This is a genomic window from Photobacterium lipolyticum, from assembly GCF_003026475.1.
Classification (GTDB): Bacteria; Pseudomonadota; Gammaproteobacteria; order Enterobacterales; family Vibrionaceae; genus Photobacterium; species Photobacterium lipolyticum.
This window is the reverse complement of record NZ_PYMC01000004.1, coordinates 1-230,686: the sequence shown is the minus strand read 5'-3', so window position 1 is coordinate 230,686 and position 230,686 is coordinate 1. Positions and strand designations below refer to the sequence as shown.

The following is a 230,686-nucleotide window of genomic DNA, read 5'->3' as shown; positions in this document are numbered from 1 at the left end:
CGACTGCGTGGAAGCCACCGTCAACTAGCTCAATTTCAACGTCAAGAACAGGGAAGCCAGCTAGAACACCGGTATCCATCATGCCCTTGAAGCCTTTCTCGATTGCAGGCCAGAATTCTTTAGGTACGTTACCACCAACAACAGATGATTTGAACGTAAAGCCAGAACCCACTTCGCCAGGGCGCATGAAGTAATCAATCTTACCGAATTGGCCAGAACCACCAGACTGTTTCTTGTGCGTGTAGCTATCTTCAACTGCTTGAGTGATAGTTTCACGGTAAGCAACCTGAGGTGCACCAACGATAAGGTCAACGCCGTAAGTACGCTTAAGGATATCAACTTTGATATCTAGGTGAAGCTCACCCATGCCTTTAAGGATGGTTTCGCCAGTTTCTTCGTCAGTTTCAACCTGGAAAGATGGATCTTCTGCAACCATTTTACCGATCGCGATACCCATTTTCTCAGAACCGCCTTTATCTTTAGGCGTAACAGCAATTGAGATTACTGGAGTAGGGAAGATCATTGCTTCAAGCGTACACTCGTGCTTAACATCACAAAGAGTGTGACCAGTCTGAACGTTCTTCATACCAACGATCGCGATGATATCACCAGCTTGAGCGCTAGAAAGTTCGTTACGCTGATCCGCCTGCATTTCAACCATACGGCCGATACGCTCAGTCTTACCAGTAGCACTGTTAAGGATGGTGTCGCCTTTGTTCAACTTACCTGAGTAGATACGAACGAAGGTTAGTGCACCGAAACGGTCGTCCATAATTTTGAACGCTAGCGCTTTTAGTGGCTCATCAACAGATACTGTTGCAACTTCACCAGTTGGCTCACCAGTTTCTGGATCTGTTAGCGGCTGTGGATCAACTTCTGTTGGAGACGGCAGGTAGTCAACAACTGCGTCAAGTACTAGCTGCATACCTTTGTTTTTGAATGCAGAACCACAGAAAGTAGGGAAGAACGTACAATCACGAGTACCTTTACGGATACAACGCTTGATGTCTTCGATAGAAGGCTCTTCGCCTTCCATGTAAGCTTCCAGTAGGTCGTCGTCCTGCTCAACAGCAGTTTCGATCATCTCTTCACGGTAAGCTTCTACGTCATCAACCATGTCCGCAGGGACTTCTTTGATCTCGTAGTTTTCTGGCAGACCAGTCTCATCCCAAACGTATGCTTGACGGTTTAGTACGTCAACAACACCGACGAAGTCATCTTCACGGCCGATTGGTAGCGTCATAACTAGAGGTACTGCACCCAGTACTTTCTTAATCTGGTCAACAACGCTGAAGAAATCTGCACCCATACGGTCCAGTTTGTTTACGAAAATGACACGTGCTACTTCTGAGTCGTTCGCGTAACGCCAGTTAGTTTCTGACTGAGGCTCAACACCACCAGAACCACAGAATACACCGATACCGCCATCAAGTACTTTCAGTGAACGGTATACTTCAACTGTAAAGTCAACGTGTCCAGGAGTATCGATAACGTTAAAGCGGTGATCTTTCCAGAAACAGCTTACAGCTGCTGACTGGATAGTTATTCCGCGCTCAGCTTCCTGTTCCATGAAGTCAGTTGTTGATTCACCATCATGAACTTCACCGGTCTTGTGGATTTGACCAGTAAGTTTCAGGATACGCTCAGTAGTAGTGGTTTTACCCGCATCAACGTGCGCGAAAATACCAATGTTTCTGTATTTAGATAAATCTGTCATTGTCTTACTCTATAGAAAATGAGGTTCACAGTTCGGTGCCGGAGTATATCACTTATTACTGCGAACAGAACATAGGTTTAGGCTCATTAAATGACCATTCGTGCCGCTTTTTTCAGAAAGACTGCCAAATGTTGCTGTCTAGCGGGTATTTGTTAGGGCAAATGGGCTAGCGAACGGCAGGATCTTGTCGTTTAGTTTAGTCTCTCTGGGGCAATTATTTTTCGCGACTAAAGCTTTTTTATCACCAACAGAAAATCCAGATAATTACTCAACCCGAGAAAACAGAGCTGGATTACCCCAGCTCTTCTGCTTCGCGCAGTCGTTCGCGACGATCTTGTTCTTCGGCAAAAACCGCTTTAATCTCTTCTAGCACGGAATCGACATCAGCCACTTCTGTGCTTTCTTCAAACTGACCCGTTAGTTCAACGTCAGGGTGCAATTCACCGGCTTCAAACAGGGCCCAGATTTCTTTGGCGTACTGGCTGTCTAGTAGTTCGGGGGCGTACTGAGCGTAGTAGCTCGTCATATTATTGACATCTCGCGCCAGCATCCATTGAGCATTGTTATTGGCTGCGGCATCGACAGCTTGAGGAAGGTCGATAATGACGGGGCCGTATTCATCCACCAAGACATTAAATTCTGACAGATCACCATGTATCAGCCCGGCGCAAAGCATGCGCTTAACATATTCCATTACAACGGCATGGTCTTCACGAGCTTGTTCGGCAGACATTGACACATCGTTCAGGCGTGGGGCAACCAAGCCTTCATCATCAGTGACCAGCTCCATTAGCAAAACGCCATCAAAGCAGCCATAAGGCTGGGGAACTCGCACACCAGCAGCGGCTAACGTATAGAGCGCATCGACTTCGGCACTTTGCCAAACTTGTTCCTGCTGCTCACGGCCAAACTTGGAGCCTTTCTCCATCGCACGGGCGCGGCGGCTATTTCGTACCTTGCGGCCTTCGCGGTATTGTACGGCTTGTTTAAAGCTGCGCTTATCTGCTTCCTTGTAGACTTTCGCGCAGCGAATATCATTGCCGCAGCGTACTACATAGACGCTGGCTTCTTTGCCGCTCATCAGCTGGCGGATGACTTCATCCACTAAGCCGTCATCAACCAGTGGCTGGATTCTTTTCGGTATCTTCATCGCGTCTTTATACCTTAAACTGGCCATTAGCACGAACTTTTTTATGCGTAATGTTATTCCGGCCCAGGTTGACTTTGAACAAACCCTTTACTACGCCCGTTGCAACCGCGTACCTTAACATTGCTAACCCTAAGCTGGCTTTGTGCGGTAGAATTCACATTATTATTGGTAACGATTAGAGCCAGGCAAATGTCACAGGAAGAAATTGAAGTTGAAGCGATTGGGATTGAGGTCTCGTCTCAGCCTATCGAACTATATAAAGTGTTGAAAATTGCCAATGCGGTGAGTGGTGGTGGTGAAGCCAAATTTGCTATCGCGGAAGGTTATGTGGCGGTGAACGGCGAACTTGAGCAACGCAAACGCCGTAAAATGTATGACGGTGATTTGGTCGAATTTAATGAAGAATACTATGTGGTGCTTTGTGACCAGCCCGTTCAGGAGCCGTCAGAAGAAGCCGTAAAGCCTAAATTAAAGAAACCATCGGAGAACAAACCACAACAAAAAAAGGCTAAAAATAGCAATAAAAGTACGGCCAATAAGAAAGGTAATAAAAGCAGTAATGGTAATAAAGGCGGTCAGAAGAAATCATCTTCCCCCAAAGAGACCAGTAAAGCTGACCAATCGACAGGGCGTAAGCTAATCAGCTTTTAAGGTGATAGCATCAAATGATTGCCCTGATGATCTCTTCACCAATCAATGTCTTCAGGCGTTCGGCAAATGTCATAGTTCGTACTCCAGTTCGAGGTTTTCCGTTTGTAGCATTGCGGCTTCTGAGAAACAAGCCTAGGATGGAAACAGATTTTTCGGGAGGAAAAAGATCATGGTTGCAAAAGTTGAATTAACCCCGCAAGGCCCACAATTTTCTGAGCTTGTTCAAGGCTATTGGCGTTTGGCTGATTGGGGCATGACAGCGCAGGAGCGTTTGTCATTTTTGAAGCTGCACATTGAGCTGGGAATAACCACGGTCGATCATGCTGATATCTATGGTGGTTATTCGTGTGAGCAGCTATTTGGTGAAGCCATCGTGCTGGATCCGAGTATTCGCGACCAAATAGAGATAGTGACAAAGTGTGATATCAATTTATGCACAGAGCAATTTCCTAATCGCAAAATCAACCATTACGATACCAGCAAGCAGCACATTATTGAGTCTGTGAACAATTCATTATCTCGTCTGCATGTTGAGAATATCGATGTCTTGCTGATCCACCGACCTGACGCATTAATGGATGCTGACGAAGTTGCAGAAGCTTTTGCTGAACTCAAACTACAGGGCAAGGTGAACCATTTCGGCGTGTCGAATTTCTCGCATACTCAGTTCGATTTGCTGCAATCTCGTCTGGATGCACCTCTGGTGACTAATCAGGTTGAAATTAATCCCCTGAACTTTGATGTCGTTCATGATGGCACGTTAGATCAACTGCAAATGAAACGTACTAAACCGATGGCCTGGTCTTGCCTGGCTGGTGGCGATATCTTTTCTGGCCAGTCAGAGCAACAAGTTCGTGTACGCAACGAGTTAGAAGCCATCCGCGAGGAAGTCGGTGCGGCGAGTATCGATCAGGTGATTTACGCATGGGTGAAGCGTCTGCCATCGAATCCGTTGCCAATCATCGGTTCCGGTAAGATAGAGCGCGTGCAAGCGGCCGTTGAAGCACTCAGTATCGAGCTGACGCGCGAACAGTGGTTCCGTGTATGGGCTGCATCGAAAGGGCATGGCGTGCCATAACCAACTATCCGGTATAACACCGCAAAGAAAAGAACAGAATGGCAGTCAGAAGAAGGTTATAGACCTAATTCTGGCTGTCTTTTTTTGTTAAGTTTGGGTATATATAAAATAGCATTGCAGTGTTTATTTGTAATACTAATTGGAGTAGTCTTTGTTACGATTTTTAATTTTTCTTCCGAAGATAAAGCATCAGATGATTTATTGTTAAAGTCGCTTTCTGCATTTTATAAATAATTATCGGGGAGTTTACGTGTTTCAATTTATAGTATTGAACGTATTATTCGGTATTAAAACGAGGATGAAGTAATAATGAGCAATCCCCACTTTACTGGCATGATGCGTAGTCTTTCATTGCTTCCTGAGGTTGAGGCTATTTTATTAGCAGGCTCAAGAGCTATAAACACCAATGATCATTTGTCTGATTATGATGTCTATGTTTATGTGACAGCAGAGATCCCGTTAGCAGTACGAAAAGCGATCGCTGACAAGTATTGCTCATACATGGAGGTGAATAATCAATACTGGGAGACAGAAGATGATGGTGTTTTAAATGATGGCACTGAGATTGAACTAATATACAGAGATCTGGATTGGCTGGATGGAGAGTTAGAGCGAACGCTTTTTCAGCATCAGGCAAGTACTGGCTATACAACGTGTTTTTGGTCAAATCTGATAAATTCAGAAATCCTCTATGATCCGAAGGGGAAAGCGAAGACGCTGCAGGAAAAGTTTGCGATTCACTATCCGGCGGAATTGAAAAACAACATCATTACTAAAAACTATCCGTTACTCAGTCAAAAAATGCCGGCTTATAGAAAGCAAATACAAAAGGCACTTAAAAGAGGTGATGTGATCAGCATCAATCACCGTATCGCCGAATTTCTTGCAAGCTATTTTGATATCCTTTTTGCTGTTAATGAATACCCTCATCCCGGGGAAAAGCGATTAATCGATATTGCAAAATCTAAATGCCAAAAGCTGCCGGTATCATTTGAGCAAAACATGAGTAATTTGATCAAGCATGTTGGAACTTGCAATGATGATATCTTGGTAGTTATTGATCAAACCATTAATAATCTAAACGCAGTGTTAAAAGAAGAAGGCTTTTTGGTTACAAGCAAGATTGAGAGTGCATTTTAGATAGATGAGATTACATATAAAATAGCGGCAGTAGCAAAAGTTCAAGCCAATATAAATAAGCCACCATCATTTATTGTTGGTGGCTTATTTAGTTAGGTATCATTGTTGCGGACTATTTTTTATCTGAAATGTCACCCGTCGAAGTCGGATTGGCTTTGTCGCCACTCCACTCGAACCAGCCGCCATCAAAGACGCTGATATTTTTCCATCCCATGACATAGGCGTAGAAGAACGTTTCAGAGGCACGCCAGCCAGTACCGCAATAGAAAGACACTTGCTGTGATTGATTGATATTCCACTGCTGCCAGAGATTTTCGATGTCTTTAGCACTTTTCATGGTGTCATCAGGGTTGCGGAAATCTTCAAGATGATTGGCATCACTACCTGCGTGACCCCATTTAGAGCCAGTAATACGTCCTTTGGGTTCGATGTACTTATAACCACTGGTATTGCCGATATATTCATCCCAGGTTCGGATACTGACTAATGATTGCGTATCAGGTGCCTTGTCCAGCATGGCTTTAGCTTCAGGTATATCAATGATCAGATCTGGATTTGCAGGAATTTTTCGGCCAAAATCGACGGGTGTTGTGTTGCTTTTTAGCATCGGTTCGGTGACGTATCCGGCATTAACCCAGGCTTTCCAACCACCGTTAAGCAAACGCACATCTTCAACACCGGCATACATCATGATGTTGGCAGCGCGGGCGGCAGCCATGTTATTACGGCCATACAGGATCACCGTGGTATCGTAACGAATGCCCAGTTCTCGAATAACCTTGGCTAACTTCTCGTCGCTGACCCGGTTCCACCATGGTTCTGATTCAATCTCATTGGTATTGAGATACAGCGCAGTTGGAATGTGAGAGGCAAGATATTTGGTTGGTGGCCCCCACGCTACTTCAACTAATTTATACCCTTTTTTGGGGGCATAATGAGGCTGTTGACCTTCCACGACTTGCTTTACCCACTCAGGCGTAACCAGTTGCTGGAAGCGCGGCAGAGCATCGAGTTGACCAGAATACAGGTTAATTGGTTGGTCGATGATATTAGCCGTGGTTAAACCTTGCTCTTTCAGGGCTGAGCTCACAAGTGCGCTTGCCGCGTTGTCACAATATATATAGGTCGGTTTATCAACCATGACCTTTTTCTCGCTCAGCAGTTGCCTGAATTGTGCTGGTTCGATACTTTTCAGCCAGTCTGCATCGATATTGATTGCACCTGGGAAATGCCCGCCACGTTTAGCTTCAGCTTCTGGCCAGCCGTTATAGTTGTTGCTGGAGCGGCAGTCTATTACCTGAATATCCGAAGAGGGGGTGACTGATAGGTCGTCAAAGGTGATCGCTTGTAAATCAAAGCTGATAAGCATGATGACAGGTAATGCTGTTTTGCTGATAGCGTGCATCATAAAACCTAATTGATTGAAGATTTCTGATTATAATGAAGAAAAGCTCAGGAAAAAAAGCGTTTGATCATCTTTAATCCAAAATACGATATGTATTAACCCAATTGAGTATAGGTCGTGAAAGATCCTTCGCTTGGCCTGCTCCTTGCTTGTAGCTTCAATATGCTACTCACGGGAGGAAAGAAAATGGCATCGAGCAAAGAGATATGGCTACTGGTAGATAGCCAACGTAATGGCGGGATAGAGTCCCATATATTGCAGCTGGCTTCGGGGCTGCACCAGCATCACTTTCCCGTTTCTGTGGTGTTTTTGGCTGATTATGGCAGCCATCCACTCAAAGATGCCTTGGTTGATCTCGGCATCAGGGTACGAACCTTGTCGCATCCGGTGTGGAGGCTATGGCCGATGGTTAAGAGAGAAAAACCCCGGCTACTTCACAGCCATGGTTATAAAGCGGGTATTGTTTCGCGTGTCATTGGCTTTTTGTGCGGGATACCTGTGGTCAGTACTTATCATGCAGGGGAAATCACCAAAGGTAAGTTGGCTGTCTATGACTTTATCGATAGATACAGCGCCATGTTGGCAGCGCAATGTTTGACAGTAAGCCTGCCTATTTCACAGCGATTACCTGTCGCCTCTTTGATGTTAAACAACTTTGTACAGACCGATAACGTGGCAATCGGCAGAGGGCAGCAATTGGCATTTGTGGGGCGCTTGAGCGAAGAGAAAGGCCCTCAATTTATGCTGGAGATTGCAAAGCAGTTACCTGAATACTGTTTTCATATCTATGGCGATGGTCCTTTGGATCGCCAATTGCGGCAACAGGCACCTGTGAATGTAAAGTTTCATGGTGCCCAGTCAGATATGAGTAATATCTGGCCTGAGATCGGCTTATTAATTATGCCTTCACTGTTTGAAGGCATGCCAATGGCTGCGTTGGAGTCGATGAGCCGGGGGATTCCTGTGGTGGCCACTCAAGTTGGCGCATTGTCCGAGTTGATCAAACATGAAGGCAACGGCTGGCTACTGCCAGTGGCAGATGTTGATGCTTTTGTTGATAAAATCCGGCAATGGCTGTCAATGCCGCCGGAGCAACAAATGAGTCTGCGCTTTCAAGCCCGATATCAGGTAGCAACGAAATTTTCTGCTGATACCGTGATCCCTCAGTTGATTGCCATTTATCAAAAAGTGAGCTGTTAATTGCAATATGGTTATGCAAATTGCACTTTTGCTTAATACCAATCGGGATAACCAGCTGATTTTATTTTCAGTATTGCTCTGTACTGCAGTATTTTCAGTTCGATTAATAATTTATTAAAACTTGGTTTGTTCCTTGCTTTTACAAAAGAGATAACAATAAAGAAGCAAGGGGGAAAACGGTTGTGACGGAGAATAAATTAAACCGATCAGGAAAAGATAATATTGCTAATAACAGGAAAAATATCCTATTTGTGCATTATGGCGAAGGGTGGATAAGAGGCAGTGAGCGTTGCTTATTGGATCTGCTGACTTTTCTTGATAGCCGAAACTATCGCCCTGTGCTTTGGTGCAACAGTGAAGTTTTAAAAAAGGAGGCGGAAGAATTAAATATTCCAACTATCTGCCAGCCTTTTCCCCTTCTTTTCGCGGAGCAACCACCTCGGTTTAACTGTATTGGCTTTTATCAGTTAGTCAGGCAAGGCATGGGGTTAGTAAAGCAATATAACATTGACCTAATCCACGCCAATAGCGGTGCGCCTTGCCAGTGGCTCAATTGGGTGGCGCGGGCTTGTCAATTGCCTCTGGTTGCGCATATTCATAGCCGATACCCCTTATGGCAGCGCTGGGTACTGGGTCTTCATCAGGTTGATCATGTTATCGGCGTCAGTCATCCGGTGATTGAACAGCTGCGGGGGGATGGCATGGCAGAAAGCAAGCTATCGGTCATTGCCAATGGGGTTGCTATTCAAAACCTTAGCCAGCAACCCGTGGTGGATTTGCGGCAGAAGTTACATTTATCCCCCGGTACTTTTTTAATAGCTGCAGTGGGCTCGCTTATCTTCCGTAAAGGATTCGATATCGCGATAGAGGCGTGTGCAGCCTTAGAAAAACAGGGTGTTGACCTGCACCTGGTGATCATTGGTGAGGGGGAGCAACGGGCAAATTTAGAGCAGCAGTTATCTGAGCTGAAACTGGAACACAGGGTGACTCTATTGGGTGAACAACCTGATGTTGTTGGCCACCTGAAAGGGGGATGCGATCTTTTGTTAAGCACCGCCAGGGAAGAGGTGTTTGGCTTGGTTTTATTGGAAGCCGCGTTGGCGGGAGTTGCGGTTGCCGCCCCCAGAGTGGGCGGTATTCCAGAAGTCATAGTGGACAGGCAGACAGGCTTGTTGCATCAGCCCGGAGATGTTGACGAACTGGTTAGTCACTTAAAAGCGTTAATGCTAGCGCCAGAGCTGCGCGTGCAACTTGCGGCGGCAAGTTACGAAAGACTTCAGGTGCAATTTTCAATTCAAGCTAATGTCTTTAAGGTCACTGCGCAATATGAGCAATTAATAACGGCATATAGCAACCATGCGTTAATAAACACCGACATAAAAAGCCGTGGCACATCATGGTTTAACCTGCTGCGCTCAATTGCTCACAGCGACATTTGGCAAAAATACTGGCCTAAAAGATCACCGGTGGTTTAAGCGGGAATTTCGGATGAAAATAAAAAAACATATTCTGGTTTGGGATGGTATCGCTTTTGCTGGCGGCTCCAAAAATGCCACTTTAAGCTTGCTGAAGACCTTAGATAGTAATCAGGTGTCGATCACTGTGATCACCAAAGATCCAACGTCTTGGCAGGGAGGGGCAATAAAGAAGCTTCAGTTACTGGAGATGAGGTGGTTAGCCAATAAAACGCAAGGTGTACTCTTCTTTATTAAGCATCTGTTGTTGGTTTTTAATTTGATCATTGCCAGGCTCAGGTTTGGTAAAATTGACATGGTAATTGGAGCCTCCGGTCCGGGGGGCGATTTCACTCTCTATTTTGCCCGGTTGCTGTTTCGATTTGTACTGGTGCAACTGGTGCATGGGCCTGTTGCATGCTCTCGGAGCATTGGGCGCTGTTTAATAAAAGCAGATGCGGTGTTCTATTTGGCATCGACAGAAGAGTCGCTCCAAAATGCACTTCACAGGTTCAGAGGTTTTTCAGAAGAGCTTGTTAATATTAACCGCTTTCAGGTGTTTAATAATGGGCTATCACTGAAGCACTGGCCGCAAGCTTGCCAACAGCAACACCCCCAACTGTTTTGGGCCGCATCTTTATTAAAGTGGAAGGGTTTAGATCTCTTTGTTCAAGCGTTGCAGCAGCTCGATATTAACGAACGCCCGCAAACCCATATTTGTTATATCCGACCCAAACAGATCAATCTGTTGATATCAAAAGCGCCGGTGGCATTGGAGCGGGTGCATTGGCATGAGATGCCAGACCATCTTGATACAATTCGTGCACAGAGTAATATTTTTGTTTCTACCAGCCAGAGTGAGCCGTTTGGTTTATCGATTTTAGAAGCGATGGCGGCGGGTCATTGTATCTTGATCCCTGATGATGGCGCTTATTGGGATCAGGTGTTGGTTGACGGTGAGAGTTGTGTCAAGTATCAAGCGGGAAATGCCGCCGATCTGGCCGTGAAAATTCGTCAGCTTCGGGACAATGAAAAATTACGAAGGCGGTTAGGAAAAGCCTCGTTTAAGATCGCGCAAAATTATGTTGCCGATGATCTCTATCGGCCGTTAACCAAGAGGATCTACCACGCTTTAGGTATAACGTTATCTAAGCACAGACGCATGCCGCCATTTGCAACTGAGAGGGCTTAATATGAAAACCCTCAAACTAACCGCATTTCACCAAACACTGCTTTACGGCATCGGCATTGTCATTATGAAAGGGCTTTCGATGGTGATGCTACCATGGCTTGCCTATCAGTTAACGCCGGCAGAAATGGGGCGATTAGAGGTATTAACCAGCGTTGCAGTACTGGGCAGCATTGTGTTAGCCATGGGGTTAGAAGATGCCTTGTATCGCTTTGTGGGGTTGGAGAAAAGTAACAGTCAAAAAAAGGAAATTGCTGCTCAAATCTTTGGGATTTCGCTGATTCTATCGGTTATGGCGATTTTTATTGCCCCATTTTTAGCGCAAATTATAAGCCAGTTGTTTCTGCAGCTCTGGTCCATTCAGCTTAATCGTTTAGATCTGATCTTCATTTTTTCTTTTTTGGCCTTAGAGGCCTTGGTAGCGGTTTGCCTGGGGTGGCTGAGAATTCAGGATAAGGCGGTTGTTTTTTTTCTGGTAACCGTCGGTCGGGCCTTGTTGCAGGCGATACTGGTTTTTACCTGTGTTGATATGGGGTTTGGTGTGACCGGTATTTTGGCCGCGGGACTGGTGGCGACCCTGATACAAGCGGTCTGTTTGATCTGGTTGCAGATTAGAGATACCGGTATGCAGCTGTGTTTCCGGAAGATAAAACCGGTATTGATCTATAGCCTGCCAATTGTCGGCAGCGGCTTAGTCAGTTTTCCATTGGCGGGGCTAGACCGCTGGCTGCTGCTAAGTGTTGTCGATCTGGAAACCATTGCCCAATATGGCGTTGCCAGTAAGTTTGCACTAGCCACCGTGTTGCTGTTACAGCCATTTGGAATGTGGTGGTCGCCAAAACGCTTTGAATATTTAAATCGTAAAAATGGCCATCAGCAGGTTGTGAAATATATCTGTGTCGGACTCTGCCTGACTTTCGTGATCGCCTTAGTGGTTTCTTTAGCATCGCCATGGTTAATTCACCAGTTGTTCCCGGCTCACTATCAGCTTGCGGCACAATATACTCTGGGTTTGGTCATGGTAATGGCTGTCAAAGAGGTGGCCGAGCTGGTCAATATTGGCTGTTTTATTGGTAGAACGACCAAAACACAGTTTGTGGTTAACTTGACCGGCACTCTGGTCGGTCTTTCAACGATGGTGGCTTTGCTGTTCTGGGGCAACTACGGTGTCTGGGGGATCATCGGCGGTTTATTGTTGGCGCAGTTGTGCCGTCTGGGTTTGTTTGTGGTACTTAGTCAGGTTTACCTGCCTTTGAGCTATCCGGTTAAGAAACTGGCTTGCATCGCTTGCGTTAGTTTTTCCATTCTGGCCTTCGCTCAGCTGACCCACAACCACGAGATACGTCTGTTCTTCGCCTTTTCGGGCGGTCTGGCCCTGCTTGTTCTTGCTGTAATTTTGCAGCTGTTTCCGATCGCGGTATTTCGCCGTTCTGTCAGGGGGAACGGGTGATGAGCAACGGGCCGAAACGGACGGTGAATGCGGTGGTATCGGCAGTGAAGGTCGCGCGACCCCGAGCGACGCCCGGAGGCCTGTTGCTGGCGTTTGGTTCCTCCCTCTGCATCGGCGCCGTCTGGTATCTGGTGCCGCATCCTGCGGTTGCTGCGGTATTGGCACTATTGCCCGGCATGACTTTAGTGGTACTTGGCTATCCGTTCGTGATGGTGGTCTTTTTTGTCGTGTTTTCATTTTTTAGGATTCATGAAGTCTTTCCTCAGCTTTATTCTTTAAAGATCCCTCTGCTGCTCTCATTAGCTTCTATTTTTGCCCTCTGCTGGCACTTGATGATCAGTCAAAAAATAAAGGTTTATTGGCGTTTTGAATTGAATCTTATCGCCCTGTTTTTCTTTTGGGTGATCCTTGGGGTGATTTTGGCCAGTAATCAGTCGGTTGCTATCAGCTATTTTAAGGGCATCTATTGGAAAATTGCGCTGATGACCTTTGCCATTGCATGGTTGACCCGAACAATCAAAGATTTTGCGTTTGCCTCCCGCTTATTCACAGCGGCAGGGTTAATGGTCGCACTGGTGGCCTTAAACAATAAAATGACAGGTATTGGTTTAGTTGAAGGGGGACGTGTCACCATTGGCCGAGATATAGGTTCGGTGCTGGGAGATCCGAATGATCTGGCTTTGGTACTGATGTTTCCTGCCGCATTTGCGCTTAGTTTAATGCTAAATAAAGGTATTGGTTTTTTCAGCCGAAGTTTGGGCTTGATGAGTTTTATCTCTCTTTTTTCGGCGGTGATTGCCACCCAGAGTCGTGGCGGTTTACTGGGGATCATGGCCGTTATAGGGGTGTTTGCATATCGGCGAACTAAATCAAAGAGCTTGTTCCTAATTGGTGGTGCGCTTGTTGCCGCTCTGTTATATACGGTTGCCGGAATTTCTGATCGGGCGTCTGGAGGGGCTGGTGAAGCCGGGATAGATGAATCGGCAATGGGGCGTTTATATGCATGGGAAGCGGCCTTTCATATGGCGTTAGAAAATCCGCTGTTTGGGGTTGGTATTGATAATTTTTATTATAATTATTATTTTTATTCAAAACATTGGGACGGGCTGAACCATGCTGTGCATAGCACCTGGTTTGGTGTGTTGGCTGAAACCGGTTTTGTGGGTCTGTTGGTTTTTATCGCCATGATTACCGTTTTAATTCGTAGCTCTCTGCGCAGCCTCGAAATAATTGAAGCGCAAACAGCTCCCGTCAGCCCTGAGATCGTCGCGACGGCACAAGCGGTCTTAACTGGTCTTATCGGTACTGTGGTTTCCGGTACGTTCTTAACCCAGGGATTCACCTGGCCTCTCTATATATTATCTGCGCTAGTTTGTGCTACTGCCCAGTGGGTTGCTACCCATTTAACCGACGGGTAACTTGGGTATAGTAGCGCGGTTTGCATTTTGCTACTTCTCTCGGTACTGCACGAGTTGATTTTCAAACAGCAAACCCATCAAGCGCCAATAGCTATTAAGTTGCTGATATAAAGTCACTTTCATGGCTTTCTGAAATCTGGCCTAATTTGTGCTTTCTCTTGAATATTATCGAATTCGAGAGGAATGTTATGAAAAGTCTCTCTGTTGCAAAGGCAAAGCGTTGGCTGAAAACCAGTGACCATCCACTGGCTCAAGTTGGTATTCAGCTTTACTTTAAGATCCGTTTTTTTGAATTACCAGCACCTCAGCTGCTTGTTAAACCCCTTTATTATTTGTATCGAATCGGCCAAGGCGTTTTGACCAATGCGACTCGAATCGTGTTGTGGACACCTCTGTTTAAAAGTCAGCTTAGCAGCGACAAAGGTCAGCTCTATCTCTATGGCGGCTTGCCATATTGTGCAGGAACGTTAGAGATCCATTTAGGTAATCAAGTACGAATTTGTGGGAAAACAACCTTTACCGGGCGGGTCTCTTCGCCCAAAACTCCTCAGTTAATTATTGGAAACAATGTCGATATTGGCTGGATGACAACAGTGGCAGTAGGACGCCGTATTGAAATTGGCGATAACGTCCGTATTGCCGGTCGCACCTTGCTCGCCGGCTATCCCGGTCATCCGCTTAATTGTGCAGACAGAGCCGCCGGTTGTCCTGAAACGGAGCAGCAAGTGGGCGACATCATACTTGAGCGGGATGTCTGGCTGGCCACCGGGGTGATCGTCACGGCCGGGGTGTGTATTGGGGAAGGTACGGTTGTTGCTGCCGGGAGTGTGGTGACCAAGGATCTGCCAGCCTATGTGATTGCTGCGGGTGTTCCGGCCCGGGTCGTGAGATCTATCGAGAGGTGAGAAACGGACTATGGCAAAAGATTTGATTGTTTTTGGCGAAGATTGGGGCGGGTTACCGAGCAGTACTCAGCACCTGATACGTCAGGTGATGCTAAAAGCCGATCGTAAGGTGATTTGGATAAATTCCATTGGGCTGCGAAAACCTCGCTTTAGCAGGAAAGATCTCGGTCGGTTATGGCAGAAAATAACAGCAAGCTCCACTGCTGTAGATCATGCTCAGTCGGATGATCTTTTATTGCCGGATCGGCAAAAGTTTCAGGTTATAAACCCCAAGACTATTCCAGTGCCAGAGGGCCGTTTTCAACGACAACTTGCTGCCCAGTTATTAGTGTGGCAAATCAAACCCGTGATGAGAAGGATGGGCATTAAGCACCCCATTCTATGGACATCGCTGCCTACCGCCGTGGATGTCGCCGGCCGCTTGGGGGAGTCGGCATTAGTTTATTACTGTTGTGATGATTTCTCGGCACTGACTGGTGTTGATCATCAGGTCGTTCGTCAAAGGGAGTGCCAGCTGGCTCAGCAAGCAGAACTTATCCTGGCGGCCAGTGCATCTCTGTATCAGAAATTTCCACCGCTCAAAACACAACTTATAAGCCACGGTGTTGATTACACGTTGTTTGCAACGCCATGTAATCGTGCCAGTGATCTGCCTGATGATAACAGACCAATCGCCGGTTATTATGGCTCTATCTCCGACTGGCTTGATTTCGCACTGTTAGAGCAGGTGATTCAATCTTTGCCAGATTGGCATTTTGTCTTTATTGGCGAGCAGCATGTTGATTGCTCATCGTTAACTAAATACCCCAATGTGCACTTTCTGGGCCGCAGAGCCCATCATCAGTTACCTTCCTATGTGCAGCATTGGACGGCGTCACTACTACCCTTTGTTGATAATGCGCAGATCCGGGCCTGTAACCCGTTAAAGCTCAGGGAATATCTTGCGGCCGGAAAGCCGATTGTCTCAACCTGCTTTCCGGCATTAAAAGAGTATCAGGATCATATCAGCCAGGTTGAAACACCACCGCAGATGGTTACTGCTCTGAACGATGCCAGGCACCATACAATTCCATCACATGCCCGATCAGCCGTTGCAGCAGAGAGCTGGCAATCAAGGGCGGAGCTGCTTTCAACCTATCTGGAGGCACTATGAGTCTGCATTATCGGTTTTACTGCATCTTGGATGCAGCATGGCGAAGGCGATACCTGATTGTTTTGCCTATGCTCATCTTGCCCGTGGTCGGGTTTGTTATTGGCAGCATGGCCCCGGAACGCTACCAGGCTCATACCAGTATGTTAATCCAAGAAACGTCTAAAATGAATCCGTTTTTGGAAGACTTAGCGGTCTCAGCCATGTTGAAAGAGCGTATGGCAGCGCTGAAAACCTTGTTACATAGCCGTCATATTCTAGGGGCTGTTGCTCAAGACCGCGGTTTATTAGATGCGGATACGCCGGATGTGGAGCGTGATGCTGTTATTCAGGAGCTGTCTTCAGCCCTGTCAGTAAATATGGTCGGCAAAGATCTGATCCGGATCGATTATCGGTCGAGTAATCCTGAGGGAATGGCACAGACCCTCGAAACGGTCAGTTCGTATTTTGTCGAACAGCTCTTAGCTCCGGAACTGTCATCGATGCGAGATTCGAGCTATTTCCTGGCGTTGATACTAGAGAAAATGCGTCGGGACCTGGACTTGGCAGAGAAAAATCTGGCAGTTTTTCGAGATCAGAATACGAGCCAATTACCTGAATACCATGCGGCGAATATCAATCGATTAGCTTCACTTAAGCAACGCCTGGCAGAAAGAGAGGCTGAAATAGCAGGCGCTAAAAAAAGTCTGGGTGGTTTGGATCAGCAGTTATCAAAGACAAACCCTGTCGTAGGCAGACTCGAAGAGCAGATTGTTGCTATCCGTAGCCAACTAGCCATGTTGAGAGCCCGCTATCACGACAGTCACAGTCAGGTTCAGGCCGCGATTCGCAATATGGCCCGTCTGGAGTCAGAACGACTTCGAGCTTTGCAACAGGATGATGAATTTGTCGATACAGAGAAGCTGTGGGATATCGCCAGTTCAGCGATGCTGGTTACAGCTGAGAATAAGCATCAGCCATTGCTTATTTCTCAACTTGACAGATTACAGCAGGCCCGTAGTCGTGTAGATGGTTTGGAGGAAGAGATCAGCAGCCTGAAAAAGATGGTTAAGACGTTGGAGATATCGACGTCTGATCTTGGTGAACAAGAGCGCCGCCTTGAGCAGTTAAACCGTGAGATCGCGGTGAAGAGGGAACTCTATCTGGCGCTTTCTAAACGTTATGAGATGGCAAAAGTGACAGGCTCTCTCGGGGATTTTGAACAAGGGAAAAGGATAAAAGTAATCGACAGGCCGTTTACCCCAACTCGGCCGACCAATTTACCCGGCTGGTTATTTGCCATTGTCGGCATGGTTGCGGGTGGCGCTTTAGGCGTCGGTTTGGCGCTAATGGTCGAAATTCTCGATATCACGGCAAGGCGAAAGAGAGATGTCGAGTTATGGACTGGCGTTAAGGTTATCAGCCGTATACCTAAACTGGATCTTGAGGCAGGAGCAACGTTATGAAGACAGTCGTTCAAGTGGTGCAGCACCTTCAACCGGGGGGGATCGAAACCTTAGCGCTTGATCTGCAGCGGTTTAGTCAGCCTGAACAGCACAATTATATTTTGAGTCTTGAAGGGAGTATGGAAGAGGTTTTACAGAGCTGGCCACGGTTGCAGCCTTATGCCAGCAGATTGCTCTTTTTAAACAAGCGGCAGGGGGTGGATTACCGTGCTTGCTGGCAGTTAAGGTCCATATTCAAAAAGCTAAAGGTTGACGTTGTTCATACTCACCATATCGGCCCATTGCTCTATGCCGGGTTGGCAGCGAGGATGGCCGGAATCGAGACTCTGATCCATACAGAGCATGATGCCTGGCACTTGGCAAATGATCAGCACTGCAAATTGCAAACCCGGGCGATTCGCCTGTTTAAACCGATTCTTGTAGCCGATGCTGAAAATGTGGCCAGAGGAATGAAGACGCATCTGAATATTGAGCCCGATGTTATTATTACGAATGGGATTGATACCTGTAAGTTTTCTCCGGGTTGCCAGCAAACGGCCAGAGAGAAATTTGGGATACCGCAACACGCGACCATTATTGGTTGCAGTGGCCGTTTGGAATGGGAAAAGGGTCATACCTATTTGATAGAGGCGCTAACACGGCTTCCAAGGGATGTGCATATTGCGGTTGCCGGCCAAGGCAGCCTAAAAGACAGGTTAATAAAACAGAGCCGGGATTTGAGGTTGAATCACCGGGTCCATTTTCTGGGACGTATCGATGATATGCCTGCCTTTTATCGCAGCCTGGATCTCTTTTGCCAGCCTTCGGTAAAAGAGGGAATGCCGCTGGCACCATTGGAGGCGCAGGCGTGTGGTATTCCGGCAATTGTGACCACGGCCGGAGCGTCAAGAGAGTCGCTGTGCCATGACACCGGAAAAATCGTGAGACAGAGAAATCACAGAGCATTAGCGGCCGCAATTTCAGAGTTAGCTAAACAGTTGGTTGTCGCGATCCCTTTTGATCAGGATCGTAAAAGTCCGAGGGCTTTTGTTACCCAGAAAGCTGATATTCGAGATACCGCAATGGCTTATGCCCGGTTGTATCAGGGAGAGCAGGAACGGCTGCATTCCGTCGGCTGAACTGATCAAAAGGAGGCGTTATGTTAATGCAAGTTTGTGCCACCCTGGCTCTGGTGCTGATTGTGTACCATCATCTGATTTACCCGTTACTGATAAAGCTGTGGTCTAAGAAAGCGGTAAACCGTCACCCCTCGAATCAGAGCATCTCTCGCCAGCAGGTCAATATACCGGGAATAACGTTAGTGATCCCCGCTTATAACGAAGCTGCTTATATTTCAGAAAAGATCGCAAACTTGGGTTTTATTGATTATCCGGCAGACAAGCTGCGGATCATCATTGCTTGTGATGGTTGTACGGATCAGACGGCGCAATTAGCAAGAGTTGCAGCGAAACGGCCTGAAAATAGCCATCTGAATCTAGAGGTACGCGAGTTTAAGAATAACCGGGGTAAAGTGGCCATTGTGAATCAATTGGTGGCATCGCTTGATACGCCTTGGGTCGCTTTAAGTGATGTGTCGGCGCTTATTTCTATCGATGCGTTTAACGTTGCCCACCAGTATATGATCACCCCGGATGTCGGGGTGATCTGCAGTCACTATCAGTTACTGGACCCGGGCTCAGAGGGAGAGGCGGCATACTGGAAGTATCAAAGCCAGATTAAAGTCTGTGAGGCCCGGGCTGGATCGACGATAGGGGTACATGGCGCCTGTTACCTGTTCCGGCGGGATCGGTTTACCCCGATGCCGGAAGATACCATTAATGATGATTTTATTTTACCGATGACAATTGTTGCTCAGGGTTATCGATCCGTCTATGAACCCGATTTGCATGCATTAGAGTTAGAAAAAGCCAGCCACAGCATGGATTATCGGCGCAGAATACGGATCTCTGCCGGTAATTTTCAGCAAGTTTTGCGCCTTAAAAGATTGCTGATGCCTCAATATGGATCGATCGCCTTTAGTTTCTTTTCAGGTAAATTTCTTCGTGTATTGATGCCCTATCTCATGCTGCTTTTATTGTTACTCAGCTTGCTCCTGAGCCGTGATAGCTGGGTGTGGGGTACATTGTTGACGGCACAACTGCTTGGTTACGCTTCAGCCGCCTGGGTTTATGTTATCCAGCGAGAAGCTGCATCGTCTCAACATAAGGTCGCGGGAATAGGGCCCGTTAGTCGTTTGGTTCGCTGGGGAGAGAAAAGGGTACTGCAACAGCCCGGGATCGGCAAGGCGATGAAGTTGATTAATTATCTGGTAGCGGGACACCTGGCAAATCTGCTTGGTTCTCTGCGTTATATCCGGGGATTGGAAAAGGGACGTTGGTAACGGAGTGTGGGAAATCAATACCCGTTAACATTGTTGATAGATGCAGTCTGATACAAGGAAATATTATGAATATTCAATATGTTGATCGCACTACACTTATCGGAAAAAGAGCTTGCGATATTGTTGCTGCAGTTGTTGGGCTGCTGCTATTTCTCCCTATTTTTCCGATCATTGCCATGGCCATTAAGTTGGATTCGAAAGGGGCAGTATTTATATCTCAAATGCGCATCGGCCGTGCCCGGCCGGATAGAACCGAGCTTTTATTTATGCTTAAGTTCCGCAGCATGCGACTGGATGCGGAAGCGGCTTCTGGTGCCGTGTGGGCCAGCGAGAGCGATCCCCGCATTACCCGTGTGGGGCGTTTCTTGCGTAAGACACGATTAGATGAATTACCACAGCTGATCAATGTGTTGCGGGGAGAGATGTCCTTAATTGGCCCTCGCCCTGAGCGCCCTTGCTTTTATCAGAAACTTGAATCACAAATTCCATATTATGCCGAACGGACCTACGGCCTGGCTCCGGGAATTACGGGGTTGGCTCAGGTGAATCAGGGTTACGATACGTGCGTTGATGATGTACGAACCAAGGTCGCCTATGACCATGGTTATGCCATCGCACTTTCAAGCTTTAACAGCTGGATTAAAACAGATCTTGCGATTGCGTTTAAAACCATCGAAGTGATGGTTAAGGGAAGGGGCCAATAAAATCTCTCTGTAATGAGCATCTTGATGTCACTTGAGTAGGTGCATTTGCAATTTGCAACTTGCAAATACACCTACTCCTCACACTACTCCCGCAGATCTTATTGAATAATAACGATTTTTTATTGGCATGCTTTTGGCATTAACCTTATTAATTAATTGGGTTAGTCACAGGAGCAGGCAATTATTATGGATATCAAACGTACTATTACCGAATGTGGTGATTTGATTGTCAAACTTAACGGGGATTTTGATGCGTTGAGTGTGGCGGAGATCCGCCCTGACTTCGAGGCGATAACCGCCGAAGTTCAGCAGCAGATCATATTAGATCTCAGGCAGGTTGGATTTATCGATTCGTCGGGTATTGGCGCCATTGTCTTTTTATATAAACGTTTAAAAGCCGAAGGTCGCGGGCTGGAGCTGACGGGGGCCCGTGGTCAGCCAAAGCAATTATTGGAGTTATTAAGAATTCATCAAGTGATTTCAATCCGCTGAGTAAGTCATAGGGAGCAATAAGTATGCGAGGCATAAAGGTTATCTGCTTGACTGGACTATTGCTTTGGTTGACTGGCTGTAGCAGCAGTTTTCCCATTGGTGGATATGGTGGCTTTGCGGAGCATCACTATCAGAGTATTTCCCCGGTTGAGCCTGGCGAGCCATTAACCCCGGAACATGGCCTGCGGTTTGATTTTGAGCTAACCCGCCAGCTGTTAAAACTGTTGGTCGTTGATGGCGCTGAGTTATGTTTTCCTGCCACTGTGGCCCAGGCAAGAGAAAGAGAGCAGCGAATTGGGCGTGAATTAGCTGGAGGCTTAGAATTTGATGCCGCTAACGATATTCTGATACAACGCAATCAGTTAAACAGGTTAGAGCGTCAACTTTCTGCGGCTTTATCTTCTCAGACTTGCCGGCTAGAGCAGGATCACGTGGATCTGAACCCGGTGCCGGTGGCGACGGAGATTGAACGGCTTCTCAATGCCGACAATCAGTTTGCATCTGGTTCCAGTGAACTAAACCCTAAATATATTGGCCGGTTGGCTCAGGCTGTCGTCTTGCTGAACCAATTTCCTCACTACAGTTTACAAGTCATTGGTCATACAGATCAGGTCGGCGATGAGAGCGACAACCATCAGTTATCGATGTTGCGAGCGCAGCAAGTGAGTCGCTATTTGCAAATCTTTGGGATGGATAAAAGCAAAATTGAGGTTTCTGCTCTCGGAGAAACCGCTCCTTTAGCGGGTGGAATGTCTGCTCAGAACCGATTGGTGAATCGCCGGGTTTCAATTGCTTTGGTTGAAAGTATTGGTACTCACCCGGCCGCAACGGTTACTCATAAATAACTGTCACTCATAAATAAGGCGCTTGATATGTTCAGATTTATAGCACGAGTTTTATGCATGAGCTTGCTGTTTATCTCTTGTTTTACGTCGGCTTCAGTGTCGAAGCCGGCCAAGGTTCAAGTCGGTGATCTGATCGCGGTCTTTTTGCCCGGTGAAGAGAATTTGCAACAGGACCTGAATGTGGATAAACAGGGCCGTATTACCCTTCCTGAAGTGGGTACTGTGACCGTTGCGGGTTTAACAGAAGCAGAGCTTAAAGCGCTAGTGAAGGAAAAGCTTGGTGGTGTCTTTCGCGATCTGATGCATCTCTCTGTCTATGTTAAAGAGACACGATTATTGGTGCAGGTGCTAGGTTATGTCGATAAGCCCGGGCAGGTGCTGCTGCCAGCCAGTGCAGGCATTCAAATGGCTTTAGCAAAAGCGGGCGGGGTAAGATCCGGGGCTCAACTCGATAAGTTGCAACTGCGTCGTAACGATTCAATGCAAGAGTTTAACTATAAGGCTTATTTGGACTCGGGGAATGAATCCTATCTTCCCCAGTTGCGTTCACTGGATACTCTGTTTGTGCCAGCGTCACCGATGATCGGCAATATTGAAGTGGAATTTGATGCCGCTAAAATGTCGGATGCCGGGGACGCGGCAGCTGATCGAAATGCGGTGAAGGTTTTTGGTGAAGTGAATCGTCCGGGCAGTTTTTCCTATAAAGCTAATATTTCACTGGTTGATCTGTTAATGCGTGCCGGAGGAGTCACGCGTTATGCCGGTGTGGAGCAAATCCGGGTGATTAACCATAACGAACCCAATCTGTTTAATTTAAAACAGTATTTAGATACAGGAGATAGTCAACTGCTACCGGCACTGTCTTCCGGTGCGACCATCTTTGTACCGCGCCAGGAGGAGGAGATCAAATCAGGTGCCAATATGGTGTATGTCATGGGGGAAGTCTTTAAGCCAGGTGCCTATGAAGGTAAAGAGGGCGCGACCTTTATGGATATTCTTGCCAATGCGGGCGGGCCGACCCGTTTTGCCGAATCGCGACAAATTCGCATTATTCATGCAAATGGCGAAGTGCGCCCCTTTGATATGGCGGCTTATACCGAAGGTCTGGTGACGCAGATACCTGATATTGGTGCCGGTGACGCGATTTTTGTACCTGAAAAAACCGATATGAATGAAAAGTCCTGGCTCAAAGTCGCGCCTAATCGCGCGGTACGGGTGATAGGGGAAGTTGTACGTCCCGGTCGGTTCGAGTGGTCAGATGAAATGAATTTGATGGATTTGCTGGCCCATGCCGGAGGTCCTAAGTCGCGTGCAGACACGGCGAATATTGAACTGCTTATTCCGGATGGGCGTGGGAATAACCGTACGCTCACTTTTGACTTAGATAAATATATAAAACAAGGTCATGGAGAATCTCGCTTACCGAAAATCAAGGCGGGTACTGTGGTTCGGATCCATGATTTGCCGCAAGACCCTTCAGATAATAAATCGCAATGGGTGCGCCAATCCTCCGATAAGTCGATATATATCATGGGGCAGGTCGGTGCGCCTGGCCGTTATCGATTTAATAGTGAGATGACTTTTTTAGATATTTTGGCGGCGGCGGACGGACCTACCGACAAAGCCGATATTCATAACATCCGGATCAGCCATAGCGACAAAGGTCGTCCCAAAGTCACCAAGCTGGATCTCGGCCTCTATTTTGAAACCGGAGATCAGCAGCTACTGCCGCAAATTACCACCGGCGATACCATATATATTCCAGAAAAAAATAGAATTTGGCTGAATCAGACCAAGGAAACCACCGTTCGAGTGCTCGGTGCGGTGAATCGCCCCGGCCGCTACCGCTTCAATGATTCCATGACCTTGTTAGATCTGTTAGCAGAGGCCGGCGGCACCAGCTCTGATGCCTATATCAATAAAATCACGGTGGTCAATCTCTCTTGCTGCAAAGATCAGGCGCGTAGTTTTGATCTGTCGGAATTTAGTAAAACGGCCGATTTCGCCATCCTGCCGGTGATCAGAAATGGCGACACGGTTTATGTGCCAGATAGAAAAGACTCTCTTGGCTATAAAACCAGAGAAACCATTGGTGATATTTTCCGTCTGGTTTCTATGGCTTCCTTGTTGGGGTTGCTTTAATGAATGTCGCACATTATCAGCAAGAAATTGAACAGCTTTATTCTCGAACCTTAGCGCAAGGTATTCGTTCAATGGCTATCTGCTCTGCGCTGCCTCAGCAGGGGGCTACAACCATATTAAGGGTGTTAGCACAGCGTAATGTGCTGGCAGGACATTCAACGCTGCTGGTGGATCTCAATACAGTCAGTCCGGGTATTTTAAAAGTGATCGATCTGCCTTGTGAGTCGACATTATCTCTGGGCAAAAAAACACCTTTAAATGCTGTTATACCTTGTTTGTCAACGCCGCAACTGGTTTCCTTTACCGATTGCGATTCAGTATTCAATGGCATCGGTATTCCTAAGGACAAGAGCAGTCTGCTGAGGTTGCGAGAGCCGGAGGTATTGCGACAGCTGATCCAGAGCTGGCTGCAAGAATATGATACTGTTTTAATAGATACAACGGCATTGCTGGCAACGGATGGCCATGCGGTTCCGGCTCAACAGGTGGCCAGTGCCTGCGATGCTTGTTTGTTGGTGGTACTTTCCGGGCATTGTACCCAGGCACAGATCGTAGATGCCATTGAGCGTCTCAACCATCAGCAGGCTAACCTGGTTGGCACCGTGATGAATGATCAATATCAGCCAAAACTGATTGATGAGTTAAAAAGAGAATTAAATCGTATTAACGGGCAGCTTCCAAGATTTGTACGTTGGGCGAACCGAAAATTGAATGGTTTGTCTCTGCTTTCGATGGACATTTAACGAAAGGGCGGGAAGATGGTAAAGCAAGCTTTGATCAAATGGTGGCCGGTCTTACTGATATTAGTTGCCCAGGCCTCTATGGCAAAGACATATACATTTGGGGTTGTGCCCCAACAGTCTGCCAGTAAGCTGGCCCAGCTTTGGACGCCGATTGTATTGCATTTAAGCGAGCAGACCGGAATGGAAATTCAATTTGCAACTGCGCCCAATATTCCAACCTTTGAAGAAAGGCTGGCAGCCGGCGACTATGACTTTGTTTATATGAACCCATACCATTTTACCGTTTTTAATCAAGAGCCCGGCTATCAGGCTTTAGCCAAAGCGAAGAATAAGCGGATTAAAGGCATTATAGTGGTGCGCAAAGATAGCGGCATTACCGAACTGCAGCAGTTAAACCGGCAAACCCTCGCTTTCCCTGCACCGGCAGCTTTTGCTGCCAGTATTTTAACCCGTTCTCACTTGAGTGATATCGGTATAAATTTCACTCCTAAATATGTCTCTTCCCATGATTCAGTCTACAGTGCAGTGGCTAAGGGCTTGTATCCGGCCGGAGGGGGAGTGATGCGAACCTTTAACAATATGCCGGATACGCTACGCAAGCAGCTACACGTACTTTGGACTACTCAGGGTTACACCCCCCATGCGTTTGCGTCTCACCCTAAGGTCAATGCGGTAGATCAGCTGAAGTTACAACAAGCACTCATCCAGATGGATCGCTCGCTTAACGGCATGGCTTTGTTAGAGTCAATCAAGCTTCAAGGTATCGAGGCGGCACAAAGTAGTGATTGGGATGATGTCAGGCGTTTGAGAATCGAGTTCCTAGGTGATCAGGGTCATCCTTTGGCCGAATGATCCTTAGTCGTCATTCGATGTAAGAGAATGTGAGCAATTACGATGTTATTTCTGCCCGGTAGAACTATGGTTTATAAACGGTAACAGAATCATTTTATTGCCAGCTTTATCAGTTGAGTGAGTTGAAAACAACAGGGATGGGGTCATATTGAGTTTTCGATTAAAAACCATTCTCGGCATTGCTGTGATTGAAACGGTACTTCTGATCATTCTGGTGCTGAGCGGCATTCGTTTTCTGTCTGATTCAAACGGCAAACAACTGCAGCAGCGGGCCCAGACAACCATTCAACTGTTTGCCAGCGCGGCAAAGGATGCAGTATTGGCAACAGATTTAGCCAGTTTGGACAGCATTACTCAAGAGGTAGCTGCCAACCCCGATGTGGTATATGCCAGAGTCAGCAACAGAGGCATAGTATTAGCGGAATCGGGCCAGCCAGAAGCGTTAAGTCATGAAATTCTGATTGATACAGACTTTTCGTTAATTGACGATGGTATTTTTGATGTGCGCTATGAGATACAGGAAGGTGGCTATGTTTATGGCGTCATTGAGTTAGGCCTCTCAACCCACTCAATTCAATTATTATTAGCTCAGGCCAGGCGCTGGGCTATCGGTATCGCAACGCTAGAAGTGGTGTTAGTTGCTGTATTCTCTTTTATTCTTGGTACTTATCTTACCCGGCAGCTGCAACAGCTAAAAACCTCATCGGTAAATATTCGTCGCTTTGGTCCCGGCTTTCAACTGCCGGTGAGCGGTCAAGACGAGTTGGCGGATCTGGCTAATGAGTTTAACCGGATGTCTGTCAGCCTCGCCCGGTCTTATCGAGAGCTGGAACAATCCTCTGACGAACATCGTGTTTTGGCTGAACGGGCAAGCCGAAACGAGGCGATGAACCAAGCCGTACTGTCCGCCTCTTTAGATGGCATTATTACCATCGATCACCACGGGGTTATCGTTGAGTTTAATAAGGGGGCGGCGAGTATACTGGGCTGGTCGCAGGAAGAGGCGATCGGAGAAAATATGGCGCAACTGATCGTACCGGAACCGTTTCGAGCGGCACATAATAACGGCATGGCCCATTATCTGGCAACGGGAGAAGGGCCAGTGCTTGGCAAGCGACTGGAGCTGCAGGCACTGTTGAAGTCTGGAAAGATCATTCCGATCGAGATTGCTATCTCACCGATAGATCTGGGTGAGCATACCTTTTTCACCGCCTTTATCCGTGATCTGTCAGCGCGGAAAAAAGCAGAAGAGGAACAGCGCCTCGCCGCTCAGGCCTTTGAGTCAATTGAGCCGATATTTATCACCGATTCTAAGGGCTGCATTCTCCGGGTAAATAGCGCCTTTTCCAATGTCACGGGCTACAGCCGTCAGGAAGTGACGGGAAAGAATCCCAGTATATTGTCATCTGGCCGTCACGATAAAGCCTTTTATCTATCGCTTTGGGAGGCGTTGCTGGCAAAAGGGCAATGGAGTGGCGAGATCTATAATCGGCGTAAAAACGGTGAAATTTACCTGCAGCGTTTAACCATTACCGCGGTACGTGATGAGCGCGCGGTCACAAGCCACTACATTGCGCATTTCATTGATATTTCAGAGCAAAAAGCGAATGAAATAAGTTTAAAGCAAGCGAGAAAGCTTGCAGAGCAAGCCAGTGAAGCCAAGAGCCGTTTTTTAGCAACGATGAGCCATGAGATCCGCTCGCCGTTAAATGCGGTGATCACGATGAGTAGCCTGTTGCTGGAATCTAAATTAGACGCTGAGCAGCAGCGATTTGCCGATATTGTAAATCAAGGCGGTCAAACTTTAATGGCTTTGATTAATAACATCTTGGATTTTAGCAAGATTGAGTCGGATCACCTGAAGCTTACCGCCGCATGGTTTGATTTGAAATTCACCGTCGAATCTATTGTCGAACTGTTAGCGTGTCAGGCTGATTTAAAACAGCTTGAAGTTAATCTGGTGATCTCACCACGGATTGCGCACCAGTACTGGGGAGATGAACTCAGAATTCGCCAAATTCTGACGAACCTGATCAGCAATGCCATTAAATTCACCGATCAGGGCGGGGTGAGCGTGCGCGTATATCCGGAGCTTGATGCCAGAATGGTCATTGAGGTTGAAGATACAGGCATAGGTATTGATAGCACACATCAGCAAGATATCTTTGCTGAGTTTGTACAGCTGGAAAATGACGATAGCCGTCGCTTTGGTGGTACCGGGCTGGGGCTGGCCATCACGCAACGCTTGGTTGATATGATGGACGGTCAGATCACGATGACAAGCGAAATGGATAAAGGAACCTGCTTTAAGGTGACGTTGCCTCTGCGTAATCAGGAGGTCGAGAAAGTAAGGTCACAACTTGACGTGAAACGACGGATAGCGGCTTGTACCCTCAATCAGCCCTCCTCCGTTGATCAAAACAATGACCTGTCAACAAAACAGGCACAGGTATTGCTCGTTGAAGATAATCCAACCAATCAAGCGGTGGCACTGGCGCTGCTGACCAAGGAAGGGATAGAGAACGATATTGCCGAAAATGGGGAAGTAGCCCTGGCGCTGGCGCAAGCGAAGAAGTTTGATCTGATATTGATGGATCTGGCTATGCCGATAATGAATGGTATTGATGCAACAAAAAAAATCAGAGAGCAGCCAGGAATAAACCAAACCACTACCATTATCGCCATGACGGCCAACGCCTTTGCTGAGGATAAGCAGCGCTGTTTAGATGCCGGGATGGATGATTATATTGCCAAGCCATTAGATGTGAAGCTGTTTAGACAAAAGTTAACCCATTGGCTTGAAAAGAAGGGGCAGCACAAAGAGCTGAGAGGGAAAAGAGAAGAGACGGAGCAAAAAGAATACCGGCAGGCTTCTAGCGTACAAGCTGAGCCCGGAGCATATCAAGACATGCTTGATAGCAAAGTGATGACACAGCTTGTAAATGATTTGAGTCAGGATGTATTGCTTAAAATTATCAAGCTTTATATTGACGAAACTGAGAAGCGCATGCGGGTAATGGCTGAAGCGGTGAAACAGAGACATTGGACTTTGCTTGAATCTGAGGCCCACCAGCTTAAAAGCAGCTCAGGGAGTATTGGCACAACACGATTACAGCAAAAGGCCCTAGCGATTGAACTGGCAGCCAGAGCAGAAGACCGCGCCGAGGCTGAACGTCATAGCTCTGATCTTTTACCGCTTTGCCAACAATCAATTTTGGGATTAAAGCAGTTTGTTGAAGAGAGGGAAGATGACGCAACGACTGCTTTATGACACGAAAAAAGAGGCCAAACTTGAGTCGGTACGAGAAATTCGAGTGATCTTGCTGCGTCTACTGAGTCTAAAAAGAGTGGATGAGGCGTTAGCAAACCGTATCAGCCTGGCTTTTACCGAAGCGGCAACAAATATTATCAAACATGGCAATCCGAAAGCCGCAACGCTCCAAGTTACACTGAGTCAAGATGGTGCCCATTTTTACTTGGCGCTAATGGATGACGGTGAACCCTGGGATATAACCAGGCAGTCATATCAGGGGCTAGATAGTGTATTAAAAGAGCATGAGTCTGGTCGAGGCCTTGAGCTGATTAATGCGTTCGCTGACACGGTTGATTACCAGTCACATCATGCCGGTAATTTCCATTGTTTGAGTTTGTCCTGGTCTTTACCGGAAAAGTGCCATCAGCCCCGAATATTAATTGTTGAAGATGAGCTGGTGGCTCAAAACTTATATCACAGCTATTTGTCTGAGCGCTATCAGATCGATATCGTTGCTGATGGCATGCAGGCTTTAACTCAATTCAAAAAACATGATTATGATCTCTTGCTCTCAGATATCAACATGCCCCGTATGGATGGGATGAGCTTGCGGGAGCAATTACTGGAACAGAAAAATGGTCAGCTGACCCCGTTTATCTTTTTAACTGCGGCAGATAATTCCCAGCTCATTGAGCGTGCCAATTTTTTGGGAGTCGATGATTATCTGCAAAAGCCTGTAAATAAAAACCAACTTTTGCAATCAGTTGACCGAGCAATTTACCGTTCAGTTCAACTAAAAAAAGCCATGGGCGAAATGATTAACGAACGAATCTGTGGTTCTTTATTACCTCAAACTCCATTGGATATACCTTATTGGCAATGTCAACTTCAGCAAAGTCACAGCGAACGAGGTGGCGGTGATATTTTCCACTTTTATCCATTTAAGGATGAAGCCGGGACTGAGGCCAGTTTAATTATGCTGGCAGATATCGAAGGCCATGACGAAACCGCTAAATTTTTTTCCCATGCCTTTGCCGGCTATTTAAGAGGAATAATCCAGGGGTACTTGGATGGCGCATCGGCGGCATTAACTGTGGGGGCCGTGTCGATCGAACATTTAATGCAACAGATCTCAAATGGCATCTACATGGATCGGTTACTCAGCCAATCTACGATTACCCTCTTATTGCTCAGCGTTCATAGTGGTGGCAGAGTGCGTATTGTCAGTGCCGGTCATCCGTCGCCGTTTATATTAGGTGCAGGATCTATGTGTCAATTGGACGTGGGTGGCTTATTACCCGGATTAATCGAAAATGCCCGTTATCAAATGACGCAAGTTGAAATTAAGCAGTCTGAACGGCTTGTTTTATATACAGATGGCTTGTTAGAGTCAAAAACGCCAACACAACGCTTTGTTGAATCAGATATTTTACAGCAATTAAACAAGAGCATTGCCCATCCGCCGGATCGCGCAGTACGGCAACTCATTGAACACTTTGAGCAACTGGTTGACCCACATGCGCAAGATGACGCCACCCTTATTTTACTGCAGGCGAAAGAGTCGGTTTCTCTGCAAAAAATGGATAATCAGCTAAAAGGATAGGGATATGCAGCAATTACCAAAGGTACTCTTGGTCGAAGATACACCTATGTTGGCCATGACCTATCAGCACTATTTGAAAGATGAGCCTATTGAGTTGCTGACGGTTACTACAGGTAAAGAAGCGATGGCGACGATTGATGAATTTTTTCCTCAACTGTTATTGCTTGATTTGAAACTGCCTGATATGGATGGTCAGGAGGTGCTGCAATGGCTTTCAAGTGAGCACCCGTCTGTGACTGTGGTGGTTATGACGGCGCACAGTTCGGTTAACGTGGCGGTGGATGTGATGCGTTTGGGGGCAAAAGACTTTCTGGAGAAGCCTTTTGATGCCGCTCGTTTACAAACAACGGTTCGCAATATGCTGGAACAGCACCGGTTGCAGCATATTGTGCAGCAATTAAAGACATTTGAACGTCAGAAATATCATGGTTTTGTTGGTTCAAGTTTAGTAATGCAAGCCGTCTACCGGATCATTGATGCTGCTGCTTCGAGCAAAGCCACTGTGTTTATTACCGGTGAAAGTGGCACAGGCAAAGAAGTGTGTGCAGAAGCTATTCATAAACAGAGCCCGAGGAAAAAGAAGCCGTTTATTGCTTTAAATTGCGGTGCTATCCCCAAGGATCTGATGGAGAGTGAGATCTTCGGTCATATTAAAGGCGCATTTACAGGCGCTATTTCTGAGCGGAGCGGTGCTGCCAGCCTGGCTGATGGCGGCACACTATTTCTAGATGAAATTTGTGAAATGGACATGGAGTTGCAAACTAAACTGTTACGCTTTGTTCAAACCAGTTGTTTTCAAAAGGTGGGCAGCGGCAAACAGGAGCAGGTTGATATTCGCTTTGTCTGTGCAACCAACCGAGATCCGCTGGCTGAAGTGGCTGCAGGACGGTTTCGCGAAGATCTCTATTATCGTTTGCACGTTGTACCTATTCATTTGCCGCCATTGCGTGACAGAGACGAAGATATCATTGAAATTGCAGAGCATTTTCTAAAAAACTATGCAGCGGAAGAGGGGAAGCAGTTTAACTGCTTTTCAGCAAAGGTATTGGCTCGCTTTTTAAGCTACGAGTGGCCGGGCAATATTCGTCAACTGCAAAATGTAATTAGAAATATTTTGGTATTGCACGAAGGAGTGGCGGTTGAACCATTCCAGCTGCCCCCTCCCTTAGATCAAGTTAGCGATACGTCTGAGACATTAGGCCGAATGCAACAACGAGTCGACCATAGTGCCCAGAACACTATTGAGCCGAAGGCTGAGCGAATTTCTGCAGATAATCTATCAGTGGTATTAGCTGCCCGTGTAATGGGTGAAATCCGGCCTTTAGCTCAGCTTGAGCGGGAGATCATTGAGCAGGCAATAACCTTATGTGACGATAATATTCCCCAGGCGGCGCGCTATCTGGACGTTAGCCCTTCGACGATCTATCGGAAAAAACAAACATGGGAAAACAATGCGTGATGGCAATTTTTTTTGTGGGGGACAAACAGGAGCAACGCAATCGTCTCTCCTGTTGTTTTCTCTTATGGTCCATTATTGTTCGATGACCTTAATCCCGCCGTCTTGCTGTGCCTGTTTTAGCAGTGCTTGTCGTTGCACTTCTTTTTCTGATAACGCTGTTGGCTGTTCTGCCTTTTGTTCCTCATTTTGCAGGGTGAAGTTGTGAATCTGAGTGAAAGTTAGCATTGGTAACGGCTCTATGTTGTGTGTGCCCATGCATAAAATAATGTCGTGAGGCGGTTAATAAATCATCATCCCTCACTGTTTTATTTAGGGATGAGTAGCAAGGCGTAGATCGCAATTGTTCGGCGATCTGGCATTTCTGACTGCTTACCGGCGGAGAAAAGAGCTTACATATCTTGCCGCCATTGCACGATAAATTCAGCAATGTGTTGTGGCTGGTTTAAATCCAGTACCGGTAACGGAATGTTCTGCGGCGGTTCGCTGTCTGTGGCAAAAGCAATAATATGAGGATCATTAAGGTAGAGTAGCGGTTTCCCATACGCCGGGCGGTGAATTTCAATCTTAGGAAAAGCGTTGTCGCGAAAGCCTTCTACCAGCACTAAATCCAGCTGGTTATGATCGAGTTGGTTCAGGCATTGCGTTAGGTCCGGCTCATCACGTTCTGGCTCTGGATACTCAAAGTAGAGCATATGACGGGCTTTTGTCGCGAGTAACGTTTGAGCGCACCCCGCATGGCGCAGGCGATAGCTGTCTTTCCCTGGTATATCAGGGTCGATGTCGTGGTGGCTGTGTTTAACCAGACCGATACGCAGACCATGTTGTTTTAATTCGGGGATTAATTTTTCCAGTAAGGTGGTTTTTCCTGAACCACTGTAACCGGCAAAACCGATTATAGGCGTCATATTTGCCTCGGAAATAAAATGCATGCGGCGATCTTAAAGCAAAACGGCCGTAACGTCATGGTGTCATTCTTGTGGTTAATTGCCGCCCGCCAGAGTTGGCCTCATTTTTTTACTCTTTAGTGGTATATACCGTCTAAAGTTATTGTGTGATTTGTTTACTTTTGTTGTGCCTGTTTGACTCAGTGGTTGTAATAGAGGGGGGAATGAAAGTTTGAAGCTGAATAACGGTGATTGCAAATAGCAAAGAGGTTACCCATATTTATCTGTGATAGATGGAAGATGAACAGGATAGCGTCGTTCATTATCACTAAATATATCCAAGCTACGGGTTTGGGTATGAATCATCAACGGCATCAGGGAGAGTGCTATGTGGGCAACGCTGGATTTTGAAGCATCTGGATTATCGGATCAATCGTATCCGATTGAAGTGGGGTATTCCTTACCCGATGGCAGTGGTGACAGTCTGTTAATAAACCCCTTAACAGCAAGCGATGTTTGGCAGCATTGGGATGAGTATGCTGAACAAGAAATTCACCGAATTTCTCGTAAAGAACTTGAACTGAATGGCAATCAGGTCGTTGACGTTTGTCAGCACCTAAATATTGTTCTCGGCAAATTCGAATATGTCTTTTGCGACAGCCAGTGGGATTTATTCTGGCTTGGTCGACTCTATCATTCCGCACATATGCGACCTTCCTTTACACTTACCGAAGTCGGGCATTGGTTACTGCATGAAAATGGCATCGAGCGGGCCCGTTTCCAGCTGGCGCTGGAAGAGCAAGGTCCGGTTAAACACCGTGCAATGCATGATGCAGAGCAGATACGGCTGGCAATAACGCGTCTGGTCGGTTAGCCAGTTGAAAACCCGAACGTTACAGCTGACGGGTAAATCGCTACAATTCAGCTCACTATCTCTTTATTCATACAAGAGCGATCCTTGCTAATTCAAACTGTACGTATAGCGCTGTTTAATATCTCGATGTCTGATCCGGTTGAAGGTCAGATCCTCAAACAAACTTCTACCGCAGACAATGGCCGTTTTTCAAAACTTGCGGCCATTATTCAGCACGTTCGTCCCGATGTCTTACTGTTATGCGAATTCGATCATCCCGGAAAAGGGGGCGATGACGGTGCATTAGCAAATTTTTGTCGCCACTATCTGGCTGAACCCCAGCATCAACAGCCTGTTATTGACTATCCCTACCACTATGCTCCGGCAAGTAATACCGGTTTACTGAGCCCATTTGACTTGAACGGTGATGGCGAGCTGACGTTACCGGATGACGGCATAGGTTTTGGTGAACATCATGGCCATTTCGGCTTCGTTATCCTGTCACGTTTCCCTATTCAACAGCATCAGATCCGAAGCTGGCAACAATTGCTTTGGCAAGATATGCCCGGTCATTGCATGCCTGATGGTTATTACAGTGATCAAGCCGCCGGAGTCTTGCGGCTATCGTCGAAAAATCATGTATTGATACCTATAGAGGTTGAACAACAGGTTATTAATCTGCTTTGTTGTCACCCCACACCACCAGTGTTTGATGGTGAAGAAAAACGTAATGCCCGTCGAAATCATGATGAGTTGCGCCTGTTAACCGACATCATCAACCGTGCTGATTATCTGGTGGATGATCAGGGGCAGCAAGGTGGTTTATCTGATGATGATAAGTTTGTGGTAATGGGCGATCTTAATGCTGACATGACCGATGGCGATGGGATCAAAAAGCCTCTTCGTGACTTGCTGCTTCACCGCCGGATCAATCGTTCCGCCAGCGCGGGTAAACAAACCCCTAAAAGTTTAGGTGGTTATTTTCTTCAACCTCGGCAGGCTCGCGCCGGTCGAAAAAACGAATGGACGCACCTCGATGGGTTGCGGCTTGATTATGTCCTGCCTTCAGACAACCTACCGGTAAAGCAATCCGGTATTTTCTGGCCGGATAAAAAAGATCCGTTACGTCATCTGATCACCGATGATCGGGGCCGGGAAAGGGCTCAAGCGGGCTCTGATCATCGGTTGGTATGGGTAGATATTGATCTGGCAGCGATGTAATTTAGCGTGGGCAAGTTGTAATTGCATATTCTGGCCTATCTTTAGAGGGGATCCTCTTTTCTTTAAAGGTAAGGAGTTGGTTATGCCTGGTAAACACAAAGAGTTGAGTGGTGAAGGGTTACGCGGTCAAAGTGCGGGTTCGACAGCACTTTGTACTGTCGGTAAAACGGGGACAGGGCTCACGTACCGTGGTTATGATATTACGGATTTAGCCGAACACGCCGAGTTTGAAGAAGTGGCTTATCTGTTGTTAAAAGGTAAGTTGCCAACCCGGACAGAGCTGGCTGCTTATAAGACCAGACTGATCTCATTCCGCGGTTTACCTCTGGCGTTAAAAAACACCCTGGAGCAGATCCCGGCAGACGCCCATCCGATGGATGTTATGCGAACCGGTTGTTCGATGCTGGGTAATCTGGAGCAGGAACATGACTTCAGTGAGCAGCAGGATAAGGCCGATCGCTTGTTGGCGTTATTGCCCGCGATTCTCTGTTACTGGTACCGTTATAGCTACCATGGTGTGCGGATTGAAACCTATTGTGATCAGGATAGCCTCGGCGGCTATTTCTTAAAGATGCTGACCGGGAAGACGCCTTCAGATCTTCATATACAGGTGATGCAATGTTCACTGGTCCTGTATGCCGAACATGAGTTTAATGCCTCGACATTTTCGGCTCGTGTTTGTGCATCTACCTTGTCTGATCTTCATTCTTGTATTGCAACTGCAATTGGTACGTTGCGCGGGCCATTGCATGGGGGCGCTAACGAAGCTGCGATGGGGATGATCGAGCGCTGGCAAAGCCCGGATGAAGCTGAAGCGGGTATTTTACAGATGCTGGCAAATAATGAAAAAGTGATGGGTTTTGGTCATGCGGTGTATACCGAATTCGATCCCCGCAATGTACTGATCAAACGGTGGGCGAAGAAGCTGGCTGAAGAGGCCGATGATTCGGTGCTGTATGATATGTCCGAACGCATAGAACAGGTGATGAAGCGGGAAAAAGACCTGTTTTGCAATGTCGATTTCTTCCATGCCCCGGCGTATCATTTTATGGCGATCCCTACCAAGTTGTTTACCCCGATCTTCGTGATGAGCAGGGTGACAGGCTGGGCGGCACATGTGTTCGAACAGCGAGCCCATAACCGTATTATCAGGCCAAGTGCCGATTACATTGGGCCTGATCACCAAGAGTGGTTGCCGATTGATGAACGGCACTGACAATGTCGGTCTTTTCGAGTCAGCAGGCAAAACCGGGGAATGGATAACCATTCCTCAGGGACGGCTGTACTGGGCGCCACACTACTTTTCAGCGCAACAGGCTGATGATTATTTTAAGCATCTATTGAACGAACTGAACTGGCGACAACAATCGATTCGGATGTTTGGCCGTCAGGTCTTGCAGCCTCGTTTGCAGGCATGGTGCGGCGATGTTCAGTACACCTATTCGGGCCTAACTATGAAGCCGGAGCCGTGGACGCCTACCTTACTGGCAATCAAAGCGGCCTGTGAGCAGGCGGCTGGGGTGTCGTTTAATTCGGTACTGGCGAATCTCTATCGCCACGGACAAGATTACATGGGCTTCCATCAGGATAATGAAAAGGAGCTCGGTTATCAGCCCGTTATTGCGTCGGTCAGTTTCGGTGAACAGCGTCGTTTTGTTTTAAAACATATCGAGACCAAGCAGAAGATTGAGTTTGCCCTGCATTCCGGTTCGCTATTGATCATGGCGGGTGAGACTCAAACCTGCTGGTCCCATTCCGTACCCAAGACTCAGAAACCCATGCAACCGAGAATCAATCTGACCTTCCGCCAGATTATGCCGACTGATAATATTGGTTAAGTTTTAACGCTTGTTAGGTGCAAACTCCATACACGGTCATACCAAAGTCCGGCTCGCCAGTGACTGACGAACCTTACAATTAAAGTTTACGCTGAAGTTCTGATTGGAGTTCTTTTAGGACGGAGTATTCATCTTCTGTGCAACAACGAACTATGGGTACCCAATGATCCCCAGTTTCATCCGTTGCACGGAACTCCGCTCGAAGCTCATACTTTCTTAATGACACAAAAGACAAGAGTAAACTGGCAGCAAATACAAAAATACCAGCCGGAGGTACAAATGCCCAAGTAGCAGCAGAGAGCACAAGAGCCAACGTAACAATGTTTACCAGATTATCCTTTAGACTTAATTGCCTGAGTTCTATCTGATTGATTTTACGTAAACTATAACAGTCTTTTCTAACTATTAACTCAGTTGAAGTTATTTGAAAATCATCGGACACGAACGGCTTACGAAATAACATTACGTTCACCAGTGTTTGTATATTTAGGTTACTTTTTTCCATTCTTTGCCTCTATGTTGTTGAAAGGTTAATAAAAGCTAATTTAATCATGAGGTTATACAAAGAATAGTTAAGTTATAAGTCAGGCGAATCCAAAAATCAATAACAATATGCAATATGTATGACAAGTGCGGGGGCATCATTGACACCTAACGCCCACGAGACGACTTCATGCGTTAGTATCTTGGACTGGCATAAGAGGTTCTGGATTGATGCTTTCTTATTTCTGTCTTACCAAAAATCCCACATCACCCACTCATTGCTAAATCCAAACAAAGCCTTTGGTGGGCTAGGTTATGTCCCTAGCGAGGGCTTGGAAAGACATAATTCTCAATAAAGTGACAGATATTCTAAATTTTATACATATTATTAAAGCTTATACAAACAATATCTAAAGTACGGATTTGGAGTTGGCTATGAATGTAAGAAATGGTTATGTTACGTTGTTTTTATTCTTAGTAGCATGTTCTAGTGCGAAGAATTCCAGCGAACAGAAATTAGCATTTAAGCTGAGTGACTTTAAGAAAATCAATGAGCCTAAGTCAGCGTCAAGTGTGACACCAAAGTTTGAGTTTAGACCTAAGAGTCATAAACATTACTGGCATTGTTTATCCACTAGTGATTGTTATACCGAGTATTCAGGTTCTTTTTACCTCCATGATTTGAACACAGGTGTTGTGCCTCAATGGGCTTCAATAGAAACTGATTTACGCCATGGTACTTGTAACGTTAACTTTGAGGTGGATAGCAGTTCAGAGTTTTATAATTTTCAAACGAATTCTCAATATACTGAATATGGTTGGGCAGGGAAGAGAGATAGCAAAACAGAACGTATTGTTGGTAGAGTTATTTTCAGAAGTCCTATATATGGAGTTTGGCATGCTGCATGGAAAAGTGAAAACTGTGAATAAATCAGCTTGAGCCTAAAACGATAATTAATTTTCAAGCTAGATAAAGTTTATAACCTGTAGCCTTGACCTCTATTATTCAGTAACTGATTAATAATGCTAATTTTTACATGCAATGTGACGTGTTTACCATAATGAACATAATGACTTACCGATTTTTGAGAGTGAGATCATCAATAATCGTCCATGGGTCTGTTAGTCTTCATGGGCATCATAGTGCGCATGGATGCGAGTTTTTTATTAAAGGATAAACCCATGTCTAAATCTACTGGCAGAAAACGTTTTTGGTTTCAGCATTCACGAGATAATGATCAGTTAAGAGTTTAAAAAATAATACTGAATCAAAATACTACAAGAAGAGGTCGCCCAATTGGTGGGCGACCTCTTCGTACATTATGGGAGTTTCTGAGTGTAATGATGTCAGAGCAATAGTGGGTCAGTACGGTATAATATTGTCTGGTAGCGTATTTTTGCATGCAGTATTGGCATTGGCGCTGGCTTAATAGAATCTGTGCTACAGACAGGGAGTTGTATGAAATTTTTAACGATAGGCCTGCCGCTTTTTATTTCTTTGCTGGTGGCTCCAGCTATTTCCAGTACAGAATCTGTTCTTTCCACTCAAGGTTCAGCTCTTGCCAGTAAAGAGCAAGCAATAGTCAATCAGGCGGAGATCACATCCAGCTTCAAGCAAGATGCTCAGCTGATCCGCGATACTTATGAAGCGAAGTTATTTACGTTACCGGCGTTTAAATCCGGCCATTACGGGCTGAGAATGTATCGTCAGACGCTGGATAACAAATACGAAGCGGCAATATGGTCAGATATGGCACGGGTTGCCAGTCGGCTGAATGAGTTTGCAACCGAAGTTTATACCCCGGAGCAGATCCAGGCTTATTCCAATAAGCGTATTGAAGGCTATCTGGATGCAACGAGTGAGCGCAGTAAATTACGCTATGAAGCAACGAAGCAAATGCCGGAATACCTTTATCTTGGTGTTGATTTGCTTGGTTCAATGGCGCGTGCGAATGAATATGGCCTGAAACACCGAGAAGATGCCAAATTACACCAGGTGATCCGTCGTTATGATTTTGCCAAGTACGCAACTGATGAAGCCATGATTAAAGCCTGGGCGGCTCAGTTGGCTAATCAGGTGTACTGGTTGCGTCAGTTAGGTGAACAGGATGTGGTCGACGACTTTATTGCCGCATTCAGGAAAGCCTACCCGGACAGCAACGACAGTCAGCTGTCAGAACAGCAGTTCGGCAATAAAATTTATGGGCTAACCCATATTATCTTTGCCGCATCTGCGTATTACCAGCATCAGATTAACGAGCAGGATTTCCAGTGGGTGTATGACTATTATCGCAACAACATTGATACGATTATCACTCGGGCAAAAGAAGATGTGATTGCCGAGGTGGGGATTAACTTCCTGCTGGCCGGGTTAGGTGATGATCCTGTTGTTCTGAAAACGCAAAAGGCGATTCAACACGCCTTGAATCGTCAACACGGTTTGGTGCCATCGGTGACGGGTGGTACTGAGTTAAGGGATGGTGAACACCGCAATGTACTGGCAATTATGCTGTTGGACTGGAAAGGGCCGCATGTGGCCCCGACGATCACCAAGCAACCTGATATGTTTGACTCTGTACCGTATGGTTTAGTGGCAAAATAAAGTTATATGCGCCGACTGCATTACATCAGCCAGTAAACGCGAACAAAAAGGCGAAGTACGGCTTCGCCTTTTGTGTTTGTCTCTTCCGATAACCATAAAATCATTCATTCTCGCGGCACTTAGAAATATTTGCCTTTGATACTGCTGACCGTGAAGGTGCTGACCACCATATCGGCTGACCAGTAGGCCGCATTCCAGCCGGCTTTTACTTTCAGCTGGCGGATGAAATCTATCGGCTTGGGCAGCTTTTCCCACACCTGGGGTAAGAACAGTGCTTGTTTGTGGTTTTTTGTCAGGATCACACCGACCTTATTGTCAGCCAAATAATCGAGTAATTCCTGCTCTGAGTTAACCTCCAGCCTTTCCGGCTCAGAAAGGACTGACACTTCAATAGTTAGTTTATCGAGTTGATCTTTAGTCAGCGGCATAAACCGATGGTCCTGGTAGGCGCTGGCTCTTGCTTTGTTGTGTACCTCCAGTACCAGAGGAGAATGCGCCGCTATCGTACCGAGACAACCTTGCAGTTCACCATTAACTTCCAGAGTGACAAAACAGGCGGCAGGTTCTAATAATTTTTTACTGTATAAATCAAGCTGCGGGGCTTTTATTTCACCATTCGATAAATGTCCTCGTATGGCTTCACGAGCGATATCCAACAGTTGGGTTAGTTCCCCTTTACTCAATTTCTGATATGAGATAACTGACATATCCTACGACTCTCTCCTTATCTCCGGCGGTGTCACCGGAATTTTTTAAATCCATACGTGTGAGTTGGTAGCCCCGTTTTTTTGCCAGTAATAGCAGTGCGTTTATCCCGGTCGAGCCACATGCCTGCTCGGGTGTTAATGACGGTTCAAAATGTTCGATTAAAGAGCATGTATTTTTATCGATACTTTGTGCCTCAGAATAAGGATGGAAATGGCTCAGATCGCTGCTGACAACCAGGAGGGTATTGTCTTGCTGCCACAAGTCGTCGATGAGATTGGCGACCGTGACCGGGGAGACATTGCCGGTTAACATCGGCAACAAAGTAAACTGATGCAGGCAGGTTTGCAGAAAAGGCAGTTGAACTTCAAGACAGTGTTCTAAGGCATGTGCCTGATCTGACACTTCCACATCTTCGATTTTCTGCAGTTTTTCGATGGCTTGTGTGTCAATGGGAATATTGCCGAACGGGGTGGCGAAATAGTGCGCGGAAGGTAGCGCGCAGCCCTGAAAATAAAAGCGATGGCTCGGCCCGACGAGTATGACCCTTTCGATCTTGTCTGCCAGGCTCTTCAGGTGGCGGTATGCCTGGGCGGCTGTTTCACCGGAATATATATAACCGGCATGAGGCACGATAAGAGCACGTATCGAATGGCGCAAGGCAGGTGGCGGTTTGAGCCAGTTATCTAACTGACTTTGAAGATGTTGCGCGGATTTATCGTAGAAGCTACCTGCCACTGCCGGGTATCGAATATTCATAGAAATCACACGGTTATTTTCAACGGGACTATATTTAGTATAGGTAGTAAATTTCTATTGTGAGTCGTGAGATGCAATTAGCCCCCAGCTTTTTTAAAACCCGGTACTGGCATCGTCTGGATGATGGCAGGGTCGTGTGTGATCTTTGTCCTCGCCGCTGTCGATTGCGGGATGGCAAACGCGGAGCCTGTTTTATCAGGCAGGCTCACGACGGTGAGATCGTGCTGACCAGCTATGGTCGATCCAGCGGTTTTTGTATCGATCCCATTGAGAAGAAACCGTTAAATCACTTTTATCCGGGTAGCTCGGTGTTATCGTTTGGTACTGCCGGTTGCAATCTCAGCTGCAAGTTCTGCCAGAACTGGGGGATCAGTAAATCGCGCGAGATTGATACCCTAGGCGAGCAGGCGATGCCTGAGCAGATTGCGCAATCTGCCAAACGTTATGGTTGTGACAGTATTGCGTTTACGTATAACGATCCGGTGATCTTTATGGAATATGCCGTGGATACCGCACAGGCATGCCATGAGCTCGGTATTCACAGTGTCGCCGTCAGTGCCGGGTATATTTGCGATGACCCAAGAATGGAATTTTTCCGGTATATGGATGCCGCGAATATTGACCTGAAGGCCTTTACCGAACGTTTCTACCATAAAATTTGTAGCGGGCACCTGGCTCCAGTACTCGATACTTTACTGTATCTACGTCATGAAACCGAGGTGTGGTTTGAAATTACCACGCTGCTGATCCCTGGTGAAAATGACAGCTCGGCAGAGTTAGAAGAATTGACGCGTTGGGTGTATGACAATTTAGGGCCGGATATTCCGATCCACTTCAGTGCCTTCCATCCGGATTTTAAAATGCTCGATAAACCGAGAACACCGCCAGCAACCGTTCAGCGGGCGAGAGAAATCGCGATGAAAAACGGGCTCAATTACGCCTATGTGGGTAATATTTATGATGAAGCGGGTGACAGTACCTATTGCCCGCAGTGTCATCATAAAGTCATCTCCCGTGATTGGTATCAGATTGGCGAGTATGGCCTGACCGATGATGGTCACTGCCAGCATTGCGGTTATCAGTTAGCCGGACGCTTTTCTGCCAGAGGTAATGCCTTTGGCCGCCAGCGTATTCCGGTTAAGATCGGCTAGCATAGTATGAAAATCAACGGAACTGTCTTACAGGGTTTTACTCGTCTGTCAATTTCCTTTATCTTACTGCGATCAAGTCAATCAGTCTTATTGGAAAACCATGTCTAAAATCACCATTGAGCAGTTAGCGCGATACCAGAACCTGGTAATCACTCAGCCTCATTGTCCATTCTGCGTAAAAGCGAAAGCTATTCTGGATGATCGCGGTACCGAGTACACGACTTTGGTACTGGGTATGGATCTGGAAAAAACAGAGATGATTGAATTCATCGAACAAACCGCAAATGTCACGGTACGCACCGTTCCTCAAATCATTCTGGATGGTAAGTACATCGGTGGTCATGATGACTTGGTTGCTTTCCTTGAGCGTCAGGTTGATACCGCTGAACTGGGTGATTTCGAACTGTAACTATGATGTGATATATCCGGATTTCCTCATATATACACAGTATTCAACGTTTGCTCGCTGGAGGCTGTATTCCTAGGGGGATCTGTCTGAAGTAAAACGGTAAAGCGAAAATTATGAAGCTTAATTTTTCCGAATTAAACAAACAGACTAAGAAATCTTTTGGCGATCAGCGTGCGGTCATTAAGCGTGTAATGCAGGGTAAGACCGTGCTATGCCCTGAATGTGGCCAGCCATTACGTCTGGTGCCGCCGGAGACCAGCGACAAGCCGGGGATTGCCTGCGTTAAAGGGTGTACGGCCATTGAATTAGACTTTTCATAATTCACTTGAAACAAAAAAAGCCAGCGGAATGCTGGCTTTTGTATTTAAGGGCTGTCGCTCAAGTATTAGTAAGTCGCCTCACGCACTGTTGCTTAATTTTTCTCATTCTCAGGTGCTGCTTATCCAACATCTTGGTTGCCTTCTATACTGGAAATTGTCCTCGGCACCAGGCTGTGGACTAAAACCATAAGTCAACACCTATAAGAGAAAGGTGACAAAATGAGAAATAAAGGAATATTGGCGGTTGTATTACCCTGCGTGCTGCTTGGCGGCGTTGCCAATGCTGCGGGTGGTGGCGGTGTATTGTCCGATCCGGGAGCCGCCGAAGGTAAGCATTTTCACCCTAAAGGCAAACTCCCCTCAACGTATACGATTGATGTCCAGCAAAAACAACGCGATAGTTTACCGTTTGATGATAGACGTGACTTTGAGGAAGCAAAGCGCGGTTTTGTTGCCGCTCCTGGCTATAAGCAAATAAAGGCAGAAGCCGGTCATGTTGCCTGGGATATGGCAAGCTACGAGTGGTTGCTGCAAGATAAAGCGTTCGACAGTATTCATCCGTCACTTCAGCGTCAGGCTGTACTGAATATGGCTTATGGTCTTTATGAAGTTGTACCGGATAAAATTTATCAGGTTCGCGGTTTTGATCTGGCCAATATTAGTTTTATTAAAAGTGATAATGGCTGGATCATCTTTGATCCTTTGACGGCAAAAGAAACCGCCGCCGCCGCACTTCAGTTTATTAATGATCAACTTGGTGAACGTCCGGTTGTTGCAGTCGTCTATTCACATTCACATGCCGACCACTTCGGTGGCGCACGTGGTGTGGTTAACGAAGCAGATCTTAAAGCCGGTAAGATTAAAATTATTGCGCCTGCCGGCTTTATGGATCACGCCGTCTCTGAAAACGTCTACGCTGGCAATGCAATGAATCGTCGGTTGTTCTTCCAATATGGTGTGTTACTACCACGCAGCCCGTTTGGCCATGTTGATCAATCGATTGGTAAAAATACCGCCGCAGGGAATACGGGTCTGATCCCGCCAACAGTGACTATAGAGAAAGATATCGAAGAGCTGACCGTTGACGGTGTGAAAATGATATTTCAGAACACACCGGGAACGGAAGCACCTGCTGAAATGAATACCTATTTCCCTGATTTGAAAACATTCTGGGCGGCAGAAAATATTACCGGTACGGTACATAATATTTATACTCTCCGTGGTGCTCTGATCCGCGATGCTCTGGAGTGGTCAAAGCAGATAAACAAGGCCCTCTATATGTTTGGTCAGGAAGCCGAGGTGATGTTTGCTTCGCATAGCTGGCCGCGCTGGGGTAATGATCGTATTCAGGAGGTGATGCGGGCACAACGCGATATCTATGCCAATTTAAATAATGAAGTACTGCATCTGGCGAACCAGGGGGTGACGATTAATGAGGTACATAATCAATATAAGCCGCCGAAGAGTTTACAACAGCAGTGGACTGCCCATAGTTATCATGGCTCAGAGCAGCATAACAGCCGGGCAGTAATCAATCGTTATCTGGGGTATTGGGATGGCAATCCTGCCACTTTGATCCCGCTTTCTCCTCGTGATTCAGCGCCGCTTTATGTCGAGATGATGGGCGGTGGCGATAACATCATCAAGAAAGGCCAGGAGCTTTTTGATAAAGGCGAATACCTGCAGGCATCAGAGATCCTGAACAAACTGGTCTATGGTGAACCTGATAACCAGCAGGGCAAGGATTTGTTAGCAGATGTCTTTGAACAGATAGGTTATCAGCAGGAAAGCCCGAGTGTGCGGAACAGTTTTCTTGCCGCGGCTTATGAACTACGAAGCGGAATTCCTACCGGTGCTTCTCCGAAGACATCTGGGCCGGATGTAATACGAGCCATGTCTACCAGCTTGTGGCTGGATTTCCTTGCGGTTCGCCTCGACAGTAAAAAAGCTGAAGGCATTAACTTTGTTATCAACCTGGTCACACCAGATAATGACGAGAAATATGCCCTAGAGCTGAGTAACGCAACGCTGACGAATATCAAAGGTTACCTGGCTAAAGAGCCGGATCTCACTATTACGATTAATCGTACCGACCTTGAACAGGTGATGATGGGGGCGGTTACCCTCGACGAACAGATTAAATCCGGCAAAGCGAAGTTAAAAGGGAACAGTCAGCCTTTTGAACAGTTGAAAACCATGTTAGTACACTTCACGCCAGACTTTGAGCTGATGTCTGGAACCAAAGGCGAGCCTGTAAAATCGGAGCTCAACACGTTTGAGCAAGAACCAGCCGGTAGTTCAGTTGGTGGCTAACAGTATTTGTTTAATATCCTCAGATGAATAAAAAACTGAGATAAAAGTAAAAGAGGGAGGCTGGTTGCCTCCCTCATATTTAATATCAACTAACAGACCTGCTGTTGCGGGATAATTCGCTAAAACTCGTAAAAATGCAGGCCTTTCTTATGCAGTAAGCTCGCCAGCTTCAATTACTCTTTTAAGAGCAGCAAAAAAATGAAGGGTGGTAGTGTGAAAATTGCATTTTTCGGAGAGTGTATGGTCGAGTTGAGCGGCCAGCCTCTGCAGCGTACCTTCGGTGGTGATACTTTAAACACGGCATTGTACCTGTCGAGATTAGGTGTTTCTCGCAACCACACGGTCAGCTATGCAACGGCTTTAGGCATCGATCATATTAGTCAGGATATGCTTTTATCATGGCAAGCAGAGCATATTGACACTGCCATGGTGCGAAAAATTGCGGACAAATTACCAGGGTTGTATCTGGTCGAAACTGAACCAAACGGTGAACGTCATTTCCATTACTGGCGTAATGACAGCGCAGCAAAGTTCTATTTTTCTGATTCATCGTCGCCTTCACCTTTAGAGCAAGCCATAGATGCACAACAGTTTGATGCTCTGTATATCAGTGGGATCAGCTTTGCAATTCTGGCCGAAGATGCGAAAACGGTATTGATCACTTTGCTGGAAAAACACAAAGCCAATGGTGGCAAGGTGTTGTTTGATAATAACTTCCGCCCTCAGTTATGGACCGCAAAGCAAGCACAGTATTGGTATGCCCAAATATACCCTTTTGTTGATATTGCACTGATCACTGAAGGTGATGACCGACGGATTTGGGGCGAGACGGATATTGTTAAGCGTTGCCAGCAATTCGGTTGTCATGAAGTGGTGATTAAGCGGGGTAGTGAACCTTGTAAGGTTGTCACTGGTTTGCAAAGTGACCCCCCTGAAATTTATTATGTAGCAGCAAATAAAGTCGACGCTGTGGTTGATGCCTCTGCGGCTGGCGATTCTTTTGCCGCGGGTTATCTAGCCGGTCGTTTAAGTGGTGAATCTGCAACCTCATCAGCAGAATTAGGCCACCATCTGGCTTCGATTGTCATTCAATATACCGGTGCGATTATCCCGGCGGAGGCAATGAAAGGCATTATGTAAGGGGGCATGAGTTAACCGTTTAATCACTGTTTAAATTACAGTCGCATCATCCATCTCTTTGTCATTTTGTGTATAAAATCAGCAAACAAACACAATTACTCTATTTTGCTGTTGACTCATGCAGAGCAATCCGTAGAATGCACCCCATACCGCAACGGGGAGACTTGTTAAGCGGTTGCAATTGAAAGATTGCTTACTTCTACGAAGTAATGGCGCGTTGGCAGAGTGGCTATGCAGCGGATTGCAAATCCGTGTACCTCGGTTCGACTCCGGGACGCGCCTCCATTCTCTTTGAGAATAAAATGCGACACTAGCTCAGCTGGTAGAGCGCAACCTTGCCAAGGTTGAGGTCACGAGTTCGAACCTCGTGTGTCGCTCCAAATATTGCAATATCGAGATTGTTTATTATAACAGTTTTCGGTATTGAAAGATGGTGTCTAACCGTCGCAATCAAGAATTGCGTGCCCTGGTGGTGGAATTGGTAGACACAAGGGATTTAAAATCCCTCGGCGTTCGCGCTGTGCCGGTTCAAGTCCGGCCCGGGGCACCATCAAAAAAAAGAGGCTTACCGAAAGGTAAGCCTTTTTTACATGTGATGATTATAAAAATTCTGCATTAAATGTTAGCCCATTCTTTTTCCCTTTCTGTTCATATCCTCACAATATCGTCGAACCTTGCTACAAAAGGCCAGCAAAGATGTCACTGGTTGAAAAAGCCGCGCATTACACCATTGCATACTATCCTTAATTCTTGAATCCCCTTAAGGAGACCATCATGGCTGATATTGAGAAAGACACCACAAACTGGCCAGATCTCGCCGGTGCCCTCTACGACAAACTCACCGAACGTCATGCGGAATTAACGTATGATTTCGATAATGTTGAAATTAGTGTCCCCAGTGGTGCTGGTGAAAAAGCGCCGCATTCTACTTGGAAGTTCAATGGCACCATTAGTATTCGAGGCCGGAACCTGGACTAACTGATGCGGTTTGACGTTCAGGGTGAAATGGATATAGAGGTGAATGGTGAACCCATTCACCTTTCTGCATGCGACAGCAGGTTTGAACTTGTTCTGCCTCAATTGAGTACAATAGCGACGCTTACCCGGGCTTTTCCTCACCTTCCCATGGGTTCAGGCAGACTGGCGTCAATCCGCCAGGCGATGTCATTTTGCGATCACGTCACCATCAAGGTGGAGGATAGAACGGTCATGACCATTAATCGGCGACAAGGCCGTCGCTTTCTTTCTTTAACCCGTAATCAGGTCGCGTTTGAAAATAAAAAGCTGTGGCTCAAAGACAGTTTCAAACTGATCAGGCACTACTTCAGGCAACCGGGCTTGCCGAAGGCCGAGTAATTGGCTTATAGCAAATACCGTCATTTTTGTTCGCTTTACTTTCGGGCGTACGCAGCTTCTGATCATCAGGTCGATTGAATTATGAAATCGGTATAACCCTAATCGATGGTTAATTCACTGTAGAAGAGTGAAAAGATGAAATTCAATGAATTAGATGAAAAAATGCGGGTCTATGAAACGGCGCACGATTATTGTGTCTTACCTCAAATGCACATCATTGCTCGGCTGGATGGACGCTGTTTTACATCTTTGACAAAGGATAAGCATAAGTTCGATGCCCCCTATGATCTTAAATTCAGGGACTTGATGCTGGAAACGGTAAAGCACTTGATGCAATGCGGTTTCAAAGTACTTTATGGATATACCTACAGTGATGAGATATCACTGCTTCTTGATGTGAATGATAATACTTTTGAGAGGAAAGAGCGGAAGCTGAACTCCGTTCTGGCAGGAGAGGCAAGTGCAAAATTTAGTCTGTTATTAGGCGATGTAGGGGTATTTGATTGCCGTATTAGTCAGCTCCCGAATAGACAACTTGTTATCGATTATTTCCGTTGGAGAAATGCAGATGCCTATAGAAACGCCTTAAATGCGCACTGTTATTGGACTCTCAGGAAGGAAGGTGTTCCCCCTAAAGAATCAGCGGCAGCTTTTATTAACATGCCAGCGGCTAAGAAGACTGAGTTCCTTCTTGACAGAGGAATTAATTTCGATGAGATACCAAGCTGGCAAAAAAGAGGCATGGGTATCTATTGGGAGCCTTATGAAAAAGAGGCAATCAATCCGATAACCGGTGAGGCCGTCAAGGCCAGAAGGAAGCGACTGAAGGTTGACCTAGAATTACCGCTACAAGAGCACTATAGTGATTTTATTAACAATATAGTGCAGGATGTCAACGAGTAATCATCTCTGCTTTAACCAAAGCTGTCGTTGATTACCGATAAAACAGGCCAGATGCGATGACGCCCTGGCCTTAAGTAACTCGCGAGTATGTTACTTATACTCAGCTTCTTTTACTCGAATTTTGCTTTTCGCGATGCTAGTACCGTTAAGAGCGGCAATTGCAGTATTCGCTTCATCGTCTTCAGGCATTTCAACGAAAGCAAACCCCTTAGATTTCCCCGTTTCCTGGTCTAATACCAAGTTACAAGAACCAACTGTACCGTGAGCTTCAAAGATAGCCTTTAGTTCAGCTTCAGTTGTTGTGCGTGCAAGGTTTCGAACTAATAGTTTCATGGGTAGCCGTCTTGTTAGAAAGTGAATGTGGTGTACTTTGCGACGGATTATCACAGAACAAGTGAGGTAAACCAAGCAGTGACGACCTTAGTTTGGTTTACAGCATGAAATCTGTACAGCGGGCTTGTAACACATATGAACTATCGTACTAGAAAAGAAAGACGGCGGCAGAGTGAGAGGGGGGCGATACCCCCTCAGTATGAACTTGATTGAGATCCGGTCAGTTTTTGTTTGGCGTCGCTGCACTAGGGCTATTGACGCTAACGGGTGATGATGAACGGATCATTACAGCCATCGCCAGAATAACGGCGACCACACCATAACTGACTTGTGACCACGATTCGGTATGACCGTTAGCATGATTGACCACTAGTACCATGACCGGGATCAGGTAGGTATAAGCAGAAACCTGTACGGGAGTTAGGGCAACACATGCTTGCTGGAATAAAAAGAAGCTCAGTGCAGTCGCGAAAACGGCCAGATAAGCAATGCCCAACCAGACTTCAGAGGAAATGGCATTCCAATCCGTTGCCAGCAATGTTGTGCCAGTACCGAGTGTCAAAAGTGCGGTGGCACAAATGAGGGTCCAGCATGTCATCGAAATAAAAGATTCGCCTCGATATAACGCTTTTGCGGCGATGGGGTTCAGTGCCATCGCAAAACAACCAAACAGGTAAATTTTATTTGATGAAGTCAGCGATATCGACGCCACAGCAGATAAATCACCGCGAAAGATAATTAATCCAGCCCCCAGCATTCCGCCCATTAACGCAAATGAAATACTAAGCGATGTACTGCGTTTAAATACAATGGCTGCCAAAATTGCACTCATCAGCGGTACCGTGGTGTATAGAGCACTGGTATCCAATGCGCTGGTATCCCTCAGGGCAATAAACATTGTGACAAAGTAGGTTAGCGAAGGTAGGCAGATCAGGGTATAGCGTCCCAAACCCTTTAAGGTAGGCAATCGAAATTGCCCTTTACATACTAGCAAAGCAATAAACAATAAACTGGCCAGTAAATAACGCATCCAGGTTACGACCAGCGGGTTAAGTTCCGCAGTAATGTAGCTGCCTATGGGGAAAGATAGGCTGATGAGCGCAGTGAAAGCCAGTAGCTTCAAGTGCGCCAGATAATTTGGTTTCATGTCAATATACTTAGTGGTTCAAGCAGGGGAAGTCGATGGTTTACTCAGAGGTAACTAGTAGCCAACAAGAAAAAGAAGCCATTATACCCAAGTAACCTCAAGATGCTCGTTTCAGCGAGAATTTCCAGGCGCTAAGGTCAGGCGATGATTTGCAGATATAGTTGCTCTACATCAAAAATCAGCAACGCAATATTAGTGCCTGGAAAACTCGCCCTTCGGGAGTGATCCAGCCAGCCCACTTCTGTGTCAAATGCACTCGAAAGGACCAGCCATTCCTTCGCACATTTTTCTTGAATTGAACTGGCTGGCATCACTCTGAATCCTGCATCTTGAGGTAACTTGGGTATATAAAGAAATTAAGCACTAATACAATAGCTCGCTTCATTAATAGACTCCTCCCGCTGTTGCTATTTCCTCGCCAATCCCAACCAATGCAGTTTGGCAGTTTTTGAACATGGACTGAGCGAATTTATTGTGCGTATATTTTTCATTAACGTATCATTGGCCGGCCGGGGGAGCTTTTGTTTTTAGAACATATACCCTGAAATTTTTGGTATAACACCTGTGTGTGGAGTCGCCGGCTTTGCTTGGTTTTTCCGTATTATGTCAGCAACTTTAGGTTTTCAATGCAGTTATATAAACAAGATGCCGTTCAATGGTTGTCAACACTCCCGGATGGGAGTGTCGATTTACTCATCACAGATCCCCCCTACGAATCACTGGAAAAACATAGATCGATTGGTACAACGACACGCTTGAAAGAGAGTAAGAGCTCGAGTAATCAGTGGTTTACAATCTTTCCAAACGAAAGATTTGAAGAGTTTCTGGCACAGGTCTACAGGGTTCTGAAGAAGAATAGCCATTTCTATTTATTCTGTGATCAGGAAACCATGTTTTATATAAAGCCGATAGCAGAGCAAGCAGGCTTTAAGTTCTGGAAACCCATTGTCTGGGATAAAGTCGCCATCGGCATGGGCTACCACTATAGGGCAAGGTATGAGTTCATTCTCTTCTTCGAAAAAGGGAAAAGAAAACTTAACAATCTTGGCATTCCCGATGTGTTAGAGCATAAAAGAGTCTATCGGGGTTATCCAACGGAGAAACCGGTCGCTTTGATCGAAACGCTGATAGAACAAAGTAGCTCTGTGGGTGATGTCGTCGTTGACCCGTTTTTTGGTTCGGGAGCGACATTGATTGCTTCTAGTAATTTGAAACGGACAGCCTGGGGCAGTGATGTTTCAGACGATGCCCACGAGTACCTTAGACAGCGTCTTATAAAAATCGCATAAACAATCAAACGGACACCGTAGCCTCGACATTTTAGTCAAAACCGGAGAGTGTTTATGGTGTTGCTGTTTCTATTGAATTGCCTGCTAATATAAAATGAATACCCCCCCCATAGGAGGCATATGTCAGGGATAACAGATTTAGATATTCTGTTGAAAAACATGGAGCCCAATCTTCGTGAGGGTGATTATGTCTTTTGTACGCTAAATACGCACGAATACGATTTAATCCCTGAAATTAAACCATTAGCCATATTCCTCGAAGATGAAGGAATGACTTTGGTGATCTCCAAAGAGCTGGCAGAACAAAGAGGCTACGACTATTCCAGCGTATTTAAAGCAATTACGCTGACAGTGCATTCAAGTTTAGACGCGGTAGGTTTAACGGCAGCCGTTTCGACAAAACTGGCCAGCAAAAATATAAGTGCCAATGTAATCGCGGCTTATTATCATGATCACATTTTCGTTCAAAGCGCAAACGCGGAGTCAGCATTAAGCGCATTGAAAGAGTTTAAACTAATGGGCTCTGAAATCTAGCGGCTAAAAGCATCGAGCAGCCGTTAATACTTTTCCTAACAAATGTTAATACCTCGAAATGGGCCAACCATTCCTACCGTCATTTTCCTTGAGAACGATATGATTATCGGTGTATGCCATATTAATGCCCGGCTTTGCCATATCTTCTAACGCATTTCCCAAGCCACTAAGGTCATCGGCAATCGCTGAGTTACGTTGTAGATAGCGACCTTCACCATCGTCAACAAAACGACTCATTTGGACGAAATCACCTTTTACCAAGATGGTTTCTACAAAATTAGCGACTAACGCTTTATTCTGTTCTGTTTAAAACGGCTGAAATACCTTTTCCCATGATTCTTACCTCTTGTTGGAATGAAGAAATAGTAATGAAATAAGGCCACACGCGCAGGGTCAGTACTGGCGGGAAAATGGTTAATTACGAACCTTTAAACTGTTTTTGAAAGCGTGATGGCGTGAGTAGGGTATGTTTTTTGAAATACTTTACAAAATTACTGGCATCCTCAAAACTGAATTCATAAGCAAGCTGTTGAATTGGCAAACCATCCAGAATAAGTCGTCTTTTGGCCTCCAAAATAGTGTAGGCATCGATAAGCTGTTTGGCGGTTTGGTTTGTCGCCAATTTACAGAGCTGATTTAAGGTCTTATACGTGGTATGTAGCTGTTCGGCGTAATAGGTGGCATCTCGGGTACGGTGGAAGTGTGTTTCAAGCAATTTAACAAACAGGGTGAACTTGGCGAGCTGATCTTTGCTTAATCGGTCATGGTGATTCTCTGGCATTACTCGGCGCAGCATCAAAGACAATGAAGAGAACAGAAGCATAACAATCAAAGGGTTGGATTCCTGATGCAGAAGCTCTTTGCTAATTTCTGCCAGTAGCTTTTCGCTGCTGCTCATGACATCCGGATCAGGAATAAAGACGGGCTGATAAGAATACTCTAAGTGCGTCGGTGTAAACTCCGGCAGTCTCATGTTCGCAAGCGCTTGGTCGATAAACGCTTGAGTAAATAGTAGTACTTTCCCTTTGGGCTTATGGCTAAAATCAAACGCATGTACTTGGTTCTGATGAACCGATATAAATGCGCCTGATTCATAAGGATAATTCACGAAGTCAATCATATGGGTACCTTCTCCTTTCTCTATATGAATGAGGAGATAGAAACTGACTCGGTGGGGTAAGGTGGGATTATGTGAGAGACTATCTTTGCGTAGATAAAGTTTTTCTAAATCAACAACCTCAATTTCGCGATTTGCCGTTTTAGTGTGGTTAAAGCCAACTTCAGGGATATTCATACGGCAAAACAATTCCAGTCATAATTTAAGCGATAAAGCCTAGCACAAAATAAAACGCAAGAGACAATAAAGCGACTGCCAGAGTGTAAGGCAATTGAGTAGCAAAGTGTTTTTCTGGCGGGCAATCAGCTGCTGATGACGCCACAATAACCGAGTCAGATATTGGCGAGCTTTGATCGCCAAATACTGCCCCAGAAATTATAGCGGCTATTACAAGCGGTACGGGTACGCCGACACCCACTGCGAGAGGAATAATAACTGGCGTCATAATGCTGACTGTTGCTCCAGAGCTGCCTGTTGAAAATGAAATGAGTACACAAATAACAAAAACAGATGCCGGTACAAGCCATATCGGAAGCTCCTTGGAGACAAAACTCGCTAAGTACTTCCCAGTTCCGAGATCTCCCGTAATACGGCTTAATGAAAAGGCCAAGGTCAGAATAATGACGGCAGGCAGCATATCTTTCATTCCCTGTACGCACCATTCAACATATTGCTCAACTTTAATCTGATTAATACAGAAGTAGAGACCTGAACCGATCAGCGAGACAAAGCCACTCCAGTAGATTGCGGAACTGATGTCCCCTGCGAGAATATTTCCATCACCCGATGCGTAAGCGATGGTTGAAATACCAGCGAGCAAAATGACAATTGGTAATAAAATAGCCAATACGCTGGATTGCGGTTGATGATCAGAAACGTGACCAGCATTAGGAAGCGTCGTCTCTGAACTATCTGGACTTGAAAAGTCATGTTTTTTTAAGGCGAGTAATGGCACTAAAGTTAGTATGGCAATCGTATAAATTTGATAGGGCAAAGCGGCAAACACATAATGCATTGGCTGCTCCGATAACGTGCCGTTTTCCACTTGATCTGTAATTAAACTGGTAAGAAAAATTCCGGCTCCACTAAAGGGCACCAGCCATGCTAAGGGCGCGCCAGTGCAATTGGCCACAAATGCCAGTTTTTCTCGTGAAATATTGAACTGATTAAACAGCGGGCGGCCAACAAGACCGACTAACATCATTGAGCCAGTACCTTCCAGGCACATCAAAAAACCAAAGGAAAAAGTAATAAGCTGAGCGCTCGCTTTCGATTTCACCATCTTTCTTTTTTGCGACAGGTGATAGATAAGGGCTTCAACACCACCAGATTGCTTCATCACATTGATAATTGCCCCAATCATGAAGATAAATATCAGGCTTCTTACTGAGCTTGAAGAATGAAACGTATCCGCTATAGCATTGAAGCTGCCAGTTATTCCCGTAAAGAGATCTTGGGACCGCAGAATAGAGCCTGCCATGATACCGGCAAAAATCGCGACATAGACTTGCCTTGTGGTAATCGCGAGCAGTATCGATAAGCATGGAGGAAATAGGGCTAACCAAGAATCCAAAATAAGGCCTGTATCTGTATTATTCAATATAAAGAGATAACCTGATGGTTATCTCTTTTCGGCGGGGTATTACTAGGGGCGTTTACTTCTCGAAGACAAATGCAGCATTGCTCAATGCATCTTCTGGACGCTTACACACATAGTCAGGGTATAAATCAGTGGTACGTAGGGTTTGGTCGGTAAAAGCCACCAGTTTGTTAATCACATAGATTGCATAGTTGATCCCCCAGCGTTCTTTGTCCGTTTCCGCCCCTTTCTTCGCCGTAATATCATCACCCGAGCTTTCTTTCATTTTCGTAATATACTCAGATGAAAAATGTTCGTACTCAAACGGATAGTCTGGCCATTTTTGTTTGAGCAGTGCCAGCATTTCGTTTTGAGGCAGCGCGTTGTAATCAACCTGAACACACTTATTAATAGTGCGTTCGTCAGTCACTGCCATTGCGGCGAGGTAACCAATGTCTTCAATGTCATGGGTATAAATGGGCAGTTCAAGGTTGCCAAATGTTGTGATCTTGCGGAAAAAACGTAGGTTAGGTAGGAAGTAGTCAAAAATTCCGCCATTGTAAAAAAGCGTCCAGCCAATGTCTGAATTCAACAGCAAGTCATGGAAGCGTTTTTTGTGGTCAAAAACTTCGCCATCTCCCATTTCAATCGCTTGTGTATGCACTCCAAATTCCGTTGGAACAAAACGCTTCACACCTGCTTGCAGTGCAGCTTCAAGCCAGATGGGTTCTGATTGCTGAATAATTGATTTTGAGCCAGGAACACTTGCTACCAGGGTATCAACACCTTGGAGAAGATTTGCCATCGCATCCGCATCATGCATATCGGCACATTCCTCAATCTTCGCGCCCAGTATTGCAAATGCCATCAATTTAGCGTCTTTCTGTACGTTATGCGCACGAGTAATGATGGTGACATCATGCCCTAATGAAAGTAAGCCTTTCGTTAAGGGGGTACCGATTTGGCCTGTTGCGCCAATCACTGCAATATGTTTTTTGGCCATAGAAGATCCTCTGACTTCGCAAAGTATAATGAAAACGGCGCGGGACTTTTGCGCGAACCAATTCGTTGGAGCGATACCCACCTTGTTGCTGGGGATTGAATATTAATCGGCTAAGATGTTCATGTCATGGTCAGAGCGAGACTAAAAATGGTCAATATCGAACCTGGCGAGAGACGAAGAGGCTTTTTTGTACATATTAAATTACCTAAGGGAGGTAAAGCTTTATTGATGAAGTGATTGGCTGGTAATCCCTGATGGGGTCAACGTTGTCGTAGTGGCGGTAAGTGGTGTGGTTGGCGGGCATTGTGTTTTTTTTCGCACCAGCGTCGCTTTCAGATCGAGGACTTTTCGTTTATAAGTCGCTCTGACTAACTGAAAGTCAACACTGGGTGCAAACCAGAGTACCACTTTACGATCGCTTTTCTTGATTTGCTCGACACGAATGGTGTTAACGCGGCCGAAATTGGTGTTAATGGTTTCTTGTCCTTTTACCGCAAAGTAATAGTGATTCACTTCATCAGCCTCTTGTAGCATGAAATCAAAGGCTTGATCTCCATTGATTAAGTGGAACCGCATCTGACTAGCGACGGCATCGCCATCGAGTATTGGCATATCATTATCAAAAAAGGTCAGTGTTTTACCGTCATTCGAGACGGAAGAACGACGACCATTGTCACTGAACTTAGCGGAAATGTTTCCTGCCATTACCCCTGAGATCATCCGGTCAAACGACTGAGTCAGAAACGTATTTTCTTCTGGCGACCATTCTACTTTTGATTGTTGTTTCAATATGGATTTGGTGACCAGCATATCGACTTTGCTGTAGGTATAGATGTCGACGTTGCCTTCATTCCAGTTCAGGTTTCGCTCGAACATGCCAATTTTATGGTTATGAAAATAGACATCATAAGTCAGTGTCTTATTGCACTGGTGGTATTGGGCAGGCAAAGCGGCATACAGCAATGATGAAAAGCTGCTGAGCAATACTAATATAGATAAAATTATACTTTTCACCGTACCTCCGGGTAATTACGGTTTATGGGGGATAAGTAAACGGTAGCAGTGAGTGTGGGTTAGTGCAAAAGGCGATGAAATGAGCCGTTAATAACGCCATCACTAACACAAATATTATGGCTGTTAGTCTTTTTTGTATGTTATTGCCCATTAAAAAGTAAAAAATACGCAATAAAATCTATAATAATGAGACAAAATATTATCTCTGCAGCGAACAATGGCATGGGAGCATGTACATGAATATTTACCGTCCTGTATATTGAACCCTCACTATGAATAAAGACAATTGTTATATAATCGACAATAGATAAAAAAAATCAATTAATATGTATTTATCATTATAAGTGTTATAAATCAGTGTGATATGTATCCTCATTCCTCGTGGGTAATTTGGCTTTTCCGTTATTTTCGAAGTAAGAGTTTGTTTCTCTTAGACTTCGTTAAAATCTGGTGTACCTCATTGAGATGACATTTTAGTGTCGGTGATTTGACGATTTAAACACTGACTCCTATTTTTATTGAGGATTAACTGAGAGAGGAACTAGCAATGAAGAAAATGAACTCGGCATATCGATTAAGAATCATCAAAGAAGTAGCAACAAGAAGGCGTTTGACAGCACAAGATGATCCGATGGCTAATCATATCTCTCAGTTACTCGACTCTCATTCCGGAGGAGGCTCCCATACTGAACCTCTGAATTTTAGTGGCAGCCATTATGACGAACGCATAGGTGGTTGGGTCAGTAATTTCTGGGACATGAAATAACCAGAGGCGAGTGGCGAGACACTAGAGAAGAACCTAGGATCTCGCCACTCGTTCTTTGTTTTGTCACCGATCACTGGAACAAAACCGACGACTAAGGTACATTGCTCCGTCAATGTTTTGTTAGGTCGACGAATGAACTACGTAGAGTTAGAACAGTATTCTCGCAAGTGGATTTTCACCCACGCTTCAATGCCTGTTGCTGCAGATGATTTAGAACAAATTAAACCTTTCACTCAAGCGCGTTCGTCCCAAATCTGGTGTGAACATATCAGCAGTCAAAGCCCTGATGCCGATCACTTTGATAAAGGAGATTGGGCCCACGTTGACAAAATCTGGTCTGATCCCATTGATTGGCAGCATGCCTGGGATAGTGACGATATTGATTTACCCCCGGAGCTACTCGAATTTATCGAATGGGAAGATAATACCACGGTTTTTTTCTGCTACGAAAAGTACAATGTGATTGAGACTAAGTGGGGAGTCTTTAAGCGTAATTGGAAAAACTTCCTTTTCTTTGATGATGGCCCAATTCTGATTGGCCGCAAAAAGAAACAGGCGTTATGGTTTAATTCCAACGGCACATTTAAGTGCGGTAACCGTTCATAATTGCCCGTGCTTAACGTAGCGATAATGCATTGGTAATAAACAGCTCATAAACTCATCGTAAAGGTGCCCTGAGAACTCTGAAAATGAGTATAGGGCAAAAAGAGCTTAGGGCTGTTTTTCCTACCTGATTTCATCGACAGGTTTTAACTGTGCTCATTAGTTCTGCTATTCTGTTTTTGCCAATAGCAAGATTTTCCTTCGATGAATGTACAGAGGCACCTGAACTAATTAAAGGTTGGTTCAGAGGTTCACCTAACACAACAAATAATCGTGTACCTGTATTCCCTGTTTTTATTTGTATAGGCTGTGATGATGTTTCCAATATCCCCATTTGACAAGGGTGGAGCTGATTGCCACTGATATAGGCAATACCAGAACGAAGATAAATAAACCCGGAGGTTTGGTTTTTATCTGGTTGGTAATTCCAGACACCATAAGGTGCAATAATAATATCGAGATAAGTCATTTCGATACTGTAGTGAACGGGGCTTTGTGTGCCGCGATAGGAGCCGATCAAGACCTTGGTGGTTGAGTCTGTCTCTTCGACTAAGGGGAGCCTGCTGGTCGTGTAGTTTGCACTTGAGGCATCACCCATCTCCCCTTTATCTGCAGGTAGAGCGGTCCAGAGCTGGAAAGTTTCAGCATTACCGTTTTGTGGTGTGATGGTGTCTTTATGAATGATGCCGCCACCAGCGGTCATCACATGAATATCTCCTCCTTGCAGTGTGGTCTGGCAGCCAGATGAGTCGATATGTTTGAGGTTGCCGGCAACGGGGTAGCTCACGGTATCGACGCCGGAATGGCCATGATAATCCAACCCTACAGGTCGTGCGGCTTGTTTGGTTTCAAAATGGTCCCACAAAACAAACGGATCTATCTCTGCGATATTGTCTCTGTTGATGAAGGCGGTCATTGCCCCGGCTTTAAGTCCGTAGCGGATTTTTAATATCTTTCTTGTGTTATTCATAATCTAACCTAAGAAGGTTCAACAGTTAAATCATAGACCTTGAGCTGGAAATAGACCAAGCTTTGTCTGTTATTGTAATAGTACTCGGACGTATGAATATGACCTGGTATAAGTGCGTAACAGGTTGATAATTCGATGATTGGTTAGCTTGGTTGTAAATTTGTTACATCATGCTGATTTAAAACGCCTAAAAAAACCAGTGGCGTCAAAGGTCACTTGGGTATATCAATAAATTAAGATGGCTGTTGTTCGTATTAAGCTTGAGTCTTTTCAGAATGACGCTTGGTATTAGGAGCTGTTAGAATTGAAACAGGATCACTGTTTTTCAAGGTTAATTTGTGTCATTAGATGCTAAGTGTTTATTTCGGGTATGGCTTTCTCTATTCCCTCTCTGTTTTGTGTTCCCTGTCTTGAGTAATACAAGTTTATCAGAAGCCATTTCATCAGAAGCCAAGTCATCAGAAGCCAAGTCATCAAACAAAACCGTCATTCCCGATGATATTGTGGGTGCTGTGTGTGTTATCCGCCATGCTGATAAAATAGTCATGTTGTCTGAAGTTATCACTCAGAAGTTCTCTCTGCCCGGAGGGTACATCGATTCTGGTGATACACCGAAACAAGCAGCAGCTCGCGAAGCATTGGAAGAAACCGGTTTAGTCGTCTCTGTCGATAAGTTACTGCAGTATCGTGGCCGCGCTGCAATTTATAGCTGCCGGTCAGACACGCCGATACTGGTGTCTTCCCAGACGGATCAAACTGGTTTTCCGATTGTCGCATCTTGGTTTTCGGAACATTTTGGGAAAGAGGTTAAACGTGTTTATCTGATCAATCCCAATGAGGTGGCAGAAAAAGACTATCGTTACCCGAATGACACCGAATTATTGACCAAGTGGGCAGAACAAACGCCAGAAAGTGATATTGAGATCTATGCTGATTTAAGTGACCGTGTCAGTTCACTGCACCGCACAGAGTTGGTCCTTATTCGAGATTTTCAGCAATGGATAAAATCTTGGCCTGAATCGGCTCAGTGGCTCTTTGATGGCGCGATGTCAGTTCTGAATCTACCAGGAGAAGCTGTTTTTCTTTTGGTGCTGATATCTTTTGTGGTTGGGTTCTATGGTCCGAATGCTATGCTTCAACTGGCTGTGATGCTGATAAGTGTCACTTTGGTTGCTTCGCTGATAAAGCATGGGATCAGCTCTCCTCGGCCTTCCTACATTATTCCAGAATTACAGCAGATTAATGTCTATGGTTTCGGTTTCCCGAGCGGGCATACATTAATTGCAACGGTGTTATGGGGGATGTTGTGGCTTTTTTGCAGAAGCCGAATGTCAGAAGGCGAGCAAATACACCGCCTCAGGGGGGGCATGATCCCGTTATTCGTCGGGCTTGTTCTAGGACAAGCCATGGCACGCGTCTGGTACGGGGCACATTTTATCAGCGATACCATCGCCAGCTTAGTGTTAGGCATCATCATGCTGACACTTTTTGTGAAGTGGAAAAAAGCCACCACATTTTCACTCGCGCAAAGTATTAATAATAAATGGTTCTGGTTGCTGGTGACTATTGTCGTCGGTTTGATTACCAGCTTCACTCACAACCCGGTTCATGTCTATCTGTTTGCTGTATTGTTGGGTATTTTCATCAGTGCAGAATGGTTACCGAAACAACCATTAACGGTTTCGCTCATCAGTCGGAGCATGATCAGTGTGGTTGCATGTCTGGGGGCTATTGCCATTGTTTTTATTATTGATATAGCGGCTGATCGCTCAACGGTCAGTCTGATAGTACTTACGTTGCGTTCAGTTGGATCGCTGTTAGCTACCATTTGGCTGGTGGCTGGAATGTCTTTGCTTACAAAAAAATTGGCTGAAAAAACAGTATAGTGAGACGGCGATTCCAGGTTGGTAACACGACCTGGAATTAACGTGCTTAACCAACAACAACTTGATTCCTGCCATTGTTCTTTGCGGTATATAACGCTTTGTCGGCTCTTTGTAATATCGACTCGAAAGAATCGCCTTTGCTAAAATTGGCCACACCGATGCTGGCAGTAATAGTGCGAACACTGCTGACGCTTATCTGGCTGATATTCTCCCTTAATCTTTGGCAAACCGCAGAGGAGAATTCGATATCGGTGCCGGGTAGAACAATTAAGAATTCCTCTCCACCCCACCGATAAACCCTATCATTGGGTCTGAGTGTTTCTTTTAGCGTCTTACTGACGGCACAGAGCACTTCATCGCCGGTCTGATGACCAAAGTTATCGTTAATCTGCTTGAATAAATCAATGTCTAAAATGGCCACAGCCAAAGGATGATAATCGACGTTGTAGCGTTGAATATAGGCATCGACCTCGCTAGATGCAGCCCGACGATTGGCCAGGCCGGTCAGAACGTCGGTGTAGGCAAGTGATTGCAATACTTGAGATGCTGCTTTCAGTTCCTTATTGCGCTCGTCCAGAGCTTTTGTCCGCAGCTGCACGGTGGATTCCAGTTTTTGGTTGAACAGGCGAAGTTTTTCTTGAGCTGTAATACGCCGGTTTATGTTAACCACGAGTACCGAAATAATAACGATCAGGAAGAAAACTAAAGCGATGGTGCTGTTTATTAAGGCAGTATGTTGCTCATACAGAGATGCGGGTCTGCCAATCACGATACTGTTTGGTGGTAAACGGTTCAGATCGATATCAAAACGTATTAATTGGTTATAATCAAAGACCGGCGAGTAATTGGCTTTGCTCTGGATTTCGAGGTTACTTAAAGGGACGCCATCTAAAATCTTCAGGGCTATTTTGGCCGCACTCTGTCCATGGGTATAAGGATCATTCATTATGCCGCCTATAATCCCATTGCCGATCATGAGTGCTCCCCACATACCATACACTGGTACCTTGCTACGACGTGTTAAAATGGGCAGGTAATGTTCATATGCGAAATAGTTCCCTAACCTGTCTTTGTGGATGGCAAGCATGAGAAGTACGGTGTCAGAGCCAACGCCTTCTACTTGTTGGTAGAGTTCATCAATCGAGAATTTATCCCAGATCTCCAGGGTGATTTGTTTTTTTAACGGATCATCTTGCCATTGTAATTTGATTTGTTGGGCTCGATCCACCATGCGTAGCCCCAAACCCGTAGTATCGCCCAACATGACGATCCGTCGGGTAGTAGGCTGAAGTTGTAGTATAAGATCAAGATTACCTTCGATCTCCATTCCTTCTTGAATACCTATAATATTGTTTCTGCCCTTTAATGTTTCTGGCGCAAAAACATTAACACCGCAAAACATGATGGGTTTACCCGGAAACAGTTTTTCTCCGTGTTCAATCATAAAGTTGTAAGCATGATCGTCGCTTGTCATGATAATATCGGGTTCGTATTGACGGTATTTGTATAGCAGGAGATTAATCAATTTGGTGGTGTACACAACGTCATCGACAAAACGCCTTTCATCCATATATTCGATATAAAGGTTTTCAACTGGGATGGAAGTAGCCAGTACATCCTGAACGCCTCGCGTAAGTTCAGCTGTCCACGGGTATTGGGGATGATAAGAATTTATAAGAAGCACTGTTGGTTCATCTTTCGCAATAGTCAGAAATGGTGCAAGCCACAATAGAAAGAGCAATAAATTTTTTGCCATATTGTCTTTCCTCTTATCTGAACAACGATATATAAACTAATAATAGGGGGCGTAGAAAAAACTGATCTGTATTCTATCATCCGATAGAACGCAAATCCCCATCTTACTTATTATTTTGGTAAAACATTCCTATCTATAAATTAAGCAAATGGTATAACCTTCAACAAAATGTGCTGCAACTTTGTAAGAATCGTGACTTCTGTCGTACTTAATGAATTTCTTGAACGATCTAACCATCGTTGATAATGCATAACTACAGCCTGTAAAGTCAGACACCAACGCGTGGAAATATTTACTTTTTACAGTGCTGTTCGAATAAATAAGTGTTGATGTGCACACGTAGTCTTATCGAAGTTTGCAAAATTGAGAAGGTGGTTGATTATTTCTTGGGCGGATTTTAAAGGAATCGGGGATAAGTGCTTCTGTGCGAGTAACAGTTACTGATAACACTATTACTTTCAGTTATGATTGGTGTCGTTTTGAATTAAGAAGTAATTAATCACTTCCTGATTTAGAGAGTAAATACACTAGAATGAGTAAAGGAATGCAACAAGCTTTTATTAGACAAGCTGTATATAACAGTAGAAAAGTAGTAGTGGCTTATCAGGTTAGTTTTATTAATGAAACAGCACCTTCTAACCACTGCATTCCTGTAAGCATATTTAATAACAAATGCGATCCGACAAAGTTGCAGCAACTATTAAGTAAGATTGGAATAGATAATCTATCTGATAGTCGACCCGTTATTGTCATGTTTGACCGAAGAGCATTGGCTTATTTAGTAGGTTTTTATCTACCAGCAAAGTCTTTGGTGATTGAAATTTCACCGAATGAACAATTGGATGAAGAGTTACTTCGCCTTATAGTTAAGTGTAAAAATAAAGGTTTCACGATAATAATGGGCGCGGCTGTTTTACTTAGCGACCACAGTGATTTCTTGAAGTTGGTAAATTCAGTTAGAGTTGATATTGATAATAATACCAACAATGAATTGGAGCATGTTCTTACTAAGCCATTACCGAAAAACAAGCGGTATATTTTTGATAATGTACCTTCTTGTGAGGCATATACCGAGTTAAATAAGCTATATAACGCCCCCTTTTTCAAAGGAAATATCTTTTCAGTACCAGAGATGCCGCGGGAAGAGAAAGATAAATTTAGTGACAGTATATTAGTGAAGGCGGCCAGTCATGTGATGAAGGACGGCTTTTGTTATAAGAAACTAACTCATGTTCTTGAAAAAGACACGAAATTAACCCATCAGTTGATATTGAACCTAAACTCTATCTTATATGGAAGAGAAAGTAAGATTAACTCCATAAAGCAAGCAATTTGTTTTATGGGGGAAAATAACATGCGCAAGTTTGTTGCATTGATGGCAACGAAAAGTTTTGTTATGAAAGCGGATATACAAGAATTGTATCTTCAGGCAACAATAAGAGGCCGATTCTGTGAGTTACTTGCTATTAATAAGGAAAAAAACAACGCATTTGTTGATAAGGTTTTTATCGTCGGGTTATTTTCTAAGCTTCCTGATATTCTAGGCATTGATATGGCAGAGGCCGTTGAACTACTTCGAATTAATAATATTGTAAAGGAAACCCTGTTGGGTAAACAGACAATATTAAAGCTATACTATGATATTGCCTTAAGTTATGAAAAGATGGAGCTGGAACAATTGGTTTCTTTAGCAAAAAAAATTGGCATCAGTGTTACACACGTTTCTGGTTTATATCAACGGGCACTGATAGATGTAAAAAATGACAAGTATTTTTAATTAGTTATCGTCATCTCTGTTGGTCGGAATTTTCTGCGCTTTGTTAGAAAATGAAGTTGTTTGGGTATAGACACGGATGCAACTAGACAAATTTTCGCCTCAGATGTTTGAGCCCAGCAGCGCTCTGATTTCTTGATCAATCAGGCGAAGAACTCTATCGCCTAAATTGCTGGAGGGAGTATGTTGTCTGGGGGCTGTTATATAGTTTCACAGGTGGTAATCAACTGTAATTGCTTATTTTTAAGATTTTTAAGCAGTTCGCTGAGTAAATTTAATTCTATTTCACCATGAATATCTGACTTTGATGTTCTGTCGGTTAGGGTTGTAACCATATCAATAACGTTACTGATCAGCGCGATATTTTTCGTGTCCCAATACCATCTCGGGGATCCTTGTACAAAACAAATCAAAGCGTCTCGGCTTGAGAGAATATTTAAAAATTCAACGAAGCACTGCGTAGAGTATGGCTGAGTGTCAGGAAAATAAATCATTAGATCTAATAGCCATTGATCAGGTTTTGCTTTTGCCATGGCAAAAAAGTCAGGCCATTGTGAGGCTTGCTCAATTCTTTCCAATAAATCCGCTGGGGACTCGAAGTTGCCCGTTGATATGGTTTCAACTTGTATGTGGCCATTACCATCAGCGTGATATATCTCATACGGTAAATCTTGCTGCGCTAATGCTTGTACAGGATCCATTGTCTCAACTCCAGAAAAGGCTAATTCACGTTGTATTATACGTTAATCGGTAAAACGTTTGTTGAAGTTGCCAAACTATTTGCAGATTTTTCTGTTTAATCCGTATGATTGCCTGATTTCAGCTTACGGATTGTTGGCATCACTTGAGTGTATCTCTTCATGTGTTCTAATTGTGCTTAGACTCTTTTCTCTATTTGTTTTATTGATATTCAAGTAATGTTGGTCGTTTTAGTATTACCGGTTATTTGTTCACCCAGGAACAGTGTTAATTTCTGAATATTGTCTACAGTAAAAAAGGCTGCAAGTTGCAGCCTTTTATTGGTAGGGATAAATCAGATTAACAATTTAGGCTATAGCCGCTTCTGCTTCTTTTCTCTTATGTATCACTTTTTCGCCAATAAATGCGTAACCAAGGCAAAGAATAGAAGCGACACAAGAACCGACCAGAACCATAAAACCGCCATCCCAACCGAAATGGTCAACGGTGTAGCCAAGGACTGCGTTTGCAGCAACCGCACCACCCAAGTAACCAAACAGACCCGTTAGGCCTGCCGCTGTGCCTGCTGCCTTTTTAGGTGCAAGTTCAAGCGCATACAAACCAATGAGCATGACAGGACCGTAAATCAGGAAGCCGATAGCAATCAATGCTGCCATGTCTACACCAGGGTTGCCCGCTGGGTTGAACCAGTAAACAAGCACGGCAATCGTTACCAGAACCATGAACAAGATGCCTGCCGGTGCACGGCGGCCTTTGAACAATTTATCTGAAATCCAACCGCAAAGCAGGGTGCCTGGAATACCTGCCCACTCATAAAGGAAATAAGCCCAAGAAGAGCTGTCTACTGTAAAGCCTTTGGCTTCTTTTAGATAAACAGGAGCCCAATCCAAGACGCCGTAACGGATCATGTAAACAAAGGCGTTAGCAACAGCGATAGACCAAAGTAGCTTATTGTTAAGCACGTACTTGAAGAAAATTTCCTTCGCGGTCATTTCTTTCTCATGCGCTTCATTGTAGTCATCTGGATAATCGTTTTTATATTCTTCGATTGAAGGTAAGCCGCAAGACTGAGGCGTATCACGCAGAGTGATCCAAACGAAGATTGCAACTAAGACAGCAAAAAACGCTGGCACATAAAATGCTGTATGCCAATCATCATTAAACGCCCATAAGCCAAGCAAGAACATAGGGCCGATCAAACCGCCACCGACATTATGAGCAACGTTCCAAACCGAAACTAATTCACCACGTTCTTTTTTAGACCACCAGTGGACCATGGTTCTGCCACAAGCCGGCCATCCCATACCCTGAAACCAACCATTGAGGAACAACAGAATGAACATTGCAGTAATGCTGCCTGTTGCCCAAGGCATAAAGCCAAAGCTGAACATAACCAATGCCGACATCAACAAGCCGGCAGTTAAGAAATAACGCGGGTTGGAACGGTCGGACACATTGCCCATCAGGAATTTGGATAGACCGTAAGAAATTGATACGGCTGACAAAGCAACACCAAGGTCACCACGACTAAAACCTTGTTCAATTAAAAAGGGCATTGCCAAACTGAAGTTCTTACGAACAAGGTAGTAACCAGCATAACCAAAGAAAATACTAAAGAACAACTGCCATCTTAATTGCTTATAAGTGGAATCAATTCGATCCGCGGGTAAAGGAGCAATGTGCTCTTTCGGCTTGAAAATACCAAACATTTATAACCTCTATACGTCAAAGTAAAAATAATTCAAAAGAACCATTTAACAACATTTGATTTTCGTTCGAGCAATAATCGGATGGCATTTTGCTCGTTTGTGAATATTTATTCTGTGATGTGGTTCTAAAAACAATTTATTAATAATAAAACAAGGAAATTCACGTGGCAGAAAACAAGTTTGCTATCGGATTGTTATGTGTGTAAGTAATTCTAGTGTGGTGTGTAATTGCTATGTTGTTCAGTTGAGGCTGGATGATGCGTAAAAGTGTGGTTTGTACAGAACGCCGCCAAATGAAACGGCCTAATGGGAAAATAGCAAGTTAAGTTCATTTACAGTGGTAACGATTGGGTAACATTGATGAGTTGCCTATAAAAAACAGATGTAAGAAAATGAGGATTTACCTTTAGATGAAGGCATTGTTAAGCTTAAATTACTATCAAAAAAAAGTGAAAAACCACTTGTTGAAGTTGTTGTTATGTCAAGAAATAGCCCATCTGAAATGCGAGTTATAAAAACATTACGAAGCTGGGGAGTTTATGTAGATGAAGCATTTTTCTTAGGTGGTGTAGAAATAGTAATATATTAAAAACATTCAGAGCGCATATATTTTTTGATGATCAGGACGTTCATTTAGAACACTCTTCTTTGATTGTGCCGTGTGGGAAAGTTTTATATAACACTGATTCACCTTTAAATAAATTAAAAGATAGACAAAGTGCTAATGGAAAAGTCGAAACTAGTAAAAAATAACAAGTTAATCAACAAGGACAGAATACGTCTGGCTATCTCTATTTTAGCCAATTAAATTTTGCCTGTTATTAAGGCGTTATATTTTAAGGGGAATAATGAAATTTTCAGTTTTTATGAGTTTGATACTTTTAACCGGGTATGCTTCTAGCCAAGTTGCACCAATAGAGGTACTCAGTTATGAAGTAGATGATAACGGATACACCTTGATAGTTATTAGTGAAAAGGAGCTTATGATCTCAAATAATGAAATCGATAGTGTTTTCGAGAAAGAAGCTAGCGAATTTTGCCCAAATGGTTATTTTATTTCAGAGCCTACAGGGGTTAATGGTTCGAATGGCGCATAGTTACTCTAAATGTGTAAATTTCACTATTTGATAGTAAACATAACAAAAAGATCAAGTTGACGCGTTTACACGGCATTTTTGGTATGAAGTCCGGCACGATTGGTTGCTTCAACGTGGCGCACCTTATGTTCGGCTTTATAACTTCCATCAGTCTCATCAATCATTCTGCGATCTGAGATTACAATATGAGATAGATTTTATTGAACTCGTAGGCACTCATGTGTAGAGTAAACGCTCTTTTTTAGTATTTAATCAGTGGCTTAATAATGAACCTATTTAGAATGTCAACAATAATTCTTGCCGGATCACTTATGTTTGGTTGTGCATCACCGGCTAAAGTTGAAAATATGAAAATTGACGAATCTGTCAATATGTCTTTTGATAAGAGCTTAACTAGTTCTATTGAAGTTAATAAAGTTGGGGGCGGAGAAGAAACGAACCCAATGTGGACATCAGAAATAGGTAACAATGAATTTGAAGCTGCTTTAAAAAGTTCGCTAAAATCACTCGACTTACTGTCGAAAAGCAACCAGCCAACTTATGAACTATCAGCATCGTTAATGGAAGTTGAACAACCAACATTCGGCTTAGATATGGAAGTTACTTCATCAATTAGATACATTTTGGTTGAGAAGATCAGCAATAAAATCATTTTAGATGAAATAATTAAAGCGCCTTACACCGCAACATTTGGTGATGCATTTAGTGGTGTAGAGCGTTTGAGAATGGCAAATGAAGGATCAGCTAAAACAAATATAACTAAGTTTCTTGATGAACTTTCAAAGCTAAAAATAGACAAGTCAAATATTGAGCTCGTTACTAAGTTATAACAAAGCAATCAAGGTGATGCTTTACACTCCGCATTTTGGTGTGGAGTGTAATTAGTTTGTAAGTTAAACCTTTGCACTGCTTATTGCAGACGTTATATGAATTTTGGAGTGTTCAATAAATGATGGAATCAAATGTATTTGAGCGTAAAGATCCTTTTGCTACTGAAATTAGCTCAAGGCTTTATAACCTAACGATAGGTGTTGTTCTATGTTGGGGGTTTGGGATTAATTGGCTAATGGTGTCGAGCATTCCACTTGACTCGATATTATCAGTATCCCCTTTGGTATTTTTATTAGGTTACTTCGCAAGTTGTTTGTTTGGTGTTTATCTGTTTAGCAAATCAGAAAATCCTTTGGTGAGCTTCATTGGCTACAACTTCGTTGTTGTGCCATTTGGATTAATAATCAATATTGTTGTTTCTAGTTATGATCCAAACCTAGTACTAGAAGCAATAAAAGTAACGGGTTTAGTGACAGCTTGCATGATGCTTCTCGGAACATTATTTCCAAGCTTCTTTGCTCGTATATCAGGGGCGTTGACCATTGCGTTATTTGTGGTCATATTGGTCGAGCTGTTCCAAATGTTCGTACTGGGTATTCACCAAGAGTGGATAGATTGGGCGGTCGTATTGATCTTTTGTGGTTATATTGGTTATGACTGGGGACGTGCAAATCAGATCCCTAAAACGTTAGATAATGCAGTGGATAGTGCAGCGGCATTGTATATGGACGTTATTAACTTGTTCTTAAGAATTCTGCGAATAATGGGGCGCAAGTAAATTTCACATACAAAACAATCATTGTGATGCATTACACTCGGTGGTTTTGGTATGGAGTTCTGGGGCGACCTTATTGCTGTTATGTTCATTAAGGCATCCTCATGTCAAATGAGAATGCCGATTAAAAATTAATTTCGGGCACCTACTGGGATCATAATATGAACATACGGTGTATCTTTCCACATGACGTAGGGTCCACCGTTATTTGGATCTGTCGGCAAAGAATTCAATAGGTCTTTGTCAGGAGTAATAATCATCAAATGAGGTCCTTCTTTTACCCATTGATTATCAGCCGTTTCTACTTTCGCATAAGGATCTATATTACTTGCCCCGTCGTCACCGGCAAGCATATACGATATACCGATGGCTTTAGCTTGAAATGATTTCTTATTCATCCAGGCATCGGCCCATTCCATCCAAGGAGCATCTAAGCACATTGGGGCTTTGCCTTGTAATTGTGACGGTGTAGGGAAGCAGGTATAACTGCTGGTTCCCTTTTGAAGAACGTTTTTCTCCCAGTCAACGACAGTGACTTTGTCTCGAAGAGAGGGAGGTGCGGCACTTAATGCGTCCTCCAAGAGAGCTTGAGAGTTATCAGCGGCATGTACGTTAAATATGTAACCAGTAAATATCAGTATCGCGGTAAAAAAATAAGTGTTAGGTCTCATAAAAATATCCTCTGGTTTCCCGACCTCGGAAAATAGTGGATTTAAGTATAGTCCACCATTGAAAGGTAGTACTTGCACGGCTTTTATGCCTAAATGTCTTGTATTCAGTCTTTGCGCCCTTTATTCGGACGACTGCCTGATAATGACCTGATTTCAGCGTGCGGATTGTCGGCATGACTATCTCCCATGTGCTCAAATTGTGCTGAGCACACTGAATGTCAGAGCATGAGGCATAAACGCTATGGTCGTATCACCCAGTTATGCATTCCACTTATCCCGCAGCTGTAACGTGTATTCCTGTGCAAATCCCACCTAAGCAACTGCTTTGTTTCATGCAAATAGTGATGTAAAGTGGCTGCAACCTACTTATTTCATAGCATGAGGCCAGTCGTCGTAGGATACGGCAGTGATACTGGAGAAGGAGAGCAATGTTACCCGCACTGACATATCAGAGCAGTATTGACGATGTCGTACTGTCTTACCTGAACGAGCTAGAATCGGCCGGATTTACTGGTGATATCGAGAAAAGTTATGCCAGTCGCCTGGCTGTTGCCACTGACAATAGTGTGTACCAACTATTACCACAAGCCGTTATTCTTCCTCGTATTACTGATGATTTATCCCTTATCGGTCAGCTTGGCCAGAAAGATGCCTATAAGAAAGTGACCTTCTCGCCACGAGGTGGAGGTACGGGTACGAATGGTCAGTCATTGACCTCAGGGGTGGTGGTTGATCTTTCCCGTTACATGAACCAGATCCTGGAAGTGAATGCCGAGGAAGGTTGGGTCAGAGTACAAACAGGTGTGATTAAAGATCAGCTCAATGATGCACTTCGGCCTTATGGATTCTTTTTTTCGCCAGATCTCTCGACCAGTAACCGTGCAACCATCGGTGGCATGATCAATACCGATGCCTCGGGGCAGGGATCACTGAAGTACGGTAAAACCTCTGATCATGTTCTTGCCCTGAAAGCAGTATTGATTGACGGTTCGGTTCTCGATACTGAGCCTTTAGATAACGCCGGGCTGGAAAGCTTTGAACATGAACAAAGTCAGGCTGGCGCAGCCATTCGAACTGCCGTTAAAGTGTGCAGAGAGAAACGGCAGCAAATTGTCGACAAATTTCCGCCATTGAACCGTTTTCTGACCGGGTATGATCTGAAAAATGTCTTTGATGATGAGTTGAAGACGTTTGATATTGCCCGTTTACTGTGCGGCTCCGAAGGCTCTCTGGCATTCATCGCCGAAGCCAAGTTGAATATCACGCCAATACCTAAATCGCGGGCATTGGTTAACATCAAATACGACAGTTTTGATTCAGCACTGCGTAGTGCGCCGATGATGGTTGAGGCACAGGCATTGTCGGTAGAGACGGTCGACTCGCGGGTACTTAACTTTGCCAGGCAAGACATCGTCTGGAATACGGTGAGTGATCTGCTGACTGATGTGCCGGGCAAAGATATGCTGGGCATTAACATGGTGGAATTTGCCAGTAATGATCCTGATGAAAATCAGCGACATGTCGCGGCGTTGTGTGAAAGGCTGGATGCGCTGATTGCCCGACAGGCTGACGGTATTATTGGTTATCAGATCTGTGAGGATCTGGCCGGTATCCAGAAAATTTACGCTATGCGGAAAAAGGCCGTAGGTTTGCTTGGTGCCGTAGAGGGCAGTAAAAAACCTATCGCTTTTGCGGAAGATACTTGTGTCCCCCCTGAACATCTGGCCGATTATATTGCCGAGTTTCGTCAGTTATTAGATGAAAAACAGCTTGATTACGGTATGTTCGGCCATGTTGATGCCGGGGTGCTGCACGTTCGTCCGGCTCTGGATATGTGCGATGCGCAACAAGAACGCATAATGAAAGAAATCTCTGATCAGGTGGTTGCTCTGGTCGCAAAATATGGTGGCCTGATGTGGGGAGAGCACGGGAAAGGCTTCCGCTCAGAATATGGTCCGGCTTTCTTTGGCGATGAGTTGTTTACGGAACTTCGTCGCATTAAGGGGGCTTTCGACCCCGACAACCGGATGAATCCTGGAAAAATCTGTACACCGCTAGACTGTGACGAGGAGCTGGTTAAAGTAGATGGGGTTAAGCGCGGTTTTTACGATCGTCAGATCCCCGTAACCACTCGCGACAGCTTTAAGCTGGCGATGGAATGTAACGGTAATGGCTTGTGTTTTAACTATGACACCAGCTCGCCAATGTGTCCGTCGATGAAAATTACTGCAGATCGTCGCCATTCACCGAAAGGACGTGCCGGATTGGTACGTGAATGGCTCCGCCAGCTGGCAGAGCAGGGCATTAATGCCGATGAGCTTGAGCACAAACTGCTGACGTCGACGCCCACGGTTAAACAGATCATTGATCGTCTTAAAAATACCTACGGTGCGGGTAAAAATGATTACGACTACTCGCACGAAGTAATGGAAGCGATGAACGGGTGTCTCGCCTGTAAAGCGTGCGCCAGCCAGTGCCCGATTAAGGTGGATGTCCCCAGCTTCCGTTCACGCTTTATGAATATCTACTACAGCCGTTATCAGCGCCCGGCAAAGGACTATCTGGTCGCTTATGTCGAAAGCTATTTACCTTTAATGGGCAAAGCCCCTGCAACCTTTAATGCCGTAATACGTTCGCCATGGGTGAAGACGCTGACCGAAAAAACGGTCGGTTATGTTGATACGCCCACGCTGTCGGTGCCGACCTTGATGGAAAGCCTGAATGGACACCATGCAACGCGATTTGATCTGCAGTGGTTACAGGCGCTGTCGGACCGGGAACGCCAGAATTACGTTCTTATTGTTCAGGATCCTTTCACCAGTTTCTATGATGCTGAAGTGGTACGTGATTTTGTGTCTCTGGTTGAGAAACTGGGTAAAAAGCCAATGCTGGTGCCGTTTAAACCAAATGGTAAAGCGCAGCATATTAAAGGTTTCTTACGCCAGTTTGCCAAAACAGCCCGTACTACCGCAGATTTTCTGAATCAGTTAGCGGCACTGAACATACCGCTGGTGGGGGTCGATCCGGCACTGGTACTGTGCTATCGCGATGAATACGCAGAAGTGCTTGAAGAGAGTCGCGGTGACTTCCATGTAATGACAGCCCATGAGTGGTTAACGCCATTACTGGCGGAGCTTCCATCTTACCCTCAGCGAGAAGATGACGAATGGTATCTGTTTGCCCATTGCACGGAAAAAACCAAAATGCCAAATGCTGAACAAGAGTGGATGGCTATCTTCAACCGATTTGGCTCTGCTTTAAAACCGGTGTCGGTCGGCTGTTGTGGTATGGCCGGTACTTTTGGTCATGAGAAAGATAAGGTTGAAATGTCGAAAGCGGTTTATGACTTAAGCTGGAAACCCAATATCGATCAGCTTAACCCTGATCGCTGTATGGCGACGGGGTATTCATGCCGAAGTCAGGTAAAACGCCTAGAGCACATTAAAATGAAGCACCCTGTTCAGGTGCTGCTGCGAATCATCAGCAGCTCTGCATTGTGATAATAAAAAGCCCCGGTTGGAACCTCCGGGGCTTTTTTAATACAAAGTAAGTTACAGAATCTCCCGCAGCTTAACCGGCGATAAACAAGACCTGCAGACCACGAAACAACAAACCACAAGATGATATGCTCCCCTGCGCCGGAACGTCGTTATAATGGGCTAGTCGGTCACTTCCAGTAAATAGTTTTCTAATTGATCTGAGAGCCACTGGATCACTGCGCCACGGCGCGATTCACTTTCTACTATTTCACCGTAGGGTTGCCAGGTCATTGCTTTATTATGTTTTATGACCTTAATTGTTCCCTCTCGTAAATGATCATTGATTAGCAGTGCCGGTACATCTGACCATCCGGTACCGTCGAGTACGGCATTTCTCAAATGCTCATAGAACGTCAGGGCAATGTAATTGGTGGATTTCGGGGCAACAGGCTTAAGGCCTTCGTCATCAATATATGCCAGAGCGATTTCGGTATAACGCTCTAAATCTGAACTGCTCACTTTGCGTAACTGGCTGAGAGGATGATTTTTGTGCGCAACTGACATCATTCGAATTTGCCCTAAGTCGAGTTGCAGAACCCGAGGGATCTTGTGATGGCTGGGCAGTAAACCATAGGCAATATCCACTATGTTCTGTGCCACCATATCTTCAAGTTCTGGTGACGGTGCGACGTAGACGGAAAAACTGGTGTTGGGAAAACGGATGTTAAGTTGTTGCAGCAATGCCCGCCATAGCGATTCGGGCAGAGCATCGTCACGGGCAATTCTCAGGGCGGATTCAACACCATTAAGGTGTTGAGAGCATTTAGTCTGGATGTCGTTGGCTATCATGATTAGCCGTTCACAATCGTTGGCGACCGCTTCTCCTATTTCCGTCAGTTTGACCCGGTTGCCTGTACGGGTTAAGAGCTTGACGCCCAAATCATCTTCCAGCGTACTTAATGCTGCACTGACGGTGGTACGGCTTTTGTTTAGCTTGCGTGCCGCTTCGGCAATAGAGCCGGTGTGACTGGTATGGAGAAACATTTCAACCTGACTGATTTTCACAAGCATAATCCTGATGATAAATGTACGGCACCTTAATCAAAAATTGATGGGGTGCTTTAGCGACGAGAAATTGAGCGCTGAGAGATTGTAGCATTGATATTTATCGCGGTACGATTGAATTGCTCTCAAATGAAATAAAAATCCGACGGAAAAATAGACGAGAAAGTCGTCGGTTATTAGAGGTAATTATGGCTTGTAATGTGCAGCTTGAACGAAGGCTGCTTCACTGTTCGACAGTATCATCGTTGTTGTTTTCCCTGATGGGGATAGGCCTTGGGCAATGGATGGGCTCATTGGTTATTGTGTTTGATGGTGCATATTCCCTAGTCAGTCTGGTTTTGACTCTGGTCTCTCTGGTCGCTGCGGCCTATATCCGTAAGCCCGTTGCGAATCGTGATCCGGAAAAACTCGCCAGGGTTGAGCCGATGGTAATCGCCTTTAAAGGTCTGGTTATCACTATGATGTGTTGCGTGTCGTTCATTTCGGCTGTGAAGGCCATTCATCATGGCGGGCGAGATGTTGATACCGGCTTGGCTCTCGCTTTTGGTGTTATCAACGTGGTAGGTTGTTTTGCTAATTATTGGTTCATATCGACGATAGGAAAAAAAGCACAATCGGGATTGGTTGATGCAGAAGTCAAACAGTGGTTGATGGATACGGTGATCAGCGGGGCGGTGCTGGTAGGTTTTGTCGTGGCGAAGCTGTTGGCCCTCTCGGAACTCAGCGCCTATGCGTCCTATGCCGATCCGGTAATGGTTGTGATTGCCTCAATTTATTTTGTCATTGTACCACTGAAAATGATGTTTGAAGCCCTTAGTGAGTTACAGGTGGTTCAGCCACGTGAACCTGGAAAGCTTGCCCTTCGGGAGTGAACCAGCATCTTGAGGTAACTTGGGTATATAGCAAAATGCCGGGCCTCCCTGATATTCAATCTAACGTCCTAGCAACAGCGTGCCTTCTATTTCACGGAAATACTGAGCGGTGTTAATCAGCGAGGTTGCCGTTAGCCCGGGTACGCCATAGATTTCAACACTGACGCCATACTTTGACTGTACCTTTTCAACCAGCAGATCGAAGTCGCCATCACCGGAAAGCAGGATAATACGGTCAACGTCAGGCGCATGCTCAATGACATCTAATGTGATGCCCACATCCCAGTCCCCCTTGGCAGAGCCGTCACTGCGCTGAATGAAGGGCTTGAGCTTTACGTCAAATCCGATACCGCGCAGAATATTCTGGAATTGTCGCTGCTTTTCATCACCACGATGAATGGCATAGGCATAGGCTGCAACAACTTCCCGGCCTTGTGTTGCTTCAGCCCAAAAGGCATTGTAATCAAAGTTACAATGGTAAGTATCTTTCACAGTGTAATAGATGTTTTGAACATCGACGAAAATAGCAACTTTTTCCACAAGAATCCTGATATTAGATCAATAAACATAGGCTGATAAGCAGGTTGCCTTGAAACGTGAAATAATTCAAGTGATGCTTGCTGCACTCTTAATTAGATTTTTTATATAAAGTGAGTCATAGTCTGCATTTGGCTGGTTATACGAGATATGTTGATGAAAAAAATCCTGATTGGCGGATTACTGTTAAGTTCTGCATCCGTCTTTGCACAAAGTTGCCCGGTTGATGTCCAAAACGATATCCATATTAATGAAGGTCAGGTATCTGTTTACCAGAGTGGTCAGCCTAAAATGATGATTGATGAAAATAACAATATTTTCATCAATGGTAAGCAGCTAGATCTTAACGCTATGCAGCGTCAGGCAGTTGAAGCTTATAGTAATGGTGTACAGGAATACCTGCCGAAAATGGCAGATATTGCTAATGACGGTGTCGGTATTGCGACGGATGTTCTGGAAGAAGTGTCATCGAGTTTTGATTCAAAAGAGTCGTTTGCCAACGTTGAATCTTTGATTGACGAATATGGTAAGAAAGCCCAGGAAAAGTTTTATCAGGATGGCGAATTCGTGATGCCGGCGGATATGTTTGCAGATGTGGATTTAAGCTGGAAAGCCGAGTTTGAAGAAGCGATGAAGCATGTCAGTGTCGAATCAATGTCGGGTTTATTTGCTGCGCTCTCTGATGAAATGAAAAACGGTGAAATTAGTTTCACCGAGCTGCAGAATAAATTTTCTGAATTAAAACTGCGAATTGAAGAGCGTATTCAAGCTCGTTCTGGCGAAATCGCAACCAAGGCAAATGACTTGTGTGATTCCATTAAAGGGTTGGCTGAAGAAGAACAACAGCTGCACAAAGTTATCCCTGAACTAAAAGATTATCAGATGTTTGAAATTTGATAGTTGAAAACCATTAGGCTAATCGTCTGGAAAAAATGGTTTTATGTTTCATTATGGCGCCTTATTTAAAGCGCCTTTTTTGTGCCCAGAAAAACTGGCGCGGCCCAACAAATGGTACGATGGATTAAGGCAATATTAGCCCCCGATTAAAACGGTTGGCATCCCCATAATAATTGTTCCACCATGTGCCGTGGTGTCTCCCATGCGTGCTGCCGGTTTATTATTGACTAGTACTGTAGCACTACCTTTAACTACGCTGTCAGGCGGTCCCACACAAATACAGATTTGACCTAATGTTGCAGCCGGCATATTGCCAATTAATACCGTCGTGGGTAAAGGTAGTAATGGACCGCCAACATGAGGGATAGGCACGATAGCAGGAGTCTGCATCGGACAGATATGCATATCTGTTGCTCTGGCTGCTGGTAACATGGTTAACCCCCTATCTGTCCATTGCCGCCTTGGGCTATATTGAACCCCATTGAAAAATAGTGTGAGTAACGTTCTTTCGCGGCTAATCCATCTGGCATGACCGCAGAGAGATTTATCGCTCCTGCAACGGCATGTGAATATAAATATTCAGGGGGGGGGACAATTGGCTCTCCTGCTGCAATCATACTGCCACCACTCCAAAATGCGGCCTGGGCAACCCAGCCGGCCCCCGTTTGTAACTCTGCCTTTTCTGCCATTTGTTCAGCAAATCGACGTGATGTTTCATCTGGCGTGTGAACCCATGCTTTTGCAGCTCGAATTGCATTGGTTTCATCAACATTCCAATCATCTCTCTGGTCCGCACAACAACATGCCCACCAAATAGCTTCTCTAACGGGTAGCGCATGGGCAATGAATATAACAGCATCACTGAACAACTCAGCGGTAATTGCGGCATGAATGAGAGCTGCAGGCTCATTATGCCGCCCTGCGAGTTCGACAAGCTCATCACTTGCCTCATATAAACGTAAAATATCATTGGCAGTTTGATGTGGGATTTTTAAATAAGTCATTAATTAACCTTGGCGATAGCCCCTTGAATTTGTACCATGGCACCAGCTTTAACTTGCGTCATTGCGCTTCCGTTCACCTCGACTAATGCGCCTTTAACATCTGTTTTTGCTTGGCTTTCTATCGCAATCATAGCGGCCTTAATTTCTGCTTTTGCTTGCCCCTTTATTGAAATTTGAGCGCCAGATATCTTAATCCCGCTTTGACTCAACTCTATAGAAGTACTGCCTACCGATAGCTTTATTTTAGTTTTACCTTTGAGCTCGATGGTTTGGCCATCAATAACTACTTTTGATGAAGCACTGATTTGAGTATCTTTACCGGCAGTGCTACTGATAGTTGCATCTGATTGTAGTGTAAGATCTTTTGTTGCACAGGTACTGAATTTATCTTCAGTTTCAAGGCTCATTGTTTCTTTGCTTTTCCAGTTCACCGTTTTGTCTATATTAAAACTAGCCAGCCCTTTGACGGTCTGTTTTAAGTCATTTTTAACATTAACGGTAAAATCTTTTTCAGCTTGAAGAAAGATTTCTTCCTTGTCTTTTTTGTCTTCAAATCGAAGTTCGTTCGCGGTACTAGCATTACCATTTGGGGTGGTGCGAGTTTTTATGCCACTTTGGGTCGAAACGCTATAGGGTGGTTTGTTCTTTCCGTTGTAAATTGAACCTGATACCACCGGACGATCGGGATCGCCATCAATGAAACTGACCAGTACCTCATCACCGATACGTGGAATAAATTGGGTTCCAAAGCCATTACTTGCGGCTGGTTGGGCTACGGGGATCCAGCAAGAGCTATTTTCATCCTTCTTGCCGTCTTTATCCCAATGAAAGTGGACCTTTATTCGACCAAATTTATCTTGGTTGATCTCTTCGCCACTAGGACCGGTAACCTCTGCACTCTGAATATTGTGTATGCTTGGCTTATTAATGAAAGCGGGGCGCCAAGGAACATTTGCAGGAATACACTGGAAGTTATTCGTATACTCAACATTGGCACCATTTTCACTTGCTTCGAAATAATGCTCTGCCTGAGAAATCAGGTATTCCTGATTGTAGTCTGACTCAGTATGATCGGTTAGGGTAAAGCGCAAGCCAGCCCCTAATGAAGGGATCGCTGATTGAGCATGAATAACTACTTTCTGGCAATCAATGCTTTCCATCTGGCGTTTAGCGGCATCTCGAATTGTGCTTTTCGTGGTGTTTCCCTGACCAAAAAAATATTCACTCAAAGCATTGTCTTTCACTGAGGCTGTTGTGTTTCGTTCGCCACTGGTTAAGCAATCAGCGAGTTCTTCGCTGTGATCGGCTAACAGTAATTTACTGGTTCCTAACCGATGTTGATAATGCCATTGAGTTATGGAAAAAGTCTTATCGTTAGCCTGAACAACGAAGGGGATTTTGTCGCTTTCTGCTTTGGCAAAATCTTGGTTACTGTCTGCGATGATGATTGATGGCTGGTTACCACTATGTTTACAGTGATAATGCCACCCTTCTGAAGCCATTAGGCGTTTTATGAAATCTAAGTCATTTTCGTTAAATTGAATACAGTAGCCATGCTTAACGCCAGCGTTGCGAGTAGACAATTTGAAATAGCGTTTTAGACCAGAGTCAGCTAACACTTTTTCAATTATTTGTTTTGTTGTCATATCTTGAAAGCTACGACTGGTTGTACGGTAAGCAAAAATAGAAAGGGGATCGATAGCTTCAACTTGATATGCGTAGAGTTGTTTATTGAAGTTATACTCAATGTTTTCTAATGATGAAATCAAAGCAAGAAAACGGCGTCCTTTTTTTCTGCGACACTCGACTCCAGGAGAATATTGGACATCTAATACTTTCCCCAGCACTTTTTCGGATATTTTTTCCTTCGAAAAAAAAGTGGCTGTAAATGTTGAGTTATTGGAAATTTGTTCTTCTACGGTTAGTTTTGTAACGATGTATGGCCCTTTACCATCCAATTTTGCAAGAATAGGGCGCTGTTCTTCATTGTAATTGGTGGCAGACATGTAGTGATTCTCTTATCGTTATAATAAAGCCATCAATAGCTTGTTCACGTTAAAACAAATCATATTGAAGAGCAAAGCTTAGGTGTGCTGGGTTTGTTGATTAAATGTGAGTGTTTGTTGGTGGCTAAATTTACTGTTTATAATAAATGATTAAAGTCTTATTGGTAAGTATATTTTAATATACCCAACTCACAGATCTGATGAGTTGATTATATTCGCACATGTTATATGCCGTTAACACCATATGAAATGATACATATAACCATTAAGAGGTATGTTATTTCCACCTTTAAATTGATAATTAATAATTTAAGAAGTTACAAACGTTACAATCGTTACAATATGATGTGTTTTCATGTGGGAATATCCAACCTTACAATTCTATATTTCAGCGATTAAGTTTTTTTTCGGCATTTAATATGTGCCTAGAATAATCGACAAGAGATTTGCTGTGGTCTGATGAGGTAAAAAATATTGTTCAATTTATTAATCTCCTGATAGTATTAAAAAATAAATATTAGAAGACAGGCAATGAAAGGTGGTTTATATGCAGGCTGTTTCTTTGCTGTCTAGAATTTCATATACGCATCAGTGAATAGGTAGTGGTGGTTTATTTTCATTAAAATGTCCCTTAGATAAAAGTGAAAATATAAAAACAATAATTAATGCAATAGGGTTTATATTTGTTTGGTGTTTTTATGTTAACAACTAAACGTATTTTTATTTAGCAATTACTGATGAATATAAGTGGCAGATAAAATGAAATTTTCTGAGAGCCAACGTCAGAGTTTATTGTCACCATTAGAAGATGATAATTTTTGTGGTTTGTATTTAAAGTCAGATCGCCAAGCATTTCGACCGTTGCGTAATGAATTTAATTTAGCGCAGACGTCATTACGAAAGCTGACTCAAAATCCCGATCCTAGTGAGTTCGATGCATTATTTGAAGAAAACAAAAAAAATTGGAATGTATTGTCAAATAGCTTGGGTATTGTGTTCGCTAATTCGTCCCGCGATATTGAATTGACAGGGTGGATGATGGCCGCACAAGTGGTTATTGACCCTAGTTTATCAGGAGCTAAAGAAACGGCTTTATGGTTGCAGGAGTTAGTTTCGGTTCATTGGGATTCACTTCAGCCCGTCTTGCCTGATAGTAAAATAAAGGCTGATAACGAAGACGATAAATCTAATGAAATCAATGCATTTAAAGTAAAAGCGTTTATTCAGTTGGTCGGTGAAAGCGAAGACAGCAGCTTACTTTACTCACCGTTTCTCATGACGCCTCTGATTGGTGATTTGGATTATTCTCGTTATCAAAGTGAAGAATATAAAGGTAACTTGCCTGAGATCCGCAGCCAATATCACAATCTCGCGTTAACTGATAAGAATCAAGTTATTGATTTAATTGATAACTTGAACGATTTGAAAAATAGCTTCGTTGCGATTGAGCAAAAAGTCACTGAAATTGGTAAGCAATGCCTACAGTCACCCGTGGGCTTTAAGTTTGTCATTGGCTTAATTAACAAGATGCTGGGTGCGATTGAATTTATATCAGGGCTGAAGCCATCGACAACGGTAGCGACGGTGAATGGAGCGACTCAAGAAGCCCCGGCACAAATAGAACCGCAAGCTGAGCCTTCACATCACACTCATTACGCGGAGCATATCGAGATGGCAAAACAACAGGCCGCGGTAAGTACAGTCTCTTTTGCTTCGCTTGGCGAGCAACAGGCGTTTAATCGTGATCAGGTGTTTCATCAACTTCGTGATATTGCTGATTATTTCAGACAAACCGAGCCTCACAGTCCGGTGGCGTACCTGCTTGAAAAGGCTATACGTTGGGGCTATATGCCGTTGCCGGAATTAATGGGTGAGCTGTTGTTAAATCAGCAAGATACGATTGAGCGCGTATTTAATCTAACCGGCTTAGATGAAGAAGGGCAAGTCGCACTGCCGGAAGTTAATCGAACAATGAGATCCACACCTGTTTTCTCTACGCCGATCCCAGCGAAAGAGCCGGACCCGGTAGTAGATACGAAGCCTGTTTCCCCTGTTCCTGAAACAGAGAAAACAAATAATCAAGAACCACAAAAAACAGAACAGAAATCAAAATCAAGCAGCGCGCTGCAGTGGTAATTGATGCTGTTACTGCACATTTATTAAAAAGAGGATAGTTATTATGGCGAGCATCTATATGCGTATCGATGGCGTTCAAGTTGACGGCGGTGCAACGGCAGAAGGCCTACCTGGTGACGGTTGGTTTGCACTAAATTCATACAGCTGGGGCGCGGTGCGTTCTGTTGCTATGGATATCGGCAACGGTACAAATGCCGATTCAGGCATGGTTGCAATGAGCGAAGTTAATGTAACGAAAGAAGTGGATGGCGCTTCTGAAGATCTACTGTCTTTCTTGTATAGCCCGGGTGCTGAAGGCAAGGATGTAGAGATCGTTTTCACAAAACCTGCTCGTGATGGCTCAGGTGCTGAAATCTACTTCCAAGTTAAATTAGAAAAAGCACGCCTTGTGTCATACAACGTAAGTGGTTCAGACGGCTCGCAGCCTTTTGAAAGCATTGCTCTGTCTTACATTCAGTTAGATCAACTGCACTGGCATGAAGACAACGGCGGCAAATTGGAAAAAGGTGGTCTTGTTTCTTACCACGTTCCACAAGGCAAGATGCTTTCAGGTTCGAAGTAATCTGCTGTTATGCGCCGCTGATTCGGTGGCGCATAACTACTATTTTGTTTGGTTCTCATAAAGCTCGAAAGGTAGGGAAGCATGGCTCTCAACTCGCAACATAAGCGTGTCAGCAAAAACCGCGTCAGCATAACGTATGACGTAGAAACCAATGGTGCAACAGAAACAAAAGAACTGCCTTTTGTTGTGGGTGTGATTGGTGATTTTTCAGGGCACAAACCAGAAAGTGACAAGGTAGATCTTGAAGAACGCGAATTTACCGGGGTCGACAAAGATAACTTCGACACGGTTATGGGACAAATTAGCCCAAGCTTGTCTTATAAAGTCGATAACAAATTGGCTGATGATAACAGCCAGTTCGAAGTGAATTTGAACTTCAAATCAATGAAGGACTTCCATCCTGAAAACGTGGTTGAAAAAATTGAACCGCTGAAGCAGTTGGTTGAAACGCGTAACCAATTGAAAGTGCTGTTGAGCAAAGCTGATCGTTCACGCGATTTAGAACGACTGCTAAAAGAATTGTTGCAAAGTGCAGATGCTATCCAACACCTTGCAAGCGAACTTGGCGTTCAAAAAGGGGAAGCTGAATAATGTCGACTGAACAACAAAATGTAGCTCAGCAAGCCGTATCGGTTGACGGTGAAGTGAGCTTCCTTGAACGCGCTATTACTGCAACAACTCAGACGCCGGTTGATACCACGAAAGAGTTGCTATCTGTACTGATGTCTCAAGCACTCGAAGGCACAGTAACGTGGGATAAGAATCTGACATTGACCATTGAGAAGGCGATTGCTGCGCTTGATGTGAAAATTTCAGAACAGCTATCAACGGTAATGAAGAATAATGCTTTTCAAAAGTTGGAAGGTACGTGGTTAGGTTTACAGAAGCTGGTTAAAAACAGCGAGCTGGGTGCTGACCTAAAAATCAAACTTGCCGATTACACCAAAGATGAACTGCTTGAGCAGTTTGAAGATGCACCAGCCATTGATCGAAGCCGTCTGTTTACTATGATTTACCAAGAAGAATTTGGTACTGCGGGTGGTCAACCTTACGGTGCGCTGCTAGGTGATTACGAATTCGGCTACGGCGATGAAGACGTGGCATTGCTGCGCTATATGGGTGAAGTTGCTGCTGCATCTCATGCCCCTTTCGTTGCCGCGGCTAATGCGAGCATGTTCGATTTTGAATCGTTCGAAACGTTCAATGAAGGTAAGCCTGTTGCTGCCGGCTTTGATTCTCCAGCTTATGCTAGCTGGAATGCATTCCGCGCGAGTGACGATTCTCGTTATGTTGCACTAACGCTGCCAAAAACGATTGCACGCCTGCCATATGGCAAGGGTACAGTACCTGTGAGCTCGTTTGACTTCGAAGAATTTGCAACCGATGCTAACGGCAAGGCTATTCCTCAGTCACAAAACGATTTTGTCTGGAGTAATGCAGCCTACGAATTCGGTTTACTATTGACTCAAGCGTACACCAAGTATGGTTGGTGTACGGCGATCCGCGGTACGGATAACGGTGGTAAAGTTGAAAATCTTGCTAACTTTACCTATCACTCTTCTGCTGGTGACTTGGTACAGCAATGTCCGTCAGAAGTGAATCTGACCGATGAACGCGAAAAAGAACTGAGTGATCTTGGGTTCCTTCCTTTAGTTCACTACAAAAATACCAATTACGCTGTGTTTATGGGCGGACAAACAGCTCATAAACCAAAAACATATACCGATCCCGACGCAACAGCAAATGCTGCCATTTCAGCTCGTCTGCCATACACCATGGCAAGTAGCCGTATCGCACTATATCTGAAAGTGATGGGACGCGATCGTATTGGCTCGAATATCGATTCAGGCAATATCGAGAAAGAATTGACTGACTGGATTCAGCAGTATGTGAACCCAAATGCGATCGGCAATGAAGCAAAGGCAAAATACCCGCTTGTTGAAGCACGTGTAACGGTAGCTGAGCAAGCTGGCCGACCGGGTTGCTATTCTGCAATTGCCCACCTTCGTCCATGGTTACAAATGGAAGAACTAACGACCTCATTACGTATGGTCGCGAATATTCCGGGCTAATCATTAATCTCGGGAGCTAAGGCTCCCGAGAGGAGCATCTATGACTGTTATCAATCCAACATTATCCGCCAATGTCTTAACCGACCTAGGGCCATGGCGAATGTTGTTAGAGCATGCTCAGCAGCAAGATGTTTCTTGTTTCAAAGCAGCGATCAGCCGTGTTATCACTCAGCTGGATCAATTGATGAGTGACCAACTTTCTGCCGTTATTCAAGCCGATGAATTTCAAAAACTAGAAGCAAGTTGGTCTGGGCTACAAAGCTTAGTTCAGTTGCCTGTGTCGGGCCGTAGAATAAAAGTGAAGTTACTTGATTTCAGCTGGAACATGTTATCGACCGACCTTAATCAGGCGTTTGAAATCAGGCGGAGTGCGCTATTTAAAAAAGTCTACTCCAATGAGCTAGATACGGCGGGCGGTCAACCTTTTGGCTTGCTGGTTGTTGATCATCATGTTCATTCAGACTTAGACGAAGATAGTGATTTTGATGATCTATACACACTGCAACTGGTGGCGGAATTAGGCGAGCGTTCACTGTGTCCGGTTGTACTTGGGGTTGATAATGATTTCTTTGGTGATGAGCCTGCGAGATTAGTGCACGACCATGCACGTATTAGTCGTATTTTGACCAGCTTGGACCTACAAAGCTGGCAGTTATTGCGAGAGCACGGTTCAAGCCGATTCTTACATCTCGTATTACCTGAGTACTGTATCCGCCAGCCAAGAAGAAACTGCCCTGTGGGATTTGTGTTTAATGAAGCAAATACCAACAAAAGTGTGCTGTGGGGGAATGCGGCGTACTTATTGGCAGCAAATGTTATTCGCGAATTCGACCGTATCAGCTGGTTTGGTTTTTTAAGGGCGCACGATAACACGGGAAGCCATGGCGTATTGGTTGATTTAAATGGCAGTATTTGTTCTCCGCTTAAAGCGCGTATTGATATTTTCAGTGAAAGTGACGGTTTTTGGGCCGATCAGGGTTTTGTGCCGGTATCAAGTCTTTATCTAAGTGGTCAGCTAGGACTCTTTAGCAACCAATCGGTATGGAAGCCTGCTAATGAAGCCAGCAAAACCAGCGGTATGCTGCAAACCAACCTGATGGCCTGCCGCTTTGGTCATTATATCAAGGCAAAAATGCGTGATCGTGTCGGTAGCTTTGACAGTGCGGCGACTTGTCAGCGCGATTTGGAAAAGTGGCTACAAAACTATATCAGCAATGTGGATTATGGCGATGAATCCATTATGGCGCGTTACCCGCTTAAGCATGCTGAAGTGCGTTTTATTGAAGATTGCAATGACGCAACGCGATATCGCTGTCAGATCAAACTACAGCCGCAATACCAGTATGAAATGCTAGACACCCACATCACGTTGATGACCGAAGTGTCGTCTAACAAGCTGGGAGAAGCGTAATGAGCCTGATAGCCAAACTTAAAGGGCAGTGGAATGATGATATCGATGATGTGCGTGATGCCATTATTGAGAATTTGTCTGCCTTGCTATCGGCGCGGGCACCGGTGTGGCACCGCGGTGACCTGAGCCCGTTAGTCCATGACTCTATTGCCGCATTCGGCATGGTGAATTCATTACGCAGTCAAGGGAAAAGCAGCGGTGATTTGATTCTACACGATGTTAAGACGTTGATTGTTCAGTTTGAACCGCGCTTAAAAGAAGTCGATGTGGAGTTGGATGAAAGCTCTGTGGCAACCAATAAATTGACGTTCCGAATCGAGGGCGTTATCAGCAGTAAATTTGGTGAAGAAGTGGTGGTGTTTGATTCGAGCCTTGATTTTACCACCAGCAGTTTAGATGTAAGGAAGACCAATCTTGTCTGAGTCATTATTAAGCTATTTTGAACAAGAACTGGCTTTTATTCGCCAAGAAGCGGGTGAATTTTCACGTCGTCATCCCGGATCGGCTAAATCACTGGGGATCAGTGACGACAGTATTGATGACCCGCAAATTTCACGTTTAATTGAAAGTGTTGCATTGCTAAATGCGCGCTTACAGCAACGACTAGATGACTCGTTTCCACAGTTGACGGATAGCTTGCTACGTCTGTTATTTCCCCATTATCTTCGTCCAATTCCATCTTATAGCATCCTGAAAATGCAGCCTTCTGACGAAGTGAGTGCCAGGCATTTCATACCGAAAGGAACCCATTTAGGTATTTCAGATACCGAGGTTGAGACAACGGTTTTTCGCACCTGCCAGGATGTGACGTTATTTCCGATCAACCTAACATCAGCCTATGTTGCAATGGCACCGTTTGATGTTGAAAAGCCGAAGGGGGCAGAACAAGCAAAAGCGATGCTTGAGCTCCAGTTGCAGACAACGGATCCCAGCGTTCTGTTTTCGGATCTCGACTTAGCGTCTCTTGAGTTGTTTCTGCGTGGTGAAACGCAATCCGTACTGCGACTTTATGATCACCTGCTATCTGGGGTGAAACAAGTTTGTGTCCAATACGGTGAGAATCGGGTGTCGTTAGGCCGCGACGCGCTGGCATCTGTTGGGTTTGATGGCCAACATCAGGTGCTGCCTTATAGCTCTCGCAGTTTTGGCGGATTCAAGCTACTGACTGAATTTTTCACCTTCCCAGAACGATTTCATGCGATTGAGTTGGATCTTGCGCAGTCATTGCGTTACGCACATAGCAGCAAGATCCAGATCCAGATATTTTTGGATGATATGGATATTGATTTATCTCGTAGCCTGGGTATCGATAATTTTCATCTGTTCTGTACCCCGATCGTCAATCTGCAAACATTAACGGCTGAGCCATTAACGATTAATTTTGGTCACAGCCAATACCCAATCGTGCTTGATGCGGGTGGCCAGCAGCAACTTCAGCTGTTTGCTATTGAGAAAGTAACGGATGTCACCGAGCAGCAGAGCTGTGCTGTACCGCCGTTATATGGCGAGAAATACCGGGGTGCAGAAATTGGCCTGAGGTGGCAATTGGTACAAGATTGGCAAACAGATACCTATTTACAGAGCAGTTTACGCGTTGCTGATCTTGAGCATACAAGTGCCAGCAGTGAGGCGAGGACCTGGCTTGTCTCTGCGACATGTTCTGATGGAGTGCTAGCCGGTCAATTATCGATTTCGAGCCAAGTCAGCTGCCGTGATTCGATTTCGTTACCGGCACATTTACAGCTGCTTCGCCGCCCGACCAATCAGGTCCGAATTAAGGCGTCTGAGCAAAATGCCTGGCCATTATTGGCGCATCTGCATTTTAATTACCATGCGTTGCTTGGTTCGGATGATCCTGTTTCAGCATTAAAAGCAATGCTGAGTCTTTACAACCATACCGAAAGCTCGCAAAACAACGCGTATATCGCGGCTATTCAACGATTGGATCAAGAGCAAGTTGTCGCGCCAGTCCGAATTTCGGGCAAAAGCTGCTTTGCTTATGGCACCCGCCTCAGCGTTACCATCAGTACCAAAGAGCTGGGTGGCGGCGGTGTTGAGCTATTGTCTCAGTTGCTTGATCGTTTCTTTGCTTATTTTGCCGGCTTCAATAGTTTTACTCAGGTTGTCATTCTGATCGAAGGCATTGAAGGCGAACATAACGTCTTTCCAAGGAGGTCTGGATGCAAAAATATGCTCTGACTCAACTTCTTAGAGAGCCTTATACCTTTGACCTTCATCGAGCGATGCAACTTGTTAAGCATGAAGCCGCAACCGAGGGAAAAAGGCCAGTTGTTTCGTTTTCAGCAAGCTTACTCCCTGCTTATCAGCAGGCTGACATTGTTGAAGTGCGTAATCCGATTGCCGGTAAATGGGAATTTACCTGTGATTTGCCAGCGTTGTCTGGCAGCCAGGGCGTTATGCCGCGTCACAGTTACAACGAATCATTAAAAGAGCTGTTTGAGCAGGGCAACAATGCGCTGGTCGATTTCTTCAATGGCTTTAACAACCGTTATTACCGTTTGTACTGTCAAACCGAATTAAAAAACGATCTATCCGCTCAGGCAGAGGAAGAGTATTTCAGTTGGAACCGCCATGGCTTATCGTTAACCACCATGTTGGCCAATTTATACGGCGATTTAGGCAATAACCGTACGTTGCCCTCTGCGCACCTGATCCAATATTCGGGTTTGTTGGGATTAAAGCTTTCATGCCCGCATGCCTTGAAAGATCTGCTCGCTGACTATTTTGAATACGAATTTGAAGTTGATTATGGCGATGTGGACTATGTCCCCTTGCTGCCATGCAGCGTGACTAAATTAGGGGCAAGTGGACAAAATAATCAATTGGGTTTCGGTGCGTTAGTCGGGAAAAGTGCTGTCACGGCTTTTCAGCGCCTCGAAATAATGATCAAGCCCAATAATAACCAGCAGTTTAATCAGATCAGAAATGATAGCCAGCTGGTCAGCGCGGTAGATTCTTTTGTTCGCCATTACATGGGGGTCGATATCAAACTGAAATTAATGATCAAAGTTGATGGCAAATACCTTCCCGGATTACGCCTGACAACAGAGAGTCAAACTGATATTCGCTTGGCGCAATCGACGTGGCTTGCTCCAAAACAGATAACCAAAGAACACGTGGTAATGCCACTAAAAATAAAAACAAGGATACAGCATGATCAACGTTGAATTGCAGAGCTTGGTTAGACGACTTGCAACACCATTAAAAAGTGCGCTTGAAGCTGCCGCGGGTGATTGCATGGCTCGGACACACTTTAGTATTGAGCAAGAGCATTGGTTTAATCAGTTACTGAACGAACCTAAGAGTGGTTGGGTTGAGTCATTACAGCAAGGAAATGTCGGACGAGATCAGCTCGTTGATCTGCTATCTCGCCATTTGAATGGTTTATCTCGAGGTAATGATAGTTCGCCAGCCTTGTCTCCGACCTTGGTCGAATTGTTGAAAGATGCGTGGTTATTGGCATCTGTTAACCACAGTAATACCGAAGTTAATGGTTTCCATATTTTGCTGGTATTGAAGCAGCGATTGGCGCAAGGCGGATACAATGGAGATTTGACCTCATGGTTAAATACATTGTCTGTCGAATCGCTGAAAGCGAGTGCAGCCAGGCAAGAGTCAACACCGCGTTCAAATCTCGCAGGGGACTCTGCCAAAATGCTGGCGGGGAGAGAAACCAGTACCGTCGCGCTGGACAAATACACCCAGAACCTGACGGCGGCGGCAAGAAATGGCGAGCTTGACCCGATCTCTGGTCGTAATCCTGAAATTCGTAAATCCATTGATATTTTATGCCGCCGTCGCCAAAACAGCCCGATCTTAGTGGGTGATCCGGGCGTCGGTAAAACAGCGATTGTCGAAGGTTTAGCACAGCAAATTGTTGATGGCAATGTACCGCCGTCATTGGCCAATGTTGAGCTGCGCACTCTGGATCTGGCATTACTACAAGCTGGCGCAAGTATTAAAGGCGAATTTGAAAATCGTCTGCAAGACGTGCTGACCGAAGTTAAGCAGTCTCCTCACCCTATTATTGTCTTCATTGACGAAGCGCACAGCTTGATTGGGGCGGGAGGCGCCGCTGGCCAAAATGATGCAGCAAACCTATTGAAGCCCGCTTTGGCCCGTGGCGAGTTCCGCACGATTGCGGCAACCACATGGGCTGAATACAAACAGTATTTCGAAGCCGATGCTGCGCTGACTCGCCGCTTCCAGCTGGTCGCTGTCGGTGAGCCGAATGAAGACGATGCGATTCAAATGCTGCGTGGCGTGTCCCGCGGTCTGGAAAAGCACCACCGCGTAAAAGTACTGGAAGAGGCCATTGAATCTGCGGTTCAACTGTCAGTTCGTTTCTTGCCCGAACGTCAATTACCGGATAAGGCCATCAGTTTGCTTGATACCGCTTGTTCACGAATTGGGTTAAGTCAAAGTGCGTTGCCACAAAAACTTGATGGACTGGGGGAACAAATTCGTTATGCCAAAAATGAAATCACAGCCGTCGAGCGCGAGCATGCCATGTTGGCCAACGGGGCTGACAAGTTAGTCGTTGTACAGCAAAAACTAATACAGTTGGAGGCTGAATATTGTCAATTGGCCCAGCGTTGGGAGGCCGAGAAGGCGCTAGTAACCGATATAACAGAGCTACAAGACATCATTGATGATAAATATCTGGCGGGTGACGATGTTGCCGATAGTGCCGAGCAACAACGGTTAGCTGAAAAGCTCAATACGTTACATGAGCTACAAGGTGAATCACCTCTGGTGATGCCACAAGTTGATACCCAGACTATTGCCGAAGTGATCTCGCTCTGGACCGGTATTCCTGTTGGTAACATGGTCAAAGACGAAGTCGAACGTTTACTGCATTTAGAGCAGCGCATTGGCGAGCGCGTTATCGGGCAAACAGCACCGATTGAAGAGATTTCGCAAGCCATTCGTATGTCGCGTGCAGGCCTGACCGATCCACGTAAACCGATTGGCGTTTTCCTGATGTGCGGCCCGAGTGGGGTAGGCAAAACCGAAACCGCATTGGCGCTTACCGACTTGCTTTATGGCGGCGAGAAGAACATTACAACCATCAACATGACCGAGTTTAAAGAAGAGCACAAGATCTCGATGCTGTTGGGTTCTCCTGCAGGTTATGTCGGTTACGGCAAAGGCGGCGTATTGACCGAAGCCGTGCGCAAGAATCCGTATTCTGTTTTATTGCTCGACGAGATGGAAAAAGCGCACCCAGGTGTGCATGACCTTTTCTATCAAATCTTTGATAAAGGCTCTATTTCCGATAGTGAAGGTCGTGAAATCGATTTTAGAAATACCATTATTATCATGACGTCGAATGCGGCAGACAGTGCGGTGGTAGATGCTTGCGCAGAAGAAAGACCGAGCATTCCTGAGCTGACCCAAACGATTTTCCCGGCACTGCAGCAGTACTTTAAGCCGGCCTTTATTGGTCGTTCGACAGTCGTCCCTTATTTTCCATTGAATAATGATGAGATGGCGAAAATTGCCCGCTTATCTCTGCGTCGCATAGAGAAGCGAGTAAGCAATCACTATGGTGCTACGTTCACATATAGCGATGATTTGATTGAGTACTTGATTGCACAAAATCATTCGCCAGAAACCGGGGCTCGAGCAATTGAACAGATTATTAATCGTAGCTTGATGCCAGAGCTTGCGACCCAGTGCATCGTCCGATTGAGTAAGGGGCAGCCAATCAATGCTATTAGCACCCATTATCAAGCCGGTGAGGTTAGCTTCGATATCGAATAGTTCAATGGTGAATAAATAGCCTTAATAAGAAAAAAACAGATCGCTGTATTTAGCGGCGAATCTGTCTGGTTCATCCCGGTAATTGCTTCGCTGCTAAATAAGTAAGGAAGATAAGAATGTCAATATTTGGAAAACAAGATGCTAATGTCTGTTATGAAAAAACAGGTAATGGACCTGACCCAAGATTAGGTATCGCCGTGCGAGGTTCAATTCCGCTTCGTAAAATGCGCTTAACCAATTATGACGTGTCAGTGAAAGACATATATATGTCGGGCGTTCTGGAATCCGTCATTGAAGAGCTGGATATTTTAGAGCGTTTAAAGTGTAAGAATATTTTTGTTACTAACCGATATAGCAGCGTCAAGATTTGGATTAATCGCAGCAGTAAAGAATTAAATGCAGCGGTGGCTTGTCCATTCGCGAACGCGGTTGTGAACAATTTTGCATCATTGGCATTAAAGGGCGCAACCGCAGGATTCACCGCAACAACCTTACCTGTGATTCAAGGTGCACTGACACCTTCATTGGGGGCTGATAACGCAAAATTAGTGACTGACGTTGCGGGCAAACTTATTGAAAAAGGCAATACCACCTCACCTGTTGGTAAGAACAAGTCAAGTGCAGGCAGTGATTGGAAAGGTATCGCAAAAGATGCGATGGCGTTAGCGTCAAATACGAAGGCCGCGGTAAGTAAAAAAGATTGTGATATTACGTTTGTTGGTATGTCGGTACAAACGCCTAAATTTCGCGATCAAAAAAAGAGGCTTAATGTTGTTCGTCGGTTAATTCATAACGCCAAGTCTCGTTTGTTCCCCGATAAGCTAATTGTTCGTGTGGGGTCTGAATTTAATAAACATCATGCCGGGTGCGTGATTGATTTAGGCGTACGAGCGATTTCTATTCATGACTTAATTATGTTTCTTTCGATATATGCCGAGCAAGGAAAACTGCTCAACTGTTTTCACGATGTTTCAAGTTCAGATGAAGTTGCTGGCAAAGTTAATATTATTTAGGAGTTACAGTTATGCCTAGTAAAGCCTCGGTTATTTTAGGACCGTTGAAACAAGTGCCAGCCTATATGAAACGGCTGCCTACACCGATACAAAAAGCTTCGGAATCAAAATATTGTGGTTATGCGAAGGATCACGTAGGGGATGCGATTGGTCTTGTTACGGGGTCTGTGGAACAGGCGGCAGAGGCGGCAAAAACCGCAGCAGAAGCGGCGGCAGATACCGGGATAGATTTTGTTGGCCCGGGGCCGATTGGCGATACGGTCTCGACTGCGATTGAATCGGTTCAGGCTATTCTGGAGTGGGCGGGACAACGTAAGGGAAAAGAGCTACCGGCAAACCCTTTGTTGCAATTTTCGGATGTAAACCGTCGTGACATGTTGCCGTCGACAGTCGCTAATACCAAGTGCCATAGCTATTTCAAAAAGCGGATGATCAAGAAAATTGCGGGTTCGGCCTATTCGACGACAGGGTCGTGGCTTGCGGGGGCGACGCAGGTGAACGTCAACGGGGCGATTCGTCATGGCCGTTCCAGTGCAAAAACAATTGCGCATATTGCTCGTTTTAAACAGCTGCTTGATGGCTTTAAAAGACAGGGGTATGAAGCCGAAATTGAGATGTGTAAAAGCTTGCTGCGCTGGAAGGCCACTAAGCTTACCTCGCAGGGATGTCAGCTTGCTGCCGATCTGATCCCAGGTTCTGCCGGAGCGCCAATTGCCGGAGCAGTGATCAGCGGCGCGGCTTCGCTGGGTACTGCGGCTTACATGCGCAGAGAGGAAGATCTTATTGCGAGTACCGCACAGATGCTGCACAAACGTGCTTTTATGGAGCTGTCCAACAATATGGATACCGAGCACCGCAGTGCCTACACCGTGGCGCTTGATTCTCCGGCGGTGGAGTTGGTGCGGGAAATGTTTAATCAAATAGCTCACATCGAGAAGGAAAAAGTGCTGATTGATTTCCATGGACACAAATTAAAAGTCGGCGGGGAGTACCTCCGGGCTGACAAATTTATGCGTGAGCCTGCTGGTTGGTTAGTACTCGTAGACAAATTAAGTTTACTTTAAGATATCGGCCTGAAAGGGCCGATATTTTCAGCTGAAAAACAATAACGATAATAAATATTTGCTTGGACATTATTAGGATACGGCAGTGAAGAACAACAATACATTTACAACAGAGCAACTTCAATGGATTCGACGTTCACTTAAAATTGCGGTGGTGCACGGGGGGGAAAAAGCACAATCGGATAGTTATATCTATGAGAACTTGAGCCCGCGGTCAACGAAGACATACCAGCCTGTTGCGTGTGATATTGCTACTGCTCTTAATGAGTCGGGTTTCGAGCATGTAGAGGTTCTACCAGAAAATCTTGATTTACCATTGAAATTGAAAGTGCTTGGTATCGATCTTGTCATTACCAATAGTGGTGGGCTACAAGGGTTTGACTCCATGTGCCACTTACCGTCAATACTGGAAATGCTGGGCGTGCCTTATGTTGGTCATTCGCCAATGACGGCCGGTGTGTTAGACAACAAGCACCTGTTTAAGCATGAAATTCATGCCGCCGGGATCCCAACGGCGCCTTTTGTTACCGTTGGGCATGGGGAGAGCGTGAACGATGACGCTAAACGAATGATGCTTGATCTGATTGAACAAGAGTTCGGAGAAGCCTTTATCGTTAAGCCGGTTTCAGGCCGTGCCTCTATTCATGTTCACCCGGTTTTTCATCGCGCTGATTTAGCGGAGATGGTTGAATTGGTACAAAAAGCGACCAGCAATACCGTTATGATCGAACCCTTTTTATCTGGTCGGGAATTCGTCGTTGCTGTTGCCGGGCCAACCGTGTTCAAGAATGGCGTTCTGACTGAGCGCGATCAGCCGTTTTCGTTCTCTATTACTGAACGCGTATTAGCAGAAGATGAAGCGATTTTCACTTCAATGGACGTTAAGCCAATTACAGGCGATCGTTTATTGAAAGTAGAAGATCCTGAATTACGATCTGCTCTGGCTGAAATCGGTTCAAAAATCTTCACTCAAATGGGGTTGCAGACTTTAGTTCGTGTCGATTTGAGAATGGATGCGCGAGGTAAGTTATTTGTTCTTGAGGCGAATCCTAAGCCCGACTTGAAGCGTCCTGAAGGTAGTAAATTGAGTATTGTTTGTCATGACCTTGCTGGCGAAGGGATGAACTATCACGATTTAATTCAATCACTGGTCTTTAATCGACTGGCTTATCTTCATAAGCATCGTTCAACCACCCTGGCTCACTGCTTGACTGATGAGTTCTTTAGTTTAGCGACTGCTTAGGAGTTGCTGTGAGACCTGTAAAAGATAGGGTTAGGCTCATGTTAGGACTAACAGTCGTGACATTGTCGCTGCTGCTGGTTTTTGTTGTGGGCTATGGTCAGGCACTTAAAAGTTATCGTCAGTTAACCACTGAAACGGTAATGGCGCAAACGGAAGCGGCTCGTTTAGGGATTGAACAAGTTCTTAACTCAGGGGTTCCGTTAGAAGACATTGCCGGCTTAAGTCAGGTCTTACAGCCAATAGTTGAGTCAGACGTGTCGGTTACGGGGTTACGCCTACTCTCTGGTCAGAAACAACTCTACCTTTTTGGTGAAGCGCTTGAAGATGATAATCGCATTTCTATTCCATTAAGAAACAAGTTTACTCGAGTCGGTACATTGCAAGTTGTATTGAGTGACCAGGTTGTTGAAGCGACGGTAACCAAAAGTTTTCAGCCGTTTATATGGCTGATTGTTATCTTGCTCGCCGTGTTCATTGGTAGCGTGCTGAAAAGTACGCAGCGAACGGTATACCTGACCAGTTTCACCATGGTATTTTTGGCGATGTCAGTCAGTGTGATGATATTGGTTGGCAGCCTTTATCGTGATGGTCTGCAAAGTAAGGCCGTGTCATTGGCTGATGTGGTAAGCCAGCGTTTATCGCCAATCCTGATCCATAATGTCGATCAAGGGCTGGTGGTAGGCATTGAATCTATGCTAGATAACTTTCGCCAGACTAACCCTGAATTATCAAAAATTGCGGTGTTTAAAAATACCAGCCTTGTTGCAAGTAGCCAGCAAGGCGAGGGAATGGTACAAGCCCTATCTGATACCGGTATGCTTGATTACGTCATCGGCACTTCTTCGTTCGGTGAAGTGCGTCTTTCTTACAAGGTACAAATTGTTTTAGCACAATTATCGCGCACCTTAAAAAACTTTGCGGTTCTCTTTTTTGCGTGCGGATTAGTGTGTTTTGTGTTTATTCGCTTATTAAGCGGTGAAGTAAATCAAAGTCGAAATGATCTGGTTTTAGAACGGATAAAGCCGTTATTTCTTGGTGCGGTTTTGATGGAGTCGTTAATGGCACCTATCATGCCGCAATATATGGCCTCTGTGGCTGATTCGGTTGGCTTGGGCGCAAGTGCGTCGTCGCTCTTTTTTACACTTTATTTCCTTGGTTTTGCCTTAACGTTATTACCCGCGGCAAAATTGATAGAGATGTACGATATTCGACGCGTACTGGTGTTCGGGATTTTATTGTCGAGTATCGGCTGTGGGTTGCTGAGTATCGACCTGGGGTTAGGTGCCATATTAATTGCTCGCTTAGTTTCAGGTATGGGTCAGGCCCTGATCTTTATTTCTGTCCAAGGTTATATCTTGAGGTTCAGTAATAAAGATAACAAGACCCAAGCGGCAGGCATTATTGTTTTTTGTTTCAATGCTGGGTTTATTGCTGGTGCTGCGATTGGTGCTCTATTAGCCGATTATCTTGGTGATCAGGGTACGTTCACACTAGCCGCTTGTATCGGGGTGATCATGAGCTTATTCAGTTTGGTATTGCCATCAATGAAAGCTCAACAAAAACGGCAAGGCTCAATAATGGGTAATGTTTCAGCGATGATGGCCGACTCATGGCGTTTAATTAAAATTCCAGCGTTTGTTCGCACTATGTTGCTGGTGGGTATTCCAACGAAAGCCGCGTTAACGGGTATTGTTTCATTTGCCGTGCCGTTGCTGTTGGCAGAACGTGGTGTCAGTAAAGAAAGCATCGGTCAGGTTTTGATGTCATATGCCGCGATAGTATTGCTGGTTAGTCATAAAGTTGGCCCTTGGGTTGATAAGTTGGGCAGCAGCAAAAAAGCACTGAGCTTAGGTAATTTAATTGCTGGCTTTGCTTTGATACTGCTGGCTATTGCGGTGATTATGCCGCAAGACTGGCAAATTATTGTGGTTATGACCCTAGCCATGATGATGATGGGTTTTTCGCATGGTTTGATCAATGCGCCAGTGGTTACCCATGTTGTAGTGAATATGGCCGAGAGCAAAGAACCTGATTCGGTTATTGCGGCGACGTACCGTTTTCTTGAACGATTTGGTCATGTTTCCGGATCTATTATCGTAGGTCAAATGTTGATGTGGTTTGGTGCCGAGCAGGCAATGTTAGCGCTCGCAGCGTTTTTTATTGTAGCGTGTATTTTGTTTGTTGTTTTTGACCGGCATACGACTAAGGCGGTTTTATCATGAGCCGTGTTTTCTTTTTAATCGCTTTGGCATGGAGTTCAAGTTCATTTGCGGTATCCCAGTGGCCAACTTGGCTCGGAGAGGATCTGCAACCATTAAAGAGCAGTCATTGGCAAGCAAAGACGAGCCGTGATGGGGTTGAATTTATGCCGATGGAATCGATCCCGAAGATATTGGTGATCGTGTCACGTCAGGCAATATCGTATGATATCGCATTGAAAACATTACTCGGGATATATAGCCGGGAATTACCTCAAGCTCATATCATGGTGAGAAAACTGCCAGCAGCGGAAGACAGTGATGATACACAACAACTGTTGATTCAGATGCTTTTAGATGCTGAAGATAAAACGAGCTTAATTTATACCGTTGGTTCGAAAGCGACTGTTGCTGTTCGTCATATTTACAAGGGCGGGAAAGTACCGGTTGTATCGGTTAATGCAAAAGATCCGGTGCAACTTGGGCTTATCGAGAGCGATCAAGGGTCCGGAGACAATTTCGCCTTTACATCCCTGAACTTGTCTGCGGATGTGACGCTGACATTCATGAAGCGATTCAAGCCATCACTTAAACAAATCGGTATCTTATACGCGAAAAATAATCAAAGCGCCTACACAACTCAGTACCTGCCGCTTAAGAAAGTCGCGGAGAAAAATGGCGTAAAAATCGTACCGATTATTGTTGATGAAGAGGATCCATTCCTTGGGCTTGATGTGTCAATGCGAAGAGCGATACATGAACTTCAGCAAGACGACCCCACGCTTGGTAACAGCTTATTATGGCTGACAGGGAGTTCTAGTCTGTTATCGAGAATGGCTGAGATCAACGCCTATTCTGATGGATTAGCGGTTATTTCTGCCGTACCTGATGTTGTGAAAAGCGGCCCTGACAGTGCGTTGATGTCGTTTGGCGTGAGCTTTGTTAATAACGCGCATCAGGCCGGATTATATGGCTTACAGATATTAAGAGGAAAAGTGAAGCCCGGAGAACTACCTGTTGGTCATATATCACCGCCAGATATTGCGGTTAGTTTTGAACAAGCTCAGCGAATAGGGCAACAAATACCATTCGTGTTAATGGAGATGGCGAGTGATGTATACGGCACTAATGGAAGTGTTATTCGTTCGAAAGGGAAATCGATGCAGGAGCAGCAATGAGTTTAGCTATGTTATTTAAAACTCACTGGTTTCAGTCTTTATTGGCTTTTTTCCTCGTTTTGGGTGCGAGTTTTGACGCCTGGAGCGAAGCTCGTCCCGAGCGGTTATTACTTGCTACCCAGGAATGGCGGCCATACCAGTATCAGGAAAATGGACAGATGAAAGGCCCCGGTATCGAAAAGCTCAAATGCATAATGAGAGTAATGCAGCAACCGTATCAGCTCACGATGACAGACTGGGACCGCGCGCAGATCCTTGTCGAAGTGGGTGAGCAGCATGGTTTCTTCTTAGCATCACCCAACTCTTTTCGTAGTAAATACGCGGATTATTCTGCGTCAGTGATGAGCCAGGTATGGAGTTGGTTTAGCTTATCAGATTCGATAGATCCCCAGAGTGAAATGTTCAAGGACGAGGTTGTTGTTACCGCGATTTTTGGTTCCAATAAATGGTTCTGGCTACATAAAGCAGGCTATCGAGTCGAGAAAAAACCACGGCAGTCAGTAACATTAGTTGAGTTGCTACTATCTGGCGAGGTTGGGGCAGTACTCGCGAATGATTTTGTCATGGAAGAAGCCATAAAAAGCTTAGGTGTTAGTCACCGGGCTATCACGCGAAAGGTCATGAAAGAGAAACCTTTAGGTGTCTATTTTTCAAAGAAATTCACCAAGCAGTACCCACTATTTATAAGTGAGTTTAATCAAGCAATTGCTCAATGTGAGGAGAGGTAATATGCCGTTATCGTTAAGAATTATAAGCTCTCCTGATGGAGAACCAATTTCTGAGTGGACTAAAAATTTTCCAGAAGATGGGGGAAGTATTGGTCGATCTTACGGTACAACGATGCAATTGTCTGATGTGTCGAGGTCAATATCGGGTACACACGCCATTATCAATCGAGGTAGCCGCGGTTATCAGGTAATGGATGTCAGTACCAATGGGCTATTTATTAATGGTAATCACCAACCGCTCGGTAAAAATAACACCTCGGGCTTGAATGACGGTGATGTGCTTGATTTGGGCCGTTACCGTTTAATGGTGTCATGCTTTGTTCCTGAGCGAGCGACGGCTAAACCGTCCATTACGGCAGAATCTTCATCATTAGGTGAATGGGGGGATGACCCTTTTGGGAGCGATCAACCCGCGTTGAATCGGCATGTAAAGCCTGAAGCTGTTGATCATGCTATTGATGCCAAATTGTCGTTTTCAGCCACCTCAGACTCAACCAGATCCTGCCAGGTTGAACTTGACCCTTTTGGCGCTCTTGAACCTGAAGTGCTACCACAATTGGAACCGTTTCAGATCGATCGTTTTAACGACGATAGCTTTGATGATGATCCATTCACTGCGGATAAGTCAGAGCGTCTTACCACGATGGCGATCCCAAATCGGATGTCACCCGTAAGGCTTCAACGCGACATAACAACATCTACAGGCATAGATCCGCAGCAGATGATTAAACAGCAAGAGAGTATGATGCAGGCTGCTGAAATGGCGCTTGGTCGATTAATGGATGAAATGGCTCCAAATCATCTCGAAGAAATGTTCAACGACTTAACCCAGCCCGGCTTTTTTAGTCGCAAACCAGATTATTGGGAGATGTATAAACGTTACTTCCAGCGTCAGCAAGATAACCAGGACTGGCAATTGAAGTTCAAAGCTTATTTTAGTGAAAGTTTACGTATCAAACAGTCACTCGGAGAAAAGTGATGGTAAGAAAAATGTTCATGGTTCTCGTCATGCTATCGCTTAATGGGTGCAGCTATTTAGCGTTTTGGCAAGATGCATCTCCATTGCAAGTTGTTGTTAATATTGAAGCTGCTAATAACATTAATCCTAATATTGATGGCCTAGCTTCTCCATTGGAAATTCGGTTCTATCAATTGCAGGATAGTGAGGCATTCAACCAGGCGAGTTTTATTGACTTATATAACGACGATCAAGGGGTATTAAAAGCGGGCCTATTATCAAAGCGCAGCCTAGACAGCGTGTTACCCAATGAAAAACGTCAAGTCGTACTGCCTCTGATCACTGAAACAAAATACGTTGGTGTTGTTGCGGCATTTGCCGACTATCGAGAGGCGAAAAATAAAGCGATTTTACCCGTTCAGGCGGGGCAGCCAATTGTTATTGATGCCAGAATTGATGGCATTAATGTTAGCATTATCGGTCAAGAGGACTAACAAATAATGGATAAGAAAAAAGTAGTTTGGTCTGAAGGCATGTTTCTTAGTCCGCAACATTTCCAGCAGCAAGAGCGCTACCTTGAAGGGTTTGTTAAAGATTATCGTGAGCTGATGAACCCGAATCGGTACGGGTTGGCGGAATTGGAGTTTGATAAATCATTAAGCAATATCGGTAAAGTAGGGATCAAAAGCGCGAAGGGTTTGTTTCCTGATGGCACTCCATTTGATATTCAAAATGGTTTGGCGCTTGAAATTCCATCAGGTGCCAATGATAAGCTAGTCTACCTTGCACTACCTATTTACCGTTCCGGTGTAGTTGATATTGGTAACGAGCAGGATAGGCATCGCCGCTATCACCGCCTTGATCACAATATCTTCGATACTAGCCGCGATCACAGCGAAGCGCTTCAGCTCGAACTGGCGGGGTTAAATATTGAGTTGAAATTAGAAGGTGATGACCTGCAAGACTACACCTTGATTCCTATTGCCCATGTGACAGAGCATAAGTCAGATGGTGAAGTGGTATTGAATAAAGCGTTCATTCCGGTTTGCTTATATTTTACCGTTTCTGATTACCTGCAAAATAATGTGAATGATATTTACGCGCAGATGCAGTATCGGGCTCGAAGTATCTCACAACGCTTACAGGTTGAATCTGCGAGCAAAAGTCATCAAGCATTGATCCGTGATTATCTATGGCTGCAAGCTTTGGGCCGGTGGCTGCCAAGTGTGAAGTCCTGGTTAGATACGGGTACGGTAGCCCCGCAAAGTATTTATCATGAATGCTTAAAAATTGTTGGTGAAATGCAGGGATTAGAAGGGAAAATGCCGCAGGAATATGATCGCTGGGATAATAGCCGACTTTATTCGCTTTTTTCTGGTTTATTTTCTGATATCCGTATTTTGTTACGAGAAGTGCGACTAGATAGTTTAACGACCCTTGTTTGGGATTCCAGCCTATTTGAAAAACGTCGATTATTACGCACCCTTGTACAAGATCGTGGGCTGTTTAATTCAGGGCGTTTTGTTCTAGTGGTTTCGTCATCGCTAGGCTCTGTAAAGCTCAGCGAGCAGTTCCCGTTAGTCAGTAAAGTCGCGGGCAATAGCATGATAGCTGACCTTGTTCGAAATGCACTTTCTGGCGTACCTTTACGTGCTTTACCTGTTCCTCCATCAGAATTAAAAGCCCGTAGTGATGCCGCTTATTTTGAGATCGATACCCAGTCGGCCTTATGGCGAGAGTTAATTCAAAAAGATGAACCAATCGCACTGCATGTCGATAATCGTATTGGTGATGTTGATATTGAATTTTTTGTGATTCGCTAGGAACTCCATGCATGACATCATTATTTAATGAACAAGAAACGATTTCGATTCGTCGTTCTGAATCAGCGATCCAAGCTCAGCGTGAAGGTTCAGAAGTATCACTTGATTTGAGTGGAACCCAGAAATTAATCGAAAATTTAGCCATTTATGGCAATCCATTGTTAAACGCCAGTAGTGAGTTATTAGCGTTATTGGTGAGTTTGCCGCGACAGGGCTCACCGCTTGATATCGACGGTTTTCGCCAGCAACTATTAGATGGTATTGCTGATTTTAAGCGTCGTGGGCTATTTTTGGATTATCATCCTAGCGTGATAGAAAAAAGTTGTTTCGTGCTCTGTGCCGCTTTTGATGAAACTATTTTATACACTGGTTGGGGAGAAAAATCCCGATGGGAAAATCACTCGCTATTAAGTAAGGTTTTTAATCAGCGAGATGGAGGTGAGGTATTTTTCCACTTGCTTGAACAAGCTCGTCGACAGCCTTCGAAATTGGTCGATTTTTTAGAATTGCAGTATGTCCTCATTATGCTGGGATTTATGGGGAAGTATCGCCATTCCGATCGGCGTAAGATCAATGAATTACAGTCTGAGCTTTACAGTGTGATTCGTTATTATCGCGAAGATTCAGTGCTATCTGTACCTAAAACACCAGATTTACCTGAAATTCAAAAACCGTGGTGTTTTCTTAGCGTATCAAAACTATTGCTAATTAGTTTCTTGGTGGTTTTGGGGTCATATCTGTTTTCAGAGTTTTGGTATAAAAATCGCAGTGAATCGACATTGTTTGCCTTTACATCATTGAATATGAATGGGTTTATTCATACAACCCAGAAGGATGATTTGGTCTATATCAGTACCGCAGATGATCTAGGTTTAGTTGATAAAAAAGCACAAGATGAACACACCGCCAATAATATAGAGGCACCATCAGTAATTGAGTGGGAGGTGCTATTGGCTGATTTTTCTAATCGAGTCGATGCTGAGCGACTAGCTAAAGACCTTAAAGCTTCGGGATATACCGTGAAGCTGCGTGATATTGCCGGTGGTGCAGAATTAATTGTGCCCAATCAAACGGATCTGATTAAAGCCAAAATACTTAAAAATGAACTGAATGTTCGTTTTGGGCTTAATGCATCAGTACGTCGACATAGACAACAACAAGAATAAATCATATGAAAATAAATAAACCATTACTTATGCTGTCGATAGCTTTGCTAGCTTGCTTTGGTGCGACATGGTTATGGATACCAACCGATCCTGACTCTTTCTTAAAGCCGGTTATTGTCATCTGTTTTTTTGTTGCAGCTGTTCTCGCCTTATTTTTAGCCTATTGGTATCCATACTCAAAGAATAAAGAACAACAGCACGATCAAACCATTTTATTTAAACAAGATGTCAGAATTATCCATCAGCTTTTTAAAGCAGCAGTAAAACAACTGCGTGGGGTTAGAGGTAACAAGCTAAAAAGCTTATATGAACTGCCTTGGTATGTGGTAATTGGTGGCGAAAAAGATGCGAAAAGCGCCTTATTACAGCAAAACAACTTAGAACCGGTATTACATCGGGCTAATGATGAGAGTGATACCGACCAATATATTCGTTTTTGGAACAATGATAATGTTGTGGTGATTGAAGTCGGCCATCGTTTATTTGACAATGAAGGCATTGACGAAGGTCTATGGCGAGTACTTGCCAAGCAGTTATTAAAATATCGACCTCGCCAGGCTATTAATGGTGTGATCATGGCTATTGGTTGTGATCATTTTTTACAATGTGATAAAAAAGCTCGCCAGATCCTTAGCACAAATCTTCAAGAAGCCATTCTTGAGTTGGGAGCACATACGGGGCTATTACTTCCGGTATACAGTGTGTTTACCAAAGCCGATACGATTTCAGACTTTGTGAACTTTTTTTCGAGTTATTATGGGGGGGATGTTGAAAACCCATTCGGGGTAACGTTTTCAATTGATGAGAAACTGCATTTTGAACCTCATCAATTAGACCGCTCATGCCAAGATATATTGAAGAATTTGTCTCAACAGCAATTCCAACTATTGCGTGATGCACGTAAAGAGGAGGCTGATTCCATTATTGCTCTGCCATATCAATTGCGTGTTATCTTTGAAAGAGCCAATGAATTACTGACAAATATCGGGCGAGAAAATCGGGTTCGTCAGGCCGTTTGGTTACGCGGAATGTATTTAGTTACAACGGGACAAAAAGGCGAAAGTTATGATCTGTTAACCCAATTGGTCGCGGAAAAAGCCGCGTTCAATGCCGATGCCGTTCGAGCTCAACCACAAGGGCGAAAAAACTTATTTTCTAGCCGAATTTTCAGTCACGTCATCATACCTGAAGCGGAGATTGTCGGCGTAAATAAACACCGTCATTATGGCTATATTGCTGCTCGAAGTGTTTTTGTTTTGGGCGTGTCGGCTGGCGTTGCTTTATTTGGTTTGCAACTTCGTGATAACTGGAATCTGGATGAAGCCTTTAGAAGCAAGGCTACAACGGAACTTAGTCTATATCGTAATGATGTTAATCGCTTGCGAGAAGGGCATACGGGGCTGGCCGAACTTATTCCGGTGTTGAATGAATTTCGCGAGGTCGATCAAGACGGTTATAAACCTTTACCTTGGTACCAGAGAGTTAGTATTAAACAAAAAGATACGGCAGAGCAGATCCGATATGTGTATCAGCAGCAGTTGCAATTATTTTTACTGCCTCAGATTGCTGATCTATTGAGTAGTGAGCTGTATGTATATGTTAACTTAGGTAATCCAAGTAAAGTCTTTGAGTTGCTGCGTTATTATCAGATGTTATTTGATCCGCGAAGATTAGATCAGAACGAAATGATTAACTATTTGGTAGATACCTTAGATGATCAAGGTGATATCTCTGCTGATAGTCTGAGTAAGTTGAGCCTTCTGATGGCAGATCTATTCGACAGTGATTACGGCAGCGTATTAAAGCCTAATGATGAGTTGATCTCGGTTGCGGTCCAGAACTTAGAGGGGTTATCGCCTGAACGTTTAATTTACGCTCGTGTTAAGGCATTGCCTGAATACCGAAATAGAGTAGACGTTCGTCGTCAACTGGGTGATAAATTTACCTCAGTTTTTCAGTTTAAACCTGGCTTTCATGGTTACCTGTTACCTGAACTTTATACTCGGCAAGGGCATTCAAACATTGATTTATCGGTTAAATCATCACTGTTGAAGAAGCAACTTGAAGAGTTTAAATCTATTCAGGGTGATATGTCGGTTGCATCGGTTGCAGAGCTGACAGAATTAAGCAAGAAAGTTCAGAGGCTTTATTATTCCGATTATGTATATCAGTGGAAAGAGCTGGTAAATAATATTGAAATAAAAGATTACGCTAGCATGGCAGATCTTGCTTATGCCATAAAAATTTCTCGTGAGCCTGCAAGTAGTCCATTTGTGGATGTGCTTAATGCTGTTGTGATAAATACAACGTTAGCCTCTGAAAATGATTCTGATACTAAAGGGAATGCGAAAGCGGCAAAGCAACTTGGCCTGAAAAAAGTATCAAAAGTACTTAAAAAGGTTGATAAGATTAACCAGATAGCAGGCGATAAGCTGATTCGGCTTCAACCATCTTATGTGGTGAACGAAGCATTCAGTAGTTATGCGTCTTTTATGGCGATTCAGGGAAAAAGCGCGCCAATTGATGAGTTGATAGCTGAGCTTGATAGTTTAAACACATACTTTGATAGCGCGGTGACAAGTAGCGAACCGGAGAAAACGTTGTATGCGAAAGCCAAGGCTCACGCTGCGGGAAGCCAGGATGCTTTAGTTACCTTCCGCCGCTTATCTAGCCGGGCACCAGGTCAGGTTGCTAATTGGGTCAAAACGCTGGATGAACAGGCGTGGAAACGCGTGATAAATGGCGGTCTTGGGTATTTGAATAAGCAATGGCAAGAACAGGTGTATTCATTTTATCGTCAAGCCATTGAAGGGCGCTTTCCTTTTGCATTACAAGGTCGGGGGGAAGTTGCTATCGATGATTTTGCGACTATGTTTAAACCTCAAGGGCGAATCGATAAGTTTATCACTGAAGAGTTACAACCTTTTGCTTATTGGGATAACGGTACGCTTAAGTTAGCTGAAGTAGATGGTGAAAAGTTACCCCTGCGTATTGTAACGCTGAATAAAATTAAGCAAGCGAAAGATATCAGACAGCTGTTCTTTGGTCCAACAGGGCAAGAACTTGCCTTAAATTTGCGAGTTAAAGCGAGTTCAATGAGTACGACAAGTACTCAATTTGATATTCGTGAAGCAGAGAGTTTGTTTTCGTATCGTCATGGCCCAAGATTATGGCAAAACATTGCTTGGCCATCGACTGGTGAAGATGGTTATATCTCTGCAAACTTCTATAAGGGGGAAAACCGTATAGCCAGTAAATCATATTCTGGTCAATGGGCGTTATTCCGAGCATTGTTTGATGGAAGGTCAAGTGCCACCGGCGATAGAAGAATTCGCAATCTTGTTTACAAGCTTGATAACGAAGATGTGGTATTACAGTATGCGCTAAAAGACAGTAACTCATCTTTAACAAAGCACGTATTAACTAGCTTCCATTTGCCATCTACGCTGTAACGGTCTGATGAAAATGGAAAATGTTCAGCCATATGTTGTCGGTAATGTGTTGCTAAACCGTTTTATGTTGATCGAGGAATTAAAGTTACGAGTCTTTGTGGCTATAGATAGTTTTTCGGGGGATAAGGTGGTGGTTAAGCAGGCCGAAGATGGATGGCTGGAAAGAGAGTGGCGCTGTATGAAGCAGTGCCACTCACCTTATATAGTTCAACCGATTGAGTATTTATATTCATCTTCATTGTTGGTATTACCGTATTTAGCTGGTCAAAGCGTGCTAGCATTTTCATTCGAGCAGCGAAGTTTATTTGTTTCTCTTATTCCGCAGATTGTTAGAGCAATTAACTGCGTTCATCAGGCTGGTTGGGTTCATGGTGATATTAAACCATCAAATATAATTTATTTGCCCGAACTTGAATTAATTCAATTGATTGATTTTGGTGCATCATGGCCTGTTGATACGCCGCTTTCTTCGTTGAATGAGTGGCAATTAACTTCAGGGTTTTCAAGGCGATCTAAGCATCAAGGAATAGGAAAAATAGAAAAGGAAGACGATTGGTATGCACTTGAAAATTGGTTAAAACAGATTGATGACAATTCATTGTCAGTAAAAGACAAGCGTCAATTGATTTACTGGAAAGCATGGTTGAAGGGTAAATTAAGTAGAGGTTAAGAATCAAAGCGAGTTGATCTTGTTCGCGAGTCAGACCTATTTAGCTACCTCCCTTTCGTTTGGTGAACAATGGCTTGTGAATTAAATCGTTTCAGTTGGACACGGCTAATAGCAGTCCGGCCATATTAAATGCTCACTTCACAACCTTACTCATATATCATGGTAATATCTATTTTTTGAATGCCTGAGACTAAACTATCATGCTCAAGATCGCGGTTATTTTTCTGCTATTAGCATTAGGCTTTTTAGCGACGAAGTATTTAGACGAGAAAGCACAAAAAAAAGTGTTCATAGGTTTTGCTATTGCATTTGGCGCAGCCGTGCTGATGTTAATGGCCTTTGAGTTGTTTCGTTGAGGTCGCTTGGGTATACGGATATAAAAATGCCTCCAGCGAGGAGGCATTGTTGAGAGTTATAGCGACTAAAACGGCTAGCGTGCTTTCACGCGGCTGCGGTTAGGTTTTCCGCCTTGACCTTGACGTGTTGATGTTGGCTTACCTGGGCGGCTAGGGCGGTTGCCATTATGACTGCCACTACGGTTTGCATTTTCACCGGCACCATTACGGTTGCTATCAGCACGGTTCTCAGACTTGGCTCCTGGCTTTCCGCCTGATTTAGGCTTGTTACCATTCGGGGTATTGCTACCCGGTCTGCCAGCTACAGGACGGTTACCCGACTGGTGTTTGCCGTCTTTACGAATATCTGGCTGGTTAGGGTGCTTGGTCGCAAAGCGTTTAGCGCCATGTCGACCAGAGCCACGGCGTTGGGCCGGTGTCATTTCGGCTTCGCTGCCTTCCTCTGGCACCAGACAGTTTGGTCTGTCGCCAATAAGGTGCTTTTTCCCCATATCGATCAACGCATCACGAATAATTGGCCAGTTAGCCGGATCATGATAGCGCAGAAGGGCCTTATGGACGCGGCGTTGACGTTCACCTTTTGCGACAAACAAATCTTCACGTTTTTTGTATTTAACACGCTTTAGCGGGTTCGTTTCAGAGTGATACATCGACGTAGCATTACACATCGGTGATGGATAGAAGTTCTGAACCTGATCACATTCAAATTCGTTTTTCTTCAGCCATAGCGCCAGATTCAACATGTCTTCATTGGTCGAGCCCGGGTGTGCCGAAATGAAGTAAGGGATCAGGTATTGTTTCTTACCGGCATCCTTACTGTATTTCTCAAACATGTTTTTAAAGCGATCATAGGTTCCCATGCCTGGCTTCATCATCAGATCAAGGGTGCCTTTCTCTGTATGCTCAGGGGCAATCTTCAGGTAGCCACCAACGTGATGCGTTACCAGCTCACGAACGTATTCTGGCGATTCAACCGCTAAGTCATAACGTACACCAGAGGCAATCATTACCTTCTTGATCCCATCAACCTTACGGGCGTTACGGTAAAGATCGATAGTGTGCCTATGATCGGTATCCAGCTTTTTACAGATCTCAGGGAAAATACATGACGGGCGACGGCAGTTTGCTTCCGCGCGCGGATCTGAACAACCCAAGCGATACATATTTGCCGTTGGACCACCAAGATCTGAAATCGTACCAGTGAAGCCCGGCACTTTATCGCGGATATCTTTTAGTTCATCAATGATCGATTCTTGAGAGCGGTTTTGAATAATACGGCCTTCATGTTCGGTAATTGAACAGAATGAACAACCACCAAAACAGCCACGCATGATGTTGACAGAAGTTTTGATCATGTCGTAAGCCGGAATCTTTGCCTTGCCGTATGAAGGGTGTGGAACACGTGCATAAGGAAGGCCAAATACGTAGTCCATCTCTTCGGTCGTCAGCGGGATCGGCGGGGTGTTGACCCATAATTCACGATCGCCATGTTTTTGTATCAGTGCGCGCGCGGAATACGGGTTGGCTTCCAGATGCATCACGCGGCTGGCATGCGCGTACAAAATACGGTCGTTACGCAGTTTTTCATATGACGGCAAACGAACAAAACTATTTTTAGCATCGTGACGAGAAGGCGAGATGGTGATTGGTTGAGCCACCGGTTGTTCTTCTGTTTTATTCGTTTCGCAGACTGATTCTGTCGCATACGGATTGAGCATCGGCATTGCTTTGCCAGGTTTTTCGATACGAGAAGAGTCTATTTCACGTAAACCTTCAGGCGCTTCTTTCAACATGACGGCTGTGCCAGGGATACGCTTCATTTCTTCAAGCGTTTCACCATTTGCAAGGCGATGCGCGACTTCTACCAAAGCACGCTCTGCATTGCCGAACAGCAGAATGTCCGCTTTGGCATCAAAAATTACTGAGCGACGCACTTTATCTGACCAGTAGTCGTAATGGGTTAAACGGCGAAGGCTGGCCTCAATACCCCCCAATACGATAGGTGTTTCTTTATAAGCTTCACGACAACGCTGAGAATAGACAAGCACCGCGCGATCAGGGCGTTTGCCGCCTTCGTTGTTCGGTGTATATGCATCGTCGTGACGAAGTTTGCGGTCTGCGGTGTAGCGGTTGATCATCGAATCCATGTTACCGGCGGTGATACCAAAGAACAGGTTAGGCTGCCCCAGCGCCATGAAAGCGTCTTTGTTATCCCATTTGGGCTGGGCAATCATACCCACACGGAATCCTTGTGATTCCAGTAAGCGCCCGATAACCGCCATCCCAAAACTCGGGTGGTCAACATAAGCATCACCAGTAACAATAATAATGTCACAGCTATCCCAGCCGAGAGCATCCATTTCTGCACGGGTCGTCGGCAAAAAGGGTGCAGTTCCATAGCACTCCGCCCAGTATTTCGGATAGCTATTGATTGGTGTTACTTTCGTGTGCATGTGTTGACCTCTGTCTTTGGAGGCGGGGATTATATACTCAAATTACTTCAAAATGCAGAGTTCAGCGAGAATTCAGTGATTTTAGTAAAGACAGCCACCGTTCAAGCTGTTCAAGAACACACTCACGCTGCACCTTGCTCTTCGCAGACGACTGACGACTTATAGGACAGGCATACTTTAAGTAAAGGTAAAACAGGGTATATTGAATCCAAAAGACATGAAATTGCATTATGTTCAGGTTATTACAAGCTAGAAAAGCAACAATGCTGTTCTAAATGTATGTGACTGACTTAATAATGCTCGTCCCATTTTGTACCCATTTTACACCTGGCCTTTATTTTGCCTTTTGCCTAAGCAATTTTGCAATTTTGCAAAGCTAGTCAAAACTTAATAAGCGCGTCAATCAGGACGCTTGCAAGCTCGCGCTTATGCGCGGACATTTGGAGTAAAGACGAAATGATGAAAGATATAGCAAAGGCTGTTGGTATAGAGAACAGAAATGGCTGCATGCTGGTTACAAGACAATCAGTAAGCTTGGTCAGCTTTTTTATGGTTCTATGTTTGACTTTTGGAACGATACAGGCCCAAGCAGAATGGCCCCAAGTTACCACTTCAAATGATGGAACACCAATCTCTTATGAGGTATACGGTGCTGGAGAACCGACTCTTGTGTTTGTGCATGGATGGAGCTGCGATTCCCGTTATTGGCGTGCCCAGTTGCCACATTTCGCTAAAAATCATCGCGTGGTTACGATTGACCTTGCTGGCCATGGTCACTCAGGAATGACACGTTCGCAGTATACCATGAGTGCTTTCGGAGAAGATGTACGAGCCGTGATAGAGGAAACCGACAGCCGTAGCGTTCTTCTGATAGGGCACTCCATGGGCGGCACCGTGATTGCAGAGGCAGGCCGACTCATGCCGAACCGTATTATTGGGTTAATCGGCATTGATACTCTTGAAAACATTGAGTACCCGTTGAGTCGCGAAGAGCTTGAAAAGATGCTCACACCTTTGGAAAATGACTTTCGAACCGGAAGCCGGCAATTTGTAGAAAATATGATTTCATCCCGCACTGATCCTCAGCTTCGTGAATGGATTCTCTCAGATATGTCAGCAGCTACACCTACTGTTGCCTTAAGTGCGATGAACGATATGATGTCACAATACATTACGGGGGAAGCGGCCAAAATATTTGATGATATCCGCATTCCAGTCGTAACTGTGAACGGAGATCTGTGGCCCATTAACTATGAAGCAAACCGGCGGCATATGTTCTCTTTCGATGCCATTATTCTTAAGGATGCTGGTCATTTCTTAATGTTGGATCGTCCTGAAGAGTTCAACCGTGAATTGGAGAATGCAATCAATATGATCATGAAAAAGCTTGAGTAAAATTGCAGTTAAGTATGAGACCTATTAGGTACTTCTGAGCGCTAACAGTCAGCAAACGTCATGATATACACTTCCTTGATTGTCTTCGAAACGGCATATCGACACCAATATGCCTCCTGATCTAGTTTAGAACTGCTTGTCCAAAATGTGGGTTAATACTCTGCACGTTGATCCATGATTTGTATTCATTCCCTTCAATGGCTGGTTGAAAGTCGCTGATTGCGTCAACGCAGTTACCTCGTTCTAATCTCCTAGAAATAGCGGGACGAACGGTGTTGCGGGCGAGTTCGGCTGAGCAATTCGGCGATCCGCCCTGGCAGCAGGGAGAACTTCTCTTTGCGAGCATGCATCAGCTCACCACTCAACTCCCGCAACATGATCTCCGCGATCCCTTCCGTCAGAGTACCGGCGCGAACCTGGCGTTTAATCGCTTGACGCTGGATGTTGATGATTAGGTATTTTAGCTGCTGTGTTCCCAGCGAGCGGATCGACTCGGGATGGGTCGTCTGCAGCTCTTCGAGACGAGCCTTAGAAATGTTTAACCAGCTTAGGTATAGTTGCTGGGCCCTCGGGATCAGAGCATTCGAGGTTGTGTGATCCTGTTGCATATCCTTCAGGATAGCCAGCAGGTGGCCGCAGCTCTGGGCTCGTCCCCAAGCTTCAAGGTATTCTTCTTTTCCGTACCAACTCCGGTATTCATATCTTCCCAGGAAACAGCGCATCAGTAGGGCGGAAGGCTTGGAGCGTATCATCAGGCGCTTGTGCTCCGGCAGCGGATAATCATGTCGTAACGCATCCAGCTGCTGCAAAATGGATGCTCGCAGTCGCAGAAACGCACTTTCGGTAAGGTAACCACTTTCCGACAGCTGATGCAGGTAGGTGATCTCTATGTTGAAGCAGCGGATCAAGAACAAACGCCACTCAGTCTCGAGATCGATCTTCTCGACTCGCAGCGTCTTCAACTCAGCGGAGAGCCGCGTCATCGCGGCGTCGAGTCCGCAAAGCATATCATCAAGGGATGCTGTGCTTAACTCTGGTGTAGTCTTGAGGTTTTCCACCTCGGCTTTTGCCGCCCAATAAGCGCTGATCCACCCCTCCAGACGCATCAACTGATGGCTTAGCTCCGGCCTATCGAGTTTAAGACGTTGCACAAGGCGTCCCATCGTCAGCCCTTGAACCAGCACGGTGAACAGTACCGCGCCAGTGGCTAGCGCCACGATGGTCTCCCCGAGAGCAAAGGTGTGCTCCAGACTTAACGCCAGCGCCAGGGTAATCGCACCGCGCAGACCGCCCCAGAAGAGCAAGTGACGGTAAGAATAGCTGATCGGATGGCTATGACGGGAAATCCGTCCGGTCAGAGGAGTAAGGCCATAGATCACTGCGGCGCGCGATAACAGCATCGCGAGGAGCACCGCCAGCAGTATGGGCCCCGTGTCCAGGATCATCCCCAGATCAGCCCGGAGCCCGACCAGCAGGAAGATCAGGGAATTGGCAGCAAAAGCGCTATATGACCAATAATTTTCCAGATAGCGACAGGCCGATGTGGACAGCCGAGGACGTCCGATACTACCCAGCACCAGTCCTGCCGTCACCGTAGCCAGAATACCGCTCATCCCCAGAAAATCGGCGAGCAGGTATGAGCCGTAGGCGAGTACCAGAGTCAGGGTAATTTCGACGAAGGGCTCATCATCTACTTGTCCCGCAATCCAGGCAAACGCAATCCCCAACAGGCCGCCGATCGTAATGCCACCCGCCATAATAATGATAAAGCTGAGCAGGCCGGACAGCACAGCATCGGGCATGCCGATCCCGGTGAGTAGTGCTGCCAGAAGCAACTTGCTGAGGATAATGGCGGTCGCATCGTTGAACAGGCTTTCCCCCTCGATCAGCAGGGTGAGATCTTTGGGCGCGCCGAGTTTTTTGAACAGGGCGATCACCGAGATCGGGTCGGTGGCGCTAAGTACCGACCCCAGCAGCAGTGCGACCTCCCAAGGCAACGGAGTAAGCAGGCCGACGATAGCGCCGATCAGCAGCGTGGAAAGCACCGTTCCGGGGACGGCAAGGGTAAAGATCGCCCGCCAGTTGTATCTGAGACGGCTGGCATCCAAGTTGAAGGCCGACTCGAAGATCAAGGTGGGGAGCAGAATCACCAGAATGATCTCGGTCGCTACTTCCGGTCGGGTAAAGCTGTCCAATCCCGTCAGGGTATCCATTCCGGCGGCGTGCAGCAGAAGCCCTGCGATCACCAGCAATACGGTAAATGGCCACTTGATCCGGTTGGCGATCAGCAGCAGAGCCGTTGCCAGCAGCATCAGACCCACCAGAGCGGCGGTTAGGGTACTGGTCGAGGGAGCATGTTCCATGGGCATTCGCTGCATCCTGAAAGTCACAATTCTCAAGAAAAGTATATACCTAAGTTACCTCAAGATGCTGGATCACTCCCAAAGGGCGAGTCTTCCAAGTACTAATGTTGCGTTGCTGATTTTTGATGTAGAGCAACTATATCTGTAAATCAGCGCCTAATCGTATTAAAAGGCTATGTAGCTTTGACGTTGTAACAAAATTACGCCAACAAATGTCTAATTTGTCGTGCGTGAAGCGATAAGGATGTGTAACTAGTCCATAACTTTTATATGGTCAATCTGATGAAGTGAAATGAACCACAGATGGCGCGATATCAATGATAAATAGGCTGTTCAGTTAAAGTACACGGTTAGCAAAAAATAGAAATGATGCATTACTAATTTTCAAAAGTATGGGTTTTGAATTTATAAGTGATATTTATACTTTAAACTTGTTTCCTTATAACCATTTTTTCATCCGTACTCATTATTCCTAAAGATAACTTTTCCAATTCATAAATTATAATTAAATGTTTTATTAACTATTTGTGATAGAAATGTTCCACATCGAGACGTAATGGTTTGTTTGAGGGGTAAGAATGTCACATTGATCAATTATCAAGGTATGATGCATTGTTCTGGTTTGAATTATTTTATTGATGAGTCGTGACTTGTGTGATCCATGTCACGATTTTTGTGTTTTAGATTAATTGCACCTTCCCTTTTTTATTATGTTTATCATGTATTTATTTTGATTTAATTTGTTGTCTGCTGTTTTTTTAGATTAATGGCGTTTATTAATCTTTTTTTGTTGCCCATTAACAGGTCTGAATAATAACAGAGGTAGTGAGCTAATCTGCTTATTTAGATGTTGTTTTATGTGGTATTTAAAATGTAAGGCGATTTTGTCTTCTACTTCACTAAAATGTTTAACGGTTAATATAGAACGTATCGAACGTCTTCAGAACCTAGTTCGTGATGCAATCCTTCAAGGAAATGTTAAAAAAGCACAGAGGCTGATTGAAAAATTGGAAAGGGCACAAATGGAGTTTGAAAAAAAATATAAATTTTAATTACTATGTGTGTTGAGCCTTATACAAATGAAACAACATATGGTGAGCTGCGATCTGCGGGTATTTGATGTTCACTTTAATTCATATTTGCGGCGTATCATTAACTGGAAGCAATATGGCAATGCTATAAGCAAAGTGTTGCTTTGTATTGTTTTCTGGGCATTATGCGTGTGGCTAAATAAAAACTAATCATTAACGATCGGGTGCTGGCTGTTCAAAGCAAGCATAAGCAAATGGCTCACACCGGATTACTTGTCTTTATCTGGCTGAAATTCTTGTTCATGTATCCAATCTTGATGTTTAGGTAAGATTGAGTTTCCTAATCATCGAGTAGGTGAATTGATCGCTTAGTTTTCGAGTAAGCTCGTTCTTTTCAACACGTTTAGTTCTTATCGTCGATGGAACACGGAACGAAGCTTAGCGTCTCGAAATAATCGAAATGCTTTTGAGCATTTCATTAAACGATATAGTTAGGAATGCAATTATGATACGAAAAACCAATCTCATAACGCTAGCGATGATGGGGTTAATGGCAACAACGACCTGGGCTGCGGGAATCGATGAGCCAGCCGGTTCTGCCATAAATATGCTAAGCAGTCTACAAGATGTAAGCTCTGTGAATTATATTAATGCTGAATATTTGCTCGATAATGATGTTATGCCCCTCTCATTAACGGAGATAAAGACGCAAGTTTTGAATGAAGATAAGCGCTACTTTATAGACTTCAGCAATATTGCCACTGAGGTGGATAAAAATACTGCGAAAAGTAAATTACGTCACAGCATGGGGATAGGTTTAACTGGCGATATGATCATTATCAGCGCATACAAAGGCGAGTTGATGTTCTCTCAGCTAGACGGAGAAGATGATCCAAACATTACGCTGTTAGAAGGCGAGCCAAAACGAGCTTCACGCAATAAACGTAGTACCACCCAGCTTTCTAATCCAGATAATTCTATCCCAAATGTGGCTTTTTATCTCCATGCTAACCGTCGTATCAGTGACAGAGAGTGTAATCTGACGTGGAACACCTTCGATGGGCCGGTAACAAGCAATAGGCGATGTAATAACCCTAATATCTCATTAATTTATAAAGTAAATCTTCAGCGTTCGCTGCCATATGACACGATGGGGTCTTCAACGCCAGACGCAAAAATAGTTCGAATTGGTATCGACGATTCCACTCAGGGAACTGGTATTCACCTAAATAATACACTTGGAAAACGATACTTAACGACTCATGGCATTCCGTGGCCTGAAGGCGGGAATGAAGCCGAATTTGTTACGACTGCCATAGCGAGAAATTACGAGTTTAATTTCAATGCTTCCAATGGCAAAGCCAATGTTTTAAGAACCGTGCCGGCATCAAACCTCAATGCTAATTATAACCACAAAGAAGTCTCGACATTTAACTTCGGTATCAGCGGTGGCGTCGAGGTCAACAAGGATGGCCCTAAGGCTAAGTTAGATGCCAATGCGAGCTGGAGTGAATCGAAATGGCTGACGTTCGATACACGTGACTATCGTGTTGAACGAAGCTCCAATGGAACGCGACATGTTGCGTTCAAATGGGCAAGAGAGCAATACCCGAATGCCGAGTCGATTAAAAATGTAAATACTCACGGAATCTCTGCTAAGTTGGTAATACCTGCCAATCTAAGTCTTATTAATCCAATTGGTTACGCTAGTTTTACACCTAAAATGGAGGTGATTTACAAAGCGTCACCAACGGAAACCGGAACAACAACGTTAACCGTCGACTCTGCGGTAGATATTACCGGCTTCAGATACAGTTCAAGTGTAACGGGCTTCTTTGGCGTCCGTACTTACCACTCCGAAGACAGTGATAACCAGGTGAAACGAGTAAACAAAAACGTGAGCTTTGTGGTTGATTGGGAGCACCCGGTATTTACTGGCGGTCGTCCAGTTAACTTACAGTTGGCGAGCTTCAATAACAAATGTATCTCTGCTGATCACCAACAAAATCTAATAACCCAAGAATGCGATGAAGATAACTTCCAGCAAGCCTTTATCTTCAACAGCACGGGGCAATACATTAGCGCACAAAACACCAAACTATGTTTAGATGGTGAACAGCTAGACCAGCTACAAACGTGTAGTTCACGTTTAAGTCAACGTTGGCAATGGGGTGAAGGGACAAGTCAGCTACAAAACTTGTTTACCAAGGAATACTTAGGGCACAATAAAGCCACTGGCAAGTTGAGTCTGGTATCTGATCAAAACAATGATATCAAGACAGATATGTACTCTTCTTACGTTAATGTGTTTAAACAGTCATCGGTACAAAAAAACTAACTTCTAAAGTTAACGCTGGCTTTTTTTTGGGGCTTGCTGCAACAAGCCCCATCTGAGGTGAGTGTGATTTTTACTTACCTCAATTCCATCGCCTGTGTTATTACCGCGGTCTTTACCTCCAGTGCTAAATTATTTGGGAACAAGTCCCAAAGCCACAGAATGTCTGGTTAAAGACGTCACTAACATGCCGCATTTTATGGGTTCCGCGCAGAGAACTGGACGCATATCAGAACAACGAACCCAATCGAATCGTTATTTGCAACAGTTAGCTTAAGAACGAATAAAACAAAAAATTGGCGGTAATGTACTGCCGATCTTCCTCTGTTTTCTTTGGTATACGGCCCCATAAACTATCCTGAATATAACGATAATACTCGGCGGCGCCATCTATTCTTACATAGGGAGTATCTAAAACAGGTATGTGAAAGTGCGCCGACGGGGGATTAGTTATGTATGGTGTCATTCCTGATAAAAACGCGGTTAATGCTTTTTATGGTCGCGTTCCATGCGTTGACAAAAGTGAGGGCTACAAAACATGCTACTTTTCTTTATCAAGTTATTCATCACCTTATGAAGCGGCGTGTAAATGGGTTAACAAGGAGGGGGTTGAAACATGGGGATTAACTCGATGGTTAATGATTAAGGCGGGCAAGTTGCGCCGGATGCGCAGTTTGAGCCACTCGGTAACCGTCAAACCCGTAGTTCAGCACAATGAACAGCCTGACGGTTCCATTATTGAGTACACATCGTTCGTTGTGAGGTGGTATGACGATGATCTTGTTGAAACGACAAAATGGTTTGGGGCAAAACGGTGGGGAACACTCGAAAAGGCTGAGATAGCGGCTCACCAGTTCGCAGCCCAGAAACGTGCAGAGCATACGGGCGGTGAATTGCATTTACCTGAGTCATTGACTTGACGTGGTTTGGGTATATCGCATTGTGCCCAACTAAAAATAGTGTTCGGTAATTTCAAAGCTTTAAAATAAATGGCCTCCAATAAGGAGGCCATTTTAACAATATTGCATCAAATGCAACGAAGTTGCTAAGTGTAGATTACCCTTCAGCTTGCGCAGGAACCATGTCTTGTGATTCTTCGCAGCTCTTGAGCATTACGCGGATAACACGAGAGGCCAGTAATGCCACGGCTACCATCACAACAGCCAGTACTGTTAGGGTGCTGAAGTAACCGCCATATACGGTTTGTACGATTTCCTGTGTGATCTCCTGGCCTTTCTCTAGCGCTATCGAGGTAGAGAATACGGCACCAACGATACCACTAAGAGCAATCGCAACCGAGAACAGGCTCACAGAGAAATTCTCAATGTGCTTAGGAGCGACGGATAAAATGAAGGCGACGACCATACTGCCGACAATGACTTCAGCAAGAGCCTGGAAGAAGTGAATGGCCAGGAATACTTCAGGGCGAATTATTACATCTGGTCCTACGTTCATAACGGCAGCGGTAAGGATACCGAACGCAATAGCGGTTAGGATGAATGAAAACCCTACTTTAGTCGCCGTCGAGAAGTTGATATTACGCTTTTCAAGAGAAGAAAATGTCATCGCAATTAATGGTCCACCCAAGATACACCACAATGGGTTCATTGCCATTGAAGCTTCTGGGGCAATAGGAATTAATCCGAACAGATCACCACGCATAGTGTTAATCGTTACCATGGTCATCGATGTCATCATCTGCCCGTAGTACACGAAGAAAGCGGTAGTCAGGGCAGTCATGATGAGGATGGTGCCCATCTTAAGTGCATCGGCCTTCTCGGCTTTAAGCATTAATGAAATAAAGTATCCGATGGCAGCAGCGCCGATCGCGTAGACTATGTTTTGGCCGATATCCATGTTGGAGAACATGAAAAAGACGAGTCCGATCATCGAAATAGAAATGCCGATAAATGCGGCCCAATTTTTAGGGCTGACAGGCTGTTGATCAATATCAGCGCCGACGGTGAGCAACGGTTTGTGAGAAATAACCAGAATAATGAAGGCGATGAATGCCATAGACGCCGACAATGTGAAGCTACCATTAAATCCAACAACCAGAACGAACATCGGGAACAGGTATTGTCCAAAGAGTGCGCCGATATTATTCACGGAGTAGTTGACCGGGTAGCCATTCTCGAAGTCTTCTTCATTAGAAAACGTACGCTTAAACAGGCTCGGATAGGAAGGAGACATCAAGCCGCGAGAGTAACTGGCCAGCGCGATACCAACAAGGCTCAATGAGATATTTGTTGTCGAGGCACCAAGCACTAACAACGTATATCCGATTGCGAAGCCACAATAGCTGATAGTGAGAGAGCGGTAGGCTCCCAGAAACTTATCGGCAATGAATCCGCCAGCAATAGCGAAAAGAGGCCCTATCGATGAGAAAGCACCAACCACCATCATGGTATCAGCTTCGCTATACCCAAGGTCTTCTAAGAAGAACCTTGTCAAAATTACCATCACGCCGTAAAACGATAAGCCAAACATCATTTGGCAGACCATCATTGACTTATTAAGTCGATTCCACATAACTAGATCTCTTTGTTTATGGATAAAAGTAAAAAGTGTAAGCATTTATAAATTTGTATTGATAATAACATTAATAAACTCATTCAACACGAGCGCATTGTCGCAAAAAAGGATCATTATCGGTTAGATTATCTAATCATATGTATGAGTATTTCTTATGCCTAGGTTGGTTGTTGGGCTTAATTTGATGCGATAGTCGGCTTTTGTGTGCGCAAGTGTTGCTATTATCATCGGGGAGGGGGCTGGTTGACTAGGGTGGTATGGTTTTTTTATATTAGTTTTACTAATCCATATTGGCATTGGGGATGTCTGTAATGGTGATACGCCTAGCGCAACCCGCAAGCTGAATATAGAAAAAGCCCGCATGGGCGGGCTTCTAAAGAGTTGAAACTGTGATCTATTGAAACCGTGGCGATTATGCCATAGGTACCATGATTTGGGTTGCCACAATAACAATCACAATACCCACAATCACAGGGACAGAAGTACGTTTAGCGACTTCAAACGGAGAGAGCTTCGCCATGCCTGCACACGCAACTACTACGCCAGAGACAGGAGAAACAGTACGGCCAAGGTTTGATGCCTGAAGCATAGGGATAACCAGATAAGCTGGGTTAATCCCCATTTTTGCTGCAAGGCTTGGGATCAATTCGACGAAAGCATAGAACGGTGCATTACCCGAACCCGTCGTGATTGCTGCAACCGTCGTAATCGCAACCAGTAGAATCATTAGAACAATACCGCCGGCACCAGCAACTTCAGCAAGGTGTAGCAGATTGTCGATGAAGCCAACAGATTTCAGACCTTGTGCAAATACACCGGCTGCAATTAATAGCATAACCACGCCAGAGAACGCATCTGCCATACCTTTATACGCCGCGTCCAGACCTGCAAACACTTCTGTTGAGTTGCGGTGGCGGATAAGTTCGATAATGGCTGCCAGGAACATACAGATAACCAAAATAGTGACAATATGCAGTTCAGGCAGTAATTTTCCGCTGAATAATAAAACGCCGATGATAGGCGTGAATGGCAGGATGCAGAAGAACTTAGGGGCATCAACGGTCAGTTCACTTACGTCAAGCTTTTCATGCACGACACCTTCTTTATCATCGAGGTAACGCTGCCAGAAAAAGTGGGCGGCAGCCATACCAATGATCGCGACTATGGAGATAGGTAGTGTTGTCTTGAATGCAAAATCAATCAGTTCCATACCAGAAGATTCAGCAGCGATAACCACATCACCAGAAGTAGGAGAAAGAATGATCGCGGCAGGTGATGCACAGATGGCGGCAGCAGCACCACGGCTGATCCCCATGTTTACCATGAGTGGGAACAGCGTCGCCATTAGAAGTACACCCAAACCCGTTGCGGATGATACAGCCAGTGACATCAGACATGCTACAAAGTAGGTGGCAACCATTAAGACATAAGGGGATTTAATAAATTGTAGTGGTTTAGATGCCATTTTCACGACCATGTCGTTGGCACCAATTTTTGTCATATAAGCTGCGAAGCCACATAGCATCATGATCATCATGCCCAGGCCACCGGCACGATACATTAACAGGTACTTAATATATTCGAAAACGTCAGTCGCTGCGTTTCCTGTAGATGTTACGCTAGATGGCAGTACGTCTTTACCTAGTGCTGCTGTGATAGCGAGCAAGATAATACCGCCAGTTAATAGCACTCCAGTTGCCGTGTATCCTTTGAAGATGTAGCGACCCACACCCCCTGCAACGAGAAGACCAATTAATAACTCCAACATGGAAATATCCTTTTAAACTACAAATAAAACAGAAAATGTAAGAAACGCATACCTTACAAAATGTTTTCTTACACATTACGGCTGGGCAATTTACCTAAAAAAAGATAAGCAGACGATAGTTAACAACTTAACTTATGATCTAAAGCAGGGTTTTCTATGGCGTGTTAATCAAGTGCTACAGTAATGAAAAACATTGCCACAGCAGCTGTAAAGAGTTGATCGGATTGTTAGTCGTGGCGATTAATCGAACAAAAAATGGCTAACTCCGTATAAGATAAGAAGTCATATTAATCAAGGGAAGATCACTCCATCATTAAATGTAAATATTGTTGTTAATCAGCAATGTTTTTTAACAAACGCCATGAAGGCACGATCGGCACGTGACAGGCAACCATTTTTACGCCGGACCATGGCAATATTCAGATAAACAGCCACAGCGTAGGGGATTGGTATTCAGCCTGCGGCTTAAGATCGGTCTTATTCGTTGCCGCTACGAATTGCAGTGAATGAGAGGGCATCCCCCCTCATTTGCGATTTGATGATCAGGCGAGGGCCATGGCCAACAGAGAAATAGGGTGAATCGTTTCTAATGCCGTATTCTCTTCGATTTGCCATTTACACGTTTCGCAATCGGTAATGGCAAAGTCGGCATTCGACTGACGGATCTGGTTGAACAGTTTGTCACCGATAGCCATTGAGGTATCGTAGTTTTCAGTTTTAAAGCCGTAAGTACCGGCTAGACCGCAACACTGGCTGTCTAATACCTGAACGTCCAATCCAGGGATCATTTTCAGCAACTCAATGGTATATAAGCTGCCGCCGGTACGTTCCAGGTGACAGGGGGTGTGATAGACAATTTTCTTATTAATTGGCTTCATTTTTGGTGTATTACCATTCATGAAGTGGCGTAATAAAAAGCGTGTTACATATTCGATTTTGTCGGCCACATTCGCGTTATCCACTTTTAATACATGCGGATATTCTTCGCGTAAAGTGAACGAGCACGTTGATGAGGTTGATACGATGGTGGAATCGTATTTTTCAATCGCTGCTTCAAAGTTCTTAACGTTCAGTTTGGCATTTTTCTTGGCTTTATCGAAAAAACCATTGGCAATCAATGGAACACCACAGCATTTTTCTTTATCCAACAGTTGAACGCCGATACTCATTGCATTCATTACTTTGACAAAGTCCTTACCTAGCTGCGGGTGGTTATAGTTAACAAAACAGCCATGGAAATAATGTACTTGCTGAGGGTACAGCGCCTGACTGGTGCAGTTTTGTTTGTACCAGCGGCGAAATGTGCCATGGGAGTACTTAGGCAGGCTTTTGTGATCATGTACCCCAATGGTTTTGTGCATGATTTTTTTCACCGGCTTGAGGCCGGTGACTGCATTGACCACAGGAGCGAATGGTGTGGCTACCGAGCCCATTAAATCGGTATGGCTCAAGACAAAATCACGAATGGTCTTGATGTTCAGTGGCAGTTTTGCGTGTTTGTCACGGGCAACCGCAATGATGTCACCAATTTTAACACCTGAAGGGCAGGCGGTTTCACAACGTTTGCAGTTGGTGCAGAGTTTCAGCGTTTCATCATAAAAATCAGGGCTTTTTAAGCGCAGGCGTTCGCCATCAGGGCCACACTGTTTCGGCCCTGGAAATTCTGGGTTTGCTTTTGCGACCGGGCAGTAAACGGTACAAACGGTGCATTTGATACACTGGTCAAAGCTGGTGTCTTTTTCTTGTACAAGGCTCATGCCATAGTCCTTTCTTGTTGTTCTTGTCGGCGTTGTTGCTCAGTTTCAGGCTCAGATTCGGTTTGGCCTGTTAAGTTGGCGTTTGCGATCATTTGCTCGGCGATATGGTAGCCGGTACTGATTGCGACACCGCTGCCACACCCTTCAAAGACGGGATCATAATGAGCGAGCAATGCACCAGCGCAGAATAAGTTACCTACCGTCTGATTATTCACTGATGCCTGCAGATGCGAGTTGCAGTCGACACCCATTTTCAGGAATGGATGTGCTTGTTGGGCGAAAAACTGAGGCTGATACCAATGGTCACGGTCCGGAATGGCGACAGTATCAAGACCAAATACAGGTTCTTCAATATTCAGGCGATGAGCGGCCAGGCCGCGGCTGAAGAAGCTGCCTGTTGCAATCACAAAGTGATCGGCAACCAGGGGCATATCACGATGGTTACGGGTATAAATACATTTCAGTTCGCCGTCTTCAAAATCACCGCCTTGAACCTCATCGCCGGCCAGGATGAGACCTCCTAGCGTTTTATAGTGAGATTTCATTGCTTCCTCGAGGCGAATACCGAGTAAAGACGGTGGCATGGTTGGCAGTTCACAAATAGTAAAGCCGGTTAATCCTTCTAAGAGCTTGATAGTTGCTGCGCCATCACCATTACCAAAGACGGCAGGAAGTACCACCAGATCAGCTTTGCCAACCGATTGAATTAAGGATTTGGCAAAAGCATGAAGTTTCGTTTCATCACGCAATACCCGCGAAATGTCGATCGAGCGGAATTCACATGGATTACGCTGCATAGTGTAAAAGTCAGGCAGCTCGACCGCAGCTGTGGTAATTTTCACCTCTTTAAACGGTGACAGCTTAGCCAGGTTATCAGCCGCCAGCTGCGGCTGGAAATCGCGGAAACCGTCAATGGTCACCAGCGCGATATGGCCCAATTGACCTGCCGTGTTGGTTAGTGGGAACTGATGTACCGTTTGCTGAGATAGCCAGGTTGAGCGGAATGTGCCTATGGGTGTCAGGCGAAGATGGTTTGCGTCGTCTGGCTGAGAAGAAAGCAGTACGCCGCGCGCCTGGATCATCTCCTGATACCAAGCGAGTGCTTCGCGCACTTTAGTTTCGCCTAATTTGCTATAAGGATGATTTGGGCTCTGGGCTTTCAGTTTATCGAATTGTGCAAAAGGCTGATAAACAGGTTCCCCGTTTGGCAGTCGGCTTAATACATCAATAGAGCCTGAAGAGAAGTGCAATGCACTTTGTCCTGCTGCAATAACCGCAGTTTTGAGCCCTGCTTCTGCACAGCGGATCGCACAACTCAACCCGGCAACACCTCCGCCAATAATCAAGCTATCAAATTTCATGATGCAACCTCGCTGTTTTCGCTATTGTTCTTGTTTTTAATTTCGATATTACTTTTGTTAGTATCTGACTGAATATGCGGTGTCTTTGGTTCGGTTAGCGCGGGGATGTCGTTTTGTTCCGGAATATCACTGACGCCAAACAGGCCTTCATAAATCCAGTAGGTGAATTCCCCTTCACGGAGTGCATCGCCCCAGAATACCGGCTTGATACCTTTCCAGCGTTCTTCAAGGAAATCGCTGAGCAAATGACTGGCAGCTGTGCCCGAAGTCTGGCCGTATTCAGAGAACAGGCCTGCAGCACGATAGGAGCACAGCTCCCCCTGACACGGCCCCATACCGACGCGAGTACGGCGGCGTAAATCGATCAGGTTGTGGACATCCAGTTCTTTAATGGCGTATTCCACCTCGCCGCTGGTCACCATTTCGCATTCGCAGATAACCGCCTGGCTCTTCTTATCATCTTTCAAGAATTTTTCTGCGCGTTCGCCATGGCGGTAATAAGCTGATTGATAAACGGGTTTTGCCAGACTTGCGGTGTGTTTAATTGATTTCGGTGCCTGTTCGGAACCCGGTAGCGGTTTTTCATGAGTAATACAAGGTTGAGTATTGCCCAGCTTTTTCGCGACCATATCGGTCGCCCATTCGGCCATCATGCGGTAGGTCATTAATTTCCCGCCGGTAATGGTGATGAAGCCGTCCATACCGTCACGTTCCGCATGGTCAAGCAGCACAATACCGCGGCTGATATTACGACCACTGGTATCACCGTCTACCGCAACCAGAGGGCGAACACCGGCATAAGCTCGAAGCACGCGGGTATTAGCCATAATCGGTGCTAACTTGGCCCCTTCTGCCAATAAAATGTCAATTTCTTTACTGGTAACGTGCAGATCATCGATTTTATCGTAATCAATACGTTCAGATGTGGTGCCTATCAGTGAGATGGTATCACCGGGAACAAGAATATCGGCATCGGAGGGTTTACGGCAGCGGTTAATGACCAGGTTATTGATGCGGTAATCCAGAATTAACAGCGATCCTTTGGCCGGGAACATCTTGATGTTCAGATCACCGTATTCGCAGATTTGCTGGCCCCAGATCCCGGCAGCGTTAATGACTTGTTTGGCCCGGACGGAAAAATGCTCACCGGTTTTCATGTTAAGGCAGTTCACGCCTTTTACGGTATGGCCTTCGCGGATTAATCCTGTGACAGCGCTGTGGTTAAACAGGCGCGCACCGTGTTCAACCGCGTCCAATACATTGGATGCGGCTAAACGGAAGGGGTCGATAGTGCCATCAGGAACTTTCACTGCACCAATTAAATCAGGGTTACAGTTTGGCTCTAAGCGCAGGGCTTCTTCCGGGCTCAGTTGTTCAACGTTGATATCGGCACGGGTACAGGCCGATAAGAAGGTTTTCTGGAAGTCGAGATCATCATCGGGCAGCGATATAAATAATCCCTGAGTGTCTTCAACACAGTGTCGGGCGATTTTTTTCAGGATGCGGTTTTCCTGAATACATTCACGGGCTGATTCTTCATCCGTGACAGCATAACGCGCACCAGAATGAAGCAGGCCATGGTTGCGGCCGGTGGTGCCTGATGCAAGATCATCTCTTTCAATCAGTATGCATTTGATCCCGCGCAATGCGCAGTCACGCATAATACCTGTTCCGGTTGCACCACCACCGATGATAACGACGTCTGTTTCAAACCAACTAGTCATGTTCGTTTTCGCTTATTATTTGTTAACCAGCCCACACAGGATCAGTTTGATTCCCTTTCATATAGGGTAAATATGCCATTTATTAGCGAGGGATTATTTGATCTACTACACGTTAATGGTCGAACGCGCATTCGTTCGCGCCATTATATGCTTGGGTGGCTAATTAATAGGCAGATGAACAGAAAAAGAGTCTTAAGGCTCGTTATGAGTGACGGGTGAAGTGAAATTATGAGCGAAAACGTTAAGCGACGGCTTGGCGGCGCTCACTTTCGAGGTGTAGATGGCCTACAGGATGGAAACGACAGCAGTCGCGGCCGGACTTCTTACACTCGTAAAGGGCGCGATCGGCCCGTTCAAGCATAGATGACAACGTATCGCCTGGTGAATAGGTGGAAATACCAATACAGGTTGTGATGCTTAAGTGGGTATCATCGAGACCAATCGGAAAATCCAATTTTCGAATACTGTCGAGCATACGTTCGGAAATTTTATGGGCCATTGCCTGATCGCAGCGGGGCAGAAATAAAACAAATTCCTCTCCACCATAACGCCCGAACAGATCGGTTTTACGTATTTTTGTCTGCATGAAGTCAGTGAAACCCCGTAGCACTTTATCTCCGGCCCCATGCCCCCAGGTATCATTGATCCGCTTAAACTTATCAATATCGAACAGTAATACAGAAAAGGAATTGCCTTTAAGTTCGCAGTTTATCAGTGATTTCTGTGCCAGTTGCAATAACATGCGACGGTTATAAATACCGGTTAACGGATCCAGCGTCGCCTGGCGGTAGAGTCGCATCAACATATAGAGCTTAGAAAGTTGTGACCAAAGCACCATCAAGGCCAAGACAGCTTGTAGCCAGTAATTGGCGAGATTTTCAGGAGAGAGCAGCCGTTCAGCGATCAGGTTCACTGAAATTTGCGTCAGAATGGTAGCAGCCAACAGGCCGAGGCTTTCTTTCAGGGTAAGCGGAAGAATGGTAAGGACAGCAATATGTATAATGGGTAACAGGGTATATCCATATTCATAACTACTGAAGGCCTGCGGAAAGTCGAGCACCATTATGCTATAGAAGTAGAACAGGTTGAATGCGATAACCAGCGCACTTATGCACCATTGGGCTTGTCTTAACGAGGTGTGTTCGTGATTTTTTTTGGCGAGCAGAAATAGAAGAATGCCAAGGCTAATGCGAGCGATGGTAATTTTCAGGCCTTGCTCCAGGGGCAAAAAGCAAAGGTCGAAGGGTATCCATAAAAGGAATAGCACTCCCCAAACGATAGAAAGCAATGATGTCCGGTTGCGGAGGTAGCCGCTTCGTGTGTTCTGAAAGCTGGATGTATGCGTTTTTGAACTCCATAAATCAGGTAAATACAGTTTTACTGACTTAATAAGCGGCTCTAGGCTTTCTCGCATTGTTTGCTTTTTTTTATCCATTTGCTTCCCGTCTTTGTATGTGGCTACTTATTAGGGATAGATCAAAGTACAGTGCAAATCGGTTCTATTCTAGGTGAGCATATTATTCTACACATTAAATAACATCACCGTGACATCGATCCAACAAATGTAGTTATCCACCTGCATCTTTACGGTAAGCATTGTTATCTTTTGCATGGTTTGTATGCATTGTGACACATTCTTCCCGTATTGGATTTAATGTCTGAACCTGTATTTGAAGAGGTTTGGGTATATAATCTCGTCACTTTTATTTGATACAAGAATGATTATGTTGACAGGTTACTTAACGTTTTTAATTCCCGCATTATTAGGTGCTCAGCTTATCCTTACACTGGTGCTGACCAAAGGAGAAATTTGTCCCGGACAGCGTGGGCGAGTGCATAAGACGTTGCCTGTTGTACTTGTCGGTTGGCTGCTCGCCCTTATGACTCAACCTTTGGCTCTATTCCCCCTTCTGTCATTAGCGTATTTCAGCTTCAAGGCAAAAACGGGCAAAACACGTGATAGCGCTCCAATTTCTGTTCTGATGGCAGCTAACGGATTGGCTGCTATATGCTGGCTAATGTTGTTACCTTCAATGTCACTGCCACAGATTGGCATGAGCTTTATGGCAATCGCACTGTTTGGTGCATCGTTAGCACACTTATTGTTAACCCAAGCCAAAACGCGCTTACAAGCTTTTCATCGTATCTTGCCATTTGTTGGTTTGAGCAGTGCGATGGCCTCAATTCTGTTTATGCTGTGGCAGCTAACCGAGATTGATGCTGCAGTCGTTGAAACAATGACGATAAATGTTATCACCGCGCTGGTGCTGATGGTCTTTGCCCTGCTGGTGTGGGCGTCACATATTCTACTTAGCCGCACTGTAAATCGTTGGCAGTTGTTGGGAGCGTCGGCATTGCTGGTGGTTTCCGGTTCAATGCAGTTGACCTTGTTCTGATCATATAAATCTGTGAGTTCAGTATAAAATGCCCTTTATACCTAAGTAACCTCAAGATGCTCGTTTCAGCGAGAATTTCCAGGCGCTAAGGTCAGGCGCTGATTTGCAGATATAGTTGCTCTACATCAAAAATCAGCAACGCAATATTAGTGCCGGGAAAACTCGCCCTTCGGGAGTGATCCAGCCAGCCCACTTCTGTGTCAAATGCACTCGAAAGGACCAGTCATTCCTTCGCACATTTTCCTTGAATTGAACTGGCCGGCATTACTCTGAATCCTGCATATTGAGGTAACTTAGGTATATCGTAAGGGCTTTTTTGTGCCGGTTGGTTTGATCCCTACTATGCTTATCGGTAGAAAGGCGAGTGAAAGGAGACGGCGGTATGGAAATTTCAAATTTACTCAATATGGACAGTAAAATTGTCATCGGTATTATCAACGAACGACTCAGGCTGGAATGTTCCAGTATGGATGAGCTGGTCAGTCGCTATGAATTAGATGCTGATGAGCTGACTGAGAAGATGGCTACGATCGGTTATCGTTATGATCCAATCACCAATCAATTTAGGTAAACACCCAATCAAATTTAAAAGTAGCAGGCCAGCATTGTTATGCTGGCCTTACAGTATCTTTGGGTTGTACTTATACCGATTTAATTCCTTGAAGATGAGTTTGGCACTGTTGCCTTGCGGTAGCAAAAAATGCCTGCAAGTAATGACGATCCTGCTCCGATGAACGGATGGCTGCAAATAGCCGGCGCCATAAACCCTCCCCAAGCGGTTTGCTCACAATTAATCCCTGTCGTGAAAAGTCATGAATTGCCCAGTTTGGCAGTGCTGCAACGCCCAAACCAGCAGACACCATTTGAACCAGCATTAAGGTATTATCGGCTTGCTTCCAGGATTGTGGTTCGATACCTGCGGGTTGGAGGAAGTGCTTTACAATGTCTAAACGACTCTTTTGAACCGGATAGCTGAGCATTGTCTGATCGGCAATATCACCAGATTCGATAACGTCTTTATCCGCTAAAGGCGACTGAGGCGAGACCACTAATCGCATTTCAAAATCGAATAAAGGCTCGTAGTGAATTCCTGTTCGGAGTTGAATATCTGAAGTGATCACAACATCGAGTTCGCCGGAGGCCAAAGCCGGTAGCGGCTCAAACCCGAAACCTGAAGAGAAATCGAGTGCCACCGAAGGCCAGTGGATCTGGTATTCCTTTAGTGCGGGCATCAGCCACTGGAAGCAGGAATGGCAATCAATAGCCATATGTAACCGGCCATTGGCATCGGCTTTAAGGCCTGAGAGTTCGTGTTCTGCTTTAACAATACGGGGGATTAGATCATCTGCCAGTCGGAGCAAAATTTCGCCTTCAGCCGTAAACTTTACAGGGCGAGTTTTACGGAGAAAGAGTTGTCCGCCTAGCCGTTGTTCCAGATCTTTCAGTTGATGTGATAAAGCAGATTGTGTCAGGCAAAGGGTGTTAGCCGTTGCGGTGAGAGAACCGGTATCCCGCAGAACAGAAAGGGTTCTGAGGTGCTTAATTTCAATCATGAGCGAATTTCAACATCCTTGTTTCAATATGAATTAAATGTACATGTACAAAGAGGATGTGTAAACATCCAGACATCCACTTCAGATGGTTTATTGAAGCAGTTTCTTAATAGTCAAACTGTGCTTGATATAGGGGGGCGTCGTTGGGTGTTAAATGCAAGACCGACGGAATACTATTTTAGTGAAAGGCGCACAACGATGCCCTGGTTAGTGTTAATTGGCGGTAATCTATTTTTTGCATTTGCAACACTATTTGGCTTTATCATTTTACGAAGAAATAGGGCGATTAACAGAGCTATTGATATTAAAAATCAGGAATTAAATGCAGCTAATGCCAGATTAGAACGGCTGACCAAAACGGATTGCTTAACGGGTATTTCTAATCGTCGTTGTTTTGATGAGTATCTTGACCAAGAATTTAGGCGCGCGGCGAGGGAAGGAAAACCCATTGCTTTATTGTTGATTGATATCGATTATTTTAAAGCCTTTAATGATACCTATGGCCATCAGGCAGGCGATCGCTGCCTGACTCTGGTGGCGACTGAATTGGAAAGAACCCTGAAACGACCGGCTGATATGATTGCGCGTATTGGAGGGGAGGAATTTGGGGTGTTGCTACCCAATACAACCAATGGTGAAGTGGTTGCTAAGCAATGCAAGGCTGTACTCGAACGTCTCGCGATTGAGCATAAAGCATCAGATGTCTATCCCTTTGTCACCATATCGATAGGTGTGGTCTCTGCGATGTCTGTGGCTAACCAGACAATTGAGAGCTTATTTAATACCGCGGATGCGGCGTTATATCAGGCGAAAAAGGGCGGTCGTAATCGAGTACGAGCAATAAAAATCAACGGTGAGGTTCCAAAGGTGTTGGTGTCGTTATGTTAGAGACGAGAGACGAGAGACGAGAGACGAGAGACTCGAAACTTGAAACTCAAAACTCGAAACCAGAGGCGAGGACAAAGCCTCGCCTTGTTACATCAAGACGTTGATTATTGAGCGTCGGTACGTTTGAAAGTCAGTGTATGGTTGGTGTTAGTTAGTGTTAACACACTGCCGGAAATTTTCGCCTCACTCCAGTTTGTCAGCGTCTGGGTTAGGTTTTTTTCCATCTCCATTGCGGGTGCCGGGCAAGCCATCATTGTCATTCCCATTTTTTCAATGCGTAACTGACCGTCGTTCAATTCAGCCTGACCAAAGTACCGGTTGCAGCCTGAATGACCATTTGCGCTCATGTCAGTGGTTAGTTCAAGATTTGGGGCTTTAAACGGCTCGGGCAACTCAATGGCTTTGTTGTCAACTTGAGTGAGAACCCAATTGTTGTTAACAAGATCGCCTTCGGTAGCAACCTTACTGCTCTCGCCGTTGCTACCTGCACATGCTGCAAGGATCATAGGTAATGCTAATACGGTAAGTAAACGCTTTTTCATAGTGTCGATTCCCAGAATTTCGATGTGGTAATGTTATTGACGGTCAATTAAAAATTGTGAGCATGAATAATTGTACGCTATTTATTTGTATTAATGATCTTTAATAGAAAACTGTATACCAATAAGAAAGTTCGATGTTCAACTCGGTGTTACATCTATTTACAGCATGAATAAATTAGTGAGCAATATGAATTCAAATCAATTATGGCAATGAAAAAGTATCGTGTGTTAGGAATATGTCATTTTTACTGATGTTTTTTGCTGTAGACATATTTTGAAATAGTCTGAAACAACATTTTGGCTAACTCGGAATTATGTTTTTTTTTCGACCATGTGAAGGTGAACATCCTGTTGCGGGAAGGGGATAGAAAGCCCTTCTTGGTCGAAACGTATTTTAACCTCGCGAGTAATATCCCAGTACACATCCCAGTAATCTTCAGTTTTCACCCAAGGGCGAACAATAAAATCAACAGAAGAGGTATTAAGCGTGTGCAGTTTAATGGTTTTTTCTGGCTGATGTAATACCGCTGGGTGAGCATCAACAATGTCACTCAATACTTTTTCTGCCAGTTCAATATCGTCGCTATAACCAATACCAAAGACCATATCGACACGACGAACGCGTTCATGTGTTACGTTCTTTATTATGTCGCCCCAAATCTTGCTGTTTGGAACGATGATGATTTGGTTATCAAAGGTCTTTATGGTGGTGTTTACCAGGCTCATATGGCTCACTTTGCCCGATACGCCCCCTGCTTCCACAAAGTCACCCACATCGAATGGCCGGTAGATTAGCAACATCATACCGGAGGCAAAGTTGGACAGGGTATCTTGCAAAGCAAAACCGATGATCACACCTGCAACACCAAAACCAGTCAGAATTGGGGTTAAATTCAAGCCAATTTGCGATAGGGCAATGAGCAGGCCAATAGCCAAAACGCCATTGCCAGACATGGAGGTGAAGAAATCCTGCATCAGTTGCGATAAATTTAGGTTGGGTGAGGAAACCGCTTTCTTAACCATTTTCCGCGTTAACTTTTTCAGCCAGCGAAATACGACAATGATGAATGCGAAGAGCAGGAGATTAAACAGTAGCTGTGGCGCTTTATCAAATACCCACAGGCCGAATTCTTTTCCCCAGGTAGAGATGATCGAAAAAATGACCTCGATGTTGAGCAGATCATTGGTGAGGGTGCCTGTCGCTTCAAAAAGCTGTTGTTTATACGGCGTCGTATCCAGCCCCATTTTGTCAGCGAGCTTGACTGAAAACTGTAAGGTGTTGATATCACTGGCTACTTTGCGTTGTGCAAGAATATGTACCAGCTGTAACGAGGTTTTCTCACCTTCAGTCGCTGATTTAAGCTGCTTACTGAGCAATGCTTCTTGCTGGCTGTCGAAGGTCAGGGATGCAGACATGAACTCCAGGCGGTGTTCAATATCGCTGATAAGTCCTTGTTCTTTTTTTGGTGTAGGCTCGCCAAGTAGTTTAAGCCATTGATAGTTTACCCATTGCTCTTCGAACAGGTGGTTGGAAAAACGGCGGGTTTCATCTAATGATTTCTGCGCCAAAAGTTTTCCTTCATTCGTTTCCTTATCCAGGGCCTTTTCGTCTGCTTCTATTTTGTTGAGTAAAAATATCAATGCGTCTGAAATGAATTGAACCTGTTGATTAACATGTTTAAGAAGAAGCTCATGCGTCTCTTCGGTCCGGTTATCAATTAAATCTTGAATAACCTCCCGAAGTGCGTTGTTTTTATTGAGGAGCTGTAGGCGAACCACATCCCGCGCGGAACCGGACATCGTCTGAGATTCGGCAATAAGCGCCGAAAGTTCCTGATCAAGTCGTTCAAGTTTTTCAATTTGCGGCGAGGATTCTTGTGCAATGCAAAAAGATGACACCAACAGAAATAATAAAACAAGTGCTCGCATTGTTAACGCTACTCTTGCCAACTGGGATTTAACAAGCATAGCAAACGTAATCATCCGGCGTTCAGAATTGGGCACATAAAAAAACGGTAGCTTGGATTTTTATCCTTACTACCGTTTGTGTTTTCAGTCTCACGAAGTGGATTCTATTACTGGCTAAAGCGGAACGTATTTTTAAATGCGCCACGGATAGTAAGCATAAGTTACCCATTGCACCGAACTTACTTGGTCAGACTCCAGCGCGAAAGCTCGGAATGAGAAATCACCTATCTCATGACCAGTGAAGGATGGGTCACTCCCGAAGGGCGAGTTTCTGTGGTTTTTATACCGTGCCTAGTTCTGCTGGTTCAGATCAATTTACAAGTTTTGAATCAGAATGTCAGTAGCATGATTGCATTACTATTTGGTGGATTCCTGGTTGCGCCAGGATCTTTCTATCCAAGAGGTGATGACTGGAATCATAGAAAGTATATCAGCCAATTTGGTATGATGGCGTTGTTTTCATCGCGGTGTTAAATTGCCCTGGTCTGGGTGATTTTTAAATATGGGCTTTAAATATATCAGCATGTTGAAATTTAAATTAGTTCCACCTGAAAACGCATTCATGTCTTTACTTCTTGAAGCTGATCCATCAGAAGTGAGTGTCCGAAAGTACCTTGAAAATTCCTGCTGCTATGTTGCTGAACAATCCGATAAAACAGTTGGTATCTGCGTTCTTAACGCTATCGATAACGGCAACGTTGAATTATTCAATATTGCCGTGAGTCCAACGGTTCAAGGGAAAGGTGTTGGAACCGCTTTACTTGAGCATGTCATTAAGTCTGTTAAAGCTCGCGGTGTCAGCTGCATCGAATTGGGTACAGGGACATTCGGTTATCAGTTGTCTTTCTATCAACGGTTGGGGTTTCGAGTCGACTCCATTGTGAAGGACTTTTTTATCGATAACTATGATCAGCCAATTTTTGAGGCAGGTATCCAACATAAAGACATGCTGAGATTAGTTCTTATGCTGTAACCGCACGTGTATATCAAAACCGCTGTAGCTTAATATTTTGGTGATAACACAAGCAAATCTGTTCTTTTCATTAAGCTCTTCTGCCATTTCTTTTTCCATTTAAGTATAAACTGTGTTGGATTTTTTAAATGCCACATAAGGAAATAATATCTGATGATTTTACGTCGACGAGGTGTCAACTTTGAGGTTGGGTTACGCGCCATATAGCTATAGTAACGCTCAATATTTCGACGAGCCCGCATTGCTTTCTCAAATTCTGACCGCTTTACTTTATTTGCAACAAAGCTGAGAACCATTGATTTTAAATAACCAACTTGACTCATACTTTCAATGACTTGATGTCCAACGCCGTAGAGTTTTAAATAAGTTGTATTAAGGGGATAGCGTAATGCATGTTGTCTATCGTTTTGACATAGAGGATCAAAGATTATCGTTATATTACCTTTATGCTGCGCACAATAATCGAATGTAATAAGTTTATTTTGTTCCGTTGAAGGCGTAAGGGGAGTAATAAGCAGCATTCGGTCAAGCTGTAATTGAGAACTATACAATGAAGTTGCAAAAGCGCCCATGCTAGCTCCATAACCAAGCCTTTCTGGAAAGACTTCTAGCTGCGGGCTTAAATTGTTTATAAATTCAATTAATTGTGGGCATATAAACCAGTGCTTATGCTGAATGGCGGAGAATGATATTATGTTAACTCCCATTTTTTTGAAAAAATCAAATCCCCAGGCTGAACACCCTTCCTCGACCTGAGAAGGTTTTAATACGCTGCCCGCAGGAGAAAAAGTTATCATTAATGGTGCGTCAGTCGAGAAGATATGATACTGAACTAATATATCTCCAATAATTAATCTAGTATCACATTGTAATTTAAGCATTATATTTTTACTCAGTAATATTATTACAGCGGATTAATGATGATTAGGTGGTGATTGTATTCGCTCACTATATTCCAGAAGGTAATAATAATTTCATATAGCTTCTCAAACATAATGCCTATATTTGTTTATGCTTCTATGTTGATTTTTTGTCTTCGAGAATATTCGTCTTTTGTGTGCCTGAATCTACCATCTTTTATATTTGAATACTGCTTAGACCATTCGGTTTGATATAATATTTGTGACTAGGCTCTAATATCCCGCTTTAGATTATTGTTGATGATTTTCTTTTACAGCATGTAATATGCGTGTTGTCTTTATGAGTTTAGTTGAGTAATTAAATTGAGTATTTTGTACTTATTGCCTGAATCCAGCGATATGCAGACGTAAAATTAAATACGTGATGAAAAGTTGTTGCCACTTTATCGCCACTCTATGATTTTCAATATCAGTTTTTTTAAATTATTGGTATTTAAATAAAAAAGCCCCCTTGCAAGAAGGGGGCAATAGTACCATCGCTAATATATCCCCACTTCCCGCAAGCCCCGTCATACCTAGGGTTTTCATATTTATCAATCAGTTGTGAAAGGTTGATGAATGCAATATGCATCAGTATTAGTGGGTTTTATTCACGAATGTCGCCACTCTGTCGCCACTTTCTGGCGGCGGATTAAAAGATGTTTAAAGGAAGTTCAGAGGGTTTTTAGTGACGGCATCTTGAAGGTGATCGGGGGCGAAATGGCTATACACCATTGTCTGTTTTATATCGGTATGACCCAGTATGCGCTGAAGCACTAAAATATTGCCACCGTTCATCATGAAGTGGCTTGCGAAGGTATGACGTAATACGTGTGTCGTTTGGCCTTTAGGAAGTTCAGGGAAGCACCGGCGGATGCGTTTATAAAGAGGCAAATAATTGGTAGTGAAAAGTGGGCCATTACCGCGACGGTGAATCTCATCATACAGCTCAGATGAAATAGGCACAGTGCGATTTCGCTTCCCCTTGGTATTGGTAAACGTGATTTTGTGTTTGGTCAGTTGAGAACCTTTGAGGGTCGCGGCTTCCATGATGCGTGACCCAGTAGCAAGGCAGACTTTGATGATTTTAACTATCTCTTCACCATTGTTGGTATTACTCACAAAGTCGAGAAGGTGGATGATTTGTTCGTGTGTTAAAAAAGCGAGTTCCTTTTCCGGTGTCTTGATTTTTTTAACGCTTTCGAAAGGGTTGGGGTGGTTCCACTCATTTAAGCGATGCAGCTCATTAAACACAGCCTTGAGCAAAGTAAGCTCCAGGTTCTGAGTTTGTGGCGACAGTTCCTTTGCACCGTTTACAACAATATTTCGTCTGTTTGCACGATAGCGGGTGAAATCACGGCCACTGCATTGGGCTGCTATAGGGTTGCCCATTAATTCGCTGATCACCTGCAAGCGGCGGTAACACATCTTACCGGCTTTAATGTTTTTACCGTGATACTCAAACCACAAATCAACCAACTCTGATAGCCGGCGATTATCGGGTTTTTCTCCAAGCCACGGCTTATCCTCAATTTCACGCATAGTGAAGCGTTCAAAGGCGAGGGCTTCACCTTTGGTCGCAAACTTTTTGCGTAGACGTTTGCCTTGCCGCCCTTGGGGGTAGCACTCGCAAAGCCACGTTCCATCTGTTTGTTTTCTAACTGACATAATCAATCGTAACTGTATGTATATACAGTTATAATATAGGTGATATGAAGCAAATCAATGTTTATTGAAAGGTATAGAGACATAGAGCGTTTAGACTGTCTGCAGAATTTCAGTCGATTATTTATTGTTTTCACTATGTGTAGTGATGTTTAAATTGTCAGCAAAACAATGATATATATATATTAAAAATATGTTTTTGTTAGTCTGTCACTGCAGGAAATGCTAAGGTAGGACTACAACTTTTCGGCTACAAAGCTGCAGAATTTGCTGCAGAAAGTAGCTGCTTGGAAACCAGTTATGAACCAACTTTTCGACCACAACCAGACCTTGAAGTCTCTCTATTTATCTCTTGTTGAAGATAATGATAATGATAATGATCAGATTCATGAGCATGTGTGCTTAGACTCTATTGACGGTGTGTTACGAAGCGTTCTTAGCATTGAAGAAATGAAAGACGCTGGCAGTTTCTTTACTGGTGATGAGCTTGCTATCGAGTTATCGAATAAATTTGATAGACCGATAACTGACAACGCTGTCATTCTTGATCCTACGTGTGGGGCAGGAAATTTACTGTTAGCTTGCTCAAGACAATTAGGTATTTGCGAAACATTATCGAATACACTGACGAGGTGGGGGCATGTGCTTAGGGGCTATGATTTGTATTCTTCGTTTGTTGAAGCAACGAAATTACGAATTATTCTTGAAGCAGTTAGAAGAGGCTGTGAACTAGATTGTAGTCTAGAAGAAGCACTAGAGCTTTTGCCTAATATTAAAACGGCAGATGCAATGACTATTTCGTCGGATGACGTTTTAAGTGTTTCTCATGCAGTAATGAATCCCCCTTTTTCGTCATGGGAATCACCCAAGGTAAATTTTTGGAAGCAAGGAAAAGTAAATGCAGCGGGTGTTGTGTTTGAGCATTTTCTCCGCATTTTACCAAGAGAATGTGAATTCAGCGCTATTCTTCCTGAGGTGTTGCGTTCGGGCACTAGATATCAAGGCTGGAGAGATTTCGTACAAAATTCAGCTGTTAATGCGTCAATCCATGTTGTTGGTCGTTTCAACTCAAAGACAGATGTTGATGTCTTTATTGTAGACGGCAGGGTTGCTGGATCAGAGGAACCTATTGACTGGTTAACAGACCTAACTGAAAGTTCAACAAGAATTGGTGATTATTTCGATGTTTCGGTGGGTCGACTGGTTGCTTATCGCGATCTTGAAGAGGGAGAACAGCACCCATACATCCATCCTAAGAATTTACCAGCATGGAGTACAGTTAAGGAATTTTCAGAAACGAGACGATTCGATGGAACTGTATTTAAACCGCCATTTGTTGTAATTAGAAGAACCTCTAGTCCGTCAGATAGGTATAGAGCAGTAGGCACAATTATCGGTGGTAGAATTCCAGTAGCTGTTGAGAATCACTTAATCGTTATTAAACCAGGCCATGCAACGCTTGTTAATTGCAGAAAGCTGCTGAAAGTCCTCAAGTCATCACAAACTAATGACTTTTTAAATGATAGGATTCGATGCCGTCATTTGACTGTCGGTGCAGTAAAACAAATACCATATTTGGGGTAGTCATTGTATTTATGAAAAGAGAGCTTTTAGAACAGAGGCCATTTGAGTTTTCAGCACGTGTGACATTACAATTAGGGCGAGAGAGTATTTCGAGTTCAACAGTTGCAATTTCAGAACTGATTAAAAACTCTTATGATGCTGATTCAGACTCAGTAGGAATCGATTTTACTATTAGAAAGTATGGAGTTTCGACTTTAGTCATAAAGGATACTGGTCATGGTATGTCTTCGGATATGTTGCTTGATAATTGGTTGAAAATAGGTACTGATAATAAATCCGTATATGGTTATTCACAGTCAGGTAGACGAGTTTTAACTGGTGCTAAAGGACTTGGTAGATTAGGAATTGATCGACTTTGTAAAAAATTAGTTCTTTACACAAAAACTAAAGATATGGACCATGCAATTCAGTTAAATATTGATTGGAAACGGTTTGAAAAAACAAATCAATCAATATCTGAAATTAAACATGATGTTTATAAAGTTCAACTTCCTGTTAGAGATAAATATGGGGACATATTTATTGATGAAAAAGATTCAGGAACAAGGATGCTTTTAATTGGTCTTAAAGATGATTGGAATACAAGTTTTCTTAGCATTTTAGAAAATGAATTAAGGCTTCTTGTCTCTCCATTTCAGGCTAAAAACGAATTTGAAATAACATTGACTGAAAACCGAAAAAATGAAACCACAAAAAAAGTCATTAATTCGGAAAGATTTCTTAGATTAGCTAGATGGAAAGTTAAAGCAGGTATTGATTCTGATGGGTTTATATCTGCTACTTATATAAATGAAAATAGGGAGATTGAAGTTATACAAGATAAAATTGCTTGGAAGGATTGGATTAAAACTAGAGGGGAAACTCCTAAATGTGGGCCAGTTGAATTTGAGTTTTATTATATACCGCAAGATGATATTTCGTTAAATAAAGTAAACTTAAGACGAACTGACTTCAGAAAGTTTATGAATTTAAACCAAGGTGTCAGAATTTACAGAGATCATTTTAGAGTCCGTCCGTATGGTGAGCCTTCAGGTAAAGGTGATTGGTTAGACATTGGCTATAGGAAAGCTGCTAGTCCAGGTGGTATTTCGCAAGGTGGTTGGAGAGTTGGTCCAAATCAGATTTTAGGTTCTGTATTGATATCAAGAGAAACTAATAAAGTACTTGATGATCAGGCTAACCGTGAAGGTATTGTAGAGAATGATGCTTTTTTTGATTTACGTACTTTTTTATTAAAAATTCTGGAAACATTTGAATACTTAGCACATAAAGACGCAAAATCAATTAAAAAGTCAGATCTGGCTGCAGAGTTAAGTGATATTTTAGCTAAAACAAAGCAAGAAACAGAAGAAGCGATTGAACGGCTTAAAGAGTCTGTATCATCAAAACCAAAAATTAAAAGAAGCAATAAAAAGAAGCAATTAAGTAGAGATGATTTAATTACTAGTAGGTTGAAAACATTTGAATCTGCACAACAAAAGCTTATAGATGCTCAAAAAAAATACGAAGATGCACTAATAACAAAAAATGATACTCTTGAAAAAGAAAAAAATACGCTTTCAAACTTAGCATCTTTGGGTATTCTTACTGTTTGTTTTGGTCATGAAATTAGACAACACTCAGCTCTAGCCTCTAATAATGCTTATGATGTGGAAGAAACACTGTTAGAAAGTAAAGACGATCTAGTGAACTTAGATGTTGATGCCTGTATTTCTGCCATATCGCGAGTAGTAAAAAGTACTGAATATATAAATAACTTTTCAAATTTTGCTTTAGCTAACATTAAACCTGATAAAAGGAAAAGGGGTAAAGTTAATATTCCAAAAGTTTTCCGCTATGTATTTGATGTAATGTCAGAAAGTTTAGAAACGATGGGGTTGGATGCTGATGTCATTGTAAATGGAGATGAAAGTGGCTTTAATGTCAAATCTTATGAAATTGATTGGGAAAGTATAGCAATAAACCTAATCACAAATTCAATGTGGGCTGTTGAATTAAAACCAAAAGAAGAACGTAAAATTGAAGTTGAGTTTACTATGATAGACGATAAAACTATTGAGATGATTTTTACCGATTCTGGTGTTGGCTTAGAGCAAGGAGCTGAAACCGAAATATTCATTCCAATGAATAGTAGCAAGAGAGATAACACCGGAAACGCTATAGGAACTGGTATGGGGCTTGCTATTGTAAAAACTAACATTGAGGATCATGTTGGCGGCTCATTAAAAGCTTTATGTAAAGGTCGACTTGGTGGGGCTGAGTTTATTTTCAACTTACCAGTGGGGCGTTAAAGATGAATAAAGTTATTTATATAGAAGATCAGGAAGATGCTCGTATTACATATTCTAGATCTTTAAAAAGAATTTACGGCGATGAATTTGAAATTATTGCAATTGAGCCATCGAATAAAATTGAAGAAATGGTGGAAACACTATTATCTTATGATGATGTAGTTTCATATATTATCGATGAGAGGTTAAATCTTACAGGTGTAGCAAATTATATAGGCACAACGTTAGTTGAAGCAATAAGGGCGATTGATAGTAAAATTCCAGTATATATCTTGACAAGTTATGCTGGAGATGTTGACCCAATATTGGGAAGTGTTGAATTTGTTATTGATAAATCTGATGCTTTTAAAAAAGACAAAAGGCATGAACTATCACAAAGAATGAGAAGGCATATTGACACATTTAATGATATTCAAAGTGCAAGAGCTAAGCGTTTAGATGAGCTATTGATTAAATCTGTTGAACATAATCTATCAGAGAAAGAACAAAAAGAATTAGAAAAATTAAACTATTTTCGAATGAAAAAAATTCTCCTTGAAGAACAGGCTCCTTCAATTATTCTTAAAGGTGAGCTGGATAAACAAGCAGAGATACTTCGTGAAATAGAAGAAAAATTAAAAGAATTGGATTGATCGTTGAATGTTTTATCCCAAACTAAAAAGAAGAACTAAAAAAGAGTATCATAATAGATTAGGGCAATATTACGCAGATTATCGTAAAAATTATGATAAAATTGCAGAAGATTGTAAGCATCGGTGTGTATATTGCGATATACTTGTTGACGAAATGGGAGGTGAAGGTATGCAGCTGGATCACTTTCGTCCACAACATCATTTTCCAACGCTTGCTACAGACCCATATAATTTATATTTATCTTGTCCTAAGTGTAATGTTTTGAAGTCAAAAGACTGGCCATGTTCTAAAGATCCGACTAGACCTAGTTTTGTTGGTAGTGTTGGCTATTTAGACTCTTTTTCTCATCAAGCATCATCTTTTCTTGTTGTTGATAATGAAGGCGCGATAGTTTCGCTGGGTGGTCCGGTAAATTACATGGTAAAAAAACTAAGCCTTAATAGACTTAGTCGTACACAAATAAGAAGAAAAAGGGTCATTGATAATAAGAAAAATAATTTATCCAGTAATATAACCATGATGATGGGTAAGATATTAAAGGAGGCTAGAGATAATCCATCTTTAACTAAAGAAGAAATACTGAATAAGTTGGAAAATATTCAGGTTCTTCAACAAAAGATAAATTCTCTATAGTTTTTTAAGAATAAGAGTTGGCCATTAACGGCATAATCGGAAAGGCCGCTATGCGGCCTTTAGACAGTTTGCTATTTAATACGGCTTGGTTGCTCTAAGTTAATATTTATTGTCACTATATTTACAGTGATATTTGTCTTTCTTATTTTATGTTTAAATAATGTTTTTTTAGCTTCTTTTTCAGCCATTCGGTTTTTTGTTGGGTCGAAAATGACATAGAAAACCTCTTTAAGAAGGCCATCATCATCTTCCCCCCTTATGTATTCTTCAATTTCTCTTATGCCTTGTTGGTGATACTTTAATCCTCGCCATATTTTCACTTCATAAAGGTACCTATGACCACCTTCAAATGTTAGGATATCGGTATAACCACCTCTAGTCTGAACTTCTCTATAACTTCTAGAAGTTAAATGAGATTGAAGTAATGCTCTACCAATGTATTCATGTGGTTTTCCATTTGCATATATATCTTTTGCACACTGTCTCTCAATAAAGTGCTTAAAATCTATTAATTTAGTGAAAGCGGAGATTTCTCTATTGATATTAACTCCAACCACTTCTGATGAAATTAATTTATCAATAAATTTAGAGGAAAATGATTTTCCATTTATGAATAAAAGAATGTTTCTTAATGATCTTTTTTTCTCAGACTGTATATTATCTTCAACTAATGATGATTCTATAACATTTTCAAGTAGTGCTAACTGCTCTTTACATACTTTAATTATATCCACATATTCATCATTCAAGTAAAAAGATTGAATAGTGTTTTGATATGAATCATAAGTTCCAATCTTTTCATATAATTCATCAAGGCTAGAAGTACAATCAGAATTGGATAAAAATAGAATGGTTTCAGATAATGTTATAATAAATCGGTATGTGGTATCTGATAAATACCTGTGGTGACTAAAAGATTCTTGGCTTTCTAGAAAACTATTTTTGGCTTCAATTTTCTTAATGTCAGATTTCAAATCATCTTCATTTATGGATTTACCGCTTGCAAATAGTTCTAAAATTTTGAAGGTTATGGTGATAACTTCAAAGTTTGGCTTAACAATTAAATTAATGATATTTAATGCTGGATGTATGCTCTGACTACTAAGTTTCTTATGAGCTGATTTTATATCAGATCTTGCTTTACCCCAGTTTTTGCTAATTAGATTATTTCTATAAGAAATAATATCTCGGTACCCGGAAATAGATTCGTTGATTTTTGCTTTGTAAACATCAGGATCTTCTGGTGGTTTAAATGAACGGTCACAAATTTCATGTGCTTTTTCTTTTAACTCATCAAGTATGAAGTCAGAGCTGAGATCGGAGTCATCGGTAAATTCTAAAGAAAATGATGCTGTAATCGCAACATTGTGGAAGTGTCTTAAGAATTCACTACCATCACTTGAAGTAGCTAGGGCTACCAGTTGTAATGGGAAAATTGTTTGGGATTCAGCCCCCATTTTTGAAAGTGTATAGGCGTAGTTATTATGAACTCTAGATAATTCAGGATTTGTTACAATTAACTCCTCAAAAATAATTGCGGATTCTTCATACCTTTCTAACATTGATAATGAAAGAGCTATATTATGCTTCCAGCATGGATTGTATGGTTCAATTTTTAAGACTTTTTGCCATGTCTCTAGTTCTCTCTGATAGTTCTGGTTAGAATAATATTGTTCTGCTTTATTAATTAGTTTTGATAGTTTCATTTTATTGGCAGTATTCATTTGATAATCTTTTAATAACTTTCCCTTGAGTCTTAATCGTTGTCACCTCAACCTCGACATTCTTATCATTGAACTCCATAAATATCTTATCGCTTGGAAGTCGATGCAACTCATTTACAGTAGTGAGGCCGTCAAAAGAAACTAAATACTTCCCACTGATCACCTTCGTATTACTCGTATCCACAAACAGTTTCTGCCCTTCATACTCAACTAGCATCAGGTTCTCTGCTTCTGGCATTCCTTCCAAAAACTTAGCATCAAAGAACATTTTGCCTTTGTCGATCAAATCACCGTTCTTAAGCTCGAAGTAGGGCAGCTCAATTTTTCCACTTTCAGAACTAGGTTCACCCTTCTCATACATCTCACCTTCACCAAGCAGCAACCAACGAAGAGATACCCCAGTAGTCAAATGTACACGTACAGCGATTTCAAAAGGAGTTTGATCACGCTGATGCCAAGTTGAAATAGTACCTTTGCCTACTCCAAGCACATCAGTGAGCTCTTTGTATTCTGACAAATGTAGAGCCTCAACTAATCTTGAGGTCACATTTTTGCCTCCTTCATACGAAAGAGGTTCAATTTTATCTTGACTAGGACTCATATGTAGATCTACCATTCATGCATCAGTAAGGGTGTTCTGGATTGTATAGCAGCAAAAAGAACACAATTGAATGACTCAATAACACGATAGGATACCACCATGGAATCAACTTCAATAGTGTTTAACGCGCCACTTTCGCCTTTTGTCACAGTACAAAAGTTCTCTGAATTCACAGGTATAGCTGTTGGTCAGGTGAACAAGATGATTCATGAAGGCCGCCTTCCTATCCGCAATAAGCTCAAACCAAAAGAAAAGCCACTTATCAACATGGTTGCATTGGCAAACGAAGCTGATCAGCAGGCTTATTAAATCATTGGGTTAATTGAGTAAGTCATTTGAATATGCCTTAGGGATAGGAAGCTCACAATGTCTGCAAATGAATGTCCTAAACACACCGCGTTCACAAACGCATGCTCCACCTTTAGCAACGATCACACCGTTAAGCAGTTGGCGGCTAAGTTCGGGCTAAACAGTCAAATGCTGTGTAACAAGCTGGATGCAAACAAAACACACAAGCTGTTTGTTGAAGAGCTGCTGTTACTCACCAAAGCAACCTACAACCCAGCAACCGGAAAAATGGACACCGGCTTAGTTGATGGCCTGCTGCGAGAACTCAACTTAACAGCCATTCCATTACCTGAATCAGAAATTGCTCAAAAGCCAGCATCGCTGACAGACCGCATGTTACAGATTTCATCTGCAACGGGTGAACTCAGCGCACATGCTTTGCAAATCAACGCCACCAATCGCGTAAATCGCACAACGAAAGAGCAGGTCGTCAAACGCGCTCAATGTGCAGTACGCGAACTCGTCATGCTAATGAATGAAGTAGAAGGCAAGTTTCAAGCTGTGCCGGTTCTTTCGTGTGCGTTTGATGCCATTGGTTCTATGCCTTTGCCTGGTTTGTCATAGGGGAATCCAACATGGGACAAGCACTAGAACGTATTGAACATCAGTTTCCTCGCCCGGCAGAGGAATCCATTGCCCAGTGTCATGCACTGTTTAACTGCGAAAGCCAGTTGGGCCTGTTGTATGACAATTTGGAAGAGAAGGTAAAACGCACGTTGTGTTTTTCTGCGGGGTTAAAACAACGCCACGTAGAAATGAAGCTTCATGAATTGAACACCATCGAGAGAAAGGCATTACACAACGCCATTAACACACTGGCCGATGCGCTAAAGCCTCTCGCTCATCAGTTGTTTAAAGAATTCCGTTAGTAACTCTATTTATCTGAACATTTGTTATTTGGTTAGGAGAACACCATGGAACAAGGAACAGTAAAAAGTCATTTGCTACAACAAGCTGAAGCCCTCGCAAAAGATTGCACAACGTTTGCGGAGTCACTAAGACAAGAGCGTGATTGCCATGATGTGATGTTAGGGATCATGCAGCTGGCGATGGTGAACAAAGGCATCATTGATATTCACGCACAATATGTTCCCCACACGGATTCCTTCACTGGGTTTGTTGTTGAGTCTGATAGTTCTTATCAAGCAGACACAGTCGTATGGATCTATTCCTTCGATGTTAATTTTTCATTCGATAAGAACCCGCTACAAATGCTGCTGGAAGTCGAAGACAAACTTCTTGAGTTAATTGCCGACGCTAAAGATAAAGCAGAGGTGGCAGCATGAGTATCAATAGCCTCGAAGACCTAGCATGCTTTGCTGAAAGTAGACCTTTCGATGGAACTGGCATTTTTTGTTTCTATCAAATTCGCAGATCTAACACTAAACAAGTGTCAGAAATTGAAGCATTAGCAACAGCTGTAGAAAAAGAAGAATATGGCATGGTCGGTCTCGTTACTGCAGATCAGATTCGAGATTTCCAACCTGTAGTGACTGGAGGTGTGCAATGAGCCTCGGTCATATCATGGTTACTTCAGATGACTTATACGCGGCACTTTCTGATGTCGGGATGCGTTCTGAATCGAAAGATATATTCGTCAATATCTTTAATTACATCGAAGACATGACAGGCGAATGGTTCGCACTAGATACCGTTCGCGCTCAGTCCATCCATGTCGCCCACGATCCGGCCTTGCTTGCTGTCGATGAAATATATGCCGGCTGGTTCGCGTTCTGGATGTGTGTATTCAACAGCTCAGATAATGGAAGCGAGTTAGAAGCACAGGCAATGGGGTCAATACGAAGCCTGTTTTTTGTCGCTGCTCACAACCGCCAAATCACCGTTCCTTCAGCTATCGAAACATGGTGGCTGCAAACCGCAGACATTCACCGTAACCATTCACTTAACGAGGTGGCAGCATGATGAATTATCTAGCTGTTTACCTAAATTCAGGCGGTGGCGTTGTTCGTAACGAAGAAACCCAAGAGGTGATGAATTTACAGCTTGGTGAATATCCATCTGCAGATATTGCGATTGAAGATGCGTGCGAACAATTGGATTGCAAACACGTAATGAATGGCGTTCTTGTGAAGGGACAAGACAAAGGCGGTTTCATGATTGTTGATGCGCAGGAGTTTGTGGCGTTATGAGTGATCCTAAATTCGTCCTTTGCCAAGACTGCTTAAAACTGAAGCCTTTCACCGATGCTCGCCACAACTGCGAAGAACAGTGCGAATGTGGCGGTGATTTCTGTGGTTGTTTGTACTGCCAGGAAACAATTGAAGCTTTGATGGCAGGTGAAACCAAGGCTGAAGTACTTGGCACTAAGTGTGATGTGAGTGGCTGGACTGCGGAAAGGGGTAGGGATGTTATCGAATAACGATCTCTTTTATGTGGCTGCCACTGTGCAGCCACATGACAAAACAGAAAATAATTTAGCCGCTTATAATAGCGGTTTTTTAGGATTCGATTTTTGTGGGCCACGCCCAAGCCGTTTAAATCCAGAACAACGTTGGGAATTAAACCGCGTCAGTCGCGAGAATGAATTTTTTGCCGAGAAACAAAAAGCGCATGCCGCTTCTTTGCCTGACTATAACGCAGATCACCTCCGCGAAGCGGCGGCACGAAGTGACGAAAACAATAGGCTTGTCCAAGGGCGCAAAAGTCCGACACGCCATAAAATGTCTGATTTATCTCGTCGTGTGGCAATGCTCCGAAAGGCTCAGCGCGGTTCGGTGGTGCTGGATAGTATCGAGGCGGCTTACAATCACGACACGTTGTATGCGCTCTCAGACAATGGAAACAAAGCGCGGGTTTTGGCTCCGAAAGGCAAATCCAAGATTGCAGAGCCAAAAATCAATCCAAATTCAATCAGATTGATGAAACGTGATTGGTCCGGTGGATTCAAAGTTCAATATCACACCCAGACGCCGTCAAGTGCCGCGCCGGATGCACAGGAAGGCGACCGATTTACAGAAAACCTGACCAAACGCGCGGTAAGCAAAATTTTTGAGTCGGGTGCCTATGTTGCAACGTGCTGTGGTGGGTTTACTACTTTCTTAACCCTGACATTTAAAAAAGAACAACGAAACAAAATATTCGGCGGCATGGTTGAAGGAGATGCCGCGCCATATTCCACATTGCCTAAACCACCGTTACCAGCCAGTAAAACCCGAGGGGCGCGTTCAATGTTGCGGGGACGTCCACAGCTAAAATGTACTGATGGCACAAATACCCCTATCAATATCAAGCGCAATATGGCTAAGTCAGTTGACCATATTGCAGGCCCATACACCGCGCTGGATGTGCCGACCACTTTTGAGAAAGATTCAGGAATGATTGCCGGCCCTATCTGCCCGCAGCCTGTATTGATGAATGCCGATCGTGTTATTGCGGGGCCATACTCACCACTTTGCGCCAAACCAGAAAAAGAATTCACCCTCACTAAAACGGCTGAAACCACGATAGGCAAAGAGGTTAGCCGTTTTTTGGATGGTGCAAAAAAAATGTATCACCGTGGTTGGGTGGCAAATCATACCGTTGAAATTGATGTTGAAAGCGGCGCGGAATATTGCAAATTAGAAGAAAAATCCATAGCCGGTTACACCAAAGCCAGCGACGTGGGGCCAACTCAAGAGCCATCAGATTTTCATTATATCTGGGTGGCTGAATGCCCGGCTAATGAAGACGGTGAACCTAATCCTCACGTACACGTTTTATTAAACTGGTCAGTGCCTAAACCGCAGTTTTCTGCCTGGTCAAAACGGCTAGAAAAGTTATGGGGTAATGGTTTTGCTAACTTGCAACGTATCCAGCAACCAAAAGCAGCGGGAACTTACATCATCAAAGCCGTTGGTTATGCCGCCAAAGGTGAAAATGCCGACCAAGGGCTAATCAAGGGCAACCGTTATAACATCGCTCAATGCAGCCGCGCCCCTGCTTGGGAATGTGTTGCCAGTTTTGAGGCCGATAATATGGCGGCAATCATTAAAGAGTGTGGATACCAGTTGGAACAGTGGCGAAAACCGCTGAACCGAAGCATTAGACGTATTGAAAGGCAGATAGACCAAACCATAAAGGCGAAAGCGATAGCCAAACAAGCCAAAAAGCCACAAGACGTGATCCACAAATTAACGGGTCGCATTATCCGGCTTGAACACCAACAGAAAGCGGTTAGGGACCAAATAAAAAGCCGTGAAGTGTATGCCACCACTAAAAATATTTTTTGCTTTTCCTTTGATGGCGAACACGCAGAAGAAAAGGCGTGGGATTTCTTGCTTTGGGCAGCTGGCGCTCGCGGTTGGTCAATGGAATCGAGATCGGACGATGAAACTTACCGACAAATCGTAGCCGAAGCCAAACAGGCCGCACGTATCGAGTACGCCAATAACTATAACCAGTTCAAAGAAAAGCGCGCTTACTGGCAAAGCGTTTTACATGATCCATTAATACGATGTGATGATGGTGATCGAGATGCGGAGCTCGCGTGGAGTATGTCCATGCGCGAGCAATACGAAAAATCTTACGAGATTCGAACCGGTTGGAATAATTAGGAGTGTGATATGTGCTTTGACGATTTAGCCCTTAAAGTATTGAAAAAGCAGTTCATGGAAAATGCTAAACGCTCAGTTTCGCCTGGGGGAAAAACGGCTGCTGATGTCTCATGGGAGTGCACTGCTCACAACGCCATATCTTTTGAGCCGTCCCCAAATCCGCCTTCAGCCACGGAAACGTTGCGCCCCAAAATTGAATGCACGGCCTGATGTGCCGACAGTCATCGCAAAGCTCTAGCCTTGGTATTTTGACTAACTCTTTATCTGTATCAGTTACTTGCGTCACTTTTTTTCTCGTTAATGCTGCACATTGAATAAGTTTACTGTATATTCATACAGTGCTTTACGCAAGGAGTACTGTAAATGGCGCATTCAATCAGCTGGCAAGCCATTGATTTTATAGTTGAAGCGCTCGCTGCAAGTACATACGGCGAAGACCGTACTGAAGTAGGGGTGTATTTGGTGGAATTGGTAATGAAAGAGAAGAAAGGGCAGTTAGATGCGGAACAGTTGAAGATGGTAAGAGCCTTGCTGGCTGATGCGTCGTCGCTTGCCGTCAAGGTAGATACAGAGATTTGATCTGTTCTGTGCCATCAATTGACTAAAGAGAACGGAACACTTTAAGTGTTCCGTTTTATTCTGATTAGGCGAACACACCAAGGAAAGCTGCTAATTTTAATGCTGACATAATTAATGCTTGAGTGTCAGCTGCATTATCTATTTCCTGTCTAATTTCCTTTAACTTATTGATGTCATCGCGAGTAGTGAGAACACCATCTTTAAATAATGCTAACCGTGCTGTTAATAGCTCTTCACTGGCTGCTTTTATGGCTGGCTTTAAAACCCATTTGTCACTTGGTTCGGCTTCAGCATATTTATCAAACAACGCATCAAGTGCTTTTTCAGAGTCCTTGATAAATTTTAGATCCTGAATATCTGACATATTAAATATCCTTCGGTGTAATAGACAAATTCATATTGCATTGTTCAATGTTTGAAATTGATATTTTTTCTATTCTTTTCCAGTATTCTTTGTCCCCAAGTTCTTTTTGGATGCTTTCCAGTTTTGATGTTGCATGATTCACATCAATACCATTGAGTGTTCCTAAAAAATCAAGGCCAAATTGAACAACAGCCAAAATGTCAGAAACGGATGCAGAGCTATAATTGCCAAGCAGAGTGTGTAAATTTCTCCCATCTTCTACTGCAGCCAAGGTTAGTTTGATGGTTTGTTCATGCTTTTCATCATATGCTTTAATTGCTGTTGATATTTCGTTAAACAATAATCTTGCCTCAGTATCCTTCTTGTTTGCGACTAAGTTTTTGTAATCGGCTACTTTTTGGTTTATTGATAGAGGGTATAATGGTTTTTTGTTTAGCGTGACAGAAAAATTAACTAACTGGCTAGTTGCTTTAGCTACTATATCTTGCCCGCAAGCTACATATTCAGCTCCTAGAAGGTTACCTTGTGGTAGAGACTCGTATGAATTTCGAAGCAATGCGTATATAAGCTTTATGTCATAGAATTCATTTTCAATAGTATTATCATTTTTGCTATTTTCTCGAATGCTTATACTTGCCACCATCGTATCTTTTGTTACTGACGGCTTACCATTTTTTATGATCGAATCAGACGTTTGAGTAAATAGTTCGTCATCAGTCTCACGTTCTTGTTTTATATAGTCCTTAAATAGTTGCTCATAAGAGTCAATTGCTTGTAGTGATTTTGATTCAAAAGACTTAACTGCTGTGACGAGTGCTTCAGCTTTCTCAGTTGAACAGCCTGTCATCAAAAGTAGAATTATGAGGGGCGTAAAAATGAGAGATACTTTATTTTTCATTAGTTCCTCCAAGTTTGATTTGCTGTGCTTTGTGCGCTTTTTTCAACTCTAGATGTGACATCGATCGAAGATGATTCTTTATTTGGTGCCTCAAATTATATCCTTAGTAATTTATTTATGGCGCAGGCTAGTGACCCAAATAGATTTACTTTAATGCGAGGGTAGTGTACTGAGTGCATATGAGCTATAAGGATTCATTGTAATGGGATAGGGATCTAATAATTTTTAAAACATTGCCAATTGACTATGAATCTCTTTTACTTTTTCATGCGGTAAGGCTTTAACCAAGGCCGTAACTAGTTCGTTAGTATTCTTGGCCGAAGGGCTGAGAGTATGGGAAAAGCTGAGGTTCATCACGAAAGAGTGGCCACACTCGGGGTCACTACAACTGCAGTACAAATCCGCATAGCTGGTCGATATGCGATTGGTCTTTTGAATGCGGGCTTTCTCACCGCACTCTGGGCAAAATACTCTCATAACGCATCCACTTGATTGATGAACTGACTAGTCAATTGTAAACCAAGTGACTGTGTTTTTATACAGTGCCGTCTACTAAGTCTTCTCAACACACAAAGAGATGAGTGCGTCCACGTAAAACACATTCGCGCCACGGAAATCGCACTCCTCCTCCCCACCTGCGACGTTTAAAAAAAATGATTTTTTTCAGTTTTGTTTTCTGCAATTTTGACGGAGGTGCCAGGGGAGTGATTTGGCTATAAGCCCCATGAATACAGGGCTTTCAAGGCGGGGTGATAGAAGAAACCAGCGATAAAACCACAAACATAAAACTGAAAAATTGAAATTAATTACAGCTTTTTTCAGTTTTAAAGATCTCTTGTTGATCACTCTTATTCGCTTAACTTATTGATAATTAAATGGTTGATGTGTTTTCTGTCACTATTTTAGTGATCTGGTTGATCGCAATAATGATCTGGTTATTTACGTTTGAAGCCAGGTAGGGCAAGGGCTGGTGGCGTTTTTTGTCTGAAAATGAAATTTCAATTAACTGAAGCCCTCAACTTTACTGACTCAAATTCAATCTGACAGCTTAAGTTAGCGAACACGATGTAGGCTGACTATTGTGACGATCGAAAATCCCAAATAGCGAGTGTAAAAGAGGCCGCTACAGCGACCTCTTCGGGGGATTCTGCTAAAGAACTTTTTATTTTTTAGGAACTAAATCCACATCAATGAATTCTTGCCCAGCTCCATTCCTTAATGTTCCTGTATAAATATTATAACCAGGAGCATTAATCATCATCGTATCACCCGGGATGAACATTCCTGCTAACTTATAATGACCAACAGCATCAGTCGTTGTTGTTGTTGATGTCCGCATTACTGTTACCGTTGCTGATGATATTGGAGTAGATGTATTTTTATCTCTCACAACCCCTATAACTGATGAGCATCCAGTTAAAACAATTAAAACTATACCAACTAAAAAACGCTTATCGAACATAGATCTCAATCCATATGAAACAATATTAATTAATTGATTATTATTGCATATTAATTACTGATGGATGAAGCTGTTCTTATCTCAATGCTTGATAGATCACACAAATAAGAGTGGTGATACTGTTCAAAAGAGCAGTTTTTTTGCATATCAAGGCTTGCGGAGTCGCACTAGTAAACGCTCGCTTCCCGTTAACGAATGTCAGAGTGAGCCAAGCTTTTCAGACAAATATGTCACTCCAAACCCTGCTTAACTCACCTCAACTGAGGGCTATCTGCTTTTCACCATTCGCTAAAGTGAACTCAAACTGCAAGCTTTTCGGCACTTCCGTATCACTATTCACCGCATCCATGAACATTTCACATGCGGGTATCACTTCGTTCTGGGTATAAACTTCGTTGAACTTAATAGGGTCACCTCGGGTACCGCCATTGGGGATGATGGCCGCCAGTTCAACAGGGAAGCGGTGACCGGTTAACACTTCTTGAGCTGATACGTTCTTTATCTTCTCGAACTCATCTTTAGTTGCGATATCACCAACCGGGATCAACTGAATCCCTTTTTCCTTGCCGTTCGGGATGTTGATAAACATAGACCGGAAATTACCAACGCCACGGCTAGAGGCCATCTTCTCTTTTAAATCGTCTTCATCATCTTTACTCAAGTTTGGGTCAGTAGCGTAAAAGATAAAGCCCATATGTAAGCCGTTCTTGTAGTATCGACGGCGAAAAGTAGTCGCATCGCTATTTAACAAAGCCGATTGAACACAACCCAAATAATCAGGCGAGCCGTAAACCTGCTGAGCCGGGTCGTATTGCTTAATGAAAATCACATCTTCTTGCTTATAGAGTCGCTTTTTATCATCGCGCTCTAGCAGCCAGTAATCGCCTTTCTTGTTCTTGCGTAAATACATCGATGGGAGAGGGTGCAGGCGAACCACACGACCAAAGTGATCACGTATCTTTAGAATGGCAGTATCACCAAACTCCAGGAAATCATGAACAGCAGATTGAACCTGTTGTTTAAGCATTCCGCCTTTCACGAATCGACCAGCAATCATATTGCGTCGGGCCATTAAAATAGAACCATGATACGCATTGGCCCGGGTTAATTTATTTAAGCCGGTTCTATCTAGCGGCGGTTCCCAGTAGTCGTCTGAATCGTTGTAATAGAGTTCGCTGTATTCATAATTGGTGAAACCACTGTCCATGATTTCAGGTTGTCCAAAACTGAACATCAGACTTTCATTCGTTGATTGCTCAGAATCAGTTGCGGTTACTTGTTCATTATTACTCATGCACAGGTCTGCCAGGTTGATTTACGTTTTTGTTGGTGATCGAGAGGTTCATTGATGATGGCGTGAGAAATCGCCCAAAAGGCATCGGCATGGCCTACCGTTTCACTTCGGTCTGCCTTGAATGTCATCATGTTGCCGCTGTTGGTACTGGTTCGCTTAATCGCCATGAATGCCATGGCAATGTCTTTGTGCTCCGCATCAAAAGAGAGTCGGCCACTTTCAATGACATCAATCATTTTTAACACTAAGCGGTTTTTGTTTTCGTTGCTGTAGTGAATCGGTACCGCTTCTCGTGGGTATTTGGCTTGCAATAGATCCCACACACCGCCACCGATGCCAGTGGTATCGACACCAATGTAAGAAACGTTATAGCGGTTATACACTTCTTCAATTTTTGCTACGTGATATTGAAAGTTGAGCCCACGCCAATAATGCTTTTCTAACACTCGGAATTGTTCAGGTGCCACGATTGGCGGAGCAATCACAACCAAACACGCATTATCTCGGGTACGTGATGGGTCGTAACCCAGCCAGACTTCACGACGGCCAAAAGGTGTAACGGTCTTGGGTTTATAATCTCGCCACCGGCTAATATCGACCATGCACTTTTCAAGGTCGGAGAACTTAAATACCGAATGCGAGTCATCGACAAAGATGCACATAAACAAGTTATCGAAATCTGACTTGCTGTATTCATCTTTGAGTTCTTCAATATCGAATAAACCGCAACCACCGTTTGCCGCATCTTCGATAGTGACGATGTAGCGCCATTGGCGGTCGGGACAAAGGATCCCTTTCTGCATCTCTTCAAAGGTTGGGAATTCAATACTTTCCCGGCTGTCTCTGCCTTTCTTCCACGAATCCCCAGTCCAGAACGGATAAGCTGCATGTACCTTGCTAGATGGCGTTGAAAAATAGGTTTTACGCCACTTCTTATGGGTCGCCATTGCCGAAGCGAGTTTATTGAGTTCATCAAACTTGGGGATCCAAAAATACTCATCAATATAAACATGGCCGTGGTAACTCTGGGCCGTTTTGCTGTTGGTTGATAAGAATCGAAGTTCAGCGCCATTGGAGAGAGTGATTGGGTTGCCCGTTAACTCAATATCTAAAAACTCTTTTGCTATGGCAATTATGTAACTGCGGAATACTTCCGCCTGGGCGCGAGAGGCCGACAGAAAGATTTGGTTATCACCCGTTAAAATCGCATCTTCTAACGCTTCACCGGCAAAGTAATACGTAGCACCAATCTGGCGAGATTTTAAGATATTACGAATACGCTGATGGAGGTTGTCACGCATCGCCAGTTGATATTTAAACAGCGATTTATGCCATGGTTTGAAATCATCCTTGGTGATCTCATCAATGTTATTTTTGCCCGCTTTTGATTTTGTAAGAGTGGATTTCTTGTTATTGGCTTTGGTGGATGAGTTGCGGCCTCTCTGTTTCTTCGGTGCTTCTTCCTCCAGTTCGCCAGAAGCCTTTTTAATACGTAGCTCTAATTCAACACGTTGTTTCTTCAACTTCACGTGATGTTCAATCAGCTTGGTCATTTCTTTGATTTGCTGATCGGTCTTTTCTGGAAGCTCTAACAAGGTTTCCACCCGGCGAGCAATCGACTCTTCAACGGTGTTTTCACGCAGGGAATCACGCCAGCCGTATTTATCCGCCCAATAGTAGATGATGCGATCACTATTCAGCTTCAATTCAGCAGCGATTTCTTTTGGTGTCCAAGTGCGCATGTAAAGGCTCTTGGCAGCGTCTCTGATTTCTTTTGTATATGCCATGCCGCCAATAATACGCATCTGAAATAGGCAAATGATTAACAAAAATTCGGCTGTTTTCGGATAGGGGCTGTATCCGAATTACCCCGAACAGAACTGCATGATTTGCCAACTTCAAGTCCGTATTCTTGCCGTAAATCGACATTCATTTGAAGCACTGACAGGTAATTATGAGTAAGAAATCAGGCTGGAAAATCGCTGCAACGGAAGGAGCAACCATTGACGGTCGCACCATCACTAAGCAGTGGATTCTGGATATGGCAGATCAGTATTCAACGACTGAATATGGTGCGCTTATCTGGCCTGAGCATTCCCGTAGTCGATGGGACAAGTTTGAAGGAAAAAACTGGGGCACGGTTGATGAAGTTAAAGCGGAAAAGCGGGCGGGTAAGTACCGTTTATTAGTCAAACTTTCACCCAATAAATACCTGCTGAATGCCAATGCTGATGGGCAAAAGTTATTTATGTCTATCGAGCCTAATCCTGATTATTGCGGTTCTGGCCGTTGCTACTTGATGGGGTTGGCCGTGACTGATTCGCCAGCATCAACAGGAACCACACTTCTTAAATTCTCAACAGACAGTGAACACGAATACAGCCAACTAGAAGAGCTGGATTTAAGTGATGTGATGGAAAGAGATCACAGCTTGATTGCTAGTGCGTTTTCAACCATTGCTCATTTCTTCTCTTCTGGCGGGCAGTTACCCAACTTAGCCCCAACCCCTTCTGATAGCGATAAGGACGAAGAGCCAATGAACACCGAGCAGTTTAACCAAATGATGGGCAAGCTGAACGACATTGAAACCAAGCAAAATGAGCTTGAAGAAAAGCAAACAGAATTTGCCAGTCAGGTCGAACAGTTCTCCATTCAAGGTAAACCGGAAACCGATGTAAAACCTGAAGATGAGCCCGAACCAAAGGGCGAATCAATTACGGCTGAACAATTTAGCCAGGTAAATGAAAAGCTGAACACTTTGTTAACGAAACAAGGTGAGATGGAAACTCAGTTCAATGCATTAAAACAGGAATTACCGAATCAAGCGCCGGCTGGTGAAGGTGCGGGTAATCAAACGAAAGTGGAGACATTTTAATGCTCAATGCCATTTCAACTGAATATCTACAAAAATATTGTCAAGCAGTGGCGTCTGATGCAGGTGTGAGTGATCCATCCAAACAGTTTGCTATTGCTCCACCAATTGAAACCCGCCTGCGCCAGGCCATCATGGAATCTGATGCCTTTCTCGGCATGATTTCAATGCAGTCGGTTGACCAGATTAAAGGCCAGGTGGTCGATGTGGGCACCGGTGCTTTATTAACGGGCCGTGTTAAAGATGGCCGCTTCCGCAAGAAGCTGGGTATTGATGGTAATACTTATGAGCTGGTCGAAACGGATTCTTGTGCTGCGGTAACGTGGGCCATGCTAACTCAATGGGCAAATGCCGGTACATCAGGCCAGTTCGTTAAGTTAATGAATACCGCGATTTCTCGTAACTTCGCCTTAGACATGTTGCGGGTGGGTTTCCACGGTAAAACGATTGCAGACACAACCGATCCAGCCGCAAACCCGAACGGTGAAGATGTAAACAAAGGCTGGCTGACAATTGTAAAAGAAAAAAAGGCGGCTCAAGTCTTAGCTGCTGCAACGTTAGACCCTACGGGCGCAACCGTTGATTCGTATAAAAACCTTGATTCACTGGTGAATGATTTAATCAATACCACCATTCATGAAACCTACCAAAACAGTACTGATTTGGTGGTGATTGTGGGGCGTGATTTGGTTGCCTCTGAGCAGCATCGTTTATTGGAATCCGCCACGGTTCCGACCGAGCATAAGGCTGCACAGAGCCTCGCGAAAACCATTGCCGGAAAAGTCGCGTATACACCGCCATTTTTCCCTGCCAATCAAATCTGGGTCACAAACCTGAAGAACCTGCAAATTCTGACGCAGAAGGGTACCCAATGGCGTAAGGCCCGTAATGAGGAAGATCGAAAACAATTCGAGAACTCTTATTTGCGCATGGAAGGTTACGCCGTAGGTGACTTTGATAAGTTCGCTGCTATTGAAGCTGTCACCATTGCCGCTCCTGCGGAGGCATAAACATGGCAAGTCCGTTAGCCAAACAACGCCAAGCGATGTTAGCCAAACAGCAAAACCGCTCCTCATTGGTGAGCTCGGTATCTGAAGAACCCAAAAGTCTTCATCTGCTTTTGCATGAGCTCGACAGTGATCTGAAAGTGCTGAAAACCTTTAATCGTATTGAAGACAAGGTGAAACACAAGCGTGAGCAGCTGATCCCTAAATTCAAGCCATACATTGAAGAGTATTTAGCCTCTGGCGAGCAATACGACAACCCGCTATTTGCCCAAATGGTGATCTGGTTGTTCGATGTGGAAGATTTAGAAACTGCCATTGAGTGGTGTCAAAAAGCCATTGATCGTGAACTCGATACACCCGAGCGATTCAAGCGTGACTTTGCCACTTTCTGTGCTGATGAGGTGTTGGCCTGGTCCGAACGCATGGCAGCACAAGGCCAAAGCGTAGAGCCCTACTTTAGCCAGGTATTTTTCAAAGTGCGTGAAGAGTGGCGCATCAATGAAAAGCTCACCGCTAAGTGGTTCAAATTTGCAGGCCTGCATTTACTGCGTGATAGCGATGGGCAACCGCGACCAACCGCTGTGGGTGATCTTCAAATCTTAGAAAGCGCCGTTGCATTGCTAGGTGAAGCTAACGCGCAATATCCGAAGGTTGGCGTTTCTTCAATGATCGATAAAACACTGGCCCGAATTCGAGCGATTAAAGAAAACCGCTTATAGGCTCCTATGCCACCGCGCCTCGGCTGGCGAGGATGAGCAAGTAATTCATTACTCCGCTTAATCCGTCGAACCAGTGGCTAGAGGCGCATCTATTTAATACGTAAAGCGAAAAGGAATCGTGATGAGCCTTGGTGGAAAACTTAAAACAGATGAAACCACGCTAATTGCAGGTAACGGCTGGCCTGAACTGTCTACCGGTGAATTCCGTCAGCTTCGTCGCATTCCGACCACGTTTGATAATGCATCGATGGCATTGGCGATCCGTATCGCAGCGAATGCGGTTCAAAACCAGTTATTAACCCTGCTTGATGCCGATGGCAATCCGCCAACATTAGATGAAACCCAAACAGCGATTTATCAACGTGCGGTCTATGGTCGTGCTCATGCTGATTTGCTGATGGAGTTTGCCACCCAGGACCGCCGAAAAGAAGCCAATAATGCGGCAACCGACGACATTGACCAACAAGACCGTTTCTTATCCCAAAGTTCACGCGATATTCGCCAACTTTTAGGATTTGGTCGTGCATCAATTGGGGTGATCTGATGGTGACTGAACCCTATACCAAGACCAAGTTAGAGCATCTTACTGAATACATAGTTTCTCACCTGAGAAGCAATGTGCTCGATAACAAAATCGATTCGTGGCAAGAGAACGGCTCAATCGTGCCAGATGGTGAAGACAAGGGAAATGGCGGTCATGTCGCTTGTCACTGGAAATACAACGCGGTGATCTCGGTAGAGGAATTCCCTCACCAGTTACTGGACCCGCGCAACTTGTTCGCTTTGGTGGCGTGTTGGTTACATGACCACGATATAGACCGCAATGAAGACGAGCTAGACGATCCATCTTTATCCGTGGATGTGATCAGCCATGAGGCTGCAGATGTGTCGATTGAATTAGAGCTAATCGAACCGATTGAAATGATCCCTGACCCAGAAGGAATGATTACCTGGCGCGGGGAAACTTATCGGGTGCAGGCGGTACCGATTGATACTGCCGAAGAGGCGGAGCTGGTTAATGAAACCGCAAATTAAGGTCAACAAACGTGACCAGCTCAACATGCAAGAAAAGCTTGCCATGTTGGCCCTGCCACCAAAGAAACGGTTTTGGATATTAAAAACCCTTGGCCGTTGGGAAAAAGCCAATACACGCAAGCGTATTCAGCAGCAAAAAGACATTCACAGCAGGGCGCTGGAAGGTCGGAAAGGTAAGAAGCGCGGCAAGGTCATGCGTCGTATGGCGAAGGGGTTAGAGCCCTATGTAAGAAATTCCAACACGTTAGACCTAACGTGGAGTAACAAACTCACCGCCAAAATTGCAGCAAGGCACCACATTGGGCAAGCCCAAAAAGTGACTGCTCGCGAGATGCAAAAGAAATATGGAACGCCTGACCCAAAAGAGCCTTGCACTAAGTCCCAAGCACGAAAGCTGAGAGAGCTTGGGCTTGAAGTAAAAAGGAAAAAAGGGAAGGGAACAAAGAAGCCGAGCCTCAAATGGATCATGGAAAACATCAACAAAGGTAAGGCTGGTTTGATGATTCGAATCATGAAGGGCGAACCGTCAAAGAACGCTTGGGATATTCCCTTAGCAGAGCGCCAGATTTTAGGCAGCAACGACCGTGAAGTAACCCGCCAACTCATAAAAATCATTGAGCAGGCCAAGACGCGAACATAAGCGAGGAAATAATCAATGGCAACCGGAAAGGTAGAGGTAAATAACCTCAATTTAGGGCAAGGCGGGGTTCCAGAAATCGAACGCCATTTGCTCTATATCGGGCGCACCGATAAAGCCGAACTGCAAGGCAAAGTCACGCGCATCAATAACATGACCAACTTAGATGAAGTGGTTGCCGATGATGCGCTAGGCGCGAACGTCAAAGCCGCGCAGCTCAATGGCAAACAAAACTGGACGGGTGCCATCTTCGGCTTGGCTGCAGATGCTACTTGGCAAGAAGCGGTAGATATTGCCAACCAAACTGACTCGTTTGAAGGCATTTGTATTGTAGACATCAGCACAGACAAAGCTGAGTTCACTGCAATGCAAGCCAAAGCCACCGAGCTAACCAGTAAGCTTGGGCGTTGGGTGTTCTTCCTTGCAGCTTGTCCGGGTATCAGCGTGTCGGCTGAACCTGAAGCCCTGAACCAAACCTGGTCTGAATACGAAGCCATGATGCTGAGCCTGGTGAAAGATGTCGCGGCAAACATGGTCGTACCGGTTCCCCAGCTTAATGGCAACAACGTGGGTGTACTTGGTGGCCGACTTTGTGATCGGGCGGTAACGGTAGCTGATACGCCAATGCGTGTGGCAACAGGCAGTGCGTTAGGCCTTGGCGAAATGCCAGTCGATAGCGCAGGAAAGCCACTCGAAATGAGCACTATCACAGTATTGGCCGATGCCCGTCATTCGGTGCCGCAGTGGTATGCCGATTTTGAAGGTGTGTATTGGTCTGATGCGACCACGCTAGAAACCAAGGGTGGTGATTATCAATACCTTGAATATGTTCGCCCGGTTCACAAGCTAAATCGCCGTGTTCGTGTTAAAGCGCTTCGCCGAATTGGTGACCGGATCCTGAACACCACGCCTCCTAGCATTGAGCTAAACCGCTCATATTTCCGCAAAGACATGAAGATCATGTCGAAAACCACGGAAATTGGCGGCATTACCTTCCCTGGTGAAATTATGTCACCGCGCGATGAAGATGTGACCATTCAATGGATAACCAAAACCAAGGTAGTGATCGGGCTAATGGTTCAGCCACATAACTGCCCGAAACATATCGGGGTCAACATTGCGCTAGACCTTTCTAACCCAGCCGATGCGGAGGGCTAATTTATGAGCATGCGTATTTCTGGCAAGAACATGCACTTTTCAATGGGCGACTACAAGCTGAAGGCTCAGAAAGTCACCCTTTCAATTACGGATAACTCTGCTGTCAATAAAACATCGGGTGTACCAGATGGTTGGGTTGATGGCGATGTGGAAGCCAGTGGTGAAATGGAACTGACTACCGCGCAATTTAACCAATTGAGCAAGGCAGCAAAACAAGCCGGTTCGTGGCGTGGTATGCCGGAATTTGATGCGCTGTTCTACGGCAAAATCGATAAAGACGAGCTGAAGATTGAAGCCTTTGGTTGCCGAATCAAAATCTCAGATTTGCTTGATGCGGATTCTAATGGCGGCAGTGCTCTGGTTCATAAACTGCCTTTTGAAGTAACAAGCCCGGACTTTGTGAACATCAACGGAACGCCATACCTGCGCCCAGATGAAACCGAAGACTTGGTGCAATAAGGGGGCTTGATGACTGATGTTATCGACCAAGGCTGCCGTTTCGAAGCCCAATTCACTGAAATGGCGATTGCCAACCAACGGGCAAGGGCCCACCGAGCTGAACAATGGGAAAGCGCACAGGAATGCGGCGAATGTGGCGACCCGATACCCGAAGAACGCCGCCAAAAAGTACCAGGGTGTCAACACTGCACCCAGTGCCAAAGCGACATGGAGCGAATGAAGCGATGAAACTAGGAAAGCTCTTTGTAGAGCATGTGATTAAGCCTGTTCTTGACCATTTAGATATGGCGACAGGTGGACACGGCAAGATGAACACGCAAGCCGCTATCAATCTAATTTTGATGATTGTGGCTCATGAGTCTGGAAAATTGACCTATTCAAAACAGGTTCGTGGCCCTGCTCTTGGATTTACCCAAATGGAACCGGCTACTTTCGGGTGGTTGATTGAATGGCTAGGTAAAACGCGACCTCACCTGTTGGATGCTTTATCTATGTTTGCACCAATTAGCGCAGAGCCCATTGGTAAAAACGATGCCGATTATATGGTGATTTCGCCCCAGTTCGCGGTGGCTACCGCTCGGTTGAACTTGATTCGATTCCCAGAAGCACTGCCAAAAGCAGATGATCTCGAAGGGTTAGCGCGGTACGCCAAAAAGTATTGGAACACTCACGCAGGTAAAGCCACCGAGGCGGATTACCTAAATGCTTACAAATTCATGGTTGGAGATGAGACATGAGCTTTTTAACTGGAATTATCGGCAAGACATTATGGGAAGTATTGAAAGGCCTGTTCTTTCAAATCGGTTGGAAAATTATTCTTGAGCGTTTTGCATCTCGCGCTGTGGTGTGGGGATTGGAAACCCTCAAAGGCTTAACCACCAATGATGTTGTTCAAGAAACCGTTGATGATGTGGTCTCGTCACTTCAAGGCAAGCGATTGAAGGAAATCCCACAGAAGGAATAGCTATGGATCCAAGTTGGCTAAACGCTTTAGTGGCTCTGGCAACATTTCTTAGCTTGTTAGTCAGTGCCCTGATTGGCTACTTATTCAAATTGTCCAAAGAGCTTTCGGACTACAAAACTCATGTGGCGCAGTATTACGCCACCAAAGATGAAGTTAAAGACCTGGCTGAGCGTGTAGAGCGCCAGATTGAAACGGGCTTTAGCAGAATGATTGAAATGCTTAAACAGAGAGATGCAGCATGACAAAAGCAATTGTTTTAACCATTGGCGAAGTAGAACTTGAATTCAACCCAACGCCAGCCGAATACGACGAAGCGCAAAACACCATTATGCAAGGCGATATAAGTAGTGCGTCTCACAACTTCTTGATGAGCTGTGTCAGCGAAGGTTCAAAAGACGCACTTCGCGACATCACCAAAGCGAACGCAGGCGCAGCCACGCAGATTTATGGCGCAGTTCTTAAAGAGTACACACCTAAGCTTTCTATCTCAGTAAAAAAATAGATGGGCTTGTCGCTGCCATTGACAGCAGCGATAGGCAACAAATGTATGCGTGGCGGCGAAAGTGGCTACCCAATGAACCGGATACTGATCAGAACCTTGCTTACGCGATTTGGTTAGAGAAAAAACATTGGGAAAACATGCAAGCCGTCACCGCGTGCGGCGTAGCCAAGGCTTTCGGTGGATAAGCTAACTAACCCATAGAGAATTGTTGATGTTACCAGAAGCACTCAGATTTCAAATTGGATTGATTGACCAGATTTCAAAACCTCTGGGTAATATTCAACGTCATTTGAATGATGTCACCAACGCCTATCGTCAAGGTACTCATACCATGATGGCAGGTGCGGCAGGCATGGTGGGTGCAGGTTTCGCATTACAACAAGCCTTGATGCCAGCGATTGAAATGGACCGAAAGCTAGGTGAAGTGAAATCACTTGGCGTTGCCGACGACCAGTTGAAAACCCTTGCCCAAACAGCAATGAAGTTTTCGGTTGAATATGGAAAATCGGCCACTGATTTTGTGGCTGCTTCTTATGATATTCAGTCTGCTATTTCTGGCTTAGGAGGCAATGAGCTTTCAGAGTTTACCCGCGCTTCGGGTGTGCTTGCAGCAGCGACCAAAGCGGATACGTCAACCATTACCAATTACGTCGGCACCATGTATGGCATTTTCCAAAACTCAGCGAACGAAATGGGCAAGGCGGATTGGGTAAATGTGTTGGGTGGTCAAACTGCGAAAGCGGTTCAGATGTTTAAGACTACGGGTGATGGAATGTCATCGGCATTTACTTCGGTAGGTGCTGCGGCAACCTCTGTCGGTGTGGGCATGACTGAGCAAATGGCGATTCTGGGTACGTTGCAATCCACCATGAGTGGCAGTGAAGCGGGTACCAAATATCGCGCGTTCTTAGCGGGTACTGCCAAAGCGCAAGAAGCCTTGAACATGCAGTTCACAAACGCCCAAGGGCAGATGCTGCCAATGGTCGACATCCTGAATCAAATCAAAGGCCGTTATGGTGACACGATTTCTGTGGCTGAATCGGCAGAGTTGAGCAAAGCCTTCGGTACCCAAGAAGCAACGGCCATGATCCAGTTGTTGATGCAAAACACTGATGGGCTTGCCAGTTCAATTAATGAACTTGGCAAAGTGAATGGACTCGATGTTGCAGAACAAATGGCAGGTTCAATGACCGACCAATGGGAACGACTCGAACAAGGCGTGTTTGCTGTTCGAACCGCCTTTGGTGCGGCGTTACTGCCTTCTCTCTTACCTGTAATTTCAAGCTTGGCCGATGGTGGAATAGAGATAATTAAGTGGACAGAGATGTTCCCGAATCTAACCAAATACATTGGCTTTGCTGGCATGGCAATTTTAGGCGCGGCAGCAGCAGGGGGCGCATTTACCTTGATGATGGGCGTTGGTAAGCAAGCAATGGCGACTTACATGCTCACCATGAAGATGTTCACAGGTGTGAACTTATTATTGACCAAAGGTATGGCGGGGCTACGTGTTGTGATGCTTGCCGCCAATATTGCGATAGCGGCTAACCCAATCATTTTGATCGTGGGCGCAGTGATTGCCGCAATAGCAGCCGTCAGTGCACTGATTTATTACTGGGATGATCTGAAAGCCTCGTTTGGTGACATCACTTGGTTTCAGGCTCTAACTCTGCTTTCAGCTCCAATTCGCATGTTGTTTGAAGTGATTCGTGGTGGTTGGCAGTGGGTAATGAGTGGGTTTTCAGATACCAGCGGCTTTAGTGGCTTGTTTGCCATTGTCGATGAGGTGACGGCGGTATTCGCTAACCTATTCGGTTGGATAAGCGATGGCTTTGGGAGTGTTCTTGAAACCGTGAGAGGTGTTGCAGATTGGCTACCAGGTTTCGGCGGTGATGATGAATTTATTCAAGTGAAATCCAAGTCAGTCCAAAGCGCAAAACCTTACGCACAAATTCAGCCAGGTGGCGCGGCCAAGAGCATCGCCAACTATCAAACCAGTTCAACCAATTACGGCGGCGTGGCGATTTATCCAACCTACATGAGCAGCCCGCAAGACATGGCGAGTGAATTAGAAATGGCGGCAGGCTGATGGCGGATTATAAGTATCAGGATTTGCTGATCGAAAAGGGTGATGTGGTGCTCGATGCAGGCCGCAACCCAGTATTGATTCAAGACCGAGCCGTGATCGCCCAAGACATAAAACACGCCATCATTGAAAGCAATTTGGCGGTTGAGCTTATCGCAGAACGCAGTCCATCAAAGAAAGCGGATATTCGCACCAAGTTGGAACTGTTGGTTGAAGAAGACGTTCGTTTGGTACCTGGCACAGTGCGATTAGAAGAACCAACAGAAGGCACGATTTATGTTTTCGCCACGACTGCAGACTTTGGCGATGTAACGACGGAGATAACCAATGTCTGATATTCCTAAGCCAGATTACGTCGAGCTGGTAAAGCAATCCGGTATTCCTACCGATACAGCCAGTTGGAAAAAAGTGCTGAAAGAGGAGATGGAAAAGGAAGAGTGCATTATCTCTAATGATTCGCCTTTCTCCCCGTTTTGGCGCTTGATTGAATCGGCAGTGGTGAAAGTCACCTTGTGGCTCATCATGACGCTATTGGTGGGCTACGTTCTGCCAAACATGTTTGTGGCAACCGCCGTCGACCAATGGTTAGACCTACTTGCTTGGCAGTGCAAGCTCACTCGCAAGGGCGCAACCAAGGCCAAAGGTATGATCGCCTTTCAGCGTGCGGCGGTGAAAGGCCCGGCATTGGTCATTCCAAAAGACACTTGGATCCAAACCGAACCAATCAACGGCAATATCTACCGTGTGCGGGTGCTTGCTGATACCACATTACCTGAAAACGAAACCATGGTTCCGGTCGATGTCGAGGCAGAAGAAGAGGGTGCGGCTTATAACCTAGGCGAAGGTTACTATCATATTTTGCCTACAGCGTTACCGGGCATTGCTGCAGCCACTAATCCCGCCGAGTGGTTACTCGAAGCCGGGGCCGATAAGGAAAGCAACGATGAACTTCGTTTACGTATCCGCAACCAATGGAGCGCGGTGGCTAAATGGCACATTGATGCGGCTTACCGTTCATTGCTGACAAGTCGCGCAGGCATAAATGATGACAACGTGTATTTCGAGCATAACGCCCCGCGTGGGCCAGGTACCGCGAACGCCTACATTCTGCTTGATACGGGCGAACCATCACCGGAAATGCTGACCGATTTAAACACCTACATTCGCAGCCAGGGGCAACACGGCCATGGTGATGATCTGCAGGTAATGGCGATGCCAGAAACGCAGGCCAATATTGTTTGTCATGTGTGGCCGCTTCGCTCTCTTACGATGGATGAGCGTACCCAGTTAAAAGCTGCGGTTGAAAAGTTCATTGGTGCGGCATTCCGAGAGAACACCGATTATTCGCCAACGGTGACTAATCCGGTATTGCGCTTTAGTTTCTCCAAATTAGGCCAAGAGCTACACGGCCAGTTTGCACAGATTGAATCACTCGAATTCGATAATGCCGACATCATTAACGACCTAACAGTGCCACGCATTCAAACGTTGGAGGTATCCATTGAAAATACCTGAGATAAACCTGCGTTACTGGATGGGTAGAGGCGAGTTAGCAAAATTCGCCCGAGCAATGCGTAATTACTGGGAACATGTGAAAGCCGCATTTGAAATGCCGTTGCAACAGCATGACCCACTGACCGCCCCAATTGCATTGGTCAATATTCTGGCTTGGCAGCGTGGAGTGGAAAAGCTAGGCCAAGAGCCCGAATACCTGTTTCGAATTCGTGTGGCTCATGCTTACGGGTTTTCTCGTGATGCTGGCTCAGTGTCCGGATGGGAGGAGATGTTTGAAAAGCTCGGCTATCCGCACATTGCCCAAGATGAAAGGTTAGTGAACGTCGATTGGGATGTGATCAGCCTAAAAATTCGAGACGGTGACTTAACCAAGGTACCGAAATTATTAGACACGGTGGTTCGCCAGTATGGGCGTACCTGTCGCCGTTATCAATACACCAGTTATGTCGAAATGCCGTTGGCTGTAAAGAACAAGTCTCTAGAGGCAAGTTACGACAATGCACACATCAAAAACAGAATTGCAGTTCATGCATTACCTAAAGTGCAAAACATGGAATGCGAGTACTACAACGCAGTGATTAAAGGTTAATAAACATGGCAAATACTACGGAAACGAAGATTTTAACAGCAGCAGGTAAATCTCTTCTGGCAGATGTAAATGCTCAAGAAGTGCCTTTTAAGCTAGATAAGTTTATCTTCGCGAATATACCTAATCGAGCCGATTTCCCTCAGCCTGATGATGAGATCCCGACAGAACACGTGGTATTTGAAAAGTCAGTAGAAACAAGAGGAAAACTAAGTGCTGACGTGGTTATTTATACAACCACACTAGAAAGTAGCGACGGCCCTTTTGAGTTTAACTGGACAGGTGGTTACAGCTCTGAGCATGGCGTTCTAGTAACTATTGACCACCATGCACTCACACCAAAAACACCCAATGAGCCGGGTATTGTTGGGAATACGTTAGTTCGAAACATCACGCTTGAATATAAAGATGTTGCCGAAATCACCAACATCACGGTTGATGCTAAAAGTTGGCAATACAACGCTAGCGACCGAATGAAAAAGATGGACACCGATACCGCGCAAGCCATCATCGACCAGAACGGTAAAGATTGGTTTATCGCAGACGGCTTCTTAGTCACGCCACAATCTAGCGCATTCAACATCAAAGCGGGTGCCGGCTATGTGTCGGGTAACCGTGTCACACTCGAATTTGATCGCAACGTTCAAGTCTCTAACAAGCCATCATTCATCTACGTAGACGCACACCGCGAAGGCACACCAACAGGTGAACAAGTCACCCTGTTTGATTTTGTGGTGACAGCTGAAGAAAAAGACGATTACACCGATGCCAATGGCATGAAGCACTTTGTTTGTAAGATTGCCCAGGTGTTGGCTGATGGTTCGGTGAGTGATTTAAGGCCGGAGGGTGAAAGTGCGGGAAAAGAGTGGGTAAGTGGTAAGTTAGATATTTGGTCGAACTCTGAGAATCTAAAGTTTAAGTTCAATCCATTGTCTCCAGAACAAATAATACACAGTCTTTTTCGTTCATTTGTTCGTGTGGATTATTTTATTACAGAAGAGATGAATGAAAACAAAGATCATTCGGAAGCAATTAGAACGGCAGTTGCAACGGGGGCTAAGCGCATTATATTTCCACCCATGGAGTTGTTTTATGATGGGAAAAAAATTGCAGCAGGTTCAGATGTTGTTGTTGATGGATGGGGGTGCAAAATAACAGCGATTCCAGGACATTATAAGGAAAGTTATTTTTTCATTGGTAATGATTTTGGTGTTAATTATGACCCAAACTTCGAACGGGATGAAAACTTTACTGTTATAGGTATGGAGTTTAATGGTAACGCTGACAATATATCATTTGATGATGATTGTGGAATGTCAGCATTTTATTTTTATTGTTGCGATAACATAAATGTACAGGCTGTTAATGTTCATGACATACCCAAATCAAATGTGGGTCTTTATCCGGGAATCCTCTACAGATTTTGTAAAGATGCTACTACATTAAACTGTATTACATTGCGAACAGATAGGCAGGGTGTTCTTTATCTGGAATCAACGGGAGAAATATCTGGGGGAACATATCGAGATAGTTATCATCGTGAACCAATACTGGTCACCTCAGAAACACTATCCGAAATTGGTGCTACACCGGTCTATCAGGCGTCAGATGTAAAAGTTCTTGGGGTTACCGCTGAGAACTATAACACCCAGTATGGTACCAGGGTTATTCGTTTCTCTGGTGTGTCAAACGGGCATGTCGGTAATGGCACAATAATGAGAGGGGCGAAAAGAAACGGGTTTGGATCTGACATTGAGGGTCTGTTTATCGCGTACCCGAATGACATACCGATAATTGACAGGACGCATACCGTTAAAATTGATGGTGTGGAGATAGAAGATGTTACACGAGATATAAGAATTCAAAATAAAGGATTTAAACGAGTTACTATAAACAATGTAACAAGTAAAAATGTCACACATGCTTTAAAAAGTGTAGAGGGTTATTTAGATGGCTATTTATCTATTAATAACTATGTAGCTCATGTTGAGGATGAAACCTTAGTTATAACCGATTGTCACTCATTAGAAATTGATAATGTAAAAACCTACGGTGGGAAACAGCACTGGCTGATACAACGTTATGGGAAACTGGATATAGATAACTTTAATATTGAAGACAATCAAGCTTCTGATTATGTGATGTTAGTCATTGATCAAGTTGATGGTGAGGGTATTAATGTTTTTGAAGATATTCCTCTTATCGCTAACGGACGAGGGAAAAATAATATTAATAATAGGATTCGAGTAGATGGCACTGGGCCTCTAGGAGAGAAGCATTGTTATTATTGTACAAATAATCAGTTCGTGAGCTTTGAGGGGGCGAGAATTCCAGTAACTCGTCAAGGATTTCATTACTTTTGGGTTGATGATGATGGGATTTACCGTAAAAAGTCCGGAGTGCCAAAAGCAATCAATGACGGAAGCGCTGTTTAAATGAGAGTGAAATAAAATGCTAACCCTAAACGGCACTCAACTCCCACTAAAGAACCTACGCATTAGCGTTCGTCAACAACTAGCCGGACAGGACATGTCCGGCCAGACCTCGGCTACTGACCAAGCGGAAACAGGTAGCAAAGGTAAAATTCTGACTGTGAAAGGCGTGATCCCTTTTACCAAAAAGCAGCTATTAACCAACTTATTTAGCATGGCGGAAGCACAAGAAAACGATGCTCGTCAAATCTACCGCATTAGCAATAAAACGGCAGAGGCTTTGAAAATTCGTCAGGTGAAATTTCAAGGTGCCGTTCGTGCCGATGAGCAAGATTCTCACAGGCAATGGAGCGTTTCATTTGAACTGGTAGAGCATCTATCGGTACCAGAACGAGTGGAACAACGCCAACCGGATAAACCCGCCGCACAACAAAAAGTACAAGGCGTGAATACACCCGTTGAAGCAGGACAAAGTGACGATGTGCCGCCAGGTACAGAAGTAGAACTAACGGGTGTGATGAAGGTACTCAAAGCTGTCGATAATGCTTTGGCTTAACCGTGAGAAGGCGGTGACGTATGACAACAAACAACAAGTTCCTTTGCCGCGCTTACCTTGGAAAAGACAAAGGCAAGGTGAAAAGCCATCGCATTGTCTTTAGTGAAAACACACCAGGGCGTTGTGAACTCGCGGTTGAAGGGAATCCAGAGCCAAATACCATCATCGCCGTGGACTTAGGTTGGGGCGATGATATTACGCGAGTTTTTCTGGGTTATATCGAGCGAGTTCAACCAGCCGAAAAAGGTTGGTCGAAAGTCTTTTGCCGCGAATTAGCGGCAATACTTTACAAGCCGCTTAACATCATCATGCGTCACCCAACACTGATGCAGCTACTAAGCGAAGTGACCAATAAAACGGGTCTTCAATTTGTGGTACCAGAGAAAGCTTACAGCAAAACCGCTATTCCTTGTTTCTATAGTGATGGTAATGGCTATCGAGTTATCGACGAACTGGCCCAAGCATTCAGCATTGGTGATTTGTTTTGGCAGCAACAAGGCAACGGGCAAATTTATGTAGGCAGTTGGCAGGATTCATTCTGGGCAGATAAGCCCGTCACCATACCAAATGGACTCATGACAAACCACACGGCCAACAAGTCAGTAAAGATACCGGCTATTCCAAGACTCAAGCCTGGTGTTGTTGTGAATGGCCTTCGATTAGTCGGTGTAGAGTTTGAAGGAACGGAGGCAAAGCTAACATGGATGTGAATGTTATTAAGCGCATTATCTTCCGCTTATTCCCAGAGTTCACTGGCCAGTGGCATTTGCCAAGATGGGGCAAGGTTGTCGCATTGCCAGAACTTCCAGAAGAAGGTGATTTGTCTGATCGCTTTTATCCTCACTATGCTGTGGATGTTCAGCTACTCGATGAAAAGGGCATGGAATACGAAGACAAACCACCACTGCAGGCAGTACCGCTTCCGGTTCCTGGTCTTGGTGATCATGCTGGCCGACTAGAACCACCTGCTATTGGTAGCATCGTGGAGTTAGGTTTTATGTTCGGCCAACCCGACAAACCCTTTATACGTTGCGTTCTTCCGCTTGGGTTCAAGTTACCGGCTATCAAAGAAGGCGAAAGCCGCTACCAACAGCGCCAAGGGGTTTATCACCACGTTGATCAAGATGGCAACTTTGAAAGCACCACAGATAAAAACGCTACCTTGAATTGTATCGACAGAGCAGTGAACGCCACAAATTACACCGCCATTATTGAGCAGATGCGAAAGATTGTGGTGAAACAGAGTGAAGAAATTACCATTCTCAAAGATCAGGTTCAGGACATCAAAGGGCAAGTGAATCTTACTGTGGGCAAAGACCTAGCCATCAAAGCCAAGAACATCACAGAAGATGCAGACACCATCAAACTCAATGGTGGCAAAGGGGTCTGTACTGGCGCAAGTATCTGCCCGTTCATGGGCAAGCCACACGTAGATGTATCAACCACCGTATTCGCAGGGAAATAAGATGGCATTAAGCAAAGCGTCACTGAAACAGAAACTGGAAACCGAATTGAAAGCCCAGGGCTTTGTTCTCGATGGTGAGTTCGCGATGGCGGGTAAGATGGCCGAGGCCATTGCCAATGCCGTGGTGGATGAAATAACCCAGAATGGTAAGGCTGATGTGAAGGGTGGAAGTTCAGCAGGGGAACATTCTATAGTCTAATAATTCAAACTGTTAAGAGAGAGAATAAATTCCATCTGTCGCCATTCTGTCGCCACTTTGATTACTTTACATATTCCCTTGCTTGATAAGTGATTGGTAATAAACAAAAAAAGCCCCCTTATAAGGAGGGGGCAATAGTACCATCGCTTTTCTTATTCGTAATACACCTTAACCGAAATCACCATTTACATAACCGCGGGTGCGATCATCGCGTGGGTTACTAAACAGTGCGTTTGTCTCATCATGTTCAACCAGTTCTCCCATCAGGAAGAAAGCGGTACGGTCAGATATGCGTCGTGCTTGTTGCATAGAGTGAGTCACGATAACAATCGTGAAGTCTTTTTTTAGTGACTCCATCAAATCTTCAATTTTCTTGGTCGCAATCGGATCCAATGCAGAAGTTGGTTCATCCATAAGGATAACCTCTGGCTTCATTGCAATGGTACGGGCGATACACAGACGCTGTTGCTGGCCGCCTGACAGGCCGAAAGCATGAGATTTAAGGCGGTCTTTCACTTCATCCCATAATGCTGCACCACGAAGTGATTTTTCGACGACATCATCAAGGGTCTTTTTATCTTTCACCCCTTGAGCGCGCAGGCCATAAGCAACATTTTCATAGATGCTCATCGGGAACGGGTTAGGTTTCTGGAACACCATCCCCACTTTAATTCGTAGCTGAGCCACATCGATGTGGCCATAGACATCTTCGCTATCCATAGTCAGTGAACCGTTGATCTTAACGCCTTCAATCAGGTCGTTCATCCGGTTCAGGCAACGTAATAAGGTCGATTTACCACAGCCTGACGGGCCGATGAGTGCCGTTACCTGACGGTTTGGAATTGGCAGGCAGATCTTTTTAAGTGCCTGGTTTTCACCGTAGTAAAGATCAAGGTTTTCAATGTTAAATTTGTTCATCTTTTTGTCCTCAAAAATCAGTAAGTTGCCGTATTGAAGCGGCTGGCAATCAATTTGGTAATCATGTTAATAACAAGAACAATCACAATCAGAACGGTTGCCGTTGCGTAGGCTTGTTGCCACTCATGAATGGTGTAAAGCTCTTGCGTTAACTTATACAGGTGGACGGTTAATGTACGGCCCGAGTCAAAAACACTCTCGGGAACGCGTGCAACCATACCTGCTGTCATGAATACCGGTGCGGATTCACCAATAACACGACCCACGCTGAGGATGATGGAGGTTACGATACCAGGCATAGCACTTGGCAGAATAAGTCTCCAGATGGTGTAGATTTTTGAGGCACCTAAACCGTAAGAACCTTCACGGTAAGTTTGCGGTACAGACATTAATGCTTCTTCTGTCGTACGAATAATGACGGGAAGGATCAAAATACTCAGGGTCAGAGCCCCCGACAGAATAGAGTAACCAAAGCCCAGTACGACAACGAAGAAGGTCATACCGAACAGGCCGTAGATTATCGACGGGATCCCCGCCAGTGATTCTGTACAAAAACGAACGACTTTGACTAATTTACTGCCTACTTTAGCGTATTCGGTCAGATAGATAGCCGTCATAATGCCAATGGGTGCAGCCACAGAAATGGAGGCGGCAACCATATAAAGTGTCGACACAATCATAGGCCAGATGCCAGATTCTTTGCCAATTGTGGTGTAGTTACTGGAGATAAACGACCAGTCTACATAAGACAGACCGTTACTTAAGATGTACCAGACAACCCAAAGCAGGAAGCCAACAGTGATACCCGCTGATAGCCAAATTACGCTCAGAGAGATTCTATCTTTTAATTGCGTTGATAGAGACATAGTCATTACCTCGCACGCTCACGGTTTAAGTACAGGAGGGCGGCGTTCAATATCATAATAAAGGCAAGCAGAACAATGCCCGTTGCGTATAGCGCGCTTGCATGAATGCCTGTTGCATAAGACATTTCAATGGCAATGTTCGCGGTCAGGGTGCGCGCAGAATCAAGCAGCCCTTCAGGCATGGCAGGGGAGTTACCCATTACCATGATGATGGCCATGGTTTCACCCAGTGCGCGTGCAATGCCCAGAATAACGCCAGTCATAATGCCTGAGCGAGCAGCCGGAAGCAGGAGCTTAAAGATGGTGAACATGTGTGATGCGCCTAGCGCGAAAGAGCCTTCTTTATAGGTACGAGGAACGGCACGAATCGACGTTTCAGATACCGTAATAACGGTAGGCAGGATCATCACCGCAAGAACGATAATACCAGCCAGAACCGTGTTACCGGCTGGTATATTAAAGATCTCCTGAACTAGCGGAACAATGATAACCAGACCGAAGAAACCGTAAACAACCGAAGGAATACCCGCGAGTAACTCGATCATTGGACGAATAAGATTTGCTAAGCGTTTGGGGGCGACTTCGGCGATAAAAATAGCGGTTAACACCCCAACAGGTACGCCCAGAATAACCGCGCCAGCGGTAGAAACTAAAGACGCGACGATCATTGGTGCGATACCAAATAATGCCGGTGGCAACCAGTCAGACCCTAAAACGATACCTGTAATTCCAGCATGCTGGAATGCAGCGAAACCTTCTCGGAAAATAAAATAACCAATGGTTATTAAAGACAAAATGCCAAGCGCGGCACTTAGCATGAAAAGATTTTTGAAGAACAGTTCACGCCAGTCAATCACTTTTTTTGATTTCAGTGATGAGCCTTTTGCTGTCTTCTCTATGTTATTTGCGATGGTCATATGTAACTCCAAAAACCAACAACGTCGACTCGTTCATCTCGTATCTATCGAACGAACAACTGCTGGTTAAGCAGCTGTGAAAATGTAAATCGTTGTGGCAAAAAATAACGCTCAGCCTTTAGCCGAGCGTTACTAAAGTGACTTAATTAATTGCGATGTAACCTTTAGCTGCAACCAGTTTTTGAGCTTCGTCAGACAAAGTCCAGTCCATGAAGGTCTTAGTGGTCGGGTTAATTCTGCTTGCCTGATACAGAACAAGGAAAGGTCGCTGGACCTGATACTCACCAGACTTAATGTTTTCAACTGATGGTTTGCGGCCGTCGATAGCTACTGCTTTTAGTGAGTTATCAACAGTCCCCAGAGAAATGTAACCGATAGCAAACGGGTTATTAGCAACGGTTGTTTTGAGCTGTCCGTTACCACTTGCAACCTGGGCGCGCTGAGAAATAGCGGAAACTTTAATGTCGTTAATTTTCTTTTTGAGTGACATGATATCTTCGAAAGCGCCACGGGTACCGGATGCGGTATCACGTGTCACGACGACGATCGGTTTATCTTCGCCACCCACTTGTTTCCAGTTGGTGATTTCACCTTTATAGATTTTAGTAACGTCTTCTTTGGAAAGATCGTTAACCGGGTTGTTGTTGTGCACAACAACGGCAATGCCGTCACGGGCCACAACCACTTCTATCAAATCCTCTGACTTCTCAGAGTCTTTAAGGTTACGAGAACTCATACCGAGATCCGCTGAACCGTCTTTGGCAGCACGAATACCAGCAGAAGAGCCCGGACCCTGAACTTCAACGAAAACATTTGAGTTTGTATTGCTATAAGTTTCACCAAACACTTCCATCAATGGTGTAACTGAACTTGAACCGACAACAGAGATAGTCTCGTTTGCAACTGCCGCTGTATTGAAAGCCATTGAACCTGCAAGAGCTAGTGCACCGATAATCTTTGTTTTCATTTTCCTAATCCTTTACATGCTGGCGATATTGCCAATAGGTTTGAATGAACGAAGGTAAGGTTAGGTTAGTTTTATGACAATTATGTTTCAGAACGTTGAATCCTGCATGACAGCGGTAACTAATGCTTAATGGAATGAGATCTAGTTAGGAATAATGCATCACGATTCAATCGATTGTGCTTGCGTATGCGCGAAAGTGGGTGATACAGGGTCAAAGATATGACGCGGCTGGTACTGTCTATGCCCTGAAATTGAGTGATATTTGCTGTTTTTTTTGAGGTTTATTATCAAGCTGTTTGATTATTGAGGCCGCTAGATGATGGGAGGTCAAATATTTGACGTCGCGATTGCTGCTAACCTCATGAAATACAGTGATATTTGTTGTTATTTTTATGGCCGAAATCTATCATTTAATAATATTTATTGTCATACTGCGATGAATGTCAAAACAAAAATTATTTTTTTCATGCCAGCAGTGAGCATAACTAATGCTGGCATTTTTTACGAGGTTCCAATGGGATTTTCTTTAAAGAACGTATCTATCCGTTTGCAGGTGTTGCTACCTGTTCTGATTTTAACTGTGATCATAATGGCGACTAACATTTTTGTTAACAGCAGCTTAGCGGAAAATCAGGTGAAGGTGAATGACACCACTACATCTGCTATCCACAATAAAGATCTGGTCGCCCAATTGATTAATAATACATACAAGATGCGCATCAGTGCCATTTACAGTATTTATGATCCAGAACAACTTAGCCGGTTGGCCTCAGAGCTTAACCAAGGCATGCAGACGAACAGCGTAATATTGGATGAACTACGCCGCTCTCAAGGCTTGGAATCTGTCGTCGATGCAACGAAGTTGGCCATGGATGAGTATCTTCGCTTCACTGTCAGTACTATGATCCCTTTGCTGAAAAACCGACATCAAGGTTTGGCAGATGATGTTGAGTACGCCAGCAAGGTGGCTCAGTTTCGTGACGTTGGCAGCCGAATGGTAAAAAGTATCAGTGATTTGTCTGAAGATGCAAACCGTCTGACCAGTGAGCAGCAAGAGCAGTCTCACCAAGAACATGCCAGTCTGATGACATCGATTATGTTCGGTTTTCCGATTATGCTTATTGTGGCGATGCTGGGAGCATGGTGGCTGTCGGGCTTAATTGCTAACCCAATTGTGAAACTACAAAGCGTAATGCGCAAAGTTGCTGCGGGTGACCTAAAAGCAAGAGCAGAGATCGAGGGTGACAACGAGATTGGCCAGCTGAGCACCGATATTGATACCACGACCGCTCAGCTTCATACCTTGATAGGCTCGCTGATTAATATCAGTGACGAAGTGGCTGCTGCTTCCACTGAGCTCGCAGCAGTAATGACACAATCAGAAGCAAATGCACAAATTGAACTGAATGAAATTGACCAGGTTGCTTCTGCCGTTAACGAACTGTCCAGCACGGCTGATAATGTCAGTGATAATGCAACCAGCGCAGATGCCACTGCGAAGCAGACGGATGAGCTGGCAAAAGAAGGCTTGAATATTTTTGAACAGAGCAGCGCCGCCAGTGTGCAGATGACACAAACCTTGTCTGAAGCTGCCGACGTGGTGACACGCTTGAAAGATCAGTCAGAACAGATCAGTAAAGTCGTTGAGGTGATTCGCGGTATTTCTGAGCAAACCAACTTGCTGGCCCTCAACGCTGCCATCGAAGCAGCACGAGCCGGGGAGCAAGGCCGGGGCTTTGCCGTGGTTGCCGATGAAGTTAGATCGCTGGCCGCGCGTACGCAAGATTCAACTCAGGAAATTCAGACCATCATTGAAGAGCTGCAGTCACAGTCGGGGCATGCGAACGACAGTATGCAGTCGAGCCTTGAAATGCTGGAACGTAACCAGACATTGGCGAGCCAGGCAAATGATGCGTTAGTAGGTATTACAGAATCGGTGCTTCAAATCAGTGATATGAACACCCAGGTCGCCACCGCAGCAGAGCAGCAGTCACAGGTAACACAAGATATCAATCGCAATGTGACGAATATGTCTGAAATTATCAACCAGAATGTCGCGGGTATTAGCCAGAGTGCCGCGGCCAGTAATGAGTTATCTCAGTTAGCTGAAAAACAGAAGCAGCAACTGTCTGTTTTTAAAATATAGCTTGAAATAGACTTAAGGGATAAGCCTGTCACTGACAGGCTTTTTTGTTTTTTTAATTTCTTTACTTATTGACCTGTCCATTCATTTATATATTTTATTATTCACGCATCCTGTCATTCATATGTTGTCTTGTTCATTCATATTATTATTCCTTTGCCCGCCAGAGACGTTCCGGCAAGTATTGCAATATTGTCGTAAAGAGGGATAAATTATCTTATTAATTATGGTCTTATTAATAAGAGTAGGAGTCAATTTCTGACATTCGGCATTCAGTGTCATTCAAAATAAACCCAGTATTTTTTTTGTGATCTAAGTCTATCTTTTGGGTGTTATTGTCGACATAATACGCAACATATTGTTCTCGGCATCATCAACTTGATGCGTTGGTTTGTTTTAGAGGTCTTAATGCAGTTTTCGTTAAAAAATTTATCAATACGGATTCAGGTACTATTGCCTGTTCTACTTATGGTCATCGTATTAATGTCATCTTTATTGTTGACTAAGTCGCAACTGGAAGAAGAACAAGCTAACATTAGTAATAACACAGAATCACTGGTGCTATTTAAAGATACATTAGCTAAAATCGATGATGACATATATCCTCTTCGAATTAGTGCGGTATATGCTATTTATGAAGCATCTCGCCGCAATAGCTTTCAAACAGCCTTGTCAGAAACTGAGCGAAACGTTACTTCCTCACTTAAAACATTATCGCAAGTATCAGAATTCCAATCTGATGTTAATGCTGCGGATACTGCGATAAAGGAGTATATTTCATATTCTCAACGGGCTCTTACTTTAGTGGAACGTTATGATTCAGGTGCGGCCTCTAAACAAGAACTTGAGAATTTTATTGCCCAATATATTGATATTGGTAATAAAATGGTCGGTTCAATTAATACACTATCTGGCAAAGTTAATCTGTATGCGAGTAAAAGTTTAGAGCAAAGCGAGAAAAATAATGAGTCGTTAATGACAACAGCATCTATTGCATTATTTGCTGTGTTTGTTTTTTCTATCTTAGCGGCATGGTGGCTCTCTGGATTAATCGTTAATCCAATAGTGAGACTGCAAAGTGTTATGCGTGATGTGGCTGCAGGTAACCTGTCTGTACGTGCAGAACAAGATGGTGACAATGAGATTTCTCAGTTAGGTGGTGATGTTAATACCACGGTAACGCAACTTCATACTACCGTCGAATCGCTAATTCGTATTAGCGAAGACGTTGCAGCGGCTTCTACTGAACTCGCAGCAGTGATGACCCAGTCGGAAGCAAATGCACAGCTTGAATTAAATGAAATTGATCAGATTGCATCAGCTGTTAATGAGTTATCAAGCACGGCGGATAACGTGAGTGATAATGCAACTAGTGCAGATGCAACCGCCAAGCAAACCGACGAATTGGCAAAAGAAGGTCTGAATATCTTTGAGCAGAGCAATAAAGCAAGTAAGCAGATGACTGAGACGTTGTCTGAAGCCGCTGGAGTTGTCACACGTTTAAAAGATCAATCCGATAAAATCAGCCAAGTTATTGAAGTGATCCGCAGTATTTCAGAGCAGACGAATTTGCTGGCACTGAACGCGGCCATTGAGGCAGCACGAGCCGGGGAGCAAGGTCGGGGCTTTGCCGTAGTTGCCGATGAAGTCAGATCGCTGGCCGCGCGTACGCAAGATTCGACTCAGGAAATTCAGACCATCATTGAAGAGCTGCAGTCACAGTCGGGACATGCGAATGACAGCATGACGTCGAGCCTCGAAATGCTTGAGCGTAACCAAGTGTTGGCGAGTCAGGCAAATGAGGCGCTGATAGGTATTACAGAATCTGTACTTCAAATCAGTGATATGAACACCCAAGTAGCCACAGCGGCTGAGCAACAATCTCAGGTAACGCAAGACATTAACCGCAATGTGACGAACATGTCTGAAATTGTGAATCAAAACGTAGCGGGTATCAGTCAGAGTGCAGTTGCGAGCAATGAATTGTCTAAGCTGGCAGAACAGCAGAAAGAACAGCTGTCTTTCTTCAAACTGTAAACTATCTTAAAATAATTGTTTGCAGAGGCCTGTCAGTGACAGGCCTTTTTGTCTTTTGAAAGAACAATGGCTCTTCCATGACTGATGGCGTCAAATACACCATAATTTATAGGCACTCTTTGAATGCTGACATTAATACCAATCGGGATAATTTACAGAGCCCTGTGATGAGATCTTTATGCTAAAAAAAGCCCAGCAAATGGTTGTGTTTAATGCACTGACCAAGCAGCAAAGCTTCACCCGGGCGGCGCAGCTTCTGAATATTTCGCGTACCCAGGTCAGTAAACAAATACAGCAACTGGAGGAGCGGCTAGGTGTTCAGTTGGTGCAAAGAACCACACGTTCATTCGCTTTAACGGAGTCCGGACGGACATTTTCAGCCCACTGCGCCAATGTAGTCGGGGAAATTAACGAAGCCGAGAGCGAGCTATTGTCTAATACCGAGGCCTTGCAAGGGGCGTTACGTGTTGGTATTGCCCAGTCATTTGCGTCGAATCATATTGCGCCCCACATTTCTGAATTTCACGATCTTTATCCGCAGCTGGACTTAGAGATGAGCCTGTTTGATCACCGTGTCGATCTGATATCAGAACAGCTGGATCTGTGGATCGGAATGATGGATTCGCCACCGGAGGGTTTTGTTGCCCGGCATTTAACGGATTGTCATTTCGTATTGGCGGCAAGCCCGGATTATTTAGCGAAAAATGGTGTGCCTTATCACCCGAGTGATCTGGCAAATCATAACTGCATCACTTATTTCAGTCGTGAGCGTAAAGATAGTGTCTGGAGCTTTCAGAAAGACGAAGAGAGCCTGCAAATGAAAGTGAAGGGTAATTACCGGGTCGATTCGGCTGATGCTATTCGAGACGCGACACTAACCGGTAATGGTATCGGCTATCTGGCCACTTATTTACTGAAAAATGAGTTTCGTGAAGGAAAGTTGATCCGCCTGATGCCTGATTGGCAATTAACGCAGCATATGCCACTTTACGCTATTTATCCCCGGCACAAGTTTTTACCGAACAAAGTCAGGGTGTTTATCGACTTTGTCCGAAAGCATATTGGGGAGCCCGCATACTGGGACCGGGGAGTGCTGTAACCTGGCTATAATTCTCTTTCTTCAGTCTGGCGCGCCAGGAATGTTTGACGTTGTTTTATAACGGTCGTGGTTAAACACATAATCTCCGCCTGGTGCCGTTCGATGACAGGCTATACACCCCTCAGCCATGCCTTTGGCAATCCGACCAGCCAGTTCCACCCCGTTAGAGTCTACATCAAGACTGCCGTCCGGCTTGTATTTAACCCAGAACCAGTCTTGGTTTTCTGGGTCATATCCCGCGCGGCGATACATAACGGTCACAGCTTTCAGGTATTTAGTTGGATCATTGGCTACCGTTAGCTTGGAGACTCCTTCACCGTCGTAATTACGTTTGATAATCACTTCGCCCTCGTTTCCTCTCAGTGTCAGGCGGGTATCAACCGTATCGAGAATTGCGCCGTGTGGTGGTTGTCCCTCGTAGGGCGTTGACAGCAGGGCATCTGGTCCAACTAAGTGTTGAGTTACCATTTCGGTCCACAAGTTCTCAGAGTAGACCACATCATCTAAGCCGCCAAAAGCGGGTGCTATTTCTTCATCTGCCAGTAGATTAGAACTAGTACCAATTAAGATCGCTGATGTTATTAGTGTCATCACCATTTTTTTCATTATTCATTCCCTCAATGTTGCTCGCTTTATTAAAGATGGAACAAAAAAAACGGGGTAGCCATTTTCTTTCAAGGTCATATACCCAACTAATCCCAATATACTCATTTCTGAGATCGTCCAGCCTGAGGTGGAGGTGACTGGCTGCATTTTAGTGGAGATGGGTATTCACCCAATATCATGGCCGTTATTTATCAATAAGCAGCTATTTCCCTGCCTGAATGATTGATGAAAAAAACACCTGATTAGATCCTCGATAGAGTTCAAGCTGCAAAAAAACGTTCTTTATTGTTACGCATGACAATAACAGTATCCCCCGGGGGAACTAATCATGCCGATTTCGTTTGCTCTGGCGAAAATAGAACCGAAATTACCGGTTAATGTAAATTGCATGTTAGTTTGCATAACAACTTGATTCTTGTCACATTCTGAAATCCCCCTAGAATGCCGCCGCAATCGTTTACTAACAGACTAACAGTGGAGAATGACGGTGAACTATTTGGTCAGCATCTTAGGTATTATCACGCTTTTTGCGGTTGCCATTACATTTTCAGAGAATCGCCGTGCCATTAACTGGCGAACTGTCGGCGGTGCATTTGCCATTCAGCTTTCGTTTGCTGGCTTTATTCTTTATGTACCAGTTGGTCGTGAAGTGCTAAACAGCGTGTCGAATGCCGTATCGGGTATCATCGACTACGGTCGAGTTGGTACTGAGTTCCTGTTCGGCGAATTGGCGCAGTTTAAGCTCGGCTTTATATTTGCCGTCAATGTACTTCCAACCATAGTGTTCTTCTCTGCACTTATCTCTGTTCTTTATTACCTTGGAATAATGGGCTGGGTTATTAATGGCCTCGGTGGTGCACTGCAGCGCCTGCTGGGTACTAGCCGGACTGAATCGATGTCTGCGACGGCAAATATTTTTGTTGGCTCGGTTGAAGCGCCACTTGTTGTACGCCCTTTTTTAGCCAAGATGAGCCGTTCAGAGTTATTCGCGGTCATGGTGGGTGGTCTTGCATCGGTCGCTGGTGGCACTATGGTAGGCTATGCCGGTCTGGGCGTTGAAATTAGTTACCTGATAGCGGCAAGTTTTATGTCGGCGCCTGCCGGTTTGATGATGGCGAAGATCCTTGTGCCACAAACTGAAACGATCAGCGAAGAATCACAATATGCCGATGAAGACGATGACGAGCCGGTTAACATCATCGATGCGGCTTCTCGTGGTGCATTGAGCGGTCTGCAGATCGCGATGGCGGTAGGGGCAAGCTTGCTGGCGATTATCAGCCTGATTGCGTTGGTTAATGGCGGTTTAGGTCACATCGGTGAGTTCGCCGGTGTCAATAACCTGAGTCTGGAACTGCTGTTCGGATACCTGTTTGCCCCCGTTGCATGGTTGATTGGCGTACCTTGGTCTGAAGCAACGGTTGCGGCAAGCCTGATTGGCAAAAAGATTGCGGTTAACGAATTTGTCGCTTTTGCCGATTTAATGGCAGTGAAAGATCAACTAAGCGAGCACTCACAGGCGATTGTAACCTTTGCATTGTGTGGTTTTGCCAACCTGACGTCGATTGCAATGCTGATGGGGGGCTTAGGTGGCGTTGTACCAAGTCGTCGTCCTGATGTTGCCCGCCTCGGTATGAAAGCGATTTTTGCAGCAACGCTGTCTAACTTAATGAGCGCGACTATCGCTGGGATTTTCCTTTCGTTCTGATGAGTGGACAATCAGAAATCAACGAGTTCTCTATTTTTGTTTAATGCATTTAAAAATAAAGCCCGCAAAAAAGCGGGCTTTATAATATCGGTACGTAAGACCTAAGGACAATTTAATCTTAGTGAGATGACCTCAGAAGTCAGTCTTAAATGTGATACAATTGCTCCTATTATTGCTCTCGCTTTGCTTAGTTCATTGCTTTTATATGAATTTTTTGATGATTAATTTTATCTGGAGCGGAAATGAAATCTCCTGTTGACCGATTGCTAATCAAACATGAAAACCTGGTGCACTCCGAAAGGGTAAAGGTTGTCTCGCACACCCAGCGCGATGATGGTGACTGGGTAATACATACCTTAATGATTGAAGGTTGTGACGCTCCCTTCAAATTCCGCCGTAAGAAAAAGTATCGGAGCCTGAAAGGACAGAGGGTTAATATGACATATTATCCGGAAATCGAGATAGTGGCCGGTTTCGAGATTGAAACGATGAAAGTGGTGCGGGTTAAGAGAGATTGAGCAGCAGAAGGACGCATAATGCGCTCGTTGCGAGTATTGCGTATAGCATGGATAGCGCGTTCACGCTTGACGCCTTACCTGCCGTATCTTTCAGCCAAATTCAGGGACCTTCCGATCCCCGCATTGACTTAATAGTGTGTCTCGGCGACGACGGATGGCTGCTAAGTGCGGCAGCTGTTGAAGATATCAAGTTCAGGCTGATAGACCTTAGTATCGACATCCATAATTCCTAACATCGAGTGGAACACATTGTCTTGTGAATAGCTTCCTTGTTGTGCCGCTTGGTTCAGACAATAAGAATCAATATTCTTTGCTTGTTTAAAACCTTCCGACATCCACACCATCATCGGCACCTTAGTCTGAAAGTCAGGTGCGAGTTTGTACGGTGTTCCATGGAGAAACAGCCCGTTTTCACCCATTGACTCGCCGTGATCGGAGATATAAAACAGCGCCGTGTTAAATTCGGACTCTAGCTTTTCCAGTTTCTCGATGGTTTGTGAAATGACGTAATCAGAATAGAGAATTGTATTGTCGTAAGTGTTAACAATTTCATCCAATTTACAGTTCTCAATATCACTACGGGGGCAATCTGGCATAAAGATACGATGCTGATCAGGGTAGCGTTGGAAATAAGTTGGACCATGGCTGCCGATCAAATGCAGCGACAGCATACGGTTGCCTTCTAAGCTGTGGACATCCGAATCAAAATTTTCCAAAAGAGCCATATCGTAGCAAGTGCTGCCATTACATAATTTATTTTTGATATTACGCTTGATCTCCTGATTGGAAATATTTTTCGCAACGCCTTTATCACCACCGTCATTTTCTTTCCAGAGCAGTGAAATACCCGCACGTTTCATGATATCCAAGAAGTTATCTTGATGATTAGCAATACGTTTATCGTAATCATGTTTCGGCAATTGGGAGTACATGCAGGGTACGGAAACGGCAGTTGCGGTTCCGCATGAACTGACGTCATGGAAGGAAATTATATTTTTCCCACGTGTGTACCGGTTGGTCGAGCGAGAGTAGCCATTTAATTCCTGGTTTTGTGAACGGGCAGTTTCACCCAATACAAACACCATTAATGTTGGCTTTTCTGCCGCTAATGCTTTGGGGGCCTGCTTGGCATCTAGCCCGATTTGCCGGTACTCTATAGGAGCTGCGAAGTAGGTGTTATTGATGTACTTGGTTGCGCTATACACATAATGGGTCGGGATAATCATCTTTTTTAGATAGCTATTGTTGCGACCGACGGAGCTGTAATCTTTATAATAGAGAAGTGCGATAATCGCGATGACAAGCAGAGAAATCCCCATTGAGCAGCTCTTCATAACCAGTAACTTTATCTTACTGCCAATAGGGTTGAATTTTACTCTGCTAATCAGTAGCGCAGGTATTCCCCCCATCAATAAAGTCCACAAGACAGAATAGCTGCTTAAATAAGAACTCGCCTCGCTGGCATCGGTTTCTGCTATATTTTCAATCATGCCATAGTCGATGAGAACCCCGTAATTATACATGGCATAACTCACGATGCTGGAGACAATGACTAATACCATAAAGAACGGGCGTGCAATTAAAGGCCAGCTAAACAAGCTGAAAATAAAATTAAAAGCGGCAATAAAGAAGATCGGGATTGAGAGAACAAAACCGATCTTCACACTTTCCAGTTCACTTAAAATATGATTTAGCTCTACTAATATCGGTAAATTCACTACAGCAGTAAAATAGAAGGCGAATAAGAGCGGAAAGCTAACCATAGTCAGCTGCTTCATGTTCAAAAGTTTTTTTAATGTATTCATATTGGAATAATTTTTCTAATAAAAAATCGGTCTGATAAAACAACACAGTGAACCAAGTAAGTGCGGCTTCCTTGTATTAACTTGCATCAGTTTAAAGGTTTGAATGTCGTAAAAAGGTCATTGACATTTTTTTCACACCTGTTCATGCGATGATGGAATATAAAACAGGAAAACAACGTTATGAAACTACTCTTAGTTGAGAATTATCAAGATCTGTCTGAAGTGATTTTCGACTTTTTTGAAAGCAAGGGCTGCAGCCTCGATTATGCGCGCGATGGCTTGCAAGGTTTTACACTTGCCAGCCAAGAACACTATGATCTGATCATTCTTGACGTGATATTGTTGCACATGGACGGCTTTACTTTGTGTCAGAAACTGCGTCAGCAAGGTATAGATACCCCGATTTTGATGCTCTCGGCACGTGATATTCGGGATGAAATACTCGAAGGTTATGATATGGGGGCTGACGATTACCTGGTAAAGCCTGTAGATCTTGAAATATTGGAAGCGCGGATTAAAGCTCTGCTTCGTCGTCATAATACTTTGTTGCAAGTGTAATTTCTGTTCGTTTTAAACACTGGAGACATATAGACTTATCTGGTCGACCTATCGTTGCCTTGTGGACAATACTGGCAAATAGTCAAATCACAGGGTTTTACTGTTCGTTTTAAACGCTGAGCAGTGAAATTGTTTGATTATAAAAGTAACAACCCAAAAAAGCTCACAGTAATATCCTTCATCTATACTTTAATAGTGATTCCATAGTGACACGGTGAGAAACATGTACGCTAAATATAGATCTTATACCTTAGCTGGGAAAGAGCATCTTCATGTTCATCTTGAAGTTAACCCTACCGGTTTTATTGATATCGAGATTATGGAGAAGCACAAACAACTTAATGCTGAGTTCGAGGATTTATGCTTTGAAGAACATGGCAATACAACTGAATTAGATTGTGTTGAACACTGCAAGCCCAAGCATAAAATTTGGTACATTTACCTTTCTCGTAATGATGCCAAAGAACTCACCACGTTAATTGATGAAGCCAAAGAGGAATATGAGATTATAATGCGGGATCTTTGTTGATTATTCATATAATCGACAATTATGCACCTTATACAAACATCGACCCCACCACTCATGTTGATATTCATCATACATCTGTATGATGTTTTTTTTTGCTATAAATCCTCAATGACGATCACAACCATTTCTAACCTAAGTATCACTTAAACAAGACGTTAGTGAAAATGACTTGTTTTTCATCGGTAAAACGAGAGATAAAACAGGCCCGCTGAAATGAATCGCAATACACACCATTACTGAGTATGTAACGGGTCGTATCAAAGTTTCTGCTACCTACGCGATTGATTTTTTTCATCATTGCCGCTTGGGCCTCATCACCGAGGTATTGTTGAGTAAATGCCATCGAGATACCGAATGAATCAACGCAGAATCCAGCTCTCTCGTCACAGATTATCCCGCGTTCTGGAGAGTAGATATTTCTATCCAGTTCAGTGTTTGCCCAGGCTGAACTCAGTACGACAGACAATGCGAGACCTGCCAGAAACTTGTACATGATCACTCCTGCCTAATAGGTAATTGATGTCGCTATCAGTAATGATAGCAGTTCGAACAACGGGGCAATCTAGAGTTTGCAAACCTTTCAAAGGAATCTACAGCTTAACTGTGAGGGATATAAGAGGAAAATTTTACTGACAATGTACTGTGACTATATAAAGACTGTGATATTGCAGCATTTATTTTTCGGCGTTCACCGGCGTTGGGCGAATATATGAAAGAAATGGGCGTTTTTTGCAATAAGTGGCGACATTATTTTTCGAACAGACTACAGTTCATGTATACCATTGATCATACTGATATAAAAAGGTGAAAGAATGAATTGGTATTTGCATGTTTTAAAAAATTACGCGGTATTTAGCGGGAGGTCACGCAGGCAAGAATATTGGTACTTTTTTTTGTTTAATATACTCATTAGCATTGCGTTGGGTTTTATCGACACTCTGCTGGCGACTCCCGGCACTGAAGACGGTGCGGGTGTCCTTGGCACCATTTATTCGTTAGCGGTTCTGATCCCGAGTATTGCCGTAGGTGTGCGCCGTCTTCACGATACCGGGCGTACAGGCTGGTGGATGCTAATTGGTCTGATCCCCTTGATTGGTGCCTTAGTACTGATTTACTTCTTCGTGCTAGACAGTCAGCCAGGCACGAATGAATATGGTGCTAACCCTAAAAATAGTGAGGAAGGTCAGTTTATCGTTTAATTGCAATTGTTTTGTTAGCCGCAGTTTAATAATTGATATAGGTATATACCCACGTTACCTCAAGATGCTGGATTCTCGCTGAAACGAGCACCTTGAAGTTACTTGGTTATAGGCTGCGCAAACTTATGTGAGTCTGAATAGAGGTTTAGATAGCTTTCTAATCGCATTGAATAGAAACCCTCTAGCTCCTCATCTCCCTCATCATGGCAGTCGGTACAAATCTCTTTCGGATCAAACTTTTCGTGGGGGAAATGGCATTCGACACATTCCATCTGCTCACTCTCCTGATGTTTGATATTATGCTGGCGACCGTCTAGATTAGCCAATGTATCGTGGCATTCTACACAGCTCCGATATTCAAACTCTAGGTCCTCTGATGGTTCTTCACCCTCGTGGCACTGACCTGCACAAGTCTCATCCAGCAAGTGGAAGTTAGCTAAGTTTTCTTCATCTGGATTTGGCAAATCCTCTGCCCAACCTGTTTGGTTGCTAAAGGTTAGCAGGCCAATCAGCATATATTTAACGATGTTCATAGCGTGTTTCCTTACTCATTTTATCGTGTGACTTAATCTGAAAATTAGGCCACCACCATCTGCCCAGCGTATAAAATAAACATTCGAAGCGACATCACACCCATAAGCGTAAATATCGGCAATATCACCATGAATACTTTTGTCTGTTGGGAATTATCAGAGCAAACTACTTTCAGGAAGAGTGGCAATACGATACCGATACCAATAACGCCTATCCAAAAAACATACGCCCAGAAACTGCCAAACACCGCTAGATTGATGGCTTCTTGTTCGGCGTGTACACCGAATCTCATCCCGATGATCAACATCATTAATAAGATCACTTCTGCAATAACCACGGGCTTCTCAATACGATGGATCAAGGCGATACCAAATGTTTCTGTATTGGCAGAAAAGAGGGTGTAAGCCATCACAACAGATGCCGCAATACCGGATGAAATACCTGATGCTAAGAACAGTAAAGGCAGTATCGGCTGGTTTAACATAGGGTAAGAAACCAGTGCAGAAAGTAGGAAACCGGTATACATACCTAGCAGTATCGACAAGATAGTTAAAGCGATATCTAAATATTTGTCTAGCCTCTCTAGCTGGGCCAATATTGAGAGCATTATTTTGTTGCTGGCGGTGCGAGGGGAAAATTTACTAATAAAGCGTAGAATTTCCGCTTTAAAGATCACTATGATCCACGCAAACACTGCCATTTGATACAGTATAAAGAGCGTAACCCCACGGCCCATGACCGATTGCGGATTAGAGAATTGATAAACAATGACTTTCCAAAAATCGAGAGGCTTGGTTAAGTCCACAATGAGAATTAGCAACCCTAAGATCACCATTGATGCAGCCAAGATAACCGCACTGATAACCAGTGGATTTTTTGAAAGTGCTGATTTATCTTGCTCAAAATGTTTGATAGCTAAAGCTAAGCACATCGCACCCGATGAAACCCCAAGAACAAAGAGGTAGATTGCGATAGGCCAGTGCCATACTAGCGTGTCGAAATGGAAGGCATTATTCAATGATCCTATCATGACTGGACCTCGTTGAATTTATCAGGAACACGGAACATTTTAGGTTTGGTTCCTAAATACTTTTTGTAGCGGTAGACGGCTTTATTTTTCAGTGCGATGTTAATGTCACTTTGCGGATCATTGAGATCACCAAAAATGAGTGCTTGTTTTGGACAAGCTTCAACGCAACTCGGAAGCTCACCATTTGCCAGTTTTGATTTTCTGCAGAAGTCGCATTTATCTGCAGATTTTGTAACAGGATCAATGTAGCGTACTTTATAAGGACAAGCCGCAATGCAATATTGACAGCCGACACAGCGATCTGGATTGACGTCGACAATTCCTGTTTTCTTATCAATATACGAAGCACCGGTCGGGCAGACGTGGACACATGGCGGGTTTTCGCAATGCTGACAAGATTTTCTAAAGAAGCTGTAACGAATATCGGGAAATTCACCAACAGGGCCACTTCTAATAATTTCAAGTCGAGTCGCGCTATCAGGCACATTATTTGTTTCTTTGCAGGCAATGACGCAAGCTTCACAGCCGATACATAGTGATTCATCGTGGATCATGGCATATCGTTTGCCATCAATTTCAATTGTTTGAATAATAGAGGTGCCCGCAACGCCTGTTGTTGCAATCATAGCGCCAGCACCTAAGCCGATCATGAGTTTGCGTCTAGAGTGATCCATTATTGATCTCCTTCTAGTGCCTGGTCTTCTGTGTGACAATCAATGCACAGTTGTATTCTAGATTTTTCCTCAATGCCTATTACTGGGTCTACATCAGTATGGAGACTATGACAAGACGCGCAGTTGATTTGTTTATAGTGTACATCATGCGTCCATTCCGTTTGTCGGAGATCTTTTGGTAAGTGGCAAGTGAGGCATTGCTCGTTCTGGGATAGGGCGCTTATATTCGAATGCTCTGAAAAGCTAATAATGCTGGCATTATCTCTTGGATGCGCCCCCTTGTTTCCGTGGCAGGCCGTGCAGTTGTTGTAAAATTTTCGACTTGTGTGGGCACCGACACTTTTGATTGGCTCAATGTCTTTTAGTAAACGTTGCTTTTTATGGCAACGTATACAACGCTTATTTTCCTTGACCAGAATAGCCATTTCGTCGTCACTGTTGACCTGTGAGCTGAAGATCTGATCGGTTTCTTCGTGATTTATAGATTTGTTACTCGTTATGTTTTCTTGTGCGTAGGAAGCATAAGATGAAAAGAGAACGAATAGGCTTAATATAATGACACTGGAAAAACGACGTAATTTAGCCATAGTAATTCTCGTTCTTATCTTTATTCTGCCATTTAGCAGGTTTTAATTAGGCCAACATAATGCTGGCTTATACCCAAGTAACCTCAAGATGTTCGTTTCAGCGAGAATTTCCAGGCGCTAAGGTAAGGCGCTGATTTGCCGATATAGCGTTCTACATCAAAAATCAGCAACGCAACATAAGTGCCTGGAAAACTCGCCCTTCGGGAGTGATCCAGCCAGCCCACTTCTGTGTCAAATGCACTCGAAAGGGGCTGACATTCCTTCGCACATTTTCCTTGAATTGAACTGGCTGGTATCACTCTGAATCCTGCATCTTGAGGTAATTTGGGTATATATATTAACGTCTCAAACTGCATTCAATTTATTTGAATTCTAAATTCATTACTCCACGGTGGAAGATGTGGTTGATCTGAGAGTTGTCGAATACCGCGACACCAAATGGGTAAGCTTTATTCATATCGTTAAACTGAACGTCTTGAGTTTCCGCGTTACTACCAGTAGTAACAAGCTTACGTTTCATTTCCAGCGTCCAAACACCATCTTTCCATACGGCACCAACTTCTATATCACCACGAGAACCCGTGAATGGTGCGCCGGTTAAGCCTGGAATACGGTCTGATGCATTGTAGTCGGCAGTAAATGGTTGTTTTTCGGCTTCGTGAATAAGAAGCGTATCAGCTGTTAATCCTGGTGCAACAAATGCAGGTTGACCATCTTTAATATTATCGACATACCCGCCACCGGTCTTATCATCCCCTTTGCGTCCCCAACCTTTGTTTACTTTAGGGTCAGTATTGCTGTCTACGTATTGGTCATCCAGTTGATTATGCGCACCGGTACGGACACCTTTCCAGTGCCACATATCAATGTATTGGCCTTCATTGGTGAATTTACGAGCCGGGTTTGTATCTTCTCTTCCGGCAATTTTACCGTCTTTAGAGCGGTGACACGCTGCGTTACAGCCTTTTTCAGCAAAATCGTCTGCGTTGATGTTCCAAAATACTGCGAATTTATCTTCGTAATAGGTATTATCGTGACCAGTACTGTCTTTGTTGACCATTTGCTTCCAGCTACCGTCTTCCTGTTTTACCCAAGGGAAGCGGTCAATACTTTTAGTTGGATCATCATAACGTATTAGGAAATAAACAAATTCATCATCATAGAGTGACTTTATTTCCACCGTTGTTTTCTTGATGCCTTCATAGCCGTTATTTGGCTTGTAGGGTAGTTTATCTAACTTGATGTTGGCTGCTTTTACATCATTCCAAACAGCATCTATTTGACCATCAATAGTAATGTCTGACGTCGTCTTAGTACTTTCTAGCGTAGTGTTTTTTGCGTGAGCAAAACTAACGGGGACTGCCGATAAAGCAACTGCGGCACTAATAGCAAGAATGGAAGGTCTCATATTAAGCTCCTGATGGCTTATTAATATTATTTTCATAATCATAATAGAAACTGAAGGAGCTTTTCGTATGACCGATGTCAAAAAAGTAAAAATAAAGTTGGTTTGTTGGGTGGTTTTGTGATCGAGAGGTTAAATGAGTTGAGGTTGGTTATATTGAGCACGCAATGTTAATAAATAAAATTATCATAATACGAAAGATAGTCGGTCTTTTGATATCTCCAAACGATTCTGTATCCACATAGAATAAGCCATTAACAGCTCCTTACCTGACAACTGAAGAAGCCTTGATTATAAGATTCTTCAGTTGTCACATGTCAAAATTACGAAGTGCTAGCCGTTATGCTTTTGCAAACTTGTAGGTACGGTAACCACCAATTAAGTTGCGCGCTTTAAAGCCATTGTTAACGAGTTGGCGATAAGCAACGTGCCCACGTAATCCTACCTGGCAAATGACAATGATCTCTTTGTCTTTTGGTAGCTCGTGCATACGGTGACGCAGTCTATCGACCGGAATGTTGATTGAGCCTTCGATATAACCGACGTTTTCAAGTTCTGCAGGGTTGCGTACATCTAATAGCAATTGATTATCAGATAATTCATCAATCTCATCGAAGTGAATAGGGGAAGCATCGCCTTTCATAATATTGCAAGCCACAAATGCAGCCTGGTTGATCACATCTTTCGCACTGCCATAGGGTGGCGCGTAAGTTAGTTCAAGGTGCTGGAGTTGTTCAACGATCATGCCTGCGCGTTGTGCAACGGCCATGATATCGATACGCTTATCAACGCCATCTTTACCAACCGCCTGAGCACCAAGGATTTTCCCAGTTTCTGGATCGAACAGCATTTTGAACGATACGATTTCAGCACCAGGGTAGTAGCTTGCGTGGCTCGCAGTATGGACATAAACCTTTTCGTAGTTGATGCCTTCACGCTTAAGCGATTTTTCGTTTTTACCGGTCGATGCAACCGCTAAATCGAAGATCTTACAAATCGCGGTTCCTTGCGTACCTTGATATGTTTCGCTGCGACCAAGCATGTTGTCGGCAGCCATACGGCCTTGGCGGTTAGCTGGGCCCGCAAGCGGAACAAGAGTCGGGTTACCGGTAACGAAATCGGCTTCTTCTATAGCATCACCAACAGCATAAATAGCAGGATCGCTGGTTTGCATACTTTCGTTGGTATAGATGCCGCCAAGTTTACCCATTCGTAAGCCAGCTTCGCTGGCTAGAGTTGTTTCAGGTCTAACTCCAATTGCCATTATCAGGATATCAGTCGTTAGCGACTCACCGTTATTTAGCGATAGGTTTAATTCACCTTGAATATGCTGATGTTCTTCACTTTCTCCAGACTCGACACTTGCAACGTGTTCATTTGGAACGAACTCAACTGACTCCAGCGCAACACCAAGACGCAAATCAATGCCTTTTTCACGTATTTCGGCATGTGCGAAGCCCGCCATCTCTTTATCAACAGGCGTCATGACCTGATCGGCCATTTCAACCAGCGATGTTTTGATGCCTAACTGGTGGAAGGCTTCCATCATTTCAAGGCCGATAAAACCGCCACCCACAACCGTTGCGTGTTCAGGCTTGTTCATTTCGATCGTCTTGAGGATCTTATCCATGTCTGGAATGTTACGCAGAGAATGGGTAAGCGGATTATCAATACCCGGAATTGGCGGAACGATAGGTGCAGCACCAGGACTTAGCAGCAGGAAGTCGTAACTTTCGACGTATTCACTGTTGTCTAACGTGTTACGAACGCTAACCGTTTTTTCAAAACGATTGATGCTGACGACTTCGTTCATCACACGAACATCAACGTTAAAGCGGGCTAAGAAACTTTCTGGAGTTTGCAGGAGTAGCTTACTGCGATCCTGAATGTCGCCACCAATATGATAAGGTAATCCACAGTTAGCGAACGATACGAACTCGCCACGTTCAAACATGATGATTTCAGCTTCTTCGCTCAGACGACGAGCACGAGCCGCAGCAGAAGCCCCACCGGCAACTCCGCCGACAATCAGGATCTTGGTCATTTATTGTTCCTTAATGATTTTGTTTTAACTGATGATAAAAACGGTATAAGTAGTCTACTTAAAGCCTAACTTGCTTAATATAGTGGCTGCAGGACAAATACCAGTAAAGGCACTCTGGATCAGATTGGCACCGATAAACAATGTAAACCAGTAAAAATACGGGTGCACCCATAGTGTCAATGCAACGGAAATAAAGATCATGATCCCGGCAAAAACCCGGACGGCGTTCTCTAGTGACATAACTTGTCTCCTTCAGTCGCTGTAATTAATAAAAACTATAAACCGATACTTTAGCTAAGTCTAATTTATTTTTATCTAATTTAGCCTTGACTTAATACTATTATTTAGTAATCTCTAATTTAGTTCTTTCTATGAAATACCGTAGAGGCAGACATGATTGATGTGAATAAAATGCGTTGCCATGCCGATGAAGTGACCGAGTGGTTGAAATTACTCGCCCATCCTGAGCGATTAATGGTGTTGTGTCAGTTAACTCAAGGTGAAGTGGCGCTGACGGAGTTGCAGCAAAATTCTAATCTTGGACAATCAGCGCTTTCTCAGCACTTAGCCATCCTGAAAGCCCATCAGCTGGTGACTTTCCGTAAGGAGTCACAAAAGATGTTTTACTCGCTGGCAGATCAAAAAGCACGGCTGTTACTTGAGACACTGCAGGATATTTGCGGCGTGCATAAACACAATCTGGAGATAAAGAAATGATGTTTGAGATCCCGTGGACGGCACTGGCTGGCGGTATGTTATTGGGCCTGTCTGCATCGCTATTACTGGTGGTTAACGGGCGAATCGCTGGTATCAGCGGTATCTTGGCTGGATTGTTAAAGCCAACTAACAATGAGTTTTCGTGGCGTCTGCTCTTTGTGAGCGGAATGTTGGTTGCCGGTCTGATTTCACCCTGGCTGGGGTTTATATTACCTGAATCGTTACCTGTGACTTCAACATTATGGGTAGTTGTGGCCGGTCTTTTGGTTGGTATGGGCACTAAGCTAGGTAACGGCTGTACCAGTGGGCATGGTATTTGCGGCATGGGGCGCCTGTCTAAGCGATCGATTGTCGCAACGTGTATATTTATGGCGACGGCGGTAGCGACTGTTTTTATTCGTCTTCATGTGTAATTCCGGTTATTTAGGTCATTGGTATAAGAGGTAACGATGTTTTCGCAATTTGTATCTTTAATTGCAGGCTTACTATTTGGCCTGGGCATGATGATTTCAGGAATGGTTGACCCGAATAAAGTGATTGGTTTCCTGGATGTTGCAGGGAGCTGGGATCCCAGTCTGGCCTTTGTGATGGGCGGTGCGCTATTGGTGTTTATGCCGTTCTATTTTCTGGTGATCAGTAAAATGGATAAACCGGTTTGTGAAGCTGATTTTCACCTGAGTAAAAATAACCAGATAGATAACAAGCTGATCACCGGTGCGGTGTTATTTGGTTTAGGTTGGGGCATTGCCGGTATTTGTCCCGGGCCGGCGGTGACGTCGCTATCGGGGGGGGATTACACCATCGTTTTATTCACGATAAGTATGTTGATCGGGATATGGTTGGGATGTAAGCTGATAAATATGAAGTCAGACGCTTATGATGTATTGGCAAGTGACACTGTCGGGAAATAATCTGGCGGTAAACTGCTTAATTCTGACAGCGAGCAGGAAGCTCGCAGTCAGATCTAGCACTTCATCAAAGAAGCTTTGACGAGTTCAGTCGCCAAACTTCGTCATTCCGTAAAGTGAGGAACGAACTTATACGGAATCTAAGGCGCATACGGTTAGAACTGGATCCCGGATATCTCGTTCCTCGATTCCGGGATGACATGTTTAGGTGCTTCAATAATTCATAATTTATTTGAAATGAGCAGTAGATTCAAATAATCATGGTAAATATTAAGTACAACATTGTACTTACTGATTAAGAGATACCGGCTAATAAAATACTATTAGAATAAGGAATCGTCATGACAGTGAACGTCAATAAAAGCCTGATCCGTACATTTCTTAACAGTTTTTTCCCGCCGATCCTTATTTTATTGGCACTTATTGCGGGGACGGCAGCGTTGTTCCTGACTCCTCGTGAAGAAGATCCGCAGATCAACGTGCCGATGGCCGATGTACTGATTCAGGCTCCCGGGCTTTCGCCATCACAAATTGAAAATCAGATCACCCAGCCACTTGAGAAGTTACTGACTCAGATAGATGGCGTTGAAGATGTCTATTCGGTCTCGCTTAAGGGAGCCGCGCAGGTGATTGTGCGTTTTTATGTCGGGGAGAATCGCGAAGAAGCCTTGGTGAAGCTGTATAACAAAATCTATTCCAATCAGGATCTGGTGCCGTCGGCAGTGAGTCACTGGGCTATCAAACCGGTGGAAATTGATGACGTTCCCATTGTTGTTTCCGCCCTTTACAGTACCAAACCAGAACTGACCGGTAATGCTGAACTGCGCCGTATTGCCGAGCAGGCCGTCAATCAACTGCAGGCGTTAGATGATACGAACAAAGTGTCGGTGGTCGGCGGTCAGCCGCGCACGATTCAGATAGCCTTAGATTCGACCGCAATGGCGAGCCGAATGACAACGGTTGATGATATAAAACAAGCTTTTGCATTGACCAACCAGCATCAGCAGATGGGCAATATTCATCAAAAAGGGCAAGTGTATCAGCTTGAAAGTGGCCAGTTTTTCCTTGATAGCAACGATGTTGTTAATGCGGTTGTCAATGTGGTGAATGGCCTGCCGGTTTATTTGCGAGATATCGCAAAAGTGACGGATGGCGCGGATGAAGCCGACAACCAGACCTGGTTTAGCTGGGGGCCGGCTGCAAACCAATTCGGCCAGCAAGCGCCGGAACCTTATCCCGCAGTATTCATTGCGGTCGCGAAGCAAAAAGGCAGCAATGCAGTATGGGTTGCGGACGACGTGACTGCCGAACTTGAAAACATGGCCAGTACGCAATTTCCGGATCATGTCAAACTGTCGGTTATTCGCAACTATGGTGATACCGCGAACGAAAAAGTCGGCAACCTGGTTTCCAGCTTAGGTATTTCGATCCTGACGGTGGTGGTGTTTGTCGGTGTCTTTTTAAACTGGCGTTCTGCACTGGTGGTGGGGATAGCAATTCCCATCAGTTACGGTGCTGCGCTGGCGATGGACTTGGCTTTTGGATATACCATCAACCGGGTCACGCTGTTTGCCTTGATCCTGGCGCTAGGTTTGATTGTCGATGATCCGATTGCCAGTATCGATAATATTGAACGTTTTCTGAAACGCAAAGGATTGAGCAAAACGGATGCCATTGTACTGGCGATGGCAGAAATACGCAGTGCATTGCTGATGTCGACAGTCGCGATAGTGATTGTCTTTACCCCGATGTTTTTCATTACGGGTATGATGGGCCCGTATATGGCTCCGCTGGCCTTTAACGTACCCGTGAGTGTGGTATTCAGCACCGTCGTGGCCTTTTTTATTACCCCCTGGCTGGCCAAAAAAATCCTCAAGGGCGCGCAGCAGAGCGGGCAGTATCAGGTAGAAAACACGCTGTTATATCGGCTGTATGACAAACTACTCACGCCGCTGCTAAGCCGTAAGCGTAACAGTGTCATTTTTCTTGGTGGCGTTGCTCTTGCCTTCGTTGCCGCGGCAATGCTTCCGGCACTGAGGGTCGTGCCGTTGAAATTGTTGCCTTATGACAATAAAAATGAGTTTCAGCTGGTATTGAATATGCCGGAGCAAAGTAGTGTGGAGCAAACTTCCAATGCCCTGACTGATTTTTCTGATTATCTGCAAAGTGTGCCTGAGGTTGTTTCTGTTTCCGGTTTTGCGGGTATCGCATCGCCGATGGATTTCAATGGCATGGTGCGTCATTACTTTATGCGCAATCAGCCCAGTCAGGGCGAGCTTCGGATTGTGCTGGCAGAAAAAAATCAACGTCGGCAGCAATCACATGAAATCGTCACACGTTTACGCCATGATCTGGAGGCCATTGCGATCAGGCATCGGGCTGATATTCAGCTGGTGGAGACACCTCCCGGCCCGCCGGTGATAGCAACCCTTGTCGGCGAGGTTTATGGTCAGCCTCAAACGTCTTACGGTGAATTACAAGCAGCCGCACAAAAGGTCGCAGCACGGCTGAAACGTGAGCCTTTTGTGTCGGAGGTCGATACTTCCATTCAGGGAGAGCTGGAAAGTTGGCAATTTATTATTGATCAGGAAAAAGCGGCCTTGTCCGGTGTTTCTGTACAGGATATTAACCTGACGCTTGCGGCGGCAAGTCAGGGGCGCGAGGTCAGTTATCTTCAGCACCCCTATGAGATTAATCCGCTACCGATCGAAATTCGGTTACCACGTAACAAGCGTGACGATCTCAGTGAATTGGAAAACCTGTATGTGCGAGGTATGGCAGGCATTACCAAGCGGATCGAGCAAGGGCGTCTGGTCGATGCCGGGCAACCAATTGTTCAGTTATCTGAGTTGGGATATTTTGCAAAGAGCCCAGCACCGCAGCCGATATATCGTAAAAACTTACAGCCTGTTGTGTATGTATATGCCGAAGCTGTCGGACGGGTACCAGCGGAAGTTGTTGCTGATGTGGCCGTCGATCTAACCAATACAGACCAAAATCAGTCCGAGGGCGGAGAAATTAATCCGTTAAGTGCGCGTACGTATCTCAATAATGGCGGTGGAGATAGCTGGACGTTACCTTCAGATGTCTCCGTGAAATGGAATGGTGAAGGGGAGTGGAAAATCACCCTGGATGTTTTCCGCGATCTGGGCATTGCTTATGGCGCGGCCTTGTTGGGTGTCTTCGTCGTGATGGTACTGCAGACGGGGTTACCCGCGGTCTCCGGCATTATTATGCTGGCGATTCCATTAACCGTTATCGGCATTATGCCGGGGTTCTGGTTACTGAATATGCTGGGCACCACAGAGATCAACGGTATTCCTAACCCGGCACTGTTCACGGCAACAGCGATGATCGGGATGATCGCCCTGGCGGGGATTGTCGTGCGTAACTCGCTGGTATTAATCCAGTTTATTCATCAATCCTTGCAGGAAGGTGAGCGATTAAAACAGGCGTTGTTAAAGGCCGGAGCCGTCAGGATGCGGCCGATCCTGCTTACCGCCGGAACAACATTGCTCGGGAACGTCGTTATTACCCTTGACCCGATTTTTAACGGCCTGGCCTGGGCCATCATCTTTGGTATTACGGCATCGACGTTATTTACGTTATTGGTGATCCCCGTGGTTTATCATCTGGCTTATGCCAACCAGCCGGGGCACGGGCTGCCACAGCAAGAAATCCGCTCAGAACAACAAGAGGAGCTGCAATCATGAAAAAGCAGGTGTTAACGATAGCTGCGTTTATCAGCTTAGCGATTCTGTTTTTCGCGATGTCCGGAGGCTTTGTGGCAAAACTGGATACAACAAATCAGGATTTACCGGGAGAGCCGCTGGCCAACAGAACCACGGTGACAGTGATGACCGACGCTCTTCCTGTCTGGCAATCGTATACCGGCACAATCGTTGCCGATCAGCAGGCAACCTTGTCGGCACGTTTGACCGCTCAGGTTGCCGAGGTTTTGGTCGATGTGGGTGATGAGGTCAAAGCGGGGGATATTCTGATCCGCCTCGATAACTTGGATCTCGATGCCCGTGTTCGGCAGACCGAGCAAGCCCTTGCCAGTATGCAGGCGCAGCTGAATGTGGCCCGTAAAGAGTACACCCGAACAAAAGCACTGATCGCGAAAAAGTTAGTCGCACAATCTAAACTGGATGATGCATTAAGTGCTTTGCAATCGGCACAAGCCAATTTCAGAAAAACCCAAGCGTCATTAGAAGAAGCACAAACGACGTATGGCTACAGTATTATTGCGGCCCCCTTTGATGGCGTGATCACTCAGAAGCTGGTAAATAAAGGGGATATTGCCTCGCCGGGCGTGGCAATGCTGAGTTTATATAATCCGCTGACGCTGATGATGGAAAGCGATATTGCAGCCAGCAAGCGTTATTTACTGAAACTGGGACAGCAATGGCCGGTGAGTTTGCCGGAACAAAATATTTTGCTGGCCGGTGTTATTAGTGAAATTACCCCGGCATCTGATGTCGGCTCGCGGAGTGTGGTGGTGAAACTGACGTTCGAGAACAGTCAACAACCGTTATATCCTGGACTGTTTGCACGGGTGAAGATCAAAACAGATGAGCATCAGGCGCTGATCATCCCGCAGGCGAGTACTTATCGTATTGGTCAACTCCAGTATGTCAAAGTCGTCGATGGTGATCGCGTGGTTCCGCGTCTTATTGAAACCCGACCATACAATGATCAGCAACTTATTGTCCGTAAAGGGGTGACAGCTGGCACCGTGCTATTGGCAGAGCCAAGATAGGCTCTGCCTTATTTCACTGATTCATATGGGAGTGTTGAGTATTATGAATTCGCCTTAAGCATATCTAGCGCCACTGCTTCGGCGATTTTAATACCATCAATGCCTGCAGATAAAATACCGCCAGCATAACCTGCACCTTCGCCACCAGGGTATAGGCCTTTAGTATTGATACTCTGAAAATCTTTGCCACGTTTAATTTGCACAGGGGAAGAAGTACGTGTTTCTACGCCCGTTAGCATTGCATCAGCTTGTGCAAAACCACGGATTTTCTTATTGAATGCAGGTAAAGCTTCACGTATTGCTTCAATGGCAAAATCAGGTAAGCTGGTGCTCAAGTCTGTCATTGTTACTTCCGGTTTGTATGACGGCTCAACGTCACCATACGGCTTAGCTTCTGCACCAGCTAAAAAATCACCAACACGTTGCGCAGGTGCTTGGTAAGTGCTGCCACCTAAGATATAAGCATTACGCTCTAACTTACGTTGTAATGCGATACCTTGCAGCGGATCATTATTGAAGTCACTTGGTGCAATACCAACCACAATCGCACTATTGGCATTGCGCTCACTACGCGAATATTGACTCATACCGTTAGTGACAACAGCTTCCGTTTCTGAAGTCGCGGCAACCACCACACCTCCAGGACACATACAGAAACTATATACTGAACGTCCATTTTTACAGTGGTGTACCAATTTGTAATCGGCCGCGCCTAAGATCGGGTGGCCCGCATTAGTGCCAAAACGCGCCTGATCAATCAGTTCTTGTTTGTGCTCAATACGGAAACCAACAGAGAAAGACTGTGCTTCAAGGTGCACGCCTTTATCATGTAACATCTGCACAGTATCGCGGGCACTGTGGCCAATAGCTAACGTTACATGTTTGGAGTTAATGACTTCGCCACCGTTAAGGGTAACACCCGTAACCTGGTTATCTTCGATATTGATCTCATCAACGCGTGTTTCAAAACGAATTTCACCGCCAAGCTCTAGGATTTTACTGCGCATGCGCTCAACCATAGTCACCAGCTTGAACGTACCGATGTGTGGTTTGCTCACATAGATAATTTCAGCTGGTGCACCTGCTGCGACAAATTCTTGTTTTACTTTCAAACCAAGAAAGTTTGGATCTTTCACTTGGCTGTATAATTTACCGTCAGAGAATGTACCTGCGCCACCTTCACCAAACTGTACGTTTGACTCAGTATTCAGTTCCCCTTTCCGCCAAAAACGGAACGTATCTTTTGAACGTTCATGTACGGATTTACCACGCTCTAAAATAATGGGTTTGAAACCCATTTGGGCAAGAATCAAGCCTGTAAACAGACCACATGGCCCCATACCAATGACGATTGGACGCTCCTGCAAATCAGCAGGTGCTTGTGCCACATACTTATACGTTGTATCTGGCGAGTTCTTAACTTGCTGATCACGCTCAAAGTGACTTAATAACGCTTCTTCATCAACATCGGTCAGGGTTACATCCAGAGTGTAAATTAAGGTGATCACATTACGTTTACGAGCATCATAACCACGTTTAAAGATATGAATGTCGACAAGCTGCTCTGCCGTAATCGACAGTTTATTTAAAACAAAATTGCGCAATGCATCTTCATCATGATCTAACGGCAATTTAACTTCGTTCAGACGTATCATTGTGTGTTTCACCTAACAGGACATGGTTCATAATCTAGGCGCGCAGTTTACGTGATCTAGATCCAAATTGAAATTAGCAAGGCACACATGCAAGATGCTAAAGAACCGCGCATTATCCCGCAAAATCACAGTTAAAGGTTCCAAAAATAAAGCTTGCGCTTTAACACGTAACTTATTACTTTGCCTAATGACCGAATACACTGTTCAGACCGGAACAGTAAAGATGACAGACGGATTGTCATCTGAATAAACATGGACAACATCGTTTTTGGAGTACGATAAATGAACCATAACACCCTAGTGCCGTTGCTGACCCCAACGTTGCTGCAGATTTCGACACAGAATAGATCACTCACTCACCTTAATTCTGCTTTTACTACCTCTGGCCAGTTTTATGGCTTCTTTGCTTTTTCAAGTTTTAGCACGTTTAGCTACTAATCGTCGCTGTCTTCGCCGTCTCGGGTAATTGTCTGTCTGTTTCACCGTATCAAGCTGATTGTTCTCAGTTTGTTAAGCATGTTTTGTACACAGATACCGACGATCTCTCCAGACAGATAAACAAAAGAATTTAGAGGTAAACGTTGTGAATATGAAATTAATTGGCAGTGCGTTAATTGTCGCAGGCACGGCACTGGGTGCCGGTATGTTAGCGATCCCTATGGTGCTGGCTCAATTCGGCTTGTTATGGGGTACATTGCTGATGCTGGTGATCTGGCTCGGCACGACTTATGCGGCCTTGTTGTTACTTGAAGTCAGTATCAAGTCAGGTGGCGGGCTGGGTATGAATACCATCGCCAGAAAAACATTGGGCAAAGGCGGCCAGGTCGTGACCAACGGACTGCTTTATGCGCTACTGGTCTGCTTGCTAATGGCCTACATTATCGGTGCGGGTGATTTGGTTAAGAAAATGACCACAGGGTTAGGCCTTGAACTAAGCATGGTACAAAGCCAGATCATCTTTACACTTATTGCTGGTGCAGTTGTGGCTGCAGGTACTGCCGTCGTTGATAAGCTGAACCGCGTACTCTTTGCGATCATGGTGGTAGTGCTTGCACTTACCTTGATGTCGCTGATGCCGAGCATGTCATTCGAGCACCTTTTTGAAGCCACCAATAATGACAAAGTCGACCTGATTAAAACCAGTTCAGTGTTGTTTACCAGCTTTGGCTTTATGGTCGTGATCCCATCTCTTGTGACTTATAACGGTGAAGCGACACACAAACAGCTACGTAATATGGTGGTTGTTGGCTCTGTTATACCGCTAGCCTGTTACCTGTTGTGGCTTTATGCTGTTGTCGGCAACCTATCACCGGAGCAGTTAGTAAAATTCTCGAATGTCTCTGAACTGATCGTGGCATTAGGCGAACGCTTTACCAGCATCCAGGTGATTTTGTCGGGCTTTACCGGATTGGCGCTATTAACATCATTTTTGGGTGTGGCGATGGCGCTGTTCGATCAAAATGCCGATACATTTAAGCAAAATCGTGCGGTAACTTACGTTCTGACCTTTATTTTGCCTCTGGCTGGCGCATTATGGGCTGCAGATCAATTCTTGTCAGTGTTGGGCTATGCCGGCTTTATCTTAGTGTTCCTGGCTATTTTCGTTCCAATGGCGATGACAATTAAAGTACGTAGCTCTGAAAGGCTGACATTTGTTGAGCAGGAAACTGTCGCAGAGTGTTATCAGGCAGGAGGCGGGCAGTTAGCCTTAGGGTTGAGCTTTATGTTTGGTTGTTTTTTATTGGCTGCGCAACTTATCTAGTTGACAGTGTTCAAGGATTGAGTAAGGCAAAAGAGTCTTATAATTGATGGCAGGCGTTTACCGAAAGGTGCGCCTGTTTGCTATTTCCGCTACGGTAATAATGTATCTGACACTATAAACTTAACAGATGGGAATAACAGGGGGACTCAGTTTGACCGAACTAAGAACGCCCCCATTAATGGTAAGCCTTTAAATGACCGAAAAATAAAGTCTTACCTTTAAGTGATACCGTTTTCCATTGGAGTACGAACAGGAATTCGGTGGAAAACAGCACCTCTTAACTTGCAGCGAATCATACAAACTTTCATTATTGGCTTCCACAAAACAGGGTGTTTAAGTAGGTGGACATTGCACTAAAAGTGTAAAGTAAATAATACAGTGCGATGTTCCCGGCCATGAAAGCTCAAGTTAGCTGGTGGAAACGATAACAGGGGAGGCACTATCGTGCTGGTAGAGTAGTATGGGTATATCACTACAAGGGAAAAAATATGTTCTGGACTAAAGCTGAACAGGTAGTCGAGCGAGCATTGGCGAATGGAAGCCTGCTGCCAATTACAACAGAAGCTACAGCCATTGTTGAAAATGGTATCGAGTTTTTAGGCCATGTCGTTACAAACAATGCGACCAAGAAGTTTACTTCAGCCAAGAAACAGGACAATCCCTTTCTTCCCTATGAAGAAGAGATGTATGTTGCCGATGCCGGCAAGGGGCATGTTTGTCTGCTCAACAAATATCCGGTGCTAAACCCGCATTTGCTTATCTGTTCTCGCGAATTCATTCCGCAAACGGCGCCACTGGAATTACAGGATTTTGCTGCCTGGATAATGGGGTTTGATCATGACGAAGTACTGGGGTTTTATAATGGTGGAACCATGGCCGGGGCAAGCCAGACACACCGTCACATGCAGCTGGTGAAAACAGCCATTCCTTTGGAAGATGCCATTCTCAGCCATTCACTTCCATTTCAGCATCGTTTGTACCGCTTTGACGAACTGAACAGTGAACGCCTGTATTTGTGTTACCTCGCCGGTTTGAAAGAACTGGGTTTATCAGGCATGGAGGGGCTGAACGGGGAGCCGGAATGCAAACCCTATAATCTGATACTGACTAAAAAGTGGATGCTGTTAGTGCCACGAGTAACCAACAATATCCATGGCGTGTTTGCCAACGGTATTAATTACAGCGGTCGCTTTCTGGTGAAACAGCCTGAACAGCTAGCATGGTTACAGCAATACGGCATTATGCGTTTTCTGGGGGAGTGTAGTCAGGGCTGAAGCGTATACCCTCCATTTATGAACCCCATAAATCACTGAGCGCCGTATCCTGAGCTGGTTTGGCCAACTATTTCAGCAGAATTAGCAGTCAATCACATCGCGCTCTCTGAATACAGTGAATGATATGTTATGTTGTGCAGCTATTGATAAATTACTCATATATGTTGATAACAACAAAGGAGGCGGGCAGGTTGACTGTTTTTCGCCATGTGGTTCTTGTGTTAATGCTGCTATTGGCACCGCAATTATGTGCAGCTGATATTACAATTTGGTATTCACACCAGTCAGAGTCGTTTATCGAAGGATTAGTGTCACGTTTTGAGCAAGAAACGGCTACTCGTGTTTCCCTCGTTCAGTTTGAGCCTGAAAAAATCAAAGCTGAAATCATACTGGGGGCACAGTATGGCGGGGTGCCTGATCTTATTTTTGTTCCTTCTGATTTTCTCGGTCTTTACCGGCAGATGCAATTAGAGCCGATTCCTGAGCAGTGGCTGAGCACGGAATTGGCCCAGGACGCACGGGAAACGGCATTGGTTGATGGCTCATACTGGGGCGTGCCTATTATTCAGGGCAATCACTTAATGCTGTTTTATAACAAGCAATATGTGGCCAACCCCGCGACAAGCTGGAAGAGTATCCGCACATCAGTCACTCAATTTCAGCAGCTGCATCTTATGCCTGTCGGCTGGAACTACAGCGATATGTACTATTTGGTCCCATTTTTATCAGCATTTAACGGCAGGCCAATTTATGGCGATCTGATCAGTTTAAATACGCCAGCCATGGTTCAGGCCCTTAACTTTTACCACCAGTTAGCTCAGGACAACGTGGTGGATGGAAACTGTGACTATAACTGTTCGCAAAAACTATTCATAAAAGGTGAAACGGCTTACGCCATAAATGGTGACTGGGCTTACCAAGATCTCAAACGTGAACTGGGTGATAACTTAGGTGTGACGCTGTTGCCGACAGTGGAAGGGAAAGTGATGCACCCAATGAAAAGTACGTTTGTTTTCGCTATTCCTGAAAAATCCCGCGACGGCAGCAATAAAAAAGAGCATATCCGACACTTTCTGAAATTTGTCCAAAGAAAAGATAATCAAGAATGGGTGTATCAGAGCCATCGACTACTGCCGGTAGATCAGAAATTATTTAATCAGGTAGTCAAACAAGCGACGGGCGATGAATTGGTCATACTCAAACAGCTTCAGCTCGCCGAGCAAATGCCTTCGCTCACTGCTATGGCGATTGCCTGGCAGGCGATGAAAAAAGGTTATTTAAGGTTCAAGGATGGTTTATCAGCAGAAGAAGCGGCGGCATATATGCAGCAGCTGGCTTTTACACAACAACAGCGGCTGCAAAACTGATGAAGTTACGTTTGAAGTATTCGCTAGCATTACTGATGATGCTTATTGCGATTTTACCAGCTGCAATCGTTGGTAGTTTGATATTAAAACATCAGTCTGATATTGAAAAAAATTATCACATGGAACAACTTGAACGCCTGTCGGGAACCTTGCTGAATGAGTTTAATTACCGGTTTAATGTGCTTTCAACCAGTCTCGATGTTCATGCTCGTGATCGGCTGCTGGTTCAGGCCATGGATGATTTTTTTCTTTCCAGCCATGTTCGAGCAACGTTAGCGTCTTTGGTTAGTCATGCTCCGTTGGTTAAAGCCGCTTACTTGGTTGATAAGAATTGGGAAGAAATTGAAAACTATCGGGGAATGACGGGGCGGATTGAACTAGCTCTAGTCAAGCAGGAGCTGAATCAAAGAATTGAGAAAGGGCAGTTGAGCACCGCCTGGCAGTGGGTATTTGCTTATCAGAATGAAGTGCTGGTCTCCAGTAACATCAGCCCCAGCCAGCGAGGTATTACACTCGTGGTTCCGATCTATCAGTCTTTACTGACGGAAGGTCTAACTCGACAGCCGCTCGGTTACCTTATCGCAGTTATCCCGGTTGAGAGCATTAGTGAAGTACTCCGCCCTTACCTGAAATTTGGAGAGAAAGTAGAGCTCTACCGCGATCAGAACCAGGTGCTGGTGGTGGCGTCTGACGGCGATACTGCATTAAGTGATCCGATCACACTGAGTCAGCAGATTGAAATTGATAATGAATATATCGCAAACCCTCTTAGCTATAATGCAGTGGTATACATAGACCGAAACCTTAAGGGAGGTGAACTTGCCGATTCCCTTCATATTATTTTATTGGTGATAGCTGGGTTGATTGTGCTGGGTGTGTTTGGTGCTGCGGTCACCTATCGTTGGATCACTCGCCCGCTGAGTGTCTTAATGCAGATGGTGCGTTCATATTCTCGTGGTGAGTATATCCAGAAGGAGCGTAAGCTGCGCTTTGCTGAGTTCTATCAAGTAGGTAAACTATTTAACGAGATGGCCTCGACTATTCAGGCTCAGCTTGAAGATCTTGCGTTGACTAATAACGCATTGAAAAAAGCCTATAGTGAAAAAGAAAAATACAATCTTCAGTTACTCAACTTTAACGATCAGTTAGGGAAAAAAGTTGAGGAAAAAACGGAGGAGCTGACTCATTCGCTTCAGCGTGAAGAAAAACGGCGTAAGATCCTGCAGTCATTACTGGCCTTCAGCGCTAAACTACAGCAAGGCGATGTCAAAGAGGTCGCACTAGTGCAGGTGGCCAATTTGTATCCGCAGGCGGGTTGGGCCCTGAAACTCGAAGGAACCGATGACGCCGAATGGGAAACTTCCGGTATTGACTCTGCAGTCCTCGTGCTATTGGAAAACGTGAAAGCCAATGCCGAGTACTGCTATCAAAGTGGTGAAAAGAGCTTACATTGCTTTAATCTGGCAGACTCCCAAGGTCATTCACTTGGAATGCTAGTGATGCAGTATTCTCTGCTTGAGCGGGAAGATTTTGAGATTATTTCTTTATTCGTGCGTCAACTCTCTTCCGCGATAGAGGGGCGGATGCTAAACGAAGAACTCGAACGTATTGCCGTGACAGATGCGCTGACTGAATTACCTAACCGTAAAGCATTCGATAGCGCCTTTGACCGCAGTGCCGATTTGGTTATGCGTTATCCGGAACGCAAATTTGGAGTTTTCATCATTGATGTTAATGATTTGAAGCAAGCGAACGATGATTACGGCCATGTTGTCGGTGACAATCTATTGAAAGTTGTCGCAGAGGCGCTCCAAGAAGCTTGCCGTCAAACCGACTGTGTTTTCAGATTAGGTGGTGATGAATTTGCTATCGTAGTTGAAGACGGAGGACAAAAAGCTTGTCAGGTATTGGGCCGGCGATTAGAGGCTGTAAGAGGCAAGCGTACTGTTCTGCTGGATAGTGGTGACTCGCTCCCCATTCATTTTGCTTTAGGTTGGGCGAGTAGCGAAAATACCCCAATGGATAAACTGTTTCAAGTCGCGGATAAAGCGATGTATCAGGACAAACAAGCCTACCATCAGCATCCGAATTTGCAGGGGCAACCTTCTTAACCAAGACTATTTTTACATCAATTATGGATAGTTGAAGCACCTAAACACGTCATCCCGGAATCGAGGAACGAAATATCCGGGATCCAGCTCTAACCGTGTGCCTTAGATTCCGTATAAGTTCGTACCTCACTTTACGGAATGACGAAGTGTAGTGACTAAACACGTCAAAACCTCTGTTATGAAGTTCCAATTCCATTGAATAGTATGCCATTCAGAGATTCTTAATGGCGTTGGTATGATCTCATAATATCTTCATCCCCATTATTACGGCCATTGCTTAGGTTATTACCGACCTAGTGATTTGGTATATTATCTAAGTCCGCCACCCCTCGTATTCTTTTTTACCGTGTTTCTTCACAAGTTGACTATAATGGTTATCATACCGTTCCAGGTTTCTGATGCGCATAGCTTTTTCTTCTGTCGTAGCATCTCTGGTAATAGAAAAATAATGTAAAAGGCAGAGGCGCTTCAGAGGAAACTAAATAAGTCATACGTGATAGCAGTTAGACGAAACAACAGAGGAGATACTTATGTCCCGTTCGCTTATTGATATTGAAGACAGCTTCTATGAGCCATTACACCGTATGCAGGAAGAGCTGACAAACAATTTCTGGGACTGGCCGTTTACCAGTATTCGCGCTACCGGCCATAAGAGTTATCCGCCGGCAAACCTCGGTCATACCGATGACAAGGTTATAGTTTACCTGTTTGTCCCCGGTTTTGATTTGGCAAGTATCGAACTGAATGCCCGGCATGGTTTGCTGACTATTTCTGGTCAACGTCCAATCCCGAAAAGCGAAAAAGGCAAGTATTACGCCAATGAACGTTTTTCAGGAGAGTTTCACCGTTCAATTAGCCTTCCTGACTACGCAGATCCGGATCAGGCCGAAGCAAGCTACCGTGATGGTATATTGACCGTTAGCTTCCGCCGAAACGATGATGCATTGTCACCGAAAAAAATTGAAATTAAATGACGAAACGGAGGTTGTTATGAGTAATGAACTATACGCTTCAGACCGGGAAAAACCACGTTATATCAGCCCTCGCGTTGATATCTGCGAAGATGATGACGGTATCAGTCTTTATGCGGATATGCCCGGAGTGGCACGTGACGGACTCATCATCGAGACTCTTGAGAATAAACTATCCATCAAAGGTAATATCGACCTTGAGCCTGACGCAAGCTATAAGCCAATTATGAATGAAGTACGCTATAACGCCTACTCACGTGAGTTTACATTAAGCAAAGAGTTTGACAGTACACATATTTCTGCCAGTTTAAATGATGGTGTGCTTTACCTGCATATTCCTAAGCGTGAAGAGCTAAAACCTACACGGATCAAAATCAATCTCGATTGATTGCGGCAAATTTCGGCTTACGAAATCTGGCTTTCATCACTGAAGAAAGGTGTTATGGAGTATCGTGATTATTACGCAATACTTGATGTTCCCCGCAACGCAACTCAGGCGGATATTAAGCGTGCTTATAAAAAACTGGCGCGTAAATACCATCCAGATGTCTGTAAAGAAGCGGATGCCGATAAAAAGTTCATCCAAGTCCGTGAAGCTTATGAAGCGCTAAAAGATCCTAAAAAGCGTGCAGCCTATGACCAGCTTGGAGACAGTTGGCACTCCGGGCAGGAATTTACTGCGCCGCCCAACTGGGAGCGTAACTTTCACTTTTCTGGTGACAATTTTACACAGGGAGATGCAGCGGCGTTTTCCGATTTTTTTGAATCCCTGTTCGGCAATCCGTTTCAGCAGACGCGACCTCGCTCCCGTCAGGCGTTCCGCGGCCATAGCTTCACGACGAAGGGGGAAGATCAGCATGCCAAAATCCAGATCGATATTGAAGATAGTTTCCTTGGAACAACCCGGACATTGACCCTGCAAGATCACTCGTTACAGAGGCAACAGGCTCAAACAATTAGTTTGCGCATTCCAAAGGGGATCCGGGAGGGGCAGCAAATCCGCCTGAGCGGAAAGGGGCTGCCGGGACAATCCGGTGGAGCTAACGGGGACCTTTATCTTGAGGTGAGTTTCCGATCCCATCCCTTCTATCGGATAGAGCAAAAAAACCTCTGCCTGGTGCTTCCCATCGCCCCATGGGAAGCAGTTTTGGGTGCTAAAGTAAAGCTGCCTACCCCAACAGGCCCGCTTGAAGTCACGGTTCCGGCCAACTCGGCTTCAGGACAGACATTACGCCTTAGCGGGCGTGGTCTGCCCGGAAACCCTCCCGGAGATATGTTGATCAAACTGAATATTGTGCTACCCAAAGTGGAAGATGAGCAGTCTAAGGCGTTGTTTCGGCAGATGAAGGACACCATGCCCTTCAATCCACGCAGCAAACTGGGAGTTTAGCCAATGACTGAGCGACTTACTCCAAACCAGCTGACTATCACAATAATCGCAGAACATGAGCCGACCCTGACTCTGGTCGAACTCTGCCGGGCCTGCGGCACACATCCTGAATGGGTAATTGCCTTGGTTGAGGAGGGAATACTCGACCCTCAAGGTGATCGGCCAATACACTGGCGGTTTGAAACGACCTGCCTGAGGCGCGCACGCAGAGCTCAGCGAATGGAACAAGATTTAGGATTGAACCTGCCCGGTATCGCTGTCGCTTTGGATCTTCTCGATGAGGTGGAGCGCTTGCAGCGTAAACTCGACAGTCAAATGTAAAGTTTGTTGCCAAGAGAAAAGCATTACCTGACCCCCAATGATTTCTGGTCTGGCAACAGTAATTAAGGTGTGTTAACCAGACCATAGCAGCATTATTTACGTGATCGATGTTATAACAGGACGATCTTGTTGGCTTCACACTCGGCAATCATTTCATCAGGCCAGATAGAAGATTGTACTTCTCCAATGTGTGCTTTCTGCAGGAAGAACATACAAATGCGAGACTGACCGATCCCACCGCCGATGGTATAAGGCAGCGATTTGTTTAAGACCATGCTGTGGAACGGCAGCGAGGCGCGATCTTCACAGCCGGAAATGGCCAATTGCTCTGCCAGACTCTCTTCACATACACGAATACCCATAGAGGAAAGCTCCAGTGCGCTGTCCAGTAGCGGGTTCCAGAACAACAGGTCACCGTTCAGGTTCCAGTCATCGTAATCCGGTGCCCGGCCATCATGTCTTTCACCATTCGACAAGGTATGGCCGATATTTTGAATAAATACTGCTCCATGTTCTTTACAGATGGCATTTTCCCGCTCTTTTGACGTCAAATCTGGGTATTTTTCCACTAACTCTTGTGAGGTAATAAATGTCACCTTTGATGGAAGACGTTTTTGTAATACGGGATATTCCTGATAGACATAGTTTTCGGTTTTAAGGAATGAGTTGTAGATTTTTTCTACGGTAGCCTGCAGGTAGGCTTCATGACGCATCGACTTATCGAGTACTTTTTCCCAATCCCACTGATCTACGTAGATAGAGTGAATATTGTCGAACTCTTCGTCCCGGCGGATGGCATTCATATCCGTGTACAGACCTTCGTCTTTTTGGAAACCGTAGCGTCCCAGCGCCATACGCTTCCATTTTGCCAGCGAGTGAACGACTTCTACCCGGGCGCCATTGTCGTCCAACAAATCAAAATCCACCGGACGCTCGGTGCCATTAAGGTTGTCATTCAGGCCGGTGTTTGGCTTGACGAACAGTGGGGCAGAAACCCGCGTCAGATACAGCTCGTAAGCTAAGGCGTCTTCGAAATAGTCTTTAAGCTTTTTGATTGCGATTTCCGTATCGCGTAGTCCCAGTAGTGGTTGGTAATTTTCTGGTACATTCAGTTTCATGAAACACCCCTTTCTTCTTGATTTATCTAAAGCTTTCTGGTACGCCTTACGATGGCGAGGTTGCAGCGTCCATTATTTTGTAAACAATTTTTTGTCAGTAGCACTCGAATTTTACGTTTTTCATACAATAAAACGCCAAGGCCTCTTGTGAGCTAAAATTGTCGGGCCTTGGTTGGAAGAATGTATGTTGCGATGGGAGAGAGGTGAAACAGCATCCTGTGCTGATTGCGTGCCGTATGTACTGCGCCTCGTTCTCACGGAGATGTCGAGAGGACGATGGTTGAATCGTCGGCCAGCATTGTTGAATAAATAAACACACTGTTGTATTCAGTGTGTATTTTTTGATAAAGCTAGAAGTTTTGACGAGATCAGTCACCACCTTCGTCATTCCGTAAAGTGAGGCACGAACTTCTACGGAATCTAAGGCGCACGCTGTTAGAGCTGGATCCCGGATATCTCGTTGCTCGATTCCGGGATGACATGTTTAGGTGTTTCAACTATTCATAATTTATGTGAAAGAGTCTAGTTTCTAGTGATTTGAGAACTCTACACCATTTTCGATTTTTGCCATGCGATCATACAAAATGACGTTTACGGCGGCCGCAAGGTTCATGCAACCTTTTGTGGGTACGTAAATTGTGTCGCGACAAAACGCAGTAATTTCTTTTTTCAGTGTGCCGTCTTCAGGGCCGAAGATGTAAAACGCGCGCTCTGGGTGCTTGTATTCAGGAAGTGGTTTCGCCCCTTCGATAAGATCAACGGCAACGGGTGTGCAACCCATTGGGATGATGTCTTTAAGTTCTTCGACACCAATTAACGGAATGCTGCGGTGAACATCTTTTGTATCGGTACAGAACTGCTTAGCCATGTCATAGCGTGTCCCGGTATAGAATACAGTGTTGACACCGTAGCAGCCCGCAGCCCGCATTACCGAACCGACGTTTTCAGGAGTTTTAGGGTTAAATAGCCCCACACAAGAGTAGCCTTTGCTCATTACTGTACTTCTTCGATAAAAAATTGAAGCGGGATTATATACCCAAACCCCCTCAAGATGCGAGGTTCAGAGCTTCCTCTGGGAATTCAATTCAAACGAAATGCGTGCAGGAATGGTAGTTCCTTTCAAGCGTATTTTGTGAAGGAGTGATTTTCCAGAGGAGCTCCCAAACGCTAAGTTAACTGAGTGGGAGGCTGATCAGATTAGTCGAGATTTTAGTGGTGAAGCTCAAAATGTTGAACTATTCAAAAATAAATTCAGTGCCTTGAGTTCGCTGCTCAGATTGTGTATTCGTGAAATAATTTCACGTTCTAAATGTGCTAAATGTTTTGGGGGGTCAAGTTCTGCCAATGCAGGATGAGCATCCCTGATCCTTTGTAAATCAAAGTAATTTTCATTGATTTCATTCAGCAGTACTTGCCGATCGGATAATGAGCTTTGTTCTTCCATAAACACCTCACTAAGCATTGTAAATGACTTATTGGGATAACATCTTGAACAGATCTTACAGTACTAACCGTAATATGGAATGTAAAGTCCGACCACTAAATATTTTACAATACCCTGCAAGCTGGTTAACAATATTACAGCAAAAGGCGGGCGTTATATTCTGGCAACTCGTACACTGGATAAGCGATTCGTCGCAAAGCCACACACTAAAAAAGCGAGATGATGTGAAAAAGATCATCTCGCTTTTTCTTTATGATTAAAACGTTAACTTGAAATAAGTACCTTCACGGACTAACTCAAAATTCCGTTTTATTTCTACGTATCAATCAAACCAGAGTACTCATGATTGCAGCTACAATGCCGTACATAATCATAGGTACAACGTACGCTTGATAATGAACCCTTCTTTGTTGGCAATGCCCAGAATGGTTTAAACCATAACCTTGAGGGGGTTAAAGCCTAAGCCAATTTATCTGTGTATTACTATTTTTATGCTCAGTTGTGTTATTTAGTTACCAGCTAGAAGTTCGAGGGGAGATAGAGCTGAAAATAGAGGTCGAGAAGAGATAATGAAAGTGAAGGAAAGAGAGGCGAAAATTAAGCAATGTTACAGGTGTGTTTAATCATACTTGAACAAAATGTAGATGATTAGTGTGAAAACCTGCGAGTACCTCGTCACACAGTAAAACCATTATGAAGAGGTACTCAGGCGGTATTCAGCTAAATAAGTAACGGGTATTATTATTTACCGCAACACTTCTTGAATTTCTTGCCGCTGCCACAAGAGCAAGGATCGTTGCGGTTTGGTGTTTTATCAAACGTCGTCGTTTTGGGTTTATTCAAAAGCGCCTCCAGATCGACAATGTTCTCTTCCACATCAGCATTGACTTCGATGTTCGCAAAAATGGTGTTCTCTTCCAGAATCACTTCAACTTCAGCTTTTCGCTCTTCACTAGCAACGGTCAGAGATAACGGAAAGTCTTCAGAACCAGGCTTAGCAGTACGGTTGGTGTTGTAGCCATAGCTTGAGTGTTTTGGCTTCTTCTCGATACGACCTTTGAAGAAAAATTTAGACATGACGAGTTCCTGTGTACCTTAAATGGATCTAAACGCTTAACGAAAAGCGAGCGAGACCACTGAAGTAAGGTGTTAATAGAAAAAGCCTGCGTTGTGGGCAGGCTTTTACAAACGAGGGGGAATGAAGCTCAGTATCCACTTAATGACAGTATAGTGGCGCTGCATTTTGCTCATTACCAGAATTGGGATGAATGGTAACGGTAACGCCTGTTTCTAGCAAGTGTTTGGTTGTTGCTGTTTCCCTGATGTTGAGATAGAAGACAAGCTTCAGAGGACGCCATAACCTATGGCTTTTGCGTCACCATAGTATATCCCCGTTAGACTAATGAACAAAAACACCATCGCGCCCTGATTTTTTAACCTTAAACAATGCCTTATCGGCACAGCAAAGCAGCTCTGCAAAATCGTGCGAAGTATCGGCATTTACGATCCCGATACTTATAGTGACCGCTAGATCCACTGCAATTCGGCTGTAGTCTTGCTCTTTAACTAATAAGTTGATTTTTTCACATAAAGCGCGCACTTCATGTGGCTGCCAGCCAACAATACCCATTACGAACTCTTCCCCTCCCCAACGGGCAATAAAACAGTCATTTTGACTGAACTGCCCAAGTTTCTTACCAACAGTTCGTAAAACTTGGTCACCAGCCAGGTGGGTGTAGGTATCATTGATTTTCTTAAAGTGATCGATATCTAACATCACGATCGATAGCGCCGTATTTGGCCTAGATGTTGAAATGACTTGGTCAATCCATTCATCAAATGCGCGACGATTATGCAAACCGGTTAATTGATCTTCCCTTGCCTGTTTTTCAAAAGCAGAGGCTTGCACTTGTAGGGCTTGGGTTTTTTGCGCAACCTCATATTTTAGTCTTAATTCAGACTGTCTGAGAAGGCGTAGCCTCCACCAGACGAACAAGGCAAAAGAGAAGATGACCAATAAGGCGAGTCCAAGCTGGATATTCTTTCTTTGCCACCAGTGGGGAATAATACGAAAAGAAAAGCTAGCTTGGTTTACTTCATTCGGGTGGTAAGGGTAATACGCGTTAACAACAAAGCGATAATGCCCAGGTGCAAGGTTTGTATACTCGGCGAACCCTTGTGAACCTCGTTCAATCCATTGTGAATCGAGCCCCTCTAGCTTGGTGCGGTAGCGGATGTGCTGAGATGAAATATAACCAAGCCCCACGAAATCAAATGTCATTCGCTGGCTTCCTGCGGGTAAAACAGAGGGTTGTTCATCCGTTAAGTTCAGCCATGTCTGATCACTGCGTACTCGTTCTATGACTGTCGGAAACTTTGGCGACACGAGTTGTTTGAAACGTTGCGGGTGAGTGGATGCAACGCCTTTGGCTGTCGCAAACCATAACTGACCTGAAGCATCGATGGCAGCTGTAGGGTTCGAACCGCCATTAAGTTGGGCCGTTGCCATTCCGTCTCGCTCATTATAATGATCGAAATGGATGCGACGTCGCGTTCCATCGGCGACGGCATTGGCTTCATCTGCCGAAATCCGCAAGATACCGCGATTAGAGGTGAGCCAAAGATAGCCATGTCGATCAGGGATAACTTGAAATAACTTATCAATCGGAAGACCATTTTTCTGTCCAATAATGCTTAGTGTTTGATCTGAAAAGCGGTAACGGATAAGTCCCCGATCGGTGGTCATCCACATATACTCTTTTTGGGCATGAAATCCGAATACGTATTCGGCTTTCTCCAGTGGTTGCAGGTTCAGATTTCGGACCAGGTTTTGATTAATTATTCCGACACCAAGCCCTGTTCCAATCCACAATTGCCCTTGTTCATCTAATGTTAGTGCCATGATGAAATTATCAGGGAGGCCATCTTTTGTCGTAAACAGTTGGTGTGTACCATCGCTAGAATATCTGACCAGCCCGGCTGTTGTACCAACCCACAATTGCCCCTGGTTGTCTTCAACAATGGCACGAATTACGTTGGCGGGTAACCCTTGGAGTTCAACATGCTTCAGCATTTGGTTGTCGAAGCTAAACAGGCCATGATTATAGGAACCCACCCATACTCCGCCATTTTGCCGCAGAGCTAAGCTCATTACCGAGAGTGTTTCAGGTGCCAAATGGTCTGAAGTTGCAGCGGAATAATTACGGGGTTGTCCGTTTTGAATGACACTCAATCCGCGGCTGCTTCCCACGATGATTTCACCGGAATCCAAAGCGAGGACGGTTCGGATATAATCGCCAGCCAGTCCCCTTGATTTATCCCATGTGCTAAAAGGTGTCTGACGCAAGCGGATGAGTCCGGTGTGAGTACCCACCCAGATCGAACTTTCACGATCCTGATAGAGTGATAAGATCTGGTTATGGGGTACGCCATTGAGCTCAGTTAACGAAGAGACGTTGTTAGCGGAAAAACGATAAATGCCCTGGCTAAAGGTGCCAAACCAGTAATTGCCCTGGCTATCAATTAGAATATTAGAAACGAAAATGTTATTTAATTTGTCATGAATACGAGAAAGTCGACCGTCTTGATAGCGCCAGGCTCCGGTTTCTCCCCCAAAGATAATACGCCCCTGTGCATCTTCTACGGCTGAATAAACAGGGGTGTTCTTTAGCCCATTTGATTGGCTGACATTTTCAATCTTGTCGGACGAAATGAGGTACAGCCCCTGGCTCGTTGATGCCAGTAAACCACCATTTTGCCGTAACGAAAGATTGTACACGCTTAGTGCCGGTAAAATTAACTGGTTTTCAGCGTGGTCGTGAGCACGAAAAATAAGGCCTTCTCCCCGTAAGCCGATCCAGATACCGCCGTCAGATTGGCGCAAAACGGCGTTAACAAGGTTTTTGACTGGCGGGAGGGCTTGCCAGTTGTAAGGTTTTCTGTAAATCAGGCCACCTCGGGCATCACCTGCGAGCAACCCACCATCAGGATCAGTATAAAGTGCTTGAACACCTGAATCGATCAGTGCGCTTTCTTGGCCTCTGGTAAAGAGTTTAAATTCCCGGCCATTGAAGCGGGCAATACCTTCCCAGGTTGCAAACCACAGATAGCCATCTTGTGTTTGGCTTATTGCATTAATGCTGTTGTGTGGCAGGCCGTCTCGGCTGGTCCACGTTTCGACAAGGTATTCATCCTGCAGGGAAGCGAGTGAAGAAGATATTCCTCCCAAACATAGTCCGATCACTAAAAAAGTGTTGATGAGTTTGGTTAACGAAGAATTTTGCAGCATGTCTGTTGACCTGTTACGACATTATCCCTGTGGATAACAAAGCGGGAAATATTAGCATGCTCAATCGATTGGACATATTTCGGCTTTGACGAAAAGTCAAAATATGAGCCTGTGGTCACGTAAATTATTCACTTAATGCAACCGAAGAGAGCAAAATATCAGCAATTTTGCGGATGAAATTTCTTGAGCATGAATTGTTATCAAGAGGCTGGCCTTTCTTATTTGGCGTTTGTCGAATCACGATTACTGTCCTATCGTAGAATAATGAAAAGTAAAAAGAATTTGATTTGCAGGGTTGGTGGATAAAAAGGATCGGGAGATGGTTATGCGAAGGAATTGGGCACTCGTACTTTGTTTTATGTTAACAAGCGTTCAGCTTGCTGCTTCTGAAGTGATTGAATCTACTCACCTTGTTGGATTTGGTGAGGCAAAATACCCCAGTAATTTCCCCTATTTTGACTATGTGAATCCTGAGGCTCCTAAAGGGGGCACTGTGACTTACGCTCAAGTTGGCACTTACGATAATTTTAACCGTTACGCGACCCGCGGTGTTTCTGCCGCACGTGCAGAAGCAATGTACGACACCTTGTTTGTTGCGGCGGCTGACGAAATTGACAGTTATTATCCGCTGATTGCGGAAAAGGTCCGTTATTCAGATGATTACTCCTGGATGGAAGTTGATATCAATCCGAAGGCGCGTTTTCATGATGGGCATCCTATCACCGCAGAGGATGTAGCATTTTCTTTCAGCAAGTTTATGACGCAAGGGGTGCCACAATACAAGGTTTACTATAAAGATGTGAAATCGGTGACAACAGTATCCGCTGGTACTGCTCGGGTCGAGATGGCAAAGCCGAACCGCGAAGTATTACTTTCTCTGGTACAGAATCTGACCGTGTTGCCTGCCCATTACTGGAAAGACAAAGATCTGGGTGAACCGCTGAATGAACCGCCGTTGGGTAGCAGCAGTTATAAAGTGGTCGATTACAAACCGGGCCAAAGTGTGACGTATGCACGGATGAAGGACTACTGGGCCGCGAGTTTGCCCGTGAATATTGGCCGTAATAACTTCGATACCATTCGCTATGATTATTACCGTGATGAAACGGTCACACTGGAAGCTTTTAAAGCCGGTGAATATGATGTTCGAGAGGAAAACGTAGCGAAGTTTTGGGCGACCATGTATGAAGGGCCAAATTTCGACAAAGGTTTTATTCGTAAAGAAGAGATCCCCCATCAGATCCCCCAGGCGATGCAGGCTTTTGTTTTCAATACCGACAGTCCATTTTTTAGTGATTCAAGGGTACGCGAGGCATTGAACTACGCCCTGGATTTTCAATGGATGAATAAAACCTTGTTCTATGATCAGTACCAGCGTACGCGTAGTTTTTTTCAGAACACCGACTATGAAGCGAAAGGGCTACCATCAGAAGCTGAACTGGCGGTGCTGGAGCCGATTAAAGACAAGATCCCGCCGCGTGTCTTTACCCATTTTTATCAGCCGCCAGTGACCGATGGTTCTGGACGTATTCGGGCCCAGATCCGCAAAGCACTGCCACTGCTTAAAGAGGCCGGATGGGAGCTTAAAGATAAGGTGATGGTCAATGTGAAGAGCGGCGAACCGTTTATATTTGAGCTGCTGATCTATAGTCCGAGTACGGAACGTCTGGCCATCCCGGTACAGAAAAACCTGAAGCAGATGGGGATCGAAATGAAAATCCGCACGGTGGATACCACGCAATATATTAAGCGGGTGCGCGATCGTGACTTTGATATGGTCTCTGCCGGATATGGTGCCAATCCATACCCCAGCCCAAACCTGTTAATTGCCTGGAATAGCAAATTTATCGACAGTACTTATAACACTGCCGGTGTGCGGGATCCGGCGATTGATTACCTGACCGAAAAAATTGCCGACAACCAGCAAAATCCGAATGCGTTGCTGGCGTATGGCCGGGCTTTGGATCGGGTGCTGCAATGGAACTTCTTTGTCATTCCCCAGTGGCATATTAGTAAGTTCAGGGTTGCAAGCTGGGATAAGTTCTCTCGCCCGGCGATCAGGCCCAAGTATCAACTCGGGCAGGATACCTGGTGGATTGATCAAGAAAAAGCCCGGAAGCTGCCAGAAAAAAGGCGTTAGTCGTCATTGTTGATAACCATCATGCATTGGAGATGCAGTCTGCAATTTCAAGCATGAAAGTTATATAAACCCATAAGATTGTGAATATGACAGCATATATTTTTCGTCGTCTGTTACTGGTTATTCCCACGCTGTGGGCGATCATCACCATTAACTTTTTTGTTATTCAGGTTGCGCCTGGCGGGCCGGTTGAGCAGGCCGTTGCCCGACTTGAAGGACACTCGTCCGGCATTATGGAGCGCTTTACCGGCGGCGGAAAGGAAGTTCAGTCTGCAGAGCCCGGCGATCAGAGTTCGGGCTATCGCGGATCACGAGGCCTGGACCCGGAAGTCGTCGAGGCGATCAGGAAGCAGTTTGGTTTTGATAAACCTCTGCTTGAACGCTATTTAGATATGCTAAAAAACTATGCCACCTTTAATTTCGGAGAAAGCTTATTTAAGGGCGGAAACGTGATTGATCTGATCATAGAGCGGCTACCGGTCTCGATTTCCCTTGGCCTGTGGAGTACGTTGATCATCTACATTATCTCAATCCCGCTCGGGATAGCCAAAGCGATAAAGCATGGTTCGCGTTTTGATATCTGGAGTAGTGCACTCATTATTATCGGGTATGCCATACCGGGGTTCCTGTTTGCGATATTGCTCATCATTGTCTTTTCCAGTGGCAATTATTTCAGCTGGTTTCCGCTGCGGGGATTAGTGTCATCAGATTTTGCACAGATGACATGGTATCAACAGGTGGCGGACTATTTCTGGCACATGACATTGCCAATTCTGGCGATGGTGGTTGGCGGCTTCGCGACCCTGACCATGCTGACCAAAAACTCCTTTCTGGATGAAATCAATAAGCAATATATAGTAACTGCCCGTGCCAAGGGGCTGGATGAACGCAGCATTCTGTATCGTCATGCATTCCGCAATGCGATGCTGATCATCATCGCCGGTTTTCCCAGCGCATTTATCAGTATTTTTTTCACCGGCGCGATGTTGATTGAGGTGATGTTCTCGTTAGAGGGGATAGGTCTGCTTGGTTTTGAATCAACCATTCAGAGAGATTATCCGGTGGTTTTCAGCTCTCTCTATATCATGACGTTGTTAGGTTTGCTGCTGAATATTATTTCAGATCTCACTTATACCCTGGTCGATCCACGTATTGACTTTGAGGGGCGCTAGCGATTATGAACCCAAAAACAAAGAAGCTGAATCCAAACGCAATAATGAAGATAAAACCAGTAACGATGAACCCGATAACAAGGGAAAGATGGTCACGGTTTCGGGCCCATAAGCGGGGTTACTGGTCGCTGTGGATTTTCGCTGTTTTGTTTGTGATCTGCCTTTTTGCTGAAGTGGTTGCCAATGACAAGCCGCTGGTGATTAATTTTAAATCAGACTGGTACTTCCCAATCGTTCAGCAGTACGCCGAGACCGATTTTGGCGGGGAATTTGAAGCAGAAGCGGACTTTACCGATCCTTATGTGGTGGAGCTGATTGAAGCGGATGGATACATGATCTGGCCGTTGATCCCGTTTCATTATGACACCATCAACTACAACCTATCTGGGCCGGCGCCTTCGCCTCCTGATCGTGTTAACTGGCTGGGAACGGATGATAAAGGACGAGATGTGTTGGCACGCATTATTTACGGTTTCAGGGTATCGGTCCTGTTCGGGTTTGCTTTGACCATTATTTCCACCTTGATTGGTGTAGCTGTGGGCGCTTGTCAGGGGTATTACGGCGGCTGGCTTGATCTGTTTGGCCAGCGTTTTATCGAAGTCTGGTCGGGGATGCCAACCTTATTTTTACTCATCATATTGTCGAGTTTTGTTGAGCCTAACTTCTGGTGGTTGTTGAGCATCATGGTGTTGTTCAGCTGGATGACGCTGGTGGGTGTGGTACGGGCTGAGTTTCTGCGTTGTAGAAATCTTGATTATGTACGAGCGGCGCAGGCGTTGGGTGTGAGTGATAGCCGGATCATGCTGCGTCACATGTTGCCAAACGCCATGGTCGCTTCTCTGACAATGATGCCTTTTATTCTCAGTGGTTCGGTTACCACATTAACTTCGCTCGATTTCCTTGGTTTTGGCCTTCCTGCCGGTTCACCGTCACTGGGTGAGTTGCTGGCCCAGGGCAAAACCAATTTGCAGGCACCTTGGCTAGGGCTCTCAGCCTTCGTGGTGCTGTCGATAATGCTAAGCCTGCTCGTCTTTGTTGGTGAAGCGGTTCGTGATGCCTTTGATCCGCATCATCAAAAATAATACCAGAGGGGTGATATGACAGACGCATTGTTAACCATTGAAAACTTAGCTGTTGGATTTGAGAGCGGACAACAGGTTATCCAGGTCATTCAGGATGTCGACCTGACGATTCACCGTGGCGAAACATTGGCGTTAGTGGGGGAAAGTGGCTCCGGAAAATCGGTGACAGCCAATGCTATCTTGCGTCTGCTGCCAATGGCCACGACTCGATACCTTAGTGGCAGAATTCAGTATGACGGCATTGATTTGCTGACGTGCAGTGAGCGGCAGATGCGGGGCCTTCGGGGGAACCGTATCGGCATGATCTTTCAAGAACCGATGATGTCACTGAATCCGCTCCATAGAATTGGTCGGCAATTATGTGAAACGCTGTCTATTCACCGTGGTGTGCGCCAGCGTCAGGCAGAAGAAATCGCACTGAGCTGGTTGAAGAAAGTCGGGATTCGCAATCCCGAAAGTCGCATTAACGCATTCCCGCATGAGTTGTCAGGAGGGGAACGCCAGCGGGTCATGATTGCCATGGCACTGGTCAATGAGCCTGAATTACTGATTGCGGATGAACCAACAACTGCACTCGATGTAACGGTACAGGCACAAATTCTGGCCTTGCTGAAAGAGCTGCAACAGGAACTCGGTATGGCGATGCTGTTTATCACTCACGATTTGAGTATTGTCCGCAGTATTGCTGATCGCGTCTCAGTCATGCAGCTCGGCAGCGTGGTAGAGACAAACACAAAAGAGATCATTTTATCGGCGCCGAGCCATCCCTATACCCGTTTACTTATAGAATCGGATCCGAAAGGTGAGCCGATCCCGGTGGAGTTAGATTCTCCTGTTTTGTTTGAGGCAAAAAATCTGCGAGTCTGGTTTCCAATTAAAGGCGGAATTCTTAAAAGGGTGAAAGGCCATATCAAGGCTGTCACCGATATCAGTTTTCAGCTTCGTAAGGGCCATAGCATCGGTCTGGTTGGTGAAAGTGGATCCGGTAAATCGACTACGGGAATGGCAATATTACGATTACTTAACAGTGAAGGCAGTATTGTCTTTGAAGGAAAGGACATATCCACGTTTGATAGGAAGAAGATGCTGCCACTGCGCCGGCGTATGCAGGTGGTATTCCAGGATCCGTTTTCAGCTCTGAATCCTCGGATGTCTGCAGCTCAGATCATCGGTGAGGGGCTGAAAGTTCACGAACCCATGACCCCGGAGCAAGAAGATCAGGCAATTTGTCTGGCAATGGAAGAGGTGGGGTTGGATACGGAAACGCGTCACCGTTACCCGAATGAGTTTTCCGGCGGACAACGGCAGCGGATTGCGATTGCAAGGGCACTGGTGCTTAAACCGGACTTTATTTTGCTTGATGAACCGACATCATCATTGGATCGCACGGTTCAGTTTCAGGTGCTCGATTTATTAAAATCATTACAACAAAAGCACGGCTTGAGTTATCTGTTTATCAGTCATGATTTAAATGTCGTGAAATCACTCTGCCACTACACCTTAGTACTCAAAGACGGCCAGGTTGTAGAGCAAGGGGATACTGAAACATTGTTCAGCGAACCTCAAGATAGTTATACAAAACAGTTGGTTAACCTCTCATGCCTTTGAATACTTAATCCCGCGATTTACTTGTGTATAGTAGCAAAAAGGATGAACTCGCGTGCATAATGCCAGTTTCACTTACTGTATTAGCCCAGTGTCAAGCACTTGTCGATCATACGGATGCCGCCGTCAGAGGTTTGGCCTTTTATAGACAATGAAGAATAGATACGGGTAAAATACGTCCCACTAAAATAGAGTAAACAGCGACTAGTGGGTTATATCGCAATGAAAAACAAATTTGAATTATTGGCACCTGGTGGCGATATTGAGTCTATAAAAGCCGCAATTGTAGCAGGAGCCGATGCGATATACTGTGGTCTGGATAATTTTAATGCCCGAAATCGAGCAACAAATATAACATTTGATAATTTAAATGGCATCGTAAGACTGGCCCACGAAAATAACTGTAAAATTTTTCTAACATTAAATATCATTATATTAGAAAGCGAAATCCCAGCGATTATACGATTGCTTAATAAGCTGGTAAATACAAAAATAGATGGTGTTATTGTTCAAGATTTAGGTCTGTTTTACATATTGAAAAAACACTTTAAAGACCTTGATGTACATGCGTCGACACAGGCTAATACCCATAATGAGGGACAAATTTTCTTTTTAAATAAGCTGATGGCAAGTAGAGTGAATTTATCAAGAGAGTTAAATATTACTGAGATAAAGCACCTGGCTCAAGTTGGACATGAAAACAATGTCTTAATGGAAGTGTTTGTTCATGGTTCATATTGCATTGGCTTTTCTGGGCTTTGCTACATAAGTTCTGTTCGTAACGGTAATTCAGGCAATCGTGGTCGTTGCAGTCAACCGTGTAGGGATCAGTATTTAACCACATCAGCAGGTAAAGATTATCCTCTTAACCTTAAAGATAACTCGGCTTTTTCTGATCTAAAAGAACTCGCTGATGCTGGTGTTTACTCCTTGAAAGTAGAGGGCAGGATCAAAAAGTCGCACTACGTATATACAGTAGTGGATAACTGGAGAAGGCAGATCCAAAGCTTCTGCGATAATAATGAGTTACTTAGCGATAACACTGAGCTGTATAAAGTGTTCAATAGGGATTTTTCAAACTCGTATTTAAAGGGGGATATTAATAAAAACATGTTTATTGATAACCCTCGTGATCATTCAGTGAAGTATTTCTCTGAAGTCTATGGCTGTTCGACAGATGAGAGTGTTCAAGGAGTAAAACAAAAACTTTATGATGACAAAACTGAGATAATCACAACGGTCGCAGAAAAAATTAAAGATTTAAATATCGATAAAATCCCTTTAACCATTAGTGTGTCCGGAGAGGTTAATAGCCATCTTAAAATATCGGTAAAGACACCAGACTCTTCATTTGATGTGGTGTCTGAAAGCAAACTGATCAACGCTGATAAATATACTATAGATTACAACAGTATAGGAAAAAGACTTAAGACCTTAAACGATGCTGAATATTGCGTTGATGCATTAGACATCGAAAATCTTCAGAGTGATCTTTTTGTTCCATTTAAAGAACTAACGAAAATAAAAGACAGAATAGCATTTCTTCTAAATGGCTCAAAAGAGCGTGTTGCCCCAATTGAAATGTCTGTCTTAAAGAAACCAGCATTGCCGAAACCGGATGAATTAAAGATAAAACCGTCTCTTTCGGTACTCATCTCTGCTAAAAAAGATGCCGAGCTTTGTAATACCACGTCAGCTGATATCTATTATCAGCTTCCTGAATCTATTCACGGTGAATATTCTCAGCTTGTAGAACTTTTTTTAAACAATGAGAATTTAATCCCTTGGTTCCCAGCGATTTTAATCGGAGAAAACTATACCGCAGCGATAGAGTTTCTTGAGCAGGTAAAACCAAATCTCATTGTAACGAATAATACCGGAATCGCTTACAAAGCCTATGAAAATGGAATTAACTGGATAGCTGGTCCATACCTGAATATTACGAATTCCTTCAGCCTTTTATGCATGAAAGAAGAGTTTAATTGTTGCGGATCATTTATCTCAAATGAAATAAATAAAAAGCAAATAAAACAGATTGTGAGTCCTGATAACTTCACGCTGCACTACAGTATCTACCACCCGATTTTACTGATGACGAGCAGACAATGCTTCTTTCATCAGACGACAGGATGTAAAAAGAAGAATTTTGATGCGAAATGCCTTAAAAAGTGCAAAAAATCCGCATCAATTATTAATTTGAAAGAAGCTTCTTTTGTAATCGATAAGCAAAAGGGTGATCACAATAGCATCTATAGCCATAATAATTTCTTGAACACAGATATTATTGCAGATTTGCCGGGCATGTTTTCTAGTTACTTTATTGATTTAAGGGATATAACAACTGAAACGCATATCGGAAAAGATAAAGCAAGCGTTATACAGCTTTTTCAAAATCTCTTAAACGGAAACCCAGATTCAAAATCGGAACTTGAACAAGTTGTTTATCCAACAACGAATGGTCAATATATAAAGGGTTTGTAAAAACAATCAATAAAAAGATAAGCACTTAGGTAGGCGGCCTTTAAAGGCCGCTTTTGGTGACATTGCCATTACCAACAATCAGAGAACCTTTTAGCGGTTAATCAACCATTTGGTACAAACGGCGAGGTCTACCGCCAGTATTGTAGTTTAACACTAAGCGGATTGTGCCTTCTGACTCTAGAAACTCTAGATAGCGCCTTGCCGTAATACGGCTGACGTTCATGCGCTCACCAATTTCATCGGCAGAGAAGTCATGCAACTTCTCTTCGTGCAGAATTGCTTTCAATGAAGCAAGGGTGGTGGCATCAATGCCTTTCGGTGTCTGGCGTAATTGCTTTGCAGGCGCTTTACGTAAGATTTGATCGATCTCTCCTTGATTAACCGTGGCTGCTCGAGCGAACTGCTGTTTGTATTGCTTATAATCGTTAAGTGCTTGGTTAACACGAGACATACGAATGGGTTTAACTAAATAGTCGATCACACCCAGCTGAACGGCTTTTTCGACCGTGGCAGTTTCTCGTTCAGCGGTCGTCATAATGAAATCACACTCTGCGTTTTGTTCACGTAGATGGCGAATAACATCAATACCATTGCCATCAGGCAACGTTATATCGACAAAGATTAATGTCGGTTTGTATGCCTTGAATTGTGACAAGGCTTCTGAGCAGGTTTCGCTGACGGCCACCACCGTAAAATCAGGGTGTTGATTGATGGTCGATTCGAGGGTATAGCTTGCACGAAGGTCATCCTCAAGCAGCATTACAGTGGTTTTAGTCATAATTAGCGATTTCATTTTTATCTAAGTAAATGCTGAACAGCGTAGTGTGTTGCTCTGTCCGCTCCCAATCAATACTTCCGTGAAAGTAATTAACTAGTTGCTTGACCAGGTACAAGCCTATGCCGCTTTGCTCGTCGTTATTTTTTGAGCTTACACCGAACTCTAAAATATGCTCTGCAATATTTTCGGGCACTCCTGCGCCGCTGTCTTGAATCTCTAGAATGATGTGATTACTGCGATCGCTGAGGTACACATGTATTTCTGGCTCTGCTTCATCCCTGTTTTGCCACGCAGCGAGCAGGGCATTATCGATCAGGTTACCTATCATAGTAACGAGTTTTTCCGAGATATTCTTCTCATAACTCGATAGATTCGTATCCACATCAATAGTGTACTTCACGCCAATCTCTGACGCTTTATTGAATTTTGCGAGCAATAAACCTGCTACGGCACTGTCTGCTACTGACAACACAATGTTATGAATAATTGATTGATAGCGGTCAGTTTCTTGTTGAATGAAATCAACCGCTTCATCGTACTTACCGATTTGCAGCATGCCTGAAAGTACATTGAGCTTATTGGAATACTCGTGTGTTTTGCTGCGAAGCAACTCCGCGTAATTCTTCAGGTAGGTGACTTCGTGTTCAAGCTCGCTGTGATCAAGGTCGGGGAATAATACGATTGCGTGACCCAGCAAACCTTTAGGGGTGTTGATTGGATAGACGTTGGCTTTGTATTTCAACTTGCCAATATTGAATTCGCCTTGGTGGAATATACCCTGATTAGCGAGAACCAGATGACTTAACGGCGTGGAATAGCGTGACAAAGGGTGATTCACATAGTCGTAGCGATCCAATATACCCATGGAAAGCATCTTGATTGCGCTGTTATTAATCGTGGCTATATTCATGTGGCTATCTACCGCAATAATGGCATCACGAATACTGTCAAGTACCATCTCATGTTCGCGGAATTTGTTCACGATAAACTCCGGTTCATAGTCCAGGAAGGTTCGTTTCATCTTGAACATCAACGAGATTGTCGTACCGATACCAAGTAGATAGACTATGCCGGTAAGCATACCGATGTGACCGTATTGCTGTAATAAAATATCGGATGTTTTCTCGGATAAATACCCGATACAGATAGCCCCGATGACTTTTCCGTCTAAAAAAACGGGGGAAAAGTTACGGATAGCTTCGCCCAGTGATCCTGATGCGACATTGCTGTATTCGTCGCCTCGCTTCAATACCGGGTAAATGTCATCACCGATAAAATGCTTGCCGATTCTATCGGGATTTGTGTGGGTTAAACGCATCGCATTTTTATCGACCACCACGATAAAGGAAGCATCGGTACGTGCCCTGATATCTTCCATATAGTTTTGCAGGTCGTAATTCTGCTGCCTATTTTTGGCATCAACGGCATGAATGACCTGCGGATCATGGGCGATCACGCGCGCCAGTTCCAATCCCCTGGCCTCAATGCCTTCCTGATACGAATTTTGCAGTAAAAAAAAGATAGCGGTGGTTACAACGATAACAATAGCAGAGGTGGTGGCAACGGTGATTAAGGCCAGATAGCTCTTAAGTTTCATGAAAGGCCTCAGAATAGCGGGGTTCGTGAAGGGGCAGTATAGCGGGCTCTCTGCCGAAAGTAATATGTGCTGAGTCAGAAATAATGACGATCAGACCGCTTAATTTACAATACATCGGACCAAGCTGCCGTGTACAAAAGTTACAAAAGCTAAAGATAGTTACATTAAGGGTGCGCTCAATATTCCAATCAGTAAGTGTTGTTAGACTGCTGGCATAATTTTAATAACCCTACACTTAATAGTGGAATAGGGTTCGTGTACATATGTACATGCTATTGGATTTCATAATATTACCTATCGGAGGATAGCTGTGAAGACAATTACCACAGATATCGCTGTAATCGGCGCAGGTGGCGCAGGACTGCGTGCTGCCATCGCTGCTGCTGAAGCAAACCCAGACTTAGAAATTGCACTGATTTCTAAAGTTTACCCAATGCGCTCTCATACCGTAGCTGCAGAGGGTGGCTCCGCTGCCGTCATCAAGGATGAGGATAGCCTGGACAACCACTTCAACGATACTGTTGGTGGTGGTGACTGGCTATGTGAACAGGACGTTGTTGAATATTTTGTAGAAAACGCGACTCGCGAGATGACCCAGCTGGAACAATGGGGTTGTCCTTGGAGCCGTAAAGAGAACGGTGACGTTAACGTTCGTCGTTTTGGTGGTATGAAGGTTGAGCGTACCTGGTTCGCTGCCGATAAAACCGGCTTCCACATGCTCCACACGCTTTTCCAGACCTCTATCAAATATACCCAAATCAACCGCTTTGACGAATACTTCGTGGTTGACCTGCTGGTAGAAGAGGGCGAAGTACAAGGCCTTATCGCTATTCACATGGCTGAAGGCG

General features: G+C 44.6%; 210 protein-coding genes, 3 tRNA genes and 3 pseudogenes (1 of these 216 cut by a window edge). 147 read left to right on the top strand and 69 right to left on the bottom strand.

Translation table 11 applies throughout. From position 1 onward, the window contains the following. A protein-coding gene (gene fusA, locus C9I89_RS08535; protein ID WP_107282919.1) for an elongation factor G crosses the window boundary here: on the bottom strand, positions 1-1,717 show its 5' portion. 371 nt of this gene lie to the left of the window's left edge; the window shows 1,717 of its 2,088 coding nt (coding positions 1-1,717); the start codon lies at positions 1,715-1,717; its stop codon lies off the left edge, out of view. A gap of 292 nt (positions 1,718-2,009) precedes the next feature. Further along, positions 2,010-2,867 (bottom strand): PA4780 family RIO1-like protein kinase, encoded by an 858-nt coding sequence (locus C9I89_RS08530; RefSeq protein ID WP_107282918.1) that lies wholly within the window; start codon positions 2,865-2,867, stop codon positions 2,010-2,012. A 189-nt stretch (positions 2,868-3,056) separates the two neighbouring features. On the opposite strand from C9I89_RS08530, the gene C9I89_RS08525 reads away from it, so the two are divergent. The 3 genes from C9I89_RS08525 to C9I89_RS08515 all read left to right on the top strand — a co-directional run bounded on the left by C9I89_RS08525 (position 3,057) and on the right by C9I89_RS08515 (position 5,736). Continuing rightward, the gene (locus tag C9I89_RS08525; RefSeq protein ID WP_107282917.1) at positions 3,057-3,518 is read left to right on the top strand and encodes an RNA-binding S4 domain-containing protein; all 462 of its coding nucleotides are present in this window, start codon (positions 3,057-3,059) and stop codon (positions 3,516-3,518) included. 169 nt (positions 3,519-3,687) lie between these two features. Continuing rightward, positions 3,688-4,596: an aldo/keto reductase gene (locus C9I89_RS08520; protein WP_107282916.1), complete on the top strand. Its 909-nt coding sequence runs from the start codon at positions 3,688-3,690 to the stop codon at positions 4,594-4,596. A 309-nt stretch (positions 4,597-4,905) separates the two neighbouring features. After that, a complete protein-coding gene (locus C9I89_RS08515) occupies positions 4,906-5,736 on the top strand; it encodes a DUF4037 domain-containing protein (RefSeq protein ID WP_107282915.1) in 831 nt (276 codons plus the stop codon). A 112-nt stretch (positions 5,737-5,848) separates the two neighbouring features. On the opposite strand, the gene C9I89_RS08510 is transcribed toward C9I89_RS08515, so the two are convergent. Next, positions 5,849-7,141: a rhodanese-like domain-containing protein gene (locus C9I89_RS08510; protein WP_107282914.1), complete on the bottom strand. Its 1,293-nt coding sequence runs from the start codon at positions 7,139-7,141 to the stop codon at positions 5,849-5,851. Positions 7,142-7,258: 117 nt separating this feature from the next. Between C9I89_RS08510 and C9I89_RS08505 the strand changes: the two genes are divergently transcribed. From C9I89_RS08505 to C9I89_RS08415, 19 genes are all read left to right on the top strand, one after another. Beyond that, on the top strand, positions 7,259-8,341 hold the full coding sequence (locus C9I89_RS08505) for a glycosyltransferase family 4 protein (protein WP_107282913.1): 1,083 nt from the start codon (positions 7,259-7,261) through the stop codon (positions 8,339-8,341). A gap of 182 nt (positions 8,342-8,523) precedes the next feature. After that, positions 8,524-9,816, top strand: a complete 1,293-nt coding sequence (locus C9I89_RS08500; RefSeq protein WP_107282912.1) for a glycosyltransferase — start codon at positions 8,524-8,526, stop codon at positions 9,814-9,816. Positions 9,817-9,829: 13 nt separating this feature from the next. Next, positions 9,830-10,987 (top strand): glycosyltransferase family 4 protein, encoded by a 1,158-nt coding sequence (locus C9I89_RS08495; protein ID WP_107282911.1) that lies wholly within the window; start codon positions 9,830-9,832, stop codon positions 10,985-10,987. Position 10,988: 1 nt separating this feature from the next. Further along, positions 10,989-12,434, top strand: coding sequence for a lipopolysaccharide biosynthesis protein (locus C9I89_RS08490; protein ID WP_107282910.1), 1,446 nt, complete (start codon positions 10,989-10,991; stop codon positions 12,432-12,434). Then, complete coding sequence (locus C9I89_RS08485; protein ID WP_107282909.1) at positions 12,434-13,852, top strand: O-antigen ligase family protein; 1,419 nt, start codon at positions 12,434-12,436, stop codon at positions 13,850-13,852. Before C9I89_RS08490 ends, C9I89_RS08485 begins: the two co-directional genes overlap by 1 nt. Before the next feature lie 188 nt (positions 13,853-14,040). Beyond that, complete coding sequence (locus C9I89_RS08480) at positions 14,041-14,757, top strand: acyltransferase (protein ID WP_107282908.1); 717 nt, start codon at positions 14,041-14,043, stop codon at positions 14,755-14,757. Positions 14,758-14,767: 10 nt separating this feature from the next. Beyond that, positions 14,768-15,910 (top strand): glycosyltransferase, encoded by a 1,143-nt coding sequence (locus tag C9I89_RS08475; RefSeq protein ID WP_107282907.1) that lies wholly within the window; start codon positions 14,768-14,770, stop codon positions 15,908-15,910. After that, positions 15,907-17,352, top strand: coding sequence for a GumC family protein (locus tag C9I89_RS08470; protein WP_107282906.1), 1,446 nt, complete (start codon positions 15,907-15,909; stop codon positions 17,350-17,352). The genes C9I89_RS08475 and C9I89_RS08470 overlap by 4 nt, the downstream gene beginning before the upstream one ends. Next, the gene (locus C9I89_RS08465; protein WP_107282905.1) at positions 17,349-18,470 is read left to right on the top strand and encodes a glycosyltransferase; all 1,122 of its coding nucleotides are present in this window, start codon (positions 17,349-17,351) and stop codon (positions 18,468-18,470) included. The genes C9I89_RS08470 and C9I89_RS08465 overlap by 4 nt, the downstream gene beginning before the upstream one ends. A 20-nt stretch (positions 18,471-18,490) precedes the next feature. Beyond that, on the top strand, positions 18,491-19,732 hold the full coding sequence (locus C9I89_RS08460) for a glycosyltransferase family 2 protein (RefSeq protein ID WP_107282904.1): 1,242 nt from the start codon (positions 18,491-18,493) through the stop codon (positions 19,730-19,732). A gap of 65 nt (positions 19,733-19,797) precedes the next feature. Continuing rightward, positions 19,798-20,436: a sugar transferase gene (locus tag C9I89_RS08455; RefSeq protein ID WP_107282903.1), complete on the top strand. Its 639-nt coding sequence runs from the start codon at positions 19,798-19,800 to the stop codon at positions 20,434-20,436. A 186-nt stretch (positions 20,437-20,622) separates the two neighbouring features. Beyond that, positions 20,623-20,928 (top strand): STAS domain-containing protein, encoded by a 306-nt coding sequence (locus C9I89_RS08450; protein ID WP_107282902.1) that lies wholly within the window; start codon positions 20,623-20,625, stop codon positions 20,926-20,928. A 47-nt stretch (positions 20,929-20,975) separates the two neighbouring features. Beyond that, the gene (locus tag C9I89_RS08445; protein ID WP_425440406.1) at positions 20,976-21,773 is read left to right on the top strand and encodes an OmpA family protein; all 798 of its coding nucleotides are present in this window, start codon (positions 20,976-20,978) and stop codon (positions 21,771-21,773) included. Between the two features lie 27 nt (positions 21,774-21,800). Further along, entirely contained in the window at positions 21,801-23,915 is a 2,115-nt protein-coding gene (locus C9I89_RS08440; RefSeq protein WP_107282900.1) for an SLBB domain-containing protein, read from the top strand. Beyond that, entirely contained in the window at positions 23,915-24,658 is a 744-nt protein-coding gene (locus C9I89_RS08435; protein WP_107282899.1) for a P-loop NTPase family protein, read from the top strand. The genes C9I89_RS08440 and C9I89_RS08435 overlap by 1 nt, the downstream gene beginning before the upstream one ends. 15 nt (positions 24,659-24,673) lie before the next feature. After that, positions 24,674-25,510 (top strand): phosphate/phosphite/phosphonate ABC transporter substrate-binding protein, encoded by an 837-nt coding sequence (locus tag C9I89_RS08430; protein WP_107282898.1) that lies wholly within the window; start codon positions 24,674-24,676, stop codon positions 25,508-25,510. A gap of 148 nt (positions 25,511-25,658) precedes the next feature. Beyond that, positions 25,659-28,781 (top strand): PAS domain S-box protein, encoded by a 3,123-nt coding sequence (locus C9I89_RS08425; RefSeq protein WP_107282897.1) that lies wholly within the window; start codon positions 25,659-25,661, stop codon positions 28,779-28,781. Then, positions 28,759-30,366: a SpoIIE family protein phosphatase gene (locus tag C9I89_RS08420; RefSeq protein WP_107282896.1), complete on the top strand. Its 1,608-nt coding sequence runs from the start codon at positions 28,759-28,761 to the stop codon at positions 30,364-30,366. The genes C9I89_RS08425 and C9I89_RS08420 overlap by 23 nt, the downstream gene beginning before the upstream one ends. Positions 30,367-30,370: 4 nt before the next feature. Next, positions 30,371-31,825 (top strand): sigma-54-dependent transcriptional regulator, encoded by a 1,455-nt coding sequence (locus C9I89_RS08415; protein WP_107282895.1) that lies wholly within the window; start codon positions 30,371-30,373, stop codon positions 31,823-31,825. Between the two features lie 72 nt (positions 31,826-31,897). Here the strand turns inward: C9I89_RS08415 and C9I89_RS22495 are convergent, their stop codons facing one another. Both C9I89_RS22495 and mobB read right to left on the bottom strand, forming a co-directional pair. Further along, a complete protein-coding gene (locus C9I89_RS22495) occupies positions 31,898-32,050 on the bottom strand; it encodes a hypothetical protein (protein ID WP_170107666.1) in 153 nt (50 codons plus the stop codon). 164 nt (positions 32,051-32,214) lie between these two features. Further along, positions 32,215-32,730: a molybdopterin-guanine dinucleotide biosynthesis protein B gene (gene mobB / locus C9I89_RS08410; RefSeq protein ID WP_107282964.1), complete on the bottom strand. Its 516-nt coding sequence runs from the start codon at positions 32,728-32,730 to the stop codon at positions 32,215-32,217. A gap of 367 nt (positions 32,731-33,097) precedes the next feature. Here mobB and C9I89_RS08405 point away from each other — a divergent pair, with 367 nt between their 5' ends. The 4 genes from C9I89_RS08405 to C9I89_RS08390 all read left to right on the top strand — a co-directional run bounded on the left by C9I89_RS08405 (position 33,098) and on the right by C9I89_RS08390 (position 36,621). Beyond that, positions 33,098-33,583: a hypothetical protein gene (locus tag C9I89_RS08405; RefSeq protein WP_107282894.1), complete on the top strand. Its 486-nt coding sequence runs from the start codon at positions 33,098-33,100 to the stop codon at positions 33,581-33,583. A 126-nt stretch (positions 33,584-33,709) separates the two neighbouring features. Beyond that, a complete protein-coding gene (locus C9I89_RS08400; protein ID WP_107282963.1) occupies positions 33,710-34,783 on the top strand; it encodes an endonuclease/exonuclease/phosphatase family protein in 1,074 nt (357 codons plus the stop codon). An 82-nt stretch (positions 34,784-34,865) separates the two neighbouring features. Then, positions 34,866-35,999: a bifunctional 2-methylcitrate synthase/citrate synthase gene (prpC, locus tag C9I89_RS08395; RefSeq protein ID WP_107282893.1), complete on the top strand. Its 1,134-nt coding sequence runs from the start codon at positions 34,866-34,868 to the stop codon at positions 35,997-35,999. Next, entirely contained in the window at positions 35,986-36,621 is a 636-nt protein-coding gene (locus C9I89_RS08390; protein ID WP_107282892.1) for an alpha-ketoglutarate-dependent dioxygenase AlkB family protein, read from the top strand. Before prpC ends, C9I89_RS08390 begins: the two co-directional genes overlap by 14 nt. Before the next feature lie 79 nt (positions 36,622-36,700). On the opposite strand, the gene C9I89_RS08385 is transcribed toward C9I89_RS08390, so the two are convergent. After that, positions 36,701-37,126 (bottom strand): DUF6232 family protein, encoded by a 426-nt coding sequence (locus C9I89_RS08385; RefSeq protein ID WP_107282891.1) that lies wholly within the window; start codon positions 37,124-37,126, stop codon positions 36,701-36,703. A 413-nt stretch (positions 37,127-37,539) separates the two neighbouring features. On the opposite strand from C9I89_RS08385, the gene C9I89_RS22335 reads away from it, so the two are divergent. After that, positions 37,540-38,034, top strand: coding sequence for a hypothetical protein (locus C9I89_RS22335; RefSeq protein WP_146155058.1), 495 nt, complete (start codon positions 37,540-37,542; stop codon positions 38,032-38,034). Positions 38,035-38,563: 529 nt separating this feature from the next. Continuing rightward, the gene (locus C9I89_RS08375; RefSeq protein WP_107282889.1) at positions 38,564-39,706 is read left to right on the top strand and encodes a DUF3541 domain-containing protein; all 1,143 of its coding nucleotides are present in this window, start codon (positions 38,564-38,566) and stop codon (positions 39,704-39,706) included. Positions 39,707-39,825: 119 nt separating this feature from the next. Here the strand turns inward: C9I89_RS08375 and amrA are convergent, their stop codons facing one another. Next, entirely contained in the window at positions 39,826-40,413 is a 588-nt protein-coding gene (gene amrA / locus C9I89_RS08370) for an AmmeMemoRadiSam system protein A (RefSeq protein ID WP_107282888.1), read from the bottom strand. Next, on the bottom strand, positions 40,382-41,170 hold the full coding sequence (gene amrB, locus C9I89_RS08365; protein WP_107282887.1) for an AmmeMemoRadiSam system protein B: 789 nt from the start codon (positions 41,168-41,170) through the stop codon (positions 40,382-40,384). Before amrB ends, amrA begins: the two co-directional genes overlap by 32 nt. Before the next feature lie 71 nt (positions 41,171-41,241). Here amrB and amrS point away from each other — a divergent pair, with 71 nt between their 5' ends. The 11 genes from amrS (at position 41,242) to C9I89_RS08310 (ending at position 48,762) form a co-directional block, all read left to right on the top strand. Continuing rightward, on the top strand, positions 41,242-42,321 hold the full coding sequence (gene amrS, locus C9I89_RS08360; RefSeq protein ID WP_107282886.1) for an AmmeMemoRadiSam system radical SAM enzyme: 1,080 nt from the start codon (positions 41,242-41,244) through the stop codon (positions 42,319-42,321). Between the two features lie 100 nt (positions 42,322-42,421). After that, on the top strand, positions 42,422-42,730 hold the full coding sequence (locus tag C9I89_RS08355) for a glutaredoxin domain-containing protein (RefSeq protein WP_107282885.1): 309 nt from the start codon (positions 42,422-42,424) through the stop codon (positions 42,728-42,730). A gap of 113 nt (positions 42,731-42,843) precedes the next feature. Beyond that, positions 42,844-43,050, top strand: coding sequence for a hypothetical protein (locus tag C9I89_RS08350; RefSeq protein WP_211315227.1), 207 nt, complete (start codon positions 42,844-42,846; stop codon positions 43,048-43,050). 219 nt (positions 43,051-43,269) lie between these two features. Beyond that, positions 43,270-45,363: an alkyl/aryl-sulfatase gene (locus C9I89_RS08345; RefSeq protein ID WP_107282883.1), complete on the top strand. Its 2,094-nt coding sequence runs from the start codon at positions 43,270-43,272 to the stop codon at positions 45,361-45,363. Between the two features lie 213 nt (positions 45,364-45,576). Then, positions 45,577-46,503, top strand: a complete 927-nt coding sequence (locus C9I89_RS08340) for a sugar kinase (RefSeq protein WP_107282962.1) — start codon at positions 45,577-45,579, stop codon at positions 46,501-46,503. A gap of 211 nt (positions 46,504-46,714) precedes the next feature. Next, positions 46,715-46,788 (top strand) — tRNA-Cys (locus C9I89_RS08335). Between the two features lie 19 nt (positions 46,789-46,807). After that, a tRNA-Gly gene (locus tag C9I89_RS08330) sits at positions 46,808-46,883 on the top strand. Positions 46,884-46,966: 83 nt separating this feature from the next. Continuing rightward, a tRNA-Leu gene (locus C9I89_RS08325) sits at positions 46,967-47,053 on the top strand. A gap of 224 nt (positions 47,054-47,277) precedes the next feature. Further along, positions 47,278-47,481, top strand: coding sequence for a hypothetical protein (locus C9I89_RS08320; protein ID WP_107282882.1), 204 nt, complete (start codon positions 47,278-47,280; stop codon positions 47,479-47,481). 3 nt (positions 47,482-47,484) lie between these two features. Continuing rightward, positions 47,485-47,859 carry a hypothetical protein gene (locus tag C9I89_RS08315; protein WP_107282881.1) on the top strand — a complete coding sequence of 125 codons (375 nt, stop codon included), beginning with the start codon at positions 47,485-47,487 and terminating at the stop codon, positions 47,857-47,859. Positions 47,860-47,994: 135 nt separating this feature from the next. Next, a complete protein-coding gene (locus C9I89_RS08310) occupies positions 47,995-48,762 on the top strand; it encodes a tRNA(His) guanylyltransferase Thg1 family protein (protein ID WP_107282880.1) in 768 nt (255 codons plus the stop codon). Positions 48,763-48,852: 90 nt separating this feature from the next. On the opposite strand, the gene C9I89_RS08305 is transcribed toward C9I89_RS08310, so the two are convergent. The 3 genes from C9I89_RS08305 to C9I89_RS22490 form a co-directional block, all read right to left on the bottom strand. Then, positions 48,853-49,095: an RNA recognition motif domain-containing protein gene (locus C9I89_RS08305; protein WP_107282879.1), complete on the bottom strand. Its 243-nt coding sequence runs from the start codon at positions 49,093-49,095 to the stop codon at positions 48,853-48,855. Between the two features lie 220 nt (positions 49,096-49,315). After that, positions 49,316-50,242, bottom strand: a complete 927-nt coding sequence (locus C9I89_RS08300; protein WP_107282878.1) for a DMT family transporter — start codon at positions 50,240-50,242, stop codon at positions 49,316-49,318. Positions 50,243-50,379: 137 nt separating this feature from the next. Beyond that, positions 50,380-50,556, bottom strand: a complete 177-nt coding sequence (locus C9I89_RS22490; protein ID WP_170107665.1) for a hypothetical protein — start codon at positions 50,554-50,556, stop codon at positions 50,380-50,382. Between the two features lie 312 nt (positions 50,557-50,868). Here C9I89_RS22490 and C9I89_RS08295 point away from each other — a divergent pair, with 312 nt between their 5' ends. Together C9I89_RS08295 and C9I89_RS08290 are read left to right on the top strand one after the other, a co-directional pair. Next, positions 50,869-51,531: a DNA-methyltransferase gene (locus tag C9I89_RS08295; protein ID WP_107282877.1), complete on the top strand. Its 663-nt coding sequence runs from the start codon at positions 50,869-50,871 to the stop codon at positions 51,529-51,531. Positions 51,532-51,651: 120 nt separating this feature from the next. Beyond that, the gene (locus tag C9I89_RS08290) at positions 51,652-52,065 is read left to right on the top strand and encodes an ACT domain-containing protein (RefSeq protein ID WP_107282876.1); all 414 of its coding nucleotides are present in this window, start codon (positions 51,652-51,654) and stop codon (positions 52,063-52,065) included. Positions 52,066-52,110: 45 nt separating this feature from the next. Here C9I89_RS08290 and C9I89_RS08285 read toward each other — a convergent pair whose 3' ends face one another. The 5 genes from C9I89_RS08285 to C9I89_RS08265 all read right to left on the bottom strand — a co-directional run bounded on the left by C9I89_RS08285 (position 52,111) and on the right by C9I89_RS08265 (position 56,778). Further along, the gene (locus C9I89_RS08285; protein WP_211315225.1) at positions 52,111-52,302 is read right to left on the bottom strand and encodes a hypothetical protein; all 192 of its coding nucleotides are present in this window, start codon (positions 52,300-52,302) and stop codon (positions 52,111-52,113) included. A gap of 181 nt (positions 52,303-52,483) precedes the next feature. Beyond that, a complete protein-coding gene (locus tag C9I89_RS08280; RefSeq protein ID WP_107282875.1) occupies positions 52,484-53,359 on the bottom strand; it encodes an AraC family transcriptional regulator in 876 nt (291 codons plus the stop codon). A 25-nt stretch (positions 53,360-53,384) separates the two neighbouring features. Next, complete coding sequence (locus C9I89_RS08275; protein WP_245905440.1) at positions 53,385-54,782, bottom strand: Na+/H+ antiporter NhaC family protein; 1,398 nt, start codon at positions 54,780-54,782, stop codon at positions 53,385-53,387. 55 nt (positions 54,783-54,837) lie between these two features. Beyond that, positions 54,838-55,764 carry an NmrA family NAD(P)-binding protein gene (locus C9I89_RS08270; RefSeq protein ID WP_107282874.1) on the bottom strand — a complete coding sequence of 309 codons (927 nt, stop codon included), beginning with the start codon at positions 55,762-55,764 and terminating at the stop codon, positions 54,838-54,840. 222 nt (positions 55,765-55,986) lie between these two features. Continuing rightward, the gene (locus C9I89_RS08265; protein ID WP_107282873.1) at positions 55,987-56,778 is read right to left on the bottom strand and encodes a DUF3108 domain-containing protein; all 792 of its coding nucleotides are present in this window, start codon (positions 56,776-56,778) and stop codon (positions 55,987-55,989) included. A gap of 547 nt (positions 56,779-57,325) precedes the next feature. Here C9I89_RS08265 and C9I89_RS08260 point away from each other — a divergent pair. Further along, positions 57,326-57,544 (top strand): hypothetical protein, encoded by a 219-nt coding sequence (locus C9I89_RS08260; RefSeq protein ID WP_107282872.1) that lies wholly within the window; start codon positions 57,326-57,328, stop codon positions 57,542-57,544. Positions 57,545-57,676: 132 nt separating this feature from the next. Then, positions 57,677-58,150: a DUF2947 domain-containing protein gene (locus tag C9I89_RS08255; protein ID WP_107282871.1), complete on the top strand. Its 474-nt coding sequence runs from the start codon at positions 57,677-57,679 to the stop codon at positions 58,148-58,150. 130 nt (positions 58,151-58,280) lie between these two features. Here C9I89_RS08255 and C9I89_RS08250 read toward each other — a convergent pair whose 3' ends face one another. Further along, positions 58,281-59,117: a pirin family protein gene (locus tag C9I89_RS08250; RefSeq protein WP_245905439.1), complete on the bottom strand. Its 837-nt coding sequence runs from the start codon at positions 59,115-59,117 to the stop codon at positions 58,281-58,283. 410 nt (positions 59,118-59,527) lie between these two features. Between C9I89_RS08250 and C9I89_RS08245 the strand changes: the two genes are divergently transcribed. After that, entirely contained in the window at positions 59,528-61,003 is a 1,476-nt protein-coding gene (locus C9I89_RS08245) for a bifunctional NUDIX hydrolase/phosphatase PAP2 family protein (protein WP_245905438.1), read from the top strand. Positions 61,004-61,049: 46 nt separating this feature from the next. Here C9I89_RS08245 and C9I89_RS22945 read toward each other — a convergent pair whose 3' ends face one another. Continuing rightward, the gene (locus C9I89_RS22945; protein WP_107282870.1) at positions 61,050-62,759 is read right to left on the bottom strand and encodes a GGDEF domain-containing protein; all 1,710 of its coding nucleotides are present in this window, start codon (positions 62,757-62,759) and stop codon (positions 61,050-61,052) included. Positions 62,760-63,303: 544 nt separating this feature from the next. On the opposite strand from C9I89_RS22945, the gene C9I89_RS08235 reads away from it, so the two are divergent. Then, positions 63,304-64,536, top strand: coding sequence for an EAL and HDOD domain-containing protein (locus C9I89_RS08235; RefSeq protein WP_170107664.1), 1,233 nt, complete (start codon positions 63,304-63,306; stop codon positions 64,534-64,536). Positions 64,537-64,733: 197 nt separating this feature from the next. On the opposite strand, the gene C9I89_RS08230 is transcribed toward C9I89_RS08235, so the two are convergent. Next, complete coding sequence (locus C9I89_RS08230) at positions 64,734-65,234, bottom strand: hypothetical protein (RefSeq protein ID WP_107282868.1); 501 nt, start codon at positions 65,232-65,234, stop codon at positions 64,734-64,736. A 345-nt stretch (positions 65,235-65,579) separates the two neighbouring features. Beyond that, a complete protein-coding gene (glpT, locus tag C9I89_RS08225; protein WP_107282867.1) occupies positions 65,580-66,941 on the bottom strand; it encodes a glycerol-3-phosphate transporter in 1,362 nt (453 codons plus the stop codon). A 418-nt stretch (positions 66,942-67,359) separates the two neighbouring features. Between glpT and C9I89_RS23050 the strand changes: the two are divergent. The 4 genes and pseudogenes from C9I89_RS23050 (at position 67,360) to C9I89_RS08205 (ending at position 69,647) form a co-directional block, all read left to right on the top strand. Continuing rightward, positions 67,360-67,694: pseudogene (locus tag C9I89_RS23050) on the top strand (5'-nucleotidase). A gap of 95 nt (positions 67,695-67,789) precedes the next feature. Further along, positions 67,790-68,038: a hypothetical protein gene (locus tag C9I89_RS08215; RefSeq protein WP_107282866.1), complete on the top strand. Its 249-nt coding sequence runs from the start codon at positions 67,790-67,792 to the stop codon at positions 68,036-68,038. 281 nt (positions 68,039-68,319) lie between these two features. After that, the gene (locus tag C9I89_RS08210) at positions 68,320-68,868 is read left to right on the top strand and encodes a hypothetical protein (protein ID WP_245905437.1); all 549 of its coding nucleotides are present in this window, start codon (positions 68,320-68,322) and stop codon (positions 68,866-68,868) included. A gap of 119 nt (positions 68,869-68,987) precedes the next feature. Next, the gene (locus C9I89_RS08205; RefSeq protein WP_107282864.1) at positions 68,988-69,647 is read left to right on the top strand and encodes a Bax inhibitor-1 family protein; all 660 of its coding nucleotides are present in this window, start codon (positions 68,988-68,990) and stop codon (positions 69,645-69,647) included. A gap of 128 nt (positions 69,648-69,775) precedes the next feature. Here C9I89_RS08205 and C9I89_RS08200 read toward each other — a convergent pair whose 3' ends face one another. Continuing rightward, positions 69,776-70,315: a hypothetical protein gene (locus tag C9I89_RS08200; RefSeq protein ID WP_170107663.1), complete on the bottom strand. Its 540-nt coding sequence runs from the start codon at positions 70,313-70,315 to the stop codon at positions 69,776-69,778. Between the two features lie 428 nt (positions 70,316-70,743). On the opposite strand from C9I89_RS08200, the gene ydiJ reads away from it, so the two are divergent. Continuing rightward, positions 70,744-73,815: a D-2-hydroxyglutarate dehydrogenase YdiJ gene (gene ydiJ / locus C9I89_RS08195; RefSeq protein WP_107282863.1), complete on the top strand. Its 3,072-nt coding sequence runs from the start codon at positions 70,744-70,746 to the stop codon at positions 73,813-73,815. Positions 73,816-73,974: 159 nt separating this feature from the next. On the opposite strand, the gene C9I89_RS08190 is transcribed toward ydiJ, so the two are convergent. After that, entirely contained in the window at positions 73,975-74,859 is an 885-nt protein-coding gene (locus C9I89_RS08190) for a LysR family transcriptional regulator (RefSeq protein ID WP_107282957.1), read from the bottom strand. A 188-nt stretch (positions 74,860-75,047) separates the two neighbouring features. Between C9I89_RS08190 and C9I89_RS08185 the strand changes: the two genes are divergently transcribed. Next, positions 75,048-75,731 carry a cation efflux transmembrane domain-containing protein gene (locus C9I89_RS08185; RefSeq protein WP_107282862.1) on the top strand — a complete coding sequence of 228 codons (684 nt, stop codon included), beginning with the start codon at positions 75,048-75,050 and terminating at the stop codon, positions 75,729-75,731. Positions 75,732-75,791: 60 nt separating this feature from the next. Here the strand turns inward: C9I89_RS08185 and C9I89_RS08180 are convergent, their stop codons facing one another. Next, positions 75,792-76,271, bottom strand: a complete 480-nt coding sequence (locus tag C9I89_RS08180; protein ID WP_107282861.1) for a LabA-like NYN domain-containing protein — start codon at positions 76,269-76,271, stop codon at positions 75,792-75,794. A 153-nt stretch (positions 76,272-76,424) separates the two neighbouring features. Here C9I89_RS08180 and C9I89_RS08175 point away from each other — a divergent pair, with 153 nt between their 5' ends. After that, complete coding sequence (locus tag C9I89_RS08175; protein WP_107282956.1) at positions 76,425-77,165, top strand: YggN family protein; 741 nt, start codon at positions 76,425-76,427, stop codon at positions 77,163-77,165. Between the two features lie 135 nt (positions 77,166-77,300). On the opposite strand, the gene C9I89_RS08170 is transcribed toward C9I89_RS08175, so the two are convergent. From C9I89_RS08170 to C9I89_RS08160, 3 genes are read right to left on the bottom strand one after another with little or no spacing between them, the layout of a single operon-like run. Further along, on the bottom strand, positions 77,301-77,597 hold the full coding sequence (locus C9I89_RS08170; RefSeq protein ID WP_107282860.1) for a PAAR domain-containing protein: 297 nt from the start codon (positions 77,595-77,597) through the stop codon (positions 77,301-77,303). Between the two features lie 2 nt (positions 77,598-77,599). Next, positions 77,600-78,169, bottom strand: a complete 570-nt coding sequence (locus C9I89_RS08165) for a DUF6931 family protein (protein WP_107282859.1) — start codon at positions 78,167-78,169, stop codon at positions 77,600-77,602. After that, the gene (locus C9I89_RS08160) at positions 78,169-80,127 is read right to left on the bottom strand and encodes a type VI secretion system Vgr family protein (RefSeq protein ID WP_245905436.1); all 1,959 of its coding nucleotides are present in this window, start codon (positions 80,125-80,127) and stop codon (positions 78,169-78,171) included. Before C9I89_RS08160 ends, C9I89_RS08165 begins: the two co-directional genes overlap by 1 nt. A gap of 807 nt (positions 80,128-80,934) precedes the next feature. Here C9I89_RS08160 and C9I89_RS08155 point away from each other — a divergent pair. The 22 genes from C9I89_RS08155 (at position 80,935) to C9I89_RS22485 (ending at position 107,992) form a co-directional block, all read left to right on the top strand. Then, entirely contained in the window at positions 80,935-82,311 is a 1,377-nt protein-coding gene (locus C9I89_RS08155) for a type VI secretion system protein TssA (RefSeq protein WP_107282955.1), read from the top strand. A 43-nt stretch (positions 82,312-82,354) separates the two neighbouring features. Next, entirely contained in the window at positions 82,355-82,873 is a 519-nt protein-coding gene (locus tag C9I89_RS08150) for an Hcp family type VI secretion system effector (protein WP_107282857.1), read from the top strand. An 81-nt stretch (positions 82,874-82,954) separates the two neighbouring features. Then, entirely contained in the window at positions 82,955-83,464 is a 510-nt protein-coding gene (gene tssB / locus C9I89_RS08145; protein WP_107282856.1) for a type VI secretion system contractile sheath small subunit, read from the top strand. After that, a complete protein-coding gene (gene tssC / locus C9I89_RS08140) occupies positions 83,464-84,945 on the top strand; it encodes a type VI secretion system contractile sheath large subunit (RefSeq protein WP_107282855.1) in 1,482 nt (493 codons plus the stop codon). Before tssB ends, tssC begins: the two co-directional genes overlap by 1 nt. Before the next feature lie 40 nt (positions 84,946-84,985). Continuing rightward, positions 84,986-86,356 carry a type VI secretion system contractile sheath domain-containing protein gene (locus C9I89_RS08135; protein WP_107282854.1) on the top strand — a complete coding sequence of 457 codons (1,371 nt, stop codon included), beginning with the start codon at positions 84,986-84,988 and terminating at the stop codon, positions 86,354-86,356. After that, complete coding sequence (gene tssE / locus C9I89_RS08130) at positions 86,356-86,778, top strand: type VI secretion system baseplate subunit TssE (protein WP_107282853.1); 423 nt, start codon at positions 86,356-86,358, stop codon at positions 86,776-86,778. Before C9I89_RS08135 ends, tssE begins: the two co-directional genes overlap by 1 nt. Then, complete coding sequence (gene tssF / locus C9I89_RS08125) at positions 86,771-88,555, top strand: type VI secretion system baseplate subunit TssF (RefSeq protein WP_107282852.1); 1,785 nt, start codon at positions 86,771-86,773, stop codon at positions 88,553-88,555. The genes tssE and tssF overlap by 8 nt, the downstream gene beginning before the upstream one ends. Further along, positions 88,537-89,544 carry a type VI secretion system baseplate subunit TssG gene (locus tag C9I89_RS08120; protein WP_107282851.1) on the top strand — a complete coding sequence of 336 codons (1,008 nt, stop codon included), beginning with the start codon at positions 88,537-88,539 and terminating at the stop codon, positions 89,542-89,544. Before tssF ends, C9I89_RS08120 begins: the two co-directional genes overlap by 19 nt. Next, the gene (gene tssH, locus C9I89_RS08115; RefSeq protein ID WP_107282850.1) at positions 89,531-92,143 is read left to right on the top strand and encodes a type VI secretion system ATPase TssH; all 2,613 of its coding nucleotides are present in this window, start codon (positions 89,531-89,533) and stop codon (positions 92,141-92,143) included. The genes C9I89_RS08120 and tssH overlap by 14 nt, the downstream gene beginning before the upstream one ends. Before the next feature lie 116 nt (positions 92,144-92,259). After that, the gene (locus C9I89_RS08110) at positions 92,260-93,156 is read left to right on the top strand and encodes a hypothetical protein (RefSeq protein ID WP_107282849.1); all 897 of its coding nucleotides are present in this window, start codon (positions 92,260-92,262) and stop codon (positions 93,154-93,156) included. An 11-nt stretch (positions 93,157-93,167) separates the two neighbouring features. Continuing rightward, the gene (locus C9I89_RS08105) at positions 93,168-94,220 is read left to right on the top strand and encodes a hypothetical protein (protein ID WP_107282848.1); all 1,053 of its coding nucleotides are present in this window, start codon (positions 93,168-93,170) and stop codon (positions 94,218-94,220) included. 85 nt (positions 94,221-94,305) lie between these two features. Then, the gene (locus tag C9I89_RS08100; protein WP_107282847.1) at positions 94,306-95,463 is read left to right on the top strand and encodes a D-alanine--D-alanine ligase family protein; all 1,158 of its coding nucleotides are present in this window, start codon (positions 94,306-94,308) and stop codon (positions 95,461-95,463) included. 38 nt (positions 95,464-95,501) lie between these two features. Further along, positions 95,502-97,685 carry an MFS transporter gene (locus C9I89_RS08095; protein ID WP_107282846.1) on the top strand — a complete coding sequence of 728 codons (2,184 nt, stop codon included), beginning with the start codon at positions 95,502-95,504 and terminating at the stop codon, positions 97,683-97,685. Beyond that, positions 97,682-98,839 carry an ABC transporter substrate-binding protein gene (locus tag C9I89_RS08090; RefSeq protein ID WP_107282845.1) on the top strand — a complete coding sequence of 386 codons (1,158 nt, stop codon included), beginning with the start codon at positions 97,682-97,684 and terminating at the stop codon, positions 98,837-98,839. Before C9I89_RS08095 ends, C9I89_RS08090 begins: the two co-directional genes overlap by 4 nt. Further along, positions 98,836-99,567 (top strand): substrate-binding periplasmic protein, encoded by a 732-nt coding sequence (locus C9I89_RS08085; protein ID WP_107282844.1) that lies wholly within the window; start codon positions 98,836-98,838, stop codon positions 99,565-99,567. Before C9I89_RS08090 ends, C9I89_RS08085 begins: the two co-directional genes overlap by 4 nt. A 1-nt stretch (position 99,568) precedes the next feature. Beyond that, positions 99,569-100,546, top strand: a complete 978-nt coding sequence (locus C9I89_RS08080; RefSeq protein ID WP_107282843.1) for a type VI secretion system-associated FHA domain protein — start codon at positions 99,569-99,571, stop codon at positions 100,544-100,546. Beyond that, positions 100,546-101,019 (top strand): type VI secretion system lipoprotein TssJ, encoded by a 474-nt coding sequence (gene tssJ, locus C9I89_RS08075; RefSeq protein ID WP_107282842.1) that lies wholly within the window; start codon positions 100,546-100,548, stop codon positions 101,017-101,019. The genes C9I89_RS08080 and tssJ overlap by 1 nt, the downstream gene beginning before the upstream one ends. A gap of 6 nt (positions 101,020-101,025) precedes the next feature. Next, the gene (gene tssK / locus C9I89_RS08070) at positions 101,026-102,348 is read left to right on the top strand and encodes a type VI secretion system baseplate subunit TssK (protein WP_107282841.1); all 1,323 of its coding nucleotides are present in this window, start codon (positions 101,026-101,028) and stop codon (positions 102,346-102,348) included. An 11-nt stretch (positions 102,349-102,359) separates the two neighbouring features. Continuing rightward, positions 102,360-103,514, top strand: a complete 1,155-nt coding sequence (gene icmH, locus C9I89_RS08065) for a type IVB secretion system protein IcmH/DotU (protein ID WP_107282840.1) — start codon at positions 102,360-102,362, stop codon at positions 103,512-103,514. Positions 103,515-103,519: 5 nt separating this feature from the next. Then, on the top strand, positions 103,520-106,966 hold the full coding sequence (gene tssM / locus C9I89_RS08060; RefSeq protein ID WP_107282839.1) for a type VI secretion system membrane subunit TssM: 3,447 nt from the start codon (positions 103,520-103,522) through the stop codon (positions 106,964-106,966). Between the two features lie 13 nt (positions 106,967-106,979). Beyond that, positions 106,980-107,636, top strand: a complete 657-nt coding sequence (locus C9I89_RS08055) for a protein kinase domain-containing protein (RefSeq protein ID WP_170107662.1) — start codon at positions 106,980-106,982, stop codon at positions 107,634-107,636. A gap of 200 nt (positions 107,637-107,836) precedes the next feature. Next, positions 107,837-107,992, top strand: a complete 156-nt coding sequence (locus C9I89_RS22485) for a hypothetical protein (RefSeq protein ID WP_170107661.1) — start codon at positions 107,837-107,839, stop codon at positions 107,990-107,992. 74 nt (positions 107,993-108,066) lie between these two features. On the opposite strand, the gene C9I89_RS08050 is transcribed toward C9I89_RS22485, so the two are convergent. After that, positions 108,067-110,445, bottom strand: a complete 2,379-nt coding sequence (locus C9I89_RS08050) for a YgiQ family radical SAM protein (protein WP_107282837.1) — start codon at positions 110,443-110,445, stop codon at positions 108,067-108,069. A 456-nt stretch (positions 110,446-110,901) separates the two neighbouring features. On the opposite strand from C9I89_RS08050, the gene C9I89_RS08045 reads away from it, so the two are divergent. After that, a complete protein-coding gene (locus tag C9I89_RS08045; protein ID WP_211315224.1) occupies positions 110,902-111,840 on the top strand; it encodes an alpha/beta fold hydrolase in 939 nt (312 codons plus the stop codon). Between the two features lie 251 nt (positions 111,841-112,091). Here the strand turns inward: C9I89_RS08045 and C9I89_RS08040 are convergent, their stop codons facing one another. Next, on the bottom strand, positions 112,092-114,209 hold the full coding sequence (locus tag C9I89_RS08040; protein WP_170107660.1) for a cation:proton antiporter: 2,118 nt from the start codon (positions 114,207-114,209) through the stop codon (positions 112,092-112,094). Positions 114,210-115,739: 1,530 nt separating this feature from the next. Between C9I89_RS08040 and C9I89_RS08030 the strand changes: the two genes are divergently transcribed. From C9I89_RS08030 to C9I89_RS08020, 3 genes and pseudogenes are all read left to right on the top strand, one after another. Further along, the gene (locus C9I89_RS08030) at positions 115,740-117,572 is read left to right on the top strand and encodes a leukocidin family pore-forming toxin (RefSeq protein ID WP_107282834.1); all 1,833 of its coding nucleotides are present in this window, start codon (positions 115,740-115,742) and stop codon (positions 117,570-117,572) included. A 145-nt stretch (positions 117,573-117,717) separates the two neighbouring features. Then, positions 117,718-117,866: pseudogene (locus C9I89_RS23045) on the top strand (transposase); the annotation flags it as partial. A gap of 155 nt (positions 117,867-118,021) precedes the next feature. Beyond that, a complete protein-coding gene (locus C9I89_RS08020) occupies positions 118,022-118,489 on the top strand; it encodes a hypothetical protein (RefSeq protein ID WP_107282833.1) in 468 nt (155 codons plus the stop codon). A 136-nt stretch (positions 118,490-118,625) separates the two neighbouring features. Here the strand turns inward: C9I89_RS08020 and C9I89_RS08015 are convergent, their stop codons facing one another. The 6 genes from C9I89_RS08015 to C9I89_RS07985 all read right to left on the bottom strand — a co-directional run bounded on the left by C9I89_RS08015 (position 118,626) and on the right by C9I89_RS07985 (position 128,149). After that, entirely contained in the window at positions 118,626-120,101 is a 1,476-nt protein-coding gene (locus C9I89_RS08015) for a peptide MFS transporter (RefSeq protein ID WP_107282832.1), read from the bottom strand. Between the two features lie 415 nt (positions 120,102-120,516). Then, positions 120,517-121,872, bottom strand: a complete 1,356-nt coding sequence (gene dcuC, locus C9I89_RS08010) for an anaerobic C4-dicarboxylate transporter DcuC (protein ID WP_107282831.1) — start codon at positions 121,870-121,872, stop codon at positions 120,517-120,519. A 542-nt stretch (positions 121,873-122,414) separates the two neighbouring features. Continuing rightward, positions 122,415-123,629, bottom strand: coding sequence for an anaerobic glycerol-3-phosphate dehydrogenase subunit GlpC (gene glpC, locus C9I89_RS08000; RefSeq protein WP_107282830.1), 1,215 nt, complete (start codon positions 123,627-123,629; stop codon positions 122,415-122,417). Then, on the bottom strand, positions 123,626-124,990 hold the full coding sequence (gene glpB / locus C9I89_RS07995; protein WP_107282829.1) for a glycerol-3-phosphate dehydrogenase subunit GlpB: 1,365 nt from the start codon (positions 124,988-124,990) through the stop codon (positions 123,626-123,628). The genes glpC and glpB overlap by 4 nt, the downstream gene beginning before the upstream one ends. Beyond that, on the bottom strand, positions 124,987-126,714 hold the full coding sequence (gene glpA / locus C9I89_RS07990; protein WP_245905435.1) for an anaerobic glycerol-3-phosphate dehydrogenase subunit A: 1,728 nt from the start codon (positions 126,712-126,714) through the stop codon (positions 124,987-124,989). Before glpA ends, glpB begins: the two co-directional genes overlap by 4 nt. A 241-nt stretch (positions 126,715-126,955) precedes the next feature. Next, the gene (locus tag C9I89_RS07985) at positions 126,956-128,149 is read right to left on the bottom strand and encodes a GGDEF domain-containing protein (protein WP_107282828.1); all 1,194 of its coding nucleotides are present in this window, start codon (positions 128,147-128,149) and stop codon (positions 126,956-126,958) included. A 289-nt stretch (positions 128,150-128,438) separates the two neighbouring features. On the opposite strand from C9I89_RS07985, the gene C9I89_RS07980 reads away from it, so the two are divergent. Both C9I89_RS07980 and C9I89_RS07975 read left to right on the top strand, forming a co-directional pair. Continuing rightward, positions 128,439-129,110 carry a hypothetical protein gene (locus C9I89_RS07980; RefSeq protein WP_107282827.1) on the top strand — a complete coding sequence of 224 codons (672 nt, stop codon included), beginning with the start codon at positions 128,439-128,441 and terminating at the stop codon, positions 129,108-129,110. 382 nt (positions 129,111-129,492) lie between these two features. Beyond that, positions 129,493-129,681: a DUF4250 domain-containing protein gene (locus tag C9I89_RS07975; RefSeq protein ID WP_107282826.1), complete on the top strand. Its 189-nt coding sequence runs from the start codon at positions 129,493-129,495 to the stop codon at positions 129,679-129,681. 70 nt (positions 129,682-129,751) lie between these two features. Here C9I89_RS07975 and metR read toward each other — a convergent pair whose 3' ends face one another. After that, positions 129,752-130,663, bottom strand: coding sequence for an HTH-type transcriptional regulator MetR (metR, locus tag C9I89_RS07970; RefSeq protein ID WP_107282825.1), 912 nt, complete (start codon positions 130,661-130,663; stop codon positions 129,752-129,754). Between the two features lie 93 nt (positions 130,664-130,756). Here metR and C9I89_RS07965 point away from each other — a divergent pair, with 93 nt between their 5' ends. Next, positions 130,757-131,551 (top strand): GGDEF domain-containing protein, encoded by a 795-nt coding sequence (locus tag C9I89_RS07965; protein ID WP_170107659.1) that lies wholly within the window; start codon positions 130,757-130,759, stop codon positions 131,549-131,551. 104 nt (positions 131,552-131,655) lie between these two features. Here C9I89_RS07965 and C9I89_RS07960 read toward each other — a convergent pair whose 3' ends face one another. Then, a complete protein-coding gene (locus tag C9I89_RS07960; RefSeq protein WP_107282823.1) occupies positions 131,656-132,093 on the bottom strand; it encodes an META domain-containing protein in 438 nt (145 codons plus the stop codon). 312 nt (positions 132,094-132,405) lie between these two features. Continuing rightward, on the bottom strand, positions 132,406-134,022 hold the full coding sequence (locus C9I89_RS07955) for a mechanosensitive ion channel family protein (RefSeq protein WP_107282953.1): 1,617 nt from the start codon (positions 134,020-134,022) through the stop codon (positions 132,406-132,408). Between the two features lie 146 nt (positions 134,023-134,168). Here C9I89_RS07955 and C9I89_RS07950 point away from each other — a divergent pair. Together C9I89_RS07950 and C9I89_RS07945 are read left to right on the top strand one after the other, a co-directional pair. Further along, positions 134,169-134,313 (top strand): annotated as a pseudogene (locus tag C9I89_RS07950) (IS3 family transposase); the annotation flags it as partial. Positions 134,314-134,623: 310 nt separating this feature from the next. After that, on the top strand, positions 134,624-135,034 hold the full coding sequence (locus C9I89_RS07945) for a GNAT family N-acetyltransferase (RefSeq protein ID WP_245905434.1): 411 nt from the start codon (positions 134,624-134,626) through the stop codon (positions 135,032-135,034). A gap of 29 nt (positions 135,035-135,063) precedes the next feature. Here the strand turns inward: C9I89_RS07945 and C9I89_RS07940 are convergent, their stop codons facing one another. Together C9I89_RS07940 and C9I89_RS07935 are read right to left on the bottom strand one after the other, a co-directional pair. After that, positions 135,064-135,915 (bottom strand): hypothetical protein, encoded by an 852-nt coding sequence (locus C9I89_RS07940; protein WP_107282822.1) that lies wholly within the window; start codon positions 135,913-135,915, stop codon positions 135,064-135,066. Between the two features lie 681 nt (positions 135,916-136,596). Next, positions 136,597-137,601 carry a phage integrase gene (locus C9I89_RS07935; RefSeq protein WP_107282821.1) on the bottom strand — a complete coding sequence of 335 codons (1,005 nt, stop codon included), beginning with the start codon at positions 137,599-137,601 and terminating at the stop codon, positions 136,597-136,599. Between the two features lie 297 nt (positions 137,602-137,898). Between C9I89_RS07935 and C9I89_RS07930 the strand changes: the two genes are divergently transcribed. The 4 genes from C9I89_RS07930 to C9I89_RS07915 are packed head-to-tail and all read left to right on the top strand — an operon-like array spanning position 137,899 to position 142,739. After that, complete coding sequence (locus C9I89_RS07930; protein ID WP_107282820.1) at positions 137,899-139,182, top strand: DNA methyltransferase family protein; 1,284 nt, start codon at positions 137,899-137,901, stop codon at positions 139,180-139,182. 11 nt (positions 139,183-139,193) lie between these two features. Beyond that, entirely contained in the window at positions 139,194-141,473 is a 2,280-nt protein-coding gene (locus C9I89_RS07925; protein WP_107282819.1) for an ATP-binding protein, read from the top strand. Positions 141,474-141,475: 2 nt separating this feature from the next. After that, entirely contained in the window at positions 141,476-142,105 is a 630-nt protein-coding gene (locus C9I89_RS07920) for a hypothetical protein (protein ID WP_107282818.1), read from the top strand. A gap of 7 nt (positions 142,106-142,112) precedes the next feature. Continuing rightward, complete coding sequence (locus tag C9I89_RS07915) at positions 142,113-142,739, top strand: HNH endonuclease (protein ID WP_107282817.1); 627 nt, start codon at positions 142,113-142,115, stop codon at positions 142,737-142,739. 71 nt (positions 142,740-142,810) lie between these two features. On the opposite strand, the gene C9I89_RS07910 is transcribed toward C9I89_RS07915, so the two are convergent. Both C9I89_RS07910 and C9I89_RS07905 read right to left on the bottom strand, forming a co-directional pair. Next, a complete protein-coding gene (locus C9I89_RS07910; protein WP_107282816.1) occupies positions 142,811-144,463 on the bottom strand; it encodes a tetratricopeptide repeat protein in 1,653 nt (550 codons plus the stop codon). After that, positions 144,447-145,064 (bottom strand): phage repressor protein CI, encoded by a 618-nt coding sequence (locus tag C9I89_RS07905; protein WP_170107658.1) that lies wholly within the window; start codon positions 145,062-145,064, stop codon positions 144,447-144,449. The genes C9I89_RS07910 and C9I89_RS07905 overlap by 17 nt, the downstream gene beginning before the upstream one ends. A 99-nt stretch (positions 145,065-145,163) precedes the next feature. Here C9I89_RS07905 and C9I89_RS07900 point away from each other — a divergent pair, with 99 nt between their 5' ends. The 10 genes from C9I89_RS07900 to C9I89_RS07850 all read left to right on the top strand — a co-directional run bounded on the left by C9I89_RS07900 (position 145,164) and on the right by C9I89_RS07850 (position 150,544). Beyond that, on the top strand, positions 145,164-145,373 hold the full coding sequence (locus C9I89_RS07900; protein ID WP_107282814.1) for a DNA-binding protein: 210 nt from the start codon (positions 145,164-145,166) through the stop codon (positions 145,371-145,373). Positions 145,374-145,430: 57 nt separating this feature from the next. After that, positions 145,431-145,976 (top strand): phage regulatory CII family protein, encoded by a 546-nt coding sequence (locus tag C9I89_RS07895; RefSeq protein ID WP_107282813.1) that lies wholly within the window; start codon positions 145,431-145,433, stop codon positions 145,974-145,976. Positions 145,977-145,987: 11 nt separating this feature from the next. Next, positions 145,988-146,281, top strand: coding sequence for a hypothetical protein (locus C9I89_RS07890; protein WP_107282812.1), 294 nt, complete (start codon positions 145,988-145,990; stop codon positions 146,279-146,281). 45 nt (positions 146,282-146,326) lie between these two features. Further along, the gene (locus tag C9I89_RS07885) at positions 146,327-146,698 is read left to right on the top strand and encodes a hypothetical protein (RefSeq protein ID WP_107282811.1); all 372 of its coding nucleotides are present in this window, start codon (positions 146,327-146,329) and stop codon (positions 146,696-146,698) included. Then, entirely contained in the window at positions 146,695-146,922 is a 228-nt protein-coding gene (locus C9I89_RS07880) for a hypothetical protein (protein ID WP_107282810.1), read from the top strand. Before C9I89_RS07885 ends, C9I89_RS07880 begins: the two co-directional genes overlap by 4 nt. Next, a complete protein-coding gene (locus C9I89_RS07875) occupies positions 146,919-147,335 on the top strand; it encodes a hypothetical protein (RefSeq protein WP_107282809.1) in 417 nt (138 codons plus the stop codon). Before C9I89_RS07880 ends, C9I89_RS07875 begins: the two co-directional genes overlap by 4 nt. Continuing rightward, positions 147,332-147,562: a hypothetical protein gene (locus tag C9I89_RS07870; RefSeq protein ID WP_107282808.1), complete on the top strand. Its 231-nt coding sequence runs from the start codon at positions 147,332-147,334 to the stop codon at positions 147,560-147,562. The genes C9I89_RS07875 and C9I89_RS07870 overlap by 4 nt, the downstream gene beginning before the upstream one ends. Then, complete coding sequence (locus tag C9I89_RS07865; RefSeq protein ID WP_107282807.1) at positions 147,559-147,792, top strand: hypothetical protein; 234 nt, start codon at positions 147,559-147,561, stop codon at positions 147,790-147,792. Before C9I89_RS07870 ends, C9I89_RS07865 begins: the two co-directional genes overlap by 4 nt. Further along, complete coding sequence (locus tag C9I89_RS22655) at positions 147,779-149,965, top strand: rolling circle replication-associated protein (RefSeq protein WP_211315223.1); 2,187 nt, start codon at positions 147,779-147,781, stop codon at positions 149,963-149,965. The genes C9I89_RS07865 and C9I89_RS22655 overlap by 14 nt, the downstream gene beginning before the upstream one ends. A 363-nt stretch (positions 149,966-150,328) precedes the next feature. Next, entirely contained in the window at positions 150,329-150,544 is a 216-nt protein-coding gene (locus tag C9I89_RS07850) for a hypothetical protein (protein WP_107282805.1), read from the top strand. 64 nt (positions 150,545-150,608) lie between these two features. Here the strand turns inward: C9I89_RS07850 and C9I89_RS07845 are convergent, their stop codons facing one another. The 6 genes from C9I89_RS07845 to C9I89_RS07820 all read right to left on the bottom strand — a co-directional run bounded on the left by C9I89_RS07845 (position 150,609) and on the right by C9I89_RS07820 (position 156,349). Further along, a complete protein-coding gene (locus tag C9I89_RS07845; RefSeq protein ID WP_107282804.1) occupies positions 150,609-150,908 on the bottom strand; it encodes a hypothetical protein in 300 nt (99 codons plus the stop codon). Position 150,909: 1 nt separating this feature from the next. Continuing rightward, entirely contained in the window at positions 150,910-151,806 is an 897-nt protein-coding gene (locus C9I89_RS07840) for a hypothetical protein (RefSeq protein ID WP_107282803.1), read from the bottom strand. 225 nt (positions 151,807-152,031) lie between these two features. Further along, positions 152,032-152,283, bottom strand: coding sequence for an Ogr/Delta-like zinc finger protein (locus C9I89_RS07835; protein ID WP_107282802.1), 252 nt, complete (start codon positions 152,281-152,283; stop codon positions 152,032-152,034). Positions 152,284-152,968: 685 nt separating this feature from the next. Continuing rightward, positions 152,969-153,268 carry a carboxypeptidase regulatory-like domain-containing protein gene (locus C9I89_RS07830; protein WP_107282801.1) on the bottom strand — a complete coding sequence of 100 codons (300 nt, stop codon included), beginning with the start codon at positions 153,266-153,268 and terminating at the stop codon, positions 152,969-152,971. A gap of 256 nt (positions 153,269-153,524) precedes the next feature. After that, a complete protein-coding gene (locus tag C9I89_RS07825; protein ID WP_107282800.1) occupies positions 153,525-154,562 on the bottom strand; it encodes a phage portal protein in 1,038 nt (345 codons plus the stop codon). Then, complete coding sequence (locus tag C9I89_RS07820; RefSeq protein ID WP_107282951.1) at positions 154,559-156,349, bottom strand: terminase large subunit domain-containing protein; 1,791 nt, start codon at positions 156,347-156,349, stop codon at positions 154,559-154,561. The genes C9I89_RS07825 and C9I89_RS07820 overlap by 4 nt, the downstream gene beginning before the upstream one ends. A 167-nt stretch (positions 156,350-156,516) precedes the next feature. On the opposite strand from C9I89_RS07820, the gene C9I89_RS07815 reads away from it, so the two are divergent. The 23 genes from C9I89_RS07815 (at position 156,517) to C9I89_RS07710 (ending at position 172,754) form a co-directional block, all read left to right on the top strand. Further along, positions 156,517-157,437, top strand: coding sequence for a GPO family capsid scaffolding protein (locus C9I89_RS07815; protein ID WP_107282799.1), 921 nt, complete (start codon positions 156,517-156,519; stop codon positions 157,435-157,437). Beyond that, positions 157,437-158,444 (top strand): phage major capsid protein, P2 family, encoded by a 1,008-nt coding sequence (locus C9I89_RS07810; protein ID WP_107282798.1) that lies wholly within the window; start codon positions 157,437-157,439, stop codon positions 158,442-158,444. The genes C9I89_RS07815 and C9I89_RS07810 overlap by 1 nt, the downstream gene beginning before the upstream one ends. 2 nt (positions 158,445-158,446) lie before the next feature. Beyond that, on the top strand, positions 158,447-159,160 hold the full coding sequence (gpM, locus tag C9I89_RS07805) for a phage terminase small subunit (protein WP_107282797.1): 714 nt from the start codon (positions 158,447-158,449) through the stop codon (positions 159,158-159,160). Positions 159,161-159,281: 121 nt separating this feature from the next. Continuing rightward, the gene (locus C9I89_RS07800; RefSeq protein ID WP_107282796.1) at positions 159,282-159,704 is read left to right on the top strand and encodes a head completion/stabilization protein; all 423 of its coding nucleotides are present in this window, start codon (positions 159,282-159,284) and stop codon (positions 159,702-159,704) included. Next, complete coding sequence (locus C9I89_RS07795) at positions 159,704-160,195, top strand: phage tail protein (protein ID WP_107282795.1); 492 nt, start codon at positions 159,704-159,706, stop codon at positions 160,193-160,195. Before C9I89_RS07800 ends, C9I89_RS07795 begins: the two co-directional genes overlap by 1 nt. Further along, a complete protein-coding gene (locus C9I89_RS07790) occupies positions 160,179-160,835 on the top strand; it encodes a virion morphogenesis protein (protein ID WP_107282794.1) in 657 nt (218 codons plus the stop codon). The genes C9I89_RS07795 and C9I89_RS07790 overlap by 17 nt, the downstream gene beginning before the upstream one ends. Before the next feature lie 15 nt (positions 160,836-160,850). Then, complete coding sequence (locus C9I89_RS07785) at positions 160,851-161,990, top strand: DUF2586 domain-containing protein (protein ID WP_107282793.1); 1,140 nt, start codon at positions 160,851-160,853, stop codon at positions 161,988-161,990. A gap of 3 nt (positions 161,991-161,993) precedes the next feature. Beyond that, the gene (locus tag C9I89_RS07780) at positions 161,994-162,449 is read left to right on the top strand and encodes a phage protein (protein WP_107282792.1); all 456 of its coding nucleotides are present in this window, start codon (positions 161,994-161,996) and stop codon (positions 162,447-162,449) included. Between the two features lie 9 nt (positions 162,450-162,458). Continuing rightward, positions 162,459-162,677 (top strand): TraR/DksA C4-type zinc finger protein, encoded by a 219-nt coding sequence (locus C9I89_RS07775; protein ID WP_107282791.1) that lies wholly within the window; start codon positions 162,459-162,461, stop codon positions 162,675-162,677. Further along, positions 162,674-163,186 carry a hypothetical protein gene (locus C9I89_RS07770; RefSeq protein ID WP_107282790.1) on the top strand — a complete coding sequence of 171 codons (513 nt, stop codon included), beginning with the start codon at positions 162,674-162,676 and terminating at the stop codon, positions 163,184-163,186. Before C9I89_RS07775 ends, C9I89_RS07770 begins: the two co-directional genes overlap by 4 nt. Beyond that, positions 163,183-163,413: a hypothetical protein gene (locus C9I89_RS07765; RefSeq protein ID WP_107282789.1), complete on the top strand. Its 231-nt coding sequence runs from the start codon at positions 163,183-163,185 to the stop codon at positions 163,411-163,413. Before C9I89_RS07770 ends, C9I89_RS07765 begins: the two co-directional genes overlap by 4 nt. Positions 163,414-163,415: 2 nt before the next feature. Then, positions 163,416-163,655 (top strand): hypothetical protein, encoded by a 240-nt coding sequence (locus C9I89_RS07760; protein ID WP_107282788.1) that lies wholly within the window; start codon positions 163,416-163,418, stop codon positions 163,653-163,655. Beyond that, positions 163,652-163,915, top strand: coding sequence for a putative phage tail assembly chaperone (locus tag C9I89_RS07755; protein WP_107282787.1), 264 nt, complete (start codon positions 163,652-163,654; stop codon positions 163,913-163,915). Before C9I89_RS07760 ends, C9I89_RS07755 begins: the two co-directional genes overlap by 4 nt. 41 nt (positions 163,916-163,956) lie before the next feature. After that, positions 163,957-164,100: a DUF6890 family protein gene (locus C9I89_RS22480; RefSeq protein ID WP_170107657.1), complete on the top strand. Its 144-nt coding sequence runs from the start codon at positions 163,957-163,959 to the stop codon at positions 164,098-164,100. A 26-nt stretch (positions 164,101-164,126) separates the two neighbouring features. Then, positions 164,127-166,004, top strand: coding sequence for a phage tail tape measure protein (locus C9I89_RS07750; protein ID WP_107282786.1), 1,878 nt, complete (start codon positions 164,127-164,129; stop codon positions 166,002-166,004). Beyond that, complete coding sequence (locus C9I89_RS07745; RefSeq protein ID WP_107282785.1) at positions 166,004-166,336, top strand: DUF2590 family protein; 333 nt, start codon at positions 166,004-166,006, stop codon at positions 166,334-166,336. The genes C9I89_RS07750 and C9I89_RS07745 overlap by 1 nt, the downstream gene beginning before the upstream one ends. Beyond that, a complete protein-coding gene (locus C9I89_RS07740; RefSeq protein ID WP_107282784.1) occupies positions 166,329-167,516 on the top strand; it encodes a baseplate J/gp47 family protein in 1,188 nt (395 codons plus the stop codon). Before C9I89_RS07745 ends, C9I89_RS07740 begins: the two co-directional genes overlap by 8 nt. Further along, positions 167,503-168,105: a phage tail protein gene (locus C9I89_RS07735; RefSeq protein WP_107282783.1), complete on the top strand. Its 603-nt coding sequence runs from the start codon at positions 167,503-167,505 to the stop codon at positions 168,103-168,105. The genes C9I89_RS07740 and C9I89_RS07735 overlap by 14 nt, the downstream gene beginning before the upstream one ends. Before the next feature lie 5 nt (positions 168,106-168,110). Next, positions 168,111-170,537 carry a phage tail-collar fiber domain-containing protein gene (locus C9I89_RS07730; protein ID WP_107282782.1) on the top strand — a complete coding sequence of 809 codons (2,427 nt, stop codon included), beginning with the start codon at positions 168,111-168,113 and terminating at the stop codon, positions 170,535-170,537. A 16-nt stretch (positions 170,538-170,553) separates the two neighbouring features. Then, positions 170,554-171,090: a baseplate complex protein gene (locus C9I89_RS07725; RefSeq protein WP_062859697.1), complete on the top strand. Its 537-nt coding sequence runs from the start codon at positions 170,554-170,556 to the stop codon at positions 171,088-171,090. A 20-nt stretch (positions 171,091-171,110) separates the two neighbouring features. Continuing rightward, a complete protein-coding gene (locus C9I89_RS07720; protein WP_107282781.1) occupies positions 171,111-171,800 on the top strand; it encodes a hypothetical protein in 690 nt (229 codons plus the stop codon). Continuing rightward, a complete protein-coding gene (locus C9I89_RS07715; protein ID WP_107282780.1) occupies positions 171,791-172,555 on the top strand; it encodes a hypothetical protein in 765 nt (254 codons plus the stop codon). Before C9I89_RS07720 ends, C9I89_RS07715 begins: the two co-directional genes overlap by 10 nt. Before the next feature lies 1 nt (position 172,556). Next, positions 172,557-172,754, top strand: a complete 198-nt coding sequence (locus tag C9I89_RS07710; RefSeq protein ID WP_107282779.1) for a hypothetical protein — start codon at positions 172,557-172,559, stop codon at positions 172,752-172,754. Between the two features lie 168 nt (positions 172,755-172,922). On the opposite strand, the gene pstB is transcribed toward C9I89_RS07710, so the two are convergent. The 4 genes from pstB to C9I89_RS07690 form a co-directional block, all read right to left on the bottom strand. Beyond that, positions 172,923-173,672 carry a phosphate ABC transporter ATP-binding protein PstB gene (gene pstB, locus C9I89_RS07705; protein WP_107282778.1) on the bottom strand — a complete coding sequence of 250 codons (750 nt, stop codon included), beginning with the start codon at positions 173,670-173,672 and terminating at the stop codon, positions 172,923-172,925. A gap of 17 nt (positions 173,673-173,689) precedes the next feature. Continuing rightward, positions 173,690-174,544, bottom strand: coding sequence for a phosphate ABC transporter permease PstA (gene pstA, locus C9I89_RS07700; RefSeq protein ID WP_107282777.1), 855 nt, complete (start codon positions 174,542-174,544; stop codon positions 173,690-173,692). Further along, positions 174,544-175,455, bottom strand: a complete 912-nt coding sequence (gene pstC, locus C9I89_RS07695) for a phosphate ABC transporter permease subunit PstC (protein ID WP_107282776.1) — start codon at positions 175,453-175,455, stop codon at positions 174,544-174,546. Before pstC ends, pstA begins: the two co-directional genes overlap by 1 nt. Before the next feature lie 142 nt (positions 175,456-175,597). Beyond that, positions 175,598-176,422: a phosphate ABC transporter substrate-binding protein gene (locus C9I89_RS07690; RefSeq protein ID WP_107282775.1), complete on the bottom strand. Its 825-nt coding sequence runs from the start codon at positions 176,420-176,422 to the stop codon at positions 175,598-175,600. A gap of 514 nt (positions 176,423-176,936) precedes the next feature. Here C9I89_RS07690 and C9I89_RS07685 point away from each other — a divergent pair. The 3 genes from C9I89_RS07685 (at position 176,937) to C9I89_RS07675 (ending at position 181,701) form a co-directional block, all read left to right on the top strand. Next, positions 176,937-178,568: a methyl-accepting chemotaxis protein gene (locus C9I89_RS07685; protein WP_107282950.1), complete on the top strand. Its 1,632-nt coding sequence runs from the start codon at positions 176,937-176,939 to the stop codon at positions 178,566-178,568. A gap of 405 nt (positions 178,569-178,973) precedes the next feature. Further along, positions 178,974-180,602, top strand: a complete 1,629-nt coding sequence (locus tag C9I89_RS07680) for a methyl-accepting chemotaxis protein (protein WP_107282774.1) — start codon at positions 178,974-178,976, stop codon at positions 180,600-180,602. A 178-nt stretch (positions 180,603-180,780) separates the two neighbouring features. Next, positions 180,781-181,701 carry a LysR family transcriptional regulator gene (locus tag C9I89_RS07675; RefSeq protein WP_107282773.1) on the top strand — a complete coding sequence of 307 codons (921 nt, stop codon included), beginning with the start codon at positions 180,781-180,783 and terminating at the stop codon, positions 181,699-181,701. A gap of 21 nt (positions 181,702-181,722) precedes the next feature. On the opposite strand, the gene C9I89_RS07670 is transcribed toward C9I89_RS07675, so the two are convergent. Beyond that, a complete protein-coding gene (locus C9I89_RS07670) occupies positions 181,723-182,307 on the bottom strand; it encodes a cytochrome P460 family protein (protein WP_211315222.1) in 585 nt (194 codons plus the stop codon). Between the two features lie 487 nt (positions 182,308-182,794). Between C9I89_RS07670 and C9I89_RS07665 the strand changes: the two genes are divergently transcribed. Together C9I89_RS07665 and C9I89_RS07660 are read left to right on the top strand one after the other, a co-directional pair. Further along, a complete protein-coding gene (locus C9I89_RS07665; protein ID WP_107282948.1) occupies positions 182,795-184,012 on the top strand; it encodes a NupC/NupG family nucleoside CNT transporter in 1,218 nt (405 codons plus the stop codon). A gap of 242 nt (positions 184,013-184,254) precedes the next feature. Beyond that, the gene (locus C9I89_RS07660) at positions 184,255-184,530 is read left to right on the top strand and encodes a hypothetical protein (protein WP_107282772.1); all 276 of its coding nucleotides are present in this window, start codon (positions 184,255-184,257) and stop codon (positions 184,528-184,530) included. Positions 184,531-184,691: 161 nt separating this feature from the next. On the opposite strand, the gene C9I89_RS07655 is transcribed toward C9I89_RS07660, so the two are convergent. Then, positions 184,692-186,335: a phosphoethanolamine transferase gene (locus tag C9I89_RS07655; RefSeq protein WP_107282771.1), complete on the bottom strand. Its 1,644-nt coding sequence runs from the start codon at positions 186,333-186,335 to the stop codon at positions 184,692-184,694. Positions 186,336-186,515: 180 nt separating this feature from the next. Between C9I89_RS07655 and C9I89_RS07650 the strand changes: the two genes are divergently transcribed. After that, positions 186,516-186,893 (top strand): response regulator transcription factor, encoded by a 378-nt coding sequence (locus C9I89_RS07650; protein ID WP_107282770.1) that lies wholly within the window; start codon positions 186,516-186,518, stop codon positions 186,891-186,893. Between the two features lie 223 nt (positions 186,894-187,116). Further along, positions 187,117-187,422, top strand: coding sequence for a hypothetical protein (locus C9I89_RS07645; RefSeq protein ID WP_107282769.1), 306 nt, complete (start codon positions 187,117-187,119; stop codon positions 187,420-187,422). Positions 187,423-187,561: 139 nt separating this feature from the next. On the opposite strand, the gene C9I89_RS07640 is transcribed toward C9I89_RS07645, so the two are convergent. Then, entirely contained in the window at positions 187,562-187,915 is a 354-nt protein-coding gene (locus C9I89_RS07640) for a YcgJ family protein (protein WP_107282768.1), read from the bottom strand. A gap of 319 nt (positions 187,916-188,234) precedes the next feature. On the opposite strand from C9I89_RS07640, the gene C9I89_RS07635 reads away from it, so the two are divergent. Further along, on the top strand, positions 188,235-188,621 hold the full coding sequence (locus tag C9I89_RS07635) for a DUF805 domain-containing protein (protein ID WP_107282767.1): 387 nt from the start codon (positions 188,235-188,237) through the stop codon (positions 188,619-188,621). 98 nt (positions 188,622-188,719) lie between these two features. Here C9I89_RS07635 and C9I89_RS07630 read toward each other — a convergent pair whose 3' ends face one another. The 7 genes from C9I89_RS07630 to C9I89_RS07600 form a co-directional block, all read right to left on the bottom strand. Continuing rightward, on the bottom strand, positions 188,720-189,154 hold the full coding sequence (locus tag C9I89_RS07630) for a cytochrome c3 family protein (protein WP_107282766.1): 435 nt from the start codon (positions 189,152-189,154) through the stop codon (positions 188,720-188,722). Positions 189,155-189,198: 44 nt separating this feature from the next. After that, complete coding sequence (gene nrfD / locus C9I89_RS07625; RefSeq protein WP_107282765.1) at positions 189,199-190,185, bottom strand: NrfD/PsrC family molybdoenzyme membrane anchor subunit; 987 nt, start codon at positions 190,183-190,185, stop codon at positions 189,199-189,201. Next, positions 190,182-190,859, bottom strand: a complete 678-nt coding sequence (locus C9I89_RS07620; protein ID WP_107282764.1) for a 4Fe-4S dicluster domain-containing protein — start codon at positions 190,857-190,859, stop codon at positions 190,182-190,184. Before C9I89_RS07620 ends, nrfD begins: the two co-directional genes overlap by 4 nt. Continuing rightward, entirely contained in the window at positions 190,859-191,446 is a 588-nt protein-coding gene (locus C9I89_RS07615; protein ID WP_107282763.1) for a cytochrome c3 family protein, read from the bottom strand. The genes C9I89_RS07620 and C9I89_RS07615 overlap by 1 nt, the downstream gene beginning before the upstream one ends. Before the next feature lie 361 nt (positions 191,447-191,807). Continuing rightward, entirely contained in the window at positions 191,808-192,854 is a 1,047-nt protein-coding gene (locus C9I89_RS07610; protein ID WP_107282762.1) for an ethylbenzene dehydrogenase-related protein, read from the bottom strand. Between the two features lie 337 nt (positions 192,855-193,191). Then, the gene (locus C9I89_RS07605) at positions 193,192-194,895 is read right to left on the bottom strand and encodes an FAD-dependent oxidoreductase (RefSeq protein ID WP_107282761.1); all 1,704 of its coding nucleotides are present in this window, start codon (positions 194,893-194,895) and stop codon (positions 193,192-193,194) included. A gap of 54 nt (positions 194,896-194,949) precedes the next feature. After that, positions 194,950-195,135 (bottom strand): YgaP family membrane protein, encoded by a 186-nt coding sequence (locus tag C9I89_RS07600; RefSeq protein WP_107282760.1) that lies wholly within the window; start codon positions 195,133-195,135, stop codon positions 194,950-194,952. Between the two features lie 153 nt (positions 195,136-195,288). On the opposite strand from C9I89_RS07600, the gene C9I89_RS07595 reads away from it, so the two are divergent. From C9I89_RS07595 to C9I89_RS07575, 5 genes are all read left to right on the top strand, one after another. Next, the gene (locus C9I89_RS07595; RefSeq protein ID WP_107282759.1) at positions 195,289-195,612 is read left to right on the top strand and encodes an ArsR/SmtB family transcription factor; all 324 of its coding nucleotides are present in this window, start codon (positions 195,289-195,291) and stop codon (positions 195,610-195,612) included. Beyond that, entirely contained in the window at positions 195,609-196,025 is a 417-nt protein-coding gene (locus C9I89_RS07590) for a YeeE/YedE family protein (RefSeq protein ID WP_107282758.1), read from the top strand. Before C9I89_RS07595 ends, C9I89_RS07590 begins: the two co-directional genes overlap by 4 nt. A 36-nt stretch (positions 196,026-196,061) precedes the next feature. Further along, positions 196,062-196,523: a YeeE/YedE family protein gene (locus C9I89_RS07585; RefSeq protein ID WP_107282757.1), complete on the top strand. Its 462-nt coding sequence runs from the start codon at positions 196,062-196,064 to the stop codon at positions 196,521-196,523. 338 nt (positions 196,524-196,861) lie between these two features. Beyond that, on the top strand, positions 196,862-200,233 hold the full coding sequence (locus C9I89_RS07580; RefSeq protein ID WP_107282756.1) for an efflux RND transporter permease subunit: 3,372 nt from the start codon (positions 196,862-196,864) through the stop codon (positions 200,231-200,233). After that, positions 200,230-201,282, top strand: a complete 1,053-nt coding sequence (locus C9I89_RS07575; RefSeq protein ID WP_107282755.1) for an efflux RND transporter periplasmic adaptor subunit — start codon at positions 200,230-200,232, stop codon at positions 201,280-201,282. The genes C9I89_RS07580 and C9I89_RS07575 overlap by 4 nt, the downstream gene beginning before the upstream one ends. 41 nt (positions 201,283-201,323) lie before the next feature. Here the strand turns inward: C9I89_RS07575 and C9I89_RS07570 are convergent, their stop codons facing one another. Then, positions 201,324-202,937: an NAD(P)/FAD-dependent oxidoreductase gene (locus C9I89_RS07570; RefSeq protein ID WP_107282754.1), complete on the bottom strand. Its 1,614-nt coding sequence runs from the start codon at positions 202,935-202,937 to the stop codon at positions 201,324-201,326. 583 nt (positions 202,938-203,520) lie between these two features. Between C9I89_RS07570 and C9I89_RS07565 the strand changes: the two genes are divergently transcribed. The 8 genes from C9I89_RS07565 to C9I89_RS07530 all read left to right on the top strand — a co-directional run bounded on the left by C9I89_RS07565 (position 203,521) and on the right by C9I89_RS07530 (position 212,133). After that, on the top strand, positions 203,521-204,699 hold the full coding sequence (locus C9I89_RS07565; RefSeq protein WP_107282753.1) for an amino acid permease: 1,179 nt from the start codon (positions 203,521-203,523) through the stop codon (positions 204,697-204,699). Positions 204,700-205,187: 488 nt separating this feature from the next. Beyond that, a complete protein-coding gene (locus tag C9I89_RS07560; RefSeq protein WP_107282752.1) occupies positions 205,188-205,973 on the top strand; it encodes a DUF4922 domain-containing protein in 786 nt (261 codons plus the stop codon). A gap of 191 nt (positions 205,974-206,164) precedes the next feature. Continuing rightward, positions 206,165-207,340, top strand: coding sequence for a sugar ABC transporter substrate-binding protein (locus C9I89_RS07555; protein ID WP_245905433.1), 1,176 nt, complete (start codon positions 206,165-206,167; stop codon positions 207,338-207,340). Further along, positions 207,340-209,451, top strand: a complete 2,112-nt coding sequence (locus C9I89_RS07550) for a diguanylate cyclase domain-containing protein (protein WP_245905432.1) — start codon at positions 207,340-207,342, stop codon at positions 209,449-209,451. Before C9I89_RS07555 ends, C9I89_RS07550 begins: the two co-directional genes overlap by 1 nt. Before the next feature lie 530 nt (positions 209,452-209,981). Then, positions 209,982-210,425, top strand: coding sequence for an Hsp20/alpha crystallin family protein (locus C9I89_RS07545; protein ID WP_107282751.1), 444 nt, complete (start codon positions 209,982-209,984; stop codon positions 210,423-210,425). A 16-nt stretch (positions 210,426-210,441) separates the two neighbouring features. Continuing rightward, complete coding sequence (locus C9I89_RS07540; RefSeq protein ID WP_170107656.1) at positions 210,442-210,810, top strand: Hsp20/alpha crystallin family protein; 369 nt, start codon at positions 210,442-210,444, stop codon at positions 210,808-210,810. A gap of 54 nt (positions 210,811-210,864) precedes the next feature. Beyond that, entirely contained in the window at positions 210,865-211,812 is a 948-nt protein-coding gene (locus C9I89_RS07535) for a DnaJ C-terminal domain-containing protein (RefSeq protein WP_107282945.1), read from the top strand. A gap of 3 nt (positions 211,813-211,815) precedes the next feature. After that, on the top strand, positions 211,816-212,133 hold the full coding sequence (locus C9I89_RS07530; RefSeq protein WP_107282749.1) for a chaperone modulator CbpM: 318 nt from the start codon (positions 211,816-211,818) through the stop codon (positions 212,131-212,133). Positions 212,134-212,243: 110 nt separating this feature from the next. Here the strand turns inward: C9I89_RS07530 and asnA are convergent, their stop codons facing one another. The 5 genes from asnA to C9I89_RS07505 form a co-directional block, all read right to left on the bottom strand. After that, a complete protein-coding gene (gene asnA / locus C9I89_RS07525; protein ID WP_107282748.1) occupies positions 212,244-213,251 on the bottom strand; it encodes an aspartate--ammonia ligase in 1,008 nt (335 codons plus the stop codon). Between the two features lie 529 nt (positions 213,252-213,780). Next, a complete protein-coding gene (locus C9I89_RS07520; protein WP_107282747.1) occupies positions 213,781-214,245 on the bottom strand; it encodes an RNA methyltransferase in 465 nt (154 codons plus the stop codon). Between the two features lie 228 nt (positions 214,246-214,473). Continuing rightward, entirely contained in the window at positions 214,474-214,695 is a 222-nt protein-coding gene (locus C9I89_RS07515; RefSeq protein WP_107282746.1) for a hypothetical protein, read from the bottom strand. A gap of 741 nt (positions 214,696-215,436) precedes the next feature. Then, positions 215,437-215,772 carry a PBPRA1643 family SWIM/SEC-C metal-binding motif protein gene (locus tag C9I89_RS07510; protein WP_107282745.1) on the bottom strand — a complete coding sequence of 112 codons (336 nt, stop codon included), beginning with the start codon at positions 215,770-215,772 and terminating at the stop codon, positions 215,437-215,439. A 322-nt stretch (positions 215,773-216,094) separates the two neighbouring features. Further along, complete coding sequence (locus C9I89_RS07505) at positions 216,095-218,983, bottom strand: ligand-binding sensor domain-containing protein (RefSeq protein WP_107282744.1); 2,889 nt, start codon at positions 218,981-218,983, stop codon at positions 216,095-216,097. A gap of 319 nt (positions 218,984-219,302) precedes the next feature. Between C9I89_RS07505 and C9I89_RS07500 the strand changes: the two genes are divergently transcribed. The 5 genes from C9I89_RS07500 to C9I89_RS07480 all read left to right on the top strand — a co-directional run bounded on the left by C9I89_RS07500 (position 219,303) and on the right by C9I89_RS07480 (position 227,463). After that, entirely contained in the window at positions 219,303-221,123 is a 1,821-nt protein-coding gene (locus C9I89_RS07500; protein ID WP_107282743.1) for an extracellular solute-binding protein, read from the top strand. An 86-nt stretch (positions 221,124-221,209) separates the two neighbouring features. Then, positions 221,210-222,295, top strand: coding sequence for a microcin C ABC transporter permease YejB (locus C9I89_RS07495; protein WP_107282742.1), 1,086 nt, complete (start codon positions 221,210-221,212; stop codon positions 222,293-222,295). A 44-nt stretch (positions 222,296-222,339) separates the two neighbouring features. Continuing rightward, positions 222,340-223,377 (top strand): ABC transporter permease, encoded by a 1,038-nt coding sequence (locus C9I89_RS07490; protein ID WP_107282741.1) that lies wholly within the window; start codon positions 222,340-222,342, stop codon positions 223,375-223,377. Between the two features lie 15 nt (positions 223,378-223,392). Further along, on the top strand, positions 223,393-224,985 hold the full coding sequence (locus C9I89_RS07485) for an ABC transporter ATP-binding protein (protein WP_107282740.1): 1,593 nt from the start codon (positions 223,393-223,395) through the stop codon (positions 224,983-224,985). 219 nt (positions 224,986-225,204) lie between these two features. Next, positions 225,205-227,463 carry a peptidase U32 family protein gene (locus C9I89_RS07480; protein WP_107282739.1) on the top strand — a complete coding sequence of 753 codons (2,259 nt, stop codon included), beginning with the start codon at positions 225,205-225,207 and terminating at the stop codon, positions 227,461-227,463. Positions 227,464-227,560: 97 nt separating this feature from the next. Here C9I89_RS07480 and C9I89_RS07475 read toward each other — a convergent pair whose 3' ends face one another. Further along, a complete protein-coding gene (locus C9I89_RS07475; RefSeq protein WP_107282738.1) occupies positions 227,561-228,241 on the bottom strand; it encodes a response regulator in 681 nt (226 codons plus the stop codon). Then, positions 228,234-229,838: an ATP-binding protein gene (locus C9I89_RS07470; protein ID WP_107282737.1), complete on the bottom strand. Its 1,605-nt coding sequence runs from the start codon at positions 229,836-229,838 to the stop codon at positions 228,234-228,236. Before C9I89_RS07470 ends, C9I89_RS07475 begins: the two co-directional genes overlap by 8 nt. Before the next feature lie 310 nt (positions 229,839-230,148). Between C9I89_RS07470 and C9I89_RS07465 the strand changes: the two genes are divergently transcribed. Continuing rightward, a partial coding sequence (locus C9I89_RS07465) for an FAD-binding protein (protein WP_146155056.1) occupies positions 230,149-230,686 on the top strand: 538 nt, incomplete at its 3' end.

Coding starts and splice junctions, on each gene's coding strand:
- C9I89_RS08530 (WP_107282918.1), bottom strand. CDS start 2,867: ATGAAGATACCGAAAAGAATCCAGCCACTGGTTGATGACGGCTTAGTG.
- C9I89_RS08525 (WP_107282917.1), top strand. CDS start 3,057: ATGTCACAGGAAGAAATTGAAGTTGAAGCGATTGGGATTGAGGTCTCG.
- C9I89_RS08520 (WP_107282916.1), top strand. CDS start 3,688: ATGGTTGCAAAAGTTGAATTAACCCCGCAAGGCCCACAATTTTCTGAG.
- C9I89_RS08515 (WP_107282915.1), top strand. CDS start 4,906: ATGAGCAATCCCCACTTTACTGGCATGATGCGTAGTCTTTCATTGCTT.
- C9I89_RS08510 (WP_107282914.1), bottom strand. CDS start 7,141: ATGCACGCTATCAGCAAAACAGCATTACCTGTCATCATGCTTATCAGC.
- C9I89_RS08495 (WP_107282911.1), top strand. CDS start 9,830: ATGAAAATAAAAAAACATATTCTGGTTTGGGATGGTATCGCTTTTGCT.
- C9I89_RS08490 (WP_107282910.1), top strand. CDS start 10,989: ATGAAAACCCTCAAACTAACCGCATTTCACCAAACACTGCTTTACGGC.
- C9I89_RS08485 (WP_107282909.1), top strand. CDS start 12,434: ATGAGCAACGGGCCGAAACGGACGGTGAATGCGGTGGTATCGGCAGTG.
- C9I89_RS08480 (WP_107282908.1), top strand. CDS start 14,041: ATGAAAAGTCTCTCTGTTGCAAAGGCAAAGCGTTGGCTGAAAACCAGT.
- C9I89_RS08475 (WP_107282907.1), top strand. CDS start 14,768: ATGGCAAAAGATTTGATTGTTTTTGGCGAAGATTGGGGCGGGTTACCG.
- C9I89_RS08470 (WP_107282906.1), top strand. CDS start 15,907: ATGAGTCTGCATTATCGGTTTTACTGCATCTTGGATGCAGCATGGCGA.
- C9I89_RS08465 (WP_107282905.1), top strand. CDS start 17,349: ATGAAGACAGTCGTTCAAGTGGTGCAGCACCTTCAACCGGGGGGGATC.
- C9I89_RS08460 (WP_107282904.1), top strand. CDS start 18,491: ATGTTAATGCAAGTTTGTGCCACCCTGGCTCTGGTGCTGATTGTGTAC.
- C9I89_RS08455 (WP_107282903.1), top strand. CDS start 19,798: ATGAATATTCAATATGTTGATCGCACTACACTTATCGGAAAAAGAGCT.
- C9I89_RS08450 (WP_107282902.1), top strand. CDS start 20,623: ATGGATATCAAACGTACTATTACCGAATGTGGTGATTTGATTGTCAAA.
- C9I89_RS08440 (WP_107282900.1), top strand. CDS start 21,801: ATGTTCAGATTTATAGCACGAGTTTTATGCATGAGCTTGCTGTTTATC.
- C9I89_RS08435 (WP_107282899.1), top strand. CDS start 23,915: ATGAATGTCGCACATTATCAGCAAGAAATTGAACAGCTTTATTCTCGA.
- C9I89_RS08430 (WP_107282898.1), top strand. CDS start 24,674: ATGGTAAAGCAAGCTTTGATCAAATGGTGGCCGGTCTTACTGATATTA.
- C9I89_RS08420 (WP_107282896.1), top strand. CDS start 28,759: ATGACGCAACGACTGCTTTATGACACGAAAAAAGAGGCCAAACTTGAG.
- C9I89_RS08415 (WP_107282895.1), top strand. CDS start 30,371: ATGCAGCAATTACCAAAGGTACTCTTGGTCGAAGATACACCTATGTTG.
- C9I89_RS22495 (WP_170107666.1), bottom strand. CDS start 32,050: ATGCTAACTTTCACTCAGATTCACAACTTCACCCTGCAAAATGAGGAA.
- mobB (WP_107282964.1), bottom strand. CDS start 32,730: ATGACGCCTATAATCGGTTTTGCCGGTTACAGTGGTTCAGGAAAAACC.
- C9I89_RS08405 (WP_107282894.1), top strand. CDS start 33,098: ATGTGGGCAACGCTGGATTTTGAAGCATCTGGATTATCGGATCAATCG.
- C9I89_RS08400 (WP_107282963.1), top strand. CDS start 33,710: ATGTCTGATCCGGTTGAAGGTCAGATCCTCAAACAAACTTCTACCGCA.
- prpC (WP_107282893.1), top strand. CDS start 34,866: ATGCCTGGTAAACACAAAGAGTTGAGTGGTGAAGGGTTACGCGGTCAA.
- C9I89_RS08390 (WP_107282892.1), top strand. CDS start 35,986: ATGAACGGCACTGACAATGTCGGTCTTTTCGAGTCAGCAGGCAAAACC.
- C9I89_RS08385 (WP_107282891.1), bottom strand. CDS start 37,126: ATGGAAAAAAGTAACCTAAATATACAAACACTGGTGAACGTAATGTTA.
- C9I89_RS22335 (WP_146155058.1), top strand. CDS start 37,540: ATGAATGTAAGAAATGGTTATGTTACGTTGTTTTTATTCTTAGTAGCA.
- C9I89_RS08375 (WP_107282889.1), top strand. CDS start 38,564: ATGAAATTTTTAACGATAGGCCTGCCGCTTTTTATTTCTTTGCTGGTG.
- amrA (WP_107282888.1), bottom strand. CDS start 40,413: ATGTCAGTTATCTCATATCAGAAATTGAGTAAAGGGGAACTAACCCAA.
- amrB (WP_107282887.1), bottom strand. CDS start 41,170: ATGAATATTCGATACCCGGCAGTGGCAGGTAGCTTCTACGATAAATCC.
- amrS (WP_107282886.1), top strand. CDS start 41,242: ATGCAATTAGCCCCCAGCTTTTTTAAAACCCGGTACTGGCATCGTCTG.
- C9I89_RS08355 (WP_107282885.1), top strand. CDS start 42,422: ATGTCTAAAATCACCATTGAGCAGTTAGCGCGATACCAGAACCTGGTA.
- C9I89_RS08350 (WP_211315227.1), top strand. CDS start 42,844: ATGAAGCTTAATTTTTCCGAATTAAACAAACAGACTAAGAAATCTTTT.
- C9I89_RS08345 (WP_107282883.1), top strand. CDS start 43,270: ATGAGAAATAAAGGAATATTGGCGGTTGTATTACCCTGCGTGCTGCTT.
- C9I89_RS08320 (WP_107282882.1), top strand. CDS start 47,278: ATGGCTGATATTGAGAAAGACACCACAAACTGGCCAGATCTCGCCGGT.
- C9I89_RS08315 (WP_107282881.1), top strand. CDS start 47,485: ATGCGGTTTGACGTTCAGGGTGAAATGGATATAGAGGTGAATGGTGAA.
- C9I89_RS08310 (WP_107282880.1), top strand. CDS start 47,995: ATGAAATTCAATGAATTAGATGAAAAAATGCGGGTCTATGAAACGGCG.
- C9I89_RS08305 (WP_107282879.1), bottom strand. CDS start 49,095: ATGAAACTATTAGTTCGAAACCTTGCACGCACAACAACTGAAGCTGAA.
- C9I89_RS08300 (WP_107282878.1), bottom strand. CDS start 50,242: ATGAAACCAAATTATCTGGCGCACTTGAAGCTACTGGCTTTCACTGCG.
- C9I89_RS08295 (WP_107282877.1), top strand. CDS start 50,869: ATGCAGTTATATAAACAAGATGCCGTTCAATGGTTGTCAACACTCCCG.
- C9I89_RS08290 (WP_107282876.1), top strand. CDS start 51,652: ATGTCAGGGATAACAGATTTAGATATTCTGTTGAAAAACATGGAGCCC.
- C9I89_RS08285 (WP_211315225.1), bottom strand. CDS start 52,302: ATGAGTCGTTTTGTTGACGATGGTGAAGGTCGCTATCTACAACGTAAC.
- C9I89_RS08280 (WP_107282875.1), bottom strand. CDS start 53,359: ATGAATATCCCTGAAGTTGGCTTTAACCACACTAAAACGGCAAATCGC.
- C9I89_RS08270 (WP_107282874.1), bottom strand. CDS start 55,764: ATGGCCAAAAAACATATTGCAGTGATTGGCGCAACAGGCCAAATCGGT.
- C9I89_RS08260 (WP_107282872.1), top strand. CDS start 57,326: ATGAAGAAAATGAACTCGGCATATCGATTAAGAATCATCAAAGAAGTA.
- C9I89_RS08255 (WP_107282871.1), top strand. CDS start 57,677: ATGAACTACGTAGAGTTAGAACAGTATTCTCGCAAGTGGATTTTCACC.
- C9I89_RS08250 (WP_245905439.1), bottom strand. CDS start 59,117: ATGAATAACACAAGAAAGATATTAAAAATCCGCTACGGACTTAAAGCC.
- C9I89_RS22945 (WP_107282870.1), bottom strand. CDS start 62,759: ATGGCAAAAAATTTATTGCTCTTTCTATTGTGGCTTGCACCATTTCTG.
- C9I89_RS08235 (WP_170107664.1), top strand. CDS start 63,304: ATGCAACAAGCTTTTATTAGACAAGCTGTATATAACAGTAGAAAAGTA.
- C9I89_RS08230 (WP_107282868.1), bottom strand. CDS start 65,234: ATGGATCCTGTACAAGCATTAGCGCAGCAAGATTTACCGTATGAGATA.
- glpT (WP_107282867.1), bottom strand. CDS start 66,941: ATGTTTGGTATTTTCAAGCCGAAAGAGCACATTGCTCCTTTACCCGCG.
- C9I89_RS08215 (WP_107282866.1), top strand. CDS start 67,790: ATGAAATTTTCAGTTTTTATGAGTTTGATACTTTTAACCGGGTATGCT.
- C9I89_RS08210 (WP_245905437.1), top strand. CDS start 68,320: ATGTCAACAATAATTCTTGCCGGATCACTTATGTTTGGTTGTGCATCA.
- C9I89_RS08205 (WP_107282864.1), top strand. CDS start 68,988: ATGATGGAATCAAATGTATTTGAGCGTAAAGATCCTTTTGCTACTGAA.
- C9I89_RS08200 (WP_170107663.1), bottom strand. CDS start 70,315: ATGAGACCTAACACTTATTTTTTTACCGCGATACTGATATTTACTGGT.
- ydiJ (WP_107282863.1), top strand. CDS start 70,744: ATGTTACCCGCACTGACATATCAGAGCAGTATTGACGATGTCGTACTG.
- C9I89_RS08185 (WP_107282862.1), top strand. CDS start 75,048: ATGGCTTGTAATGTGCAGCTTGAACGAAGGCTGCTTCACTGTTCGACA.
- C9I89_RS08175 (WP_107282956.1), top strand. CDS start 76,425: ATGAAAAAAATCCTGATTGGCGGATTACTGTTAAGTTCTGCATCCGTC.
- C9I89_RS08170 (WP_107282860.1), bottom strand. CDS start 77,597: ATGTTACCAGCAGCCAGAGCAACAGATATGCATATCTGTCCGATGCAG.
- C9I89_RS08165 (WP_107282859.1), bottom strand. CDS start 78,169: ATGACTTATTTAAAAATCCCACATCAAACTGCCAATGATATTTTACGT.
- C9I89_RS08155 (WP_107282955.1), top strand. CDS start 80,935: ATGAAATTTTCTGAGAGCCAACGTCAGAGTTTATTGTCACCATTAGAA.
- C9I89_RS08150 (WP_107282857.1), top strand. CDS start 82,355: ATGGCGAGCATCTATATGCGTATCGATGGCGTTCAAGTTGACGGCGGT.
- tssB (WP_107282856.1), top strand. CDS start 82,955: ATGGCTCTCAACTCGCAACATAAGCGTGTCAGCAAAAACCGCGTCAGC.
- tssC (WP_107282855.1), top strand. CDS start 83,464: ATGTCGACTGAACAACAAAATGTAGCTCAGCAAGCCGTATCGGTTGAC.
- C9I89_RS08135 (WP_107282854.1), top strand. CDS start 84,986: ATGACTGTTATCAATCCAACATTATCCGCCAATGTCTTAACCGACCTA.
- tssE (WP_107282853.1), top strand. CDS start 86,356: ATGAGCCTGATAGCCAAACTTAAAGGGCAGTGGAATGATGATATCGAT.
- C9I89_RS08120 (WP_107282851.1), top strand. CDS start 88,537: ATGCAAAAATATGCTCTGACTCAACTTCTTAGAGAGCCTTATACCTTT.
- tssH (WP_107282850.1), top strand. CDS start 89,531: ATGATCAACGTTGAATTGCAGAGCTTGGTTAGACGACTTGCAACACCA.
- C9I89_RS08110 (WP_107282849.1), top strand. CDS start 92,260: ATGTCAATATTTGGAAAACAAGATGCTAATGTCTGTTATGAAAAAACA.
- C9I89_RS08105 (WP_107282848.1), top strand. CDS start 93,168: ATGCCTAGTAAAGCCTCGGTTATTTTAGGACCGTTGAAACAAGTGCCA.
- C9I89_RS08095 (WP_107282846.1), top strand. CDS start 95,502: ATGTTAGGACTAACAGTCGTGACATTGTCGCTGCTGCTGGTTTTTGTT.
- C9I89_RS08090 (WP_107282845.1), top strand. CDS start 97,682: ATGAGCCGTGTTTTCTTTTTAATCGCTTTGGCATGGAGTTCAAGTTCA.
- C9I89_RS08085 (WP_107282844.1), top strand. CDS start 98,836: ATGAGTTTAGCTATGTTATTTAAAACTCACTGGTTTCAGTCTTTATTG.
- C9I89_RS08080 (WP_107282843.1), top strand. CDS start 99,569: ATGCCGTTATCGTTAAGAATTATAAGCTCTCCTGATGGAGAACCAATT.
- tssJ (WP_107282842.1), top strand. CDS start 100,546: ATGGTAAGAAAAATGTTCATGGTTCTCGTCATGCTATCGCTTAATGGG.
- tssK (WP_107282841.1), top strand. CDS start 101,026: ATGGATAAGAAAAAAGTAGTTTGGTCTGAAGGCATGTTTCTTAGTCCG.
- icmH (WP_107282840.1), top strand. CDS start 102,360: ATGACATCATTATTTAATGAACAAGAAACGATTTCGATTCGTCGTTCT.
- tssM (WP_107282839.1), top strand. CDS start 103,520: ATGAAAATAAATAAACCATTACTTATGCTGTCGATAGCTTTGCTAGCT.
- C9I89_RS08055 (WP_170107662.1), top strand. CDS start 106,980: ATGGAAAATGTTCAGCCATATGTTGTCGGTAATGTGTTGCTAAACCGT.
- C9I89_RS22485 (WP_170107661.1), top strand. CDS start 107,837: ATGCTCAAGATCGCGGTTATTTTTCTGCTATTAGCATTAGGCTTTTTA.
- C9I89_RS08050 (WP_107282837.1), bottom strand. CDS start 110,445: ATGCACACGAAAGTAACACCAATCAATAGCTATCCGAAATACTGGGCG.
- C9I89_RS08045 (WP_211315224.1), top strand. CDS start 110,902: ATGATGAAAGATATAGCAAAGGCTGTTGGTATAGAGAACAGAAATGGC.
- C9I89_RS08040 (WP_170107660.1), bottom strand. CDS start 114,209: ATGCCCATGGAACATGCTCCCTCGACCAGTACCCTAACCGCCGCTCTG.
- C9I89_RS08030 (WP_107282834.1), top strand. CDS start 115,740: ATGATACGAAAAACCAATCTCATAACGCTAGCGATGATGGGGTTAATG.
- C9I89_RS08020 (WP_107282833.1), top strand. CDS start 118,022: ATGTATGGTGTCATTCCTGATAAAAACGCGGTTAATGCTTTTTATGGT.
- C9I89_RS08015 (WP_107282832.1), bottom strand. CDS start 120,101: ATGTGGAATCGACTTAATAAGTCAATGATGGTCTGCCAAATGATGTTT.
- dcuC (WP_107282831.1), bottom strand. CDS start 121,872: ATGTTGGAGTTATTAATTGGTCTTCTCGTTGCAGGGGGTGTGGGTCGC.
- glpC (WP_107282830.1), bottom strand. CDS start 123,629: ATGAGCCTTGTACAAGAAAAAGACACCAGCTTTGACCAGTGTATCAAA.
- glpB (WP_107282829.1), bottom strand. CDS start 124,990: ATGAAATTTGATAGCTTGATTATTGGCGGAGGTGTTGCCGGGTTGAGT.
- glpA (WP_245905435.1), bottom strand. CDS start 126,714: ATGACTAGTTGGTTTGAAACAGACGTCGTTATCATCGGTGGTGGTGCA.
- C9I89_RS07985 (WP_107282828.1), bottom strand. CDS start 128,149: ATGGATAAAAAAAAGCAAACAATGCGAGAAAGCCTAGAGCCGCTTATT.
- C9I89_RS07980 (WP_107282827.1), top strand. CDS start 128,439: ATGTTGACAGGTTACTTAACGTTTTTAATTCCCGCATTATTAGGTGCT.
- C9I89_RS07975 (WP_107282826.1), top strand. CDS start 129,493: ATGGAAATTTCAAATTTACTCAATATGGACAGTAAAATTGTCATCGGT.
- metR (WP_107282825.1), bottom strand. CDS start 130,663: ATGATTGAAATTAAGCACCTCAGAACCCTTTCTGTTCTGCGGGATACC.
- C9I89_RS07960 (WP_107282823.1), bottom strand. CDS start 132,093: ATGAAAAAGCGTTTACTTACCGTATTAGCATTACCTATGATCCTTGCA.
- C9I89_RS07955 (WP_107282953.1), bottom strand. CDS start 134,022: ATGCGAGCACTTGTTTTATTATTTCTGTTGGTGTCATCTTTTTGCATT.
- C9I89_RS07945 (WP_245905434.1), top strand. CDS start 134,624: ATGTCTTTACTTCTTGAAGCTGATCCATCAGAAGTGAGTGTCCGAAAG.
- C9I89_RS07940 (WP_107282822.1), bottom strand. CDS start 135,915: ATGCTTAAATTACAATGTGATACTAGATTAATTATTGGAGATATATTA.
- C9I89_RS07935 (WP_107282821.1), bottom strand. CDS start 137,601: ATGTCAGTTAGAAAACAAACAGATGGAACGTGGCTTTGCGAGTGCTAC.
- C9I89_RS07930 (WP_107282820.1), top strand. CDS start 137,899: ATGAACCAACTTTTCGACCACAACCAGACCTTGAAGTCTCTCTATTTA.
- C9I89_RS07925 (WP_107282819.1), top strand. CDS start 139,194: ATGAAAAGAGAGCTTTTAGAACAGAGGCCATTTGAGTTTTCAGCACGT.
- C9I89_RS07920 (WP_107282818.1), top strand. CDS start 141,476: ATGAATAAAGTTATTTATATAGAAGATCAGGAAGATGCTCGTATTACA.
- C9I89_RS07915 (WP_107282817.1), top strand. CDS start 142,113: ATGTTTTATCCCAAACTAAAAAGAAGAACTAAAAAAGAGTATCATAAT.
- C9I89_RS07910 (WP_107282816.1), bottom strand. CDS start 144,463: ATGAATACTGCCAATAAAATGAAACTATCAAAACTAATTAATAAAGCA.
- C9I89_RS07905 (WP_170107658.1), bottom strand. CDS start 145,064: ATGAGTCCTAGTCAAGATAAAATTGAACCTCTTTCGTATGAAGGAGGC.
- C9I89_RS07900 (WP_107282814.1), top strand. CDS start 145,164: ATGGAATCAACTTCAATAGTGTTTAACGCGCCACTTTCGCCTTTTGTC.
- C9I89_RS07895 (WP_107282813.1), top strand. CDS start 145,431: ATGTCTGCAAATGAATGTCCTAAACACACCGCGTTCACAAACGCATGC.
- C9I89_RS07890 (WP_107282812.1), top strand. CDS start 145,988: ATGGGACAAGCACTAGAACGTATTGAACATCAGTTTCCTCGCCCGGCA.
- C9I89_RS07885 (WP_107282811.1), top strand. CDS start 146,327: ATGGAACAAGGAACAGTAAAAAGTCATTTGCTACAACAAGCTGAAGCC.
- C9I89_RS07880 (WP_107282810.1), top strand. CDS start 146,695: ATGAGTATCAATAGCCTCGAAGACCTAGCATGCTTTGCTGAAAGTAGA.
- C9I89_RS07875 (WP_107282809.1), top strand. CDS start 146,919: ATGAGCCTCGGTCATATCATGGTTACTTCAGATGACTTATACGCGGCA.
- C9I89_RS07870 (WP_107282808.1), top strand. CDS start 147,332: ATGATGAATTATCTAGCTGTTTACCTAAATTCAGGCGGTGGCGTTGTT.
- C9I89_RS07865 (WP_107282807.1), top strand. CDS start 147,559: ATGAGTGATCCTAAATTCGTCCTTTGCCAAGACTGCTTAAAACTGAAG.
- C9I89_RS22655 (WP_211315223.1), top strand. CDS start 147,779: ATGTTATCGAATAACGATCTCTTTTATGTGGCTGCCACTGTGCAGCCA.
- C9I89_RS07850 (WP_107282805.1), top strand. CDS start 150,329: ATGGCGCATTCAATCAGCTGGCAAGCCATTGATTTTATAGTTGAAGCG.
- C9I89_RS07845 (WP_107282804.1), bottom strand. CDS start 150,908: ATGTCAGATATTCAGGATCTAAAATTTATCAAGGACTCTGAAAAAGCA.
- C9I89_RS07840 (WP_107282803.1), bottom strand. CDS start 151,806: ATGAAAAATAAAGTATCTCTCATTTTTACGCCCCTCATAATTCTACTT.
- C9I89_RS07835 (WP_107282802.1), bottom strand. CDS start 152,283: ATGAGAGTATTTTGCCCAGAGTGCGGTGAGAAAGCCCGCATTCAAAAG.
- C9I89_RS07830 (WP_107282801.1), bottom strand. CDS start 153,268: ATGTTCGATAAGCGTTTTTTAGTTGGTATAGTTTTAATTGTTTTAACT.
- C9I89_RS07825 (WP_107282800.1), bottom strand. CDS start 154,562: ATGAGTAATAATGAACAAGTAACCGCAACTGATTCTGAGCAATCAACG.
- C9I89_RS07820 (WP_107282951.1), bottom strand. CDS start 156,349: ATGGCATATACAAAAGAAATCAGAGACGCTGCCAAGAGCCTTTACATG.
- C9I89_RS07815 (WP_107282799.1), top strand. CDS start 156,517: ATGAGTAAGAAATCAGGCTGGAAAATCGCTGCAACGGAAGGAGCAACC.
- C9I89_RS07810 (WP_107282798.1), top strand. CDS start 157,437: ATGCTCAATGCCATTTCAACTGAATATCTACAAAAATATTGTCAAGCA.
- gpM (WP_107282797.1), top strand. CDS start 158,447: ATGGCAAGTCCGTTAGCCAAACAACGCCAAGCGATGTTAGCCAAACAG.
- C9I89_RS07800 (WP_107282796.1), top strand. CDS start 159,282: ATGAGCCTTGGTGGAAAACTTAAAACAGATGAAACCACGCTAATTGCA.
- C9I89_RS07795 (WP_107282795.1), top strand. CDS start 159,704: ATGGTGACTGAACCCTATACCAAGACCAAGTTAGAGCATCTTACTGAA.
- C9I89_RS07790 (WP_107282794.1), top strand. CDS start 160,179: ATGAAACCGCAAATTAAGGTCAACAAACGTGACCAGCTCAACATGCAA.
- C9I89_RS07785 (WP_107282793.1), top strand. CDS start 160,851: ATGGCAACCGGAAAGGTAGAGGTAAATAACCTCAATTTAGGGCAAGGC.
- C9I89_RS07780 (WP_107282792.1), top strand. CDS start 161,994: ATGAGCATGCGTATTTCTGGCAAGAACATGCACTTTTCAATGGGCGAC.
- C9I89_RS07775 (WP_107282791.1), top strand. CDS start 162,459: ATGACTGATGTTATCGACCAAGGCTGCCGTTTCGAAGCCCAATTCACT.
- C9I89_RS07770 (WP_107282790.1), top strand. CDS start 162,674: ATGAAACTAGGAAAGCTCTTTGTAGAGCATGTGATTAAGCCTGTTCTT.
- C9I89_RS07765 (WP_107282789.1), top strand. CDS start 163,183: ATGAGCTTTTTAACTGGAATTATCGGCAAGACATTATGGGAAGTATTG.
- C9I89_RS07760 (WP_107282788.1), top strand. CDS start 163,416: ATGGATCCAAGTTGGCTAAACGCTTTAGTGGCTCTGGCAACATTTCTT.
- C9I89_RS07755 (WP_107282787.1), top strand. CDS start 163,652: ATGACAAAAGCAATTGTTTTAACCATTGGCGAAGTAGAACTTGAATTC.
- C9I89_RS22480 (WP_170107657.1), top strand. CDS start 163,957: ATGTATGCGTGGCGGCGAAAGTGGCTACCCAATGAACCGGATACTGAT.
- C9I89_RS07750 (WP_107282786.1), top strand. CDS start 164,127: ATGTTACCAGAAGCACTCAGATTTCAAATTGGATTGATTGACCAGATT.
- C9I89_RS07745 (WP_107282785.1), top strand. CDS start 166,004: ATGGCGGATTATAAGTATCAGGATTTGCTGATCGAAAAGGGTGATGTG.
- C9I89_RS07740 (WP_107282784.1), top strand. CDS start 166,329: ATGTCTGATATTCCTAAGCCAGATTACGTCGAGCTGGTAAAGCAATCC.
- C9I89_RS07730 (WP_107282782.1), top strand. CDS start 168,111: ATGGCAAATACTACGGAAACGAAGATTTTAACAGCAGCAGGTAAATCT.
- C9I89_RS07725 (WP_062859697.1), top strand. CDS start 170,554: ATGCTAACCCTAAACGGCACTCAACTCCCACTAAAGAACCTACGCATT.
- C9I89_RS07720 (WP_107282781.1), top strand. CDS start 171,111: ATGACAACAAACAACAAGTTCCTTTGCCGCGCTTACCTTGGAAAAGAC.
- C9I89_RS07715 (WP_107282780.1), top strand. CDS start 171,791: ATGGATGTGAATGTTATTAAGCGCATTATCTTCCGCTTATTCCCAGAG.
- C9I89_RS07710 (WP_107282779.1), top strand. CDS start 172,557: ATGGCATTAAGCAAAGCGTCACTGAAACAGAAACTGGAAACCGAATTG.
- pstB (WP_107282778.1), bottom strand. CDS start 173,672: ATGAACAAATTTAACATTGAAAACCTTGATCTTTACTACGGTGAAAAC.
- pstA (WP_107282777.1), bottom strand. CDS start 174,544: ATGACTATGTCTCTATCAACGCAATTAAAAGATAGAATCTCTCTGAGC.
- pstC (WP_107282776.1), bottom strand. CDS start 175,455: ATGACCATCGCAAATAACATAGAGAAGACAGCAAAAGGCTCATCACTG.
- C9I89_RS07690 (WP_107282775.1), bottom strand. CDS start 176,422: ATGAAAACAAAGATTATCGGTGCACTAGCTCTTGCAGGTTCAATGGCT.
- C9I89_RS07685 (WP_107282950.1), top strand. CDS start 176,937: ATGGGATTTTCTTTAAAGAACGTATCTATCCGTTTGCAGGTGTTGCTA.
- C9I89_RS07680 (WP_107282774.1), top strand. CDS start 178,974: ATGCAGTTTTCGTTAAAAAATTTATCAATACGGATTCAGGTACTATTG.
- C9I89_RS07675 (WP_107282773.1), top strand. CDS start 180,781: ATGCTAAAAAAAGCCCAGCAAATGGTTGTGTTTAATGCACTGACCAAG.
- C9I89_RS07670 (WP_211315222.1), bottom strand. CDS start 182,307: ATGAAAAAAATGGTGATGACACTAATAACATCAGCGATCTTAATTGGT.
- C9I89_RS07660 (WP_107282772.1), top strand. CDS start 184,255: ATGAAATCTCCTGTTGACCGATTGCTAATCAAACATGAAAACCTGGTG.
- C9I89_RS07655 (WP_107282771.1), bottom strand. CDS start 186,335: ATGAATACATTAAAAAAACTTTTGAACATGAAGCAGCTGACTATGGTT.
- C9I89_RS07650 (WP_107282770.1), top strand. CDS start 186,516: ATGAAACTACTCTTAGTTGAGAATTATCAAGATCTGTCTGAAGTGATT.
- C9I89_RS07645 (WP_107282769.1), top strand. CDS start 187,117: ATGTACGCTAAATATAGATCTTATACCTTAGCTGGGAAAGAGCATCTT.
- C9I89_RS07640 (WP_107282768.1), bottom strand. CDS start 187,915: ATGTACAAGTTTCTGGCAGGTCTCGCATTGTCTGTCGTACTGAGTTCA.
- C9I89_RS07635 (WP_107282767.1), top strand. CDS start 188,235: ATGAATTGGTATTTGCATGTTTTAAAAAATTACGCGGTATTTAGCGGG.
- C9I89_RS07630 (WP_107282766.1), bottom strand. CDS start 189,154: ATGAACATCGTTAAATATATGCTGATTGGCCTGCTAACCTTTAGCAAC.
- nrfD (WP_107282765.1), bottom strand. CDS start 190,185: ATGATAGGATCATTGAATAATGCCTTCCATTTCGACACGCTAGTATGG.
- C9I89_RS07620 (WP_107282764.1), bottom strand. CDS start 190,859: ATGGATCACTCTAGACGCAAACTCATGATCGGCTTAGGTGCTGGCGCT.
- C9I89_RS07615 (WP_107282763.1), bottom strand. CDS start 191,446: ATGGCTAAATTACGTCGTTTTTCCAGTGTCATTATATTAAGCCTATTC.
- C9I89_RS07610 (WP_107282762.1), bottom strand. CDS start 192,854: ATGAGACCTTCCATTCTTGCTATTAGTGCCGCAGTTGCTTTATCGGCA.
- C9I89_RS07605 (WP_107282761.1), bottom strand. CDS start 194,895: ATGACCAAGATCCTGATTGTCGGCGGAGTTGCCGGTGGGGCTTCTGCT.
- C9I89_RS07600 (WP_107282760.1), bottom strand. CDS start 195,135: ATGTCACTAGAGAACGCCGTCCGGGTTTTTGCCGGGATCATGATCTTT.
- C9I89_RS07595 (WP_107282759.1), top strand. CDS start 195,289: ATGATTGATGTGAATAAAATGCGTTGCCATGCCGATGAAGTGACCGAG.
- C9I89_RS07590 (WP_107282758.1), top strand. CDS start 195,609: ATGATGTTTGAGATCCCGTGGACGGCACTGGCTGGCGGTATGTTATTG.
- C9I89_RS07585 (WP_107282757.1), top strand. CDS start 196,062: ATGTTTTCGCAATTTGTATCTTTAATTGCAGGCTTACTATTTGGCCTG.
- C9I89_RS07580 (WP_107282756.1), top strand. CDS start 196,862: ATGACAGTGAACGTCAATAAAAGCCTGATCCGTACATTTCTTAACAGT.
- C9I89_RS07575 (WP_107282755.1), top strand. CDS start 200,230: ATGAAAAAGCAGGTGTTAACGATAGCTGCGTTTATCAGCTTAGCGATT.
- C9I89_RS07570 (WP_107282754.1), bottom strand. CDS start 202,937: ATGATACGTCTGAACGAAGTTAAATTGCCGTTAGATCATGATGAAGAT.
- C9I89_RS07560 (WP_107282752.1), top strand. CDS start 205,188: ATGTTCTGGACTAAAGCTGAACAGGTAGTCGAGCGAGCATTGGCGAAT.
- C9I89_RS07550 (WP_245905432.1), top strand. CDS start 207,340: ATGAAGTTACGTTTGAAGTATTCGCTAGCATTACTGATGATGCTTATT.
- C9I89_RS07545 (WP_107282751.1), top strand. CDS start 209,982: ATGTCCCGTTCGCTTATTGATATTGAAGACAGCTTCTATGAGCCATTA.
- C9I89_RS07540 (WP_170107656.1), top strand. CDS start 210,442: ATGAGTAATGAACTATACGCTTCAGACCGGGAAAAACCACGTTATATC.
- C9I89_RS07535 (WP_107282945.1), top strand. CDS start 210,865: ATGGAGTATCGTGATTATTACGCAATACTTGATGTTCCCCGCAACGCA.
- C9I89_RS07530 (WP_107282749.1), top strand. CDS start 211,816: ATGACTGAGCGACTTACTCCAAACCAGCTGACTATCACAATAATCGCA.
- asnA (WP_107282748.1), bottom strand. CDS start 213,251: ATGAAACTGAATGTACCAGAAAATTACCAACCACTACTGGGACTACGC.
- C9I89_RS07520 (WP_107282747.1), bottom strand. CDS start 214,245: ATGAGCAAAGGCTACTCTTGTGTGGGGCTATTTAACCCTAAAACTCCT.
- C9I89_RS07515 (WP_107282746.1), bottom strand. CDS start 214,695: ATGGAAGAACAAAGCTCATTATCCGATCGGCAAGTACTGCTGAATGAA.
- C9I89_RS07510 (WP_107282745.1), bottom strand. CDS start 215,772: ATGTCTAAATTTTTCTTCAAAGGTCGTATCGAGAAGAAGCCAAAACAC.
- C9I89_RS07505 (WP_107282744.1), bottom strand. CDS start 218,983: ATGCTGCAAAATTCTTCGTTAACCAAACTCATCAACACTTTTTTAGTG.
- C9I89_RS07500 (WP_107282743.1), top strand. CDS start 219,303: ATGGTTATGCGAAGGAATTGGGCACTCGTACTTTGTTTTATGTTAACA.
- C9I89_RS07495 (WP_107282742.1), top strand. CDS start 221,210: ATGACAGCATATATTTTTCGTCGTCTGTTACTGGTTATTCCCACGCTG.
- C9I89_RS07490 (WP_107282741.1), top strand. CDS start 222,340: ATGAAGATAAAACCAGTAACGATGAACCCGATAACAAGGGAAAGATGG.
- C9I89_RS07485 (WP_107282740.1), top strand. CDS start 223,393: ATGACAGACGCATTGTTAACCATTGAAAACTTAGCTGTTGGATTTGAG.
- C9I89_RS07480 (WP_107282739.1), top strand. CDS start 225,205: ATGAAAAACAAATTTGAATTATTGGCACCTGGTGGCGATATTGAGTCT.
- C9I89_RS07475 (WP_107282738.1), bottom strand. CDS start 228,241: ATGACTAAAACCACTGTAATGCTGCTTGAGGATGACCTTCGTGCAAGC.
- C9I89_RS07470 (WP_107282737.1), bottom strand. CDS start 229,838: ATGAAACTTAAGAGCTATCTGGCCTTAATCACCGTTGCCACCACCTCT.